Origin of the sequence: Pseudogulbenkiania ferrooxidans 2002 (assembly GCF_000174355.1) — a bacterium.
GTDB lineage: Bacteria > Pseudomonadota > Gammaproteobacteria > Burkholderiales > Chromobacteriaceae > Pseudogulbenkiania > Pseudogulbenkiania ferrooxidans.
Genome location: NZ_ACIS01000002.1, coordinates 113412 through 338375 on the forward strand (window position 1 = coordinate 113412; position 224964 = coordinate 338375).

214 protein-coding genes, 1 tRNA gene, 1 other RNA gene and 1 pseudogene (1 of these 217 cut by a window edge) are annotated in these 224964 nt (G+C 62.5%); 138 read left to right on the top strand and 79 right to left on the bottom strand.

Translation table 11 applies throughout. The annotated features are described in order from the left end of the window. Nucleotides 1–62 precede the first annotated feature (62 nt). The 6 genes from FURADRAFT_RS03265 (at nt 63) to FURADRAFT_RS03290 (ending at nt 4804) form a co-directional block, all read left to right on the top strand. Nucleotides 63–1058 carry a threonine ammonia-lyase gene (locus FURADRAFT_RS03265; RefSeq protein ID WP_040652323.1) on the top strand — a complete coding sequence of 332 codons (996 nt, stop codon included), beginning with the start codon at nt 63–65 and terminating at the stop codon, nt 1056–1058. A gap of 27 nt (nt 1059–1085) precedes the next feature. Then, nucleotides 1086–1544: a RidA family protein gene (locus tag FURADRAFT_RS03270; RefSeq protein WP_008952682.1), complete on the top strand. Its 459-nt coding sequence runs from the start codon at nt 1086–1088 to the stop codon at nt 1542–1544. Nucleotides 1545–1660: 116 nt separating this feature from the next. Further along, nucleotides 1661–2566 (top strand): glutamate/aspartate ABC transporter substrate-binding protein, encoded by a 906-nt coding sequence (locus tag FURADRAFT_RS03275; protein WP_008952683.1) that lies wholly within the window; start codon nt 1661–1663, stop codon nt 2564–2566. Nucleotides 2567–2664: 98 nt separating this feature from the next. Then, complete coding sequence (locus FURADRAFT_RS03280) at nt 2665–3405, top strand: amino acid ABC transporter permease (RefSeq protein ID WP_040652326.1); 741 nt, start codon at nt 2665–2667, stop codon at nt 3403–3405. Next, the gene (locus FURADRAFT_RS03285; protein WP_008952685.1) at nt 3405–4070 is read left to right on the top strand and encodes an amino acid ABC transporter permease; all 666 of its coding nucleotides are present in this window, start codon (nt 3405–3407) and stop codon (nt 4068–4070) included. The genes FURADRAFT_RS03280 and FURADRAFT_RS03285 overlap by 1 nt, the downstream gene beginning before the upstream one ends. A 5-nt stretch (nt 4071–4075) precedes the next feature. Next, nucleotides 4076–4804 (top strand): amino acid ABC transporter ATP-binding protein, encoded by a 729-nt coding sequence (locus FURADRAFT_RS03290; RefSeq protein WP_040652330.1) that lies wholly within the window; start codon nt 4076–4078, stop codon nt 4802–4804. A gap of 92 nt (nt 4805–4896) precedes the next feature. Here the strand turns inward: FURADRAFT_RS03290 and FURADRAFT_RS03295 are convergent, their stop codons facing one another. Then, nucleotides 4897–5817, bottom strand: coding sequence for a LysR family transcriptional regulator (locus tag FURADRAFT_RS03295; RefSeq protein WP_008952687.1), 921 nt, complete (start codon nt 5815–5817; stop codon nt 4897–4899). A gap of 154 nt (nt 5818–5971) precedes the next feature. Here FURADRAFT_RS03295 and FURADRAFT_RS03300 point away from each other — a divergent pair, with 154 nt between their 5' ends. After that, the gene (locus tag FURADRAFT_RS03300) at nt 5972–6586 is read left to right on the top strand and encodes a LysE family translocator (RefSeq protein WP_008952688.1); all 615 of its coding nucleotides are present in this window, start codon (nt 5972–5974) and stop codon (nt 6584–6586) included. A gap of 124 nt (nt 6587–6710) precedes the next feature. On the opposite strand, the gene FURADRAFT_RS03305 is transcribed toward FURADRAFT_RS03300, so the two are convergent. From FURADRAFT_RS03305 to FURADRAFT_RS03320, 4 genes are all read right to left on the bottom strand, one after another. Continuing rightward, nucleotides 6711–10148 (bottom strand): pyruvate carboxylase, encoded by a 3438-nt coding sequence (locus FURADRAFT_RS03305; RefSeq protein WP_008952689.1) that lies wholly within the window; start codon nt 10146–10148, stop codon nt 6711–6713. Nucleotides 10149–10630: 482 nt separating this feature from the next. Further along, the gene (locus tag FURADRAFT_RS03310) at nt 10631–11011 is read right to left on the bottom strand and encodes a cation:dicarboxylate symporter family transporter (RefSeq protein ID WP_268869726.1); all 381 of its coding nucleotides are present in this window, start codon (nt 11009–11011) and stop codon (nt 10631–10633) included. A 15-nt stretch (nt 11012–11026) separates the two neighbouring features. After that, on the bottom strand, nt 11027–11764 hold the full coding sequence (gene nfsA, locus FURADRAFT_RS03315) for an oxygen-insensitive NADPH nitroreductase (RefSeq protein ID WP_008952691.1): 738 nt from the start codon (nt 11762–11764) through the stop codon (nt 11027–11029). A 99-nt stretch (nt 11765–11863) separates the two neighbouring features. Then, nucleotides 11864–12775 (bottom strand): LysR family transcriptional regulator, encoded by a 912-nt coding sequence (locus FURADRAFT_RS03320; RefSeq protein WP_008952692.1) that lies wholly within the window; start codon nt 12773–12775, stop codon nt 11864–11866. Between the two features lie 229 nt (nt 12776–13004). On the opposite strand from FURADRAFT_RS03320, the gene FURADRAFT_RS03325 reads away from it, so the two are divergent. The 10 genes from FURADRAFT_RS03325 (at nt 13005) to FURADRAFT_RS20405 (ending at nt 22876) form a co-directional block, all read left to right on the top strand. Beyond that, nucleotides 13005–13859 (top strand): FAS1-like dehydratase domain-containing protein, encoded by an 855-nt coding sequence (locus FURADRAFT_RS03325; RefSeq protein WP_008952693.1) that lies wholly within the window; start codon nt 13005–13007, stop codon nt 13857–13859. Between the two features lie 59 nt (nt 13860–13918). After that, a complete protein-coding gene (locus FURADRAFT_RS03330; RefSeq protein WP_008952694.1) occupies nt 13919–15076 on the top strand; it encodes an acyl-CoA dehydrogenase family protein in 1158 nt (385 codons plus the stop codon). A gap of 10 nt (nt 15077–15086) precedes the next feature. Then, nucleotides 15087–16265 (top strand): CaiB/BaiF CoA transferase family protein, encoded by a 1179-nt coding sequence (locus FURADRAFT_RS03335; protein ID WP_008952695.1) that lies wholly within the window; start codon nt 15087–15089, stop codon nt 16263–16265. A 14-nt stretch (nt 16266–16279) separates the two neighbouring features. Next, nucleotides 16280–17113, top strand: coding sequence for an HpcH/HpaI aldolase/citrate lyase family protein (locus FURADRAFT_RS03340; RefSeq protein WP_008952696.1), 834 nt, complete (start codon nt 16280–16282; stop codon nt 17111–17113). Nucleotides 17114–17152: 39 nt separating this feature from the next. Next, complete coding sequence (locus tag FURADRAFT_RS03345) at nt 17153–18148, top strand: TRAP transporter substrate-binding protein (RefSeq protein ID WP_008952697.1); 996 nt, start codon at nt 17153–17155, stop codon at nt 18146–18148. Between the two features lie 159 nt (nt 18149–18307). After that, nucleotides 18308–19057, top strand: a complete 750-nt coding sequence (locus FURADRAFT_RS03350) for an electron transfer flavoprotein subunit beta/FixA family protein (RefSeq protein ID WP_008952698.1) — start codon at nt 18308–18310, stop codon at nt 19055–19057. Nucleotides 19058–19059: 2 nt separating this feature from the next. Next, nucleotides 19060–19998 carry an electron transfer flavoprotein subunit alpha/FixB family protein gene (locus tag FURADRAFT_RS03355; RefSeq protein WP_008952699.1) on the top strand — a complete coding sequence of 313 codons (939 nt, stop codon included), beginning with the start codon at nt 19060–19062 and terminating at the stop codon, nt 19996–19998. Between the two features lie 106 nt (nt 19999–20104). Beyond that, on the top strand, nt 20105–21742 hold the full coding sequence (locus FURADRAFT_RS03360) for an electron transfer flavoprotein-ubiquinone oxidoreductase (RefSeq protein ID WP_008952700.1): 1638 nt from the start codon (nt 20105–20107) through the stop codon (nt 21740–21742). A gap of 210 nt (nt 21743–21952) precedes the next feature. Continuing rightward, nucleotides 21953–22150, top strand: coding sequence for a hypothetical protein (locus FURADRAFT_RS20400; RefSeq protein WP_150104999.1), 198 nt, complete (start codon nt 21953–21955; stop codon nt 22148–22150). A gap of 291 nt (nt 22151–22441) precedes the next feature. Next, the gene (locus tag FURADRAFT_RS20405) at nt 22442–22876 is read left to right on the top strand and encodes a hypothetical protein (protein ID WP_150105000.1); all 435 of its coding nucleotides are present in this window, start codon (nt 22442–22444) and stop codon (nt 22874–22876) included. 340 nt (nt 22877–23216) lie between these two features. Here the strand turns inward: FURADRAFT_RS20405 and FURADRAFT_RS03370 are convergent, their stop codons facing one another. From FURADRAFT_RS03370 to FURADRAFT_RS03380, 3 genes are all read right to left on the bottom strand, one after another. Next, nucleotides 23217–24143 carry a pyridoxal-phosphate dependent enzyme gene (locus tag FURADRAFT_RS03370; protein WP_040652398.1) on the bottom strand — a complete coding sequence of 309 codons (927 nt, stop codon included), beginning with the start codon at nt 24141–24143 and terminating at the stop codon, nt 23217–23219. Nucleotides 24144–24215: 72 nt separating this feature from the next. Then, nucleotides 24216–24602 (bottom strand): RidA family protein, encoded by a 387-nt coding sequence (locus FURADRAFT_RS03375; protein WP_008952703.1) that lies wholly within the window; start codon nt 24600–24602, stop codon nt 24216–24218. Between the two features lie 18 nt (nt 24603–24620). Next, nucleotides 24621–25382 (bottom strand): helix-turn-helix transcriptional regulator, encoded by a 762-nt coding sequence (locus FURADRAFT_RS03380; protein WP_008952704.1) that lies wholly within the window; start codon nt 25380–25382, stop codon nt 24621–24623. Nucleotides 25383–25734: 352 nt separating this feature from the next. Between FURADRAFT_RS03380 and FURADRAFT_RS03385 the strand changes: the two genes are divergently transcribed. Next, nucleotides 25735–26349 carry a tyrosine-type recombinase/integrase gene (locus tag FURADRAFT_RS03385; RefSeq protein ID WP_008952705.1) on the top strand — a complete coding sequence of 205 codons (615 nt, stop codon included), beginning with the start codon at nt 25735–25737 and terminating at the stop codon, nt 26347–26349. A gap of 535 nt (nt 26350–26884) precedes the next feature. Here FURADRAFT_RS03385 and FURADRAFT_RS03390 read toward each other — a convergent pair. The 6 genes from FURADRAFT_RS03390 to FURADRAFT_RS03415 all read right to left on the bottom strand — a co-directional run bounded on the left by FURADRAFT_RS03390 (nt 26885) and on the right by FURADRAFT_RS03415 (nt 31600). Continuing rightward, the gene (locus FURADRAFT_RS03390) at nt 26885–27547 is read right to left on the bottom strand and encodes a dihydrofolate reductase family protein (RefSeq protein WP_008952706.1); all 663 of its coding nucleotides are present in this window, start codon (nt 27545–27547) and stop codon (nt 26885–26887) included. 414 nt (nt 27548–27961) lie between these two features. Continuing rightward, complete coding sequence (locus FURADRAFT_RS03395; protein WP_236261522.1) at nt 27962–28420, bottom strand: chromate resistance protein ChrB domain-containing protein; 459 nt, start codon at nt 28418–28420, stop codon at nt 27962–27964. Nucleotides 28421–28425: 5 nt separating this feature from the next. Next, on the bottom strand, nt 28426–28749 hold the full coding sequence (locus tag FURADRAFT_RS03400) for a hypothetical protein (protein WP_150105001.1): 324 nt from the start codon (nt 28747–28749) through the stop codon (nt 28426–28428). Between the two features lie 47 nt (nt 28750–28796). Further along, the gene (locus tag FURADRAFT_RS03405; protein ID WP_008952709.1) at nt 28797–29396 is read right to left on the bottom strand and encodes a superoxide dismutase; all 600 of its coding nucleotides are present in this window, start codon (nt 29394–29396) and stop codon (nt 28797–28799) included. Between the two features lie 23 nt (nt 29397–29419). After that, the gene (locus FURADRAFT_RS03410) at nt 29420–30610 is read right to left on the bottom strand and encodes a chromate transporter (RefSeq protein ID WP_008952710.1); all 1191 of its coding nucleotides are present in this window, start codon (nt 30608–30610) and stop codon (nt 29420–29422) included. A 36-nt stretch (nt 30611–30646) separates the two neighbouring features. Beyond that, a complete protein-coding gene (locus tag FURADRAFT_RS03415; RefSeq protein ID WP_008952711.1) occupies nt 30647–31600 on the bottom strand; it encodes a chromate resistance protein ChrB domain-containing protein in 954 nt (317 codons plus the stop codon). A gap of 194 nt (nt 31601–31794) precedes the next feature. Between FURADRAFT_RS03415 and FURADRAFT_RS03420 the strand changes: the two genes are divergently transcribed. From FURADRAFT_RS03420 to FURADRAFT_RS03430, 3 genes are all read left to right on the top strand, one after another. Next, nucleotides 31795–32064 (top strand): metal-sensing transcriptional repressor, encoded by a 270-nt coding sequence (locus FURADRAFT_RS03420; RefSeq protein WP_008952712.1) that lies wholly within the window; start codon nt 31795–31797, stop codon nt 32062–32064. Nucleotides 32065–32128: 64 nt separating this feature from the next. Beyond that, the gene (locus FURADRAFT_RS03425) at nt 32129–33178 is read left to right on the top strand and encodes a DMT family transporter (RefSeq protein WP_008952713.1); all 1050 of its coding nucleotides are present in this window, start codon (nt 32129–32131) and stop codon (nt 33176–33178) included. Between the two features lie 341 nt (nt 33179–33519). Continuing rightward, complete coding sequence (locus FURADRAFT_RS03430) at nt 33520–33870, top strand: hypothetical protein (protein ID WP_150105002.1); 351 nt, start codon at nt 33520–33522, stop codon at nt 33868–33870. A gap of 3 nt (nt 33871–33873) precedes the next feature. Here the strand turns inward: FURADRAFT_RS03430 and FURADRAFT_RS03435 are convergent. Both FURADRAFT_RS03435 and FURADRAFT_RS20410 read right to left on the bottom strand, forming a co-directional pair. Then, nucleotides 33874–33949, bottom strand: a tRNA-Thr gene (locus FURADRAFT_RS03435). A gap of 53 nt (nt 33950–34002) precedes the next feature. After that, entirely contained in the window at nt 34003–34527 is a 525-nt protein-coding gene (locus FURADRAFT_RS20410) for a hypothetical protein (RefSeq protein WP_150105003.1), read from the bottom strand. Nucleotides 34528–34661: 134 nt separating this feature from the next. Between FURADRAFT_RS20410 and FURADRAFT_RS03440 the strand changes: the two genes are divergently transcribed. The 13 genes from FURADRAFT_RS03440 (at nt 34662) to FURADRAFT_RS03500 (ending at nt 47070) form a co-directional block, all read left to right on the top strand. Then, entirely contained in the window at nt 34662–35480 is an 819-nt protein-coding gene (locus FURADRAFT_RS03440; RefSeq protein WP_008952715.1) for a basic amino acid ABC transporter substrate-binding protein, read from the top strand. A 61-nt stretch (nt 35481–35541) separates the two neighbouring features. Further along, complete coding sequence (locus FURADRAFT_RS03445) at nt 35542–36285, top strand: amino acid ABC transporter permease (RefSeq protein ID WP_008952716.1); 744 nt, start codon at nt 35542–35544, stop codon at nt 36283–36285. Between the two features lie 140 nt (nt 36286–36425). Further along, the gene (gene gyrA, locus FURADRAFT_RS03450; protein ID WP_008952717.1) at nt 36426–39011 is read left to right on the top strand and encodes a DNA gyrase subunit A; all 2586 of its coding nucleotides are present in this window, start codon (nt 36426–36428) and stop codon (nt 39009–39011) included. Next, nucleotides 39008–39475: a PaaI family thioesterase gene (locus FURADRAFT_RS03455; protein ID WP_008952718.1), complete on the top strand. Its 468-nt coding sequence runs from the start codon at nt 39008–39010 to the stop codon at nt 39473–39475. The genes gyrA and FURADRAFT_RS03455 overlap by 4 nt, the downstream gene beginning before the upstream one ends. After that, nucleotides 39472–39918: a PaaI family thioesterase gene (locus tag FURADRAFT_RS03460; protein ID WP_008952719.1), complete on the top strand. Its 447-nt coding sequence runs from the start codon at nt 39472–39474 to the stop codon at nt 39916–39918. Before FURADRAFT_RS03455 ends, FURADRAFT_RS03460 begins: the two co-directional genes overlap by 4 nt. A 23-nt stretch (nt 39919–39941) precedes the next feature. Continuing rightward, a complete protein-coding gene (serC, locus tag FURADRAFT_RS03465; protein ID WP_008952720.1) occupies nt 39942–41030 on the top strand; it encodes a 3-phosphoserine/phosphohydroxythreonine transaminase in 1089 nt (362 codons plus the stop codon). A gap of 112 nt (nt 41031–41142) precedes the next feature. Continuing rightward, entirely contained in the window at nt 41143–42351 is a 1209-nt protein-coding gene (locus tag FURADRAFT_RS03470; RefSeq protein ID WP_008952721.1) for an MFS transporter, read from the top strand. Between the two features lie 128 nt (nt 42352–42479). Beyond that, nucleotides 42480–43070, top strand: coding sequence for an O-methyltransferase (locus tag FURADRAFT_RS03475; RefSeq protein WP_008952723.1), 591 nt, complete (start codon nt 42480–42482; stop codon nt 43068–43070). A gap of 2 nt (nt 43071–43072) precedes the next feature. Beyond that, a complete protein-coding gene (pheA, locus tag FURADRAFT_RS03480; RefSeq protein WP_008952724.1) occupies nt 43073–44146 on the top strand; it encodes a prephenate dehydratase in 1074 nt (357 codons plus the stop codon). A 43-nt stretch (nt 44147–44189) separates the two neighbouring features. Beyond that, the gene (locus FURADRAFT_RS03485; RefSeq protein WP_008952725.1) at nt 44190–44777 is read left to right on the top strand and encodes an LOG family protein; all 588 of its coding nucleotides are present in this window, start codon (nt 44190–44192) and stop codon (nt 44775–44777) included. A gap of 88 nt (nt 44778–44865) precedes the next feature. Continuing rightward, the gene (elbB, locus tag FURADRAFT_RS03490; RefSeq protein WP_008952726.1) at nt 44866–45546 is read left to right on the top strand and encodes an isoprenoid biosynthesis glyoxalase ElbB; all 681 of its coding nucleotides are present in this window, start codon (nt 44866–44868) and stop codon (nt 45544–45546) included. 38 nt (nt 45547–45584) lie between these two features. Further along, entirely contained in the window at nt 45585–46601 is a 1017-nt protein-coding gene (gene aroF, locus FURADRAFT_RS03495; RefSeq protein WP_008952727.1) for a 3-deoxy-7-phosphoheptulonate synthase, read from the top strand. A 22-nt stretch (nt 46602–46623) separates the two neighbouring features. Continuing rightward, nucleotides 46624–47070, top strand: coding sequence for an OsmC family protein (locus FURADRAFT_RS03500; RefSeq protein WP_008952728.1), 447 nt, complete (start codon nt 46624–46626; stop codon nt 47068–47070). A gap of 52 nt (nt 47071–47122) precedes the next feature. Here the strand turns inward: FURADRAFT_RS03500 and FURADRAFT_RS03505 are convergent, their stop codons facing one another. The 3 genes from FURADRAFT_RS03505 to dapF are packed head-to-tail and all read right to left on the bottom strand — an operon-like array spanning nt 47123 to nt 49199. Then, nucleotides 47123–47695, bottom strand: a complete 573-nt coding sequence (locus FURADRAFT_RS03505; protein ID WP_008952729.1) for a hypothetical protein — start codon at nt 47693–47695, stop codon at nt 47123–47125. After that, nucleotides 47692–48336 carry a DUF484 family protein gene (locus FURADRAFT_RS03510; protein ID WP_008952730.1) on the bottom strand — a complete coding sequence of 215 codons (645 nt, stop codon included), beginning with the start codon at nt 48334–48336 and terminating at the stop codon, nt 47692–47694. The genes FURADRAFT_RS03505 and FURADRAFT_RS03510 overlap by 4 nt, the downstream gene beginning before the upstream one ends. 32 nt (nt 48337–48368) lie before the next feature. Continuing rightward, nucleotides 48369–49199, bottom strand: coding sequence for a diaminopimelate epimerase (gene dapF, locus FURADRAFT_RS03515; protein WP_008952731.1), 831 nt, complete (start codon nt 49197–49199; stop codon nt 48369–48371). Between the two features lie 114 nt (nt 49200–49313). Here dapF and FURADRAFT_RS03520 point away from each other — a divergent pair, with 114 nt between their 5' ends. The 3 genes from FURADRAFT_RS03520 to FURADRAFT_RS03530 are packed head-to-tail and all read left to right on the top strand — an operon-like array spanning nt 49314 to nt 51253. Further along, on the top strand, nt 49314–49898 hold the full coding sequence (locus FURADRAFT_RS03520; RefSeq protein ID WP_008952732.1) for a TetR/AcrR family transcriptional regulator: 585 nt from the start codon (nt 49314–49316) through the stop codon (nt 49896–49898). A gap of 33 nt (nt 49899–49931) precedes the next feature. Next, nucleotides 49932–50429, top strand: coding sequence for a DUF4442 domain-containing protein (locus tag FURADRAFT_RS03525; protein ID WP_008952733.1), 498 nt, complete (start codon nt 49932–49934; stop codon nt 50427–50429). 11 nt (nt 50430–50440) lie between these two features. Further along, nucleotides 50441–51253, top strand: a complete 813-nt coding sequence (locus FURADRAFT_RS03530) for a crotonase/enoyl-CoA hydratase family protein (protein WP_008952734.1) — start codon at nt 50441–50443, stop codon at nt 51251–51253. A 72-nt stretch (nt 51254–51325) separates the two neighbouring features. On the opposite strand, the gene FURADRAFT_RS03535 is transcribed toward FURADRAFT_RS03530, so the two are convergent. The 5 genes and pseudogenes from FURADRAFT_RS03535 to FURADRAFT_RS03555 all read right to left on the bottom strand — a co-directional run bounded on the left by FURADRAFT_RS03535 (nt 51326) and on the right by FURADRAFT_RS03555 (nt 58896). Beyond that, nucleotides 51326–52558: a branched-chain amino acid ABC transporter substrate-binding protein gene (locus FURADRAFT_RS03535; RefSeq protein WP_008952735.1), complete on the bottom strand. Its 1233-nt coding sequence runs from the start codon at nt 52556–52558 to the stop codon at nt 51326–51328. A gap of 169 nt (nt 52559–52727) precedes the next feature. Beyond that, nucleotides 52728–53816, bottom strand: a complete 1089-nt coding sequence (gene hemH, locus FURADRAFT_RS03540) for a ferrochelatase (RefSeq protein WP_008952736.1) — start codon at nt 53814–53816, stop codon at nt 52728–52730. A 90-nt stretch (nt 53817–53906) separates the two neighbouring features. Beyond that, a pseudogene (locus FURADRAFT_RS03545) lies at nt 53907–56208 on the bottom strand (DNA translocase FtsK). Nucleotides 56209–56461: 253 nt separating this feature from the next. Beyond that, a complete protein-coding gene (locus FURADRAFT_RS03550) occupies nt 56462–57559 on the bottom strand; it encodes an anhydro-N-acetylmuramic acid kinase (RefSeq protein ID WP_008952739.1) in 1098 nt (365 codons plus the stop codon). Further along, nucleotides 57559–58896 carry a M23 family metallopeptidase gene (locus FURADRAFT_RS03555; protein WP_008952740.1) on the bottom strand — a complete coding sequence of 446 codons (1338 nt, stop codon included), beginning with the start codon at nt 58894–58896 and terminating at the stop codon, nt 57559–57561. Before FURADRAFT_RS03555 ends, FURADRAFT_RS03550 begins: the two co-directional genes overlap by 1 nt. A gap of 243 nt (nt 58897–59139) precedes the next feature. Here FURADRAFT_RS03555 and tyrS point away from each other — a divergent pair, with 243 nt between their 5' ends. From tyrS to rmuC, 6 genes are all read left to right on the top strand, one after another. After that, nucleotides 59140–60360, top strand: coding sequence for a tyrosine--tRNA ligase (gene tyrS, locus FURADRAFT_RS03560; protein WP_008952741.1), 1221 nt, complete (start codon nt 59140–59142; stop codon nt 60358–60360). Nucleotides 60361–60606: 246 nt separating this feature from the next. Next, nucleotides 60607–61629: a hypothetical protein gene (locus tag FURADRAFT_RS03565; protein WP_008952742.1), complete on the top strand. Its 1023-nt coding sequence runs from the start codon at nt 60607–60609 to the stop codon at nt 61627–61629. After that, the gene (gene recJ, locus FURADRAFT_RS03570; protein ID WP_008952743.1) at nt 61626–63341 is read left to right on the top strand and encodes a single-stranded-DNA-specific exonuclease RecJ; all 1716 of its coding nucleotides are present in this window, start codon (nt 61626–61628) and stop codon (nt 63339–63341) included. The genes FURADRAFT_RS03565 and recJ overlap by 4 nt, the downstream gene beginning before the upstream one ends. A 185-nt stretch (nt 63342–63526) precedes the next feature. Further along, on the top strand, nt 63527–63673 hold the full coding sequence (locus tag FURADRAFT_RS20680; RefSeq protein ID WP_160165305.1) for a hypothetical protein: 147 nt from the start codon (nt 63527–63529) through the stop codon (nt 63671–63673). Nucleotides 63674–63870: 197 nt separating this feature from the next. Next, complete coding sequence (locus tag FURADRAFT_RS20415) at nt 63871–64020, top strand: hypothetical protein (protein ID WP_008952744.1); 150 nt, start codon at nt 63871–63873, stop codon at nt 64018–64020. Between the two features lie 290 nt (nt 64021–64310). After that, entirely contained in the window at nt 64311–65906 is a 1596-nt protein-coding gene (gene rmuC / locus FURADRAFT_RS03575) for a DNA recombination protein RmuC (protein WP_008952745.1), read from the top strand. Nucleotides 65907–65913: 7 nt separating this feature from the next. Here rmuC and FURADRAFT_RS03580 read toward each other — a convergent pair whose 3' ends face one another. Then, complete coding sequence (locus FURADRAFT_RS03580) at nt 65914–66522, bottom strand: EAL domain-containing protein (RefSeq protein ID WP_201441926.1); 609 nt, start codon at nt 66520–66522, stop codon at nt 65914–65916. A 376-nt stretch (nt 66523–66898) separates the two neighbouring features. Between FURADRAFT_RS03580 and FURADRAFT_RS03585 the strand changes: the two genes are divergently transcribed. The 9 genes from FURADRAFT_RS03585 to FURADRAFT_RS03625 are packed head-to-tail and all read left to right on the top strand — an operon-like array spanning nt 66899 to nt 77557. After that, nucleotides 66899–68278 carry an NfeD family protein gene (locus FURADRAFT_RS03585; protein WP_008952747.1) on the top strand — a complete coding sequence of 460 codons (1380 nt, stop codon included), beginning with the start codon at nt 66899–66901 and terminating at the stop codon, nt 68276–68278. Nucleotides 68279–68280: 2 nt separating this feature from the next. Further along, nucleotides 68281–69054, top strand: coding sequence for a slipin family protein (locus tag FURADRAFT_RS03590; protein WP_008952748.1), 774 nt, complete (start codon nt 68281–68283; stop codon nt 69052–69054). A gap of 12 nt (nt 69055–69066) precedes the next feature. After that, nucleotides 69067–70845 (top strand): acetate--CoA ligase, encoded by a 1779-nt coding sequence (gene acsA / locus FURADRAFT_RS03595; protein WP_008952749.1) that lies wholly within the window; start codon nt 69067–69069, stop codon nt 70843–70845. After that, a complete protein-coding gene (gene pdhA / locus FURADRAFT_RS03600) occupies nt 70842–71888 on the top strand; it encodes a pyruvate dehydrogenase (acetyl-transferring) E1 component subunit alpha (protein ID WP_008952750.1) in 1047 nt (348 codons plus the stop codon). Before acsA ends, pdhA begins: the two co-directional genes overlap by 4 nt. After that, nucleotides 71885–72859 carry an alpha-ketoacid dehydrogenase subunit beta gene (locus tag FURADRAFT_RS03605; protein ID WP_008952751.1) on the top strand — a complete coding sequence of 325 codons (975 nt, stop codon included), beginning with the start codon at nt 71885–71887 and terminating at the stop codon, nt 72857–72859. The genes pdhA and FURADRAFT_RS03605 overlap by 4 nt, the downstream gene beginning before the upstream one ends. Before the next feature lie 13 nt (nt 72860–72872). Beyond that, nucleotides 72873–73325 carry a pyridoxamine 5'-phosphate oxidase family protein gene (locus FURADRAFT_RS03610; RefSeq protein ID WP_008952752.1) on the top strand — a complete coding sequence of 151 codons (453 nt, stop codon included), beginning with the start codon at nt 72873–72875 and terminating at the stop codon, nt 73323–73325. Nucleotides 73326–73365: 40 nt separating this feature from the next. After that, on the top strand, nt 73366–74457 hold the full coding sequence (locus tag FURADRAFT_RS03615) for a dihydrolipoamide acetyltransferase family protein (protein WP_008952753.1): 1092 nt from the start codon (nt 73366–73368) through the stop codon (nt 74455–74457). A gap of 54 nt (nt 74458–74511) precedes the next feature. After that, the gene (locus FURADRAFT_RS03620) at nt 74512–74769 is read left to right on the top strand and encodes an acyl carrier protein (RefSeq protein ID WP_236261523.1); all 258 of its coding nucleotides are present in this window, start codon (nt 74512–74514) and stop codon (nt 74767–74769) included. A 49-nt stretch (nt 74770–74818) separates the two neighbouring features. After that, entirely contained in the window at nt 74819–77557 is a 2739-nt protein-coding gene (locus FURADRAFT_RS03625) for an AMP-binding protein (RefSeq protein ID WP_236261542.1), read from the top strand. Nucleotides 77558–77601: 44 nt separating this feature from the next. Here the strand turns inward: FURADRAFT_RS03625 and FURADRAFT_RS03630 are convergent, their stop codons facing one another. Then, complete coding sequence (locus FURADRAFT_RS03630; protein ID WP_008952756.1) at nt 77602–78465, bottom strand: LysR family transcriptional regulator; 864 nt, start codon at nt 78463–78465, stop codon at nt 77602–77604. 146 nt (nt 78466–78611) lie between these two features. Here FURADRAFT_RS03630 and FURADRAFT_RS03635 point away from each other — a divergent pair, with 146 nt between their 5' ends. From FURADRAFT_RS03635 to FURADRAFT_RS03645, 3 genes are all read left to right on the top strand, one after another. Beyond that, nucleotides 78612–79826, top strand: a complete 1215-nt coding sequence (locus tag FURADRAFT_RS03635) for a cyanate transporter (RefSeq protein WP_008952757.1) — start codon at nt 78612–78614, stop codon at nt 79824–79826. Nucleotides 79827–79954: 128 nt separating this feature from the next. After that, a complete protein-coding gene (locus tag FURADRAFT_RS03640; RefSeq protein ID WP_008952758.1) occupies nt 79955–80722 on the top strand; it encodes an ABC transporter substrate-binding protein in 768 nt (255 codons plus the stop codon). Between the two features lie 108 nt (nt 80723–80830). Then, nucleotides 80831–82030 carry an amidohydrolase family protein gene (locus FURADRAFT_RS03645; RefSeq protein WP_008952759.1) on the top strand — a complete coding sequence of 400 codons (1200 nt, stop codon included), beginning with the start codon at nt 80831–80833 and terminating at the stop codon, nt 82028–82030. Nucleotides 82031–82055: 25 nt separating this feature from the next. Here FURADRAFT_RS03645 and FURADRAFT_RS03650 read toward each other — a convergent pair whose 3' ends face one another. After that, the gene (locus FURADRAFT_RS03650) at nt 82056–82391 is read right to left on the bottom strand and encodes a c-type cytochrome (RefSeq protein WP_040652348.1); all 336 of its coding nucleotides are present in this window, start codon (nt 82389–82391) and stop codon (nt 82056–82058) included. A gap of 377 nt (nt 82392–82768) precedes the next feature. Next, complete coding sequence (locus tag FURADRAFT_RS03655) at nt 82769–83335, bottom strand: hypothetical protein (protein ID WP_008952761.1); 567 nt, start codon at nt 83333–83335, stop codon at nt 82769–82771. 145 nt (nt 83336–83480) lie between these two features. Here FURADRAFT_RS03655 and FURADRAFT_RS03660 point away from each other — a divergent pair, with 145 nt between their 5' ends. After that, nucleotides 83481–83942, top strand: a complete 462-nt coding sequence (locus FURADRAFT_RS03660) for a translation initiation factor Sui1 (RefSeq protein WP_236261524.1) — start codon at nt 83481–83483, stop codon at nt 83940–83942. An 80-nt stretch (nt 83943–84022) separates the two neighbouring features. Here FURADRAFT_RS03660 and typA read toward each other — a convergent pair whose 3' ends face one another. Next, nucleotides 84023–85831, bottom strand: coding sequence for a translational GTPase TypA (gene typA / locus FURADRAFT_RS03665; protein WP_008952763.1), 1809 nt, complete (start codon nt 85829–85831; stop codon nt 84023–84025). A 127-nt stretch (nt 85832–85958) separates the two neighbouring features. On the opposite strand from typA, the gene FURADRAFT_RS03670 reads away from it, so the two are divergent. Then, complete coding sequence (locus tag FURADRAFT_RS03670; protein WP_008952764.1) at nt 85959–86843, top strand: hypothetical protein; 885 nt, start codon at nt 85959–85961, stop codon at nt 86841–86843. A gap of 97 nt (nt 86844–86940) precedes the next feature. Here the strand turns inward: FURADRAFT_RS03670 and FURADRAFT_RS03675 are convergent, their stop codons facing one another. Next, the gene (locus FURADRAFT_RS03675; RefSeq protein ID WP_008952765.1) at nt 86941–87936 is read right to left on the bottom strand and encodes an NAD(P)H-quinone oxidoreductase; all 996 of its coding nucleotides are present in this window, start codon (nt 87934–87936) and stop codon (nt 86941–86943) included. 70 nt (nt 87937–88006) lie between these two features. On the opposite strand from FURADRAFT_RS03675, the gene FURADRAFT_RS03680 reads away from it, so the two are divergent. The 4 genes from FURADRAFT_RS03680 (at nt 88007) to FURADRAFT_RS03695 (ending at nt 94982) form a co-directional block, all read left to right on the top strand. Then, nucleotides 88007–90505 carry a heavy metal translocating P-type ATPase gene (locus FURADRAFT_RS03680; RefSeq protein WP_008952766.1) on the top strand — a complete coding sequence of 833 codons (2499 nt, stop codon included), beginning with the start codon at nt 88007–88009 and terminating at the stop codon, nt 90503–90505. 27 nt (nt 90506–90532) lie between these two features. Then, on the top strand, nt 90533–90724 hold the full coding sequence (ccoS, locus tag FURADRAFT_RS03685; protein ID WP_008952767.1) for a cbb3-type cytochrome oxidase assembly protein CcoS: 192 nt from the start codon (nt 90533–90535) through the stop codon (nt 90722–90724). A gap of 212 nt (nt 90725–90936) precedes the next feature. Beyond that, the gene (locus FURADRAFT_RS03690) at nt 90937–93642 is read left to right on the top strand and encodes a cation-translocating P-type ATPase (protein ID WP_008952768.1); all 2706 of its coding nucleotides are present in this window, start codon (nt 90937–90939) and stop codon (nt 93640–93642) included. 32 nt (nt 93643–93674) lie between these two features. After that, on the top strand, nt 93675–94982 hold the full coding sequence (locus FURADRAFT_RS03695) for an MFS transporter (protein WP_008952769.1): 1308 nt from the start codon (nt 93675–93677) through the stop codon (nt 94980–94982). A gap of 27 nt (nt 94983–95009) precedes the next feature. Here FURADRAFT_RS03695 and FURADRAFT_RS03700 read toward each other — a convergent pair whose 3' ends face one another. Beyond that, complete coding sequence (locus FURADRAFT_RS03700) at nt 95010–96734, bottom strand: putative bifunctional diguanylate cyclase/phosphodiesterase (RefSeq protein WP_008952770.1); 1725 nt, start codon at nt 96732–96734, stop codon at nt 95010–95012. Between the two features lie 2 nt (nt 96735–96736). Next, a complete protein-coding gene (locus FURADRAFT_RS03705; protein WP_008952771.1) occupies nt 96737–97771 on the bottom strand; it encodes an extracellular solute-binding protein in 1035 nt (344 codons plus the stop codon). A gap of 513 nt (nt 97772–98284) precedes the next feature. Here FURADRAFT_RS03705 and FURADRAFT_RS03710 point away from each other — a divergent pair. Further along, nucleotides 98285–99871, top strand: a complete 1587-nt coding sequence (locus FURADRAFT_RS03710; RefSeq protein WP_008952772.1) for a sensor domain-containing diguanylate cyclase — start codon at nt 98285–98287, stop codon at nt 99869–99871. A 65-nt stretch (nt 99872–99936) separates the two neighbouring features. On the opposite strand, the gene FURADRAFT_RS03715 is transcribed toward FURADRAFT_RS03710, so the two are convergent. After that, complete coding sequence (locus FURADRAFT_RS03715) at nt 99937–101328, bottom strand: dihydrolipoyl dehydrogenase (RefSeq protein WP_008952773.1); 1392 nt, start codon at nt 101326–101328, stop codon at nt 99937–99939. A gap of 179 nt (nt 101329–101507) precedes the next feature. Further along, the gene (locus FURADRAFT_RS03720; RefSeq protein ID WP_008952774.1) at nt 101508–102239 is read right to left on the bottom strand and encodes a glutathione peroxidase; all 732 of its coding nucleotides are present in this window, start codon (nt 102237–102239) and stop codon (nt 101508–101510) included. Between the two features lie 241 nt (nt 102240–102480). On the opposite strand from FURADRAFT_RS03720, the gene gloA2 reads away from it, so the two are divergent. The 5 genes from gloA2 to FURADRAFT_RS03745 all read left to right on the top strand — a co-directional run bounded on the left by gloA2 (nt 102481) and on the right by FURADRAFT_RS03745 (nt 108241). Beyond that, nucleotides 102481–102873, top strand: a complete 393-nt coding sequence (gene gloA2, locus FURADRAFT_RS03725) for an SMU1112c/YaeR family gloxylase I-like metalloprotein (protein ID WP_008952775.1) — start codon at nt 102481–102483, stop codon at nt 102871–102873. 160 nt (nt 102874–103033) lie between these two features. Next, nucleotides 103034–104911, top strand: coding sequence for a lytic transglycosylase domain-containing protein (locus tag FURADRAFT_RS03730; RefSeq protein ID WP_008952776.1), 1878 nt, complete (start codon nt 103034–103036; stop codon nt 104909–104911). 42 nt (nt 104912–104953) lie between these two features. Then, nucleotides 104954–105901 (top strand): complex I NDUFA9 subunit family protein, encoded by a 948-nt coding sequence (locus FURADRAFT_RS03735; protein WP_008952777.1) that lies wholly within the window; start codon nt 104954–104956, stop codon nt 105899–105901. Between the two features lies 1 nt (nt 105902). Then, nucleotides 105903–107129, top strand: coding sequence for a multifunctional CCA addition/repair protein (locus tag FURADRAFT_RS03740; protein WP_008952778.1), 1227 nt, complete (start codon nt 105903–105905; stop codon nt 107127–107129). Further along, complete coding sequence (locus FURADRAFT_RS03745) at nt 107126–108241, top strand: 2-methylaconitate cis-trans isomerase PrpF family protein (RefSeq protein WP_008952779.1); 1116 nt, start codon at nt 107126–107128, stop codon at nt 108239–108241. The genes FURADRAFT_RS03740 and FURADRAFT_RS03745 overlap by 4 nt, the downstream gene beginning before the upstream one ends. Nucleotides 108242–108309: 68 nt before the next feature. Here the strand turns inward: FURADRAFT_RS03745 and FURADRAFT_RS03750 are convergent, their stop codons facing one another. Then, complete coding sequence (locus FURADRAFT_RS03750; protein ID WP_008952780.1) at nt 108310–109536, bottom strand: SGNH/GDSL hydrolase family protein; 1227 nt, start codon at nt 109534–109536, stop codon at nt 108310–108312. Nucleotides 109537–109680: 144 nt separating this feature from the next. On the opposite strand from FURADRAFT_RS03750, the gene ftsH reads away from it, so the two are divergent. Beyond that, nucleotides 109681–111597 carry an ATP-dependent zinc metalloprotease FtsH gene (ftsH, locus tag FURADRAFT_RS03755; protein ID WP_040652349.1) on the top strand — a complete coding sequence of 639 codons (1917 nt, stop codon included), beginning with the start codon at nt 109681–109683 and terminating at the stop codon, nt 111595–111597. A gap of 45 nt (nt 111598–111642) precedes the next feature. On the opposite strand, the gene FURADRAFT_RS03760 is transcribed toward ftsH, so the two are convergent. The 5 genes from FURADRAFT_RS03760 to motA are packed head-to-tail and all read right to left on the bottom strand — an operon-like array spanning nt 111643 to nt 116306. Continuing rightward, on the bottom strand, nt 111643–112437 hold the full coding sequence (locus FURADRAFT_RS03760; RefSeq protein ID WP_008952782.1) for a TrmH family RNA methyltransferase: 795 nt from the start codon (nt 112435–112437) through the stop codon (nt 111643–111645). A gap of 9 nt (nt 112438–112446) precedes the next feature. Then, nucleotides 112447–113775, bottom strand: a complete 1329-nt coding sequence (locus FURADRAFT_RS03765; RefSeq protein ID WP_008952783.1) for an HDOD domain-containing protein — start codon at nt 113773–113775, stop codon at nt 112447–112449. Beyond that, nucleotides 113762–114520: a methyltransferase domain-containing protein gene (locus FURADRAFT_RS03770; protein ID WP_008952784.1), complete on the bottom strand. Its 759-nt coding sequence runs from the start codon at nt 114518–114520 to the stop codon at nt 113762–113764. Before FURADRAFT_RS03770 ends, FURADRAFT_RS03765 begins: the two co-directional genes overlap by 14 nt. Beyond that, nucleotides 114517–115425, bottom strand: coding sequence for a flagellar motor protein MotB (gene motB, locus FURADRAFT_RS03775; protein WP_008952785.1), 909 nt, complete (start codon nt 115423–115425; stop codon nt 114517–114519). The genes FURADRAFT_RS03770 and motB overlap by 4 nt, the downstream gene beginning before the upstream one ends. 20 nt (nt 115426–115445) lie before the next feature. Further along, a complete protein-coding gene (gene motA, locus FURADRAFT_RS03780; protein WP_008952786.1) occupies nt 115446–116306 on the bottom strand; it encodes a flagellar motor stator protein MotA in 861 nt (286 codons plus the stop codon). A 538-nt stretch (nt 116307–116844) separates the two neighbouring features. Here motA and FURADRAFT_RS03785 point away from each other — a divergent pair. Next, nucleotides 116845–118266, top strand: coding sequence for an EAL and HDOD domain-containing protein (locus FURADRAFT_RS03785; protein WP_008952787.1), 1422 nt, complete (start codon nt 116845–116847; stop codon nt 118264–118266). A 173-nt stretch (nt 118267–118439) separates the two neighbouring features. Here FURADRAFT_RS03785 and FURADRAFT_RS03790 read toward each other — a convergent pair whose 3' ends face one another. From FURADRAFT_RS03790 to ald, 4 genes are all read right to left on the bottom strand, one after another. After that, entirely contained in the window at nt 118440–119819 is a 1380-nt protein-coding gene (locus FURADRAFT_RS03790) for an aspartate aminotransferase family protein (protein ID WP_008952788.1), read from the bottom strand. An 81-nt stretch (nt 119820–119900) separates the two neighbouring features. Further along, complete coding sequence (locus FURADRAFT_RS03795) at nt 119901–121235, bottom strand: glutamine synthetase family protein (RefSeq protein WP_008952789.1); 1335 nt, start codon at nt 121233–121235, stop codon at nt 119901–119903. Between the two features lie 69 nt (nt 121236–121304). Beyond that, nucleotides 121305–122063 (bottom strand): gamma-glutamyl-gamma-aminobutyrate hydrolase family protein, encoded by a 759-nt coding sequence (locus FURADRAFT_RS03800; protein WP_008952790.1) that lies wholly within the window; start codon nt 122061–122063, stop codon nt 121305–121307. 15 nt (nt 122064–122078) lie between these two features. After that, entirely contained in the window at nt 122079–123203 is a 1125-nt protein-coding gene (gene ald, locus FURADRAFT_RS03805; RefSeq protein WP_008952791.1) for an alanine dehydrogenase, read from the bottom strand. 217 nt (nt 123204–123420) lie between these two features. On the opposite strand from ald, the gene FURADRAFT_RS03810 reads away from it, so the two are divergent. Both FURADRAFT_RS03810 and FURADRAFT_RS03815 read left to right on the top strand, forming a co-directional pair. Next, nucleotides 123421–123963: a cupin domain-containing protein gene (locus FURADRAFT_RS03810; protein WP_008952792.1), complete on the top strand. Its 543-nt coding sequence runs from the start codon at nt 123421–123423 to the stop codon at nt 123961–123963. Nucleotides 123964–124018: 55 nt separating this feature from the next. After that, entirely contained in the window at nt 124019–125509 is a 1491-nt protein-coding gene (locus FURADRAFT_RS03815) for an aldehyde dehydrogenase (protein ID WP_008952793.1), read from the top strand. Nucleotides 125510–125572: 63 nt separating this feature from the next. On the opposite strand, the gene FURADRAFT_RS03820 is transcribed toward FURADRAFT_RS03815, so the two are convergent. The 3 genes from FURADRAFT_RS03820 to FURADRAFT_RS21345 form a co-directional block, all read right to left on the bottom strand. Continuing rightward, the gene (locus FURADRAFT_RS03820) at nt 125573–126058 is read right to left on the bottom strand and encodes a YajQ family cyclic di-GMP-binding protein (protein WP_008952794.1); all 486 of its coding nucleotides are present in this window, start codon (nt 126056–126058) and stop codon (nt 125573–125575) included. Nucleotides 126059–126345: 287 nt separating this feature from the next. Next, complete coding sequence (locus FURADRAFT_RS20030) at nt 126346–126513, bottom strand: DUF520 family protein (RefSeq protein ID WP_081455933.1); 168 nt, start codon at nt 126511–126513, stop codon at nt 126346–126348. Beyond that, the gene (locus tag FURADRAFT_RS21345) at nt 126506–126781 is read right to left on the bottom strand and encodes a DUF520 family protein (RefSeq protein ID WP_408003235.1); all 276 of its coding nucleotides are present in this window, start codon (nt 126779–126781) and stop codon (nt 126506–126508) included. Before FURADRAFT_RS21345 ends, FURADRAFT_RS20030 begins: the two co-directional genes overlap by 8 nt. Before the next feature lie 131 nt (nt 126782–126912). Here FURADRAFT_RS21345 and FURADRAFT_RS03830 point away from each other — a divergent pair, with 131 nt between their 5' ends. From FURADRAFT_RS03830 to FURADRAFT_RS03860, 7 genes are all read left to right on the top strand, one after another. Then, nucleotides 126913–127554: a LysE family translocator gene (locus FURADRAFT_RS03830; RefSeq protein WP_008952796.1), complete on the top strand. Its 642-nt coding sequence runs from the start codon at nt 126913–126915 to the stop codon at nt 127552–127554. A 93-nt stretch (nt 127555–127647) separates the two neighbouring features. Further along, on the top strand, nt 127648–127875 hold the full coding sequence (locus FURADRAFT_RS03835) for a hypothetical protein (RefSeq protein ID WP_008952797.1): 228 nt from the start codon (nt 127648–127650) through the stop codon (nt 127873–127875). 205 nt (nt 127876–128080) lie between these two features. Further along, nucleotides 128081–132631, top strand: a complete 4551-nt coding sequence (locus FURADRAFT_RS03840; RefSeq protein WP_008952798.1) for an AAA domain-containing protein — start codon at nt 128081–128083, stop codon at nt 132629–132631. Between the two features lie 179 nt (nt 132632–132810). Beyond that, a complete protein-coding gene (locus FURADRAFT_RS03845) occupies nt 132811–133419 on the top strand; it encodes an HD domain-containing protein (RefSeq protein ID WP_008952799.1) in 609 nt (202 codons plus the stop codon). 99 nt (nt 133420–133518) lie between these two features. Then, a complete protein-coding gene (locus tag FURADRAFT_RS03850) occupies nt 133519–133833 on the top strand; it encodes a metal-sulfur cluster assembly factor (RefSeq protein WP_008952800.1) in 315 nt (104 codons plus the stop codon). 2 nt (nt 133834–133835) lie between these two features. Further along, nucleotides 133836–134921, top strand: coding sequence for a hypothetical protein (locus tag FURADRAFT_RS03855; RefSeq protein WP_040652352.1), 1086 nt, complete (start codon nt 133836–133838; stop codon nt 134919–134921). After that, a complete protein-coding gene (locus FURADRAFT_RS03860) occupies nt 134918–135313 on the top strand; it encodes a hemerythrin domain-containing protein (protein ID WP_008952802.1) in 396 nt (131 codons plus the stop codon). Before FURADRAFT_RS03855 ends, FURADRAFT_RS03860 begins: the two co-directional genes overlap by 4 nt. On the opposite strand, the gene bamE is transcribed toward FURADRAFT_RS03860, so the two are convergent. Beyond that, on the bottom strand, nt 135310–135597 hold the full coding sequence (gene bamE / locus FURADRAFT_RS03865; protein WP_008952803.1) for an outer membrane protein assembly factor BamE domain-containing protein: 288 nt from the start codon (nt 135595–135597) through the stop codon (nt 135310–135312). The two genes, FURADRAFT_RS03860 and bamE, sit on opposite strands and share 4 nt — an antisense overlap. Nucleotides 135598–135883: 286 nt before the next feature. Here bamE and FURADRAFT_RS03870 point away from each other — a divergent pair, with 286 nt between their 5' ends. From FURADRAFT_RS03870 to FURADRAFT_RS03880, 3 genes are all read left to right on the top strand, one after another. After that, nucleotides 135884–136087, top strand: a complete 204-nt coding sequence (locus FURADRAFT_RS03870) for a cold-shock protein (RefSeq protein ID WP_008952804.1) — start codon at nt 135884–135886, stop codon at nt 136085–136087. A 109-nt stretch (nt 136088–136196) separates the two neighbouring features. Further along, a complete protein-coding gene (locus FURADRAFT_RS03875; RefSeq protein WP_008952805.1) occupies nt 136197–136763 on the top strand; it encodes a DUF1415 domain-containing protein in 567 nt (188 codons plus the stop codon). 95 nt (nt 136764–136858) lie between these two features. Next, a complete protein-coding gene (locus FURADRAFT_RS03880; RefSeq protein WP_008952806.1) occupies nt 136859–137623 on the top strand; it encodes a hypothetical protein in 765 nt (254 codons plus the stop codon). Nucleotides 137624–137699: 76 nt separating this feature from the next. Here FURADRAFT_RS03880 and FURADRAFT_RS03885 read toward each other — a convergent pair whose 3' ends face one another. Then, entirely contained in the window at nt 137700–137969 is a 270-nt protein-coding gene (locus FURADRAFT_RS03885; RefSeq protein ID WP_008952807.1) for a hypothetical protein, read from the bottom strand. Between the two features lie 268 nt (nt 137970–138237). On the opposite strand from FURADRAFT_RS03885, the gene FURADRAFT_RS03890 reads away from it, so the two are divergent. The 3 genes from FURADRAFT_RS03890 to FURADRAFT_RS03895 all read left to right on the top strand — a co-directional run bounded on the left by FURADRAFT_RS03890 (nt 138238) and on the right by FURADRAFT_RS03895 (nt 139821). Then, nucleotides 138238–139047 (top strand): dienelactone hydrolase family protein, encoded by an 810-nt coding sequence (locus FURADRAFT_RS03890; protein WP_236261525.1) that lies wholly within the window; start codon nt 138238–138240, stop codon nt 139045–139047. Between the two features lie 101 nt (nt 139048–139148). After that, nucleotides 139149–139247, top strand: an RNA gene (gene ffs, locus FURADRAFT_RS20035) — signal recognition particle sRNA small type. A gap of 244 nt (nt 139248–139491) precedes the next feature. After that, entirely contained in the window at nt 139492–139821 is a 330-nt protein-coding gene (locus FURADRAFT_RS03895; protein WP_008952809.1) for a helix-turn-helix domain-containing protein, read from the top strand. Between the two features lie 84 nt (nt 139822–139905). Here FURADRAFT_RS03895 and FURADRAFT_RS03900 read toward each other — a convergent pair whose 3' ends face one another. Next, nucleotides 139906–140355: a universal stress protein gene (locus FURADRAFT_RS03900; RefSeq protein ID WP_008952810.1), complete on the bottom strand. Its 450-nt coding sequence runs from the start codon at nt 140353–140355 to the stop codon at nt 139906–139908. A gap of 118 nt (nt 140356–140473) precedes the next feature. Here FURADRAFT_RS03900 and FURADRAFT_RS03905 point away from each other — a divergent pair, with 118 nt between their 5' ends. The 3 genes from FURADRAFT_RS03905 to xerC all read left to right on the top strand — a co-directional run bounded on the left by FURADRAFT_RS03905 (nt 140474) and on the right by xerC (nt 142395). Next, nucleotides 140474–140920: a thioesterase family protein gene (locus tag FURADRAFT_RS03905; protein WP_008952811.1), complete on the top strand. Its 447-nt coding sequence runs from the start codon at nt 140474–140476 to the stop codon at nt 140918–140920. Further along, nucleotides 140917–141339, top strand: a complete 423-nt coding sequence (locus tag FURADRAFT_RS03910; protein ID WP_008952812.1) for a tellurite resistance TerB family protein — start codon at nt 140917–140919, stop codon at nt 141337–141339. Before FURADRAFT_RS03905 ends, FURADRAFT_RS03910 begins: the two co-directional genes overlap by 4 nt. An 84-nt stretch (nt 141340–141423) precedes the next feature. Beyond that, nucleotides 141424–142395: a tyrosine recombinase XerC gene (gene xerC / locus FURADRAFT_RS03915; protein ID WP_008952813.1), complete on the top strand. Its 972-nt coding sequence runs from the start codon at nt 141424–141426 to the stop codon at nt 142393–142395. 43 nt (nt 142396–142438) lie between these two features. Here the strand turns inward: xerC and FURADRAFT_RS03920 are convergent, their stop codons facing one another. Genes FURADRAFT_RS03920 through orn form a run of 3 tightly spaced genes read right to left on the bottom strand, consistent with a single transcriptional unit; the run spans nt 142439 to nt 145184 of the window. Beyond that, nucleotides 142439–142927: a CinA family protein gene (locus FURADRAFT_RS03920; protein ID WP_150105012.1), complete on the bottom strand. Its 489-nt coding sequence runs from the start codon at nt 142925–142927 to the stop codon at nt 142439–142441. A 1-nt stretch (nt 142928) separates the two neighbouring features. Further along, nucleotides 142929–144578, bottom strand: a complete 1650-nt coding sequence (gene pgi, locus FURADRAFT_RS03925) for a glucose-6-phosphate isomerase (RefSeq protein ID WP_008952815.1) — start codon at nt 144576–144578, stop codon at nt 142929–142931. A gap of 60 nt (nt 144579–144638) precedes the next feature. Next, the gene (gene orn, locus FURADRAFT_RS03930; RefSeq protein WP_008952816.1) at nt 144639–145184 is read right to left on the bottom strand and encodes an oligoribonuclease; all 546 of its coding nucleotides are present in this window, start codon (nt 145182–145184) and stop codon (nt 144639–144641) included. 74 nt (nt 145185–145258) lie between these two features. On the opposite strand from orn, the gene FURADRAFT_RS03935 reads away from it, so the two are divergent. The 5 genes from FURADRAFT_RS03935 (at nt 145259) to FURADRAFT_RS03955 (ending at nt 149188) form a co-directional block, all read left to right on the top strand. Then, nucleotides 145259–146506 (top strand): M48 family metallopeptidase, encoded by a 1248-nt coding sequence (locus FURADRAFT_RS03935; protein ID WP_008952817.1) that lies wholly within the window; start codon nt 145259–145261, stop codon nt 146504–146506. Next, entirely contained in the window at nt 146503–146832 is a 330-nt protein-coding gene (locus tag FURADRAFT_RS03940) for a 4a-hydroxytetrahydrobiopterin dehydratase (protein WP_008952818.1), read from the top strand. Before FURADRAFT_RS03935 ends, FURADRAFT_RS03940 begins: the two co-directional genes overlap by 4 nt. After that, the gene (gene rsgA / locus FURADRAFT_RS03945) at nt 146829–147701 is read left to right on the top strand and encodes a ribosome small subunit-dependent GTPase A (RefSeq protein ID WP_008952819.1); all 873 of its coding nucleotides are present in this window, start codon (nt 146829–146831) and stop codon (nt 147699–147701) included. Before FURADRAFT_RS03940 ends, rsgA begins: the two co-directional genes overlap by 4 nt. Nucleotides 147702–147813: 112 nt before the next feature. After that, entirely contained in the window at nt 147814–148551 is a 738-nt protein-coding gene (gene phbB / locus FURADRAFT_RS03950; protein ID WP_008952820.1) for a beta-ketoacyl-ACP reductase, read from the top strand. 127 nt (nt 148552–148678) lie between these two features. Beyond that, the gene (locus FURADRAFT_RS03955) at nt 148679–149188 is read left to right on the top strand and encodes a GAF domain-containing protein (protein ID WP_008952821.1); all 510 of its coding nucleotides are present in this window, start codon (nt 148679–148681) and stop codon (nt 149186–149188) included. Here the strand turns inward: FURADRAFT_RS03955 and FURADRAFT_RS03960 are convergent. The 5 genes from FURADRAFT_RS03960 to FURADRAFT_RS03980 form a co-directional block, all read right to left on the bottom strand. Beyond that, entirely contained in the window at nt 149172–150227 is a 1056-nt protein-coding gene (locus FURADRAFT_RS03960; protein WP_008952822.1) for a DNA-binding protein, read from the bottom strand. The two genes, FURADRAFT_RS03955 and FURADRAFT_RS03960, sit on opposite strands and share 17 nt — an antisense overlap. A 96-nt stretch (nt 150228–150323) precedes the next feature. Next, complete coding sequence (locus FURADRAFT_RS03965) at nt 150324–151505, bottom strand: tyrosine-type recombinase/integrase (RefSeq protein WP_008952823.1); 1182 nt, start codon at nt 151503–151505, stop codon at nt 150324–150326. 445 nt (nt 151506–151950) lie between these two features. Then, nucleotides 151951–153420, bottom strand: a complete 1470-nt coding sequence (locus tag FURADRAFT_RS03970; RefSeq protein WP_328269337.1) for a DHA2 family efflux MFS transporter permease subunit — start codon at nt 153418–153420, stop codon at nt 151951–151953. An 81-nt stretch (nt 153421–153501) separates the two neighbouring features. Then, nucleotides 153502–154641: an HlyD family secretion protein gene (locus FURADRAFT_RS03975; RefSeq protein ID WP_008952825.1), complete on the bottom strand. Its 1140-nt coding sequence runs from the start codon at nt 154639–154641 to the stop codon at nt 153502–153504. Nucleotides 154642–154677: 36 nt separating this feature from the next. Next, on the bottom strand, nt 154678–156159 hold the full coding sequence (locus tag FURADRAFT_RS03980; RefSeq protein WP_236261526.1) for an efflux transporter outer membrane subunit: 1482 nt from the start codon (nt 156157–156159) through the stop codon (nt 154678–154680). Nucleotides 156160–156206: 47 nt separating this feature from the next. Between FURADRAFT_RS03980 and FURADRAFT_RS03985 the strand changes: the two genes are divergently transcribed. Then, nucleotides 156207–156818, top strand: coding sequence for a TetR/AcrR family transcriptional regulator (locus tag FURADRAFT_RS03985; protein WP_236261527.1), 612 nt, complete (start codon nt 156207–156209; stop codon nt 156816–156818). 46 nt (nt 156819–156864) lie between these two features. Here the strand turns inward: FURADRAFT_RS03985 and FURADRAFT_RS03990 are convergent, their stop codons facing one another. Then, complete coding sequence (locus tag FURADRAFT_RS03990) at nt 156865–157503, bottom strand: TetR family transcriptional regulator (RefSeq protein WP_008952828.1); 639 nt, start codon at nt 157501–157503, stop codon at nt 156865–156867. A gap of 373 nt (nt 157504–157876) precedes the next feature. Between FURADRAFT_RS03990 and FURADRAFT_RS03995 the strand changes: the two genes are divergently transcribed. Genes FURADRAFT_RS03995 through adeC form a run of 3 tightly spaced genes read left to right on the top strand, consistent with a single transcriptional unit; the run spans nt 157877 to nt 163745 of the window. Beyond that, nucleotides 157877–159061 carry an efflux RND transporter periplasmic adaptor subunit gene (locus FURADRAFT_RS03995; RefSeq protein ID WP_008952829.1) on the top strand — a complete coding sequence of 395 codons (1185 nt, stop codon included), beginning with the start codon at nt 157877–157879 and terminating at the stop codon, nt 159059–159061. 15 nt (nt 159062–159076) lie between these two features. Beyond that, a complete protein-coding gene (locus tag FURADRAFT_RS04000) occupies nt 159077–162286 on the top strand; it encodes an efflux RND transporter permease subunit (protein WP_008952830.1) in 3210 nt (1069 codons plus the stop codon). Beyond that, nucleotides 162279–163745: an AdeC/AdeK/OprM family multidrug efflux complex outer membrane factor gene (gene adeC, locus FURADRAFT_RS04005; RefSeq protein WP_008952831.1), complete on the top strand. Its 1467-nt coding sequence runs from the start codon at nt 162279–162281 to the stop codon at nt 163743–163745. Before FURADRAFT_RS04000 ends, adeC begins: the two co-directional genes overlap by 8 nt. 121 nt (nt 163746–163866) lie before the next feature. Here adeC and FURADRAFT_RS04010 read toward each other — a convergent pair whose 3' ends face one another. From FURADRAFT_RS04010 to FURADRAFT_RS04035, 6 genes are all read right to left on the bottom strand, one after another. Then, nucleotides 163867–164487, bottom strand: a complete 621-nt coding sequence (locus FURADRAFT_RS04010) for a methyltransferase family protein (RefSeq protein ID WP_008952832.1) — start codon at nt 164485–164487, stop codon at nt 163867–163869. A 114-nt stretch (nt 164488–164601) separates the two neighbouring features. Further along, nucleotides 164602–166476 carry an asparagine synthase (glutamine-hydrolyzing) gene (gene asnB, locus FURADRAFT_RS04015; RefSeq protein WP_008952833.1) on the bottom strand — a complete coding sequence of 625 codons (1875 nt, stop codon included), beginning with the start codon at nt 166474–166476 and terminating at the stop codon, nt 164602–164604. A gap of 4 nt (nt 166477–166480) precedes the next feature. Then, a complete protein-coding gene (locus tag FURADRAFT_RS04020; RefSeq protein WP_008952834.1) occupies nt 166481–167440 on the bottom strand; it encodes a glycosyltransferase family 2 protein in 960 nt (319 codons plus the stop codon). Between the two features lie 50 nt (nt 167441–167490). Continuing rightward, on the bottom strand, nt 167491–167829 hold the full coding sequence (locus FURADRAFT_RS04025; protein ID WP_008952835.1) for an EamA family transporter: 339 nt from the start codon (nt 167827–167829) through the stop codon (nt 167491–167493). Continuing rightward, nucleotides 167826–168770: a class I SAM-dependent methyltransferase gene (locus FURADRAFT_RS04030; protein ID WP_008952836.1), complete on the bottom strand. Its 945-nt coding sequence runs from the start codon at nt 168768–168770 to the stop codon at nt 167826–167828. The genes FURADRAFT_RS04025 and FURADRAFT_RS04030 overlap by 4 nt, the downstream gene beginning before the upstream one ends. A 45-nt stretch (nt 168771–168815) precedes the next feature. Further along, nucleotides 168816–170399, bottom strand: a complete 1584-nt coding sequence (locus FURADRAFT_RS04035; protein WP_008952837.1) for a hypothetical protein — start codon at nt 170397–170399, stop codon at nt 168816–168818. Between the two features lie 262 nt (nt 170400–170661). Between FURADRAFT_RS04035 and FURADRAFT_RS04040 the strand changes: the two genes are divergently transcribed. From FURADRAFT_RS04040 to FURADRAFT_RS04100, 16 genes are all read left to right on the top strand, one after another. Beyond that, nucleotides 170662–170856, top strand: a complete 195-nt coding sequence (locus FURADRAFT_RS04040) for a Flp family type IVb pilin (RefSeq protein ID WP_008952838.1) — start codon at nt 170662–170664, stop codon at nt 170854–170856. Nucleotides 170857–171355: 499 nt separating this feature from the next. After that, nucleotides 171356–171538, top strand: a complete 183-nt coding sequence (locus tag FURADRAFT_RS04045) for a Flp family type IVb pilin (protein ID WP_040652413.1) — start codon at nt 171356–171358, stop codon at nt 171536–171538. Between the two features lie 50 nt (nt 171539–171588). Then, on the top strand, nt 171589–172140 hold the full coding sequence (locus FURADRAFT_RS04050) for an A24 family peptidase (protein ID WP_008952840.1): 552 nt from the start codon (nt 171589–171591) through the stop codon (nt 172138–172140). 203 nt (nt 172141–172343) lie between these two features. Next, the gene (locus FURADRAFT_RS04055) at nt 172344–173654 is read left to right on the top strand and encodes an ATP-binding protein (RefSeq protein WP_008952841.1); all 1311 of its coding nucleotides are present in this window, start codon (nt 172344–172346) and stop codon (nt 173652–173654) included. 76 nt (nt 173655–173730) lie between these two features. Further along, a complete protein-coding gene (gene cpaB / locus FURADRAFT_RS04060) occupies nt 173731–174579 on the top strand; it encodes a Flp pilus assembly protein CpaB (protein ID WP_008952842.1) in 849 nt (282 codons plus the stop codon). Between the two features lie 43 nt (nt 174580–174622). Beyond that, on the top strand, nt 174623–176185 hold the full coding sequence (locus tag FURADRAFT_RS04065; RefSeq protein WP_008952843.1) for a type II and III secretion system protein family protein: 1563 nt from the start codon (nt 174623–174625) through the stop codon (nt 176183–176185). Nucleotides 176186–176197: 12 nt separating this feature from the next. Then, nucleotides 176198–176494, top strand: coding sequence for a hypothetical protein (locus FURADRAFT_RS04070; RefSeq protein ID WP_008952844.1), 297 nt, complete (start codon nt 176198–176200; stop codon nt 176492–176494). Between the two features lie 42 nt (nt 176495–176536). Continuing rightward, nucleotides 176537–177802: a TadE/TadG family type IV pilus assembly protein gene (locus FURADRAFT_RS20040; protein WP_008952845.1), complete on the top strand. Its 1266-nt coding sequence runs from the start codon at nt 176537–176539 to the stop codon at nt 177800–177802. A gap of 9 nt (nt 177803–177811) precedes the next feature. Continuing rightward, on the top strand, nt 177812–178282 hold the full coding sequence (locus FURADRAFT_RS20045; RefSeq protein WP_008952846.1) for a TadE/TadG family type IV pilus assembly protein: 471 nt from the start codon (nt 177812–177814) through the stop codon (nt 178280–178282). After that, the gene (locus FURADRAFT_RS20050; RefSeq protein ID WP_081455934.1) at nt 178279–178752 is read left to right on the top strand and encodes a TadE/TadG family type IV pilus assembly protein; all 474 of its coding nucleotides are present in this window, start codon (nt 178279–178281) and stop codon (nt 178750–178752) included. The genes FURADRAFT_RS20045 and FURADRAFT_RS20050 overlap by 4 nt, the downstream gene beginning before the upstream one ends. A 47-nt stretch (nt 178753–178799) precedes the next feature. Continuing rightward, nucleotides 178800–180035 (top strand): AAA family ATPase, encoded by a 1236-nt coding sequence (locus FURADRAFT_RS04075; RefSeq protein WP_236261528.1) that lies wholly within the window; start codon nt 178800–178802, stop codon nt 180033–180035. Between the two features lie 122 nt (nt 180036–180157). After that, nucleotides 180158–181516: a CpaF family protein gene (locus tag FURADRAFT_RS04080; RefSeq protein WP_008952848.1), complete on the top strand. Its 1359-nt coding sequence runs from the start codon at nt 180158–180160 to the stop codon at nt 181514–181516. An 8-nt stretch (nt 181517–181524) separates the two neighbouring features. Then, on the top strand, nt 181525–182499 hold the full coding sequence (locus FURADRAFT_RS04085) for a type II secretion system F family protein (RefSeq protein WP_008952849.1): 975 nt from the start codon (nt 181525–181527) through the stop codon (nt 182497–182499). A gap of 40 nt (nt 182500–182539) precedes the next feature. Beyond that, a complete protein-coding gene (locus FURADRAFT_RS04090; protein ID WP_008952850.1) occupies nt 182540–183484 on the top strand; it encodes a type II secretion system F family protein in 945 nt (314 codons plus the stop codon). Nucleotides 183485–183530: 46 nt separating this feature from the next. Next, nucleotides 183531–184667: a LytR C-terminal domain-containing protein gene (locus FURADRAFT_RS04095; RefSeq protein ID WP_008952851.1), complete on the top strand. Its 1137-nt coding sequence runs from the start codon at nt 183531–183533 to the stop codon at nt 184665–184667. A 300-nt stretch (nt 184668–184967) separates the two neighbouring features. Beyond that, nucleotides 184968–186044 carry a calcium:proton antiporter gene (locus FURADRAFT_RS04100; protein ID WP_008952852.1) on the top strand — a complete coding sequence of 359 codons (1077 nt, stop codon included), beginning with the start codon at nt 184968–184970 and terminating at the stop codon, nt 186042–186044. A gap of 206 nt (nt 186045–186250) precedes the next feature. Here FURADRAFT_RS04100 and FURADRAFT_RS04105 read toward each other — a convergent pair whose 3' ends face one another. The 7 genes from FURADRAFT_RS04105 to FURADRAFT_RS04135 form a co-directional block, all read right to left on the bottom strand. Further along, nucleotides 186251–186604, bottom strand: coding sequence for a hypothetical protein (locus FURADRAFT_RS04105; protein ID WP_008952853.1), 354 nt, complete (start codon nt 186602–186604; stop codon nt 186251–186253). A 115-nt stretch (nt 186605–186719) separates the two neighbouring features. Further along, nucleotides 186720–187217 carry a phosphatidylglycerophosphatase A family protein gene (locus FURADRAFT_RS04110; RefSeq protein ID WP_008952854.1) on the bottom strand — a complete coding sequence of 166 codons (498 nt, stop codon included), beginning with the start codon at nt 187215–187217 and terminating at the stop codon, nt 186720–186722. Continuing rightward, complete coding sequence (gene thiL, locus FURADRAFT_RS04115) at nt 187201–188151, bottom strand: thiamine-phosphate kinase (protein ID WP_008952855.1); 951 nt, start codon at nt 188149–188151, stop codon at nt 187201–187203. Before thiL ends, FURADRAFT_RS04110 begins: the two co-directional genes overlap by 17 nt. 60 nt (nt 188152–188211) lie before the next feature. Then, a complete protein-coding gene (nusB, locus tag FURADRAFT_RS04120) occupies nt 188212–188658 on the bottom strand; it encodes a transcription antitermination factor NusB (protein ID WP_008952856.1) in 447 nt (148 codons plus the stop codon). 65 nt (nt 188659–188723) lie between these two features. Continuing rightward, a complete protein-coding gene (gene ribH / locus FURADRAFT_RS04125) occupies nt 188724–189191 on the bottom strand; it encodes a 6,7-dimethyl-8-ribityllumazine synthase (RefSeq protein WP_008952857.1) in 468 nt (155 codons plus the stop codon). 41 nt (nt 189192–189232) lie between these two features. Further along, the gene (ribBA, locus tag FURADRAFT_RS04130) at nt 189233–190339 is read right to left on the bottom strand and encodes a bifunctional 3,4-dihydroxy-2-butanone-4-phosphate synthase/GTP cyclohydrolase II (protein ID WP_008952858.1); all 1107 of its coding nucleotides are present in this window, start codon (nt 190337–190339) and stop codon (nt 189233–189235) included. A gap of 99 nt (nt 190340–190438) precedes the next feature. After that, nucleotides 190439–191050, bottom strand: coding sequence for a riboflavin synthase (locus tag FURADRAFT_RS04135; RefSeq protein WP_008952859.1), 612 nt, complete (start codon nt 191048–191050; stop codon nt 190439–190441). A gap of 170 nt (nt 191051–191220) precedes the next feature. Here FURADRAFT_RS04135 and FURADRAFT_RS04140 point away from each other — a divergent pair, with 170 nt between their 5' ends. From FURADRAFT_RS04140 to FURADRAFT_RS04165, 6 genes are all read left to right on the top strand, one after another. After that, nucleotides 191221–192831, top strand: a complete 1611-nt coding sequence (locus FURADRAFT_RS04140) for a peptide chain release factor 3 (protein WP_008952860.1) — start codon at nt 191221–191223, stop codon at nt 192829–192831. 6 nt (nt 192832–192837) lie between these two features. After that, the gene (locus FURADRAFT_RS04145) at nt 192838–193689 is read left to right on the top strand and encodes a mechanosensitive ion channel domain-containing protein (protein ID WP_008952861.1); all 852 of its coding nucleotides are present in this window, start codon (nt 192838–192840) and stop codon (nt 193687–193689) included. Nucleotides 193690–193738: 49 nt separating this feature from the next. Beyond that, on the top strand, nt 193739–194383 hold the full coding sequence (locus FURADRAFT_RS04150) for a TetR/AcrR family transcriptional regulator (RefSeq protein WP_008952862.1): 645 nt from the start codon (nt 193739–193741) through the stop codon (nt 194381–194383). Between the two features lie 129 nt (nt 194384–194512). Further along, nucleotides 194513–195784: a paraquat-inducible protein A gene (locus tag FURADRAFT_RS04155; protein ID WP_008952863.1), complete on the top strand. Its 1272-nt coding sequence runs from the start codon at nt 194513–194515 to the stop codon at nt 195782–195784. 4 nt (nt 195785–195788) lie between these two features. After that, nucleotides 195789–197438 (top strand): intermembrane transport protein PqiB, encoded by a 1650-nt coding sequence (pqiB, locus tag FURADRAFT_RS04160; protein WP_150105004.1) that lies wholly within the window; start codon nt 195789–195791, stop codon nt 197436–197438. Continuing rightward, nucleotides 197435–198013 carry a PqiC family protein gene (locus FURADRAFT_RS04165; RefSeq protein WP_008952865.1) on the top strand — a complete coding sequence of 193 codons (579 nt, stop codon included), beginning with the start codon at nt 197435–197437 and terminating at the stop codon, nt 198011–198013. The genes pqiB and FURADRAFT_RS04165 overlap by 4 nt, the downstream gene beginning before the upstream one ends. A 26-nt stretch (nt 198014–198039) precedes the next feature. Here FURADRAFT_RS04165 and FURADRAFT_RS04170 read toward each other — a convergent pair whose 3' ends face one another. The 4 genes from FURADRAFT_RS04170 to FURADRAFT_RS04185 form a co-directional block, all read right to left on the bottom strand. After that, nucleotides 198040–199473: a coniferyl aldehyde dehydrogenase gene (locus FURADRAFT_RS04170; RefSeq protein ID WP_008952866.1), complete on the bottom strand. Its 1434-nt coding sequence runs from the start codon at nt 199471–199473 to the stop codon at nt 198040–198042. Between the two features lie 162 nt (nt 199474–199635). Further along, nucleotides 199636–199968, bottom strand: coding sequence for a tetratricopeptide repeat protein (locus FURADRAFT_RS04175; RefSeq protein ID WP_008952867.1), 333 nt, complete (start codon nt 199966–199968; stop codon nt 199636–199638). Nucleotides 199969–200168: 200 nt separating this feature from the next. After that, on the bottom strand, nt 200169–203141 hold the full coding sequence (locus tag FURADRAFT_RS04180; RefSeq protein WP_008952868.1) for a DNA translocase FtsK: 2973 nt from the start codon (nt 203139–203141) through the stop codon (nt 200169–200171). Between the two features lie 376 nt (nt 203142–203517). Beyond that, nucleotides 203518–204411 (bottom strand): LysR family transcriptional regulator, encoded by an 894-nt coding sequence (locus FURADRAFT_RS04185; protein WP_008952869.1) that lies wholly within the window; start codon nt 204409–204411, stop codon nt 203518–203520. A 508-nt stretch (nt 204412–204919) separates the two neighbouring features. Here FURADRAFT_RS04185 and FURADRAFT_RS04190 point away from each other — a divergent pair. Further along, nucleotides 204920–205912, top strand: a complete 993-nt coding sequence (locus tag FURADRAFT_RS04190; protein ID WP_008952870.1) for a TRAP transporter substrate-binding protein — start codon at nt 204920–204922, stop codon at nt 205910–205912. A gap of 188 nt (nt 205913–206100) precedes the next feature. On the opposite strand, the gene FURADRAFT_RS04195 is transcribed toward FURADRAFT_RS04190, so the two are convergent. Continuing rightward, nucleotides 206101–207036 (bottom strand): LysR family transcriptional regulator, encoded by a 936-nt coding sequence (locus tag FURADRAFT_RS04195; RefSeq protein WP_008952871.1) that lies wholly within the window; start codon nt 207034–207036, stop codon nt 206101–206103. Between the two features lie 225 nt (nt 207037–207261). Between FURADRAFT_RS04195 and FURADRAFT_RS04200 the strand changes: the two genes are divergently transcribed. The 6 genes from FURADRAFT_RS04200 (at nt 207262) to FURADRAFT_RS04225 (ending at nt 211349) form a co-directional block, all read left to right on the top strand. Continuing rightward, nucleotides 207262–207915 carry a hydrolase gene (locus FURADRAFT_RS04200; protein WP_008952872.1) on the top strand — a complete coding sequence of 218 codons (654 nt, stop codon included), beginning with the start codon at nt 207262–207264 and terminating at the stop codon, nt 207913–207915. Nucleotides 207916–207977: 62 nt separating this feature from the next. After that, on the top strand, nt 207978–209828 hold the full coding sequence (locus tag FURADRAFT_RS04205; protein ID WP_008952873.1) for an amidohydrolase: 1851 nt from the start codon (nt 207978–207980) through the stop codon (nt 209826–209828). 19 nt (nt 209829–209847) lie between these two features. Further along, nucleotides 209848–210075, top strand: a complete 228-nt coding sequence (locus tag FURADRAFT_RS04210; protein WP_008952874.1) for a XapX domain-containing protein — start codon at nt 209848–209850, stop codon at nt 210073–210075. After that, nucleotides 210072–210227 (top strand): XapX domain-containing protein, encoded by a 156-nt coding sequence (locus FURADRAFT_RS04215; protein WP_008952875.1) that lies wholly within the window; start codon nt 210072–210074, stop codon nt 210225–210227. The genes FURADRAFT_RS04210 and FURADRAFT_RS04215 overlap by 4 nt, the downstream gene beginning before the upstream one ends. Next, entirely contained in the window at nt 210224–210664 is a 441-nt protein-coding gene (locus FURADRAFT_RS04220; RefSeq protein WP_008952876.1) for a DoxX family protein, read from the top strand. The genes FURADRAFT_RS04215 and FURADRAFT_RS04220 overlap by 4 nt, the downstream gene beginning before the upstream one ends. After that, nucleotides 210645–211349 (top strand): YoaK family protein, encoded by a 705-nt coding sequence (locus tag FURADRAFT_RS04225; RefSeq protein ID WP_008952877.1) that lies wholly within the window; start codon nt 210645–210647, stop codon nt 211347–211349. The genes FURADRAFT_RS04220 and FURADRAFT_RS04225 overlap by 20 nt, the downstream gene beginning before the upstream one ends. Nucleotides 211350–211404: 55 nt before the next feature. On the opposite strand, the gene FURADRAFT_RS04230 is transcribed toward FURADRAFT_RS04225, so the two are convergent. Then, on the bottom strand, nt 211405–212295 hold the full coding sequence (locus FURADRAFT_RS04230; RefSeq protein ID WP_008952878.1) for a LysR family transcriptional regulator: 891 nt from the start codon (nt 212293–212295) through the stop codon (nt 211405–211407). A 96-nt stretch (nt 212296–212391) separates the two neighbouring features. Between FURADRAFT_RS04230 and FURADRAFT_RS04235 the strand changes: the two genes are divergently transcribed. The 4 genes from FURADRAFT_RS04235 to FURADRAFT_RS04250 all read left to right on the top strand — a co-directional run bounded on the left by FURADRAFT_RS04235 (nt 212392) and on the right by FURADRAFT_RS04250 (nt 218126). Continuing rightward, nucleotides 212392–213858 (top strand): NADH-quinone oxidoreductase subunit L, encoded by a 1467-nt coding sequence (locus FURADRAFT_RS04235; protein ID WP_008952879.1) that lies wholly within the window; start codon nt 212392–212394, stop codon nt 213856–213858. Further along, nucleotides 213855–216230: a YbcC family protein gene (locus FURADRAFT_RS04240; protein WP_008952880.1), complete on the top strand. Its 2376-nt coding sequence runs from the start codon at nt 213855–213857 to the stop codon at nt 216228–216230. The genes FURADRAFT_RS04235 and FURADRAFT_RS04240 overlap by 4 nt, the downstream gene beginning before the upstream one ends. A 45-nt stretch (nt 216231–216275) precedes the next feature. Then, a complete protein-coding gene (locus FURADRAFT_RS04245) occupies nt 216276–217238 on the top strand; it encodes an L-threonylcarbamoyladenylate synthase (protein WP_008952881.1) in 963 nt (320 codons plus the stop codon). Nucleotides 217239–217334: 96 nt separating this feature from the next. Next, entirely contained in the window at nt 217335–218126 is a 792-nt protein-coding gene (locus FURADRAFT_RS04250; protein ID WP_008952882.1) for an EAL domain-containing protein, read from the top strand. Nucleotides 218127–218183: 57 nt separating this feature from the next. Here the strand turns inward: FURADRAFT_RS04250 and FURADRAFT_RS04255 are convergent, their stop codons facing one another. Next, the gene (locus tag FURADRAFT_RS04255; RefSeq protein ID WP_008952883.1) at nt 218184–218795 is read right to left on the bottom strand and encodes a TetR/AcrR family transcriptional regulator; all 612 of its coding nucleotides are present in this window, start codon (nt 218793–218795) and stop codon (nt 218184–218186) included. Nucleotides 218796–218916: 121 nt separating this feature from the next. On the opposite strand from FURADRAFT_RS04255, the gene FURADRAFT_RS04260 reads away from it, so the two are divergent. The 9 genes from FURADRAFT_RS04260 to FURADRAFT_RS04295 form a co-directional block, all read left to right on the top strand. Continuing rightward, nucleotides 218917–220209 (top strand): NAD(P)/FAD-dependent oxidoreductase, encoded by a 1293-nt coding sequence (locus FURADRAFT_RS04260; protein ID WP_008952884.1) that lies wholly within the window; start codon nt 218917–218919, stop codon nt 220207–220209. Continuing rightward, nucleotides 220206–220982 carry a DUF1365 domain-containing protein gene (locus FURADRAFT_RS04265; protein WP_008952885.1) on the top strand — a complete coding sequence of 259 codons (777 nt, stop codon included), beginning with the start codon at nt 220206–220208 and terminating at the stop codon, nt 220980–220982. The genes FURADRAFT_RS04260 and FURADRAFT_RS04265 overlap by 4 nt, the downstream gene beginning before the upstream one ends. Beyond that, nucleotides 220979–222187: an SAM-dependent methyltransferase gene (locus FURADRAFT_RS04270; protein WP_008952886.1), complete on the top strand. Its 1209-nt coding sequence runs from the start codon at nt 220979–220981 to the stop codon at nt 222185–222187. Before FURADRAFT_RS04265 ends, FURADRAFT_RS04270 begins: the two co-directional genes overlap by 4 nt. After that, nucleotides 222184–222714, top strand: a complete 531-nt coding sequence (locus FURADRAFT_RS04275) for a DUF3833 domain-containing protein (protein WP_008952887.1) — start codon at nt 222184–222186, stop codon at nt 222712–222714. The genes FURADRAFT_RS04270 and FURADRAFT_RS04275 overlap by 4 nt, the downstream gene beginning before the upstream one ends. A 3-nt stretch (nt 222715–222717) precedes the next feature. After that, nucleotides 222718–223500, top strand: coding sequence for an SDR family NAD(P)-dependent oxidoreductase (locus tag FURADRAFT_RS04280; protein ID WP_008952888.1), 783 nt, complete (start codon nt 222718–222720; stop codon nt 223498–223500). 115 nt (nt 223501–223615) lie between these two features. Continuing rightward, nucleotides 223616–223936 carry a nuclear transport factor 2 family protein gene (locus FURADRAFT_RS20950; protein ID WP_236261529.1) on the top strand — a complete coding sequence of 107 codons (321 nt, stop codon included), beginning with the start codon at nt 223616–223618 and terminating at the stop codon, nt 223934–223936. Next, a complete protein-coding gene (locus tag FURADRAFT_RS21225) occupies nt 223933–224112 on the top strand; it encodes a DUF2256 domain-containing protein (RefSeq protein ID WP_081455935.1) in 180 nt (59 codons plus the stop codon). Before FURADRAFT_RS20950 ends, FURADRAFT_RS21225 begins: the two co-directional genes overlap by 4 nt. Nucleotides 224113–224266: 154 nt before the next feature. After that, nucleotides 224267–224809 (top strand): lipocalin family protein, encoded by a 543-nt coding sequence (locus FURADRAFT_RS04290; protein WP_008952890.1) that lies wholly within the window; start codon nt 224267–224269, stop codon nt 224807–224809. 8 nt (nt 224810–224817) lie between these two features. Further along, on the top strand, nt 224818–224964 hold the 5' portion of the coding sequence (locus tag FURADRAFT_RS04295) for a TIGR02450 family Trp-rich protein (protein WP_008952891.1). It continues 78 nt past the right edge of the window; the window shows 147 of its 225 coding nt (coding positions 1–147); its start codon is at nt 224818–224820; its stop codon lies off the right edge, out of view.

Here is a 224964-nt window from a genome sequence, read left to right on the forward strand (position 1 = left end):
TTGGTGGTTCTATCTGGCACTCACTCTCCAGTTTCAAACTCACAAAAGGGAATACTGGACAAATGAATAGCGAAACACCGGACCCGTTTGATATTCGCGTGATAAGGCAAGCGGCCGAGCGACTTTCTGGGCAAGTTGTTCGTACCCCTGTATTGAATTCCCCAATGCTGGATGGCTTGAATGACTGCCGTATATTCGTCAAGGCTGAGTCACTGCAACTGACTGGCTCGTTCAAGATCCGTGGAGCATTGAATAAGATCCTTTCTATGGACCCCAAAGATCTTCATGGGGGGGTCCTTACGTACTCTGCTGGAAATCATGGGCAAGCCGTTGCCGCTGGGGCAAAGCTTGTTGGTTGCCCAGTAGTGGTTGTTTTGCCAAATACCGCACCTGCCATTAAGGTTGAAAACTGCCGCTGGTGGGGGGCGGAAATCGTTCTTTACGATCCTGTCACGCAAATGCGTGAAGAAGTGATGGATGAAATTGCACGGCAGCGTGGAATGACCTTTATTTCGCCTTTCGATGATTTTGATGTCATGGCAGGGCAGGGCACGGTGGGGCTGGAACTGTGCGAGCAGATGAAAGAATTAGGTGAGGAGCCTGATGCGGTAGTGATCAACTGCAGTGGAGGTGGGTTGGCCTCGGGAGTGGTTACGGCTGTCAGTGCTTATTATCCAAAGGCCGAGTTTTATATCGTCGAAATTAATGGCGCTGAAAAGATGGCAAATTCAATCATGACAGGGGCGCCACAAAGAGTCACGCCACCACTCACCGTGATGGATGGGATAGCCGGGCCGGTTGCCGGTAACCGTACTCTTTCCGTTCTAATGCAGCACAAGGTGAAGTGCCTGAGCACCAATGACGAGGAAGCACTAGGAGCGGTCTCTGCGGCGTTCCGTATGCTGAAACTGGTGGTCGAGCCAGGCGGGGCTGCAAGCTTGGCTGCCGTCTTAAGCAAAAAGTCCCATTGGACTGGGAAAAATATTGCAGTCATCTGTTCTGGCGGCAATGCCGATCCTGACATCTTCTCCCGTGCGATCACGTCTACCGTGCGCTAGCTTTTCACTCTTTTCCGGAGATATATCATGACACCTGAAGAAAAACTCGCTGAGCTGGGGTTCCAGCTTCCCCCCGTTTTGCCTCCCAACGGCAACTATATCCCGTACCGCCTGGTCGGCAACATGCTTTACCTGTCGGGTCATGGACCGAGACTTCCTGACAATACCTACCGCTTGGGAAGAATCGAATCGTCTGCACAAGTCCACGCAGGATACTTGGATGCGCAATTGGTCGCATTAAACATGCTTGCCACCATCAAATTGGCTCTCGGGGATCTGAGCCGGGTGGAAGCGGTAGTAAAGCTTTTCGGTATGGTGAACTCTGGCCCGGACTTTAAGCAGCATCCCAAGGTTATTGATGGGTGCTCTGATGTTTTTGTTAATGTGTTCGGAGAGAAAGGCAGGCATCCCCGAGCAGCAGTCGGCATGAGTTCTCTGCCTCATGGGATGTCCGTGGAAATTGAGGCTATTCTGCTGGTAAATTGACCAGGTGGCCAATGGTTAAATGGCTCTTCATATGGAGGGCCTCTTCATCCTTGTTTATTTTATAAAAAAAATCACATTTTCTGTGAGCATTACAGACAAACTAAAGGAGAAATAGTATGAGTAAATCATTCAAGCTTCTGCCTGCAGCAGTTCTTGCCTTCTCCATGATTTCTGTCAGCTCTGCTGCTGAGTTGACCGGCACACTGAAGAAGATCAAGGAAACCGGCGCCATCGTACTCGCCCACCGCGATGCGGCCATCCCCTTCTCCTATCTCGACAACGACCAGAAGCCGATCGGCTATTCCTGGGAGATCGCCAATGCCGTCGCCGAGCGGGTTAGTAAAGAGCTGAACATGCCGTCTCTTGTAGTTCGCACGAATCTGGTGACTGCTCAAACTCGTATTCCTCTCATTCAGAATGGGACCGTTGACCTTGAGTGCGGTTCGACCACCAACAACGTTGAGCGTCAGAGGCAGGTAGACTTCTCCGTCGGCATCTTCGTCACGGGAACTCGTCTGCTGACCAAGAAGACCTCGGGCGTCAAGGACTTTGCTGATCTCAAGAGCAAGAACGTGGTGACTACCGCAGGCACCACCGCCGAGCGGCTGCTCAAAGCCATGAACGCCGACAAACAGATGGACATGAACATTATCTCGGCCAAAGACCATGGCGAATCGTTCCAGATGCTGCAGTCAGGCCGTGCCAGCGCATTTATTGTGGATGACGTCATTGAAGCAGGCTTGATGACCATATCCAAAAACCCTTCCGAGTGGGCGATTACCGGCAAGCCCCAGTCAGTAGAGAATTATGGCTGCATGCTGCGCAAGGATGACCCGGCCTTCAAGAAGGTGGTCGACGACGCCATCAAGGACCTGTACAAATCCGGCGCGATCAACAAGCTGTACGCCAAGTGGTTCCTGCACCCGATTCCGCCCAAGGGCCTGAACATGAACTTCCCGATGTCGAAGGAACTGAAGGCCTTGATCGCCAAGCCGACCGACAAGCCGGCTGAGTCGTTGTAAGTCGCGTCCTGCCATAAGCAAAGTGTGTAACGAGGCCGCCGGGGATGCCTGGCGGCCGCTTGGAGTGCGGGCATGCCCGCGCTTATTTGGAGGACTCGATGAATTACCACTGGAACTGGAATGTCTTCTTCCAGCCCACCGGCATAGGCAAGGAAATCTACCTGGACTGGTTCGTCACTGGCTTCGGTTGGACCGTGGCAGTGGCGCTAGTGGCTTGGGTAATTGCCCTGGCCATCGGCTCGGTGCTCGGCGTGATGCGCACCCTGCCTGATAGCAAGGCCACCAGCTTCGCCTCTGCCTATGTGGCGCTGTTCCGCAATGTACCGCTGCTGGTGCAGCTGTTTGTCTGGTACTTCCTGGTGCCGGATTGGCTGCCGGAATCGGCACAGACCTGGTTCAAGCAGGATTTGTCGCCGACCACGTCGGCCTATATCTCCGTTGTGGTGTGCCTAGCGTTGTTCACCGCCGCGCGGGTCTGCGAGCAGGTACGCACCGGCATCCAGGCGCTGCCCAAGGGGCAGAGCCATGCCGCGCTGGCGATGGGGTTCAGCCGCGTGCAGATCTACCGCCATGTGCTGCTGCCGCAAGCGTTTCGCATCATCATTCCGCCGTTGACGACCGAGTTTCTGGCCATCTTCAAGAACTCGTCGGTGGCCTCGCTGATTGGCCTGATGGAGTTGCTGGCGCAGACCAAGCAGACCGCCGAATTCACGGCCAACATCTTCGAAGCCTTCACGCTGGCGACGGTGATCTACTTCGTGCTCAACATGAGCCTGATGAAGCTGATGGGTCGGGTCGAGGACAGACTGCGCGTTCCCGGCCTGATGGGAGGTAAATAATGGATTTTTCCCAAATCCTCCCTGCGCTGCCCGGGCTGTGGCAGGGCATGGCGCTGACACTGCAGCTGCTGATCCTGGCGGTGCTGGGCGGCGTTGCCCTCGGTACGCTGATCGCGCTGGGGCGCTTGTCGCACCACCGGCTCCTGGCCAGCGCCGCCAAACTCTACGTCAACTACTTCCGCTCGATCCCGCTCTTGCTGGTGATCTCGTGGTTCTACCTGGTGGTACCGCTGGTGCTGCAGTGGCTCACCGGCAACCCTTCGCCGGTCGGGCCGTTCACCTCGTGTCTGGTGGCGTTCGTGATGTTCGAGGCGGCCTACTTCGCCGAGATCGTCCGTGCCGGCATCCAGTCGATTCCGAAAGGGCAGGCCGGCGCCGCCTATGCTATCGGCATGAGCTACGGCCAGGTGATGCGGCTGGTGATCCTGCCGCAGGCCTTCCGCAAGATGACGCCACTGCTGTTGCAGCAGAGCATCATCCTGTTTCAGGACACCTCGTTGGTGTACGCGGTCGGCTTGATGGATTTTCTCAATACGGCCCGTTCCAAGGGGGACATCATCGGCCAGCCGGACCAGTTCCTGCTGTTGGCCGGTGCGGTTTACTTCGTGAGTAGCTTCGCGGCCTCGGCTTTGGTGAAGCGGCTGCAGCAAAGGTTGGCAATATGAGCGCGATGATTCGGATCAACAACGTCAGCAAGTGGTACGGCGAGTTTCAGGTACTGACCGAGTGCACCACTCAGGTCGCCAAGGGTGAAGTGGTGGTGGTATGCGGGCCGTCCGGCTCCGGCAAGTCGACGCTGATCAAGTGTGTCAATGCGCTGGAAGCGTTTCAGAAGGGCGAGATCATCGTCGACGGCACCTCGGTGGGCGATGCGAAGACCGATCTCCCCAAGCTGCGCAGCCGTGTGGGCATGGTGTTCCAGCATTTCGAGCTGTTTCCGCATCTGTCGATCACCGACAACCTCGCCATCGCGCAGGTCAAGGTGCTGGGGCGCAGCCAGGACGAGGCGACCGAGAAGGGGCTGAAACTGCTCAACCGCGTCGGCCTCAAGGCCCACGCGCACAAGTATCCCGGCCAGCTGTCCGGTGGCCAGCAGCAGCGCGTGGCGATTGCCCGCGCCCTGTCGATGGACCCGATCGCGATGCTGTTCGACGAGCCGACCTCGGCGCTCGACCCGGAGATGATCAACGAGGTGCTGGACGTGATGACGGAACTGGCCCAGGAAGGGATGACCATGATGTGCGTGACACACGAGATGGGCTTTGCCCGCCGGGTGGCCAACCGGGTGATCTTCATGGACCGAGGTCAGATCATCGAGGACTGTGGCAAGGAGGAGTTCTTCGGCAGTCCGCGCTCCGAGCGCGCAGTGCAGTTCCTCTCGAAGATTCTGCAGCACTGATCGTCTGATCGATCAATAACATTGCCAGAGTTGTTCCCTGAGCCGCCTTTGCCCCTGTGCGAAGGCGGCTTTACTGCTAGCACACTTCCTTATTAATAATCGAAGGAGATGACCCCAGCCTTGAATGGCCTGGTCTTGCGAATGAGTTGTTTGTCCCGGATAAACCGGAGGACGGTCTCGATGGTTTTATCACGTCTACAGTCGGCAGACAGGATGAATGCCAAGTTCCGCTGGCAAGTCATCGGCAGACTGCAGACATTCACCTCCGGCGGCTCGGGAAAAATGGATAGGCGGGGCAGAATCGAAAAGCCGAGACCTTCAGCGACCAGCCCCACGATTCCGCTTTCATTCGCTTGCTTGCGCACCGGAACATTGGTGAAGCCGTTGGCCCGACATTGTTCGATGACCCACTGCATCCCCTGAGCCGAGAGTTGGATAAAGGGGAGGTGAGCCAGTTGGTTCCAGTCCAGTGGATGGGTAATCATCACGGATGAGGGCAAGACCAGGACGTAGTCGTCATGTACGAAGGGAAGGCTGATCAGGCCTTTGTCCGCCGTCATCCTGATGACACCGATATCAGCCAGCCCTTGCTTCACATGGGTCGCGATTTCCAGGTAGTCGGGAAAGCCATCATCCACCTCAACGTGGATCTGCGGGTATTCCCGAGACAGAGACTCCAGCGCTGGCGGGATCAAGTAGGTGCCAGCACTGCGAAAGCAGGCTATGCGAACCTTGCCGGCCAATGACCCGAGATGCTGGGCCGAATCCATCATGCTTTGCCCGATGTGAAGCATTTGTCTGGCCTTGGCCACGACCGGATGCCCGGCTTCCGTCAGTGTGCACCCCGCTCTAGAACGATGCAAAAGTCTGGTTCCCAAACTGGTCTCCAGCTCGGAAATGGCATGGCTGATCCGGGACTGGGTACAGTCCAATTCTGTAGCTGCCGCACTGAATCCGCCAAAATCGACAACCGCGACTAACATCTCCAACTGGCTGAGTTTAATTTTCAGCATGCGCACCTTACGCCTGACTCTGGCTGTTTATCTTCCATCGAAATTTATCATACATAAAAATGAGCTATCGCTATTTTCGGTATCGTCCCTATGCCTGAGTCTGGAAGATGGAGGCTGACTTGATGATCATTGGCACAGGATAAAGGACGATAATATGGACGCACTGACAACACTTGCTGCCGTTCTGGGCATCTACATCCCTGTCATCGTCACTCCGGGGCCCAATTTCCTGGTGGTAACACAGACGGCGATTTCCTCATCACGCGAGCAGAGCATCCATACCGCGCTGGGGGTTGCCCTGGGCAGTACCATCATGGCCTGCTTAGCGGTTAGCGGTATGAACCTCCTCTTGCAGAGTTTTCCGCAGATACAGTTCGTCATCCATGTAATGGGTGGTAGCTATCTCCTGTATCTGGCCTGCAAAGTATGGCGTGAAGGCGGCAAGCCCGCTGTGGAGCAACACAGCGTGATATCCCAGAACAGCGGGCAGTCATTCCGTCGCGGCCTGATAACCAACCTGACCAATCCCAAGGCATTGGCTTTTTTTTCAACCATCTTTGCCACGGTACTGACCCCGACCTCTCCCACCTGGGTGAAGGTCGTATGCGTGATGGCAATTGGCCTTATTTCGACTTTCTGGCATCTGTTCCTCGCCACTCTCTTTGCCACGAAACGCATTCAAATGAAGTACAACAACTTCCGGGGGATGATCCATTTGATCGCCGCTACTGTATTAGCCCTGTTCGGAGCTGGGCTGCTTATCCTCTGAAGGTACAGGTGGTGATCATGGTCTGGTTCGAGAGAGTGGTCGCGGCATTTGGCGAAAGAACAAAAAAATCCCCGTTCCTCTTGCGAGAAACGGGGCAAGACACACCTCCTGGTAGTGGTACTCCTTAAGCAAATACAGCCAGCAAATCCTTGTTGTTGATCCGGTCCCCCGAACGTACCCGTACCTCCCGGATTACTCCGTCGCGCTCGGCCTTCACCGCCACTTCCATCTTCATCGCCTCGAGGGTCAGTAGCGTGTCGCCCGCGCTCACCGTCTGACCGGGCTGGACGGCGACGGTGCTGACCATGCCCGGCATCGGCGCGCCGACGTGGTGCGGGTTGTCCGGGTCGGCCTGCGGGTGCTGGGATACAGCCTGCACGCCGTCCTTGGCTACCTTGACCAGGCGCGGCTGGCCGTTGAGCTCGAAGAACAGTTTGACGTGGCCGTCATCGGTATCGGCCCGGCCCAAGAGCTGCACCACCAGCGTCTTGCCGCGCTCCAGTTCGACGGTGATTTCCTCGCCCTCTTTGAGACCATAGAAGAACGCCGTGGTGGGGACGGTGGAGACGTCGCCGTAGCGCGCCTGGTGTTCGGCGAAGTCCTTGAACACCTTGGGGTACATCAGCGACGAGGCCAGTTCCTGCTCGCTGACGTCGCGGCCCCAGGCTTGCGTGAGTTTGGCCTTCTTGCTTTCCAGATCGACCGGTGGCATCACGGCGCCCGGTCGTCCGGTCAGCGCTGCCTCGCCCTTGAGCACCTTGAGCTGCAGCTCGGCCGGGAAGCCGTGGGCTGGGGTGCCGAGTTCGCCCTTGAACAGCGACACCACCGATTCGGGAAAGTCGATCGGCCGGGACGGGTCGAGCACGTCTTCAGGCGTCAGGCCGTTCGACACCATGAACAGCGCCATGTCGCCCACCACCTTAGAGGTCGGGGTCACCTTGACGATGTCGCCGAACAGCAGATTGACCTGGGCATACGCCTCGGCCACCTCCGGCCAGCGCGCTTCGATACCGAGCGAGCGCGCCTGCTCGCGCAGGTTGGTGACCTGGCCACCCGGCATCTCGTGCCGATAGACGTCGGCGGTACCGGCACGCATGTCTGCCTCGAACGGGGCGTAGCATTGGCGCACGCCTTCCCAGTAGGTGGAGAGCTGTTGCAGGTTCTTCCGGTCCAGCCCTGGGTCGCGTTCGCTGCCCGCCAGCGCCGCGACGATCGACCCCAGATTCGGCTGCGAGGTGAGCCCGCTCATTGCGTCCAGCGCCGCATCGACCGCGTCGACCCCGGCCTCGACGGCCGCCAGCACACTCGCCGCCGCAATGCCGGAGGTGTCGTGGGTGTGGAAGTGGATCGGCAGACCGACCTCGTTCTTCAGTGCCTTGACCAGCGCGGTGATCGCGCGCGGATGCGCGATGCCGGCCATGTCCTTGATCGCCAGGATGTGGGCGCCGGCCAGCTCCAGCTGCTTGGCCATGTCGACGTAGTACTTGAGGTCGTAGCGCCGACTGGAATCGAACAGATCCCCCGTGTAGCAGATCGCTGCCTCGCACAGCTTGCCGGTGTCGCGCACCGCGTCTATTGCCACGCGCATGTTGTCGACGGCGTTGAGTGAGTCGAACACGCGGAACAGGTCGATACCGCCCTCGGCTGCCTGGCGGATGAAGTGGCGCACCACGTTGTCGGGATAGTTGGTGTAGCCGACCGCGTTCGAGGCCCTCAGCAGCATCTGGAACAGGGTGTTCGGGATGGCGGTCCGTAGTTCGTCCAAGCGTTGCCACGGGTCTTCCTTGAGGAAGCGCATGGCGACGTCGAAGGTCGCACCGCCCCAGCACTCCAGCGAGAACAGCTGCGGCGCGAGCCGCGCGTAGTGCGGTGCCACCGCCAGCATGTCGACGGTGCGCATGCGCGTGGCAAACAGCGACTGGTGGGCGTCGCGCATTGTGGTGTCGGTGATCAAGACTTGCTTCTGCTCGCGCATCCACTGGGCGAAGCCTTCGGCACCGAGCTCCTGGAGGCGGTCACGTGTGCCGGCTGGCGGTTGCGTACCGAGATGACAGTCCGGCAGCCGGGCCGGGCCGGGCATCGGGCTGGGAGCGGCTCGTCCCTTCATCTCCGGATTGCCGTTGACGGTGACGTCGCCGAGGAACTCCAGCAGTTTGGTGGCGCGGTCTCGCCGTGGCGTGAAGTGGAACAGCTCCGGGGTCTGGTCGATGAAGCGCGTGGTGCACTGGCCCGAGGTGAACAGCGGGTGGGTGATCACGTTCTCCAGGAACGCCAGATTGCTCGAGACCCCTCTAATTCTGAACTCGCGTAAGGCACGGTGCATGCGTGCGGTGGCTTCGGCCGCACTGTGGCCCCAGGCGGTGACCTTGACCAGCAGGGAATCGTAATACGGCGTGATCACCGCGCCAGTGTAGGCGGTGCCGCTATCGAGCCGGACGCCGAAGCCGGCCGCGCTGCGAAAGGCGGTGAGGCGGCCGTAGTCGGGGGTGAAGGCGTTCTCCGGGTCCTCGGTGGTGACGCGGCACTGCAGGGCGTGGCCGAGCAGGCGGATGTCCCCCTGTGCCGGCACGAAGCTGTCCTCGTCGCCGATCTTCGCACCCTCAGTGATGCGAATCTGGGCCTTGACGATATCCACCCCCGACACCTCCTCGGTGACGGTGTGCTCGACCTGGATGCGCGGGTTGACCTCGATGAAGTAGAACGCCCCCGTGTCGGCGTCCATCAGGAACTCGACGGTGCCGGCGTGGGTGTAATCAACGGCATCGGCCAGCTTCAGCGCGGCCGCGCACAGCTCGGCGCGCTGCTGCTCGCTGAGATACGGTGCTGGCGCCCGCTCCACCACTTTCTGGTTACGGCGCTGCACTGAGCAGTCGCGCTCGAACAGGTGCACCCGGTTGCCGTGGCTGTCGCCGAGGATCTGCACCTCAACGTGGCGGGCGCGCCGCACCAGCTTCTCGAGGTAGACCTCGTCGTTGCCGAAGGCCGCCTTGGCCTCGCGTCGTGCCACCTCCATCGCGTCGGCCAGTTCGCCCTCGTGCTCGACCACGCGCATGCCGCGTCCACCGCCGCCCCAGCTGGCCTTGAGCATCAGCGGGTAGCCGACTTCGGCCGCCATCCGTTGCGCGTCAGCCAGGTCGTACGGCAACGCGCCGGTCGCCGGCACCACCGGCACGCCGGCGGCCTGCGCCAGTTCGCGAGCGGACACCTTGTTGCCGAGCTGGCGCATCACCTCGGGCCGGGGACCGATGAAGGCGATTCCCGCCGTGGCGCAGGCCTCGGCGAACTCGGGGTTCTCGGACAGGAAGCCGTAGCCGGGGTGGATGGCATCGACGTTGGCCTCGCGCGCGATGCGGATGATGTCGTCGATGTCGAGGTAGGCGGCGATGGGCTTCTGGCCGGCGCCGACGCGGTATGCCTCGTCGGCCTTGAAGCGGTGCAGCGCGAGCTTGTCTTCCTCGGCGTAGATGGCGACGGTGCGGATGTTCATCTCGCTGGCAGCGCGCATCACGCGGATGGCGATCTCACTGCGGTTGGCGATCAGGATGGACTGGATGGGCTTCATGAGTGCTTGAGTCTTTATCAAGAGATGGTCGGTCTCTGCTGAAACGAAATCAAAACGGCGTGGTTCGCTACGGAGCCTGAATCGATCTCGCTATCTCGCTTCCGATACGTTCTACCGTGAGCCATTTCCTCAATGTACTGTACAAGGTGCTGAGTAGCCTTTAAACGACAGCGCGGCTTTAAGAGCGTGTGGAGAGGACCGGCTCATCGAGTCTCCGTGACGATGGCGGCAACATCGGTACTTTCAGTTGCTGAGCTCGATACGTAAATTCCGAATAAAAGAATACTGTGATATGTCTGGGCTATCGATTTATCCAAGACCGGACGCCAGCGGTACTCCATATCCGCTATTGCTGTGCTCATGGCGGAGATCAGAGTGTGTATCCACCTGGCCGGGGTGTGAGGTGCCGTGATGCCAGGGCCTGGCGGGGGATCCGCCAGGCCCTGGGCAAGAAAGGCACGCTAATCGCGTGTTCCGGCTTGTTATGCGGCTCTCTCCGGGATGTACTCAGTGTGGGTTGTTTGACCCGGCTGGAACTGCTTCTCCCACTTGGCGATCACCAACGGCGCCAACGCGTTGCCCAGCACATTGAGGGCGGTATTGGGCATATCCATCAGGCGATAAATGCCGGCAATGAACGCAATGCCTTCCAGCGGCAGGCCGGCGCTGGTCAGGGTTGCCGTGAGAATGACGAACATGAAGCCCGGAACGCCGGCAGCGCCCTTCGACGTCAGCACCATGGTGACTACCAGCATGGCTTGATCCGCGATGCTCAGATGAATGTTGTAGAGCTGGGCGATGAACAGCGTGCCGATCCCCAGAAACAACGATGCGCCGTCTAGGTTGAACGAGTACCCGTCTATCCCATCCGGAGACGGTCACTTCATCGAAAAGCCTCGCCGGGACAGGAAGTCGCGCATGTGCGGGCGAGACTCCTTGCCCACCAGTCCCTTCATTTCCACACTCCAGCAACTGTCCTTGGTGCCTCCTGTCCGGCTCCGATAATAGGTACGCAGCTGCTCATCGTAAGCCTTGATGCCTTCGAGATCGTTCTGGTTCTGGTAGCACTCTTCCTTCAGCACCACCGACAACGGCAGTCGCGGTTTGATCTCGGGATCTTGGGCCGGGTAACCAAGGCATAAGCCAAAGATCGGGTACACGTGGTCTGGCAAGCCAAGCAGCTCGGCGATTTCTTGCGGGTGATTGCGGATGCCACCGATATAGCAGATTCCCAGCCCCAAAGACTCGGCGGCGGTCACGCTGTTTTGTGCGGCCAACGCGGCATCCACCGTGGCGATGATGAAGTGTTCCGTCATGCCGGCGCTGAACTGTCCACCCTGCATTTCGCACGCTAATTGCGGGCGGTGCAAATCCGCGCAATACACCAGAAAAGCTCCCGCGCTGGCCACATAGGCCTGCCCGCCGGAGAGAGCGGCGATTTTTTCGCGTTTCTCGACGTTGCGCACTCGGATCACGGTGGTGGCCTGAATATTGCTGGAGGTCGCTGCAGCCTGACCGCAGGCGACAATCTCGTTGATCAATTCATCGCTGACCGGCTGGTTGGTGAACTTGCGGATGGAACGATGGGATTTGAGAAGCTGAATAACCGGGTTCATGTTGGCTGTCTGTGTCGAGTTAGGAAAAAATACACGCGCGGCAAGACGTGCCTTGAGCGTCTTCCGCGAGAGGGTCGATGAGTTGTCATGCGCTGCAATTCAGGCCGCGGGATCGCTCCCCCCCGAACCGGATGCCATGAGCTCGGCGACCAATGCCCTGGCGCAGCCTGGCAGTGCTTCCATATCCCGCACCAGAACGCTCCGCTCACGAAGCGCCCACTCTTCATCAATTTTGATCACGGCAAGTTTCATAGTTTTTTCATGCCGTAAGGCGGCTGACTCGGGCAGGATGCCGATGCCGACCCCGGCTTCGATCATCCGGCACATGGCTTCGAAACTCCGCATCTGGATGCGCAAGGTGAGGGCGTGGCCATGCTGGGCACTGAGATCCAGCAGGAAGGCATGCAACGTGCTGCCTTCATGCATGCTGATGTGCTGATAGTCGAGCACGTCGGTGAAAACAACCTTTTGGCGCTGACTGAGCGGGTGTCCTTGTGGGGTGACCAGGACCAGGCGGTCGGTGCTGAAATGCAAAGCCTGCAAGCTTTGCTCCGGCACCGGTCCCGACACGATGCCCAGATCGGTCGATCCATCCACCACGCTGCGCACGATGTCCCGGGTCAACCGCTCCTGTAGATCGACAGTGACCCCGGGGCGTTCTGCGAGAAAGCGGCCCAATACTTCAGGCATGAATTCGGTCACCGCCGTGGTGTTCGCATAGATGCGGATATGGCCGGCGGTGTCGGCGCCGTTGGCGGAGAATTCACTTTTCACATACTCCACCTGACGCAGGATCAGCCGGGCATGGCGCAGCAGGGTCTCTCCGGCCTGGGTGAGGTCGACGCCACGGCTGTCGCGGTAAAACAGCCGGCTGCCGAGTTGATGTTCCAGCGTCTTGAGCCGCGTACTGGCGGCGGCGGGGGAGAGGCAGGCCTTGTGCGCGCCCTTGGTCAGGTTCTGCATCTCGGCAATGTGGACAAACAGGCGTAAATCGGTGAGATCAAAATGCATACGCGAACCCTCTCATCACAAAAATCCGGCCTACCTCAGCGTTAATCCTAGACTAACAGTAACAGAAAATATTTGCCCTCGCCGAATACTGTGACAGCCAAGGTCTAGCTTATTGTTGCGTCAAGAGCATTTATTAAAACCAAACGCCCCATTAAGAAATTGCAGATTCATGGAACGCCAAGCCCTTGCTAGATTGTTTGTAATAAAGAACCAAAGTGAGGAGAGAACCATGAGCCTGGATATCGATTACCTGCGGCAATGGATCGGGAAGTCCGAGGGCCGCGACGACCACATCACCCTGACGCCCATCGCCGCGCTGTCCGCCACGCTCGATCGCGACGATCCCGCGCCGCACGTAGGGAGCATGCTGCCGCCGCTGTGGCACTGGCTGTACTTTCTGCCCTTGTACCGCCATTCCGAGATCGGTCCTGACGGCCACGCCAAACGCGGCGGCTTTCTGCCGCCCGTGCCGCTGCCACGGCGCATGTGGGCTGGCGGTCGGCTTCAGTTCCTGAGGCCGCTGCGTGCCGGCTCGGCGATCAACCGGATTTCCCACATCGACAACCTCTCGGTCAAGGAAGGCCGGACCGGGCCACTGGTTTTCGTCCAAGTGCGGCATGTGATCGCGGATGGCGAGGGTGTGGCCATCATCGAAGAGCACGACATTGTCTATCGTGACCTGGCCAAGCCAGGTGACCCGGTGCCGCAGCCACAGGCCGCTCCCGCCGATCATGACTGGCTGCGCGAGATCCATCCGGACGATGTGCTGCTATTCCGCTATTCCGCGCTGACCTTCAACGGCCACCGTATTCACTACGACCGCCGCTACGTGACTGAGGTGGAGGGCTACCCGGGCCTGATCGTGCATGGTCCGCTGATCGCCACGCTGCTGGTCGATCTGCTGCGGCGGAATCTGCCGGGAGCGACGCTCTCGAACTTTTCCTTCCGGGCCGTCAAACCCGTGTTCGACATCGCGCCATTCTCGGTGTGCGGCCGACTAGACCCGGACGGCAAGATCGTCAAGCTGTGGGCCAAGGATGCCGAGGGCTGGCTGACGATGGAGGCGACCGCCACCCTGGCGTGATCCCCGCCTGATTACCTGTAGTGCCTTATCACCTCAGAACTTAAAGAGGAGGAGACCTTATGTCTTTCGATACCCAACATCAAGACGTGCGCGACGCCGTACGCCAGCTTTGCAGCCAGTTTCCCGACGAATATTTCCGCCAGATCGACGAGAAGAAGGCCTATCCCGAAGCGTTCGTGAATGAATTGATGGGCGCGGGCTGGCTGGCCGCCATGATTCCCGAGGAGTACGGCGGATCCGGCCTGGGGCTGACCGTGGCCAGCATCATCATGGAAGAGATCAACCGTTCCGGCGGCAACTCCGGCGCTGTGCACGGCCAGATGTACAACATGGGCACGCTGCTACGCCACGGCAGCAAGGAGCAGAAGGACAAGTACCTGCCCCAGATCGCCGCCGGTGAGCTGCGCATCCAGTCGATGGCCGTCACCGAACCGACCACCGGCACCGATACCACCAAAATCAAGACCACCGCGGTGAAGAAGGATGGCCGCTGGGTGGTCAACGGCCAGAAGGTGTGGATCTCGCGCGTGCAGCACTCGGACCTGATGATCTTGCTGGCGCGCACCACGCCGCTGGCCGAGGTCCAGAAGAAGTCCGAAGGAATGTCGATCTTCATCGTCAACCTGCAGCAAGCGATCGGCAACGGCCTGACCGTGCGGCCGATCCCGAATCTGGTCAACCACGAAACCAACGAGCTGTTCTTCGACAACCTGGAGATTCCGGAAGAGAACCTGATCGGGGAAGAAGGGAAAGGGTTCAAGTACATCCTCGACGGGCTCAATGCCGAGCGCACACTGATTGCCGCCGAATGTATCGGCGACGGTTACTGGTTCATCGATCGCGCCACCAAGTACGCTAACGAGCGCGTGGTTTTCGACCGACCAATCGGTAAGAACCAAGGCGTGCAGTTCCCGATCGCCGAAGCGTTCATCGAGATCGAAGCGGCCAACCTGATGCGCTTCAAGGCCTGTGAGCTATTCGATGCCAAGCAGCCGTGCGGGGCGCAGGCCAACATGGCCAAGTACCTCGCCGCCAAGGCGTCGTGGGAAGCGGCCAATGTCTGCATGCAGACCCATGGCGGTTTCGGTTTCGCCAACGAGTACGACATCGAACGCAAGTTCCGCGAGACGCGCCTGTACCAGGTGGCACCGATCTCGACCAACCTGATCTTCTCCTACGTAGCCGAGCATCTGCTCGGACTGCCGCGGTCGTTCTGAGGAGCCAGCCATGCGTCCCCTGGAGGGTATTACCGTCGTCACGCTGGAGCATGCGATCGCCGCGCCGTTCTGCACACGGCAGTTGGCCGACCTAGGCGCCCGCGTGATCAAGATCGAGCGCCCGCGTGTCGGCGACTTCGCCCGTGCCTACGACGAACGGGTGCGCGGCCTAGCCTCGCACTTCGTCTGGAGCAACCGCTCGAAGGAGAGCCTGACGCTTGACGTCAAGCACCCCGAGGCGCAGAAGCTGCTGGGCAAGCTGCTCGAGCAGGCCGACGTGCTGGTGCAGAACCTGGCGCCCGGCGCGGCCGCCCGCCTTGGACTGTCGTACGAGGCCCTGTGTGACAAGCACCCCGGACTCATCGTCTGTGACATCTCCGGCTACGGTGCTGACGGTCCGTATCGCGACAAGAAGGCCTATGACCTGCTGATACAGAGCGAGTCGGGCTTCCTGTCGATTACCGGCTCGCCCGACGAGCCGGCCAAGGCCGGCTGCTCGATCGCCGACATCTCCGCGGGCATGTACGCCTACACCAACATCCTAGCCGCCTTGCTGCAGCGCGCCCGCACCCAGAAAGGCTGCCAGATCGACGTGTCGATGTTGGAGAGCATGGTGGAGTGGATGAGCTACCCGCTCTACTACGCCTTCGACGGCGCCACGCCACCGCCGCGCGCCGGCGCCGCACACGCGACGATCTATCCCTACGGCCCGTTCCAGGCCGGCGACGGCAAGACGGTCATGCTCGGGCTACAGAACGAGCGCGAGTGGGGAACCTTCTGCGACAAGGTATTGGACAAGCCGGAGCTGGCGCACGATCCGCGCTTCTCCTCGAACTCCAAGCGCGTGGCGGCGCGCAACGAACTGCGTGCGCTGATCATCGACGTGTTCTCCGGCCTGACCGCCGACCAGGTGATCGCCAAACTGGACAACGCACAGATCGCCAATGCCCACATGAACGACATGCACGACGTGTGGCAGCACCCGCAGCTCAAGGCGCGCCAGCGCTGGACCGAGGTGAACACGCCGGCTGGCCCGATACCCGCCTTGCTCCCGCCAGGCAAAACCGATGCTTTTGAGCCGCGTATGGACCCGGTACCCGCGCTCGGTGAACACACCGAGATTATCTTGCAAGAACTCGGTTGCAGCGCGGATGACATCTCGCGTCTGCATGAAGCCGGCGTGATCTGAGAAAGGAATAACCCGTGAACGCTTCTAGTGTGGTCTCGAAAACCATCCGTACCTCCTTGTTCGTCCCCGGCGACCGTGGGGAGCGCATCCCCAAGGCGCTGGCCAGCGGGGCCGATGGAATCATCGTCGACCTGGAAGACGCCGTGGCGGCAGAAGCCAAAGCCCAGGCCCGGCAAATCATCCGCGAGTTTCTCGACGCGAACCCGGCGGCCCGCGTTCTGGTGCGTATCAACGCGGCGGATACCCGCGAACATGCCGAAGACCTGGCCCTGGCAAGCCACCCGGGCGTGGCTGCAGTGCTGTTGCCCAAGGCCGAAACGGCCGAGCAAGTGCGGCACGTCAATGCAACCTGTGGCAAGCCGGTCTGGCCGATTGTCGAAACCGCCCTTGGCGTCTTAGCCGTGCCCGAGCTGGTTCGTGCACAGGGTGTCGAGCGCCTTGCCTTGGGTACGCTCGATCTTGGGCTCGATCTTGATCTGAAACCAGGCTCCGTAGGCGGTGAAACGATGCTCGATCAGGCCCGCTTTACCCTAATGCTTCATTCTCGTGCCGCCCACCTGCCGCCGCCGATCGATGGCGTGTACCCCGCGCTAGCCGACAAAACCGGCCTGGCTGAAGCGGCCGCACGCTCCAGGGCGGCCGGCATGGGCGGGATGCTGTGCATTCATCCTTCCCAGGTCGAGATCATCAATGCCGCCTTCAGTCCGGGCCAGGGCGAATTGGATTGGGCCCGCCGGGTGGTGGAAACCGCGAAGCAAAGCAATGGCGCCTTTTCTCTGGATGGGCAGATGGTCGATGCGCCGGTCATCGAGCAGGCGGCGCGTATTTTGCAACGAGCCGGTTCTTAGCGTTTTTTGTCGTCGATAAAACCATAGAGGAGAGACACGATGTTCAACAAAACCATGGTATCTGCTGTACTCGGGCTGGCGTTTTTCTCGCACAATGCCCAGGCTGCCGAACCGATCATCATCAAGTTCAGTCATGTCGTGGCACCGAATACCCCGAAGGGTCAGGCAGCAGAACGATTCAAACAGCTTGCTGAAAAGATGACGGCCGGCAGGGTCAAGGTCCAGGTCTACCCCAATAGCCAGCTGTACAAGGATAAAGAGGAACTGGAGGCACTCCAGCTGGGTGCTGTGCAGATGCTGGCACCGTCGCTGGCCAAGTTCGGTCCGGTCGGCGTGAAGGAATTCGAGATATTCGATATGCCCTATCTGTTCCAGGACAAAGTGGCATTACGCAAAGTGACCGATGGACCGATTGGCCAGAAGCTTCTTGCCAAGCTAGATAAGACGGGCATCAAGGGGCTGGCGTATTGGGATAACGGCTTCAAGATCATGACGGCAAACAAGCCGATTATTCAGCCTGATGATATGAGGGGTCTGAAGTTGCGCATTCAGTCTTCAAAAGTGCTGGAGGCACAGATGAGGGCATTCAACGCGCTGCCTCAGAACATGGCGTTCTCCGAGGTATACCAGGCACTACAGACGGGCGTGGTTGATGGCACCGAAAACACGCCGTCTAATATTTACACCCAGAAAGTCCATGAAGTTCAGACCAACATGACCCTATCCAATCACGGATACGTCGGTTATGCGGTCGTGGTGAACAAGAAATTCTGGGATGGCTTGCCTGCCGATATCCGAGCCTCGCTCGAGCGGGCGTTGAAGGAGACTACGGTCTACAACAATACCATCGCCCAGAAAGACAACGACGATGCCATTGCTGCGATGAAGGCCACCGGCAAAGTCGCTTTCCACACCCCGACACCGCAAGAGCGGCAAGCCTGGATGGCCAAGCTCAAACCCGTTGAGAAGGACATGGCCTCCCGCGTCGGGGCAGGGTTGATCCAGGAAATCAATCAGGCGACGAGGCGGAAATAATCCATCGTTCCATGGTGGTAGCACGCCTCGGCTAGCCATCCATCAGAATGTCCGCCTGGGGAGGGCTCAAGCATCATCATGCCTGGGCCCTCCCGATGAAGGGGCGTGAAAGAAGGATGGTTTTGCATGCCTGATGATGTGGGAGTTTCAGGAGAATTCATGAAAGTACTGGTGGCAGTCAAAAGAGTGGTCGATTACAACGTCAAAGTCCGGGTCAAGGCCGATGGCACTGGCGTGGATATCGCCAACGTCAAGATGTCGATGAACCCGTTCGACGAAATCGCCGTGGAAGAGGCGGTGCGCCTCAAGGAAGCCGGCAAGGTCAGTGAGGTGGTGGCGGTATCGCTGGGCGTCAAGCAGTGCGAAGAAACCTTGCGCACCGCACTGGCGATGGGGGCCGACCGCGCCATCCACGTCGAGACCGACGCCGAGCTGCAGCCCTTGGCCGTGGCCAAGCTGCTCAAGGCCGTGGCCGAGAAGGAACAGCCGCAGCTGATGATCCTCGGCAAGCAGGCGATCGACGACGACGCCAACCAGACCGGCCAGATGGTCGCCGCGCTGCTGGGTTGGGGTCAAGGTACCTTCGCCTCCAAGGTCGACCTGGCGGCGGAAACCGTCGACGTCACCCGCGAGGTGGACGGCGGCCTGGAAACCGTCAAGCTGCGCCTGCCGGCGGTGGTGACCACCGACCTGCGCCTGAACGAGCCGCGCTACGTCAAGCTGCCGAACATCATGGCCGCCAAGAAGAAGCCGCTCGACAAGTTGACGGTGGAGGCACTGGGCGTCGACGTGACCCCGCGTCTGAAAACCCTCAAGGTGGCCGAGCCGGCCAAGCGTTCCGCCGGCATCAAGGTGGCCAACGCCGCCGAACTGGTCGCCAAACTCAAGAATGAAGCAAAGGTGCTGTGATCATGGCCATTCTCGTTATCGCTGAACACGACAACCAGAGCCTGAAGGCAGGCACCCTCAATACCGTTACCGCCGCCGGCAAGGTCGGCGGCGAGGTGCACCTGCTGGTGGCCGGCCACAACTGCGGCGCGGTCGCCGACGCGGCCAAGGCCGTGGCCGGTGTGGCCAAGGTGCTGGTGGCCGACTCTGCCCAATACGCCCACGGCCTGGCCGAGAACCTGGCCGCGCTGGTGGTCGATCTGGCCAAGAACTACAGCCACGTGCTGTCGCCGGCGGGCACCTCGGGCAAGAACTTCCTGCCGCGCGTCGCCGCGCTGCTCGACGTGGCGCAGATTTCCGACATCGTCGCCGTCGAGTCGGCCGACACCTTCGTGCGTCCGGTCTACGCCGGCAACGTGCTGGCTACGGTGCAGTCCGTCGATTCCATCAAGGTCATCACCGTGCGCACCACCGCCTTCGAGGCGGCGGCACTGGGCGGTTCGGCCAACGTGGACAGCATCGGCGCGGCGGCCGAGGCCCAGCTGTCGAGCTTCATCAGCCAGGAGCTGACCAAGTCGGACCGTCCGGAACTGGGCGCCGCCAAGGTGATCGTTTCCGGCGGCCGTGCGCTGGGTTCGGAAGAACAGTTCAAGGCCATCATCGAGCCGCTGGCCGACAAGCTGGGTGCCGCCGTTGGCGCCTCGCGTGCCGCCGTGGACGCCGGCTACGCGCCGAACGACTACCAGGTCGGTCAGACCGGCAAGGTGGTGGCGCCGCAGCTGTACGTCGCCGTCGGCATTTCCGGCGCGATCCAGCACCTGGCCGGCATGAAGGACTCCAAGGTCATCGTCGCCATCAACAAGGACGAAGAAGCACCGATCTTCCAAGTGGCCGACTACGGCATCGTCGGTGACTTGTTCACCGTCGTGCCCGAACTGATCCAGGCGTTGGGAAACAACTGATGACACGCCCTTGTATGGATCAGATCGTCTTACCGACGGATGTCCTGGCCACTTCCTCATGGGTTCTTCAACTTGCTTGCGGAGTGGCAATCAGGGAGGAGAGTGTATGAGCGTGCGCGAAAGCATGAAATACGACGTGGTGATCGTCGGCGGCGGCCCTTCCGGCCTGACCGCGGCGATCCGCCTCAAGCAGCTGGCGGCCGACAAGGGCCAGGAGATCAGCGTCTGCCTGCTGGAGAAGGGCTCCGAAATCGGCGCCCACATCCTCTCCGGCGCGGTGCTCGAACCGCGCACGCTGAACGAACTGATCCCCGACTGGAAAGACAAGGGCGCGCCGCTCAACACTCCGGCGCAGAAAGACCAGTTCCTGCTGCTGACCGAGACCGAGTCGATCCCGCTGCCCACCCCGCCGCAGATGCACAACGAGGGCAACTACATCATCAGCCTCGGCAACTTCTGCCGCTGGCTCGGCCAGCAGGCCGAAGAGCTGGGAGTGGAAATCTACCCCGGCTTCGCCGCCGCCGAAGTGCTCTACCACCCGGACGGCTCGGTCAAGGGCGTGGCTACCGGCAACGTCGGCACCGGCAAAAACGGCGACCAGGACGGCGAGCCCGGCATCGAGCTGTGGGCCCGGCAGACCGTGTTCGCCGAAGGCTGTCGCGGCTCGCTCACCAAGACCCTGTTCGAGCGCTTCAAGTTGCGTAACGGCGCCGACCCGCAAACCTACGGCATCGGCATCAAGGAACTGTGGGAGGTGAAACCCGAGCTGCACCAGCCGGGCAAGATCACCCACACTGCCGGCTGGCCGATGGACACCGCTACCTACGGCGGCTCCTTCCTCTACCACCTGGAAAACAATCAGGTGGTGGTCGGCTTCGTGGTCGGGCTGGACTACCAGAACCCCTACCTGTCGCCGTACGAGGAATTCCAGCGCTTCAAGACCCACCCGGCGATCCGTGGGGTGTTCGAAGGCGGGCGGCGCCTGTCCTACGGCGCGCGCGCCATCTCCGAAGGCGGGCTGCAGAGCATTCCCAAGCTCACTTTCCCGGGCGGGGTGCTGATCGGCGACACCGCCGGCTTCCTAAACGTGCCCAAGATCAAGGGCACCCACACCGCGATGAAGTCCGCCATGCTCGCGGCCGAGGCGATCGTCGAGGCGCTGGCCACGGCCCAGGAAGGCCAAGCGGTCGAGGCCAGCGCGTACACCGCCAGGTTCAAGCAGAGCTGGCTCTACGACGAACTCTACCGCGTGCGCAACATCCGCCCGGCGTTCCGCTGGGGGCTGTGGCCGGCGATGCTCTACTCGGCGCTGGACACCTACCTGTTCCGCGGCAAGGCACCGTGGACGCTGCACCACAAGCACGCCGACCACGAGTGCCTCAAGCCCAAGGACGAGTGCACGCCGATCGCCTACCCGAAACCGGACGGGGTGCTGACCTTCGACCGCCTGTCGTCGGTGTTCATCTCCAACACCAACCACAGCGAAGACCAGCCGGCACACCTCAAGCTGAAGGACCCGAGCGTCCCGATCAAGATCAATCTGGCCCAGTACGACGCGCCCGAGCAGCGCTACTGCCCGGCCGGGGTGTACGAGATCGTCGGCCGCGAGGAGGGGGCGCCGCGTCTGCAGATCAACGCGCAGAACTGCGTGCACTGCAAGACCTGCGACATCAAGGACCCGACCCAGAACATCAACTGGGTGACGCCGGAAGGCGGCGGCGGGCCCAACTACCCCAATATGTGATTTAGATAGCCTGCAGCAAATCTCCGAGTAAATGCTGGCATGCTACTTTCTTGACTGTGCGGGCGTTGATTCACTCAGCACGATCAGGAAAAGCTGGCACCTCATCTAATATTGGTATTGTCTAGTGGTCCCAATAGATGAGGTGTATTTGTTACGACGAAATGAGAGCTGGGGGCGATTCCTCCCTTTCAGTTTTTTCGAGAGAAAACCATGAAAGTTAAGCTGATCAAGTGGCTTCTTCTATACGTGATAGAGCGTAGTGTTACGTCTCCCTCTGATGCTGAAAATGCCACTCATACTTCCGTCAGTCAGAAAATTCAGGTTTTAGAGTCTTGGATTGTGAGAAATCTGGCTGTCCGCAGTATTAACTCGGTCAGCCAAGTTTTTGCAGGCATGCTGTTCTATTGACCCCAGGCATCAGGGCGGTTGTCGCTATGATTTGATGTACCAAATCGGGGCCGGATAAAGATGAATCGGGGGAGGGACGCGAAATAGAGAGAATATATGGATACGATATGCACGACCTGTATATATCCCCACAGCATTGCTCCCCGAGCACGGTCACCCGCCCCCCTGTTTGGCCTCTGCATCTCATGCGCAGAGCTGACTGCTCTGATCTATCTCCACCCGGATATACAGTCAGTTGCGGGCATACGTAGTTTGTACGGTGCTTATTGCAAAAGCGGGACCATGCCACGTGTGCGATTCAACTACCCCAGTGAAAACGACCCTCTTGCCGTTTCATTACCCACCTTCCTGGCCTATTGTGCGGAGCATGCGCTCGCGTTGGAGGCGGCGTTGCACACCGCCATCTGGCAGTATTTTGAGGGGCTGCGTGACGACAACGGAAAACTGTATCCGATCGCGGACAACCGTCTCCGCCGCGCAGACATGCCGCGAGGGCACAAAGCTCTGAGGGCGCTGAGTGCCACCTATGGCCTCGAGATACAGACATATCCACCCATCCCCCGTCAGGACAGTATCGAGCTGGAATTCCCGGCACAACCCGAAGAGGGGCGGGTCACCCTGAGCGCCTTTCTCCGGCGCTGTCGCTTTCTTGCCGAAACCCCTGAAGAGCTGATTCAACATGCGGTCTGGCAACTGGTTACTCGGTCATCTGAAACGTCAGAGTAAGGTTACACGGTCCGCCTCCAGTGATCTCCAGGGAGGAGAAAACAGCCGTTCTCCTCTTCATGCCATCGATTTTGGATAACACGCTATCCTCGGCAACTGTCCGACGTCAGTTGCATCCAACGTCTACTTCCCGAGGCAGAACAGTCATAGCCATCGGGATGCCGACCGACAAGAGTTCGGCCTGAGCGGTCATCCCGCCCTAGAAACGAAAACGGCTGCTTCCTAATGAGAAAACAGCCGTTCAATTGTCGAGAAAAGCCGAGGGAGATTCACTTTCAAGAACAGCAGAGGTAGGGCAAAAGAGGTTACATAGTAATCCCCATGTTGCGCAGCTTAAGCATTACGATTTATCCAATTGGCCTGCCCAAGTGCGAATTTGATCGATAGTCGCCGTAGCGCCCCCGCATACGATGACCAAAACCTTGGAGTAACTGGCCAACACCGGTGCCTGGTCGTAGACTACGGAAAGGGCCGCGCCGCAAGCTGGTTCAACCAGGATGCGATGGTCCGCCAGAAAACGCTCGCAGGCGGCAAGGGAGCTGTGGTCCGACACGACGAGGCTCTGGATGGGGTGTTCATGTGCACAACGCAATGCCTGTTCGCACACCCGCTTGGCGCCTAGCGAAGTGGCGACGCTGCTGATGCGCTCCAGCTCCACCGTATATCCGGCTTGGACGGCTGCATGGAACGAGGCTGCGCCTTCGGTTTCCACCGCCAACACCGGCACATCATGCCACTGATTGCGCTGGAGGCCCTCCACCACGCCGGAAAGTAGACCGCCCCCACCGACGGACAGCACCACGGCATCTGGCTTGAGGTTCGCTTGGGCAACCTCATCGATCATCGTGGCATGTCCATGCCACAGCAGCGGGTCATCGAAAGGATGCAGAAAAGCATCCGTCGGCCCAAGTAAAGTTTGCGCGAACTGATTGGCCTCTTGCCAGGAACTGCCGTGCACCACAACCTCTGCCCCTTCCAAACGGAGCAGCTCCTTGGCCCGCTCCGTGGTCGTTTCCGGCACCACCACCGTTACAGGAACACCCAGACGACGCCCCGCATAGGCCACAGCAAGCCCTGCATTGCCGCCAGAGGATGAGACGAAACGCTGCGCGCCTTGGCTCTGGTAGACGGCACAAGCGTGGCCGATGCCCCGGATCTTAAAAGATCCAGGCAATTGCAAAGCATCGAGCTTGAGCCATATGGATCGGCCTGCAAGAACGCTCAAGGGACGCGACTCCATCAAAGGAGTTTCAAAGTGCAGATTCATGGCGATGTCTTTACTAGGCTGTGGCATGAAAGTGGGAAAGGCCTTCAGGAAAGGCAACGGAATGCTCTTGTTTCATGGGGCGGCTTTGTTTGGGGCAAGCGCCTGCACTTCAATCTCGACATCCAGATCGAACGCCAGTTTGCAGCTAACCACCGAGCGCACCGGGAAGCCCTCTGGGAAATAGACGGCATAGGCCTGGTTGAACTCGGCAAAGTGTTTCATATCGGATAGCCACACGGTGACTTTGACCACTGCGCTCAAATCCGAACCGCAGGAAAGCAAGGTGCGTTCGATGCCTGCCATGATGTTGTGGGTCTGGGTCTGAACATCACCTCGAATGGGCTCCCCCGTCTCCGACATCGAGACCTGTCCGGATAGAAACAGGAATCCGCCCGCCTCGACCGCTCGGGAGAAAGGGAAAGGCAACTCGCTGGCAAAGCGAGTAATGGCATAGGGCATAGCGTTAGCTCCTAATCTTCAGCGGGAGGATCCTGCGGTTGAGGGCTCATTGACAGAGTGCTGCCGGATTTCATCCAGATAGTTGTAAATGGTGTAACGCGTCACGCCGAGGGCGGCGGCGGCTTTTTCGATGCCACCCTTGACGATGAAAATGCCTCTTTCCTGCATCTGGCGGACGGCTTCGAGTTTTGCCTTCTTGTTCTGCGCGCGGTTAGGCGAATTCATCCTGGCCAGCGAGTTCTGGATGATCTCCGCCATCAGTAATTCCATGTCGGCCGGTTCCGATACTTTTTCAGCCGTAGATGGCGGCGCAGCCAGCAATTGTTCTAAGCAGGCTTGGGCTGTCAGCAGACCACTGATATCGGTATTGATGCACAGGCTTGCAAACGGTTGACCGGTCTTGTCCCGGAACACGGCAGTGGCACTGCGCAAGGTTCGACCGTCAGCTGCGGTGGTCGGGTAGTTTGGAATGACCACCGGCTCGCAATCGACATCCGTCTCGGCGGTGCGCATTACGGCAGCAAAGCCCTTGTCTTGCTGCGGCCCGCCCAGCACGGGGCTCCCCACCGAACGGCCTGATACATGGCCGTTCACAATATCGATCACCGACCTTTCGGGCTGCGTCAGGTCGTGAAGGATTATCTCGGTATTGCGGCCGACGACACTGCCCATGGCTGCCAGTGCGGCTTTCAGCGTGGTCAGGACCAGTTGTCTTTCTTCGGTCGTGTCGGTATCAGACCTGGCGTCATTCATTGGCACATCCATGTTGGTATAGGGCATGCAGGAGCAAGTGAGATAAAGGTTGCAACTCCTTGGGTGGTAGCAGAATATCAACACTGTGTTTTAATTTCAACAAATTGTTGAATTTTATTGTAAATGCCACGCCGTTGGGCACTAAGAGGCATGTCCGAAAAGCCGTTGCCTATCAATCTGTGGAAAGGCCGCTTAGGCCGAGTTGTTCACGTAGGCCAAACGGCAGCTTACAGAGTCAAGCAGCCAATCCAATGGCACGCATCCAGATTTGCCAACCGGCAGATTGTGGCCGGGAGCGCGTATTCTCCAGTAAGCCCGAAACCTGCCGCTCAAGGTTTGGCAGAACAATAAGACTCCCTTCAACAACAAGGAGTCTGTCATGGAATCCACTCGCTTTCGGGAACCTTGGAACAAGGGCAAACTGGTCGGCCAGAAGCCACCGCTGAAGCCGAAGGACATATGGGCCATCCGGATCCACCTGCAGAATGCCCATCAGGTGCGAGACCTGGCCATGTTCAATCTGGCCATCGACAGCAAGTTGCGGGACTGCGACCTCGTGAATCTGCGGGTCCGGGACGTCACCCACGGCAATCAGATCCTGCCCCGGTCCATGGTCATGCAGCGGAAGACCCAGCGTCCTGTTCAATTTGAGCTAACCGAACCGACCCGGACTGCGGTGGCGGCGTGGATTGCCAAGGCGAATCTCAAGTCAGAGCAGTATCTGTTTCCCAGCCGGGTCACCAGGTCGCCTCATGTTTCGACACGGCAGTATGCCCGGATCGTCCATCAGTGGATCGCCGCGGCTGGACTCGACACCTCCGCCTACGGCACCCACACCATGCGCCGGACCAAGGCGACACTGATTTACAAACGGACGAAAAACCTGAGGGCCGTTCAGTTGCTCCTGGGCCATGCCAAGCTGGAGAGCACAGTTCGATACTTGGGTATTGAAGTCGATGATGCCCTGGAAATCTCAGAGCAGACCGAGATATAGCCAAGTCCTGAGATGCCCCCATTCGTACCGAGCCGACGCGGCTGGGGCATAATGAACAGACCACGGGCGCCTGCATCGCAGGTGTGAAGGTACGCATCACTCGCCAGCGTATGGTCGGAAGAATCGCCCGACACAGTGGTGCAGACATAGCAGCCGGAGTAACGACCGACCGCCCGTGGCTATCTGTCCCAATGGGCGGCAGCTTTCGGGCGTCTCCTGGATACGTGCTTCCGGCCAACAGTTGCCGGTCATGATCCCCATGGATCAGGCATTCGCGAGTCCGCTTCGATCGTTTACCTGCCGGAGAGCCTACGCGTACAAATCGGCCTTTGCTGTCGCCCGGAGGTGCCCCGCGTTACGTCAGTAATCGGGCGGGTAGCTGTCGTTGCCTGTAGGTTCGATCTGAATAGCCCCTTTTCTCTGTCACCCGGACAGCTCCCGACCCAATGTGGACGGTCGGCGATTGGAAAAGCGGACACTCAACGTGCGAGCTAAGGCCGCGGCCCCTTCAGGGACGTCGGCCTTCAGCGAGTGGTTAGGTGTCCGTGCGCCCTTGGCGCCGCAGGACGACATGCGTGGCTTTCTCCGACGCTACGAATTCAACGCATTCGTATCCCAGAGCCCGCAAGTCAACCCCTTCGAACAGTGATTCTCCCCGCCCGAGCAGGACCGGAGCGATAGCAATGTGCAGTTCATCAATGAGGCCCTCACGAAGATACTGCTTGACGGTGTCCGGCCCACCGCCGATACGCACGTCCATTCCGGCAGCGGCCTCGCGTGCACGGTCGAGCGCCTCGTGAATGCCCCCGGTGATGAAGTGGAACGTCGTGTCGCCTTCCATCTCGATGGGGGGACGAGCATGATGGGTCAAAATGAAGACTGGAACGTGATACGGTGGATTATCTCCCCACCAGCCTTTCCAGTTTGTGTCCGGCCAGTCCCCACGAATGGGGCCGAACATGTTCCTCCCAAGAATCCAGGCCCCGACATTTTGAAAGCCACGGGCGGCAAAATCATCGTCAACCCCGGTCGTACCGCCGTCCTTGACGAACAAGGCCCGCTGGAACGTGCGTGTTGGAACTAGCCACTGGTGCAGTTCCGTCCCGCCAACGCCGAGCGGATTGTTGATGTCTTGATTCAGTCCTGCTCCGTATCCGTCGATCGAAATGGTGAAGCCCTCAACGCGAACTCGTGTCATCGTTTGCCTCCGTTTAGACGCCTAACAGGTAATCAACGGACGCCTGCGTCCGGACATGCTTATTTTAGTGGGACAGATTTTGTCGCGCGTAAGCTATTGTTTTCACTGCGAGTCCCTTCCGAGCTGTCTCGACATTACGGTTAATGCATCGAACACCAATGAAGGCAGTAAATCCGCATCAATGCCCGGTTTGGAGAAAGGCCAGAAACAACGCTCAACGACCGCGACTGGCAGGGCGCAGCCGTAGCGAACATCATCCAGAAAGCAGCCCTTGCGTTTTCATCTGTCGGCTATCGGGATCCGACATGGAAATCCCACTCTCGGCCATGACCGTATGTACGGGGAAGCGCTCCAAAGCGGCCAATCAATAATGATGTCAACGGTGAAATCGGCTACTCAGGTAGAGTCGCTTTGTCACATTTTTGGCGGCCAATTATGCGTCTCCGCCTGGCAGTCCTTGCACCAAGTGTACAGTGCCTCATACATCACCAGCCCGTGCTGCAGCATCTCGTGATCGTCGGCATAGACCTGGGACAGCCCGAGAGAGAGGGCGTATAGCCCTGCGGATTGCGGGGTCAGATCGAGCCGCGAGGTGTCGGCTCCGCGCACGATGACGGCAAGCTGCTGCAGCGCCGGATCGTCGGTAAGTCCATACTGTTTCAGGAAGGCATCGAAGCTGCACAGTTCGCCCTCATGCGAAAGCTCGACACCAGGAATGTCGTACGGGATCGCTCCCGTCTCTGCCGCCACCTTCAGCACATCGGCCGGCGGTACGAACAGAAACTCGGGTGACTTGTCGATAAAGCGTGTAATGAGCCAAGGGCAGGCTATGCGGTCGATCTTCGGCCGCTCGCGAGTGATCCACTTCATCATGCCTCCTATTGCAGCTGCTGCCTGGAACGGTACGGCTCCACCTGCACATCGGTGATGTCCATGCCGTTATCCCGAAAAATCAGCCCCTTGCCTTCCCGCACGATTGCTACGCACTGCTCAGGCGCACCCAGTGGCACGCTCAGACATAGCCGGTTGTCGTGAATCGACCAGCGCCCCTTGCGGGGTCGCCCCATTTCGACGCCATCGATGCTCCCGTCAGGCTTCAGGTGATAGGTCCAGTGATGGCCATCCGTGGCTACCTTGCCAACGAAGGTCTTGTTAATTTCTGCGCCTGACAAGGTATGCCGACTCAGTGGTTGCGCAGCCATGGCGACACTTGAGGCCATGGCGAAGCCGGCCGCTACCATCCAAACCCTTACGCATTGCCGGCCACGGCACTGAACCGCTGCTGCACGGCCGGCCAGTTGATGTTCTGCATGAAGGCATCGACGTAAGCACCTGCCTTTGCGCCGTAGTCCATGTGGTAGGCGTGCTCGTACATATCCAGCGCCAGGATCGGCGTGGCACCGGCCAAGGTATGGGCATGGTCGGATGCCCATTGGTTGATCAGTTTGCGGTCGCGTGGTGACCAGGTCAGCAATACCCAGCCCGAACCGCCGCCCAGTGCCTTGCCCATGGCGCTGAATTCGGCGGCCCAGCGTTCAACGCTGCCGAAGTCGCGAGCCAGGGCATCGGCGAGGTGGCTGAGTGGTGCACTGCCAGCTCCGCCCAGGCTGTCGAAATACAGCTCGTGCAGGATCATCGAATTGGCGGCGATCAATTCTTCGCGCTTCAGACCATTGAGTTCGAACACGGCAGCGCTGGTGAAGTCCAGGCCCTGCAAGCGTGTGCTGATGGCGTTCAGGCGTTTCACCGCGCCGCTGTAGTTGTTCTCGTGGTGGCTGCGGATCAGCTGTTCGGATAGCCCGTTGAGGCTGGCGGGGTCGCAGGCCAAGGGCTGGATCTGGTAAGTCATGGACACTCTCCTCTCGGTTGATGTCAGTGGTGCAACAGCGGATACAGCAGCAGGCCGATCGCAGCAGCGCCAACGACGATCACCGGTTCTTGCAGCTTTTTGAAGCGCCACAGCAACAGGATGGTGACGATCGCCAGCAATACGGTTGGTACATCGACCAGCGAGCGTTTTGCGATCACGATGACCGAGCCGGTGATCGCGCCCACGGCCGCCGCAGTGATGCCGTTCACGAACGCCACCACCCCCGGCAACTTGCCGTACTTCTTGAAATACGGTGCGGGCAGCACGGTGAACAGGTAGCACGGCAGGAAGGTGCCCAGCGCCGCCACGCACGCACCGGGAAAACCCGCGACCAGATAGCCGATGAAGCCCACCGTGATGACCACCGGCCCCGGCGTAATCATCGCCACGGCCACGGCATCGACGAATTGCTTGTCGTTGAGCCAGTGGTGCTCGGTCACGACGCCTCCGTAGAGGAATGGGACGATCGCCAGCCCTGAGCCGAAGACAAATGCGCCGGCCTTGGTGAAGAAGAGGCCGATCTGGCTCAGCAGCGACAGATCCAAGCCAGCCAGCAGGTTGCTGGCAGCTGGCACCTGGGCGGTAGCGACCGCATTTAGACTGCCTTTGCCCAGCCATTTGGGCGGCGCGCGCCAGAACCAGCCCAGCACCCCGGCCGCCACAAACAGCCAGGCGATTTCCGACTCGGTGATGACCGTCACGGCTAGGAGGGTCAGGTACATGGCCCACAACAGTTTGTCCTTGCCGACGCTCTTGGTGGTGAGCTTGTGGGCGCTGATCGCAATGATGCCGATCACGGCGGCGCCGACCCCGTAGAACACGGCTTGCATCCATTGCAGCCCGCCAAACTGATGGTAGGCCCAGCCCAGTGCCACTACCATCAGAAACGAGGGTATCACGAAAGCCAGCCCGACCAGCGTGGCGCCCAGAGTGCGGTAATGCACATAGCCGAGATAAATGGCGGTTTGCGCGGCCAGCGGCCCGGGGGCGAGCTGGGCCAGCGCTAACCCCTCCTTATAGTCGGCCTCCGTAATCCAGCCATGGCGCTCAACCAGGTCGCGGTGCATGTAGCCGACCAGAGCCACCGGGCCACCGAAGCCGAAGGTGCCAAGGCGCAGGAAGTACAGCACCAGCTGCCACAAGGTGTAGGCTGGATGCGTACTGATGGGGATGGTATTGCTGGTATTGCTCAAGGTGATCTCCTGCTACAGAAGTGTTGCAAGGGGGCCTTACGGTCTGGCCGCGCCCTGGAAGTGGGTATAGAGCGAGTCCAGGACGTTGCTGATGTCGGCCAGCAGCAGGTCATCGTCTGCGATCCGGCTGCGTGCGCCACCCAGTACAGCCTCGAAGCCGACACCCTCGGGCACCACGCTGCCGCCGACATCGAGTGCGTGCACCAGCTCGCCGAGTCGGGCCAAGGCCGGGTCGTGCTCGAAGCCGAAACTCGCCAGTAGCACCTCGAACGTCACCCGCTCTCCGATATGGGAAAACGTCGCCCCGTCGAAATCGAAACCCAGCGCCTCCACCGGGCAAGCGTAAACGTCGGTCAGCCAAATGAAACGTGCAGCGGGGTCAATGAAGCGACGGATCAGCCAGGCCGAGGCGACACGATCGACCCACGGGCGGGCTCGCGTAGCCCATAGCCGCTTTTGGTAGCCGGCCGGGTTGAGACGGGGGATGTCTCCGCCAACCGCCAATGGCTCATCTGGCGAGTAGTGGCGGGTCAGTTGCCTTTCCGCGTCGTTGCATTGCCGACGAGCTGACTCCAGCGACTCACCGGCAAAAAAGTCGATGGTGGCGATCGTTTCCAGCTCCTTGCGCAGCTGGCGCAGACTGCGCCGGGCTTCGCTCTCCGACTCCGGTAGCTGTGCCAGCAGCGCCGCCAGCTCCTCGCTCCATTGCTGGTAGGCCTCGCTCCGGTCGAACAGCGCCTGCCATTCCGCCTGGGTTGCGGGGGAGTCTTCCACCACCTGCAGTACGTGGGCCATGCCATCTGCGGCCAACAGCTCATCGCGCAAGTTCGCCAGCGCCTGGCGCAGTTCAGGCCGGGCCGGCAACAGGTAGACGCCATCGCGTAGCGCGGCAGCACCGATCGCTTTCATTTGCCGCCATAGCCGCACACGCAGGGTGCCGTTTTGTCCGCTCACGCTGGTGACCAAAGCGAGCCAGTTGATCTGATTCATTTCGCCTCCTTTGAAATGAAGATTACACTATTTGTAATGCATGTAATATTACGTTTAGTGCAAAGCTCATTACATTTGCCCGTGGCCGGGCTGGGAGCCGACACAAGCCTGGACATCCCAAGCTTCAGGAAAGCCTAGTGGTCAGCCCTCGGCTTTCTTGTCTTTTCCTATCCTCCTGGATAGGATATGAAGCCATGAGTACACACACCTCCCACCCCGACATCATCAAGCGGCTCAAGCGAGCCGATGGCCACCTCAAGAGCATCATTGCCATGCTCGAAGAGGGACGCAGCTGCCTGGACATTGCCCAGCAGCTTCAGGCCGTCGAAAGCGCCGTCACCAACGCCAAGAAAATTCTGGTGCATGACCATATCGAGCACTGCCTGGAACATGCGGTGCGCGAGGGCCAGCAAAGCGCGGACGATACCCTGCGCGAGTTCAAAGAGATCACCAAATACTTGTAGCGGGCATATGTCCGGCGGGGCTACCACCACAACAGGGCAACGACCTGGCAAGTGAGAGATCGCCATGAATTGGAAAGAAGGACTACGCCAGACTGGCGTGCCGGCGGCGCTGGGCGCCGCGCTGTTGTTTGGCGCAGGAACGCCGTTTGCCAAACTGCTGCTGCACAACGTCAACCCATGGCTGCTGGCCGGGCTGCTCTACCTGGGCTCTGGCGTTGGCCTGACACTGTACCGTCGTCTGACGCGGGCACCTGCCGTCCGCTTGCCGCGTCATGAAGCCCCATGGTTTATAGGGGCCATCGTGTCGGGCGGTATTGTCGGGCCGGTGTTACTGATGCTGGGCCTGACTGGGATGCCGGCCTCCGGGGCGTCGCTGCTGCTCAATGCCGAGGGTGTGTTCACGGCGCTGCTGGCCTGGTTCGCCTTCAAGGAAAACTTCGACCACCGAATTGCATTGGGGATGGCGGCCATTGTTGCAGGGGCACTGATCCTGAGCTGGCCGGGAGAGGCGCGCTTCGCTGGCATGTGGCCGGCACTGGCGGTCGTTGGCGCTTGCTTCGCCTGGGGTATCGACAACAACCTGACGCGCAAAGTCTCCCTGACGGATGCAACCTGGATCGCCTCGGTCAAAGGATTGGCGGCCGGCTCGGTCAACCTGGCCCTGGCTTTAATGTTGGGGGCTTCTCTGCCGCCGCTGCCCAACCTCGGCGGGGCCATGATCGTTGGCTTCCTTGCCTATGGTGTGAGCCTGGCGCTGTTCGTGGTAGCGCTGCGCCACCTCGGCACTGCCCGCACCGGTGCCTACTTCTCTGTCGCACCGTTCTTCGGTGCACTGCAGGCATTGACTATGGGGGAGCCGATCACGCTACCGTTGTTGCTTGCCGGTGGATTGATGGCCATCGGCATCTGGCTGCACCTCACCGAACGCCACGAGCACGTGCACACGCACGAAGCGTTGGAACATGAGCACGAGCATGTGCATGATGAGCATCACCAGCACGACCATGACTATCCGGTCGTACCAGGCACCAAGCACCGTCATCAGCATCGGCACGACGTGCTGACGCATACCCACCCGCATTTCCCTGACTCACACCACAGGCACAAGCACTGAAACGATACAGGATGGGCGCTTTTACAGGCCCAGAAACAGCTTTGTATTTTCGACACCCTTGCTCCGAGTGATCACCCTGATCGTTCAGTGATGCTCGTGAACGTCTGCTTGCCAAAGCGAGATCGACAGCAATGGGTCGGAAGTTCGCGTTCGCTAGATTGAGAGCTGTCGTTCAGCACGACTCGGCCTTGAATGGCAGGTAACCGGTCCATTGCAGACCAATCAGGTCGGCAAGCCGAACGGCGGGAATGGCCGAGTTGTATGCGTAGGCTGTTCGGCGGGTCTCCGAGTGGAGCAGCCATTTTGAATGGCTGCTCCACCTCTCTCTGAAAGGACAGCAGTTGGCCGAGGCCTTCCTCTCCGTCAGCGGTTCTGAAGGATTGTCTCAATATGGCCAGCTGAGTAGACTCCGCGCGATGCGCTACTTCTTCCTACTGCTTTCACTGCTGCTGGTCGGCTGCGACGCCAGCCAAGTCAACTCGATGGCCCACTCTCCGGAGGCCAAACAACTGGCCCAGTTGGGTCAGGCCCTGCTCGGTCCTTCAGGGCCGGCGCGTTCCTCCGTCGAGCAGGCACCCGCCGGTGTCGTCACCCACCTGGTCAACGGCAAGTCGGCGGTGGGGCACCGCAATTTCAATGATCGCGGCAATCCTAATAAAAACAGCCCCTTGCATTGCTACAAGGGGCTGTGAAATTGGTGCCGGAGAGAGGAGTCGAACCCCCGACCTTCTGATTACAAGTCAGCTGCTCTACCAACTGAGCTACACCGGCGAGCTGTGGATTTTGATGAAAATCGTCACTTTTGGCAAGCCCACCCCAACGTTTTATTTTCTACGTTTATGGATAAGCGGCTTTTTCTTTACTGTTTTCAACGGCTTCTTGTGAATTGCCCGGGCTTTACTGTTTGACTTTGCCTTGCCATGCAAAGTGGCAGGGGCCTTCTTTACATGCATCGTGCGCAAAGGCTTACGCGCAACCAGACGCGCCTTCTTGCCTTTCTTTACATGGTGCTTTCCGGCCTGGCGGTAAGTCGTCGTATGGTGCTTGAGCACGTCCGTCTTATGCTGCCTCTTGAGTGAGGCTCTTGGCTTGTGCAACGGCTTACGATGGCGAGTGGCCTGTTTTTTGCTCGGAACCTCTGCGTGCGCTACAGCCGGCGCGGCACTGCTACGAGGCTTCTCCTGGTGTGACTGTGGTGCAACCGGGGCCGGCGCCCTCGATTGTTTGGCAGGCTGGGCTGGTTGGAAATCCCCCGGCAACGGGGCATCCTCTAGCTCAGCCTGTGCGGGCAGGGAGGCCAGCAAAAAACTGCTTGCCAAAAACAGCAAAGCAAGATGTTTATATTTCATGCGCTCATTACTTTTATGCTGTATGCAAGTCCGCCACGCACCCACCGCGCGGATTGTGCAGTAAATAATAAATTTTTATATTACCATGCGGCTGCTTGTACAACGAGTGGCTTACACAAAAGGGAGCTATATCAATGAAACAAACCAGAAGAACCTTGCTGGCCGGCCTGCTTTTGTCGGCTTTTGCCCTGACCGCTTGTGGCAAGAAAGCCGAAGCCCCTGCTGAGCAAGCCGCCAGCAGTGCGCCGGCGCAAGCCACTGCGGCAGCAAAAGAGTACCTTGTCGGTAGCGATGCCAGCTACGCCCCGTTCGAATTCCTGAATGACAAGAAAGAAGTCCAAGGCTTCGACGTCGAGGTTCTGACCGCGGCGGCAGAGAAGGGCGGCTTTAAGGTCAAGTTCGTCAACACCCCGTGGGAAGGGATGTTCGCCACCCTCGATCAGGGTGATCGCGACCTGCTGGCTTCGGCCATCACCATCACCGACGAACGCAAGAAGAACATGGACTTCTCCGATCCGTACTTCGAAGCGCGTCAGCTGATTGCCGTCGGCAAGAATGTCACCGACGTCAAAACCTTCCAGGATCTGAAGAACAAGAAGGTGGCGGTGCAGACAGGCACCACCGGCGACGAAGTCGTGCAAAAACTGCTGGGCAAGACCAATCCCAACATCAAGCGCTTCGAGAGCATGCCGCTTGCCCTGAAAGAGCTGGAAAATGGTGGCGTGGACGCTGCCGTGGGCGATAACGGCGTAGTCAGCAACTACGTGATCAACAACCCGCAAAACGGTCTCGCCACCGTCGAAGACACCAAGAGCTTTGCTCCGGAGTACTACGGCTTCGCCGCCAAGAAAGGCAATGCCGAGGTACTGGCCAAGGTTAACGCCGGCCTGAAAGCCATCAAGGCCGACGGCACCTACGATGCGATCTACAAAAAATATTTCGCCAAGAAATAACTAAGTTGGTGCAGCAATCCTGGCCGGCATCGCCGGCCAGGCGTTTTATAGGGGCATAAATATGAATTTCCGCTGGGAAATGATCACCGAATATCTTCCGCTGTTTATCGACGGCGCGAAGATGACCTTGCTGATCACGATCGTGGCCGTGATTTTCGGCACGTTGATTGGCTTGTTCATGGGCGTGGCCCGCCTGGCTGAAGGCAAGCACGGCATCAGCAAGATTGTCTTGCGTTACCTGGTCCGCCTACCGGCGACCGCCTATGTGACATTCTTCCGTGGTACACCGCTGTTCGTACAGATTCTGCTGGTGCACTTTGCCCTGATGCCGATGCTGATCCATCCGGTGGACGGCATCATCCTGAGCGGTGATATCGCGCGCGAAATTCGTCAGAACTATGGCGCCTTCATTTCCGGCCTGCTGGCCCTCACCCTGAACGCCGGCGCTTATATCACCGAAATTTTCCGTGCGGGCATCCAGTCCATCGACAAAGGGCAGATGGAAGCCGCACGCTCGCTGGGTCTCAGTTATGGGCAGGCGATGAAAGCCGTCATTGTGCCGCAGGCCTTCCGCCGCATGCTCCCTCCGCTGGGCAACGAGGCCATCATGCTGCTCAAGGACAGCTCGCTGGTTTCGGCCATCGGCCTGGCCGAGCTGGCGTTTGCCGCCCGCACGGTGGCTGGCGTCTACTCCCGCTACTGGGAGCCTTACCTGACCATCTCCTTCCTCTACCTTGCACTGACCATGCTGATGGCCTGGGGTATCGGCCGGTTGGAAAAACGCTTCCAGATCGCCAGCCGTTGAGGCGCAAGATACAGACGAGCAATGGCCGGAATTTCCGGCCATTTTTGCATCTAGCGGCCTGCTCTCGGCGCCATGCGCCGAAGCCGCCCTCGTGGTAGAATCTGGAGCATTTGCCATCAGAAGAAGATAAGCATTTACCCATGACAGATCAGTTTTTCGCCAAGGAAACGATTCCGATCAGCCTTGAAGAGGAGATGCGCCGTTCCTATCTCGATTACGCGATGAGCGTCATCGTGGGACGGGCCCTTCCTGATGTGCGTGATGGTCTGAAGCCAGTACACCGCCGCGTGCTGTTCGCCATGCACGAGCTATCCAACGACTGGAACCGGGCCTACAAGAAATCGGCCCGTATCGTCGGCGACGTCATCGGTAAGTATCACCCCCACGGCGACTCGGCCGTGTACGACACCATCGTTCGCATGGCGCAGGATTTCAGCCTGCGCTACCCCCTGATCGACGGCCAGGGCAACTTCGGTTCGGTGGACGGCGACAACGCCGCTGCCATGCGATACACGGAAATTCGCATGGCGCGCATCGCGCACGAACTGCTGGCCGACATCGAGAAGGAAACCGTTGACTTTGGGCCGAACTACGACGGCTCCGAGCAAGAACCGCTGATCCTGCCGGCCAAGATCCCCAACCTGCTGATCAACGGCAGTTCGGGCATTGCCGTGGGCATGGCCACCAACATCCCGCCGCACAACCTCAACGAGGTGATTGACGGCTGCCTCGCAGTACTGGCCAGCAGCGACATCACCATCGACGAACTGATCGATATCATTCCCGCGCCGGATTTCCCGACCGCCGGCATCATCTACGGCACCGCTGGGGTGAAGGAAGGCTATCGCACCGGCCGCGGCCGCGTGATCATGCGCGCGCGCACCCACTTCGAGGATATCGGCAAAGGCGACCGCCAGGCCATCATCGTCGACGAGCTGCCGTACCAGGTAAACAAGGCCCGCCTGCTGGAGCGCATCGGCGAACTGGTGCGCGACAAGCAGATCGAGGGCATTTCCGACCTGCGCGACGAGTCGGACAAGTCCGGCATGCGCGTGGTGATCGAGCTCAAGCGCGGCGAAATGCCAGAAGTGGTGCTCAACCACCTCTACAAGCTCACCCAGCTGCAGGACAGCTTCGGCATCAACATGGTGGCCCTGGTGGACGGCCAGCCACGCCTGTTGAACCTCAAGCAGATCCTCGAAGAATTCCTGCGCCACCGCCGCGAAGTGGTGACCCGCCGCACCATCTTCGAACTGCGCAAAGCGCGCGAGCGTGGCCACATCCTCGAAGGTCTGGCCGTCGCGCTGTCCAACGTCGACGAAATCATCGCGCTGATCAAGGCGTCGGAAACCCCGCCGGTCGCCAAAATCGCCCTGATGGAGCGCGAATGGCGCTCGCCGCTGGTCGAGGAGATGCTGGCGCGCGTCGACCAGGACAAGGCACGTCCGGATGGGCTGCTGCCGGAGTTCGGCCTGAAGGAGCAGGGCTACAAGCTGTCGGAAGTCCAGGCTCAGGCCATTCTGGAACTGCGCCTGCAGCGCCTGACCGGGCTGGAGCAGGACAAGATCGTCGGCGAGTACCGCGAGATCATGGAAGTCATCCTCGACCTGATCGACATCCTGGCTCGCCCGGAACGCATCAACCAGATCATTTCCGACGAACTGAACGCGATCAAGACCCAGTTCGGCGATGCTCGCCGTTCCGAGATCGAACCGTTCGGCGGCGACATCAACATCGAAGACCTGATCACGCCGCAGGACATGGTGGTCACTGTTTCGCACAGTGGCTACATCAAGACCCAGCCGGTCGACGACTACCGTTCACAGCGCCGTGGCGGGCGCGGCAAGCAGGCCGCCGCCACCAAGGACGACGATTTCATCGAAACACTGTTCGTCGCCAACACCCACGATTACGTGCTGTGCTTCTCGTCGTTTGGCCGCTGTTACTGGATCAAGGTCTACGACCTGCCGCAAGGCGGTCGCAACAGCCGTGGCAAGCCGATCGTCAACGTACTGCCGTTGGCCGAAGGCGAAAAAATCAACGCCATGCTGCCGGTGAAAGAGTTCCGCGACGACCAATTCGTCTTCATGTGCACCGCCAACGGCACAGTGAAGAAGACTCCGCTGGTCGACTTCTCCCGTCCGCGCACGGCCGGCATCATCGCCGTCAACCTGGACGAGGGCGACAACCTGATCGGCGTAGCGCTGACCCATGGGGACGACCAAGTGATGCTGTTCTCGGATGCCGGCAAGGCGGTGCGCTTCAGCGAGACCGACGTGCGCGCCATGGGTCGTAACGCCACTGGCGTGCGCGGCATGATGCTGGGCGAAGGGCAGCAGGTGATCTCACTGCTGGTGACCTGCTCCGAAGACCAGATGGTGCTGACCGCCAGCGATGGCGGCTACGGCAAGCGCACCCGCGCCGGCGAGTTCCGCCATACCAGCCGCGGCACCCAGGGCGTCATCGCCATGGACCTGACCGACAAGACCGGCCTCAAGCTGGTGGCGGCGAGCCTGGTGGAAGAAACCGACGACGTGATGCTGATCACCACCGGCGGTGTCCTGATCCGCACCAAGGTGTCCGAAGTGCGCGAAACCGGCCGCTCCGCCCAAGGGGTCCGCCTGATCAACCTGGACGAAGGCGAGAAGCTGATCAGCCTGGTCAAGGTCGCCGAAGGCGAGGACGACGAGGTGGAAGAAGCCGCAGAAGAGGGCGGCGAGGCATGATAGCGACCCCGGTCAATCCCAAGGTATTCGAACCGATGGGGCAGCTGTTCGTGTCGCTGCCGCATTGCGCGGCGCTCGGTTTCCAATACCTGGGAGCGGACGGGCGCAAGCCGGTGCTGAAGGTCGACTGGCGCGAAGAGCTGGTCGGCAACCCGGCCACCGGCGTGGTACATGGCGGGATCATCACCTCGCTGGTGGATACCACCAGCGCGGTGGCGGTCACCGCCCACCTGGAACGCGTGGAGACCATCGCCACGCTCGACCTGCGCATCGACTACCTGAAGGCCGCCACACCGGGCAAGGCCATCTACTGCCGCGCCGAATGCTACCGGCTCGCCAGTCAGGTCGCCTTCACCCGGGCGGTGTGCTATCACGACAATCCGGACGATCCGATCGCCCACGGGGTGGCTACCTTCATGCGCGAATCGAGCCCGTTGCCGATGCTGCAGGAGCCCCAGGCATGAGCGATTTCATGGAACAGTTCGCCACACTGCGTGACCAGAAGCGTTTTCAGGATGTCGTCAACGCCATCCCCTACGCCCGCCTGATGGGCGTGGAGCTGGGAGAGGACGAATCCGGCGATCTGTTGTTCAGCCTGCCGTTCCACGAGCGCAACGTCGGCAACACCGTGTTGCCAGCCCTGCACGGTGGACTGATCGGTGGCTTCCTCGAAAACGCCGCGATGATCCACCTGATCTGGAACCGCGAATCGCTGGACACCCCCAAAATCGTCGACTTTTCGCTCGACTACCTGCGAAGCGGTCGCCCCAAGACGCTGTATGCGCGCTGCGAGATCACCAAGCAGGGCAAACGCGTCGCGCATGTATTGATCGAAGCCTGGCAGGAAGACCGCAGCAAACCGGTTGCCGTCGCCCGGGCGCACTTCCTGCTGGCCACCACCAGCTGACTGAACCGATATCAAGGACAGACATGGCCAAGGTATACAACTTTTCCGCCGGACCCGCCGTTTTGCCTCACGCCGTATTGGCCGAAGCCCAGAGCGAGATGCTCGACTGGCACGGCTCCGGCATGTGCGTGATGGAAATGAGCCATCGTGGCAAGGAGTTCATGGAAATCATCCATGACGCCGAGCACGACCTGCGCGAACTGATGCAGATTCCGAAGAACTACAAGGTATTGTTCCTGCAGGGGGGGGCATCGCTGCAGTTCGCCATGCTGCCGCTCAACCTGTTGGGCGACAAGAAGTCGATCGACGTGGTCAACACCGGCCACTGGTCGAAGCTGGCCATCAAGGAAGCGAAGCGTTACGCCAACGTGAACGTCGTCGCCTCAAGCGAAGACCGCAACTTCACCTACGTGCCGGCGGAAGAAACCTGGCAGCGCGACCCGGATGCGGCTTATCTGCATTACACCTCGAACGAAACCATCGGCGGCTTGCAGTTCCCCTTCATCCCGTCTTCGGCCAACGGTGTGCCCCTGGTGTGCGACATGTCGTCCGACTTCCTCTCGCGCGAAGTGGACGTCAGCCAGTTCGGCCTGATCTATGCCGGCGCCCAGAAGAACATCGGCCCGTCCGGGCTGACCGTAGTCATCGTGCGCGAAGACCTGCTGGGCAAGGCCCTGCCCAGCACGCCGACGATGCTGAACTACCAGGTTCATGCCGATGCCGACTCGATGTACAACACCCCGGCCACCTATCCGGTCTACATCGCCGGCCTGGTATTCAAGTGGCTGAAGGAACTGGGCGGCATCAAGGGCATGGCCGCACGCAACGACGAGAAGGCCGGCCTGCTGTACCACGCCATCGAATCCAGCAATGGCTTTTACTACAGCACGGTGGACGCGCCGTTCCGCTCGAAGATGAACGTGGTATTCCGCCTCAAGGACGAGTCGCTGGAAGACACCTTCCTCAGCGAAGCCAAGAAGAACGGCCTGGTGCAGCTCAAGGGCCACCGCGCCGTCGGCGGCATGCGTGCGTCGATCTACAACGCCATGCCGATCGAGGGGGTCAAGGCGCTGGTCAGCTTCATGATGGACTTCGCCCGCCAGCACAGCTGATTGTTCTCCATTTCGTAACGATGAGTTCTGGACCCGCGCCGCTGGCGCGGGTTTTTTGTTGCCGGCCGGCGCTATATGATGGCAGGCCATCCACCTTGCACTGTGACCCGTCATGAACCCAGCCATTCGCCGACTCCTGATCGCAGGGGGCGTCATCGTTTCCCTCAGCATGGGCATACGCCACGGTTTCGGCTTCTTCATGCCGCCGATGACCACCGCCTTTGGCTGGACCCGTGAGGCCTTCGCCTTGGCGCTCGGCCTGCAGAACCTGGTCTGGGGCGCATCGCAGCCCTTTGCCGGTGCCCTGGCCGATCGTTACGGGCCGGGCCGGGTACTGTTCGGCGGCACCTTGCTCTATGTAGCCGGGTTGCTGCTGATGACCGTATCGTCCTCACCGGGGCTGTTCTCGCTGTCCGCCGGGGTTCTCATCGGGCTGGCCTTGTCCGGCACCACCTATAGCGTGATCTTCGGCGTGCTGGGGCGCTGTGTGCCGGCCCACCTGCGCTCGCGCGCGATGGCCATTGCCGCCGCCGCGGGGTCGTTCGGACAGTTCGCCATGGTGCCGATCGAACGTGGCCTGATCGATGGCCTGGGGTGGATCCCGGCCCTGCTGATCCTGTCCGTCTCGGCCTTGCTGATGCTGCCGGCCTCGCGCCTGCTGGTGCAGCACGATCAACATGCTTCCGGTACTGTTCGCCACGGCCTGCTGCTCAACATGTGGCGAACCTTCCGCGGCGCCTGGCAAGAGAGGGGGTTCCGGCTGCTCATGGCGGGGTATTTCGTATGCGGCTTCCAGGTTGTGTTCATCGGCGTGCATCTGCCGGCCTACCTGCGTGACCACGGGCTCGGGGGCGGGGTCGCCAGCATGGCACTGGCGCTGATCGGCCTGTTCAACATCTTCGGCACCATGCTGTCGGGCGAGCTGGGCTCACGTTGGCCGAAACCCTATCTGCTGGCCGGCATCTATCTGTCACGCAGCGTGATCATCGCCTTGTTCCTGTGGGCGCCACTCAGCCCCGTGTCAGTCGGCGTGTTCGCCGCCGCGATCGGCTTCCTGTGGCTGTCGACGGTCCCCCTGACCAACGGCATCATCGCCAGCCAGTTCGGCGTGGCGCATCTGGGCATGCTGTCGGGCGCTGTATTCTTCTCGCACCAGGTGGGCAGCTTTGCCGGGGTGTGGCTGGGTGGAGCCATCTACGACGCCACCGGCAATTACAACCTGGTGTGGGCGCTCGCCATCGCCCTCGGTATTGCAGCCACGCTGGTCAACCTGCCGATCCGCGAGACAGCCTCCAAGACGCTGGCATTGCAGGGGTCCTGACCATGTGGGCCTGGCTGTCCGGCATCGCGCTTGGCATCGCCTTGCTGCTGACCACGCTGGCTTACCTCGAGCCGGGCTTCATGCTAGGTTTGTCCAACTTGATTGTCATATGTTTTTAAGGGGACAATATGTTGGAGGCAGAAACCCTGCGCAAGCTCCAGGCACTGTGGGAAGAGGGCGAGCGCCACGATGCGCACTGCAACGAGCGCAACGAGAAATGCCTGAACATCACCATGGATACCGGCCGCTTCCTGTATCAGCTGGCCCGTTTTTCCGGCAGCCGCCACATCCTGGAGATCGGCACCTCTAACGGCTTCTCGACCATCTGGCTGGCGCTGGCGGCGAGGGCCAACGGGGGGCGGGTGATCAGTCTCGACGTACTCCCCGCCAAACAGCAGCGGGCACGTGAAAATCTCGCCGCCTTCGGCGAGGAATCCCGAGTGGAACTGGTGCTGGCCGACGCCGCAGACTGGCTGGCCGGGGCACCGCCATCCAGCATCGACCTGCTGTTTCTCGACGCCGAGCGCCGCCTTTACCCCGGCTACTGGCCGGATATCCAGCGCGTGCTGCGGCCCGGCGGCCTGGTGGTCATGGACAATGCACAGTCCCATCCGGACGAATGCCGCGATTTTGTCGGGCAAGTGCTTGCGACGGACGGCTATCTCGCGGAAACTTACACGATTGGAAAAGGCCAGTTTGTCATACTGAAAGACGGATAATCGTGTCTGAAGAACTTCTCAAGCAACATCGCGACGCCATCGACGCCATCGACGAAACCATTCTCAAACTGATCAACGAGCGCGCCAGCCATGCGCGCGAGATCGGAGAAATCAAAGGTGGCGGCGTGATCTACCGCCCCGAACGCGAAGCCCAGGTGCTGCGCCGCGTCAAAGACCACAACCCGGGCCCGCTGCCTGGGGAGTCGGTAGCACGTTTGTTCCGCGAAATCATGTCGGAATGCCTGGCGCTGGAAAAACCGCTGTCCGTCGCCTACCTCGGACCGGAGGGCACGTTCACCCAACTGGCCGCCATCAAGCACTTCGGACACGCTGCCCATACCGTGGCCTGCAGCTCCATCGACGAGGCCTTCCGTCTGGTCGAATCCCGCACCCTCGATTATGTCGTGGCACCGGTGGAAAACTCCACCGAAGGGGCCATCGGACGCACGCTCGACCTGATGATTTCGTCCCCACTGAAAATTTGCGGCGAAGTGGTCCTGCGTATCCATCACCACCTGCTGCGCGGTGCGGAAGGGACCGACGGCATCCGCCGCGTCTACGCCCACGCCCAAGCGCTGGCGCAATGCCACGAATGGCTCAACAAGAACCTGCCGGCCGATGTCGAGCGCATATCCGTCGCCAGCAACGCCGAAGCGGCGCGTCTGGCAAGCGAGGATGCCAGTGCGGCCGCCATCGCCGGCCAGGCCGCCGCCGAGCGCTACAGCCTGAACAAAATCGCCGAGAACATCGAGGACGAACCCAACAACACCACGCGCTTCCTGGTGCTGGGGCATCAGGACGTGACCCCGTCGGGCAAAGATAAGACCTCGATCATCGTCGCAGCACCCAACCGTCCGGGTGCCGTGCATTCGCTGCTGGCGCCGGTCGCCGACAATGGCGTGTCGATGACCAAGTTCGAGTCGCGCCCGTCGCGCGCAGGGTTGTGGGACTACGTGTTCTTCATCGACATGGAAGGACACCGCAGCGAGGAACACGTCGCCAAGGCCCTCGAAGGGTTGGCCGAACGCACCTCCTTCGTCAAGGTCCTCGGCTCCTACCCGGTTGCCGTCATCTGAACACGTTGGCCGAAGCGTCGGCCAACCTCCTGGCTATCCTGTCATGAAATTGGAATCACTTTGTCTGTTTTGCGGCTCGAACCGCGGCGGCCGGCCTGAATACGCCGATGCCGCGCGTCAGTTGGGCACCACCCTGGCCGAGCAGAGCCTGACCCTGGTCTACGGCGCCGGCAGGATCGGCCTGATGGGCGTCGCTGCGGATGCGGCCCTGGCCGCTGGCGGCCGCGTCGTCGGCTTCATCCCTGAGTTCCTCCAGGCCAAGGAAGTAGCGCATCTGGGGCTCGACGAGATCCACATCACCGAAACCATGCACCAGCGCAAGGCGCTGATGGCGGAGCGTGCCGATGGCTTCATCGCCCTGCCGGGCGGGCTCGGCACCTTCGACGAATTGTTCGAAATCCTGACCTGGGGCCAATTGTCGGTACACAGCAAACCGGTGGGACTGCTGAACGTGGCGGGCTTTTTCGACCCGCTGCTGGCCATGGTGCGCCACGCCGTACAGGAAGGCTTCATGCGCGAGGAAAACCTGTCGTTGTTCGTGGTGGCCGACAACATCGACGATCTGCTGGCCGGCATGCGCGCCTATCAGCCGCGCGAAGCGGACAAATGGCTGGAACTGTCTCGCACCTGAACGCTCCGCCTGGCCATCCCTGATCAGAGGGGGATGACGAAGAGTACATCGGGCTGGACGTACTCCGGCCCCGACCGAGGTAAATACCATGAATCAGACTGTTGCTATCGTATTGTCCGGCTGCGGCGTCTACGACGGGAGCGAAATCACCGAAGCCGTCGGCGTCGTGATTGCCCTGTCGCAAGCCGGCTTGCCCTATGCCTTTTACGCCCCGGATCGGGCTCAGATGCATGTCGTGGACCATGCCCGCGGCCAGGAGAGCGGCGAAGCCCGCAACATCCTCAGCGAAGCGGCGCGCATTGCCCGCGGCCAAATCCGGCCCTTGACCGAGCTCGATGCCGCCCAGCATAGCGCCATCGTATTCCCCGGCGGTTTCGGCGCCGCCAAGAATCTGACGACCTTCATCAAGGACGGCCGTGACGCCGTGCTCTACGATGATGTCGCTGCAGCGGTGCGGCCATTCGTGCAGCAACACAAGCCGGTTGTCGCGCTGTGCGCAGCTCCGCTGGTACAGGGGCTGATCGCCCGTGACGAGGGCCTGGCCGGAGTTAACATCACCTTCGGCAGCTACGCGGAAGGTCAGGCCATGGCCGACGCCTTGACGAGCTGGGGTCAAACCCACGTCGAGACGCCCGTCGACCAGGCCTGCGTCGACCTCGCGCACCGTTTCATTTCCGCGCCGGCCTACATGTACGGCGAGGCGACTCCCGCCGAGGTGTTCGCTTCGTGCCAAGCGGCGATCACCGCACTCAAATCGCTGCTGAGCTGATCATCGGCCGGCCATTTTCTAGATAAGCAGGAAGTTTCATGATCATCGTCATGGCCAGCAAGGCCTCGCCAGAACAGATCGCCGCCGTCACCGCCAAGATTCGCGCCGCAGGGTTGGCCGAACACGTCTCCTGCGGCACCGAACGAACCATCATCGGCGCCATCGGCGACGAGAGGGCTCTGACACCCGACATGTTCGAGCTGATGCCCGGGGTAGAACGGGCGATGCGGGTCATGAAGGAATACCGTATCGTCTCGCGCGAAGCCCAGCCAACCGATACCGTCGTCAGAGTGCGCGGGGTGCCGATTGGCGGCGAAACCGTGCAGATCATCGCTGGACCTTGCTCGGTGGAAACGCCGGAACAAATGGCACTGTCGGCGGCGGCCGTGGCCGATGCCGGCTGCCGGCTGATGCGAGGAGGCGCCTTCAAACCTCGCAGCAGCCCCTACAGCTTCCAGGGGCTCGGCGTGGAAGGGCTGGATTATCTGCAGCAGGCGGCACGCCAACACGGCCTGCCGGTGGTCACCGAACTGATGGACGTGCGCATGCTCGACACCTTTCTGGAGCATGACGTCGACGTCATCCAGATCGGCGCGCGCAACATGCAAAATTTCGACCTCCTCAAGGAAGTCGGTCGCATCAACAAGCCGGTCATCCTCAAGCGCGGGCTCGCCGCCACGATCAGCGAATGGCTGATGGCGGCCGAGTACATCGCCGCCGGAGGCAATCACAACATCATCTTCTGCGAACGCGGCGTACGCAGCTTTGAAACCGCCTACCGCAACATGCTGGATGTGACAGCGATTCCGGTTTTGAAAAAGGAAAGCCACCTTCCCGTCATCGTCGACCCCAGTCACGCCGGGGGCAAGGCCTGGCTGGTTCCGGCGCTGGCCAAGGCCGCCCTGGCGGCTGGCGCCGACGGCCTGATGGTGGAAATGCACCCCAACCCCTGCGAAGCCTGGTGCGATGCCGACCAGGCGCTGACCCCGGCAGAACTGAAGGCGTTGGTCGGCGAGCTGCGCCCCCTGGCGCAGGCCTTGGGACGAAATTTGTAACGCACTGAAAACGAGGTTCAGTATGAGCGGCGACGTCATTTCGATCAGTCTGGTACAGCAACAAGACTTCCAGTTCCGTAACGATTTCGGCGCCTCGGTGCCGCCGCTGGTGAGCGACGAGCCGGCACCTCTTGGCCAGGGCGAAGGTCCGGCGCCCCAGCAATTGCTGCTCGCGGCCGTGGCCAATTGTCTGAGCGCCAGCCTGCTGTTTGCCTTGCGTAAGTTCAAACAGCAGGGCGAGCCGCTGCAGACGACGGCGTCCTGCCTGATCGACCGCAACGAAACCGGGCGACTGCGGGTGATGTCGATCGACGTCACGTTGCGACTGGGGCAGTCCGCCAGCGGCATCGACCATCTCGACCGCATCCTGGGAGGATTTCAGGAGTACTGCACGGTGTCACAAAGCGTCGGCCGCGGCATCCCCATCCGGATGCAGGTACAGGATGCCGACGGTTCATTTCTGATGTGATCTCGCGCGCTTCCGCCCCCGAGGGGGAAGCGCACTACTGCGGGGAGCGGTTTCAGATCAGGGCCAGGAGCAGTGGAGTCCACCGTGCCGCAACCGCCAGAACCGCCAGGGGCACCAGCCAAGCCAGTATGGCGGCGCCTCGGCGCATGACATCATCCGCGCCCAGCTGCTGGGTGTCTCGCCACAGCCGCATCCGGTACCAGAAGTAGCCGATGCCGACCATCAGAGGCGGGAAGAACAGGTACAACCACCACGACTGCCAGGGCAACGCCACGGACAGCAGCGCGACAGCGAGGTTAAGCGCGAGCTGGGAGTAAAAATAGGCTGTCAGTTCGGATAGGTCTTCCACATGGGGTGCCGCCTCGGCACCCGGCGTCATGGTGCAGGCGAACCAGAGCAGCGCAGACACCGCCATCCAGGCATAGGGATACAGTAACGGCAGCCACAAGGCGACACCGGCCAGCGAGGGCAGGGCGGCCTTGCTCAACCATGCGGTGACTAGGTAACCAGCGACCAGCACGGCCCACGCGATACCGCTGCCACTGCGCATCACCCGCCACACGGCGTGCAGAATGTAACTCCCCAGCGCAAGCAGCAGGACATCCTGCAGCAGACCATCCGTCATGCCGCAGCCAGCAGGCGCTCGAGCGAGACGGTGATCAATTCGCCGATCTGGGACAGATAGTGTGTCTGCATATCGGCGGTAAAGCGCTGGGGGTCGTTGCTGGCCAGGACAACCAGCCCGAAAGCCTCGCCAGCCGTGTTTTTCAGCGGAATCATGGCGAAGGATTCGAGCGTCGGTTCGGGCGGAAACCAGCTCAGCACCTGGTCGTTGGCATACGGTCCACAGCTCGGGCCGGACAGATTCCCCGCCAACACCTTGATTGCCTGACGGCCGTTGTAGATGTGCGGCAGCGCCACGGCAGACGGGTGCCACAAGCGCAATGCGCAACGATCCAGCCCGAACTCCAGCTCGAAACATTGCAGCAGGGCGCCCACCAAGGTATCCAGATCGCGCGAGCGGGACAGCGCCAAGGCCAGCTGATGGGTACGATTGACGATCAGATCATTGCTTTCGGCGTTCTGTACCAACTGGCTAAGATGGCTTTCCATCTGGCGATTGCGCTCGCGCAGCTCAAGCACCTGGCGCTCGGCGAACGGCACTACGGTAGTCGTCTGGATGGGTTGCAGGCCGAAACGGCTGGCGTGTTGCAACAGGAAATCCGGGTTGTCATCGAGAAAGCTCAGCACCTGGTCCGTCAGCATCGATACATCCTTAACAAGGCGGGGGTCGGGAGTTACAGAGAAATCTCGCCGGTAAATACGGTGACCGCAGGGCCGGTCATCAGCACCGGCAGGCCCACTCCATCCCAGCGGATACTCAAATCGCCACCCCGGGTATGCACCTTGACGGTATGATCGAGCAGGCCACGGCGTATACCTGCCACCACGGCAGCGCACGCTCCGGTACCGCAGGCGAGGGTTTCCCCGGCGCCACGCTCGTACACCCGCAGACGAATCTCCTCGCGCGACACGATCTGCATGAACCCCGCATTGACCCGCTCCGGGAAGCGCGGGTGCAATTCGATCGCCGGGCCGAGCTCCGCCACCGGAAAGGTGTCGACATCGGCAACGACCTGAACGGCATGCGGGTTGCCCATCGAGACCACGGAAATATCGCATTGCCGGCCAGCCGCATCCAGCGGGTAGGTCAGCGCCTCCTCAGCGGCGACAAACGGTATCTCCACCGGCTTGAAGCGGGGCACCCCCATGTCGACCGTTACCGTCCCGTCGGCCAACAGCTGGGGGACGATCACCCCCTTGGCGGTCTCGACGCGAATGGCCACTTTGGCACTCAACCCTTGCTCGGCGACGAAGCGGGCGAAACAGCGCGCCCCGTTGCCACATTGTTCCACTTCACTGCCGTCACTATTGAAAATGCGGTAACGGAAATCGTTTTCGCTGGAACCCGACGGCTCCACCAGCAACAGTTGGTCGAAACCGATGCCGAACTGGCGATGCCCCAGTTCCTTGATCTTCTCCGGGGTGAGGTCGACGTGCTGTCGCACCCCATCGATCACCATGAAATCATTGCCCAAGCCATGCATCTTGCTGAATTTCAGTTTCATCGTTCCTGGTCCGGTGAGCCGGGTTTTGTACCAAATAAAAAGCATCATACCGTATCCCCGAGCATGTCGGCATGTCGCATTGACACCTTACTAACCAGTAAGTAAAGTGATTTCATGAAACCTGTATCCAATGCAACAAAAGACACCCAGAAACGCATTCTGGACATCGCCGAGCAGCTACTGCTGACGCGCGGATTCAACGCCTTCAGCTACCAGCACATCAGCAGCGCCCTGGGGGTGCGTAACGCCGCCGTCCATTATCACTTCCCGCGCAAGACCGACCTCGGTGTCGCGCTGGTCCAACGCTATCGGCGCCGCTTTGCCCGTTTCATAGAGGCCCACGCCAGCCTCGGCCCGCTACAACAGCTGGAAGGCTATTTCGAGCTCACCGACGCCTACTTCCATCAGGACGAGCAAATCTGCCCGAGCGGCATCCTTACCACCGAATATCACACCCTGCCGGAAGAGATTCAGCTTGAAGCCGGCGCCTTCATCACCGAGATGCGTGACTGGGCGAAAACCATCGCCCGGCGCGGCCGGGACGAGGGGGGCATGTCCTACCCCGGGTCTCCGGAGGCCATGGGCGAGGTGATGTTTGCCGCGCTGCAGGGCGGACTGCAACTGGCGCGGATCGATGCAGGCATCCTCGACACCATCAAACAACAAATTCGCGACCTGCTGAAGGTCGAGAAATCATAAAGGCCTATCATTGACGCCAACACGAGGAAGACGATGGAGTACAAGAAAAACAGCATGAGCCGGATCGCCGACAAGGCCGCCCGGCTACCCGAGGGGCTGCGCAGCTTCGTTTTGACCCGCCTGTTTGGCCGGCTGGTTCCGTTTCTGGGAACCGCCGGCCTGTGTTTCGTGGAGGTCGGGCACGATCGGCTGACCGTCTCGCTGCAAAACCGGCGCAAGGTGCAGAACCACATCAAGGGGGTACACGCCGCCGCCATGGCACTGTTGGCCGAAACCGCCAGCGGCTTCGTGGTCGGCATGAACGTACCGGACAGCAAACTGATGCTGCTCAAATCCATGCATGTGGATTACCTCAAACGCTCGCAGGGCAGCATGAAGGCAACAGCCGTCCTCACGCCCGAGCAGATTCGCCGCATGCACGAGGAAGAGAAAGGGGATGCCGCAGTTGAAGTCGTGGTAACCGACGAGTCCGGCGAGTCGCCGATCCGTTGTGAAATGATCTGGGCCTGGGTGCCCAAGAAACGGGCGTGAGGAGCATGAGCATGGATTTTGACACTCTGACCCTGAGCGTCGACGGCCATGTCGCGCAGGTCAGCTTCAACCGCCCCAACAAGGCCAACGCGCTGAACGAAACCATGTGGCAGGAACTCGGCGCCGCCATGACGTGGTGCGATACCGAGCCGGACGTTCGCGCCATCGTTCTTGCCGGTGAAGGGGCGCATTTCTGTTCGGGCATCGATCTGGCCATGTTGCTTGGCGTGCAGCAGACGATACAGGACCCTTGCGAAGGAAGAAAACGCGAGAAACTCCGCACCCTCATCCTGCGCCTGCAAGACGCGGTCACGAGTCTGGAACGCTGCCGCAAGCCGGTCATCGTCGCGATTCATGGAGCGTGCCTCGGCGGCGGCTTGGACATCGCACTGGCTGCCGATATTCGTCTGGCGGCCGCTGACGCCGTATTTGGCGTCAGGGAAGTCGATATCGGCATGGTGGCTGACGTCGGCACCTTGCAGCGACTGCCCGCCATCGTGGGTGAAGGTGTGGCACGGGAAATGGCCCTGACCGGTCGCGAGGTGAAGGCCGAAGAAGCCCAAGCCATTCGCCTGGTCAACCGGGTGCTGCCTGATCGGGCCAGCCTGCAAACCGAGGCACTCTCGATGGCACGGCTGATTGCGGCGAAGTCGCCGCTCAGTATTCGCGGCAGCAAGGAAGTCATGAACTACAGCCGCGACCATTCGGTAGCCGATGGCCTGAACTATGTTGCCACCTGGAATGCAGCCATGCTGCTATCCGACGACATTCAACGCGCAGCCATCGCTGCCATGCACGGCCAGCTAGCCGTGTTCGACAACTGAGTGCGGCTTCTTGATCGGGAAGGCACAAAAAAAAACGGCGCCGAAGGCGCCGTTTTAACTTGCGGGGATCGATTACTGGGCGGCGCTGGCAGCCGGAGCAGCGGCGGCGGCAACCGGTTCGCCACCCACGGTGGAGACCACTTCCCACTTGCCATTCTTGACCTGGTAAACAGTCACCGCGCCGTTCTTGATGTCGCCCTTATCGTCGAACGAAATCTTGCCGGTTACACCGGTGTAGCTGGTCTTGCCCACTTCAGGCAGGTATTTCTTCGGATCGGTCGAACCGGCACGCTTCATGGAGTCGACCAGAACGCGAACGGCATCGTACTCGTACGGAGCGTAGATCTGCACTTCGGTGTTGAACTTGGCCTTGAACTTCTTATCGAATTCGGCAAAGCCCGGCATCTTGTCACGCGGCACTCCGCAGCTGGAAGCCAGTTGGCCTTCAGAAGCATCGCCGGCCAGCTTGATGAATTCCGGAGTCTGCCAGCCATCGCCACCCATCAGTTTGGCCTTGATGCCCAAGCGCTTCATCTGCTTGGCCAACGGGCCAGCCTGGGCGTCCATGCCGCCGTAGAATACAACGTCAGGCTGGGTGGCCTTGATCGAGGTGAGGATGGCGTTGAAGTCGGTAGCGGTGTTGGTGGTGAATTCGCGCTTCACCACGTTGACACCCTTACCCTTGACGGCTTTCTCGAATTCGTCGGCCAGGCCCTGACCGTACGCGGTACGGTCATCGATGATGGCAACTTTCTTGGCTTTCAGACCATCGGCGGCAAACTGGCCGAGAGCGGTGCCTTGCTGCACATCGTTGGCGATAACGCGGAAGGTGGTCTTGAAGCCTTGCTTGGTGTAGTCCGGGTTGGTAGCGGACGGGGAAATCTGGGGGAGGCCGGCATCGGAGTAGATCTTGGAGGCCGGGATGGTGGTGCCGGAGTTCAGGTGACCAACAACGCCGACCACACCGGCGTCGACCAGGCGCTGAGCAACCTGGGTGCCGATTTTCGGATCGCCTTGGTCGTCTTCGGAAACCAGTTCGAACTTGACTTTCTTGCCGCCGATTTCGACGCCTTCGGCGTTCAGGTCTTCGATAGCCAGTTGTGCGCCGAATTCGTTGTCTTTGCCCAGATGGGAGATTGGGCCGGTCATCGGAGAAACTTGACCGATCTTGACAACGGCTTGACCGCTGGCTTCCGCTTGCGGGGCAGAAGCGCCGCCTTCAGCGGCTTTTTGTTCTTGCTTGCCGCAAGCAACCAGCGTGACGGCAGCAGCAGCGATGAGGCTCAGACGAGCGTATTTGTTCATGTTCGATTTCCCCTGATCTTATCTATGTAGATTTAGCGATCTATATGTTTACCGGCAGGTCTATTCTTTTGGAATAGCTTCCAGCTGCGAATGATTATGCGCAGGCACTTTCACCCTGTCAACGAACTGAATGACACAAATCCGACAAAAATAAACGGGCAGGACTCGGCTACTTGGTGGCACCAATACCCCTGGCGCGCAGCAGCCGTTGTTCGGCCGGCTCGGCAGTGCGTGGCTCCCACCCGGCAAGGTTCTTCTCGACCAGGCCCGCCAATGCCGCAATCCATTGCGGGCTGTCGTTAAGACAGGGGACATAGCGGTATTCGCCGCCCCCATGGGTCAGAAAGGTTTCCTTGCCTTCCATCGCCATTTCCTCGAGGGTTTCCAGGCAATCGGAGACGAACCCGGGGCAGATGACGTCGACCCGAGCAGTATGGTTTTTTCCCAACTGGGCCAGCACTTCCGAGGTGTAGGGCTTCAGCCATTCAGCCCGGCCGAAACGGCTCTGGAAACAGACAACGTACTGATCCTTGCCCAGCCCCAGCGCCTCCGCCAGCAAACGCCCGGTCTTTTGACACTCGCAGTGATAGGGATCGCCCTTGTCCAGGGTAAAGCGCGGCACACCATGAAAACTCATGACCAGCTTGTCGGCACGACCATGCCGCTGCCAGTGCGCCCGAACCTGCTCCGCCAGGGCGCGGATATAGCCGGGATCATCATGAAAATGTCGCACCGTGCGCAACTCAGGCATGTTGCGCAACTTCATCAAGGTGCGGAACACGTCATCGAGCGCGGTGGCACTGGAAGAGGCGGCGTACTGGGGGTAGAGCGGCACAACCAGGAGACGCTCCACCCCTTGGCCGCGCATGCCGGAGATGACCTGTTCCACGGAAGGGGAGCCGTAGCGCATGGCGAAGTCGACCACCAGGTTGCGATAGCCGTGCTCACCCAAATAGCCGCGCAACAACTTGGTTTGGCGCTGCGTGTGGGTGAGCAGGGGAGAGCCGTCCTTGCCCCATATCGCCGCGTATTTTTCAGCCGACTTGCGCGGGCGGGTGTTGAGGATGATGCCGTTGAGAATCAGCCACCACAGGGCACGGGGAAGTTCGACCACTCGCGGATCGGACAGGAACTGCTTGAGATAGGGACGCAAGGCCTTGCCAGTGGGCGCGTCCGGCGTACCCAGGTTGAGCAGCAGCACACCGGTCTTGGGGGTGTAGTCGTGCTGAAAGGCGGGTTCTTTGTTGTAGCGGGACATGGCGTGTCCTTAAGGGGTAACAGTAGGCGCAAAAGGCAGTGGACAGAAAAACGGCAGCCGGGTAAAGCGGCTGCCGTCAGGCCGGGGGCATCAGTCGTCCCGCGCGGGGACCAGCACGGAGCGGTTGCCGTTGGTTTCCATCGGCGAGACCAGGCCGGCGCTTTCCATCTGTTCGATCAGGCGGGCAGCGCGGTTGTAACCGATACGCAGGTGACGCTGCACCGAGGAAATCGACGCCTTGCGGGTTTTCAGCACGATAGCCACGGCCTCGTCGTAGAGGGCATCGGCTTCGCCCCCTTCGCCGCCGCCAGCGGCATCGAAGCCACTGCCGTCGTCGCTTTCGGCCTGGCCGGAGAGGATGCCTTCGACGTAATCGGGCTCGCCGGTGGTCTTGAGATACTCCACTACCTGATGCACTTCGTCATCGGCAACGAAGGCGCCGTGTACCCGCAGGGGGTAACCGGTGCCCGGCGGCAGATAGAGCATGTCACCCTGACCCAGTAGCGCTTCGGCGCCCATCTGGTCGAGGATGGTGCGCGAGTCGATCTTGCTCGAGACCTGGAACGCGATGCGGGTCGGGATATTGGCCTTGATCAGGCCGGTGATCACGTCCACCGACGGCCGCTGGGTGGCCAGGATGAGGTGAATGCCGGCGGCGCGCGCCTTCTGCGCCAGGCGGGCGATCAGCTCTTCGATCTTCTTGCCGGCGACCATCATCAGGTCTGCCAGTTCGTCGATGACCACGACGATGAGCGGCAGCGTCTCCAGTGGCTCGGGCGTTTCGGGCGTCAGCGAGAACGGGTTCGGGATCTTCTGTCCGGCCTTGTCGGCGTCCTTGATCTTCTGGTTGTAGCCGGCGAGGTTGCGCACGCCGAGCTTGGACATCAGCTTGTAGCGCTTTTCCATCTCGGCCACGCACCAGTTGAGCGCGTTGGCGGCCTGCTTCATGTCGGTGACCACGGGCGCCAGCAGATGAGGAATGCCTTCGTAGATGGACAGTTCGAGCATTTTCGGATCGACCATGATCAGGCGCACTTCACGCGGGGTCGCCTTGTACAGCAGCGACAGGATCATGGGCGTTGATGGCGACCGATTTACCCGACCCCGTGGTGCCCGCCACCAGCACGTGCGGCATCTTGGCCAGATCTGCCGAGATCGGCTGGCCGGCGATGTCCTTGCCCAGCGCCATGGTCAGGCGCGAGGTGAGGTTCTGGTAGGTTTCCGACCCGATGATCTCCGACAGGCGCACGATCTGACGTTTCGGATTAGGCAATTCCAGACCCATGTAGGTCTTGCCGGGGATGGTTTCCACCACGCGGATGGAGACCAGCGACAGGGCGCGCGCCAGGTCCTTCATCAGGTTGACGATCTGGGCCCCCTTGACGCCCACAGCCGGTTCGATTTCGTAGCGCGTGATCACCGGCCCGGGGTAGGCGGCGATGACCTTTACTTCGACGCCGAAGTCGGCCAGCTTGCGTTCGATCAGGCGCGAGGTGTACTCGACCGTTTCCTGCGATACCGGTTCGGCCTGTTCTTTGGGCGGCTCCAGCAACGCCAGTCCCGGCAGTTCGCCATCACCCGGCGCAGAGAACAACGATTGTTGCACCGGTTTTTGCACCTTGGGGGAGACGGGGATATCAAGCACCGGCGGCTCGATGCGCACCGGCGGTTTTTCTTCAGCTTTTTTCTTTTCGGTGGTGACCTTGTTTTCGCGTTGTTGCGCCACTTCGCGTCCGATTTCGCGGTCCTTACGTGCCTGCCAGGCGTACCACGCCTTGAGGGCGTTCTCTTCGATGGCGGTACCGATCCGCTCCATCAGGTCGAGCCAGGACAGGCCGGTAAACAGGGACAAGCCGATGGCTCCTGACACCGATAGCAGCAACGTGGCGCCTGGGAGGCCAAAGGCGCGTGAAGCCGCATTGCCGAGGAAGTGTCCCAGCATGCCGCCGGCAGCAAGCGGCAGCCGGAGTGCCTTGCCGGCCAGGAACAGGCCTTCCAGCCCGGCGCTGGCCAAAAGCAGCATGAAGAAGCCGGCGATGGCGGCGACGGTCATCGGATTGAGGCGCAGCCCTAGCGTTTCTATTCGCTTGTAGCCCCAACTGATGGCCACCAGACAGAACACCACCACCCACCAGGCGGACAGCCCAAACAGATAGAGCATCAGGTCCGAGACCCAGGCGCCGAAGGCGCCGCCGTAGTTGCGTACCGAAGGATCGGGAGAGCTATGTGACCAGGATGGGTCGTGCGGCGAGTAGCTGGCAAGGATGAGGACGAGGTATACCGCGGCCACCGCCATCAACAGCCACCAGGCCTCGCGCAACAGGCTGACGAGACGGGGAGGGAGCGGGGTCGAATTATTCTTGACGACGGCCTTTCGCTTGAAAAGTCGCATTTTTTCTCTGGGAAGGCGATAACAGTGGGAGATTATAGCCCGAGCCGGCGTGGATTCGTATTGCGGCGTTGAGCCTGCGGCGAGCAGGTCAATGCCTCCGAGCCCAAGCAGCACGGACAGTCATGACATTTGAAACGACGCAGCGGGCACATTGAAGCATGATGCCCGGGCCACCGCCACCCCATTGTTAGACGGAGGAGCGGCGGCGTTCAGACTGCCTATCTATAGACGTGACAGAAAGCAGGGTTCGACACTAGCGCGGATAGATCGCACCTAGCACGCGCGGACCGCGCGCGCCCGTTACGGCTGCCAGATTGCCCGGTTCGCGATGGATCAGCTGGCGCGCCAGCCAGGCGAAGGCAGCGGCCTCGACCTGGTGCACCGGCAAGCCTAGCACGGCAGTGGTGGAGAGTTGGCGTCCCGGCAAGGCTTCGGCCAACCTTGCCATCAGGCGATCGTTCATGGCGCCGCCGCCGCAGACATAGACAGAGGAAGCGGTAGGCGCCCAGCGCTCGACGGCGTCGGCAATACTGACCGCGGTCAGTTCCAGCAGGGTAGCCTGGATGTCGGCCGGAGCCAATTCGGACCCTGCGAGATGGGCATCCAGCCAGGTCAGATCGAACAGGTCCCGGCCGGTGCTCTTGGGCGGTTCCGCGGCGAAAAACGGTTCGGCCAGCAGGCTTTCCAACAGCGTGGCGTCGACCTGGCCGGACGCCGCCCAGCCGCCGCTCTGGTCGAAACGGGCGCCGGTATGGCGATGACACCAGGCGTCCATCAGGATATTGCCTGGACCGCAGTCGAAGCCGATGACCGGCTGCTCGGGGTCGAGCCGGGTGAGGTTGCTGATGCCGCCGATGTTGACGATAGCGTGGGCCTGCTCCGGATGCGCAAACAGCGCCTCGTGGAAGGCAGGCACCAGCGGTGCGCCGTGTCCGCCCGCAGCGATGTCGCGGCTGCGGAAATCGCCACAGACGTCGATGCCGGTGGCTTCGGCCAGACCGGCGAGGTTGCCGATCTGCAGCGTGTAACCGGCGTGTGGGGCATGGCGGATGGTCTGGCCATGACAACCGATGGCGGTGATGTCGGCGGCACTCAGCCCACCCGTATCCAGCACGCCTCGCACGGCTTCGGCGTACAAGCCGGCCAGGGTGTTACCCAGGCGCGCCGCCCGGTCCAGCTCGTTGCCGTCGGCCGGTTGCAAGGCCAGCACGGCGTCGCGCACCAGCGCAGGGTAGGGCACGAAGAAATCGACAGTCACGTTGCAGTTGCCGTCGTCGTCGAAGGTGGCCAGCACCGCGTCGACACCGTCGAGGCTGGTGCCCGACATCAGTCCGATATAGCGTTCAGTCATCAGTCCAGTTGGGCTACCGTTACCGGCAGCTCTCGCAGTAGCTTGAGGTTGGCAGAAAGCTTAACGCTGCTTTGGCGGAAGGCCAAGCGTTGCTGGGCGGACAGGCCCGGTGTCGGCAGCGCGGCGGTGGACGGGTCGACCGCCTCGTTGTTGATGCGCACCTCGAAATGCAGGTGCGGACCGGTGGAGCGGCCGGTGGAGCCGACGTAACCGATCAGATCGCCCGCCTTGACGCTTTTGCCGGCATGCATGCCCGGCGCAAAGCGGCTCATGTGGCCGTATAGCGTCGACATTTTGGCACTGTGGCGGATGACGACGACGTTGCCGTAGCCGTTTTCGGTCTCGGCGGTGGCGACGATGCCGTCGGCCGGGGCGACGATCGGCGTACCGGTGACGGCGGCGTAGTCCACCCCCTTGTGCATGCGCAGCGAGTGCAACACCGGGTGGTAGCGCATGCCGTAACCGGAACTGATGCGCGCACCGCGCACCGGCTGTTCGTTGAAGCCTTTCTTGATCGGATTGCCGTTTTCGTCGTAGTAGGCGCCGGATTCGCTGTCGTGAGCGAAGTAGTAGGCACGGTAACTCTGCCCGCCATGCTCGACCTCGGCTGCCAGCAGGTTGCCGTTGGCGATCGGCGAGCCGTTGAACAGCAGGCTTTCGAATACCAGGTTGATGCGGTCACCCTGTTTCAGACTGGCGAGTTCGAAGCGGTCGGTAAAGATTTCGTTGAGCTGGGCGCGAATCTCTGGCGGCACCCCGGCACGCGACAGGGCCGCACCGACGCCTCCGGACTCGATGTCGATCGAGCGCATCGACTGGATGGTCTGGGTTTCCAGCGGATCGGCACTGGCGCGCCATTGACCATTGGCCTTTTCAATGGCGACCATGACTTGCTCGCCGTTTTCATCGTCGTTCAGGAAACGCAGGCCAAACAGTTCGCCGGCGTCGTTGGTCTGCACCGAGAGTGTCTGACCGTCCTTGAGCTTGAGCAGGTTCTTCGACAGCGGACTGGAATTGAGGAAGCGCTGGGCTTCGCCGTCGCCGACACCGAGGCGGTTGAGCAGCCGCCCGAGGGTGTCGCCGCGCTGGACCTGTTCGTCACGCCAGTAGGGCGTGGTGCTGACACTGGAGGTGTAGACGGGCAAGGCCAGGCGCTGGGTGACGGTTTCAACATCGATGTGCGGCGGTTCGGGCTGATCACCGTTGCCGGCCACGGCAAACGCCGTCACCACGCCGAACAGGGGCAGGGAAGCGGCCAGGCCGAGCCAGCTCAGGCGGTGATTCATCAGGCGATGCACACAACTTTGCGGTAACTTGAGCAGTTTGCGATAATCCATTGTTCTCTAGAGTCTGGGCAGGGAGCGTTTCCTGCCTTGCGTAAATTCAGTATGCCAACGAGAAGGGCCGTTCCAGCCAACCTCGCCTTGGTCCCCCTGCGAACGCGATGAGTTCCGGGGCAAAGCGCGCATACTAACAGATGCCCCCCGCCGGGTGAACCCTAATCTCCAGATAAAACAGGGACATATCGCAACTTCCTGGTGGAGAAACCGGCGGAAATTACAGGTAACAAGGATCACTGAATGACCACCGTTGCACGTCCGGACATTTCCATCGACGACGCTCTCGCCGTCATCAAGCGTGGCGCCGAAGAGGTGCTGATCGAAGCGGAACTGATCGCAAAACTGAAGGAAAACCGCCCGCTGCGCGTCAAGGCCGGCTTCGACCCGACCGCTCCCGACCTGCACCTGGGCCACACCGTGGTGCTGACCAAGATGCGTCAGCTGCAGGACCTGGGTCACCGGATCATGTTCCTGATCGGCGATTTCACCGGCATGATCGGCGACCCATCCGGCAAGAACACCACCCGTCCGCCGCTGACGCCGGAACAGATCCAGATCAACGCCAAGACCTACGCCGAGCAGGTCTACAAGATTCTCGACCCGGCCAAGACCGAGATCTGCTTCAACTCCAAGTGGCTGGGCGAGCTGGGCGCCGCCGGCATGCTGCGCTTGGCGGCCGGTTCGACCGTGGCCCGCATGTTGGAACGCGACGACTTCCACAAGCGCTTCCACGGCAACCAGCCGATCGCCATCCACGAATTCATGTACCCGCTGATGCAGGGTTACGATTCGGTGGCGATGCAGGCCGACATCGAACTGGGCGGCACCGACCAGAAATTCAACCTGCTGATGGGCCGCACCCTGCAGCAGCAGCACGGGCAGAAGCCGCAGTGCGTGATCATGATGCCGCTCTTGGAAGGCCTGGACGGCGTCAACAAAATGTCCAAGTCGCTCGGCAACTACATCGGCATCGCCGAGCCGGCCAGCGAGATTTTCGGCAAGGTGATGTCGATCTCCGACACGCTGATGTGGCGCTACTACGAGCTGGTCTCGTTCCGCCCGCTGAACGAGATCGCCCAGTTCAAGCAGGAAGTGGCCGAGGGTCGCAACCCGCGCGACATCAAGGTGCTGCTGGCGCAGGAACTGGTGGCGCGCTTCCACAGCGAGCAGGCGGCAATCGATGCGCTGGCCGACTTCGAGGCGCGCTTCCAGAAGAACGCCATCCCCGACGACCTACCGGAAGTGACCGTGACCCTCGACGGCGCGGCGATGGCGATCGGCAACGTGCTGAAAGAGGCGCAACTGGTGGCGTCGACCTCGGAAGCGCTGCGCATGATCCAGCAGGGCGGCGTCAAGGTCGACGGCGAGAAGGTGGAAGACAAGGGCCTGCAACTGGACCGCGGGGTGACCGTGGTGCTGCAGGTGGGGAAGAGGAAGTTTGCCCGCGTGACGCTGGCCTGAGAACACGTGAATAAATCTGCTGCGCGTCCCTGATCAGGGCTCATGCGCTGCTCTGAGCGTGCGAATCTCTGGAAGGGATTCGCTCAGCCATGATCCTCATGGACAATGTGACCATTCCGGTTCCTGTGCTGCTCTTCACCCCGCTGAGGGTCGCTCACGACGATTTCTTTCACGCGTTCCGAACCTTCTCATCTTGCGACGCCGCGCCCCTGCGCGGCGTCGTCATTCCCACCTGGATTCCGCTCAATGAAACTGACCCTGATCGTCCCTGGCTTGAGCTGGCTCGACGCCCACGACGGCGCCGAGGTGCTCAAGGGACTGGCGCTGCCGGCGCTGGCGACCTTGCTCGGCCGCGCCCGGATCGACGCCGCGCCAGGCCCCCTGTCGGCACTGACCGCCCAGAGCTTCGGCCTCTCGCATCTCGCCCCGGCACGCCAAGACGCCCTCGCTGCCGGTCTGGATGCCGCCACCGGCCACTGGCTGATCGCCGATCCGGTGCACGTGCGCATCGACCGCGACCGCGCGCTGCTGGCCGACGTCGGGGTGATGAACCTGGCGCAGCACGAGGCCGACGCCCTGGTCGGGAGCCTGAACCGGCACTTCGCCGAGGACGGCATGACCTTCTACGCGCCGCAACCCGGGCGCTGGTACGTTCGGCTGGCCGCTGCCAGCGGCGCCCGCTTCACCCCGCTGATGGATGCGGTGGGGGAGAACATCAACGAGCACCTGCCGGGCGGCAGCAATGGGCTGACGTGGAGCCGCTGGCTCAACGAGATGCAGATGCTGCTCTACACTCACCCCACCAACGATCAGCGCGAGGCGCAGGGCGAGGTGAGCGTCAACAGCGTCTGGCTGTGGGGCGAGGACGAAGCGGGGACCCAGCCGATGACACCGGAGGCACGGCTATTCAGCGACGACCCCACCTGGCAGGGGTTGGCGCGACAGGCCGGGCAGCGCGCCGACAGCGTTCCGTTTGCCTTTGACGCGCTGGCCGAGACCCTGCATGGCGAAGCCTCCGCGCTGGTGCATCTCGACCGCCTGCTCGCACCGGCGCAGTACCGCGACGCCTGGGGCTGGCGTGACACGCTGATGCAGCTGGAGACTGACTGGTTCGCGCCGCTGTTGCCCGCTCTCAAGTCCGGCCGAATCGGCCAGCTCACCCTGACGACGCACGGCCCGGCCGGTTTTTCGGCCAACGTGACCCGTTCCGACCTGTGGAAATTCTGGCGCCGCGCGCGTCCGCTCACTTCGTTCTATCCCGCCGAATGACTCGCATCCAGACCCGCTCCGTCCCGCCCGATCACCACGCCGCGCTGCAGGCACAAGGCATCAGCCCGCTGATGTCGCGCCTGTTCGCCGCGCGCGGCATCACCAGCCATGCCGAACTCGACTGCAGCCTGAAGGCGCTGCTGCCGTTCCAGCAGCTCAAGAACATCGATGCCATGGCGCGCCGACTGGCCGACGCCATCGCCCGACGCGAGCGCCTGCTGGTCGTGGCCGATTACGATGCCGATGGCGCCACTGCCTGCAGCGTGGCGATGAAGGGATTGGCGGCGCACGGCGCCATCGTCGACTTCATCGTGCCCAATCGCTTCGAGTACGGCTACGGCCTGACGCCGGAGATCGTCGAACTGGCGGCGCAGCACCGGCCCGACATCATCGTCACCGTCGACAACGGCATCGCCAGCGTCGCCGGGGTAGAGGCCGCCAAGGCGCGCGGCATCGAGGTACTGGTCACCGACCACCACCTGCCGGGCGACACGCTGCCGGACGCACTGATCGTCAACCCCAACCAGCCGGGCTGCCCGTTTCCGTCGAAGAACCTGGCCGGCGTCGGCGTGATGTTCTACGTGCTGATGGCGTTGCGCGCCGAGATGCGCGCGCGCGGAGCGTTCGGTGACAAGCCGGAGCCCAACCTGGGCGAACTGCTCGACTACGTCGCGCTCGGCACCGTGGCCGACGTGGTGCGGCTCGACCAGAACAACCGCATCCTGGTCGAGAACGGCCTGCGCCGCATGCGCGCCGGGCGCATGACGCCGGGCATCGCCGCGCTGTTCCGCGTCGCCGGGCGCATGGTGCACAAGGCCAACACCTTCGATCTCGGCTTCACGCTCGGTCCGCGCCTGAACGCCGCTGGCCGGCTCGACGACATGAGCCTCGGCATCGCCTGCCTGCTGGCGGCCACCGAAAGCCAGGCCATGAAGCTGGCGCAGGAACTGGACGCGCTGAACCGTGAGCGGCGCCAGATCGAGCACGGCATGCAGGACGAGGCGCTGGCGGTGCTCGCCAGCATCGATCCGGCCGAACGCTACACGCTGGCCCTATACCGCGACGACTGGCACCAGGGCGTGGTCGGCATCGTCGCCTCGCGCCTAAAGGAACGTTTCCACCGGCCGTCCATCGTATTCGCGCCGGGTGACGAGGGCGAAATCAAGGGCTCCGGACGCTCGATTCCCGGCTTCCACCTGCGTGACGCGCTCGACCTGGTGTCCAAGCGCCATCCTGGGCTGCTGCGCAAGTTCGGCGGCCACGCCATGGCCGCCGGCCTGACCATCGCCGAAGTCGATTTCCCCGCCTTCTGTCAGGCTTTCGAAACCGTGGCGCGCGAATGGATGAGCGAGCAGCAGCTGACGCGCACGCTGGAGACCGATGGCAGCCTCGGGCCGCGCGAACTGCACCTGGGTTTTGCCGAGGAACTGGCGGCGCAGGTATGGGGGCAGGGTTTCCCGCCGCCGACCTTCTGCGACCGCTTCCACGTGATGCAGCAGCGCATCGTCGGCGACAAGCACCTCAAGCTGCGGCTGCTCAAGGATGGCCAGGAATTTGACGCCATGCGATTCAACCAGGTGGACTGGCTGCCCGACGAGATCGAGGCGGTGTACCAGGTGGTAGCCAACGAATGGCAGAGCCGCAAGGAGCTGCAGATTTACCTCGACCACTGGCAGCTGCCGGCCGGGCAGGGCGACCGACAGTCAGCCTGAAGAAAACCATGCAAGCCAATGAAACACCACAACAATAACTAGACTCGATCTGACGCGTTCAAGCTCGAATCGGATCGAATATTCCGTCGCAAGGCTTTGCTGTTAAAGAAGAATCTCGGATCGATTGACGTGATGGATTGCCCGGCGTTGGAGGAGTGTTCGATCCATCCTCATAATCTAGCTTGATGAATCAACCCAAGCCACTGATTCAATATCGTTTTTCATCGACCATGGCCGCCGGCCTGACCATCGCCGAAGTCGATTTTCCCCCCTTTCTGTCAGGCTTTCGAAACATTGGTTGGGGCGTGTTTTATGAAAGAATCAGCAGTTGAATCTCGATCCGGAGAAAGAGGAGAGCCCTCGGAGCGCGTCTTCGGCACCCGGGTTGTGTTGTTTGAGGGGAGAAATCAGGTATTGTCGCAGGGATGCATCTCGACGAACTAGACACCGACTCGCGGACGGACCTTCTCTTTCTTCGAGACAAGCGAACAACCTGCGTCTGCTCAAGGATGGCCAGGAATGAGACTCTATGCGATTCAGCCAGGTGGACTGGCTGCCCCACGAGATCGAGGCGGTGTACCAGGTGGTAGCCAACGAATGGCAGAGCCGCAAGGAGCTGCAGATTTACCTCGACCACTTGCAGCTGCCGGCCGGGCAGGGCGACCGACAGTCATCCTGAAGAAAAACATGCAAGCCAATGAAACACCACAACAATAACTAGACTCGATCTGACGCGTTCAAGCTCGAATCGGATCGAATATTCCGTCGCAAGGCTTGCTGTTAAAGAAGAATCTCGGATCGATTGACGTGATGGATTGCCCGGCGTTGGAGGAGTGTTCGATCCATCCTCATAATCTAGCTTGATGAATCAACCCAAGCCACTGATTCAATATCGTTTTTCATCGAATAAGCGCCGTCTCACAAGCCCCGAATCTATCTGAACTCATTTCGACAAGGCACGGATAAACAATGGAAATTATCATCGGACTGCTGGTTGGCCTGATCGTGGGCGGCGCCGCATTGTGGTCGGTACAAAAATCGCGCGCCCAGGCCGAGTACCAACGCGGCCGCGGCGAAGCTTTGTCCGACAATGCGGCACTCGCCGCGCAGCTGAAGGCCTGCCAGATGCAGGTCGACGAACTGAAAGGGCGCGAGCGTGACCTGGCCGCCAAGTTGGCCGAAGCCCGCCAGCAGCTGAGTGATAGCCAGCAGCGCATCGCCAGCTATGCCACCCGTGCCCAGCGCGTGCCGGAGCTGGAACAGGTGCTGGGCGAGCGCGAGCGCGCCATCGAGCAGCTGACGCGCGAACTGCGCGACACCGCGAGCCAGCTGGCGGCGCGCGCCGAGCAGGGGCGTCAGCTGGAAGCCTCGCAGCTTCAGGTGATCAAGGAACGCGAACTGGCCACGAGGTTGGCCGAAGACATCACTCGACTGACTGCACGCGAGCAAGAGCTGGTCACCACGCTCGACAAGGAGCGTCAGCAGACGCGCGAAAAACTGGTGCTGCTCGACGAGGCCAAGGAGGCGCTATCCAACCAGTTCAAGGCGCTGGCCAGCGAAATCCTCGAAGAAAAATCGCGCCGCTTCACCGAGCAGAACAAGGAGAACCTCGGTTCGCTGCTGACGCCCTTGCACGAGCGCATCCAGAACTTCGGCAAGCTGGTACAGGACACCTACGACAAGGATTCGAAGGAGCGCCTGACACTGGAGCAGGAACTGCGCCGGCTACAGGAACTCAACACTCGCCTCAATCACGACGCAGTGGCGCTGACCAACGCGCTCACCGGCGCCAACAGCAAAGCGCAGGGCACCTGGGGCGAAATGGTGCTGGAAAAGGTGCTGGAAACCTCCGGCCTGCACAAGGACCGCGAGTACCGCGTACAGGTGTCCGATACCGTGGAAACCGAGGACGGCAGCAGCCGCCGCTACCAACCGGACGTGGTGATCGACCTGCCGGAAGGCAAGCAGTTAGTGGTGGATTCGAAGGTTTCGCTGAACGCCTACGTACGCTACACGGCGGCGGGCGACGACGTGCTGCGCGAGGCGGAGCTGAAAGCGCACATCGCCGCCATCCGCGCCCACATCCGCACCCTGTCGGAAAAGCGTTACCAGGACCTGTACAAGCTCAACACGCTCGACTTCGTGTTCATGTTCGTGCCGGTGGAGCCGGCCTACCTGCTGGCGGTGCAGCACGACATGAGCCTGTTCAACGAGGCATTCGAGCGACGCATCATGATCGTCGGCCCGAGCACGCTCTTGGCCACGCTGCGTACCGTGGCCAGCATCTGGCGTTACGAGTACCAGAACCAGAACGCCCAGGAAATCGCCCGCCAGAGCGGGGCGATGTACGACAAGTTCGTCGGCTTCGTCGACAGCATGGAAAAGCTCGGCAAGCAGCTCGACACCACCCGCGACACCTTCGGCGACGCCATGAAGAAACTGCAGAGCGGACGCGGCAACCTCATCAGCAGCGCCGAAAAACTGCGCAAACTGGGCATCAAGTCCAACAAGCAACTGGCCTCGCACCTGGCGCTGGAGTCCAGCGACGAAGCCGACGAGGAGTAAGCCGGCGTCAGGCCCGCACCAGCCGGAACCGCTCCCGGAATAGAAACCCCTGCACCAGATCGACCTCGAGCTCGCGCGCCAGCTCGAGGTCCTGCTCCGTCTCCACCCCCTCCAGCACGCACTGCTTGCCCAGCTCGCGCGCGTAGCCCAAGAGCGCCTTGAGCAGTCGCATCCCGGCCGGGTCGCCGCGCCGCGCCAGCCAGGAACGGTCGAATTTGAAATAGTCGACCCCGCCCAACAGCGTCAGCGACAGCATCGACTCCGGGCTGCCGATATCGTCCAGCGCCAGACGCACGCCGTGCGCCTTCAGGATCTCGGCCAAGCGCTGGCTCAGATGCGCCTCTTGCACGCTGGAATTCTCGATGATTTCCACCACCAGCCGTTGCGGCGACTCGAACAGCGCCAGCATCGGATGGCGGCGCTCGTCGCTGACCGGCTGCATGAAGGCATCCGGATCGACGTTCAGAAACAGCAGCCCCTCCAGCGGCGCAGCGGCAATCTGGAAGCGCTTGGCCAACAGCTCGACCTGGAACAAGGTGAAAGGAGAGTGGTGCAGGGCGTCGAACACCAGCTGTGGAGGCAGGGCCGTCCCGTCGCGTCGGTAGAAACGGGCCAGCGCTTAGTGACCCACCGTTGCCAGCGAAACCGTATCGACCAGAACCTGATATTCGGTACCGATGCGCTGGTGCTCTATCGTGTCCAGCAGGACGTCGACGGAGAGATCGGCAGGATGAGAAAGTAGCAAAGTCATAGTGAGAATAATTATTGGTTTTATTTATCGAGATTCTATCCCGTTTCATGATAAAAAGCTCAACAATCCTTGCCGCCAACCGGCCATGGCGAGGGGCTTCCCGCTTCAGCGCAGCGTGTTGACGACCCCGGCGATGCGCCCTGCCAGAACGGCGGCGGCGCAGGCTGAGCGGCAATTCGCCGTGCCCACCGGATTCATGGTCTAGATTTAGACTGTCGCGTGATCGATTGGACCGCCTGCGATGATGAAGCTGTGGCACATCATCATGATCTGGCTCGGACTGTTACTGGGTGGGGCGACTGCGGCCACACCACAACCACCCGTCATGCTAATACCGCTCACCGGCGCCATCGGCCCGGTCGGCGCCGATCACGTCACGCGCAGCCTGGCCCGCGCCGAAAAAGAAGGGGCGCAACTGGTGGTGCTGCAGATGGACACTCCGGGCGGGCTCGACACCTCGATGCGGCAGATCATCAAGGCCATCCTCGCGTCACCGGTGCCGGTGGCGAGTTTCGTCGCCCCCAGCGGTGCGCGCGCCGCCAGCGCCGGCACCTACATCCTGTACGCCAGCCACATCGCCGCCATGGCCCCCGGCACCAACGTGGGTGCCGCCACACCGATCCAGATCGGCATCACCGGCGCGCAGCCGGAACAGCCATCCGCCAGGGGCGGCAAATCCGGCAGCAGCGACGCGGCTCTGGAGCAGGGCGGCAGCACCCAGGACACGCTGACCCACAAGCAGATCAACGATGCCGCGGCCTACATCCGCGGCCTGGCGCAGCTGCGCGGCCGCGACGTCGCCTGGGGCGAACAGGCGGTGCGCGAGGCGGTCAGCCTGTCGGCCGACGAGGCGCTGGCCCGGAACGTGATCGACCTGACGGCGCGCGATGTCCCGGACCTGCTGGTCAAGCTGCAAGGCCGCAAGGTCAGGATCGGACCGGACGAGCGGGTGCTGCACACCGCCGGTGCCGCCGTGATCACGCTACAACCCGACTGGCGCAGCCGTTTTCTCGGCGTCATCGCCGACCCCAGCGTCGCCATGATCCTGATGGTGATCGGCATCTACGGCCTGCTGTTCGAGTTCTCCAACCCCGGTTTCGTCGTGCCCGGCCTGGTCGGCGCCACCTGCCTGTTGCTGGGGCTGTACGCCTTGCAGATGCTGCCGGTGAACTACGCCGGACTGGCGCTGATGCTGCTCGGTCTGGGGTGCATGGTGGCAGAGGCCTTTCTGCCCAGCTTCGGCGCGCTGGGCATCGGCGGCATCGTCATGTTCGTCATCGGCGGGGTGATGCTGATCGATACCGATCTGCCCGGTTTCGGCGTGCCGATCGGCCTGATCGTGGCACTCGCGGCGGGCTCCGGCCTGTTCATCTTCTTCATCTCGGGCATGGCGCTGAAGGCGCGCCGGCGCCCGGTGGTGAGCGGAGAGGTGCGGCTGATCGGGAGTACCGGCGAAATCATCGACGACCTGCAAAGCGAGGGCTGGGCCACCATCAAGGGCGAGCAATGGCGGGTCGAGAGCGCGGTGCCGCTGCGTCGCGGCCAGCGGGTGCGGGTGACCGGCCGCCACGGCCTGATCATGAGCGTGGAGCCTTACGGCGAAACCACGAAAGGAGCGTAGTCATGGCATTCGGACTGGGCAGCGGCGGTGTCATACTGCTGATCGTGTTGCTGATCGCGTCGTCGTTCCGCATCCTGCGCGAATACGAACGCGGCGTGGTGTTCACGCTGGGCCGCTTCTGGAAGGTCAAGGGCCCCGGCCTGATCCTGATCATCCCGGGCGTGCAGCAGATGGTGCGGGTGGATCTGCGCACCGTGGTGATGGACGTGCCGCCGCAGGACGTCATCACCCACGACAATGTGTCGGTGAAGGTGAACGCGGTCGTTTATTTCCGGGTCGTCGATCCGGAGCGGGCGATCATTCAGGTCGTCAATTTTCACGAAGCCACCAGCCAGCTGGCACAGACCACGCTGCGTGCCGTACTGGGCAAGCACGAACTGGACGAGCTGCTGTCCGAGCGCGAACGGCTCAACCTGGACATCCAAAAGGTGCTCGATGCCCAGACCGACAGCTGGGGCATCAAGGTCTCCAACGTCGAGATCAAACACGTCGACCTGAACGAAACCATGGTCCGGGCGATTGCGCGGCAAGCCGAAGCCGAGCGTGAGCGGCGCGCCAAGGTCATCCACGCCGAAGGCGAGCTGCAGGCCTCGGTCAAGCTATTGGAAGCAGCGCAGATGCTGGCGCGCCAACCGCAGGCGATGCAGTTGCGCTACATGCAAACGCTCACGCAAATTGCCGGCGACAAGAGCTCGACCATCGTGTTCCCCATGCCGATCGACCTGCTGTCCAGCCTCGGGATCACGCTTCCCAAGCAGGGCGACGGGCAGCACTGACGAGGAGCCGCCGTGCGACCGACTCTGATAGACAAGAACGTCGCTGCACTACCGGTGTTACCCAACCTGGGCGATCGCGGCGCGGTATGCCGCACGTTTTCCTGGGACGACGAGCGGCGCGAGCTGGCAGGGCTTCCCGGAGGCGGGCTCAACATCGCGTTCGAAGCGGTGGACCGCCACGCCTTGAGCGAGCGGGCCGGGCACACCGCGCTGCGCCTGCTGTCGGCCGACGGCCGCCGCCGCGACATCCATTACGACGAGCTGCGCCGCCTCAGCAACCGCTTCGCCAACGTCCTGACCTGTCTCGGCATCGGCCGCGGCGACCGGGTGTTCGTGCTGTGCGGACGACGCCTGGAGCTGTATCTCGCGGTATTGGGTAGCTTCAAGGCCGGCGCGGTGGTGTCGCCGCTGTTCTCCGCCTTCGGCCCGGAGCCGATCGCCACCCGGGTGCAACTCGGGCAGGGGGCGCTGCTGGTGACCACCACGTCGCTCTATCGCCGCAAGGTGGCCGCGATGCGGGCGCAGATGCCGTCGCTACGCCAAGTGCTGCTGGTCGACGACGAGGGGGCTTCGGCCAACCCTTCCACGCCCGATGAGCCCGGTACGCTCGATCTCGGCCGGCTGATGGCGGAGGCCGCCGACGAGTTCGCCATCGTTCCCACCCGGCCCGACGACCCGGCGCTGCTGCACTTCACCAGCGGGACCACCGGCACCCCCAAGGGGGCGCTGCACGTGCACGGCGCGGCGCTCACCCATTACGTCACCGGTAAGTACGCGCTCGACCTGCATCCGCAGGACATCTACTGGTGCACCGCCGACCCCGGCTGGGTCACCGGCACCTCCTACGGCATCATCGCCCCGCTGCTGCACGGCGTGACCAGCATCATCGACGAGTCCGAGTTCGACGCCGAACACTGGTACCGCGTCCTGCAGGAGGAGCGGGTGAGCGTGTGGTACACCGCGCCCACCGCGATCCGCATGCTGATGAAGGCCGGGCCGGAGCTGGCGCACCAGTTCAGCTTTCCCGCGCTGCGCTTCATCGCCAGCGTCGGCGAACCGCTCAACCCGGAAGCGGTGTGGTGGGGCGCGGACGAGCTGGGCCTGCCGATCCACGACAACTGGTGGCAGACCGAAACCGGTGGAATCATGATCGCCAACACCGTGGCGATGCCGATCAAGCCGGGCTCGATGGGCAAGCCGCTGCCCGGTATCGAGGCCTGCATCGTGCGGCACCAGCCGGACCGGCCCATCGAGGTGCTGAACGACGTGGATGCCGTCGGCGAGCTCGCGCTCAAGGCCGGCTGGCCGTCGATGTTCCGTGGCTACCTGGGGCAGGACGAGCGCTACCGCAAGTGTTTTTCCGGCGAGCTTTACCTCACCGGCGACCTGGCGCGGCGCGATGCCGACGGCTATTACTGGTTCGTCGGCCGTGCTGACGACGTGATCAAGTCATCCGGCCACCTGATCGGGCCATTCGAGGTGGAAAGCGCGCTGATGGAGCACCCGGCGGTGGCCGAAGCCGCGGTGATCGGCAAGCCCGACGAGATGGTGGGCGAGGTGGTGAAGGCCTTCGTCTCGCTCAAGCGTGGCGTCGAGGCCAGCGAGTCACTGCGCGCCGAGCTGCTCGGCCATGCCCGCAAGCGCCTGGGGGCGGCAGTGGCGCCGAAGGAGATCGCCTTCCTGCCGACGCTGCCACGCACCCGCAGCGGCAAGATCATGCGCCGCCTGCTCAAGGCGCGCGAGTTGGGGCTGCCGGAAGGCGATCTGTCGACACTGGAGGAGGGCGCATGAGCCAGCCGAACCCAGCAGGCGCCGAGCTGATGCTGCCGCCGGGCCCGGTCCCCACCGCCCCCGTACCGTTCGCGCCGGAGCTGGCGCTGGGCCTGTTGCGCGACATGCTGCGCATCCGGCGGCTGGAGGAAAAAGCGGCCGAGCTGTACGGCGCCGGCCAGATCCGCGGCTTTCTGCACCTCTACATCGGCGAGGAAGCGGTGGCGGCGGGCGCGATGCGCGCGCTGGCGCCGGAGGACACCGTGGTCGCCACCTACCGCGAGCATGGCCAGGCGCTGCTACGCGGGGTGTCGATGCGCGCCATCATGGCCGAGATGTTCGGCAAGCAGGAAGGCTGTTCGCGCGGGCGCGGCGGCTCGATGCACCTGTTCGATGCCAAGGCACGCTTCTTCGGTGGCAACGCCATCGTCGCCGGCGGCCTGCCGCTGGCGGTCGGCCTGGCGCTGGCCGACCGGATGCAGGGCATCCGCCGCGTCACCGCCTGCTTCTTCGGCGACGGCGCCGTCGCCGAGGGCGCCTTCCACGAGTCGATGAACCTGGCCGCGCTGTGGCAGTTGCCGGTGCTGTTCTGCTGCGAGAACAACCTCTACGCCATGGGCACCGCGCTGCCGCGCGCCCAGGCGCAGACCGACCTGTGCCGCAAGGCCGCCAGCTATGGCATCGCGGCCCGCGCCGTCGACGGCATGGACGTGGTGGCGACCTACCCGGCCGCGCTCGAGGCCGCCGACACGGTGCGCGCCGCGCAGCAGCCGTTTTTCCTCGAGTTCCAGACCTACCGCTTCCGCGCGCACTCGATGTTCGACCCCGACCTGTATCGTGACAAGGCGGAAATCGAGCACTGGAAGGAGCACGGACCGATCCACACCTACACCGCGCGCCTGAAAACCCAGGGCAGGTTGGCCGAAGAGCAGTTCCTGGCGCTCGACGCCGAGGTCGGGCGCGAGGTGGACGACGCCGTGGCGTTTGCCGACGCCGGCCACTGGGAGCCGGTCGCCGACCTGCTGCGCGACGTCCAGACTCCGAGTGCCGGGAGCGCGCCATGAGCCACACCAGCTACCGCGAAGCCTTGCGCGAGGCGATGCGTGACGCACTGCTGCGCGACCCGCGCGTGTTCCTGATGGGCGAGGACGTCGGCCGCTACGGCGGCACGTATGCCGTGTCCAAGGGCTTGCTGGCGGAGTTCGGCCCCGAGCGCATCCGCGACACGCCGCTCTCCGAGCTCGCCTTCGTCGGCGCCGGCATCGGCGCGGCGCTGGGCGGGCTGCGCCCGATCGTCGAGGTGATGACGGTCAACTTCAGCCTGCTGGCACTGGACCAGATCGTGAACACCGCCGCCACCTTGCGCCACATGTCGGGCGGGCAATGCTCGGTGCCACTGGTGATCCGCATGACCACCGGCGCCGGACGCCAGCTCGCCGCGCAGCACTCGCACAGCCTGGAAGGCTGGTACGCCCACATTCCCGGCATCCGCGTGCTGGCGCCGGCCACGCTGGAAGACGCGCGCGGCATGCTGTGGCCGGCGCTGCAGGACCCCGACCCGGTGATCCTGTTCGAGCACGGCCAGCTCTACAACGTGGAAGGCGAGTTGGCCGAAGACGTCGAAGTCGATATCCATTCCGCCCGGGTGCGGCGCAGTGGGCACGACGTCACCCTGATCGCCTACGGCGGGCTGCTCGGCAAGGCGCTGGACGCGGCGGAGCAACTGGCGCAAGAGGGCATCGAGGCGGAGGTGATCGACCTGCGCGTGCTGCGTCCGCTCGACGACGCCACGTTGCTGGCATCGCTGCAAAAGACGCACCGCGTGGTCGTCGTCGACGAGGGCTGGAAAAGCGGCAGCCTCGCCGCCGAGGTGGTGGCCCGCCTTACCGAGCAGGCGTTCTACGAGTTCGACGCCCCGCCCGTGCGGGTGTGCAGCGCCGAAGTCCCCATTCCCTACGCCCGCCACCTGGAAGAGGCCGCGCTACCCCAGGTGGCCACCATCGCCGCGGCGGTACGCACCGTCTGCGGAACCTAACCGGAGAGTCGCCATGGATGACGTCGCACGCCAGCGGGTGCTGGAAGTGATGAATACCCACAACATCTGCACCATCGCCACCGTCCGCGAGGACGGCTACCCCCAGGCAACCACCGTCGCCTACGTCAACGACGGCCTGACGATTTACCTGTGCTGTGACGTGCACGCCCAAAAGCTGCGCAACATTCGGCTCAACAACAAGGTCTCGCTCGCCATCGACCATGACTACACCGACTGGCACGAGATCCGGGGGTTGTCGCTGGGCGGCACTGCCGAAGAAGTGCAAGACCCGGACGAGATCGAGCAGGCCCTCGACCTGATGCAGACCAAGTTCCCGCAAATCACCGACATGGGCCCGGTGGAAAGCATGGCCAGCGAGCTGGCGGTGATCAAGGTCACTCCGCAGGTCATCTCGCTGCTCGATTACCGCCAGGGCTTCGGCTACACCGAGTACCTGGAAGTGTGATGCCACTCAAACCCACCCGGCACTAATGGAAAGGCCGTCCATGATCGAATTCAAACTGCCCTCGCTCGGCGCCGACATGGACGAAGGCAAGCTGCTGGAGTGGAAGATTCACCCCGGCGACACGGTCAAGCGGGGCGATATCGTCGCCATCGTCGATACCGCCAAGGCCGCCGTCGACGTGGAAAGCTGGGTCGACGGCACCGTGCGGCAACTGCTGATCGACATCGGCGACAAGGTGCCCGTCGGCACCCCAATCGCGCTGCTGCTGGCCCCGGGCGAAACGGCAGAGAACGCCGTCCTGCCCGCCAGGGGCGCCGAGCGCCGCCGCATCTCGCCGGCCGCGCGCAAGCGTGCCGGCGAGCTTGGCGTCGACCTCGCCAGCCTCAGCGGCTCGGGAGCGGAGGGCGCGATCACCCTGCAGGATGTCGAGGCCAAGGCGGTGGCAACCGCCACCCCGGCGCCCGATCGCGGTGCCGAGATGCGCCGCGCCATCGCGGCGGCGATGAGCCGCTCCAAGCGCGAGATTCCGCACTACTACCTGGCCGACACCATCCCGCTGCGGCCGGCCCTCGCCTGGCTGGAGCGGCGCAACGCCGAACTGCCCGTCACCGAGCGCCTGCTACCCGCCGTGCTGCTGCTCAAGGCGGTGGCGCTCGCCACGCGCCGCTACCCCGAGATGAACGGCCACTGGATCGACGGCGCCTTCCACGCGGCCCCTGCCGCCCACCTCGGCGTGGCGATCTCGCTGCGCCAGGGCGGCCTGATCGCCCCGGCCCTGCACGACGTCGCCGCCAAACCGCTCGAGGTCCTGATGCACGAACTCACCGACCTGGTGCAGCGGGCCCGCGCCGGATCGCTGCGCAGCTCCGAGATGGCCGACCCGACCCTGACTGTGACCAATCTGGGTGAGCAGGGCAGTGAGTCGGTGTTCGGCGTGATCTATCCGCCGCAAGTCGCCCTGGTCGGCTTCGGCAAGGTGATGGAACGGCCATGGGTGGAGCAGGGCCAATGCGTGGCCATGCCGAGCGTCATCGCCAGCCTGTCCGGCGACCACCGTGCCAGCGACGGCCATCGCGGCGCGCTGTTCCTGGCCGAAATCCGCCAGCTGCTGCAACAGCCGGACGCCCTCTAACCGCTGCAACGCCGACTGGAGCCCGCCATGGACCGCGCCCACCTTCGCACCCTCGTGATCGACTCGTTACGCAAGATTGCCCCGGAAGTGGAAGAGAGCGCGCTGCGCGACGACCGCCCCTTGCGCGACGAGGTCGACCTCGACTCGATGGATTGGCTCAACTTCATCATCGGCCTGCACGAGCGCCTTCAGGTCGACATCCCCGAGGCCGACTATCGCCAGCTGGTCTCGCTCGACGCCGTGCTCGACTACCTCGCGACCCGGTTGCGTGATGCCCCGACCGCCTCACCGCCCCGTGACAGCGAGCCCTGATCCCGGCCCCGACGCTACGCCAGCGCAACACACCGAGCGCCTGTTGCAAGTGATCCGGGCACTGGAGCGGGAGGTGCATCCGGCCCACCCAGCGGGCGTGACGCTGGACAGCACCCTGGAAGGCGAGCTGGGCTTCGACAGCCTCACGCGGGTCGAACTGGTGCAACGGCTGAACCAGGCGTTCGCGGTTCAACTGCCGGACGAAGCGCTGTCGCATACGGAAACCGTGCGCGACCTGCTGCCGTACCTGGCACAGCCGGGCAGGGCCGAGGCGCCGCCCGCTCTCATGCCGCTGCGGCAGGGCTCCGCCATCGAGCCGCCACGGCACGCAGATACCCTCGCCGAAGCCTTGCTCTGGCACGTCGAGCGCCAGCCGGAACGCGTCCACGTCCTGTTATACGGCGAGCAGCAAACGCTCCATCCCATCCGTTACCGCGAGCTGTTCGAGGCGGGCAGGGCGATTGCCGGCGGACTGGCGGCACGGGGGGTAACGCCAGGCGAAACCATTGCACTGATGCTGCCGACCGGCCTTGGCTATCTGGCGAGCTTCATCGGCGTCATGCTGGCAGGCGGTATCCCGGTGCCTATTTACCCACCCACCCGCCTGAGCCAGCTCGATGAGCATCTGCGTCGCCACGCCCGCATTCTCAACAACGCCGCCGTCGTGCTGATGATTACCACACAGCAGGCAAAGCCCGTCGCCACGCTGCTGCGCGCCAACGTCGCCAGCCTCGCCGGAGCCGTCACCACGGAAGAACTGGCCGGAGAGACCGATCGCCGGCCGTTCCAGGGCACATCCTCGGAGCTGGCCTTCCTGCAATACACCTCGGGCAGCACCGGCGATCCAAAGGGGGTCATGCTCAGCCACGCCAACCTGCTCGCCAATATCCGCGCCATGGGGCAGGTCATCGGCATCACCGCGGAAGATGTCGGCGTCTCCTGGCTGCCGCTCTACCATGACATGGGTCTGATCGGGGCCTGGCTGGGCTCGCTCTACCACGGCTGCCCTCTGGTGCTGCTGCCCACACTGAGCTTCCTGGCCCAACCGGCACGCTGGCTGCAGGCCGTGTCCCGGCACCACGCGACCCTGTCGGGCGCCCCCAACTTCGCGTACGAACTGTGCGCGCGCAAGACCGCCGACAGCGAACTGCAAGGCCTCGACCTATCCCACTGGCGCTTTGCCTTCAACGGTGCCGAACCGGTGAGCCCCGCCACGCTGGAACGCTTCGCCGCCCGCTTTGCCCCCTGTGGCTTCCAGCGCACCGCCTTGACGCCGGTATACGGGTTGGCCGAATCCACCGTGGCCCTGGCGTTTCCACCGCTCGGCCGCGGCCCGCTCATCGACCTGATCGCAGCGGAACCGTTCGCCACCTCGGGGCAAGCCCTTCCGGCCCAGGACGACCACGCGGCCCTGCGCATTCCATCCTGCGGCCGCCCCTTGCCCAACCATGAAATCCGCATCGTGGGCGAGGACGGATCGGAACTGCCGGAGCGCCAGGTGGGGCGGCTCGAATTTCGCGGTCCTTCCGCGACGCGGGGTTACTACCACAACCCCACGGCGAGCACGGCGTTGTTCCACGACGGCTGGCTCGATTCCGGCGACAACGCCTACATGGCCGAGGGAGAGGTCTACCTGACGGGCCGGGTCAAGGACCTGATCATCCGTGCTGGCCGCAATTTCTACCCCTACGACCTGGAAGAAGCCATCGGCAACCTGCCGGGCATCCGCAAAGGCTGCGTCGCGGTGTTCGCCAGTGCCGACCCGCACCAGGGCTCGGAACGCCTGGTGGTGTTGGCCGAAACCCGGGAGCAGGGCAGCGCCGCCCGGGAGCAACTGCACCAACTCATCCGCCAGACCGCCGCCGACGTGGTCGGGGTGCCGCTCGACGAGATCGTGCTGGCGCCCCCCCACACGGTCCTGAAAACGTCCAGCGGCAAGATTCGCCGTCAGGCCTGCCGTGCGGCGTACGAGCAAGGCATGGTCGATCACCCGTCCGCCGACTCGCCCTGGCGGCAGTCGCTGCGGCTGTGGCGTGAGAGCGGGCTCGCCCGGGGCGTCATCGCGTTGCGGCAGCTCGCCGCCTGGTGCTATGGCGTTTATGCCTGGGCGGTGCTCCTCGCCCTGGCGCTGCCGGCAGGAGGACTGACCATCCTGCTGCAAAGGCAGGCCCTGGGCCGGCGCCTTGTCCGTGCCGCCGCCAGACTCGGCCTGATACTGAGTCGATTGCCGGTGAGGGTGCAGGGACTGGAACGCCTGCCGAGCCAGCCCCACGTACTGCTGCTCAACCACGCCAGCTATCTGGATGTGCTGTTGCTCACGGCCTTGCTGCCGGCGGTGCCGGGTTACACCTACACCGCCAAACGCGAACTCAGCGCCAACCCGCTGCTCAGAGCCCTCTTGAGCGGATTGGGAACATGTTTCATCGAGCGCACCGATATCCGGCAGAGCCAGCACGATCTCGACGCCATGGTCGGCGCGCTGCAGGCGGGCCAAAACCTGCTGATTTTCCCGGAAGGCACCTTTACCCGCGCCGCCGGGCTGCGGCCATTCCATCTGGGCGGTTTCCTCGCCGCCGGCCAGGCCCATGTGCCGGTGGTGCTGGCCGGGCTGCGCGGCACCCGCATCGCGCTGCGGGACGGCACATGGCTGCCGCGCCGGGCGCCGATCGAATTCGAGGTCGGCCCCAGCAAACTGCCGAGCGGCCCCGACTGGGCGGCCGCGGCCGCACTGAGCCGGAGCGTGCGGCCGGTCCTGGCGGCTCTGAGCGGCGAACACGATGCCGCGTAACGCGAGTCGGCGCCGGGCCGGCCGGCAGCACCAAGGGTGGTCGCTTACCCCATCACCTCGTCGCATGCGGCTTGCAGGCGCTCGGCCAGGTCCAGCACCCGCTGCGGCACGTCGGGGCGGCGGTGCAACACCAGTTCCAGGGGCGGCAGCGGCGGAAAACCCTCCAGCTCGCCCAGGCGACGGTGACCCGACAACGCCAGCCGGGCAGGGAGGAGGCTGACCCCCAGCCCGCTCGCCACTGCCGAGCGGATGCTGGCGAGGCTGGCGCTGCAATAGCTGATTCGCCAGCGCCGCCCGCCGCTCTCCAGGGCATGGATCATCTCGTCGCGGTACAAACCACCCACCGGGAACACCACCAGCGGCAGCGGATCGCGCTGCCAGCTGGGCGTATCGAGGCTGTCGAACCAGGCCAGCGGCTCCGGCCACGCAGCCGTGCCGACGGTATGCCCATGCCTTTGCTTGACCAGCACCAGATCGTAGCTGCCGGCGCAGAACTGTTGCCACAGGGTATTGCTCAAGCCGCTGGTCACCTCCAGCCGGATCGCCGGATACTCGCGGGCAAAGGCCCCCAGCAGCGGCGCCAGCAGGTCGGCGGCAAAGTCTTCCGGCACGCCGATGTGGATCTCGCCCTGCACCTGCCCCTCGCGTAGTTCTTCCACCGCATCCTCCATCAGGGCCAGCAGGCGGCGGGCGTAGCCCAGCAAGCGGGCGCCGCTTTCGGTGGTCACCACGTAGCGGCCGCTACGGTCCAGCAGCTCACTGCCCAGTTGTTCTTCCAGCCGCCGCAAATGCTGGCTGACGGTGGACTGGCTGAGGTGCACCCGCTCACCAGCACGGGTAAAGCTGCCGCTTTCCACCACCGCCACGAAGCTCTTCAACAGCACCGGGTCCAGCATCGGATTTGTCATTACGATTCCCACTGACATTTAGTTGAACATTTAATTTCTCAATTCTATCGCCGCTTCTTAGACTGCTCCACAACCCCCTCACGGAGCAGTTCGATGACGCTACAGCGCTTTCTTCTTGTAACCGCCTGCCGGCTGAGTAGCTGACCATGACCGATACCCACGCCGCTACCGTGGCGTCACGCCACCGGGAACTACCGCTGGCCGCCTTGCTGTTGCTCGCCGCCATCGCACTCAACCTGCGCCCCTTCCTTACCTCGGTCGGGCCGGTGCTGGACCTGCTGCGTGCAGACACGCGGCTGAGCTTACGCGCCGCAGCGGCCATGACCGCATTGCCGTTCGTCCTGATGGGGCTGCTGGCGTTTGGCGGCGCGGCGCTGGCACGACAGATCGGGGAGCGGTGCACGGTGGCGCTGGCCTTGCTGCTGCTGGCGAGCGGTTGCGCCACCCGGGCTTGGGCCAGTGGCAGCGCCGGGCTGATCGCCAGTGCCGCCATTGCCGGCGCCGGCGTGGCTACCATCCAGGCAGTGATGCCCGGCGTAGCCAAGCGGCTGTTCCCGCAGCGCATCGGGCTGGCGATGGGAGTCTATTCCGCGGCGCTGGTCGGCGGCGGCGCCCTAGGAGCGATAGCCAGCCCCTGGCTGGCGCAGCACGGCGGCTGGCGCCTGGGCTTGGCGGCGTGGAGCGTGCCGGCACTAATCGGGATGGTGCTCTGGCTGCAACAGACCGCCGCCACCGGACCCGCCACGACACACGGCGCCGGCGAGGCATCGCTGCGCCGCTTTGCCACGCAGCGCCGTGCCTGGCTGCTGGTGCTGTATTTCGGCCTCACCAACAGCGGCTATTCCACCCTGGTCGCCTGGTTGCCGTCGTTCTACCGCGAGCAAGGCATGGCGGCGCAGCCGGCAGCCAACATGCTGGCGTGGATGGCCGTGCTGCAGGCCACCTCCGCCTTGCTGCTGCCACTACTCTCACGCCAGCACGGCGATCGCCGCCCGACGCTATGGCTGGCGCAGGCGTGTCAGGCCACTGGCTTTGCCGGCCTGGCATGGCAGCCGCAGCTGGCGCCGTGGTGCTGGGCGGGCTTGGCCGGTGTCGGGCTGGGCGGGTTTTTCTCGCTGAGCCTGATCGTGGTGCTGGAACATCTCGCCGATGCGCGCCAGGCAGGCTCGCTGGCCGCTTTCGTGCAGGGCGGGGGGTTCTTGCTGGCGGCCGCCGGGCCGTGGCTGATGGGCTGGCTCCGTGAAGACGGGGGTAGCTTCGCCACCGGCTGGTGCTGGCACCTCGGAATCGTGCTGGCGATGGCCCTGCTGACCGGACGGCTGTCGCCCGCCGGCTATCAGCGCAGCATGCGCCGCCCGTGATCCGCGTTTTCCCGGCGCAGGGCCACGATCACGTGGCTGCCCGCCGGTTCATGGCCAGTCAATACAACAGTGATAGCAGGCTGGCCGCTTGGTGCTGTACCCGTTGCGACAACAGGAGATAGAGAGACATGAGAAAACTTGCACTGGCCATCATGCTGGCCTGCGCCGCCAGCGGTGCGATGGCGAAGGACTGGAAAGTCATCCGCTTTGGTGTCAACCCCAGCTATGCCCCGTTCGAATCCAAGGCAACCGACGGCAAGTTGGTCGGTTTCGACATCGATCTGGGCAACGCCATCTGCGACAAGCTGAAGGCCCGGTGTGTCTGGGTGGAAAACGCCTGGGACGGCATCATCCCGGCGCTCAAGGCCAAGAAGTTCGACGCCATCTTGTCGTCGATGGCGGTGACCGAAAAGCGTCTGGAGCAGGTCGCGTTCACCGACAAGATCTACAACGTCCCGCCGCGTCTGGTCGCGCGCAAGGATGCCGGCTTCCAACCGACCGCCGAGGCGTTGAAAGGCAAGCGCATCGGCGTGGAGCAGGGCTCCACCGCAGAAACCTACGCCAAGACGTACTGGGAGCCCAAGGGAGTCGCGGTGATGTCCTACCAGAATCAGGACCTGGTGTACCAGGATCTGACGGCCGGCCGTCTCGACGCCGCGTTCCAGTCGTCCGTGCAGGCCGAACTCGGTTTTCTCAAGAGTAGTGCAGGGCACGGCTTCGCCTTTGCCGGCGCCGGGGTGACAGATTCCAAAACACTGGGCGTCGGGGCCGCCATCGGCCTACGCAAGGAAGATACCGATCTGGCCAAGCTGATCAACACGGCACTGGCCGACATGCACAAGGATGGCACCTACCAGCGCCTCGCCAAGAAGTACTTCTCCTTCGACATCTATTGATCGCGCGAAACAGGGCAGGGCCGGTGCCGGGGAGGCAGAACCCACCCGGCCCGGCGCCTGTCCGGCAGCCTCAGCCTGCACCAACCTGTCGATATTAAAGAGGAATCCATGAACAAGACATTCTGGCTACGCAACGTCCGCCCCTACGGCGCGGCGGCGGAAGACATCGAGATCGTCCACGGCCGTATCCGCCAGCACCGGCCGGCACAGCCCGGACCCGTGGCGGAACCGGACATCGACGGCGAAGGCCAACTACTGACCCTGCCACTGGTGGAAAGCCACATCCACCTCGACAAGACGCTGTGGGGCCTGCCGTGGCGGCCGCACAGTGCCGGCCCCAACCTGAAGGCACGCATCGACAACGAGCGCCAGGTACTGCGGGAACTGACAGTGCCGATCGCCGCGCGAGCCGGTGCGCTCCTCGAACGGTGCATCGCCCAAGGCACGCTGCTGATGCGTTGCCATGTCGATGCCGACCCGGAACTGGGATTGCGCCATATCGAGGACATGCTGACCTTGCGCCAGCGCTACGCGGATCTGATCGACCTGGAGTTTGTCACCTTCCCGCAAGCAGGGCTGCTGACCCGCCCCGGTGCCGCCGCACTGATGCGCGAAGCCCTGGCCATGGGCGTCGAAGTCGTGGGCGGGCTCGATCCCTGCGGCATCGACCACGACCCGATTGCCCACCTGACACAGGTATTCGAGCTGGCCGCCGAGTTCGACCGCGGCGTCGATATCCACCTGCACGACGGCGGCGAGTTGGGCCTGTGGCAGATCGAACGCATCATCGATTTCACCCAACGTTATCAACGTGAGGGCAGGGTGATGATCAGCCATGCCTTCTGTCTGGGCATGACAAGTTGGCCGAAGGCGCAGCCCATCGCCGAACAGCTGGCGGCCAACGGCATATCCTTGCTAACCACGGCACCCGCCGACATCGAAGTCCCGCCGTTTGCCGCACTGCACGCCGCTGGCGTCAACGTCTGTCTCGGCTCGGACGGCATCCGCGACGCCTGGTCGCCGATGGGCAACGGCGACATGCTGGAAAGGGTGATGCTGCAGGCGTTCCGATTCGGGGTGCGCGCCGACGCAGACCTGCATGCTGCGTTCGAAGCAGGCACCATCCATGGGGCCCGGGCGCTCGGGCGCTCCGACTACGGTCTAGCTACCGGCATGGCGGCCAACTTCCTGCTGTTGCCCAGCGCCACGCTGGGCGAAGCCATCGTGATGCGCCCGCCGCGGCGCGTCGTGATCCGCCAGGGCCAGGTGATCGCCCGCGATGGCGCCTTGCTCAGGAGCAGGCTGTAGAAATGCCTCTCGGACGGCAAGCCAGCTATTTGATCTGCTTGAGGTAGCGCTGGATGGCTTTGATCTCAACTTGGGTAGGGGCTGCGCCATGGTCGGATTTCAGGCTGGCATTTTGCCAATGCGGCATGGCGGCCTTTAAAGGCCTGCCATGATCATCGATGCCGGAGAGGACGGCACGCTGGAACAAGCGAGCCGGCCACTGACTGGCATCGCCAACCAGCCGAGGGCCATTTCCACCTTGGCCTTTGGCGCCATGGCAACTGGCACAATTGTCCTGATACAGCGCCTTGCCACCCGGAGCCGCAGCGAAAGCAAATGTACACGAAAGCAGGAGCGAGGCTGAAACGATCACAGTCTTCATAGCAACTCCAAAGTAAAAATCGAAATGATGCGACTAGGCAGTCGTGCGTACAGACACAAGTTTCAGCATAGTGTCTGTACGGTTGTTTTGTAGCGATTGAGCCGCCAAAGCCGGCAAGTCCACGCGAGAAGTAGATTTGTAGACCACAGAGGGGTGCCGAGCCGGATAAAAGGGGTATATTTCACGGACACAGATGTTCGCATAATCTATATTATGTCAAATACGATGTCGGATTTTATTTAAACGCCTATGTTTCAGCCCCCTTTCCAGCAGATTTACTGTGCCGCCGAGCGGCTCTATTGAAACACTCCACGCGAGCCCGCACAGAGTCTTTCCGAGTTAGCCGGCCCACTGCACGTGACGGGATTGCGTGGCATTCAGTCTCCAAATGCCCGGCATCCCTCTCTTGCGATCGCATCCTGGGCATCCCTCAGCCGCTGCAAATCGTCCTGGTACGCTTTGTTGTTGTTCAACCGCGCCTGCACCTTGTCGCGCTGCTGGCGTAGCGTGTGACAGTCGGCAATGGCTTGCTTAATCAGTTTCCGCCGAACGGGAGGCGTGACGGCTTTTCGTGGGTGTGGCTCTTCTGCGGTCGCGTGCCAGGTCGCGGCAAACTGCTCGCGTGCCTCCTCGATCGTGGCGTTGGTGAACGTTGCAACCCCGCTCGAACCAAAAGGACAGCCGCCATCCACAACATAGCGGAAGCTGTCAAAGCGGGAGTCCATGCGACAGACCGTGACCACGCCACGCTCGCTGCCGTTTCCGTTACCGACAAAGCCACCCTGCTCCGGACGTTTCACTGCCAAGGTTCCGGCGGGACAGGCGCCGCTGGTATAAGAGACGGCCTTGGTTCTCTCGTGCTCACAGCGCTGGATGCCCGGCACTTCCGTGGCGGCCGTCGATTCAACAATCAAGCACAAAGTAGCGAGCAGAATGGCTCTCATGGTTATCCTCCGGGTTCGATACGTCATCACTATATTTCTTTGTCATAATTAAGTCGAACCATCGCATCCTGCCCCATGTCTTGCCCCTGCCCGACCTCTGCCTGGATCGGGCCTGGCGCAAAGAGCCCGGAAACGTAATGATCGAATGACGTCGATCCTGGGGATGAGCGCCCTCTTCAGCCCGACTATAATGTCGCCTGATCGCGCCACCCTGCTCCCTGCAAACCCACGCTTCGATGAGAACCCTATGAAAAACAAAGGCACTGGCGGCCTGGTCTATTCGACCGAACACGGGCGGATGTGCCCTGTCTGCCGACAACCCGTGGACCGCTGCACATGTAGTTCTGCCGAAACGGCGCCACCTTCCGATGGCGTGGTGCGTATCCGGCGTGAAACAAAGGGGCGCAACGGCAAGGGGGTGACGGTGGTGACCGGCGTGCCGCTGGAGCCGGCGGCATTGGCCAGCTTTGCCAAGCAGTTGAGGCAAGCGTGCAGCTCGGGAGGCACGTTGAAGGATGGCGTGATCGAGATACAAGGCGATCACGTCGAACTGGTGAGCAAAGCCCTCGAGGCACGAGGCTGGCGGGTCAAACGCAGCGGAGGCTGAGCCGTCTCTCCCCTCCCCGCCAGCAAGCAAGCAACAAAAAAGCACCCCGTGGGGTGCTTTTTGATGCGGGCGTGAAGCGCTTACGCCTTGGACATGCGACGGCGCTCGTGCTCTTGCAGGTAGCGCTTGCGCAGGCGGATGGTCTGCGGGGTGATTTCGACGATTTCGTCGTCGTCGATGAATTCCACGGCAGATTCCAGCGTCAGCTTGATCGGGGTGGTCAGGCGGACCGCTTCGTCGGTGCCGGAGGCGCGCACGTTGGTCAGTTTCTTGCCCTTAAGCGGGTTCACCACCAGGTCGTTGTCGCGGCTATGGATACCGATGATCATGCCTTCGTACAGCTTGTCACCCGGGCTGACGAACATGCGGCCGCGATCTTCCAGGTTCCACAGCGCGTAGGCCACGGCTTCGCCGTTGTCCTGCGAGATCAGCACGCCGTTGTGACGGCCCGGCATGTCCGGCTTGACCGGAGCGTAGTCGTCGAACACGTGCGACATCAGGCCGGTACCGCGGGTCATGGTCAGGAAGTCGCCCTGGAAGCCGATCAGGCCACGCGCCGGAATATGGTATTCCAGACGGGTGCGGCCTTGGCCATCCGATTCCATATTGGTCAGTTCGCCACGACGGCGGCCCAGTTCTTCCATCACGGCGCCCTGGTGGCCATCTTCCAAGTCGATGGTCAGGTTCTCGTACGGCTCGCACTTCTCGCCGTTGATTTCCTTGAATACCACACGCGGCTTGCCGACGGCCATTTCGAAGCCCTCGCGGCGCATGTTTTCGAGCAGGATGGTCAGGTGCAGTTCACCACGACCGGAGACGCGGAAGATGTCGGCGTCTTCGGTGTCTTCCACGCGCAGCGCGACGTTGGTCAGCAGCTCTTTGGTCAGACGATCGCGGATCTGGCGCGAAGTCACGAACTTGCCCTCGGTGCCGGCCAGCGGCGAGGTGTTGACCATGAAGTCCATGGTCAGGGTCGGTTCGTCCACACCCAGGACCGGCAGGCCAACCGGGGCGTCGCGATCGCAAATGGTCACGCCGATACCGATGTCTTCCAGACCGGAAATGATGACGATGTCGCCAGCTTCGGCTTCCGGCACTTCGACACGTTCCAGACCCTTGAAGCCCAGCACCTGGTTGATGCGACCTTGAGCGGTCTGCTCTTCGTGGTTCATCACCACGACCACCTGACCCGGCTTGATGCGGCCGTTCAGCACGCGCCCCAGGCCGAGGCGACCGGTGTAGGTCGAGTAATCCAGCGCCGAGATCTGCAGTTGCAGCGGAGCATCCGGATCGCCGGCGGGGACCGGCACGTGCTTCAGTACGGTCTCGAACAGCGGGCGCATGTTGTCGGACTCTTCTTCCAGCTCGTACTTGGCAAAGCCGGACAGGCCCGAGGCGTAGATGATCGGGAAGTCGAGCTGCTCATCCGTTGCGCCCAGCTTGTCGAACAGGTCGAACGTCTGATCGACCACCCAATCCGGACGCGCGCCCGGACGGTCGATTTTGTTGATCACCACGATCGGACGCAGACCCAGAGCCAGGGCCTTCTTGGTCACGAAGCGGGTTTGCGGCATCGGGCCTTCGACGGCGTCAACCAACAGTACTACACCGTCCACCATGCCCAGTACGCGTTCGACTTCACCGCCGAAATCGGCGTGTCCCGGGGTGTCGACGATGTTGATGTGGACGCCTTCGTAGTTGATCGCGGTGTTCTTGGCCAGAATGGTGATGCCGCGTTCTTTTTCGAGGTCGTTGCTATCCATCACGCGCTCGACCACCTGCTGGTTTTCGCGGAAGGTACCGGCTTGACGCAGGAGTTGGTCGACCAGCGTGGTTTTGCCGTGGTCAACGTGAGCAATAATGGCGATGTTGCGAATCTGTCGGGTCATGTCTTTGGACGGGAACGGAAAAATCACAAGATTCTAGCACGATATCGACCTGTTCTCACAGGGCCAGGCACGACTTTCGGCATGGTTTTGGCTACACTCCAGAGCAAAATGAACAAGGAGCAGGAAAATGTACGACTGGGATGCTTTGTGGCACGAGCATGCGGGCTATCGCACCGGCTATACCGGGGACAAGAATGACCTCAACGAGTTGGCCGAAGAGCTGTCTGGCACGCTGGTGCACCCGGCCAAGGACGACGCCGGCGTGGCCGTTTACGACAGCGGCGACAGTTTCGTGCTGGTTGGCCGCGGCAACGGCATGCAGATTCTGGATGTCCCGAAGCACGCCCTGTTCGACATCACCCTGCGTTTCGTGACGGAAGACGAAGGCGTGGACACGCCCCTTCCCTACGTGGAAATCCTGGTCGACAACCTGGCCACGGGCGACGAGGCGGCGTGGCGCGGCGAGGTTACGCAAGGCGATGACGGCGCTCCACTGGTGGCCGGCTGCCCACTGCGCAGCACCACGCCGCCGGACATGCCGTTCGCCGAGTTGTCGTTCAGCCGCGGAGAGCGTTTCCGCGCGGCACTGCAGCAGCTGTGGCAGGAGGACATTCCACAGCTCAAGCCGCTGATGGATGCCCGGTTCAAAGGCGAGAAAGCAGTGGTGATGGATGCCGACAGCCAGCAGCTGCCGGACGACGCCCGCACCCGGGAGATGCTGGAGCGCTACGCCGAGATCATCCACCGTGAACAGGCGGTGCTGTCGCGAAAGTTTTCCGACAACGAGTTGCACCTGATTGCCGAAGTGCTGCGCGACATCCACTTCGAATCTGCCGCCTCGTGCCGCGGCGTGTGGCTGGCCGTGGAGGCGCGCCTGGTTCATGACGAACTCGACCGCAAGCTGGAGGTCGATGCGCAATCGTTGCTGGAACGCATGAAAGCCCTCAGCTTTGCCCAGGAAGTCGCCTTGATCGAGGCCCTGTCGCCACTGCGCGAAACGCAAGAGGGATAAAAAAAGGGCGGCTCAGCAGCCGCCCGCAATCCCAATCCGTACGAAAGAAGTGCTCGTGGCTTGCATGGCCCGACGCGAGATGCAGTCTACAAGACGATTATGACGCGGCAGTGACAGGGAACAGCGTCAGCACGATCTTGCCGAGGTTGCGGTTGCCTTCCATCGCCTCGTGCGCCTCGGCCACGGCGGCGAGCGGATAGGTGGAATCCAGCGTCAGCCGTACCATGCCCTGGCGCAGCGCGGGCAGGATTTCGGTTTCCAGCGCCCGCGCCAGCCGCGCCTTGACCGCCTTGGGCTGGCTGCGCAGGGTCGAGCCGATCAGGGACTGGCGCTTGACCAACAGCCGCCCCAGGTTGATCTCCGAGCGCCCGCCCCCCATGACCCCGATCAGCACCAGCCGTCCGTCCAGGTTGAGGCAGCTCAGATTCTGCTCCAGGTAGGCGCCGCCAACCGGATCGAGGATCACATCCGCCCCGCCCCAGGCCTTGACCTTGCCGCCGAAGTCGGCCTCCTGGCGGGCATTGAAGGCTTCGTCGGCACCGAGGTTATAGCAATACTCCAGCTTCTCCTCGCTCCCTGCCGTCGCCCACACCCGGGCTCCCAGCAGCCGCGCGAGCTGGATCGCCGCCGCGCCCACACCACTCGCCCCGGCGTGCACCAGCAACGCCTGGCCTTCGGCCAACCTGCCGACCTCGACCAGGTTGAGCCAGGCAGTCATCCAGGCCTCCGGCAGGCTGGCTGCCTCCACCCACGACATGCTGTCCGGTTTGGGAATGGCCAATTCGCTGTCCAGCACCGCGTATTCGGCATAGCCGCCCCCCTCCACCAGCCCGAATACCGCGTCTCCCGGCTGGAAACGGGAAGGCCCGCGCACGGACTCCACCACCCCGGCCACTTCCAGCCCGAGGATGGCGGATGCCCCCGGCGGCGGCGGATACTGCCCCTCGCGCTGTACCACGTCGGCCCGGTTTACCCCGGCCGCCATCACCCTGACCAGGAGCTGTCCGTCGCCAAGCACTGGCTTCTCGACGATTCCCAGCTCCAGAGTTTCCCGGCCACCTGGCCGGCTTTGCATCACTGCTTGCATAGACATGATCGTTTACCTCGTCGGACTTTGCGCTCGCTCAAGCGCGGCAATCCTCATTTGATTACAATAGCACGCCATGAGTGACGACTGTTTCCACTGCGGCCTTCCGGTTCCGGAAGGCGCTTCCTTTCCGGTGCGCTATCGGGAACGAACCGAATCCACCTGCTGCGCAGGCTGCCAGGCCGTGGCGCAGACCATCATTGATTCCGGTCTCGACGGCTATTACACCCACCGCACCCAGGGTGCGGGGCAGGCCGAGGCGCTGCCGCTGGAACTGCTCGAGCGCATACGCCTGTACGATTCCGACGAACTGCAGCAGAGCTTCGTCCACATCGAGGCGGGCAATGTGCGCGAAGCCGCGCTGATCCTGGAAGGCATCACCTGCGCCGCCTGCGTCTGGCTCAATGAGCAGCACCTGATGCGCCTGCCCGGCGTGATCTCGGTCGACATCAACTACAGCAGCCACCGCGCCCGGGTACGCTGGGACAATACCCGCCTGAAACTGTCGCAAATTCTCGAGGCCATCGCCGCCATCGGCTACCGGGCCCACCCCTACGATGCCGCGCGCCAGGAGGCGCTGCATCAAAAAGAACGCAAGCAGGCGTTGACCCGGCTGTGGGTGGCAGGCCTGTCGATGATGCAGGTGATGATGTACGCGGTGCCGGTCTACCTGGCGCCGCACGGCGAGATCGATCCCGACTTCCTGTGGATGCTGCACTGGGCCAACCTGCTACTGACGCTGCCGGTGATCGTCTATTCGGCGCTGCCGTTCTACCGCGCCACCTGGCGCGACATCACCACGCGCCGCGTCGGCATGGACACGCCGGTCACCATCGGCATCCTGACCGCCTTCGGCGCCAGCACCTGGGCGCTCATCAACAAGGTGGAACACGGTATTTACTTCGACTCGGTATCGATGTTCGTGTTCCTGCTGCTGGGCGGACGCTATCTCGAAGGACTGGCGCGGCGCAAGGCCGGGGAAGCGGCGGAAAGCCTGGTGAAACTGGTCCCGGCCTTTGCCCACCGCCTCGCCGGCTGGCCGGGCGAAACGGTGGCACACGAGGTGCCGGTGAGTCAGCTGGTTGCCGGCGACGTGCTGCTGGTCAAGCCGGGCGAGACCATCCCCGCCGATGGCGTGGTGCTGGCCGGCCGCAGCGCGACCAATGAATCGCTGCTCACCGGCGAGAGCCGGCCCGTCGGCAAAACGGTGGATTCGACCGTGATCGCCGGCAGCGTCAACCTGGAGAGCCCGTTGACCGTGCGCATCAGCCAGGCCGGGCAAGGCACCCGGCTGGCCGGTATCGTGCGCCTGCTGGATCAGGCGCTGGCGGAAAAGCCGCGGCTGGCACAACTGGCCGACCGTTTCGCCAGCGGCTTCGTCGCCGCGCTGCTGCTGGCGGCACTGGCCACCTACCTTGGCTGGCACTTTATCGACCCGGAACGGGCGCTGTGGATTACCGTGGCGGTGCTGGTGATTTCCTGCCCCTGCGCCCTGTCGCTGGCCACCCCGGCGGCGCTCACCGCCGCCAGCGGCCACCTGGCCGGACTAGGGGTGCTGACCACGCGCGGCCATGCGCTGGAAACGCTGGCCAAGGTCAGCGACGTGGTGTTCGACAAGACCGGCACGCTGACCCACGGCGACATGCGCCTGGTGGAAACCCATCGTTGGGGCGAGCGCGAGGATGTGCTCGCCCTGGCCGCGGCACTCGAAGCGGGTTCGGAGCACCCGATCGCCCGCGCCCTGCTGGCGGCGGCGCCCGCCGCGCACCCCACCGCCCAAGAGGTACACAACATCCCCGGCAGCGGCATTGAAGGCATGATCGGCGGTGAGACCTGGCGCCTGGGGCGCAGCGACTTCGTTGCCGAACTCGCCGGGCCGCTGCCGTCCGGCCTCGCCGACTGGCAGCGCGGTCACACCCGGATTGCGCTGGGGTCGCGCCAGGGCTGGGCGGCCCTGTTCGCCATCGGCGACACCCGGCGCGACGACAGCGCCGCCGCCGTCGCGGCGCTGTCCCGACAGGGGCTCACCGTCCACCTCTTGAGCGGCGACGAGTACGAGGCGGTGCAAAGGTTGGCCGAAGACGCCGGCATCAGCCAGTTCCGTGCCCGTGCCACCCCGGAAGACAAGCTGGCCTACGTCAGCGCACTGCAGCAGCGCGGCGCCCGGGTATTGATGGTCGGCGACGGCATCAACGACGCCCCGGTGCTGGCGCGCGCCGACGTGTCGATGGCCATGGGTAGCGGCACCGACGTCGCCCGCGCCAGCGGTGACATGGTGCTGATCAACGACAGCCTGGCGCTGGTCCCCGCGGCCGTCACGCTCTCCAGGAAAACCCTCGCCATCATCCGGCAGAACCTGGTCTGGGCGGTGTTGTACAATATCGTCGCGCTGCCGCTAGCCATGGCCGGCCACGTCACGCCATGGCTGGCCAGCCTCGGCATGGCCAGCAGCTCGCTGCTGGTCGTGGGCAACGCGCTGCGCCTGGTCGGCATGAGACGCACCACTGCGGCGACGGCAGAAGCACGCCCGGCCGGAATTTCCCGCCCCGGCTCCACTCAAGTGCAGCAGCCATGATGGCCGACGATTGAAACGGACGAATTGATGGAAAGTCTCTATCTACTGATCCCGCTGAGCCTGGTACTGGCCTTCGTGATCGGCTTCATTTTCTGGATGGCTACCCGCACCGGACAGTTCGACGACCTGGAAGGCCCAGGGCACCGCATCCTGATGGATGACGATCGCCCCACCCCCAGCGACAAGGACGATCTCAACGCGGACCCGCCCCCGCGCTGACCGGGCCGCCACGCCCTCCTCCGGCCTTGGTGAGGACATCCCCCGCCCGCCTCGCCGACATGGCCCGCCTTTGACGGCCGACATTCCACGCCCCACGGCCAATCCGCTATAAACACACCATGACGCGCAGACGCTGACGGCGCGCGCCGATCCGGCTGCCGCCAGCCACCTGCCGCGCCCCAACCCCTTCTTTCGAGCCGACCAGGAGTACCATGCCCGGTAGCCATCGCTCGCCCGCCGCCCATCGCGCCCATCTCGATGCCCTCAACATCAGCCGCCTGACACCGGAGCAGGCGCTGGGCAGCCTGCACACCGGGCCGGGCGGCCTGGCCGAAGCGGAAGCGGCGCGGCGTCTCACCGAATACGGCAGCAACACCGTCGAGGAGATGGCCGGCAAGCCCGGCTGGCAACGGCTGCTGGAACAGTTCGGGCATTTCTTCGCCATCATCCTGTGGATTGCCGCCGGACTCGCCCTGCTGGCCTACGTCCTGCAAGGCGACCCGGCGATGGCGACGCTGGGCTGGGCCATCATCGGCGTCATCGTCATCAACGGGGTGTTCTCGTTCTGGCAGGAGTACAAGGCGGAGCAGGCGCTGGCCGCCCTGCGCCAGCTGCTGCCGCTGGAGGTCAAGGTCCGCCGGGGCGGCGTGGTCTATCCCCTGCCGGCCAGCCAACTGGTGCCGGGCGACATCGTCTACCTCGAAGGCGGGGATGCGGTACCCGCCGACTGCCGCGTGCTCTCGGCGTTCGGCCTGCGCGTCAACAACGCGATCCTGACCGGGGAGTCGGCCCCCCAGTCGCGTCACGCCGAGGCCAGCCACAACGCCGATCCGGTACTCGGCGGCAACTGCCTGTTTGCCGGCACCTCGGTGGTCGCCGGCTCGGCCGAGGTGGTCGTCTACGCCACCGGGATGCGCACGCGCTTCGGGCACGTCGCCCATCTGACGCAGAGCACGGCGGACACCGTCTCGCCGCTCACGCGCGAACTGGCGCGGCTATCGCGCTGGGTGGCGCTCTTCGCCACGGCACTGGGGCTGGTCTTCCTGTCCATCGGCCACGCCATCGGCCTGCCCTGGAGCGACAACCTGCTGTTTGCCATCGGCATCATCGTCGCCAACGTGCCGGAGGGGCTGCTGCCGACCGTCACCCTGTCGCTCGCCCTGGCCACCCAGCGCATGGCCAAACGCCGGGCGCTGGTGCGCCACCTGCCGGCGGTGGAAACCCTGAGCGCGGCCACGGTGATCGTCTCGGACAAGACCGGCACACTGACCGAAAACCGCATGCGCGTGCTGGACGTGTACACGCTGGGGCGCGCCCACCCCGCCGACACCCCGGGACTGCCGGCGGTGCTGAAGCAGATCGCCGGCCAGTGCCACAACCTGCTGGCCAGCGGCAACGGCTGGATCGGCGACCCGATGGAGCAGGCCCTGGCGGAGTTTGCCGGGGCGTTGCCGCAGCCGCCGTCATTGCGTCGCGGCGAATTGCCGTTCGACAGCGAACGCAAGCGTATGGCAGTGCTGCAACAGCAGCCGGACGGCCTGCACCTGTACGTCAAGGGGGCCGCCGAATGCGTGCTGCCGCTGTGCGGCATGCTGCTGATGCCGGACGGCGAACAGCCGCTCGATGCGGCCGGACGCGACCGCCTGCTGGCCGAGGTGGACCGTTTCGCCGAGCGAGGCCTGCGCGTACTGGCACTGGCCTACCGCCAGCCGGCCGCATTGCCGCTGGACGAATCCAACCTGGTGTTCGCCGGCCTCGCCGGCATCGAGGATCCCCCGCGCCCCGAGGTCGCCGGCGCCATCGCCACCTGCCGCCAGGCCGGCATCCGGGTGGTGCTGTGCACCGGCGACCACGCCGTTACCGCGAGCGCCATCGCGCGGCAGATCGGCCTCCTGCAAGGGGACGGGAAGGTCGTGACGGGCGACGAACTGGAGCGTCTCTCCGACACCCAGCTGCAACTGCGGCTGGACCAGCCCGACCTGCTGTTTGCCCGCGTCACGCCGGAACAAAAGCAGCGCATCGTCACGGTGTTGCAGCAAAAGGGCGAGGTCGTCGCCGTCACCGGGGACGGCGTCAACGACGCCCCGGCGCTGAAAAGCGCCGACATCGGCATCGCCATGGGACAGCGCGGCTCGGACGTCGCCAAGGCCGCCGCCGACATCGTGCTTCTGGACGACAACTTCGCCACCATCGTCGACGCCATCGAGGAAGGCCGGGCGGTCTACGCCAATATCCGCAAATTCCTGACCTATATCCTGACTTCCAACATTCCGGAACTGGTACCCTACCTGGCCTTCGTGCTGCTGCGCGTTCCGCTGCCGCTCACCATCATCCAGATTTTGGCGGTCGACCTCGGCACCGACATGCTGCCGGCACTGGCGCTGGGCGCCGAGCCGCCTGCCCCGGCGGTGATGAACACCCCACCCCGGTCGCGCCAGGAGCGCCTGCTGACGCCGGGCTTGCTGCTGCGCGCCTACGGTTTTCTCGGGCTTTTCGAAGCGGCCGCCGCGTTGTTCGCCTTTTTCACCGTGATGTACGCCGCCGGCTGGCACTACGGCGGCACAGTACCGGCCAGCACCCCCTTCTACCTGGCGGCCACCACGGCCTGCCTCGTTGCCATCGTGCTGGGGCAGATCGTCAACCTGTTCCTGTGCCGCGACAGCACGGTATCCGCCTTCCGCCTGCCGCTGCGCAACCGCTGGCTACTGGGTGGGCTCGCCTTCGAAGCGGCCCTCATCCTGTCGATCGTCTACACCTCTTTCGGCCAACGTGTGTTCGGCACTGCGCCGCTGGCGGCGGCCGACTGGCTGATCGCCTTGCCGGTGCTGCTGGCGATGCTGCTGGCGGACGAGCTGCGCAAGGCCTGGCAGCGGCACCGTCCCGGCGCGGCTGCTGACACCCGCCGGGGAATGGGCTAGCATGCGCTACCCATCTTTCCCGTACCGCCATCGTGATCGCCAGCTTCCCCTTCATTACCAGCCGCCGCTTCCTGCCGCTGTTCGGCACCCAATTTCTCGGTGCCTTCAACGACAACCTGCTGAAAACCGCCATCGTGGTGCTGATCAGCTACCACGGCCTGAGTATCGGCGGCATGTCGCCGGCGATGCTGGTCAACCTGGCGGCGGGGCTGTTCATCCTGCCGTTCTTCCTGTTCTCCGCCACCGCCGGCAAGCTGTCGGAGAAGCTCGACAAGGCGCGCATCGCACGAACGGTGAAGCTGGTGGAAATCGCCATCATGCTGTTGGCCGGGGTCGGCTTCTTCGCCCACGCTGCCGGGCTGCTGCTGGCGGCGCTGTTCCTGATGGGGGTGCACTCCGCCTTTTTCGGCCCGCTGAAGTACTCGATCCTGCCGCAGTACCTGCACGAGCGCGAGCTGGTGGGGGGCAACGGGCTGATCGAGATGGGCACCTTCCTCGCCATCCTGATCGGCCAGATCGGCGGCAGCCTGATGACGCAAGGAGGGCCATGGCTGATCGTAACGATGATCTGCGCCACCGCGCTGGCCGGTTACGCCTGCAGCCGGCAAATGCCGCCGGCGCCTCCTTCCTCGCCGGAACTGGCCCTTTCGGCCAACGTGCTGAAGGATTCGGTCGAGCTGGTCGGCAAGGCCTGGCGCATCGCCGACGTGAAGAGCGCCATCCTCGGCATTTCCTGGTTCTGGCTGATGGGGGCGATCTACACCACCCAGCTGCCGACCTTCACCAAGCAGCACCTGGGCGGCGACGCCAACGTCTACACGCTGATGCTGGCGTTGTTCTCGATCGGTATCGGCGCGGGCTCGGTGGTTTGCGCCAAGCTGTCGCAGGGGCGGCTGCAGCTGGGACTGGTACTGGTCGGCAGCGCCGGTATGACGCTGTTCGGCGGCGACGTGGCACTGTCTTCGCTGGCCTTGCACCAGGGCGAACTGGTCGGCCTCGGCGCCTACCTCGTCACCCCCGCCAACTGGCGCCATATCGCCGACATCGCCCTGCTAGGGTTCTTCGGTGGCTTCTTCACCGTGCCGCTCTATACCTGGCTGCAGATCGCCAGCCCGGCCGCCTTCCGCTCACAGGCCATCGCGGCCAACAACATCACCAACGGCTTCTACATGGTGTTCTCGGCCATCGCCAGCGCCGTGGTCCTGAAGCTGTTCGACAGCGTCGCGGTGCTGCTCCTGGTCACCGCTTCGGCCAACGTGCTGGCCACCTGGCACCTGGTACGGCGCGCTCCGAGCATCTGGCATAGCCGCTTCAGCTGGCTCAGACCGGTCAAATCCTGAGCCCCCCGCCATAAGGGGGCGGCGCGCTTATTCCGCCGCCTGATAGCGGGCGAAGGTATAGCGCCCGCTGACTTTGGCCTTGTACATGGCGCTGTCCGCACGCAGCACCAACTCCTCCGCCGTCACGCCATCATCCGGGAACAGGCTGATGCCGATGCTGGCGCACACCTGCAGACGATGGCCATGGGTCATGATGTCTTCATTGAGTGTGCTCAAGATCTTCGCGGCGATGGCGGGCACTTCCGCGGCAATAGCGGGCCCCTTGATCAGCACGATGAACTCGTCGCCACCGAGCCGTGCCACCACATCCTCGCCACGCAAGGCGCTGCGCAGGCGTTGCGCCACGACAATCAGCACCTGGTCGCCAACCGCGTGGCCCATCTGATCATTGATCTGCTTGAAGTGATCGAGATCGATGAACAGGACGGCCAACTGCTGGCCACTCTCCGCCACCGCGTCAATGGCGCACTCTATCTGGTGGAAGAACTGCATCCTGTTCGGCAGCCCGGTCAGAGAATCGTGATGGGCCAGATGCCTCAGCTCTTGCTGATTCTGGCTCATCTTTTCCATGTGCGACTTCAACTCCTTGCGCATCTGGTCGAAGCAGCGCGCCAGCACGCCGATTTCATCGGTGCGCGTCACCGGCAGCGCTTCGAGCGCATGCCGGGTTTGAAAGCTCGTCGCGGCATGGGTGAGCATCTGCAAGGGGCGGGTCAATGCCCGTGAAAACACCACCGCCAGCACGATGGACAGCACACTGAATGCCAGCACCATCTGAATGGTGCTTTCCCCAAGCGACTTCCCGCCCCGCAGCACATCCTCCAAGGGGCGGGCCAGGCCAAGCACGACAAATTGATGGTTTTCCGGCAGGCCGAACGGTTTGCGCACAAAAGCCAGAATCTGCCCCTTTGCCCGCTGTGGATTGTCCAGCCCGTTCACCAGCACACTGGTTTGAGTCTTGTCGAACAACGGCCGGGTCTGCTCATAACTGTCTTGAACCAGCAGGCGCCGACCTTTATCGAAACCAAAAGTCATCGCGGGATTGGGGTGCGCCAGAAAATCGCCCCACTCGTTGGTCAGGTACAGCTGGTGCCCGGCCGGCAAGTCCGACTGGACGGAATCGAGCAAGCTTTTCAACCACACATTGATGACGACTACGCCGACGACGGCTCCGGTCGACGTCACAACCGGCGTGGCCAGGCGGAGCGTCGGGGCGCCTTCCGCCGAATGAGCACCCTGTTCATGATTGACCGTGATCGGCGAAACATAGACGCGCCCTGGTGCGAGCGCCAGGGTTTCGAAAACATACGGGAAATGCCCTTTCTCTTGCAGCAGAGACCCGGTCACCCTCACCAGGCGGTCGCCATCCCGATCGAAGCGGATCAGTTCGAGTCCAAACTGCTGACGGGAGATCAAGCGCACCTGGGCGTATTGAGGATGCAGGCGCATGATGGTGCCGAACACCTGCGCCAAGCGTTCCTTGGCCACGTCATCCCCGGCAACGTCTTCGAAGCCAGCGACTTTTGCCGATGAGGGCATGTTGGCCAGCGTCAGGGCATCCGCCGCAATATCGTTCAGGACGGCCGATAAGCGCTGACTCAGCAATTCGGTCGAGGTGAGCAGATTTCGCTCGGCCTCTTTCACCAACAGGCTTTGATTGGTGGAATAGGCATAGTAGCCCGTCACACCAGAGGCCAGAATGCCAATGCAGGCGAGCAGTATCGAGAGTTTGACGGTCAGACCCGGACGCATGGCTAAAGCCTCTCCGGCAGATTGCCGGATACAATCTTGCCCCACAGCGCTTCGCGCTGCCCCACATCCTCCACCGGCTGGAGCCAGATGATGCGCGATTTATCGCTCACTTCCGGTGGCGAGGTCAGGGTATTTGCCAGCCCCTGGCGCTCGGGCAGCAACCGGCTGACGGCCGGCTCGAGCATATAGTCGATCCACGCCAGGGCCAACGAACGGTCACGCACCGCCCGCGTCATCGCCCAGCAATCCAGCCACGCCAGCGCCCCCTCTTCCGGAATGACATAGCCCACGTCCGCCCCGGCCTTACGGAGCTGCGTCAGCTGCTGCGTGCCATAGTTGGCAAAAAGCAGGGCCGATTTATGTTGAATAAATAATCTGGTCGCTTCTTCGGGAAGACTGTAATAACTCAGCAAATTACGCCGCAACGCAACCAATTGCTTCGCGACGCGCCGCATCTGATTCACATCGAGCTGAAAAGGGTTGTCCACCCCCAAAGCCAGCGCCGTAAAGGAAAAATTATGCTGTGCACTATTGAAGGCCAGCACCTTTCCGCGATAGCGCGGATTCCACAATTCGGACATCGACCGTGGGGGAACGGACACCTGCTTGCGGTCATAAATCAAGCCCATGGCGGAATAGGTAAAGGGAATGGCATAAACCTTGCCTCCCTGGGTCAGACCGCCGATGGACGAGAGCGCGCGAAAGCGCGGGAGTTGGAACCGGGTATTGGGCAGACGTGCCAGGTCGAGCGGTTGCAGCAGCCCTTCACGGGTATAGCGGTGAATTTCAACAGTATTGGCGGCCACCACATCGAACGTGTTGTCATGACCGGCATGCATTTTGTCCCACAACGACTCATCGGAGTCGACAAACGTCACTTCCACCTTGCTGTGAAAACGGGCCTCGAACGCCTTCACCACGTCGGGATCGGCATATCCAGGCCAGGCCAAGACGCGTAATGTCTTGTCGGCGGCGAAGACAGGCGGCGCCAACGCAAGTAAAATAGTCAAAATGGTTATTTGAAAATATTTTTGCATTTATTTGTCATTTTATTTTGATCGACGGCCACTCCTTCCCCATTCGTCAACTAATCGCGCCAATACAGCTCCACAAAAAACAGCTTGATCAATTTCCGAATGTTTACCAAAGTGGCATTAATAAAATAATGTACATAAATTCCGTAACAGTTCAATCTACTTCTTGAAAAATAGTTTGTTTAAATTAACACTTGACCAACCAAACGTCATTTCCGCACCCAGATTGAAGAGCGCCGGCTAAGCAGCCCTTCACTCGCCGCCCCCTGTTTCCTGCCTCCGGCGCGGCAGGAGCAGCGGGCGCAGGCGATGCAGCCGCACGTGTCGCCCCGGTCTGTCGCGATAACGACGAGATGAACGGCCACCAGCCTGCGGTGAGACCCGCACCGCGCCGCTCAGGGCATTGGCGGGGAAATGTGATGGTAAACGGACAACGGCGCCATTCCACCGGGAGTGGCGCTTCTGGAGACGGGACGGCCTCCTGCCCATGATGGAGGCACGCTCTGACGAGACCACATGGAAAACACCCAATCGCCAGACACCTTCACCATGAAGCGTGGCGACACCAGGCAACCCACCCGCGACAGCGTAACCGCAGACCTGCCGGCGGAGGCTTCGTCACGCCCCCGCGCCCACTACCGCACCCTTTCCGCTCAGCAGCTCTGGCACCACGGCTCCCGTTCTGAACAAGTGCTGATCCTGGGCGGCTGGCTGCTGTCTATTGTGGCCTGTATGGCCAGCGGCATCGCCGCCGTCGCCAACAGCTGGTCCGGCCTGTCACTGACATTCGCCGGGGTGGAAGTCTATGTGTCGATCTACCCGCCGCTCATGATCTGCCTATGGTGGACTCTGTTCTTCGGTTGGGCTTGGGGGGCGATTCCGGCCTATCTGGCCACCTTCTCTCTGGCGCTGTATGCCCATATGCCGCTGCCTTGGGCGCTGCTGTTCGCTTGCGCCAACCCCCTGGGCTTTGCCGTGCTGGTGCTGGGCTACCGCACCATCGCCATGCCGCTGCACCTGCGCTCGGCCAACGCCGTGCTCTACTACACGCTGATGTCGTTTGTCGCCAGCGTCTTCAGCTCGGCCGGGGCGCTGATCTGGTGTTACACCAATCTGGTCGACCCGACCGGCCTGCTGCCAATCTGGCAAGGCTGGTGGTTGGGCGGCTTCCTGCAATGCCTGCTGCTGGGAGCTCCATTGCTGCTCGTCAGTCAGCCGGCCTTGCAACGCTGGCGCGACCGGCACACACGGCTGTGGCGCACCGCGGCAGCGGAATCGCGCCGTCTCAGCCTGCAGCTGGTGATCGCCATCGTCGCCGGCGTACTGATTTACGGCTGGCTGACACTGTGGCTCGGCAGCAATACGGTGCGCCACGCCCTGCGCGCCAGCGAACTGGCAATCTTGCCCGGCGCCGTCACCACGATGCTGGCGACCACCTGGACCTTCTATTGGGTATTCGCCCTGATTGCCGCCTTCGTCGGCTTCTTTGGCTACCGCATGTTCACCTACTGGCTGGATTCGTCCACCCGGCTGGTGAACGAACTGGCCGAGGCTAATAGCAAGCTCGCCCATCTGGCGCGCACCGACACGCTGACCGGCCTGCCCAACCGGCGCGCACTGGAAGAAGCTCTCGAGCAACAGCTGCAGCGCTCCCGGCGCAACGGCGAGCAGGCCAGCCTGGTCCTTCTCGATATCGATCATTTCAAGGTGGTCAACGACCGCTACGGTCACGATGCCGGCGACGCCGTGATCCGCGCCCTGGGCAAGGCCATGAGCGAGACCATCCGCAACGTGGATGTGGCCGGACGCTGGGGCGGGGAGGAATTCCTGGTGGTACTGGCCAACGTTGACGAGGAAGGCGCGGCCGCCTTCGCCGAGCGCTTGCGCACGCGGGTCGAATCGTCCACGGTCGCGCACGGCGAGTTGCACGTGCGTTACACCATCAGCCTCGGCGTCGCCCCGCTCTCCACACCGCATCGCGAGGCCTGGCTGAAGCGGGCCGATGAAGCGCTGTATCGCGCCAAACTGGACGGCCGCAACCGCACCGCCATTGCGCAGGCACGCGGCGAGGCCGAGGGCGTGTCGCTGCACAGTCCTTGCTGAGCACGCCTGCTACAAAAAATAACGCCACCCCTGATGGGGTGGCGTCTTGGTGAGGTAGCGCCGGCTCAGCCGGCCAGCTTGGCCGCCGCGTCACGCAAGGCGGTGCGCAGACCCTCCTCCACCACAGGGTGGTAGAACGGCATGTCGAGCATCTGCGCCACGGTCAGGCCTTGTTGCACACTCCACGCTAGCAGGTGGGCGATGTGCTCGGCACGCGGGCCGATCATCTCGGCACCGAGGAAGCGGCCGCTCTCCTTGTCGGCGTAGACATGCAGCAGACCCTTGTTCTTCAGCATCACGCGACTGCGGCCCTGGTCCTCGAAACTGACCTCGCCGGTGACGAAGCCGCCTTCGGCCAACGTGGCGAAGCTGGCGCCGACCATCATCATCTGCGGGTCGCTGAACACCACGCCGATCGGCGCACGGCGCAGGCCGGGACGCACATCGGGATAGCGCGCAGCGTTCTCGCCGGCGGTCTTGCCCTCGTCGGCCGCCTCGTGCAGCAGCGTCAGCGTATTGTTGGCGTCGCCGGCGAGGAAGATCGGGGCGTTGCCGCACTGCAGCGTTTCCGGGTCGAACAGCGGCACACCGCGGCCATCGCGCTGCAACGAGGTGTTCTCCAAACCCAGCCGCTGCACGTTGGGCGTACGGCCGGTGGACACCAGCACATGGTCGAAACGCTCTTCCCGCTCACCGCCGTCGAGATGCACGTAGCGGATCACCGCCTCGTCGCCGTCACGGCGCATCTCCACCACCTTGGCCTTCGGATCGAGGTAGAACTCCTCTCCCAATGCACGGCGGGCGTAGTCACGTATCACCGGGTCGGTGAGCGGACCCAGCGAGCCGCTGGCGCCGAATATCCTCACCTCGACGCCGAGGCGCGACAAGGCCTGGCCCAGTTCCACCCCGATCACGCCAGGGCCGAAGACGGCGACGCGGCGCGGCAGCGTGTCCCAGTCGAACACATCATCGTTCACCACCAGCAGGTCGCCGAACACCTGGAACGGTGCCGGAATCGCCGGTGACGAACCGGTGGCGATCACGACACGGCCGGCCTTGAGCTGGGTGTGCTCGTCGACCTGCAACAAGGTGTTGTCGATGAAACGGGCGTAGCCCTGCAGGCGGTCTTGTTCCGGAATACCTTCGACGCTGTTGACGACGAAGCCGACGAAACGGTCGCGCTCGCGCTTGACGCGTGCCATCACCTCACGCCCATCGATGCGGATCACGCCATCGACGTGCACCCCGAACGGCGCGGTGTGACGTGCTTCGTGTGCGGCTTCGGCGGCGGCAATCAGCAGCTTGGACGGCATGCAGCCGACGCGGGCGCAGGTGGTACCGTAGGGGCCGCCCTCGATCAGGACGGCGGTCTTGCCGTTGGCCTTGGCGGCGCGGTAGGCGGCGAGGCCGGCAGTGCCGGCGCCGATGATGGCTACGTCGACGGAGAGGTTCTGCATAATCGTTATCCTTATGGGTGATCAGATGCGCCGGGATACGTCACGCCACTGCGCTGGCGTCACGTATCCGGGCGGAAAAATGGGCCGGGCCAAACTGCCTTGGGCCGGCCCGAAAGCTCCCACCGGTGTCAGGGCATGAAACCGGCGGAAACAACAGTCGCTCAAAAACGGCCTGGTGCTCAGCGGGCGAAGCGCGTTTCCAGGTCGTCGGCCGAACCGATCAGTTCACCATTGATGAACACCTGCGGCGCAGTCATCTTGCCCGACACGGCACCCAGCACCTTGCCGCGGATCGTGTTATCGAGCGGGACCTCGACGAAGTTGTAGCCACGGTCGGTGAGCAAGGCCTTGGCCCGGGCGCAGTGCGGGCAGCCGACCTTGGTGAACACCACCACCTGATCCGGCTTCTTGGCCTTCGGGTTGAGGTAGTCGAGCATGGTGTCGGCGTCGGAAACCTTGAACGGATCGCCCGGCTCCTGCGGTTCGACGAACACCTTCTCGACCACGCCGTCGCGCACCAGCATCGAGTAGCGCCAGCTGCGCTTGCCGAAGCCCAGCTCGCTCTTGTCCACCAGCATGTTCATCCCGGCGGTGAATTCACCGTTGCCATCGGGTACCATCACGATGTTCTGGGCCTCCTGATCCTGCGCCCATTCGTTCATGACGAAGGTATCGTTGACCGACACGCACAGGATGGCGTCGATGCCGTTCTCGAAGAACGCCGGCGCCAGCTCGTTGTAGCGCGGCAGATGGGTGGACGAGCAGGTCGGGGTAAAAGCGCCCGGCAGCGAGAACACCACCACGTTCTTGCCCTGGAACAGTTGCTCGGTGGTCACGTCCTTCCACTCGTTGTTTTCGCGGATGTGGAAAGTAACGTTCGGAACGCGTTGGCCTTCGTGATTGCTCAGCATGGTGAATCTCCTGGTTTGAGAGTGGCGTCATTTATCTATCGATGACTGCATTCTGATAGCCAACAACAAATTCGTCTAATTGATTGTTAAAAGCATATTGATATTGAAAATCTATGAGCAGTAATCGCCTCCGGCTTTGCCACATCGCCATCCCGCCGGCCTCCCATGCTGCACGCCAGCCGGCACAGCGACCGACGACACCCCGACCCGTGCCACACCAGCCCGTCCCCCAAGTGCGCTGATGCAACTCGTCGGACTTCACCACATAGCCATCATCGGCTCGGACTACGCCCGCTCGCGGGACTTCTATCACCGCATCCTTGGCCTGCCGATCGTCAGCGAGAGCTGGCGCGAAGAGCGCCAGTCGTGGAAGCTCAACCTGGCCCTGCCCGACGGCAGCCAGATCGAACTGTTCAGCTTCCCCGCCACGCCGCCCCGGCCCAGCCGGCCGGAAGCCTGCGGCCTGCGTCACCTTGCACTCGCGGTCGGCAACCTGGAGCACGCGCGCGCAACCTTGTCGGCCAAAGGAATCGAGCTGGAAGCCATCCGCCTCGACGACATCACCGGCCAGCGCTTCTGCTTCTTTGCCGACCCCGACGGGCTTCCCATCGAACTGTACGAATGCAGGCGCTGAACCGTATCGGTACCGGCGCCGCCACACCGCTCCCTTACTGCCAAAAAGCAGGGGCGCAACGCGAACCAAGCAAGCCCGGCGGCTTTCAAAGCAGGAAACGACCGCCCGGGCGCATGACGAGATAGCCGGCGTGACGCCGAAAATAATGGATAATTGACTGATGAAACGTTTGAACACTGTCCTGAGCGTGCTGGCCCTGAGCACGGCTCTGCCCGCCCTCGCCGCGGTCGAAAACGACCTGATCGCCGCCCGCGAAGCCTACCGCAGCAACAACGTGGCCGAACTGGCGCGCTACGCCAGTATCACCTCGAGCCACCCGCTGGCGAACTACCCGGCCTACTGGCTAGCCTGGAAAGCCCTGGAAAAGGACGACGACGCCCAAGTCATCACCTTTCTCAACAGCGTCAAGGAAGGCGTGATGCCGGAACGCATCCGCAACGAATGGCTGAAACACCTGGGCAAGCGCGAAGAATGGGCACGCTTTGCCCAGGAATGGCAGAACCTGCCGCCGGAAGGCAGCGATGAAGAAACACGCTGCTATGCCAACTTGCTGAGACTGCGCCAAGGCAGCCGTGACATCGACTTTGCGGGCTTCCTGCAAGGGCGCGACACCCCTTTGGGCTGCGAAACCCTGATCGAGACCGCCGCCGCCAAGGGCCTGCTCGGGCCCGACTGGGTAGGGCGCCGCATCCGGCTGCAGCTTGCCGGCAACTACCTCTCCTCCGCCCGCAAGCTGGCCGCCGCCACCGGGCTGACACTGGATGCCAGCACGCTGGCCCGGCCGGCCAGCGCCGACGCCTCGACCCCGGGCGGGCAGGAAATTCTGGTCTACGACATCGTGCGCAACAAGGGCCGCGCCAATCTGGACGCCGCCGCCGACGCCCTGCGCGCCCTCGAACCGTCGCTGAGCCGGGAACGCGCCGGTTTCGCCTGGGGTCAGCTGGCGCTGCTGTCCGCCAAGCGCCAGCAGATGGCCCAGGCCCTGTCGTGGTTCGCCCAGGCCGATGCCTCCCAGCTCACCGACGAGCAATGGGAATGGTGGGCCCGCTCCACGCTGCGTATCGCGCAATGGGGCGTGCTGGAGCAGGTCACCCGCTCCATGCCGGCCAATCTGGCAGCCAAACCGGTGTGGCAGTACTGGCGCGCCCGGGCGCTGCAGGCCCTGGGCCGCGGCAGCGAGGCCACGTCACTGCTGGTGCAAGCCAGCGATGGCCACCAATACTACGCCACGCTGGCGCGCGAAGAACTCGGCACCTCGCTGAGTGCCTCTCCCTCGGCCAAACCGCCGAGCGAGGAGGATATCGGCGCCCTCAACGCCCAGCCTGCGGTGCGCCGCGCCCTGGCGCTATTCCATCTGGCAGAAGACTACCGCAAGCCGGAATTCCGCAACGACGCCCGAAACGAGTGGCGCTGGAGCATGCGCAACCTCCCCGACAGCCAGCTCCTGGCGGCGGCCGAGCTGGCGCGTCGCCACAGCTTCTACGACATGGCGATCTACAGCGCCGAACGCACCCGCACCGAACACGACTTCTCGCTGCGCTACCTGACGCCGTATCGTGACATCACCCGCCGCTACGCCAAGCAGCTGGACATCGACGAGGCCTGGGTATACGGGCTGATCCGCCAGGAAAGCCGTTTCGTCACCGTGGCCCGCTCCGGCGTCGGGGCCTCCGGCCTGATGCAGCTGATGCCGGCCACCGCCAAGTGGGTCGCGGGGAAAATGGGGCTCAACGGCTTTGCCGTGGACGACATCGACACCAATATCCAGCTCGGCACCTGGTACCTGCGCTACGTGCTCAATTCGCTGTCCAACAACGCCGTGATGGCCACCGCAGCCTATAATGCGGGCCCGGGCCGCGCGCGCAGCTGGCAGGACAGCAAGCCGCTGGAAGGCGCCATTTACGCCGAAACCATTCCCTTCGACGAAACCCGCGACTATGTTCAGAAGGTCATGGGCAACGCCGCGTATTATGCGAGTGGCTTCGAGCACACACCGCTCTCGCTGAAGAGCCGCCTGGGCACCATTCCGGCCCGCTGATCGGCCGGTCGTCGAACACGTCTTGCGGAGAGTAATCGAAGAATGAAATACCAACGGATCTGCGTTATCGGCGGCAGTGGCTTCATCGGTGGCTACCTGGGCGAAAGGTTGGCCGAAGCCGGGGTCGAGATCACCTTTGCCACCCGGAACTACGAACAGCACAAGGAAAAGCTGATCGTGCTGCCGAAAACCGAGCTGGTCGAAGTCGACGTACACGACCAGGCCAGTCTCAACGCCCTGCTGCACAGCCACGACGCCGTCGTCAGCATGGTCGGCATCCTGCACGGCAGCCGCCAGGCGTTCGAACGCGCGCACGTTGCGCTCCCGGAGAAGATCATCCAGGCCTGCCGCTATAACGGTATCCGCCGCCTGATCCATATCAGCGCGCTCGGCGCCGACCCCAACGGCCCCAGCCACTACCAGCAGACCAAGGGCATTGCCGAACAACGCATCGAGGCCAGCGGGCTCGACTGGACCATCCTGCGCCCGTCGGTGGTGTTTGGCCGCGGCGACAGTTTCCTGACCTTGTTCGCCCACCTCGCCCGCACCCTGCCGGTGCTGCCGCTGGCCGGTGCCGACACCCGCTTCCAGCCGGTGTGGGCCGACGACGTGGCGCGCGCCATGGTAGCGTGCCTGGCCAACGACGCCACCGTCCATCACAAAATCGAACTCGCCGGCACCAAGGTCTACGCCCTGCGCGAACTGGTGCGCTACGTCGCCGGTCTGAGCGGCCAACAGCCGCTCATCATCGGGCTACCGGCGGGGCTGGCCATGCTGCAGGCCGGACTGATGGAATTGCTGCCGGGACAACCGCTGATGAGCCGCGACAACGTACGCTCGCTCTCGGTCGACAACGTCGGCACCGGCCCCTTCCCGCGCGAGTTGCTCGGTTTCACGCCCACGGCGCTGGAAGCCATCGCGCCGCTCTACCTGGGCAAGGCCGAGCCGAACGAAGTGCGCTCGCACTTCCGCGCCGAGGCTGGACGTTGACATGAAGATTTACCAAGTTGGCGGAGCTGTGCGTGATCGCCTGCTGGGACTGCCAGTGACCGACCACGACTGGGTCGTGGTCGGCGCCACGCCGCAAGACATGACCGCCCGCGGCTTCCGCCCGGTCGGCAAGGACTTCCCGGTGTTCCTGCACCCGGAAACGCACGAGGAATACGCCCTGGCGCGCACCGAGCGCAAGGTCGGCCGCGGCTACCACGGCTTCACCTTCCACGCCGATCGCGACGTCACCCTGGAAGAAGACCTGGCCAGGCGCGATCTCACCATCAACGCCATGGCCAGCGACGAAACCGGGCAGATCATCGACCCCTACCACGGTCAGGACGACCTGAAAAACCGCATCTTGCGCCACGTCAGCCCGGCCTTCGCCGAAGACCCGGTGCGGGTACTGCGCCTGGCCCGCTTCGCCGCCCGCTTCGGCTTCTCCATCGCGCCGGAAACACTGCAATTGATGCGCACCATGGTCGCCAACGGCGAGGTCGACGCCCTGGTCGCCGAGCGCGTCTGGCAGGAAACGGCGCGCGGGCTGATGGAAAACCAGCCTTCGCGCTTTTTTCTGGTCCTGCGCGAGTGCGGCGCACTGGCGCGCATCCTGCCCGAGGTGGACGCCCTGTTCGGCGTTCCACAGCGCGCCGACTACCACCCGGAAATCGACACCGGCGACCACGTGATGCGCGTCATCGACTACGCCGCAGTCCAGCAGCTGCCGCTGCCGGTGCGCTTTGCAGCGCTCACCCACGACCTGGGCAAGGCCCTTACCCCGGCCGAGCTGCTGCCGCGCCACCTGGGCCACGAGGCGCGCGGCGAAAAGCCGCTGCTGGCACTGAGCGAACGCCTGCGCGTGCCGGCCGACTGCCGCGACCTGGCCCGCATCACCTGCCTGCATCACACCAAGGTGCACGTGGCCGGCGACATGCGCCCGGACACCGTGCTGAAGATGTTCCGCGAAACCGATGCCCTGCGTCGGCCTGAACGTTTCCGCCTCATGCTCGATGCCTGCCTCGCCGATGCCCGTGGCCGCCTCGGTTTCGAACAGTGCGACTACCCGCAAGTCGACTGGCTGGCACGCATGCTGGACGCCGCACTGACGGTGGATGCCGGCGCCATCGCCCAGGGTTGCTCAGACAAACAACAGATTCCGCAAGCGGTCGATGCGGCTCGCCGCGCCGCCATCGCCGCCTGCAAACTGACCCTGGAACCCGCCGCATGACCACCCTGCATTCCCTCAAGGCCACCCTGATGCGCGGCGGCACCAGCAAGGGCCTGTTTTTTCGCGCCGACAGCCTGCCCGCCGACACAGAAACGCGCGACCGGCTGTTGCTGCGCGCCCTCGGCAGCCCCGACCCGCACGGCCTGCAAATCGACGGCCTGGGTACCGGGATTTCCAGCACCAGCAAGATCGTCATTCTCTCCCCGTCGCAACGGCCCGACTGCGATGTCGATTACCTGTTCGGTCACGTGGCGATCGGCGAACCGCTGATCGACTGGTCCGGCAACTGCGGCAACCTGACGGCCGCGGTGCCGCTGTTTGCCGTGGCCTCCGGGCTGGTGGCCCCCGACAAGGACGGCCCCTTCACCGTGCATATCTGGCAGGCCAACATCGGGAAACGCATCCACGCCGAGATCAACATCGAGCGCGGTCAAGCGGTCTGGCATGGCGACTACCGCATCGACGGCGTCGCCTTTCCTGGCGCGCCGATCCGCCTGCATTTTCTCGACCCGGCGGGCGGCGGCGCGGGAGCCCTGTTCCCCACGGGAAACCCCTGCGACACCCTTCTTCTTCCCGACGGCACAACGCTTGCTGCCACACTGATCGATGCCGGCAACCCGACGGTTTTCGTACGTGCCGCCGATCTCGGCCTCTCGGGTTATGAGAGCGCCGCCCATCTCGATGCCAAACTGCACCAGACCCTCGAATGGGCCCGTGCCGCCGGCGCGGTGGCGATGGGCTTGGCGCCGGACATCACCAGCGCCAGCCGCGAGCGCCCGGCCACCCCCAAAATCAGCTTTCTCAGTTCGGCACGCGCCACCGGCTACGATCTGAACGGCCGCATCCTGTCGATGGGGCGGCTGCATCACGCCTTCACCGGCACCGGCGCCATCGCCCTTGCCGCCGCCAGTGCCATCGACGGCACGTTGGCAAGCGAAATGGCCGGCGGCGTGATACGCGGGCGGGAACTGAACTTCTCCCACGCCAGCGGAGGACAGGCACTGGAAGCCAGGGTCAGCAGGAACGGCGATGCCTGGCAGGTCGACGAAGTCGTGATGACACGCACCGCGCGCCCGCTGATGAGCGGCGAGGTGTGGGTGCCGCTGGACTGACTCCAACCCGGCAACCCACCGTCCGCGCCGTGGCTCCGTGCCGGACGATGGGGGTGCTCACCGCGCCGTCATTCGGATAGCGCCTGGGCGGCTTTTTGCGAAAAGATGGCGTGGACCGTCCTGGTGGGATGAATGCCGTCCCAGAACAGGTAGTCCCCCGGATTGCGGCAGGTAAACGGTGCCACATTGGGCGTGACACACGGCGTCGAAACGTCCCGCAGGCCAAACGTCGACGGGCTTTGCGTCATGTCATTCACCGTCTGGAACACGTTCAAGAGGACAAACTGGCTATCCGGATAGGCCGCCCGCAACCCGGTCAGCAGGTCGGCAAGCCCGATGTTGAAGTTGAGCGACAGCGAGCTGAGGGCCAGCTTGGCACCCGGAGACGCCTGGTCCAGACGTTGCACCGCGGGTGTCAGGCCGAGATCCGGCACATTGGCGACCAGATACTTCCGGGCGCCTTTGGCATGCAGCAGCGCGATAGTGTCCTGAATCGCCGTCAATGCGGCGGAAATCACGCCGCCGCCATCGCCCCCCATGGCCAGCGCGACAAAGGCATCGCGCACGTCGTTGGAGCCCGCCTCCACAACATACAGCCCACCCGCTGGTGCGGCACCGCCGAAATCCGTCAGAAAACGGCTGACCTGCGCGGACAGGCTCAGCTCCCCGGCGTTGCGAGCCCGTGCGCCGCCGACCGCGTAGTTGCTCGCATGGTCGTTCGAGGCCCGAAAGGCAGGACGGGTGTTGGCGGCAAGCGCGTGAGACTCGGCGAACTGTTCTATCCAGGTCGCGCCGTCGCTAAAGTGGTGTCCCCCTCGGGCGTAGGGTGCCGAGGGAATGAGAAAAGGGTCCGAGGGATCCAGCTTGTTATACGGCGGGGTGTTTTCCTGACCCGTCAGGGCGAACACATTGCCCGGGTCCGACAGGCTAGTGCCGAATACCACGATCCGATCGAACGTCACCTGCGCTGCCACCCATCCCGGCGCCAGCAGAAGCAACACCAGCCACCCGACAACCCGCCATTTCCCTGCGAATTCCTTCTTCATTATCTTCGCTCCCGATGCGATACGTCGAAACAGGCACCCCCATCTCCTCCGCTGGCCCCATCCTGTGGTGGGGTTGATCACGGAAAACAGGGTGGCACCCTGGCCCACCTCATCATTATTGGCACAGCACCCGAAGCTCACCACCCGGAAGATGCGCGCCACCCTGCCAAAGGCAGGCACTTCCTGCACCACGCGCTCACCCCACGGGCATTCGCGCAAGGTGTCGACCGGGCCGGGCACGCATTGCATTCGGCCTCCATCTCCGGCGGCGTCTGGAGCGGTACTGGTCGGTTCAAGAAATGACGGGCCTGCACCAATTTTCCAGGATGAAGGCCTCGCCGATGAGCCAGAATGAGAATGAACAGGGACGTGCCCAAGGTTCAAGGTGAAGGCATGGAGCAGAAACAGCAATTTTCCGTCTGGTATTTCATCATCGCATTTTGGGTGCTGCTGCTGGTCCAGAACTTCTTTCTCCAGGAGCGCGTAACCACCCTGTCCTATAGCGAATTCAAGACGCTGCTGACGGCAGGCAAGGTGAAAGACCTCACCGTCAACGAGCAAGCCATCTCAGGCACCTTGGCCAGCAACGGCCTGGAAGGGCTGGTCGCCAAAGAAACCGTCGACAAGATCAAGCAACTCGGCACCGGCGACCAGCCCTTTACCACTTTGCGCGTGAGTGACCCGACGCTGGTGCAAGAGCTCGAGAAAGCCAAAGTCCGCTTCACCGGACAGGCCGACAACAAGTGGCTCGCGTCCATCCTGTCCTGGGTATTGCCCGCGCTGATCTTTGTGTCGATCTGGCTATTTGCCATGAAGCGCATGGGTGGTACCGGCGGCCTCATGGCGGTTGGCAAAAGCAAGGCCAAGGTTTACATGGCAAGGGAAACCGGCGTCACCTTCGACGATGTGGCAGGCATCGACGAGGCGAAGGACGAACTCATGCAGGTGGTGGAATTCCTGAAGGCACCAGAGCGCTATCGCCGCCTGGGCGGAAAGATACCCAAAGGGGTATTGATCGTCGGGGCGCCGGGCACGGGCAAAACGCTGCTGGCCAAAGCGGTGGCGGGGGAAGCCGGCGTTCCGTTCTTTTCCATCAGCGGATCCGAGTTCGTGGAGATGTTCGTCGGCGTCGGCGCCGCCAGAGTGCGCGACCTATTCGAGCAAGCCGAGGAAAAGGCACCCTGCATCATTTTTATCGACGAGCTCGACGCGCTAGGCAAAGCCCGGGGGATCAGCGGCATCAGCGGCAACGACGAGCGGGAGCAGACGCTCAATCAGCTGTTGGTGCAAATGGACGGCTTCGATACCAACAAGGGCGTCATCATCCTGGCGGCCACCAACCGGCCGGAAATTCTCGATCCGGCGCTGCTGCGCCCCGGGCGCTTCGACCGCCACGTGGCGATCGACCGTCCCGACTTGACGGGCCGCGAGAAAATCCTCCAGGTCCATTGCAAAGAAGTCAGGCTTGCCCCGGACGTCGAACTCGCCACCATCGCCGCCCGCACCCCCGGCTTCGCCGGCGCCGACCTGGCGAACCTGGTGAATGAAGCGGCATTGCACGCGGCCCGCGAGGAAAAAGACGCCGTCGACATGGCCGACTTCGACAAGGCGATCGACCGGATAGTGGGAGGACTGGAGAAGAAGAACCGGATCATGAACCCCAAGGAGAAAGAGACCGTCGCCTACCACGAAGCCGGGCATGCGCTGGTGGCGGAAATGCGACCGAATGCCGACAGAGTCGGCAAAATTTCCATCATTCCCCGCGGCATCGCCGCCTTGGGCTACACCCAGCAGATTCCAACGGAAGACCGGTATCTGCTCAAAAAGAGCGAACTGCTGGATCGCATCGACGTGCTGCTGGGAGGGCGAGTGGCGGAGGAGCTCATCTTCGGTGACGTCTCCACCGGAGCACAGAATGACTTGCAGCGCGCGACCGACATGGCCCGGCACATGATCACGCAGTACGGCATGAGCGAGTCGCTCGGGCTTGCCACCTTCGATGAATCCCACCCCGGAGCCTATCTCGACCTACCTACGTCACAGCCTCATCTACCCTATAGCGAACGTACCGCCCAGGCGATCGACGACGAAATGAGAAAGCTGCTGGCAGAGGCCCATGCGCGTGTCGAGCGCACGCTACACACCAACCGCGCCAGCCTGGAAGCCTTGGCAACGCTGCTGTTGGAAAAGGAAGTGGTGGACCGTGCCACCCTGAGCGACCTGCTGTCGTCCCAAGGTGTGCCGAGCAAGAACGGAAGCGCAGAAGCCAATCCCCCAGAGGAAGGGCAAGGCCAAAAAGATTTGGAATAACAGGTCGAGGCGCCCTTTCGGTCGCCGACGAACCACCCCGGCCGCTCAGGCAGCGCTGGCGTCGAGTTGTCGCACCCGTTCGAACAGGCAGATGGTGGCCGCCATCGCCACATTCAGTGACTCGGCATGGCCCGGCATCGGAATCCGTACGCGACAGTCTGCCAGTTGCAGCAGCCCCGCAGAAACACCCGCGCCCTCGTTGCCGAACACGAACGCCACGTCGCCGCGCAGATCCTGTGCATACAACGACTGGCTGCCTTCCAGGTGAGTGACCAGCTTGCGCCCGGCAAACCCGCCCAGCACCTCCGCCAGGTCCGCCGCCTCGTGCAGGTTGAGCACGAAATGCGCCCCCATGCCGGCGCGCAGCACCTTGGGAGAAAACACGTCGGCACAGCCTTTGGAGAGGAACACCTCCATAACCCCGGAGGCCGCCGCCGAACGCAGAATCGTCCCCATATTGCCCGGGTCCTGAATGTCTTCCAGCAACAGGCAGCTGCCGCTACGGCGTGGCGGGTGCGGCCGCGGGCAGACGGCGATCAGCTCGGGAGCACTCGACAGCGAGGTCAGTTTGCCCAGCAAGGCCTCCGGCACCACCAGCGGCGACAGCGTCTGCGGCAGGCGGGCGAGCAGCACCGAGACCTCGGCACGCCCCAGCGCGGCCTCGTTGATGAAGCACTGTGCCGGGACAATGCCCTGCTCCAGCGCCGCCTCGAGCAGATGGATGCCCTCGAGCACGATCACGTCGTCCTTGCGCCGGTCGCGGGCAAACTGGACCAGCCGTGCCAGGTGTTTGAGGGTGTCGTTATGAGGCGAGGTAAGGGAACGGTATGGGTGCGGCATGGAGAATGGTCAGAGGTGACGCGTGAAACGGGTCACGAGATCCTTGAAACGAAGGTAAGTATCAGGGTCGATGGCTCGCCCACTGTTGCCGTTGTCGACGTAAAACACGCCGCTCAGGGTGTGGCCGGCATAGAGCGTCATCACGGCAAATTCGCCGTCGCCGATATGCTCGAAGAACGGGTCCTGATATTTCGCCCCTAACTGGGCGCTCACGTGCGCCGGCGCATGAAAGCTTTGCGGCTTGCTGGTGAGCAAGGCGAAAAAGGAGCCCGGCTCCAGGCCCACCGCCAGTTGCCGCAGCGGTGACGTCTCTGCCAGTCCCACCTGGTAGCGTAGCCGCAGAGCATGCTCGGACGGCTCGTAGCGCAGGAACAGGATGCGTGCGAAGCGCAGGTCGTTGGCCAGATGGCGGATCGATTCGCGCATCAGTTGCTCGAGCTGCGCGGCATCGCTCAACACGGCAGTGGCGGTCAGATGCGCCCGTGGCGGGTAGTCACCCGGCAGCATCAGCAGCTCGCGTATCGGGTAGGTATAGGCCGGTGCCCGCGGCTTTCTTGCCACATTCTCGGCGGCGCTGAGCACGCAGCGATAGGCATCGTCATAGCTGACCCGCATCTGTCGTGCCGCCACTTCGATCCCGGTCGTCCACGGCGAGCGCCACCAGCCCGATTCGATCGCGTTGGCGGTCGCCACGGCCAGTTTCAGCAGTTGTTTGCGCGACGAGGGCGCACTGCCGCTGCCCAACAGCGCCACCAGTCCCGGCGGCAGGCCGGTAGCCTCGACGAAACGTTCCAGCAACTTGGGGTAGTCCACCCCGAAGTACCCCGACACCGCCTGCAACAGCGGCTGGTCAGGGAGCTGATTGCGATAGAGCAGAAAGAAACAGGCCGGCAGGTTGTACAGCAAGGCGGCGACAAAGCAATCCTCGACCTTGTGCTCCCCGCTCAGCGACAACCAGTCCTTGATCAGGTAGGCCGCCACCCGGCTGCGCCCCAGCCAGTCGGCCACGACCTCGATCACCTCGTCGTCGAGCTTGCCTTCCTGCGCTCGCAGCGCCGTCGCCTGGGACAAGCGTCGCGTTACACGCTCCAGCCCCATCAGCATCATCGCCTGCTCCACGGTCGGCGCGGCTTCGTTTTCACGTAGTACCGAAGAGGACCCGACCGCCCGCAGCACGTCGAACAACAGCAAGGGGTCGGAGAGGCAAATATTGGACAGGTCTGAAAGATTGATCAGCTCGGCGTGGCGGGCGCAGGCGAGCTGCACCTCATCCAGCGTACCGGGCAGGATGGGCCAGCGCCGGTCGGCGATAGACTGTAGCCAGTTAGCGAGTTCCATGTGGGTGGCGCCAGATCAAGAGTTGTTTTTGCAGCGGGCCGCCCAGGGCGAGGGAGCGTTCTGGCTCCACGCCGGGCACGGTAAAGGTATTGCTCAGCAGCAGAGAACCCGGCTGTCCTTCCGTCACGAATTTACGCCACAGCCTGGGCATCGGTTGCGGCGAGAGAAAGGCATAGACGGCATCGTATTCGGACAGGGGCTCGAGCCAGAGGCTGCGACAGGCAATACGCACATTAGCAGGACGCCCCGCCAGACACCAGCGCAGCCACGCCAGTGCCCAGGCCGCCCAGGCGGTTTCCAGCGCCGCGATCTGTAGATCGGGACGGCGCTCCGCCAGTTGCAAGGCCAGCTTGGCATCGCCGCAGCCGGCTTCGAGCAAACGGGCCTGCTCCGGCAAGGCTTCGGCCAACCGCTCCACCACCCGCGGCGAGGAGCGGTAGAACGGCACACGCTCCAGCCAGGCATTTCGCCCGATGGCGAAGGTCAACAGCAAGGCCAGCAGATAGGCCCACGCCGGCAGTGCCAGCTGGTAACAGTACACGACGGCGGGGGCAAACAGGCCATGTGCCAGCCAACTGCCACGACGCAAGCGCAGCAAGGCCGCCAGTGCCGCCGCCAGGAGCCCTTGCAACACCGACCAGGCCAGCGGCTGCAGTGCCGGAGCGATCAGGAACCAGGCGCCGAGCGCGGCGGCCAGTTGCAACAAGCCATGCCGCAACAAAGCGACGAATACGGCTCGACTCAATGGCCTGCCCCAGCCGCGGCGGGCAGTGCGGGCAGTGCGGGCGGAGCCGCGGGTGCCGGAGCCGCTTCGGCGTCCGGCTTCAAGCCGTTGCCAAGGATCGAGGCTTCCGCCTCCTTGTTGAGCACCACGATGGCGATGCGGCGGTTCTCAGGGCTGAACACGTTGCTGCGGATGAGCGGGTTGGCCGCGGCAAGGCCAACCACGCGCAGGATTTTGTCGTGCATCAGGCCGCCAGCCAGCAGTTCGCGGCGCGCGGCATTGGCGCGGTCGGCCGACAGCTCCCAGTTGCTGTAACCGTGCTGGGCACCGCCAAACGGTTTGGCGTCGGTATGCCCGGAGATGCTGAGCCGGTTGGCGACGCCGTTGAGCTCCTTGCCCAGTTCCTGCAGGATGGTTCGGGTATGCGGCAGCAGGTTGGCGCTGCCGGAGTCGAACATCGGACGGTTCTGCTCGTCGACGATTTGGATGCGCAGCCCTTCCGGGGTCATTTCCAGTTGCAGCTGATTCTTGTAGGCCTTGAGCACCGCGCTCTGCTCGATGTTGCTCTCGATCTTCTTCTGCAGTTTCGCCAGCCGGGTCTTTTCCTGCTGGATTTCTTCCTCTCTCGCCCGCTTGACCTGTCCGGCCTGGCGCGTGAGATCGGTACCCCCGCCCTTGATCATCGAGGTAGCGTCGCCTGAGCCCTGCCCTCCTGCCAGCGCCACCTTGAGCGGGGTGCGGAAGTATTCGGCGATGCCCTGCAGCGTGCCCTGCGACACCGAGCCCAACAGCCACATCAACAGGAAGAACGCCATCATGGCGGTCACGAAGTCGGCATAGGCGATCTTCCATGCCCCCCCGTGGTGGCCATGGCCACCCTTCTTGATGCGTTTGACGATGATGGGGCGTTGCGATTCGTCAGCCATGCGTGGTCACTCCGGGTGGCTTACTTGTTCTTGGCTTGCTTGACGTGGTCTTCGAGTTCCTTGAACGACGGACGGTCGTGCGAGGCCAGGACCTTGCGGCCGAATTCCACCGACACCTGCGGCGCGTAGCCGTTGAGGCTGGCGAGCAGGGTCACCTTGATGGTCTGGAAGACGCGGGTGCCGTCGGCCAGCTTGTGCTCCAGGATGGTGGCCAGCGGGCCGACGAAGCCATAGGCCAGCAGGATACCGAGGAAGGTACCGACCAGAGCGTGGGCGATCAGCATGCCCAGCTCGGAGGGCGGGATGCCGACCGATTCCATGGTGTGCACCACCCCCATCACCGCGGCCACGATACCGAATGCCGGCATGCCGTCGGCCAGACCTTTCATGGCATTGACCGGAACCTCCCCCTCGTGGTGGTGGGTTTCGATTTCTACGTCCATCAGGTTTTCGATCTCGAAGGCGTTGAGGTTGCCGCCCACCATCAATCGCAGGTAATCGCAGATGAATTCGACCACGTGGTGATCGTGCAGAACAGCCGGGTACTTGGAAAACACCGGGCTGGATTCCGGATTGTCGACATCGGCTTCGACCGACATCAGCCCTTCCTTGCGCACCTTGGCGAGGATTTCAAAGAGCAGCGCGAACAGCTCCATGTAGAAGGCCTTGGTGTAAGACGAGCCCTTGAACAGGGTCGGCAAGGCAGCCAGCGTAGCCTTGAGTGGGGTGCCGCCGTTGGCCACCACGAAGGCGCCGATGGCCGCGCCACCAATCATCAGGACTTCCAGCGGCTGCAGCAAGGCGGCCAGATGCCCCCCGGCCATGACAAAGCCCCCGAGCACCGAGAGAAGGATTACGACATACCCGATTCCGACAAACATGCGTCACGTCCTGTGATGATGAAGATGAAACCCGGCTTTCTTGGGCACGGCTTTGCTTCATTGTTTACGTCTGGCGGGTGTCGTATCAGCACCCATGATAAGAAACTGGACACCCTTCCGGTCGGCAATTATCCGGGCATTGGACTCGCCGAGGCAAGACAAAGGCGTGAAGAAATTCGGGCAGATATCGCCAACGGGAATGCTGCGCAGCGCGCACCCCGGCGCCGCGACGCACGACCTTACCTGGCGGTCGCCCCGCGGTGGCGTGCCAGATCGCGCACCGGGGTCGCGCCGTCCGCACGGGGCAGACATCACACCAACAGGAGTGTCATTCCCCGACCTCGTTGATGCAAAGGCGACGAGGCGGGGCCCGCATTCAACACGGCCACCACCACCCGAAACGGGTTCGTCAGCCCCACCCGCCTAAGGCCCCGATCAGACAGGTTGACGATTGCTTTGTATTTTCAACCGAAATACTTGATACAGCGATGACATTATTGTAAAAGTCGGTAATAAATGACGCATTGGAGAATGCCAAATGCTGAAGCAACTGTTTGGCGGCCTGCTTGGCAAGGATAAGCAATCAGCCCCTGGCATCGAACCAGGGCCGGCAAGCACATCACCCACTGCGCCTCCCGCCCGTATTCTGGATGGGGCCCACGCCCCGGCCCCGCTCCATCACGTGCAAACGCTGGGTTTCGTCTCGCACCATCCGGTGCAGGACAAGGACCAGCGCGTTGTCGCCTATGAATTCATCGTCAAGGGCAGCCAGGACAGCACCAAAACCGCAGCTCACAAGCGCGCCTTCGACCGGCTGCTGCTCACCACCCTCCGCAACATGAACGTGTTCCGGCTGCTGGCCTACCGGCGCGCGTTCATTCATTTGTCGCTGGCCTCGCTGGACGACCTGCCGTCACCGGACCTGCCCGCAGACAGCTGCATTTTCATTCTGGGCATGCGGCAAGGCGATGCCTTGGACGAGGCGCTGATGTCCAGACTGGACGCCCTGCGCCAGGCTGGCCTGCGTTTTGCCGTGGAACCGGCCGGTGTCGGCAGCCAGCCCGCGGCCTTGGCCCTTTACCAGCGCATGGACTACCTGGTGCTGGACTTTGCCGCGCCCAACGCGCGCATGCTTTTCCCCCTGCTGGAAAAGTTGCCGCAGCGGTTTCCTCACGTTCGATGGCTGGGGCGCAACATCAACTCTGCCGAAGAGCTGGACCTTTGCCTCCATTCTCCCGGCAGCCAGCACTTCGTGCTTTTCCATGGTTCCTACTTGAACGTGGCCCAGCCCAGAAACACCAGCAAAAACGAAGGTGCCAACCAAGGGCGCGTGCTGGAAGTCATGCGTTTGCTGCGCGCCAACGCGCCGATCGAGGAGATCGAAGCACAGTTCAAGCTGGATTCGTTGTTGCTGTTCAAATTGATGCGCTACATCAATTCCCCGGTAAACGGCCTGAACCGCAAGGTGCAGACCATCGAGGAAGGCATCATGCTGCTGGGCCGGGGCAACTTGTTCAAGTGGCTGTCACTGATGCTGTTCACGGCGGAAAGCGACAGCGGCGCGGCACTGACGCTGATGGAAAAGTCGCTGATCCGCGCCCGCTTCATGGAAGAGCTGGGGTTGGCACACGGCAACAAGCTGGAGGCCGAGCACTTGTTCCTGACGGGCATGTTCTCGCTGCTCGGCACCTTGTTGAACACCACGCTGGCCGAGGCGCTGGCGCCGCTCGATCTGCCGATGATGATTGCGGATGCCCTGCTGAGAGGGAAAGGCCTGTTTGCCGAACCCTTGCAGCTGGTGCTGGCCTGCGAACAGGATGACAACGAGGCCATCGCCCGCCTCGGCGAATCGCAGCGCGTCAGCCTGGAGCAAGTCACCGGCATCTACCTGGATGCCGTGGTCTGGGCGCAGGAGGTGCTCAAGGAAAGCGACGCACAGAACAACGTGGAGGGGGTTTAGCCGCGACATCGGAGGTGCCTCCGATGTGTCAGTCAAAAAAAGGGAAAGCACCCGATGTGCTTTCCCTTTTTTCGTAGCCGCCTAACCTTCCCTGCCGGTGACGTTAAGCTCGCCACCCCTTCACGTGCAACAACATCCCGTGGCGGCACGCCTTCCTCATCCCAACACCTTGGTCAGACCAGTCCGCGCTGGTGCAGCACCGCCTCGCACTCGGTGACACACTGCACCGCCGTGTCGATCAGCTGATCGATCTCGGCCTTGCTGATCACCAGCGGCGGCGCCGCCACCATGTGGTCGCCGCAGGCGCGCATGATCAGGTTGTGGCGGAAGAAGATGTCGCGGCAGATCGTGCCCACCTCGCCCCAGTTGGGAAACAGCTCGTGGGTGGCCTTGTCCTTCACCAGCGTGAAGGCCTGGATCAGGCCGACGCCACGCACGTCGTCGACGTGGGCGAAGCCGCCGAACGCCTCGCGCCAGCGCTGCTGCATATAGGGACCGGTGTCGTGTTTGACGCGGTCGATGATGCCCTCGTCGCGCAACGCCTTGACGTTGGCGTGCGCCACAGCCGCCGCGACCGGATGACCCGAATAGGTGAAACCATGGTTGAAATCGCCGCCTTCGGCCAACCCTTGCGCCACCTTGTCGCCGACGAATACCGCGCCGATCGGCAGGTAGCCGGACGACAAGCCCTTGGCGGCGGTAAACAGGTCCGGGTGAAAGCCAAACAACTGGTGGCCGAACCATTCGCCGGTGCGGCCGAAACCGCAGATCACCTCGTCGGCCACCAGCAGCACGTCGTACCGGCGGCAAATGCGCTCGACTTCCGGCCAATAGGTCGACGGCGGAATGATCACCCCGCCGGCGCCCTGGATCGGCTCGCCGACGAAGGCCGCCACCTTGTCCGGGCCCACTTCCAGAATTTTCTCTTCCACCCAGCGCGCCGCCACCACACCGAATTCCTCCGGCGACATGCCCTGGCCGTACCGGTACCACCACGGCTGCTCCACATGCACGATGCCTGGGATCGGCAGATCGCCCTGCTCGTGCATATAGCTCATGCCGCCCAAGCTGGCTCCGCCGATAGTCGAGCCGTGGTAGCCGTTCCAGCGCCCGATCAGGGTCTTCTTCCCGGGCTTGCCCTTGACGTCCCAGTAACGGCGCACCATGCGGATCATGGTGTCGACCGACTCGGAGCCGGAGTTGGTGTAGAAGATGTGGCTGAATCCTTCAGGCGCAACCTGTGACAGCAAGTGCGACAGCTCCACCACGGCCGGGTGAGTGGTCTTAAAAAAGGTGTTGTAGTAGGCCAGCTCGTCCATCTGGCGCCTGGCCACCTCGGACAAATCCTTGCGCCCATAGCCGATGTTGACGCACCACAGGCCGGCCATGCCGTCGAGGATCTTGTTGCCGTCCGAATCCCACAGAAACACGCCGTCGGCTTTGGTGATCACGCGGGCGCCCTGCTGGTTCAGCGACTCGGTGTCGGTGAACGGGTGCAGGTGATGCGCTGCGTCCAGCGCGCGCCATTGCTCGGTGGTACGTTCGCTCTGCATAGGATTCCTCCCAATGCGGTGGCGCCGGCCGTTCACGCCGGCCCAACGTTGGCCGAAGACTTGGCCAACTCGTTGTGCTCGCTACACGTGCAGCAGTAGGAACTTGCGCTCCCACGGGCTGATCACGCGGAAGTACTCGGCATATTCCTTTTCCTTCATCGCCAGGTACATCTTGACGAAGCGATGGCCCAGCACCTCAGCGATTTCGTGACAGTTGCGCAACGCCACCAGCGACTCCTCCGAAGAATGCGGGAACTGGTACGGCAGCTCGTAAGCGTCGGTCTGGCGCGGCTCCATTGGCTGGATCTTGTTGACAATGCCGAGGTAGCCGCAGGCCAATGTGGCCGCCATGGCGATGTAGGGGTTGGCATCGACGCCGGGCACGCGGTTTTCCACGCGGCGCGCCTTGGGCGAGGAATGCGGTACGCGCAGGCCAACGGTACGGTTGTCGTAGCCCCACTCGACGTTGGTCGGTGCCGCGGTGTAGCGCGACAGACGGCGGAACGAATTCACGTAGGGCGCGAACAGCGGCATCACCTGTGGCACGTACTTCTGCAGCCCGCCGATAAAGTGGAAAAATAGCTCCGACGGCGTACCGTCCTCGTTAGAAAACACGTTCTGGCCGGTCTTTTTATCCTTCAGGCTCTGATGGATGTGCATGGCGCTGCCCGGTTCGTTCTCCATCGGCTTGGCCATGAAAGTGGCGTACATATTGTGACGGAACGCCGCCTCGCGCACGGTGCGCTTGAACAGGAACACCTGATCGGCCAGCTCCAGCGGGTTGCCATGCAGGAAGTTGATTTCCATCTGCGCCGTGCCAACCTCGTGGATCAGCGTGTCCACCTCGAGTTCCTGCGCATGACAGTAGTCGTAGATATCCTCGAACAGCGGATCGAACTCGTTGACCGCGTCGATGGCGTAGGAGCGGCGGCCGAACTCAGCACGGCCGGTGCGACCGATGGGCGGAGCCAGCGGGATGTCCGGGTCAGGGTTGGGCGACAGCAGGTAGAACTCCATCTCCGGCGCCACCACCGGCTCCAGCCCCAGCTCGTCGAACAGATCGAGTACGTGCTTCAGGACGTTGCGCGGCGCCACGTCCACCGGCGTGCCGTCGGAACGGTAGGCGTCGTAGATCAGCTGCGCGGTCGGATCGACCGCCCACGGCACGTGGCGCAGGGTATTCTCATCGGGCCTCAGCACCATGTCCGGGTCGGTCAGGTCCATCATGCTGTCGTCCGGGTAATCACCGGTGACGGTCTGGATCAGCACCGCCTCCGGCAGACGCATTTCCGGCTCCACGGCGAACTTGTCTTTCGGCACGATCTTGCCGCGTGCGACCCCGGTAAAGTCGGGGACAATGCATTCCATCTCGGTGATGCGATGCTCGCGCAACCACTCAAAAATCTGGTTTTCCATTTTACTACCCCTACCTCTATAGATCCTTGGCCATCGATGGCTCTGTCTCACAACGGGTCCGAAGCCCGCTCACGCCTTGGCGCGTGCAGCTACCCGCTCCCGGCAAGCGGCACCGAAAGCGTTGAAAATCGCGACCGAGATCGCATTGTCATGATATTTCCATTCGGGGTGCCATTGCACGGCGTAAGAGAAAGTGCGCGCGTCACGCACGCGGTAGGCCTCGATCAGACCGTCGTCGGCCACAGCCTCGGCCTCGAGCCGCTGGGCCAAACGCTTGATGCCCTGCTGGTGCAGCGAGTTCACCTCAATAGAATCGCAACCCAGCCACTGCCGCAATAGGCTGCCTTCGGTGAAGTGCACGGCATGGGCTGATCCGTACATCTCGTCCAGATCGTCGGTCTCGGGCTCACGATGATCGGCGAAGCCCGGCTCCTCCTGCAGGTGCTGGAACAGTTCGCCGCCCAAAGCCACGTTGATTTCCTGGAAGCCGCGGCAGATGCCCAGGAGTGGAATACCCTCCTGTAGCAGTAAGTCGATCAGCGGCAGCGTGGTGGCATCGCGCTGCGGATCGTGCGGTGACCCAGGCCGGCTCGGCTCCCCTCCATAATGATGGGGCTCGATATTGGACAGCGAGCCCGTCAGCAGAATGCCATCGAACGTGTCCAGGATTTCTCGAACGTGGCTGCGGCTACCCAGCGCCGGAATCAGCAGCGGCACGCCGCCGACGCCACCCGATACTGCCTCGGCATACTTCTCAGCCACTGCATGGAACGGTAACAAGCCGATCCGTTTGACATCGCAAGGGATGCCGATGATCGGTCGCCGCATGACTCACCTCATCTTTCAGGACGCCGCCTTGATCGCCTCGAACGGGTCCACGTATTCATACCCCAGCCCGGCTGCCACGGCGCGGTGCGTCACCTTGCCGCGGCACACGTTGAGGCCGTTGCGCAGATGCGGATTGTCCAGCAGCGCCTGCACCCAGCCCTTGTTGGCCAGCTCCAGCATGAACGGCAGCGTGGCATTGGTCAGCGCCTGGGTGGACGTCCGCGCCACCCCGCCCGGCATGTTCGCCACGCAGTAATGCACGATGCCGTCCACTTCGTAAGTCGGGCTCTGATGCGTGGTGGGGCGGCTGGTTTCGAAACAGCCACCTTGGTCGATGGCCACATCCACCAGCACCGCCCCCGCCTTCATGATCTTCAACATGCGCCGCGTCACCAACTTCGGCGCCGCGGCGCCCGGAACCAACACCGCCCCCACCACCAGATCGGCCTCCTTGATCATCTCTTCGATGGTGGCGGTATCGGACATCAAGGTCTTGATCTTGCCACCAAACACCATGTCGATCTCTTTCAGGCGGTTGAGCGACTTGTCGAGCAGCGTGACATCGGCCCCCAGCCCCATCGCCATGCGGGCAGCGTTGAGCCCCACCACCCCGCCCCCCAGCACCACCACCTTGGCCGGCGCCACCCCAGGCACGCCACCCAGCAACATGCCACGCCCGCCCTGCGCCTTCTCCAGCGCGTGGGCTCCAGCCTGGATCGCCATGCGGCCGGCCACTTCCGACATCGGCGCCAGCAGAGGCAGCCCTCCGCGCTCGTCGGTGACCGTCTCGTAGGCGATGGCCACCACGTCCGACTCCAGCAGCAGCTTGGTCTGTTCCGGGTCCGGCGCCAGGTGCAGATAGGTGAACAGTACCTGGCCGGAGCGCAGCAGCCGGCATTCGACCGGTTGCGGTTCCTTGACCTTGACGATCATGTCGGCGGTTTCGAACACGCCCTCGGCGTTCGACGCGATCGAGGCGCCGGATTGGATGTACTGCTCATCGGTGTAGCCCACCCCCAGACCGGCACGGGACTGCACCAGCACCTTGTGCCCGTGCGCCACCAGCTCGCGCACCCCGGAGGGTGTCAGACCAACACGGTACTCATGATTTTTGATCTCTTTCGGAACGCCGATTAACATATCAACCTCCATAGTGTTCGGGTGTGGCTTTCAGGCGTCAAAAGCGTTTAAGAAAATCCACATTCGACTTGCTATATATATTTGATTCTGACTATAAACTCTCATTCCCGCAAAGAAAACCGGTTTTGCGGCGCAGCAGGCGCCGTGTGTGCGGTCAAAATTCTTATCACGAATCGTCTAAAATTATTAACGTATTTATTGGGATGCGACAGGAACGATGGACATAGGCGCCCGCCTGAGAATGGTACGAGCCCGCTTCGGGCTCTCACAACGTGAGCTGGCCAAGCGCGCCGGCGTGACCAACGGAACGATTTCCCTCATCGAACAGAACCGTGTCAGCCCTTCCGTCAGCTCGCTGAAAAAGGTACTGGAAGGTTTGCCGATGACATTGTCGGACTTCTTCACCTTCGACGCCGAGCCCGAACACAAGGTGTTCTACAACGCCGACGAATTGCCCAACCTCGGCAACGAAAAGGTGCAGCTGTTTCTGGTCGGTGCGTCGCACGAGCGCCGCGACCTGCAAATTCTGCGCGAATTCTACGAGCCGGGCGCCGATACCGGCCCGGACATGCTGATCCACGAAGGCCAGGAAGGCGGCGTCATCATCAGCGGCTCGATCGAATTGACGGTGAACGGCGTCAGCCGCATCCTCAACCCCGGCGACGCCTATTACTTCGATAGCCAACAACCCCACCGATTCCGCAATGTCGCCGCCGAGCCGTGCGAGATCGTCAGCGCAAGTTCGCCGTCCACCTTCTGAGCGCGCGGCCCGCCCGAGGGCGACGGCGACGCCATCCCTCACCCCGGAGAAGTCCATGTCTCGCACCCACGCCGAATGGCAGCAGCTGGCCGCGACGCTCACCATCGAAGGCCGGCTCTTCATCGATGGCGAGTATGCCAACGCCCACGACAGCCGCACCTTTGATTGCATCAACCCGGCCACCGGCGACAAGCTCGCCGAGGTGGCGTGGTCTGCCGCCGCCGATGTCGACACCGCCGTCGCGGCGGCCCGCCGAGCCTTCGAATCCGGTGTCTGGTCCGGGTTGCCGCCGCTGAAGCGCGGCAAGATACTCAAACGTTTCGCTGCGTTGATCCGCCAGCACCGCGACGAACTGGCGCTGCTGGAAACCCTCGACATGGGCAAGCCGATCGGCGACTCCATCACGGTGGACGTGCCGGGGGCTGCGTATTGCGTGGAGTGGTTCGCCGAGGCCATCGACAAGGTGGGCGGCGAAGTGGCGCCGATCGACCCCAAGCTGGTCGGCCTGGTCACGCGCGAACCGGTCGGCGTGGTGGCCGCGGTGGTGCCGTGGAATTTTCCGATCCTGATGGCGAGCTGGAAGTTCGCCCCGGCACTGGCCGCCGGCAATGCAGTGATCGTCAAACCGTCCGAGAAATCACCATTGACGGCCATCCGGCTGGCCGGGCTGGCCAAACAGGCGGGCATTCCCGACGGCATCTTCCAGGTCCTGCCCGGCGCCGGCGACGTGGGCAAGCTGTTGGCGCTGCACATGGGGGTGGACTGCATCGCCTTCACCGGCTCGACCGCCGTCGGCAAGCTGATCGCCGGCTACGCCGCGCAGTCCAACCTCAAGCGCGTCTGGCTGGAGCTGGGCGGCAAGTCGCCCAACATCATCCTGGAAGACTGCCCCGACCTCGCCCGCGCCGCGCGCACCGCCGCCGGCGCCATCTACTACAACATGGGCGAGATGTGCACCGCCGGCTCGCGCGTGCTGGTCCAGCGCAGCATCAAGGAGCGCTTTCTGGAAGCGTTCAGGAAGGCGGCCCAGGGCTACTATCCGACAGACCCGCTCGATCCGGCCGCCGGCATGGGGGCGATCGTCGACCGGACCCAGTTCGACAAGGTGCTGTCCTACATCGATCAGGGTCAGGGCGAAGGCGCCACCCTGATCTGCGGCGGCCAGGCGACACAGGTAGCCGGCAAGGGCTATTTCATCGAGCCGACCGCGTTCGATTGTCCGCACCCTGACCTGACCATCTGCCGCGAAGAAATCTTCGGGCCGGTACTGTCGGTGATCACCTTCGATTCGATCGACGAGGCGGTGCGCATCGCCAACGATACCGAATACGGTCTGGCGGCCGCGGTATGGACCGCCAACGTCAGCACGGCGCACCAGGTGTCGCGCTCGCTGCGTGCCGGCACGGTCTGGGTCAACTGCTACGACGAGGGCGGCGACATGAACCTGCCGTTTGGCGGCTTCAAACAGTCCGGCAACGGTCGCGACAAGAGCCTGCACGCACTGGAGAAGTACACCGAGCTGAAGAGCACGCTGATCAAGCTGTAAAGGTTGGCCGAAGACGCAAAAAAGGCACCTCGCGGTGCCTTTTCCGTTGCAGCTCGTCCCGGCTCAGTCGCGGAAGTTGTTGAACTGCAGCGGGAAGTCGGTGACTTCCTTGCGCATCAGCGCGATCACTTCCTGCAGGATATCGCGCTTGGCGCCGCTGACGCGCACCGCGTCGCCCTGGATGCTGGCCTGCACCTTGAGCTTGGAGTCCTTGATCAGCCTGACGATCTTCTTCGCCAAGTCACCCTCGATACCTTCCTTGACGGTGATCGCCTGCTTGATCTTGTTGCCGCTGACCTTCTCGATCTTGCCGTGATCGAGACAGCGCACATCCACCCCGCGCTTGGCCAGCTTGCCCAGCAGGATGTCCTTGACCTGATCCAGCTGGAATTCGGCGTCGGCGAACAGGGTCAGCACCTTGTCGGCGGATTCGATGCGGGCGTCGCTGCCCTTGAAGTCGTAACGGGTGGAGACCTCCTTGTTGGACTGATCCACGGCGTTGCGCACTTCCACCACATTCACTTCGGAGACGATATCAAAAGACGGCATAGACGGTTTTACCTCGTACATTCGAGGCCAAAATTCTAGTGCCTGCGCCACGAAAAGTCACCCTTGTGACCGGGCGGTCGCCTCCGCTTGCCAGCTTCCGGCTGGCAACCGATGATGGTAACGGTTCATCGCCCCGATCAAAGGACTCCGACATGCTGCTCACGCCCGAACAACTGGCCGGCTTCACCATGGCCGCGATTCTCATCACGCTTTCCCCCGGCCCGGATAATTTGATGGTGCTGAGCCTCGGCATTGCACGTGGCAAGAAACAGGGCATTGCCTTCGGCCTACAGGGTCAGCACCTTGTCGGCGGATTCAATGCGGGCGTCGCTGCCATTGAACTCGTAACCGGCGGAGACCTCCTTGTTGGACTGATCCAGTGCAATTGGCACGTCCACCACGTTCACTTCGGACACGATATCTGAAGATGGCATAGACGGTTGTACCTCAAACATTCCAAGCCCAAATTCTAGTGCCTGCCCAACTCAAAATGGCACTTGTGACTGGGCGGTCGCCTCCGCTTGCAGCCTTCCGGCTGGCAACCGATGATGGTAACGGTTCATCAGGGTCAGCACCTTGTCGGCGATTCGATGCGGGCGTCGCTGCCCTTGAAGTCGTACGGGTGGAGACTCTTGTGGACTGATCCACGGCGTTGCGCACTTCCACCACATTCACTTCGGAGACGATATCAAAAGACGGCATAGACGGTTTTACCTCGTACATTCGAGGCCAAAATTCTAGTGCCTGCGCCACGAAAAGTCACCCTTGTGACCGGGCGGTCGCCTCCGCTTGCCAGCTTCCGGCTGGCAACCGATGATGGTAACGGTTCATCGCCCCGATCAAAGGACTCCGACATGCTGCTCACGCCCGAACAACTGGCCGGCTTCACCATGGCCGCGATTCTCATCACGCTTTCCCCCGGCCCGGATAATTTGATGGTGCTGAGCCTCGGCATTGCACGTGGCAAGAAACAGGGCATTGCCTTCGGCCTGGGCTGCGCGCTGGGCTGCATCAGCCACACCCTGCTCGCCGCCGTGGGTATCAGTGCGCTGATCGCCGCCTCGCCGCTCGCCTTCACCGCCCTCAAGGTCGGCGGCGGAGCGTATCTGGTCTACCTCGGCGTGCAGGCACTGCGCAGCCCCGGCGCCAGTTTCCGGCCCGGTACGTCCGGCCAGGGTTCGGCCAACCCGGCGCGCACGATGTTTGCCAAGGGACTGCTGGCCAACGCCATCAACCCCAAGGTGGTGCTGTTCTTCCTCGCCTTCCTGCCTCAGTTCGTCGATACCGGCCGCGGCATGGCGGGTTGGCAGACGCTGGTGCTGGGGCTGATCTTCACGCTGCAGGCGGCGGTCTTGTTCGGGCTGCTGGGTTATTTTTCCGGCCACGTCGGCCAGTGGCTGCAGCGCAAGCCCAGCATGAGCAAGTGGCTCGACCGGCTGGCCGGCAGCATCTTCGTCGCCCTCGGCCTGCGCCTGATCCTGGCGCGCAGCCACTGAGTCGCACCCGCCGGGGAGGCTCTGGCCGACCCAGTCCTCCCCGACCGCCCTCTTTTATCGACTACCATTCAGACTGTAAAGGAGGGCGCGATCATGAAATGCTGGACCTTCGACACCCAATACGGCCCCTTCGACATCGTTCCACTCGACGGGCGCTACCACATCATGCACGACGGCGAGGCGCTCGGCGCCTACCCCACGCCGGAAGACGCCGCGCGAGCACTGGCCGAGGGCAGTTCGTCCTGGCCGCCGTTCGGCGATCCGCGCGACCTGGGCATCCCGGCCGACCTGGCCCAGTGGCGCAGCCGGCCGCTGACCTGACATTTCCCGCCAAACCGACCATACAACGGATTTTTTCCACCCCGCCGCTGTCACTGCCTGTGGCCGCGCGCCTGCCCTGAAGCCATTGCCTGCCAGGGACCGATTACCTGCGTATAAAAGGTCGGGGGCTTCGCGCTACAATGCGGCATAGATTGTTTTTATACCAATAACCAAACCCATTGCATAAATACGCCACACCCACCCTATGACCGTCCTGCAACGCCTTGCCGCCCTGATCCAGTTTGTCCAGCACACCGCCCGCCTGCACGCAGCTCCAGTCACCGATCTTGCCAAACACGGCGACTTTCTCGCCCTGGAAGCCGAACTGCACCAACTGCCGGGCATCTCGCTGAACCGCGAGGACGACGAGGGCGAGGAAGTCTGGCTTGCCGTCGAACGCCTGCAGCCGCTGCCCATGCCCCAGCCGGAAGCCCCCTTGCTGCAATGCTGGCTGGAGCCGTCGGCCACACCCCACAAGGGAGCGATCAAGCCACCGGCCCTGGCCCCGGCGATCCCCTTCGCGGCGCTGGAAGCATTGGGCTACGTCCGCGGCGAACTGGCCGAGCCGGCACGCGACGTGGCGCTGTCCGACTTCTCCGACCGCGCACGCGTCGAAGCCTTGTTCGAGGCCTACCGCAGCGGCCCGTGGCAGACCTGGGCCGACGCAGAACAGCGCCGCCAGAAAACCATGGCGCTCTATAACCAGCTGTTCCGCCTGAAACAGACGCTGGACGGCATGATCGCCGACAACCAGCTGGAGATCGTCTGGGGCAGCGGCGTCGCCGTCTGGCTGAAGGACGGGGTGCGCTTGTGCTACCCGCTGTTGACCCGGCCGGTCGAACTGGCGCTGAACTCCGGCACCATGGCGCTGGAACTGCGCCCGCGCGACCTGCCCGCAGCCCTCGAAGCGGACGCGCTGAACGCGCTCGACGTGGCCGGCCTGGCCGATTTCGAACGCCAGGCGCGCCTGTGGCTGGAAAACGCCACGCACGAGTATTCGCCGTTCGACAGCGCCAGCTACCAGCCCCTGCTACAAGCCGCCGCCGCCCACCTCGACCCCGACGCCCGCCTGCTGCCGCGCATCCCGGACACCGCTCCCGCCCCCCTCCCCAGCCCGGACGGCCAACTGCAGCTGGTCGACAGCTGGGCCGTGTTCGCCAGGCCGCGCACCGCCAACCTGCTGGTGCAGGACCTGCAACGCTTCAGCGACACGCTGCCGCCAACGCCCGAGCCCCTTCCCCCCGCGCTGGCCCAACTTCTGAGCGAGCCCTCGAACCAGCACCTCGATCGCCCGCTGCCGGCCTTCCGCGGGCTGTCCGCGGTGAGCGGCAGCAACGGCAATGGCACAGCACGCGACCTGTTCTTCCCCAAGCCGTTCAACGACGAGCAGGTGCGCATCGTGCAGATGCTGGAACTACACGATGGCGTGGTGGTGCAAGGCCCGCCGGGCACCGGCAAGACCCACACCATCGCCAACATCATCTGTCACTACCTGGCCCAGGGCCAACGCGTGCTGGTGACCTCGATGAAGGAGCCGGCGCTCAAGGTGCTGGAGGAGAAGCTGCCCGACGCCATCCGCCCGCTGGCGATCAGCCTGCTGGCGGGCGAGCGCGACGAAGCCAAGCGCTTCGAGTATTCGGTCAACAAGATCGCCAGCGAAATCCAGTCGCTCGACCGCACCGCGCTGGCGCGCTCGATTGCCGCCCTGGAAGACACCGTCGACCGCCTGCACGGCAACCTGCAGCGCGTCGACCGCGAGATCGACCAGTGCGCCGCGCGCAACCTGCAGCCGCTGACGCTGGACGACGAGCAGATCGATCCGCTGCGCGCCGCCGAGCAAATCGGCGCCCTGTCCGAGCGGCTAGCGACGCTGCCGGACGAACTCACCGCCGAGGAACGCCACCGCCCGCAGTTCGACGACGACGCCATCATCCGGCTGCGCGCGGCACGCCGCGAGCTTGGCGCGGCACTCGCCTACCTGCCGCACGCCCTGCCCGACCCGGCCGAACTCCCCACCATGGAAACGCTGCACAAGGCGCATCAGGACTTGCTGCAGGCGGTGCGCTTGCGGCAGGCGATCGCCAGCGGCGACGTGCCGACGCTGGCCAACGGCGCACTACACCAAGCCGCAGGGTTGGCCGAAGCCCTGCGCGACTTGTCCGCCCGGCAGGTCGAAATCGCCAGCGCCGCGGCGCCGTGGGCGCGCTCCTGTCTCGACCTGCTGCGCCTGCCGGCCTGCGCGGCGATGTTGCGTCTGCTGGAGGAGTGGGACAGCGCCGCCGAGGCGGAACTGGCGCGCCGCCCACAGTTGCTGCAGCGCCCGGTGATGCTGCCGGACGGGCTGGAGCAGGACGCCGAGCTGGTCGAGGCCATCGGCCAGCTCGCCGCCGGCCGCAGCGCCTTCGGCCTGGCCGGCTGGTTCGGCAAGGGGGAAGCCAAGAAGAGGCTGGCGCAGGTCGAAGTGTTGGGCCAGCCGGCGCAGACGAGCGCCGACTGGGGCCAGGTCGCGGCCCACCTGCAGCATCGCCAGGCGCTGCGCCGCCTGCTGCTGCGCTGGAACGCCATCGCGGCCGAGTTCGGCGCCGAAACCCTGGCCAGCACCGACCCGCTGCTGGTGGAGCGGGCCCGCGAGCGCTGCCGGCTGATCCGGCGCATGGCCGAAGCGGTGCAACTGGAAACCGAGGTGCTGCCGCGCCTGCGCCACAGCCTGCCCGACGCGGCCTGGCCGGAGACCCTGCTGGAGCAGCCGGCACGCCTGCTCGAGGCCCAGCGCATCCTGCTGCACCACCTCAGCTGCCAGCGCCTCGAAGGCGCCGCCACGCTGCGCGAACAGTTACTGGCGCTGAGCCGCCACAGCGGCGGGCCGTGGGCGGAGCAACTGGCCGCCCTGGCCGATCAGCTCGGCACGCCGGAATTCGACGCCGGCACGCTGTCTGAAACATGGCAAGACCTCTGCCGGCAACTGGCCGCGCTGCACACCCTACGCCCCGCGCTCGACACCGTCCGCACCGAGGTGCCGCGCATCGCCCAGTCCGGCGCTCCACTCTGGGCGCGCCAGCTCTGCCAGCAGCCCGCCGGCGCCGAGTCCGACCCGTTGCTGCCACAGGACTGGGCGGCGCTGTGGCAGGCCAAGCGCCTGCGCCACGCGCTGCAGCAACTGGACACCCGCGCCCGCCTCAAGACGTTGGCCGAAGAACGCCGCCAGCTGGAAAAACAGCTGGCGCACAGCTACCAGGAGTTGGTCGCCCAGCGCACCTGGCTCAAACTCGCCGACAACGCCACACCCGAGGTGCGCAGCGCGCTGGGCCTCTATTCCGCCGCCATCCGGCTGATCGGCAAGGGCACCGGCAAGCGCGCCGTACGCTACCGCCGCGACGCCCGCGCCGCCGCGGCCAAGGCCACCCCGGCAATTCCGTGCTGGATCATGCCGCACTACCGCATCGCCGAATCGCTGCCGGCCGAGCTGGGCTGCTTCGACCTGGTGATCATCGACGAGGCCTCGCAATCCGACCTCAGCGCCCTGCCCGCGCTGTTGCGCGCCAGGAAAGTGCTGGTGGTGGGCGACGACAAGCAGGTCTCGCCAGAGGGCGTCGGACTGGAAGAAGACAAGGTGTTGACGCTGATGCAGCGCTTCCTCGGCGATCAAGTCGCGCTGTACCGCCCGCTGATGACGCCGGAGCGTTCGATCTACGACCTGTTCAAGGTCGCCTTCGCCGCCAGCGCGGTGATGCTGAAGGAGCACTTCCGCTCGGTCGGCCCGATCATCGAGTACGCCAAGCGCGAGTTCTACCACCACGAGCTCAAGCCGCTGCGCCTGCCCACCGCGAGCGAGCGGCTCGACCCGCCGCTGATCGACGTGCTGGTGGAAGACGGCCACTGCGGCAACGACAACAGCAACCGCGCCGAAGCCGCCTTCATCGTCGAGGAAATCCGCCGCCTCGCCGCCGACCCGGCCACCGCCGGGCGCTCCATCGGCGTGGTGTCGCTGCTGGGCGACAAGCAGGCGATCAAGGTATGGGAGCTGATCCGCGAGGAGCTGGGCGAGGCGCTGATGGCGCGCCACGACATCGCCTGCGGCGACGCACGCACCTTCCAGGGCAAGGAGCGCGACATCATGTTCCTCAGCATGGTGGTGTCCGGCAAGCCGCACGCGGTAACGCGCGACAGCTTCGCGCAGCGCTTCAACGTCGCCGCCTCGCGCGCCCGCGACCGCATGTACCTGGTGCGCAGCGTCGAAATCAGCCAGCTGAGCCCGGCCGACGAGTTGCGCCGCAAGCTGATCGAGCACTTCCACACCCCCTATCTGCTCGACCAGCAACAGGTAACCGACCTGCGGACGCTGTGCGAATCGCCATTCGAAACCGAGGTCTACGACGAACTGACCGGGCGCGGCTACAAGGTCACGCCGCAGGTCAAGGTCGGCGGATTCCGCCTCGACTTGGTGGTGGAAGGCGACAACGACACCCGCCTCGCCATCGAGTGCGACGGCGACCGCTACCACGGCGCCGCGCAATGGCCCGACGACATGCGCCGCCAGCGCATCCTGGAGCGCGCCGGCTGGCAGTTCTGGCGCTGCTTCGCCTCCACCTTCGTGCTGAACCGCGAGGCGGTGCTGCAAGACCTGCTCGCCACGTTGGCCGCGCGCGGCATCGCCCCGCTGACCCAGGCGCGACGGGTGGCCAGCCCGCACGTCGAGCGGCGCACCTTCCGCGCCAGCCCCAGGCCCAGCCAAGCGGAAGACGCCGTCCCCGCCTGACGACAAGGTTGGCCGAAGCCCGACAGACGGGGCTTCGGCCGCTGCCGCCAAAGCATGTCGCCGCATTGAAATCGGCCACCCTGTTCATGGCCAGGGATAACACCCCAGCAAGGCAACGGTTCAGCCCGCTCCGGAAGCCCTGTATCATTACTCCATCCTGACACACCCAAGTACCCGCCATGACCCCGGACTACACCCAGCTGGAACGCCAGATCGCCTTCATCCTGGAAATCGACAAGCTCAAGGGCGTGCTGCGCAAGAACAAGCCGATCACCCTGGAGCGCCACGAAAACTCCGCCGAACACAGCTGGCAGGTCGCGCTCTTGGCCATGGCGCTGCAGCCGCACGCCGATGAGCCGCTCGACATCGACAAGGTTATCCGGCTCTTGCTGGTGCACGACATCGGCGAAGTCGACACCGGCGACACCATCGTCTACGCCGAAGGCGGCGAGGCCGAGCGCAAGGCCGCCGAACTGATCGCCGCGAAGCGCATCTTCGGCCTGCTGCCGCCGGACCAGGCCCTCGAGATGCTGGCGCTGTGGCAGGAATTCGAAGCCAACCAGACCGCCGAAGCGCGTTTCGCCAATGCCATGGACCGGCTGATGCCGATGCTGCTCAACCTCAACCGCGAAGGGCAAAGCTGGCGCGAAAACGGCATCCGCAAGGAGCAGGTCATGGCCAAGGCCGTCAGCAAGGTGCAGGCCGGTTGCCGGCTGGCCGGCGACTGGGTGGCGGCTCAGGTCGATGCCGCCGCCGAGAAAGGCTACTTCGGCGCGACACAGGACTGACCCATCCCGACAGGACGGAAAAACTTGAGCGCGCTCATGGAAGACTCGCGGCACCAGGGACTACGCTCCATAGCATGAACCACCCCACTGGAGAGCATCATGTCCCTGCCTGACGACACCGCCGTGCTGAACGCGCTGAGCGAGGTGATCGACCCCGAGATGGGGGTCAACATCGTCGACCTCGGGCTGATCTACGGCATCGAACGCACCGAGCGCGGCCTGACGGTGCGCATGACCATGACCTCGCCGGCCTGCCCGATGGGCGCCATCATCGAAGAAGACGTCCTGGCCGAACTGCACCACCTCGTACCGGGCGCCGAGCTTGCCGTGGAACTCGTGTGGGAACCCGCCTGGACGCCAGAGCGGATGAGTGACAAGGCGCGCTACATCCTCGGCTGGGAGGGCACCGCGTGAGCATGGCAGCCAGTCCGCGCCCGGTCTGGCTATTGTTGCTGGTACCGGTACTGCTGGCCGCGGCCCTGCTGGGAGGGCTGGCGCGCGTTGGCATGATGCTGCCCGCCCTGCCGGCGGAAGCCCCCCTGTTTCACGGCCCCCTGATGGTCTCCGGGGTATTCGGCGCCCTGATTTCACTGGAACGAGCGGTCGCCCTGCGCCGACGCTGGGCTCTGCTCGCCCCGCTCTGCGCCTTCTGCTCCGGCGGCCTCTTGCTGCTGGGTGGGCCGTGGTGGCTTGCCGCGGCCGGCTTTGCACTCGCCAGCGCCGGGCTGCTGGCGGCCTCGTTTGTCATCTGGCGCATCCAGCCGGCCGACTTCACCCGTCTCCTGGCCGTCGCCGCCCTGCTCTGGCTGGTGGGCAACCTGGCCTGGCTGGCCGGGTGGCCGGTGTGGGACGTCGTCGGCTGGTGGCAGGGCTTCCTGCTGCTGACCATCGTCGCCGAACGGCTGGAACTGTCGCGCCTGCTGCGCCGCCCGCCCCACGCCGCCCCGTTGCTGAACGGACTGCTGATCCTGTGGCTACTGGGCATGCTGGCCAACACGCTGACGCCACGCCTTCCCGGCTTGCCGCTGGTCGGGCTGAGCCTGGTCGGCATGGCCGCCTGGCTGGCCCGTTACGACTTGGCGCGGCGCACCGTGCGCCAGCAGGGCCTGCCGCGCTACATCGCCGCCAGCCTGCTGGCGGGCTACGTCTGGCTTGCCGTCAGCGGGCTGCTCCTGCTGGGCGGCCAGGTGCTGCAACCCGGCCCCGGCTACGACGCCGTGCTTCACACCCTGTTCGTCGGTTTCGTGTTCTCGATGGTGTTCGGCCATGCCCCGGTCATCCTGCCGGCGCTGACCGGCTGGCGTGTGCCCTACCGCCCCCTACTGTACCTGCCGTTGGCACTGCTGCACGGCTCGCTGCTGCTGCGCCTTGCCGGCGACCTGCTGGGCCGCTTCGAGTGGCGCCAGGCAGGCAGCCTGCTCAACGGCATCACCCTGCTGCTATTCCTTGCCCTGATGATCGGACTGGTCCGTCTCGGCAAAACCGCAAAGAGGCCTGCATGAAACGCCACCCCGCGCTGGTTCCGCTCTCGCACGAGCATCACCACAACCTGTCCTTTGCCCAGCGCCTGCGCCGGGCCTGTTCCGACGCCGATGCAGCCGGATGCGAGGCGCTGATAGAGAACTTCCGCCAGCATTACGCCGCACCGCTGGAACAGCATTTCCAGCTCGAAGAAACCTGGCTGCGACCCCACCTGGACGAAGCAACGAGCGCGCGCCTGCTGGCCGAGCACCAGGAGTTGCGCGCGCTGGCCGCGGAGCCTGCGACCAACCCTGCCAGTCTGGCCGAAGCACTGATCTCACACGTGCGCTTCGAAGAACGCGAACTGTTTCCATGGTTGGAACAGCACCTGCCTCCCGAACTGCTGGCCGAGCTGCAAGAGAAACTGGGCTAGTACGCCGACGTCGTGGCCGCCGTATCGATTTGTTTGCTGACAACCTTGTCGTTGACGAAGCGCACCGTAATCACGGTCTTGCCGTGACGCCAGGTCGCCGTCCCGCCCGAGAACCCCAACAGGCTGGCACTGCTGACGTCGGCAGGCTCTCCCAGTAGCTCGACCACCTGCTGCCGGGTCATATCCTCCTGAATTTTCTCGAAATTGGCCGGCGTTACCTTGCTGCAGGCAACCAGGAACAAAGCAAGAAGCGTTACAGCAAACAGCTTCCACAGGGCTTTCATAAATCATCCTCAAGGGCTGGACGGAAGGGCCACAGCATAACAAAAGGCAGCCGCGCCGCCAGCCCAGTGCGGGCGCAGCCGGATGGCCGTGTACAGCAACTATTTTCCGATAGCACACAGAAATCGCTTGCCTTGCGCGACAACTCGGTGCACTATCCTCCACGCAAGATTTTCAAGTCGTAGATGTGTAGTTGTCGTCGTGGCCTAAGTCCGTACCTCAGTTCGCCATTTCCCTTGATTTTCATGCACTTAGTTCACATTGTTATTTTTATAGATGGGAAATACCATGGCAACTGGTACCGTTAAGTGGTTCAATGACTCCAAAGGCTTCGGCTTCATCACCCCGGACGAAGGCGGCGACGATATCTTCGCTCACTTCTCCCAGATCAAAGCCAATGGCTTCAAGACCCTGGCCGAAAACCAGCGTGTAAGCTTCGACGTGACCATGGGTCCGAAGGGCAAGCAAGCCTCGAACATTCAGCCGCTGTAATTCTTACTGCGACTAAGCGTTCCAGAAAAAACCCGGACTGGTTCCGGGTTTTTTCATGCCCGTCTACAATGAAATCCCACCAACGACACCACCCTCACCGGACCGCGACATGACTACTCCCAGCGACAACGACATCATCACCGCCACCCGTCAATGGGTGGAAAAAGCCGTCATCGACCTCAACCTGTGTCCGTTTGCCAAGTCCGTATACGTCAAGAATCAGGTACGCTTCGTGGTGAGCCATGCCCCCCACATCGACGCCCTGCTGGAAGAACTCGAGCGTGAACTGCAACTACTGGACGAGACCTCCCCGGAAGAGATCGACACCACCCTGCTGATCCACCCCGACACGCTCACCGACTTCCTGGATTACAACGACTTTCTCGATCTCGCCGACAACGTCGTCGAAGAACTGGGCTACGCCGGCACCCTGCAGGTGGCCAGCTTCCACCCGGACTACCAGTTCGAAGGCACCGACAAGGACGACATCGAGAACTTCACCAACCGCTCCCCCTACCCCACGCTGCACCTGCTGCGCGAGAGCAGCATCGATCGTGCCGTCGAGGCGTTCCCCGAGGCCGACGCCATCTACGAAAAAAACATCGCGACGATGAAGGAACTCGGGCACGAAGGCTGGGCCGCCCTGGGTCTCCACCCCCGCGCCAAACAACACTAAACCTCGGGACAGGGAAATGACGCCGCCGCGCTCGCTTGCCGCGGCTCGCGGCGGCATGCTACATACGGCAACACCGTTACAGCCGCAGATTCCCCATGCCCCATCTCCCGCAGCCCCTCTCCCGCCTGCTCCCGCTGTGCCTCTGCAGCCTGCTGCTGGCCTGCTCCTCGCCGCCCGGAAAGAAGCCGGTTGGCAGCGATGGCTTCAGCGTGGAGCAACTCGGGCAAAGCGATGGTAACCGCGTCGCCAACCTCACCATGCGTGACAACCTCGACAGCCTGAGTCTGCTGCTCGACAAACTATACAAGCGCAATCCATCCAGTTGGCGCGCTGGCGGCGCGGGCAGTCGCGACGAAGCTCATCGGCAAATCATGGAAGCCATTCGCCGCAACCAGCCCCTCCCAGCTCTGGGCAAGGTGCGCTCGGTGTCCGCCCTCACCACGGCATTCGATCCACACTTCAAGGGCGACCGCGCCGGCACTCTGATCTACGGACTGGGAAGCATGCTGCTCGACTGTTACGACGGCAAGACCGAGCACTACCTGCTGGACGGTCTCGACGCCGGCAAGCTCGCCAATGCCTCCTACAATGTCGAAGTAGCGGCCTGGCTGTTATCCAACCGCAAAGGTGACGACGGCAAAGCCATGCTGCGAGCCAACGAACTCAGCGATAGCGAGCAGAACCTCAGCTTCGAACGTGAATTCGGCAAGATCGTCGGCCGGCTGGACCTGCTGGCCGCCTTCTCCGACGAAAAGTATCGCCGCGCCGCCATCAACTACAGCCAGGCCTTGCTCGGCGCCCCCTTGCTACAGTTCCTGCCACTCGATGCAGCCGCCGCCACGGCGGCCACACGCCCCTGACTGCCATTGCCACGGCCACACCAAAAGCAAAACGGCACATAATTGTGCCGTTTTGCTTGCCATCGTCCGCTCTAATTCAGGCGGACAAGCCCTTCTTCAACAGTTCTACGGCCAGATCGCTCATGGCAAGCTGGCGCTCTTGAGCCAACGCCTGCAACTCCTTGACCAGATCTCCCGGCAGCTTCACCGCGAAAGGCACCAGGCCCTGAGCCTGATCGAGCTTGCGACGTTCCTTCTTATCCAGCACTTCGCCCGCCTGCTGGCTGTAGCGGGCAGGCACGCCGGCCTGAGCCATCTTGCCGTTGATCTTCAGCCCCTTGTTCTTTTCCAGATCCGTTCTTTTCATGTGCACTCTGCCTTGTCATCATCTTTCAGTAATGCGTGCCATTCTACACCCCGCCCCGACACTCGGCCCCACCTTTGTCAGCCGCCAGCGCATGACACCACACCCCACAGGATAGCCCTCGGCAGGCCCCGGGATAGCAAAACCAAGGCCGACCGTCTGCACTGGTTCACACGACAGGATTGATCTAGCATGGATTACCCCTTGGAGAGTTACCATGCCCACACCGTCAGACCTCCCGCCCCACCCCGATGACGAGCGCCGACACTTCTTGCAACTGGCCCTGGGCACCGGTTTCGCACTAGCAGTCAGCCCAGCCTCGGCCACCGTCATCACTACCGACAGCCAGAACCTGAGCACAGGCCCGGTCGGCGTGCCGGTCAACGGTGAAATCCTCCCCGCCTACATGGCCCGCCCTGCCAACGCAAAAGGAACGCTGCCCGTCGTCCTGGTGGTACAGGAGATTTTCGGCGTTCACGAACACATTCAAGACCTCTGCCGGCGACTGGCCAAAGCCGGTTACCTCGCTATCGCCCCTGAACTCTATTTCCGCCAGGGTAATCCTCGGGAATACCCCTCGACCGAAGAACTCCTGGCCAAACTGGTCGGCAAGGTCTCCGACCAGCAGGTGCTGCAGGATCTGGATGCCACGCTCGCCTGGACGCACAGCCATGGAGGGGATAGCGAGCGCACAGCCATCACCGGCTTCTGCTGGGGCGGCCGTATCGTCTGGTTGTACGCCGCCCATACCGACGCCATCAAGGCTGCAGCGGCCTGGTACGGAAAACTGACTGCCAGCAGCAGCGCCATGACCCCCAGGCACCCACTGGACCTGGCGGATCAATTGAAGGCGCCTGTTCTGGGGCTCTATGGCGGACTCGACAGCGGCATCTCCCTCGACACCGTCAAGGCAATGCAGGACAAGCTGGCCAAAGCAGGCAGCCCCTCCCGCCTGATCGTCTACCCGGACGCCGGCCACGGCTTCAATGCCGATTACCGACCAAGCTACAATGCAGCCGCCGCACACGACGGCTGGGCCAAAATGCTGGCCTGGTTTGCCGACCACGGCGTCAAACCATGAGACCCGCCGTACAATTTGATGGGAAAGTAAAAATACCCTGAAAGCCCGCAATAATTGCTTGGCAAACCCATGTTAAAGGGATATAATTTTCAACTCTCAATGGCGGGCCTCCCCGCATTGCACAATAGCGAACCTGGTCAGGTCCGGAAGGAAGCAGCCACAGTTATTCAGTGCAAGTGCCGGGGGTCGGGCTCGCCACCCCTCCCTTTTTTTGTTGTGCACAGCCCAGCCCGTCAGCGCCGGACGATTCCCTGCACCCGTCGATCCAGCAACCTGTCCTGCGGCTTAAAACATAAGAAATATGGAATATTCCATGAGCGATGACGGGAACTATTTTTTTTTGTACGCTCTAATATTCCTAATGGATTTTTTCTGCTATTTTTTATATAGCAGTACCCAATAAAAACACTTATCAAGACCGGTTACCAATTTACGAGGCTTACCATGAAACTGTTTGAGAAGATCACCAACCCCCGCGAGATCCGGCGAAAGCTCGGCCTGAACCAGCAGGAATTCTGGAGCCGTATCGGCGTCACCCAATCCGGCGGCTCCCGCTATGAAAGCGGCCGCAACATGCCCAAACCGGTGCGCGAACTGCTTCGTCTGGTTCATGTTGAGCAGGTCGATCTGGCCCGGGTACGCCGTGAGGATTTCGAGATCGTCGAATACCTCAAAGAGACCCACCCGGACCTCTACAAGAGCCTGCGCAAAGCCGTGCGTGCCAAACTGGACGCCACGGAAGGCTCCTCGTCGTCGGAATCGGTTGCTAGCTGATCATCGTCAGCACCATCCCATGACATCTCCCCGGTGAACCCCACCGGGGAGATGGTGATGCGCATCACCGACCTCAGCCCTGGGTCAGTCGCCGACGTTACGCACCAGCAAGACCGGGACTTCGACCTGCTTTAGCACGCCCTCTGCCACACTCCCCATCAGCAGATGCATCAGGCCGCTCCAGCCGTGCGTCCCCATGACCACCAAGTCCGCCTGCCAGTTCTGCAAGTCTTCAATCAATACCGACGCAATCTTGTCGCCCCAGCTCTCGAGAATCTTGCCCTCGACCTGAACACCCATGGCCTGCGCCTTGGCTTCAGCCTGAGACAGCACCTTCTCGCCGGCCTGCTTGATCGAAGCCTGTAGTTCGGAAGCATCGAGAAACTCCGTCCCCCCCCATCCAAACTGCGCCAGGTCGACAACATGCGCGAGGCACACCTTGGCACCGACTTCTTTTGCGAGCTTGCAAGCCTCAGCCAAGGCCAGGTTGGAAGTTTCGCTATCATCCACCGGTACGTAAATTCGCTGATACATGACATGCTCCTTATCTAATAACCCCTGACTACCACACCGTACCAAATCCGCCACGTTTCATTGTTGATGCAGGTTAAGGACGTGAGTAGACTCTGCCGTATTTGAAGCAGAATCGATCATGGCCCGTATCCAGATTCCCCTGCCGGAGACATTCGTCTTCGAAACAGCCCTCGATATCAGGATAGGTGATATCAACTACGGGGGACATCTCGCCAACGACGCCATACTGCGGCTGGCCCACGAAGCGCGGCTGCGGTTTTTCAAGGCCTACGGTTATACCGAGCTCGATGTAGAGGGGCATGGCATCATCATGACGGATGCCGCTATCGTCTACAAGGCAGAGGTCTTTCATGGCGAAAACCTGATCTTTCGTCTGGGACTGACCGACCCCAACAAATACGGTTTCGATCTGGTTTATCAGGCAAGCCATGACAAGACCGGGCAAGAAGTGGCAAGATTGAAGACCGGAATCGTCTTCTTCGATTACGGCAAGCGGAAAATCGCGCCCATGCCCGACATGTTTATGACGCGCTTTCCGCGAGAACAACAAGGAGGAATGGCATGATGAGACCCTACCCCCCCAACAGTGCCGAAGCCATTGCCCGCTTGCTGGCCATGTTCCTAGTCACCGACGGCGAGATGGATCACCACGAAATCGAAGCACTGGAGGAGTTGAACGCCTACGAGGTGCTAGGCCTCGGCCGCAAGCAATTCATGGACGTGCTGATCAGCTACTGCGACGACATCTCGGACGAAGCCGATGAGCAGGATGGCACGATCCATCTCATCGACAAGCAGCGCATCGACAATCTGCTGACCGATGTCACCGACCGCAGCCGGCGCATTCTCGCCTGCGCCCTGGCCATCGACGTCACCAAGTCCGACGGACAGATCAGCGATCCGGAGATGGCCCTGCTGCGCTACATGATGGACTCATGGGAAATCACGCTCGAGGATATCGAGAACGAATTCGTCAGGCAGTAAGGTTCGCCGAGCCCCACCCCAGAGCCGCCCCTTATCTCGTCGGGCGGCTTTTTACTTTGTCCTGACTTCAGAGAACGTTGCATCATGAGCACAAGCCCGCAGGACGTGCCCGACCCAAGCCCCGAGCAGAGCGTTCCCTCGTCCACGAGCTGGGAGCAGCGGATCGCCGGCTACGACCAGTCGCTGCAGCTTGCCGGCAAGAGCCCGCACACGCGCAGCGCCTACCGCCGCGACCTGCAGGCGCTGGCCGCACTGCAAGGGGCGCAGGATCCTGCCACCCTCACCGCACAACAGATCCGCCTCGCCGTGGCACGGCTCCACGCCAAGGGGCACATTGGCCGCAGCCTAGCGCGCATGCTGTCCGCCTGGCGCGGATTCTTCGACTGGCTGATCGAACAGGAAAAACTCCCAGCCAACCCCTGCCACGGAATCCGGCCACCCAAAAGCCCGAAGACGCTTCCCAAGGCCCTGCCCGTCGACGCCACCAGCGCCCTGCTCGACGCCCCGATCGATCCCGAAGATGACCTAGCCCTCCGCGACCAGGCCATGTTCGAGCTGCTCTACTCGTGCGGCTTGCGCCTGTCGGAGCTGACCGGGCTCGACCTTGCTGATCTCGATCTGGGCGAGGGCCTGCTCACCGCCCACGGCAAGGGCAACAAGACACGCATCCTGCCGATCGGCCGCCAAGCCCGGCAGGCGCTGGAACGATGGCTGGCAATCCGCCCCTCCCAGCCGGGCGAAGGTGCGGTATTCACCGGCAAGAGCGGGCGGCGGCTGTCCGGACGACAGGTGGAGAAACGGCTGGAGCAGTGGGCGCAGCGCCACGGCAGCGACCGCCATGTCCATCCCCACATGCTGCGCCATTCTTTTGCCAGCCATCTACTGCAGTCTTCAGGCGATCTGCGCGCGGTCCAGGAGCTGCTGGGCCACGCCAACCTGTCCACCACGCAGATTTACACCAGCCTCGATTTCCAGCACCTGGCCAAGGTCTACGATGCCACCCACCCACGCGCCAAGCTGGACGAGAGCCCCCCTCACACCGACGACAAGGCATAAAAAACGCCGGACGAACCGGCGTTGTGATCTCTTGAAGCGATCGTCAGGCGGACAGCGGCTGACGGCCGATCAGCTGTATCAGGCGGGACAGCGCCGTTTCCACCGCCTGCCGACGAACCTCGAGACGATCGCCGGAAAAATGGCAGACGAAGGCCTCGGCCGCACCCTGAGAGCCAGCCAGGGCGAACCATACCGTCCCCACCGGCTTCGCCACCGAGCCGCCTGCCGGACCGGCGATACCCGACACGGCCACCGCCCAGTCGGCCCCGGAGCACTGCAGCGCCCCGGCCGCCATTTCCCGCACGGTCCGCTCACTGACCGCGCCGTCTTCGGCCAACGTTTCGGCGCGCACGCCGAGCATCTGCTGTTTGGCCTCGTTGCTATAGGTGACAAAGCCATAACCGAACCAGGCCGAGCTGCCTGCGATATCGGTCACGGCCCCGGCAATCCGGCCGGCCGTGCAAGACTCAGCCAGAGTCAGGCACTCCCCTCGATCAAACAGTAGTTCGCCCAGTTGGCGAGCCAATTCCATCTCAGCGCTCATGACGACTCCGGAAATGGGCGATCAGCCCGTTGGTGGAACTGTCGTGCGCCAGCGCGCCTTCGGACGAGAGCTCCGGCAGGATGCGCTGCGCCAGTTGCTTGCCGTACTCGACACCCCATTGGTCGAAGGAATTGATTCCCCAGATCACACCCTGTACGAACACCTTGTGCTCGTACAAGGCCATCAGCATGCCGAGCGCGTGCGGCGTCAGCTTATCAAGAGCGAGCGTGTTGGAGGGCTGATTGCCAGGAAACAGTTTCTGCGGCAGCAGCATGTCGAGCCGATCACCCGGCAGATCGGACAGCTCCGCCATCACTTCGGCCTCGCCCTTGCCGCGCATCAGCGCCTCGGTCTGCGCTAGGCAGTTGGCCACCAGCACGGCATGCTGGTGGTCGACCCGGTAGTGGCTGTTCATTGGAATGATGAAATCGCAAGGCACCAGGCGAGTGCCCTGATGCAGCAACTGGAAGAAGGCATGCTGGCTGTTCACGCCCTCCTCACCCCAGATCACCGGCCCGGTCTTGAAGTCTAGCCGCTCGCCATAGCGCCCGACGCGCTTGCCATTGGACTCCATGTCCAGCTGCTGGATATGGGCAGGAAGGCGGCGCAGGCCATGGTCATACGGCATGATGGCGTGGGTATGGGCACCGTAGAAGGTGTTGTACCAGACGCCAATCAGCGCCAGGATCACCGGCATGTTGCGCTCGAACGGAGCGCTGAAGAAATGCCGGTCCATGGCATGACCGCCAGCCAAAAACTCACTGAAGCACTCGAATCCGACCGCCAGCATCACCGGCAGGCCGATGGCGGACCACACCGAATAGCGTCCGCCGACCCAATCCCAAAAGCCGAACATGTTCTCCGGGTCGATGCCGAACGCCTTGACGGCACCGGCGTTGGTCGACACCGCGACGAAATGGCGTGCTATATCCGCTTCTGTCGCCATCTGCAGGAACCACTGCCGCGCCGCCTGGGCGTTGAGCAAGGTTTCCGGGGTGGTGAACGACTTGGACGCCACGATGAACAGGGTGGTACGCGGGTCGAGCTTCTCCAGGGTGCGGGCGATATGCTGACCGTCCACGTTGGAGACGAAATGCACCGTTAGCCCCGGATGCGCGTACGAACCCAGCGCTTCGGCCACCACCAGCGGCCCGAGATCGGAACCGCCAATACCCAGATTGACCACGTCTGTCACCGGCAAGCCGGTATAGCCGCGCCATTCGCCGGCGCGCACCCGCTCGCTGAAACGGCGCAGGCGCTGCAGCACCCCGTGCACCTGCGGCACCAAGTCAATGCCGTCCACCTCCAATACCGCTTCGACTGGAAGGCGCAAAGCAGTATGCAGTACTGCGCGGTCCTCGCTTACGTTGATGCGCTCGCCACCGCGCATCGACCCCATCCAGCCTCGCAGGTTTACCGTTTCGGCCAACTCGAACAGCAGTTCGAAGGTACGCTCGGTCATGCGGTTCTTGGAGTAATCCAGCAACAGCCCGTCGACTTCCAGTGAAAAGCGGCCGAATCGCTGCGGGTCCAGTTGAAAGAGTTCGCGCATGTGCATGTGGCGCGTGGCGCGCTGGTGCTGATGCAGCTTGGCCCAGACCGGTGAACCGTTGATGTCGTGACGACGGAAATCCAGCATCGAAAATCCAGTGTGATGGCGACAGGAAGACGGCCCGCCGGGAACCGCGGGCCGCAAAACTCAGAGCTTGATGAAATGCTCGCGGTAGTACTTCAATTCCTCGATCGATTCGAGGATGTCAGCCAGGGCCTGATGACGGCCTTTCTTCACCACACCACGCGCCACCTCGGGCTTCCAGCGCTTGCACAGCTCCTTCAGCGTCGACACGTCGAGATTACGGTAATGGAAGAAGGCTTCGAGCCGCGGCATGCCGCGCGCCATGAAACGGCGGTCCTGGCAAATCGAGTTGCCGCACATCGGCGAGGTCTTGGCCGGCACGTACTCCTGCAGGAACGCCAGCATCTGCTCCTCGGCATCGGTTTCGCTCAGGGTCGAGGCCTTGACCCGTTCGATCAGCCCCGAGCGGGCGTGGGTGGACTTGTTCCACTCGTCCATGCCATCCAGCACGCTGTCGGGCTGGTGAATCGCCAGCACCGGCGACTCGGCCAGCACGTTGAGCTGGCCATCGGTCACCACCACGGCAATTTCGATGATGCGGTCGCTATCCGGATTCAGGCCCGTCATTTCCATGTCGAGCCAGATGAGGTTGTTTTGATCTTGTGCCATACTGATCCATCTTTCTAAACGGTCGTATTTTCCGCCATTGCCGCACATCCGGCAAACGTCGCGCATTCTTTCCCATGACAAACGCCTTTACCTACGCCTTCCTGCTCGCCTTGGGGGGCTCCTTGCTGCTCCGGCTGTGGCTGGCCCGTCGCCACACCCGCCACATCCTGCGCCACCGCCAGCAGTTGCCGGCGGGCTTTGCCGACAGCATTCCACTGGAAGCCCACCAGCGCGCCGCCGATTACACCGTCGCCAAGACCCGGCTCGGCATGCTCAATGCCGCTGCCGATACCCTGCTGATCCTGGCTCTGACGCTGGGAGGCGGCCTGCAGGGGCTGTGGCAGCTTTCGGCCAACCTTGCCGGATCGGACCTGCTGCGCGGACTGATCCTGATTGGCGCGGTCAGTCTGGTTTCCGGCGCGGTCTCCTTGCCCTTCAGCCTGGCCCGCACCTTCGGCGTCGAGGCCCGCTTCGGCTTCAACTCTACAACGCCCAAACTGTTCTTCCTCGACCTGATCAAGAGCACCACACTGGGCATAATGATCGGCGCGCCATTACTGCTACTGGTCTTGTGGCTGATGTCGATCATGGGCAGCCTGTGGTGGCTGTGGGTGTGGCTGCTATGGAGCGTCTTCAGCGTACTCTTGGTTGCGGTCTACCCGACCCTGATCGCCCCGCTGTTCAACAAATTCCAACCGCTGCAGGATGCCACGCTGAGCCAGCGGATCGACGCCCTGCTCCAGCGTTGCGGCTTCAAGAGCCAAGGCATCTTCGTCATGGACGGTTCCACCCGCTCCAGCCATGGCAACGCCTACTTCACCGGCTTTGGTGCGAGCAAGCGCATCGTGTTCTTCGACACCCTGCTCAAACGCCTCGAACACGACGAGATCGAAGCGGTGCTGGCCCACGAACTGGGGCACTTCCACAAGCGCCACGTCATCAAGCGCATCGGGCTCACCTTCGCGCTCTCCCTGGGCTTCCTGTTCATCCTGGGTCGGCTGATCGATGCATCCTGGTTCTACCAGGGACTGGGACTGACCAGCCAAAGCAACGCCTTGGCGCTGGTGCTGTTCTTCATGGTGATCCCTGCCTTCACCTTCCCGCTGACACCGCTCTCCAGCCTGCTGTCACGCCGCCACGAATATGAAGCCGACGATTTTGCCGCCGCGCAGGTTTCCGCCGAGGCGCTGGCGTCGGCCTTGGTCAAGCTGTATCGGGACAATGCCTCGACGCTCACCCCCGACCCGCTGCATTCGGCCTTTTACGACTCCCACCCGCCGGCGACACTGCGCATCGCCCATCTGAAAGGAGAGCACGCATGAACCTCACGGCAATGCATTGCCAGGCCCAGCATGGCAAGAGCCCGCTGGACGCCACCCGCCAGCAGCAACATCTCTCCGCCCTGCCCGGCTGGGAAATCCAAGGCATCGAGCTGGTCAAGACCTTCCGCTTCGGCAATTACTACGAAACCATGGCGTTCGTGAACGCCCTGGCCTGGATTGCCCACCAGGAAGACCATCACCCAGACCTGTCGGTTCACTACAACCGCGCCGTGGTGCACTTCAGCACCCACGACGCCAACGGCCTCACCCTCAACGACTTCATCTGCGCGGCAAAAACGGAAGCCCTGCTGAATAGGCCTGCATGAAACAAACCGGACAGATCATCCGCAGCTACGGCCGCCGCTTCATCGTCGAAACCGACGGCCGCTCCTACGATTGCACCACTCGCGGCAAACGCGTCAACTACGCCTGCGGTGACTTCGTCGACATCCTGATCCAGAACGACGAGCAAGCCGTCATCGAAAACGCCCACGAAAGGCGCAGCCTGCTCTACCGCCAGGACGACTGGAAAACCAAGATGATTGCGGCCAACGTCACCCGCATTCTGTTCGTGACTGCCGCCGTTCCCACCCCAAGCGAAGAGTTCCTCAACCGGGGCCTGATCGCCGCCGAGGCCGCCGATATCGAGCCCATCATCCTGGTCAACAAGTCGGACCTGCCGGAAACCGCCGCCTGGCTGAAAAAACTGGAGCTGTATCAGGCGCTGGGCTATCACGTCCTCAGTCTATCGGCCAAACAGAGCGTGGAAGAACTTCGCCCCCTGCTGGCCGGCCACACTTCGGTTTTTGTTGGACAGTCGGGCATGGGCAAGTCCACCCTGACCAACGCCTTGCTGCCGGACGCCTGTGCACGAATCGGTGATATTTCCACTGCTCTCGACTCCGGCCGGCACACCACGACGCATGCCGCGCTCTATCATCTCGACTCGAACAGCCACTTGATCGACTCACCGGGATTGCAGGAATTCGGCCTGAAACACCTTCAAGCCACTGATCTCGTACATTATTTTCCCGAGATGCGCCCCCTCATCGGGCAGTGCCGCTTCCATAATTGTGCCCACCTGGCCGAACCGGACTGCGCCATCAAGGAAGCCGCCAAGAGCGGGAAAATAAGCCAGTATCGCATGGAATTGTTACAAAGACTGACAAGCGAACTGAACAAGATAACAGCATAAGTTATGCAATTCCGCTGATGATTTACAAAGCCAGACAATGCCCCTATTCTGTCATGCAAAGAACCTCAAAACAGCGCACTTACAGCGCTTCTCACAGACAGGAGACGAGATAATGGCAAAGAGAATCGCTTTGGTTTCGGGCGGCATGGGCGGTATCGGGACCTCGATTTGCAAGGCTCTCGCCGCTGCCGGCCACACCGTGGTCACCACCTACAGCAAACCGGGCAAGGAACAAGCCTGGCTGGCTGACATGAAAGAAGCCGGCTACCAGGCCTACGCCTATCAGTGCGACGTCACCGACACCGCCGCTTGCCAGGCCATGGTCGAGAAGATCACTCAGGACATCGGCCCGGTCGACATCCTGGTCAACAACGCCGGCATCACCCGCGATGCGACCTTCAAGCGCCTGACCAAGGACGACTGGAGCGCGGTCATCAGCACCAACCTGGATTCGGTGTTCAACATGACCAAACCAGTGATTGACGGCATGGTCGACCGTGGCTGGGGCCGCGTCGTCAACATCTCGTCGATCAACGGCCAGAAGGGCCAGTTCGGCCAGACCAACTACTCCGCAGCCAAGGCCGGCATGCATGGCTTCACCATGGCCCTGGCCCAGGAAGTGGCCAAGAAGGGCGTGACCGTCAACACCATCTCCCCGGGCTACATCGCCACCGAAATGGTGATGGCCGTGCCGGAAGACGTGCGCAACAAAATCATCGCCCAGATCCCGGTTGGCCGCCTTGGCAAGCCGGAAGAAATCGCCGGCCTGGTCAACTACCTGGCCTCCGACGTATCCGGCTTCATGACCGGCGCCAACCTGGCGATCAACGGCGGCCAGCACACCATGTAACCATCACCACCATGGCGATGACGCCCGACCCGACCGCTTGTCACCCTTACGAGACAGGCAGCCCGGTCGGGCTTTTTCATGGCACTATATCTGCCCGCAATGGCACCACCCGAAACGAAGATTCCAGATGGCCGAACAACTGATTATCGAAGGCGGCAGCAAAGCCGAGAAATACCAGACGCTGCTACCGCAAACCCGTGCCCTGCTTGACCACGAAACCGACCAGGTCGCGGCCCTGGCGAACCTGTGCGCCGCGCTCAAGATGACTTTCGACTGGCTGTGGGTCGGCTTCTACGTTGTCAAGAATAATGAACTGGTCCTGGCACCGTTCCAGGGGCCGATCGCCTGTACACGCATCCCGCACGGCAAGGGCGTCTGCGGTGCGGCATGGAAGGAAAACCGCACGCTGGTTGTACCCGACGTCGACGCCTTCCCGGGTCACATCGCCTGCTCTTCCAGTTCCCGCTCCGAGATCGTCGTCCCGGTACGCCTGCCGGACGGGCAGGTCGCCGCCGTGCTGGACGTCGATTCGGAACAGCTCAACCAGTTTGACGATGTCGACGCCCACTTCCTCGAGAGTATCGTCGCCCCGCTTGGCCGGCTCTTTACCGCCGCGCCGGCTAACGCGGCACCCTGATTTCGAGCCACTGCCGCAAGGCTACAGCATCCATGTGCACGATCTCGGCCGACGCCGCGCCGAGGTCCTGCACCAACTGCTCCAGATACCCCTGCACCATCGATCGACGTTCGGCATCGGCACGCGTCACCACCGCTGACATTTCCAGCAACTGTTCATTGAGCCGGTTGCGGCTTTGCGATTCGCTGTCGAGCATGCGCTGGAGCTGCTCGCGCTGCTCCTCGAGCGTCTCGAGCTTAGCCGACAAGCGTCCGCATTCTCGTTCTCGCTCGGCCAGTCGCTCCTGCCACAGCGTCGTGGACCGGCCAAGCTCCTTGCGCATAGCGAGCAACTCGCCCTCCAGGCGCTCCTCCGTCGCTTTCATCTGCTGGCGCTCTTCTTCGATCTGCTCGTAGAGCCGCACGCGCAAGCCTTCCAAGCGCTCATACGCCAAGGCCTCGCGCCGGGCGCTTTCTTCCTTCTCCTGTTGCACCTGGCGCTCGGCCCTCTCCCGGAACTCGGAGAATCGTCCCTCGCTCTCTTGCTGAATTTTCTCTACCTGAACCAGCGCCTTTTCCAACGCCTGGCCACGCTCTTGCAAGGCCCGCTCGAGCGACTCGCAGCGCGCTTGCTCCGACTTCAGCTGCCCCGCCAGCGCGGCCAGCTTGGCCGACTCCATGTCAAGCTCATGCCGGGCCGCCACCAACGCCAGCTCCGCACTCTCCAGCGCCTGGCGCAACTCGCCGCCGGCCTCTTTTTCGGCCACCAGCTCCGCCTGCCACTCCTGGCGCACCGACTCCAGCCGACTGTCCGACTCGTCACAAGCGCGTTGCCAGATTTGTTCGAAGGCTTCGGCCAACCCTGCCGGCCAGTCTGGCCGGCGCGCGGATACGGCCACGCGCGACAGGAATTCCTGGCGCCATTCCTTCAGCGTATTGTTGATCGTGGTGTTTGAGCCGGTGCCCAGGCGCGCCCGAACCTCAATCACCGTGGGCCAGACCCCCTCGCCGACCAACTCAAACGCCACCTGGCGAATGCGGGAATAAATATCCGCCCCCATCTAAACCCTCTCTTCTTATCGTACCGGCCAGCATCACTGCGCCGCCGAACATCAACACATGATTATAAGATCAATTCATTTTCATCCTGCGCTACGTCAATCATCCCCATCGCGTCGCAGCAAATCGCGATCGAACGCCTCGACCTGCTCTTTCAAGCTGGAATGAATGTAGTAACGCTGGGTCGTGGCATGCGACTTGTGCCGCAAACGCTCCGCCGTCAAGTGGATCGGCACGCCGGCCCGTGCCGCATGCGACGCCAGCGAATGACGAATCCAGTGCGTCGAAGCTGCCTTCAGGGCTTCGCCCCATTGAACATCGAGCGAGCGCGCCGCAGGCTCGGCCATTCGAAAGAACCACTTCAAGGCGCTATAGATCTGCAGTCCCTGGATCGCCCCGACGCCGTCCAATGCGGACACCAGCGGCACGCCTCCCTCTCCCCGCTGCGGGTAATCAGGTAAGCCGCGGAACCGCCGATACCGCACCAGAGCGTCGATCGCCTGGCGGTCCAGCGGCACATCGACTACCCGCCCCCCTTTACCCATCACCCGCCACAGCCATAGCCCCTGCGTTCGATGGATATGTCCCATGCGCGCGCCGGCCAGCTCGCTCCGTCGTGCCGCAGTCCGGTACAGCCACTCCAAAAGGAAGCGCAAGCGTTCAACCCGAGCCCGGCGGGTCGCCGTCGATACCGGCAAGGCATCGAGAAAATCAACCAGCCACCCCCACAAACCCGGCTCGATCCAGCGATTGATCGCAACCTGCCCCTCTTCGTCGAAACCTGCCGGCGCCACGGTCTCGCGGCCGCGCTGGTTTTTGCCGAGCAAGCGGAAAGGGTTGGCCGCCAGATAGGAAGCGTTGACCAGATAGTCGAATAACGCCTGCAGAATGATTTTGGCTTGCCGCCGGCTCGATTCCTTCAGCGGACCATTGATCAAGCGCCAATGCGCCGGCCATTCCGGATGGCGCTCCGGCCCGGCCAGCCAATCGAAGTAACGATGCAAGTCTTCCACCCGCAAACCTGAAACCGGTTTTTGCTGAAAACTGATCGACCACAAGGCCAGCCGATACGCCTCTTTCCTGTAGGCACGATGCGTATTGGGGTTATCTATTGTCGCAAGCCAGCATTCAATCGCCTCGAGGTCATTGGCCGCGTTGATCTGGCATGCCGGATCAAGTTGCAGCGAACGACTCCCCAACACGAAAGAAAGCCCCTCCTGCTGGAGTAGCGCCGCCACCTCACATGAGGTCGGCAGCCCCTTCAATTCCCGCCCGCTCATCCCGCCCCCCGGTTTTGTTACCCCAGCATTATATAGCAACGATTATGTAAATAATCATTGCATATTTTTATATTGTAGTATTTATTACATGTTATACGTAATGTACATTAAATTTCAAGGTAACCATGCCAAACAGCCCAGTGCACCGGTGCAAGCAGGTAAATCAATGCAGGAATTTGTCGTGCTAAGGATGAGAACAGCCAGGTCGAATGGCCGAGCCAAAATGACGCACAGGCCACTGTCGAGCACGCAATCGGAAGAGGAAATAGTGAGAAGCGATGGCGCAGGACACACCAGAAACGGCAGGGCTTGTACGGCAGGACGGGCGTCCCACCAGCGTCGTTTAGAATCTATCAATGCGAGAGCAAGAAAGGTCTTTTGCCTTGGACACGCTCAAGACCTTTCTTGAACACGGACGGCCTCTGCCACCCAACAGACAACGTTACTAATGAACGTTGCTGGTATCCGCCACCTTGGTCGGGCGCGGTGCCAGCCAGATCGCACACGCCGCAATCACGAACGACAGCCCGCTCAGCCAGAAAATCTGGTTGGTCGAGAGCATGATGCTTTGCGACTGCACCAGCTGATCGATCATGCCCCTGGCGGTTTCGGCGCTCATGCCACTCTGGGTCAGCCCCTGCAGCACCTGACCGGTCGAATCGACGAAGCCGGACAACTCGGCTCGATTGTAGGAGGCCTTGTCCTCCCAGGAGGTCGTCACCAACGACGTCGCAAAAGCGCCGGATAACGTCCGCAAGAAACTCATCAGACCGGCGGCGGAAGCCATCTCCTCGGTTTCCACACTCGCCATGGCCAGGCCTGTGAGCGGAACGAAGAAGAAAGGCATGCCGACTCCCTGGAACAGCAAGGGCAAGGCCACCTGCCAGAAACCCATATCGGAGGTGCCGAAGCTACGGAACAGCGTCACACCGCCAAGCCACATCACGCCGAAGAACACCAGCGGCCGCGGGTCCATCTTGGTCGACATTTGTGCCGCGATCGGCGCGGCGATCACCGCCAGGATGCCGCTCATAGCGGTAGCGTAACCGGCCTGGGTGGCGGTGTAGCCCATATAGCTCTGCAGCCATTGCGGCGTCAGGACCGTCGCACCAAAGAACGAGCCGAAGGCAAGCGAAATGGTCAGCACGCTGGCCCAGTAACCACGATGGCGGAACACGCGCAGATTGACGATAGGGTTGCTGGCCGTCATTTCCCAGATCATGAAGGCAGCAAAGCCGATGACAGCGATGATCGCCAGGATCACGATCTCTGGAGACGAAAACCAGTCCAGATTTTTCCCTTCGTCCAGCATCAACTGCAAGGCCGCCACCCAGGCAATGAGCAGAGCCAACCCGACCGCGTCTACGGGCAGCTTGATCAGCTTGCCCTCAAAGCGCTTGAGCATCTGCCAGCCAAAGTAACTGCATGTAATCGCGAGCGGCGCATTGATGAAGAAGATCCACGACCACCCCACCTGGTCACAGAGATAGCCTCCCAGAATCGGCCCCATGATGGGTGCCACCAGCGTGGTCATACTCCACAGACCAATGGCGGCACCGGCTTTCTCTTTCGGGAAAATCTGCTGCAGCAAGGTCTGGGACATCGGCATCAACGGACCACCGGCCAAACCCTGCAATACGCGGAACAACACCAGCAGCTCGATCGAGTTGGCAAAGCCGCACAGCACCGAAAACAGCCCGAACAGCAGCATCGAGACGACGAACAGGCGCACCGTGCCGAAGCGGGCGGCCAGCCAGCCCGTCAAAGGAACGATGATGGCCTCCGCCACGGCGTACGAGGTGATGACATAGGTACCCTGGCTGGCTGACACGGCCAATCCGCCAGCAATATTGGGCACCGACACATTGGCGATAGTAGTGTCGAGCACCACCAGGAAATTGGCGGCTGCCAGCATCAATGCAGCCAGCCACAGCGCCCCGCCTTCGAGCGGCTTGGTCTGTGCAGCAACGACGTGAGCACTCATGACAAGACCCCTTTAGAGATTGCTGGCCGTATCGACGGTGGCAGTCATGGACAGACCGACCTGCAACGGATGAACCTTCAGCTCGGCCGGATCGAGCTCGATGCGCAGCGGCAGGCGCTGCACCACCTTGATCCAGTTGCCGGTGGCGTTCTGGGCCGGAATCAGCGAGAACGCCGAGCCCGAACCGCCGGAGAAACCCACCACCTTACCGTGGTACACCACGTCGGAGCCGTAGATGTCCGAATGCAACGTGACCGGTTGGCCGACCCGTACCTTCTCCAACTGCACCTCTTTGAAGTTGGCATCCACGTGCACCTGCTGCAGCGGAACCACCGACATCAACTGCGCACCGGACTGGATGCGCTGTCCCACCTGCACCTGACGCTTGGCTACCACGCCGTCAATCGGGGCACGAATGACGGTGCGCTCCAGATCCACGCGTGCCTGATTACGCTTGGCGCGGGCCAGGGCGACTTCGGGATTGGTATCGACGGTGGTGTTCGCGGTCAACGTCTGATTGGCCTTGAGCGAGCCCTGGGCCGCCAGCTTGTTGGCCCCCGCCTGAGCCAGCGCGGCCTTGGCTGCCTCCAGGGCAGATTTGGCGGTGTCGTAAGCCGTCTTGGCATGCGTCAGCTCTTCACCCGATACCGAGCCGGATTTCGCCAGTGCCTGACGACGCTCCAGGTCGATCTTGGCCCGCTCCAGATCACTTTGCGCGGAGCTCAACTGCGCCTTGGCGCGCAGCAGCTCGGCATCGCGGGCACTGACCTGGGCCTGCAGGCCGTCGTCGCTGGCCAGATAGCCTTTGACCTTACGCTCGGCCCGCGCCAGTTCGGCCTCGGCCTGCTCCAGGGCCAGTCGAGCATCGGTGTCGTCCAGCTCGACCAGGACATCGCCCCGTTTTACCGCCTGGGTGTCCACCACCTTGACGGCGCGGACGTTGGCGCTGATGGACGGCGTCACCTGGGCGATTTCGGCGGCGACATAGGCATTGTCGGTTGTGACGTGATGCGAGGCGACCAGCGTCCAGTAGGCACCATAGGCCGCAGCGGACAGCGCTACCGCACCGCCCAGGGCGAGGAACAGTTTCTTGCGCTTGGCCGCATTGTCGATTTGAGGAAGCGGCGCGGTGGCAGTCAACGTTTCAGACATGATGAATTCCTTGGCTTATTGAATTGGTGTCGGTTGTCATGCCGCGCGATAACCGCCACCAAGGGCGCGGATCAGAGCGACATCGAGACTCAGACGGCGGGTCTGCAGATCACTCAGCGAGCGGCGGCTGGCAACCACGCTGTCTTCGGCAGTCAATACGTCCAGATAGGTAGCCAGACCACCCTGATAGCGGTTACGAGCGATGCGCAAGGCATCCTCGGCCGCCGCCAGCGACTCCTGCTGTGCCGACAACCGGCCATCGAGTGCCGCCTGGCTGCTCAAGGCATCGGCGACATCCTGCAATGCTCGATTGAGGGTCTGGTCGTAATTGGCGACGGCTTCGTCATACTGGGCACGGGTGACGCGGTACTGGCCTTGCAGCTGGCCACCCCGGAAGATGGGCAAGCTGATGGCCGGACCGAAACCGGCAATGCCGGAGCCGGCCTTGGTGAACAAGCCCAGCCCCAAGGATTGCGCCCCGACGTAAGCCGACAGGTTGAGATTCGGGTAGAACTCGGCCCGCGATTGATCGATCCGTTTGGCCGCCGCCTCGGCACGCAGCCGCGCGGCGGTGAGGTCCGGGCGGCGCCCGAGCAGATCGGCGTGAAGTTGCGCGGGAATAGTGATGTTCTGTGCCAGGTTGATTGCCGGCCTCTGGATGCGATCACCCCGCTCCGGCTCGGCCCCCATCAGGGCGGCCAGTTGATGGCCTTGCAAGGCGATGGATTCTTCGATTGCCAGCAGCTCGGCCTTGGCCGACGCCGAACGGGAATCCGCCTGACGCACCGTCCCCAGCGTTTCCAGCCCTTGCTGTTGCCGCTCCTTGATCAGCTGCGCGCTTTGGGTGCGAATCTCGAGGGCCTGCTGTGCCGCATCCCGTTGGGCGTACAAGTGCGCCAGTTCGGCATAGGCCGCGGCAATGGCGGTCGACAAGGTCAAGCGCGCCTGGGCTGCATCGGCTTCGGCCGCCGCCTGCTCATTGGTAGCCGCGGCAAGCGCCGAGCGGTTTTTGCCCCAGAAATCGATTTCGTAGCTCAGGTCCAGCGTGGCCCGGACAGAGTTATTGAGCCCCTGTGGCACGAACGCGGCCGGAACACCGTTGTTGTAACTCTGCTTCATCCGACTCAACGAAGCATTCACCCCCACCGAAGGCAGCGTGGCGGCACCAGCCTGCTGCGCCGCGCCGATGGCCTTGCGCACCCGCGCATCGGCTGCAGCCAGATCGGGGGCATTGCGAAGCGCCTCGTCGATCAGCTGATTCAACTGGGCATCACCGTAGTGCTGCCACCAGCTGGCGTCGAGTTGGACCTGCCCCGCATTTGGGCTGACACCCAGGGATTTGGGTTGTGGCAACGGGCCAAGATCCGGCACGCTGGCGCAGGCGGCCAAGGCGAGCACGATGGCCAGGGGCATGGCACGTCGCAGCAAAGCCGTAGGTGATGAAGCGCTCATGTCGGTGATTTCCTTGTAAACTGTACTGTACGGTTCAGTTATAACTTGACAGATTTCTGCCGTCAAGCAAAACTGAACTAGTTGGTTCAATTTTGAGGCACCATGTTGTGAGAGTGAAAAGCGAGACAAAGCGGCAAGGCATCATCGATGCGGCCGCCGAGATATTCATGGAGCAGGGCTTCTCCGCCACCTCCATGTCGGAAATCGCCAATCGGGCGGGCGGCTCCAAGGCCACCCTGTATAGCTACTTTCCGTCCAAGGAAGAGCTGTTTTGCGAGGTCATGCGGGACTTGTGTACCGCGCGGGTACAGCCGGTCTTTACCGTGCTGGAGACAGGGGAACAGTTGGCCGAGACGCTGGAGACGTTCGCGATCGGCTTTCTGCGGGAAATTCTTAGCCCCGACCTGCTGGCGATTCGCCGCATGATGCTGACAGAGGCCGGACGATCCAATATCGGGCAACTGTTTTACAACGAGGGGCCCAAGGTTGGCCGAACCAGAATCGCCCATTACCTGGAGCAACAGATGCAATTGGGGCTCCTGAAGCAGGCCGACCCATGGCGTGCCGCCCTGCATTTGCTGGCTCTGCTGACATCCGAGCTGGCCGATGAGTGCTTGTGGGGCGTCAGGCAAAAACCGACCGATCAGGAAATCGCCGAGCATGTGCGCTCGGCACTGACGGTATTTTTTGCCGCTTACGGCACTCAACCCATCTCTCGGGAGTGACGTCACCAGAGGTTGATGCCAGGTTCAGGCGCGCCGGGTCGTTACTTCAGGGACGGCGCATCGCAGGACAGGATTTGAGCATTTCACAGTAGCCATCCAGCAGGTTTGCGGCCTCGCCTTCCAGGTCGAAGCTCTCGGGGCTGAACAGCCAGTTGCCCATCAAACCGCTGACCAAGGCATGCAGCATGATGTCGGCACGAGCGATGTTGAGCCCGGCCGGCAACTGGCCCAGCTCAACCGCCCGCTGCAGGATACGGCGGATACGGTCGGTACAATCTACGAGGCACTCTTGTTGGCGCTGCAGCACCGGCCCCATGTCGTTGGTGAGTTCGCACTTGTGATAGAGCACATCGAACACGCGCCGGCGCTGTTCGTTGCGCACCAGGCTTTGCAGAATACTCAGGCAAGCAGCATGCAATTCACCAAGGGGATCAGGATGTTGCGGATTGTCCACCACGTCAGCGAACAGGGTTTCGATCGGCAGGCTCACCCGGTCGACCATCGCAGTGAACACGTCCACCTTGTTTTTGAAGTGCCAATAGATCGCACCGCGTGTCAGCCCGGCGGCGGTGGCGATATCTGCCAGAGAGGTACATGCCACCCCCTGCTCGGCGAAAACCCTCTCGGCCGTGTCGAGAATCAGACTGCGTGTTTCCAGCGACTCTTCTTTAGTTTTGCGGGCCATCAAGCCTCTCCCGAACTGGCAAGGCGTTCATAGCGCCCCACACGTCATAGACATACATTCATGAATGTATATATACTATCAGCCAGCCTGGTAATTTCCCAGCACCCCGTGTAATCCATTTTATTAGTGTGGTTTTGATAGCCTGGTGATGTGTTTTATGGCTGCGGCCATCGCCCCATGACAGAGCGGCCTCCCCGCCACTGCACTCGCATGGTTGATGCGCCGTCCAGATGTAAGGATCACCAGAAAATCGCATAATTAGGATATTTGCATTTCCAGACGAGAAGCAGGCTGGCTGTCTCCCATAGGCCGTCTCTCTCGGGTCTTCGACTTAGCCATACCCAATCACCCACTTGAGTATCGGGAGCGTTCCATGCGCATCAATAAAAACTCCTCATTGCGTCTGGTCACAGTCGCAACCCTTGCGGCGGTAGCCGTCCTGACCGGCTGCGGCGAGAAGCAGCAGACGCCGCCCCCCGGCGCGGGTCAACCACAGGAAGTCGGCGTCATCACCGTCAAGCAGGAAAGCCTGGCTCTGTCGACCGAGCTTCCGGGCCGACTGAATCCTTATCGAGTATCCGAAGTCCGCGCACGTGCAGCCGGCATTGTGCTGAAACAGGTTTTCCACGAAGGCAGCGACGTCAAGCAGGGTGAATTGCTGTTCCGTATCGACCCGGCCCCCCTCCAGGCAAGCCTGCTGAGCGCCGAAGCGTCGCTGGCCAAGTCGGAAGCGACGCTGGCCCAGGCCAAATTGCAAGAGGGCCGCTACAAGGAGCTGGTTGCGGTCAATGCAGTCAGCAAGCAGGATTACGACAACGCGGTCGCGGCCGTGAAACAGGGGCTGGCCGACGTGGCCGCCGGCAAGGCGGCGGTGCAGACCGCCAAGCTCAATCTGGGCTATACCTCGGTGACATCCCCGATCCCCGGCCGCATCGGCAAGGCCCAGGTAACGGAAGGCGCGCTGGTAGGCCAGAACGAGCCCACCCTACTCGCCACCGTGCAGCAACTCGATCCGATCTACCTCGACTTCACCCAGTCGAGTTCCGACATGTTGCGCCTGCGCCGCGCTTTCGACAGCGGCAAGCTGGAGAGCGTGGCACCGGGCCAGGCCAAAGTCCGCCTGGTCCTGGAAGACGGTACGGAGTACCCCCTGACCGGCAAGTTGCTGTTCTCGGATGTGACGGTGGATCAGAGTACCGGCATGGTCACGCTGCGCGCCGAGTTCCCGAACCCGAAGCATGAGCTGTTGCCCGGCATGTACGCCCGCGCGCGCCTGGCACAGGCGGTCGACAAGGCGGCGTTGACCATTCCGCAACAAGCGCTGCAGCGCGGCCAGGGCGGCAGCGCCTCGGTAATGCTGGTCGGCGCCGACAACAAGGTGGTGGCGCAACCCGTGAAGGCCGAAACGGCGGTCGGCGACAAGTGGGTGGTCACCGAAGGCCTGAAGGCCGGTGACAAGGTCATCGTGCAGGGCCTGCAGAAAATCCGTCCCGGCGCGCCGGTGAAACCGGTTGCGGCGACCTCTTCCGCCCCTGCCTCGGCCGTTCAAGGTCAATAACGGAGACCGCTCAACATGCCTAAGTTCTTTATCGATCGCCCGGTCTTCGCCTGGGTGATCGCCCTGTTGATCCTGCTGATCGGGGGGCTGTCGGTGGTCAAGCTGCCGGTGGCACAGTACCCCAGCATCGCGCCGCCATCGGTATCGGTGAGTGCCACCTACGCCGGCGCCTCGGCGGAAACGCTGCAAAACTCCGTCACGACGGTGATTGAGCAGCAGATGAACGGCATCGACGGCCTGCTGTACATGTCGTCCAACAGCCAGTCGTCCGGCCAGGCCACCATCACGCTTTACTTCCAGCCCGGCACCAATCCGGACATCGCCCAGGTCCAGGTGCAGAACAAGCTGCAACTGGCCATGCCGCGCCTGCCGACCGAGGTGCAACAGCAGGGGGTGAAGGTTGCCAAGGCGACCCGCAATTACCTGATGTTCGTCACGCTGTCGTCGACGGATGGCAGCGTGGATGCGGTAGGGCTCGGCAACTACATCTCGTCCAGCCTGCTCGACCAGCTGAGCCGGGTGACCGGCGTAGGCGAGGCCAATCTGTTCGGCTCGGAGTACGCGATGCGCGTATGGGTGAGCCCGGACAAGCTTAACAGCTTCAAGATGACCACCTCCGACATCATCGCCGCCATCAAGGCACAGAACGTGCAGGTGTCGGCCGGTGAGCTGGGCGGTCTGCCTGCCATCAAGGGCCAGCAGCTGAACGCCACGATTCGGGCGCAAAGCCGTTTGTCTACCCCCGAGCAGTTCGGCAACATCCTGCTGCGCGTCAACAAGGATGGCTCGCGTGTGCTGCTGCGCGATGTGGCTCGCATCGAGCTCGGAGCGCAGACCTTCACCACCAAGGCCTACGTCGACGGCAAGCCGGCGGCGGCAGTCGGCATCAAGTTGGCGCCTTCGGCCAACGCCCTGGCCACGGCACAAGCAGTACGTGACAAGGTCAAGGCATTGTCCCCGTACTTCCCTGCGGGGGTGAAGGCCGACGTGCCGTACGACACCTCGAAATTCGTCAAGATTTCGATCGAAGAGGTGGTGAAGACGCTGATCGAAGCCGTGGCGCTGGTCTTCCTGGTGATGTACCTGTTCCTGCAGAACTTCCGTGCCACGCTGATTCCGACCATTGTGGTGCCGGTCGCACTGGCCGGTACGCTCGGTGCGATGGCGGCGTTCGGCTTCTCGATCAACGTGCTGACCATGTTCGGCATGGTGCTGGCGATCGGCATGCTGGTGGATGACGCCATCGTTGTGGTGGAAAACGTCGAGCGCATCATGAGCGAGGAAGGCCTGCCGCCGCGCAAGGCGACGCGCAAGGCGATGGAGCAGATCACTAACGCGCTGATCGGCATCTCGCTGGTACTGACCGCGGTATTCATCCCGATGGCGTTCTTCGGCGGTTCGGTGGGGGCCATTTATCGGCAGTTCTCGCTGTCGCTGGTGGCGTCGATGGTGTTCTCGGTACTGTTGGCACTGACCCTGACCCCGGCCCTGTGCGCGACCCTGCTGAAACCGGTCGACGCCGGCCATCACCACGCCAAGAGCGGCTTCTTCGGCTGGTTCAACCGCAGCTTTGCGGCCAGCACCAACAAGTACCAGGGGGCGGTCGCCAAGATCATCCACAAGACTGGCCGCTACATGCTGCTCTACTTCGTCATCATCGGCGTGGTGGCACTGCTGTTCGCGCGTCTGCCGTCGTCGTTCCTGCCGGAAGAAGACCAGGGCTACTCGATCACCATGGTTCAGTTGCCGACCGGAGCTACCGCGGAGAACACCCGCGGCATCCTGGAGAAGGTGGAGCAGTATTACCTGAAGCAACCGGAAACCGCGCACTCCATCGCTGTGGCCGGCTTCGGCTTCAACGGCAATGGCCAGAACCTGGGTTTGGTGTTTACGCCGCTCAAGGACTGGGACGAGCGTAAGGCCAGCGAGCACCACGTGCAGGGCGTGATCGGACGGGCCTTCGGCTTCTTCTCGCAGATCAAGGACTCGATCATCTACCCGCTCAACCCGCCGCCGATTCCGGAACTGGGCAACGCCACCGGTTTCGACTTCATGCTGCAGGACCGTAGCGGCCAGGGCCACGACAAGCTGATGGAAGCGCGCAACATGGTGCTCGGCATGGCGGCCAAGGATCCGCGCCTGACGGGCGTACGCCCGCAGGGCATGGAAGATGCACCGCAGTTCCAGGTCACCATCGATCAGGAAAAGGCCAGCTCGCTGGGCCTGTCGCTGGCAGACATCAACAGTACGCTGAGCACCAACTTCGGTTCGTCCTACGTCAACGACTTCACCAACGGCACCCGTGTGCAGCAGGTGATCGTGCAGGCCGATGCACCGTACCGGATGCAGCCGCAGGACATCGAGAAGCTGTTCGTGCGTAACGCTTCCGGGACCATGGTGCCGTTCTCGGCCTTCGCCAGCGCCAAGTGGAGCTACGGCTCGCCGCGCCTGGAGCGCTACAACGGCGTGCCCTCGATGGAAATCGTCGGCACCGCGGCGCCGGGCAAGAGCTCCGGCGAGGCGATGCAGGCGATCGAGGAAATCGTCGCCAAGCTGCCCGCCGGCTTCGGCATCGAATGGACCGGCCAGTCTTATGAAGAGCGCCTGTCCGGTTCGCAAGCGCCGGCCCTGTTCGCCATCTCGCTGGTGGTGGTGTTCTTGTGCCTTGCCGCGCTGTACGAAAGCTGGTCGATCCCGTTCTCGGTCATGCTGGTGGTACCGCTTGGTGTGTTTGGCGCGCTGCTGGCAGCGCACCTGCGCGGCCTGCCCAACGACGTCTTCTTCAAGGTAGGCTTGCTGACCACGATCGGCCTGTCGACCAAGAACGCGATTCTGATCATCGAATTCGCCAAGGACCTGCAGGCACAGGGCAAGAGCGTGATCGAAGCGACGCTGGAAGCGGTTCATCTGCGGCTGCGCCCGATCCTGATGACCTCGATGGCCTTCGTGCTGGGCGTGCTGCCGCTGGCGATCAGCAATGGCGCGGGCTCGGCGAGCCAGCACGCCATCGGTACCGGCGTGATCGGCGGCATGCTGTCGGCCACGTTCCTCGCCATCTTCTTCGTGCCGGTGTTCTTCGTGGTCGTGCGCAGCCGCTTCAAGGGCAGCGAGCGTCAGCGCAAGTTCTACACGCACCATATGGAAGACGAGGACGCGGCGGTTGCGACGGTGCCGGTGACGGTTGAAACGCGTAACGCGGACCAGGAAGGAAAACACCATGACTAAATACACCTTGCCCGCCCTGCTCGCCGCCACGCTGCTCGCTGGCTGCTCTTTGGCCCCGACCTACCAGCGCCCGGCGGCGCCGGTGGCCGGGCAATGGCCGAGCGGACCGGCCTACGGCGGCGATACCGCCACCCAGGCGACCAAAGGCAATGCCGCGGACATCGGCTGGCGCGAGTTCTTCGCCGATGCACGGCTGCAAAAGTTGATCGAGCTGGCCCTCGCCAACAACCGCGACCTGCGGGTGGCGATGCTGAATGTCGAAAAGACGCGCGCGCAGTACCAGATTCAACGCGCCGACCTGTTCCCGGCGATCGACGCCACCGGCAGCGGCACGCGCCAGCGTCTGCCGGCCGACCTGTCGAGCAGCGGACGCGCCGGCGTGAGCGGCAAGTACAGCGCCTCCGTCGGCTTCACCGCGTACGAACTCGATCTGTTCGGGCGCGTGCAGAGCCTAAAGAACGAGGCGCTGGAGCAGTACTTCGCCAGCGGCGAGGCGCAGAAATCGGCGCAAATCTCGCTGGTATCGGAAGTGGCGAGCCAGTACCTGACGCTGCGTGCGCTGGACGAGCAGCAGAAGGTGGTCACCGACACGCTTACCGCCCAGCAGAGCTCGTATGACCTGACCAAGAAGCGCTTCGACGTCGGCACCGTCACCGCCCTCGACCTGAGCACCGCCGACAGCCAGGTGCAAACCGCCAAGAGCAATCTGGCGAGCCTGATGCAGCAACGCGCCCAGGCCGAGAATGCCCTGGTGCTGCTGGTGGGCCAGCCGCTGCCGGCCGACCTGCCGCAAGGCAATGCGTTCGATGCCCAGGGCCTGCTGGCGGATCTGCCGGCCGGCCTGCCGTCCGACTTGCTGGAACGGCGCCCGGACATCGCCCAGGCCGAGCACCAGCTGAAGGCGGCGAATGCCGATATCGGCGCGGCGCGCGCGGCATTCTTCCCGAGCATCTCGCTCACCGGCAGCTACGGCACCGCGAGCAGCGAGCTCAGCAATCTGTTCAAGGGGGGGCAGCTCGCCTGGAGCTTCATTCCGCAGATCAACCTGCCCATCTTCGACTGGGGGAAGAACGCGGCCGGGCTGGACGTCTCCACCACCGGCAAGAAGATCGCGGTGGCGCAGTACGAAAAGTCGGTGCAATCGGCGTTCCGCGAAGTGTCCGACGCGCTGACCGCGCGGGCCATGCTGGAGCAGCAGATCGCGGCGCAAGAGGCGCTGGTAAAGTCCGAAACCCAACGTTACCAGCTGGCCGAGCTGCGCTACCGCAATGGTGTGGACAGCGCGCTGACGCTGCTCGATGCCCAGCGCTCGCTCTACAGCGCACAGCAAGGTCTGATCCAGGCCCGGCTCGCGCGGCTGACCAACCAGGTGACCCTGTACAAGGCGCTGGGCGGTGGCTGGCTCGAACACTCGGCCGCCACGGGAGAGGCACTGCCCAAGGCGGATGCCGCTTCCTAGTGAGGTGTATCCCGCCCGCCGACAGGCGATTCAAGCAAAACGCCATGAGCCTCTCTCATGGCGTTTTTTTGTCGGCTCGCACCCGATCGCAGAACGTACAACGTTGGCCGAAGCCTATCTTCTAATACACGAAGGGGATCAGGCGGTAGCGTACCGTCTGCATATAGACCCGATACGCCGGATCGAGCGCCAGATGGCGCTCCTCACGGACGATGCGGGTAAACAGCAACACCAGCAACAGGGCATAGATCAGCACATTGGTCAGGGACGTGTTTTGCAGCACATAGCCGGCAAAAACCAGAAAGTAGCTGGCATAGATCGGGTGACGCACGATTCGGTACATCCAGGCTGTCTTGAGCTCCCGCTTTGCCGCCACGATGGCAAAGCTACGGTTCAACGACAGCAAGCCGACGATCTGCAATACCGTCCCGGCCAACACCAGCACGCTCGCCGCTGGCATGACACCCCACGGCGCGGGCCGAAACAGCATCGGCAGAAAACTGCCGGCCACACCGATCAGCCAGTCAGCCGGGGCGAGGGAGATGGTCTTGGGGCTGCTGCGCACGAAAAAAAGAACCGCCGTCAGCGTTTCTGACAAGACCACCACCATCAGAGCAACGTCATGGGTCTGCTGAAACCGGGTCAGATGGGCGTAGGAAAACAACCACCAGACCAGGGAAAAAGCCGCCCCGACATACAGATTGAAGCGCTTTGAATACAGCAGGCCCGTCAACGTGTCCATGACCAACCCCTTCCGTTCGTCAAACAAGCTCTGGCGGGAGAACCGTATCGATCCCCCGGCCGCCCCTCTTCGGGGCGTGACTCGCCACGCCAGAGAGATTCATGCACATCCGCACTACATCAACGCCCCGTCGGCACGCGGCGGCACCACCATGCCCAACACCCACTGGCTCCAAAGAAAGGAATGATGGTTTTTTCGATGGCACGCGTGATCGGCAAAGGCCGCATCGATAAAGTCGTTGTTCAGGCAGGACAGGCCGGACTTTTCGGAGAACAGGCTGCTGCCCCTCAGCCACTGGGCGACCGGTGCCGCGAAGCCCTGTTTCGGCCGACGCAGGGTGTCCCTCGGCAAGAAAGGCTCCATCGCTTTCTTCAGGATGTACTTGGTTTCGCCGTGCCGGATCTTGTACTCGGACGGAATGGTCCGTGCCAGATTGACGACATCGATATCCAGAAACGGCGAGCGCAGCTCCAGCGAGTTCATCATGCTGGCGCGATCGGTTTTCGCCAGGATGTCGTCCTGCAGATAGATATCGGTGAAAAACTGCAGGGTCCGATCGACCGGATCGGGTTGCGAGCAGCGCTCCCAGGCATCGATCGCCTCGGAGAACACCTCGTCGAGGTCGACCGGCTGCTGGAACAGCTCGGTGAACTCCTGCTCGTCGAGCGGGCACATCCATACCGGATTCCACAGCCGGGAGGGATAGCCGACCCCACGGATGGCCCGTTTCAGCTTGAAGTCGAGGCTCATGTAGCCATCCAGCACCGGCAGGTGGCTTGTCAGTAATTGGATCACCTGGTGCACCGGCTTCGGCACGGCCTTCTGGTAGTAGCCCGCCCACTTCAGGGCCCGAAACGGCGCGTAGCCCCCGAACAACTCATCGGCACCATCCCCGCCCAACGCCACCGTCACGCGCTCGCGGGCAAAGCGGCACAATAAATAAGTCGGCAGCAGCGAGCTGTCGCCCGTCGGCTCATCCAGCCGCCTCACCACCTCGGGCAGCAACGCCCTGGCGGCCTCGCACCGCAAGATCTGCTCATGGTGCTGCGCCTCGATATGTTCTGCCATCCGGCGCGCATAGCCCGATTCGTCAAAACCTTTCTCGTCGAACCCGATACTGAACGTCTGCAACTGGCCCGGCTCGAGACGGCGGGCCGCCAGCGCGGCCACCGCCGACGAGTCGACCCCGCCGCTGAGAAACACGCCCACCGGCACATCGGCCATCAGACGCCGGGCAACGGCCTGGTCCAGCAACGCGGTCAGCTCTTCTTGGCACTGGCGTTCAAATCCGGCAGGGCGCGTTTCGGTAGGCTCAAGAACGAAGGACCAGTAGCGCTCCACCTCGACCACCCGCTCCTGCAGCGCAAAGGAGAGCGAGCACCCCGCCGGCAGCTTGAAAATGCCTTCGTAGGGTGTGTGCGGAGCCGGAATGTAGCCATAGCCGATGTATTTCTGGATGGCCCGGGTCGACACCGTGGCGGTGACATGCGGATGCGTCAGCAGGGCGGTCAGTTCGGACGCAAAGATCAGGGTGTCCTGCTGAAACGTATAGTAGAACGGCTTCTTGCCGAAACGGTCACGGCTGCAAAACAGCCGCTGCCGGGCCTGATCGTAAAGCGCAAACACCCACATGCCGTTGAGCTTGTGCGTCAGCGCCTCTCCCCACTCGCGGTAGCCGTGCAGCAGCACCTCGGTATCGGAATGGCCGGTGGTGAAGACATGCCCTGCCCGCTCCAGTTCGGCACGCAATGCCTGATGGTTGTAGATTTCCCCGTTGAACACCACCCCCAGGCGGCCGTCCTCGGTCCACATCGGTTGATGGCCATCGGCGAGGTCGACAATGGCAAGCCGCGTATGCCCGAGATACACCCCTCGGTCCCGGTCACACCACGCCCCTGCCCCATCCGGCCCGCGATGGCTCAGCAGTCGGAGCATCCGCGACAGATCCTCGGATGCGCCCTTTCCCACGAACCCGGCGATGCCACACATCGGCTTACCCCTGAAGACCGTGCGGCTTGATATTGCAGGTCTTGCCAATCAGATACACGGTCTTGCCCTGCGCCTCGTAATAAGTACGGATCAGCACTTCGGCCAACAGCCCCATCAGAATGCACATGAAGCCCGAGATACCTGCCATCACACCCAGCAGTGGAAGGGGCGTCGAAATCAGGGAGACGCCTTCGACAAACTTAAGGTACAACGCCCAGGTCACCACCAGCAGGCTCACGGCGAGAATCACGACGCCGACCGAACCGAACAAATACATGGGTTTGCCGGAATACTTGGCCAAAAACTTCACCACCAGCAGGTCGAGCAGGACCTTCACCACCCGGCTGATGCCATACTTGGACACCCCGTTCTGACGGGGATGGTGCTGGACCGGAATCTCCGCGATCCTCGCCCCGAGGCAGCTCGCATAGATCGGGATGAAACGGTGCATTTCGCCGTACAGGCGGATGCCTTTGATGATGTCCTTCCGGTACGCCTTCAGCGAGCAACCGTAGTCATGCAGGTGCACCCCGGATACGTACGAAATGATCCCGTTGGCGACCCGGCTCGGAAGCGTACGGTTGAAGGGGTTGTCTTTTCTATCCTGGCGCCACCCGGAAACAACATCGAAGCCTTGTTCCAGTTTCTCCAAGAGGCGCGGGATGTCCTGCGGATCGTTCTGCAGGTCGCCGTCCATGGGAATGATGACGTGGCCTTCGGCATAATCGACCCCCGCCATCATCGCCGCGGTCTGGCCGAAATTGCGGCAGAACTTGATCACCTTGACCGACGCATTTCGTGCCGCCAGCTCTTCGAGCTTGTCTTGGCTGCCATCGGTGCTGCCATCGTTGATGAAGATCAGCTCCCAAGGCTGCCCCAATCTCTCGAGCACTGAAACCGCCTGCTCGTATAGCGCGGTGAGATTGTCCGCCTCGTTATATACAGGCACGATAACCGAGATCATAAGCACCTCTCGCTCAAGGTAAGCACGGCGCAACGTTGATGACGTCAAACTCAGGTGATGGTCCGCCCGACCAGCACGATTCCGGAAAAGATCAACCCGATCCCCAGCAGCCTGGTAGCACCAATCGGCTCACCCAGTACCAGATGCGCGGCAATAATCACCGCGACGAACTGCATTGCCGCCAGCGATTGCGCCACGTTCAGCGGCAGCACCCGCAACACGACGATGTACAACAGCGCCGCCAGCCCGAAACATACAAAGCCCAGGACGATCTTGATGTTGAGTAGGCCCAGCAGCCCGCCCTCCGCACGCATCGCCCCGGATTTAAAGAAAAGGTTGGCCGAAACCGTGAGCAAGACCATCGCCAGATAACAGGCAAGAATCTTCATGACTGTGCCCTCTTCGGCTTTTCCGCCATGCCGATCACGATGAGCCCGGCATGCCGGAGCCCGGGAATCCTGACCGTCCAACCATCCAGTTTCGCCATCAGTCGCGTCAGCACTCGAATGCCGGGCAGGAAGCGGAATAGGCGATTGAAGACCAGCACGTCACTGTTCATCAGCAGGCAATAACCCAAGAACCCATGGGTTTCCCAGTGCTTCAGCTCCAGACCCGCACGAGCCAGCACCGGAACCGTTTCCTCATAAAGCAGAGGTCGTTCGGTCTTTTCATCGAGTGCGGGTGACAGCCAATAGATCAGCGCGCGCAGCCAGCGCCACAGGAAGAAGTCGCTCACCGGCTCGCGCCAGTAGAAGCGCCCGCCCGGTTTCAACACCCTGTAAATCTCACTGAACAGACGCTCCCGGTCGTTGACGTGGTGAATACCGCCGATGATGAATACGCTATCGAAGGTGGCGTCGTTCAACGGCAGGTTGGTGGCGTCGCCCTGGATGAAGCAGTAGCGCTCGTCGTCCAGATACCGTCGCGCCACCGCCAGCATCGAGGCGGAGATATCGACGCCGACCCCGCTGCCGACCCGCCGACCCAAGAGGCGAAACGCCTCGCCACTGCCGCAACAGATTTCTGCCGTCACCGCCAGTTCGGCATCCGAGACCACCCGATGAAAGGCATCGTCCAGATGGGCCATATACTCCTGTGTATGGGGATAGCCGAGATTTTCGAGATACTGCGCATGAACCTTCTCGAAATGCGCCTGCTGCCGCTTGGCATCCTCGGTGCACAGGGTTTCGGCAAACAGGGGAATTCCGGAGGCATTGACCCGGTAGCAATTGGCGCCATCACAACTCGACAGGCCCTGCCCGTCGAATACCAGCGCACTCCCGGAACTGGGGCAGCGCATCATCCGGACAAACTGCGAGTTGAGATTCATCGCTCCCTCCCCCAAACCTGACTGGACCCTTTTGCAGCACCCGCCTCAGCCCCGACCACTGTTTTGGCCATATCGGGCAATGAGCGTCTGGTACTTGCTAACGTTTCTGAGCAAGACGGAATGCTTGCCATCATCAAAAACGGACTTGAAGCTTCCGTCCGCCAGAATGAGCTGCCGGATCGGCGCCGAGCTGTCGCACACGACATAATCGATGCCGTAGCTGGCAAAGTGCTTTTTCCAATCCTTGTCACCCCGATAGGTTGCCAGGTAGCGATCCACGAAGCCCTTGGGATAGATGTCTGTTCTGCCGTAGATAAACACACGCTGCTGCGGGTACAACCGGTAAATCAGGTAGCCGCCGTAGTGGTAGGTATTGAACATGCGCCCTTCGATGTGGTTGGCCAGGATGAAATCCACGGCTTTCACCGGCATCAGCTCAGTCAGAGATTCTTCCGCAAGGTTTTTCCGCGAGGGGTAGATCAGGGCAATCGCCAGCAGGGCAAATATCAGGAGCAACAGGTTCATCACTCCTTCCGCCCCGCCAACCTGCCTGTTTCCCGCAGCCCAGGCCTTTCCAGCCCTAGCGGCCAAGGGATGTGGAGCAGTGCTTGCTCGTTGGATCGGGAATCGAAGTTTGTGCAAGCTCTCTGACACCGGTAGATCCCGGTAGAACAGCGCAAAATGGGGGGCCATGGCGATTGCGGCCAAAGGCAAGTTCCTCACCGAAATGAACGCGCCCGCGATGTAAATCAACGACACACCGGCTTCAGTCAGGTCGGGCTTCCTGCGCGAATAGACCATGGTCAGGAAGAAAATGAACACCATGGCCAAAAAGTACTGGAACAGCCATTGGTGAAAGCTGGGCGACTGCCATTCGGTAATGAATTGCATATCGCCCGAGGCCACGATGGCATTGTAAGGATAAAGCCAGTAGCTGAACCCTTGCGGGTTGATTGCCGTCGCAAGCAGACCCAGCAGCACAACCAGGGAGAGTCGAGTCAGCCGTGAAACGGCAATACAGCCTGCCGCATCGCGCCAGCAATATTTGGCCCATTCCGCCGCGGTGAACGCTGCCATCAACACCAGACCGAGGAAGAAGCCGCCGTGCAGGTTGGCCCACAGCAGCATGATGAGGGGTATCCACCCCAGCCCCCGGTCAGAGGCGCAATATTTGAAGCGGAACAGCACCCTGAGCAACAGGGCGAACAATAAAAAAGTAAAGATATGTGGCCGCGGGGCCAGCAATCCCATGAACACACAGAACAGCAGAATCGCCAGGGCCGCCTTGCCCTCATCCTTCAGGACGTCAAGACAGGTCTTGTAGCTGACGACCCAGCACGACACGTAAACGGAAGTGGTAAACAACCACACCGCTTTCAAGCCGCCCAGCCGGAACAACTGGTACAACAGCCATTGAGACAACCACTCGGAATTGACCCAAGAATGCCCTGAATTGGTATAAGTGAACACATCATGCCAAGGCAATTGCGAAGAGCTAGCAATAAGCTCACCCGTTTTGAGATGCCAGTAAAAATCGGGGTCCTCAAATCTGGGGAAAAACCCGATCACCATAAACATGACGATGAAAATAACGATCGGCAGCGTCAAAAACCCTTTCAAGTAAGCCATCTCTTTAAATCCCCCAGTTATTTTTATAATTGATTTGTCAATTGCACCCGTTTCACCCTTGAGATGCACTATAGTGCATGACAAAACATTATCAAGAGCTTGACACCCATTTCAGAACAGCCTAAACCATAGTGCATGTCATACCCGAATGCATGACCACACAACATTCGAGCAACTCACCAATAATTCAATAAGCATTATTAATAAACGTCATTTATACCAAAACAATAAACAGGCACTTTCAACAATGAGACAAGCCACCATGTCAAAACTAAAAAGCATTCTGACGTCACTCTTCAATGATGATGAGGGTGTCACCAGCATCGAATATGCATTACTGGGATCCTTGATCGCCGTTGTGATCCTCTCGTCTGTTCTGGGACTTGGAACCAACCTGACAGCATTGTTTGCGAATGTGGCGACACAGATTGCGGATGCCATCGGCGGCGCCCTATAGCCAGACCGCCTCCAGGCCAAAGCTTAATTCATAAAGGCACCGGACAACCTATCAAATCGTGATAGATGAGACCGGGTTTTTGTGGCAAGTCAAAAGAAATGCAAATGGAAAATAAAAATTTGCGATTCATCTTGCATCGCAAACAAGTTGTACTAAATTGGGTTTAACGGAGGGTTCTTTTACGCAATTAGCAAGCCAAGCAGTGCCGCCAAAAAGCAGCTTATGCAAACAGACTAATCTTAACGGCGAAAATAATACCATCCGGGTTGAGTAGCGGCTATAAAACACGGTTTTTTTATGCCCTCATTTAAAACAAAGGCAACGAAGTATGCTCAGCAAAAACTTCACAATGCCAACTACCGGAAGGCGGACCAAGGGAAACCTGGCAATCCAATGCTTCAGCCTGGAGAGCCATGACGCAAGGCGCCATGACGTTATGGCGCAATGACAATGGCAGCACCTTGCTGCTTTGGGATCACTCATGATGGAGAGTATGGCCATGAAAAAGCTGACGTTTGCATTGAAACAATTCACCCAAGACGAAGAAGGGGTAACCGCTATCGAATATGGTTTGATTGCCGCACTCATTGCGGTAGTGATCATTACCTCTGTCCAAGCAGTAGGCAACCAACTGAGCCTTGTGTTTAACAACATTGCAACGGCACTAAACACTGCACTTTAATATCAAATAAGTTAAAAAATGCATGCCACAGTAACAACACGCGGCTCATCATGCCATCAACCATAACGATAAGCATCTTGCTTGGGGCGAGGCTGGGCCTGCTTGCAGGCTTCCTCCTCGCCGCCGTTATCACCGATACGGCCGCCAGGAAGATTCCCAACAAACTGGTGCTAGGGGGATTGGCAGTAGCATTTCTCTGCCAAGGGTTGTTTTTCGGTGGCAGCGGTTTGCTGGACGGGGCAAAAGGGATGGGGCTGGGGTTCGTGCTGTTTCTGCCCCTCTACCTTTTACGCGCCATGGGGGCGGGCGACGTGAAATTGATGGCCATGGTGGGTGCGTTTACCGGCATGCAGGATATCGTCGGCATCGTCTTATTCACGTTTGTGGCTGGCGGGGTACTGTCACTGGCATTTGCCTTGAAGCTGAAATCGCTTCACCGGCTGATCAACAACATGAAATACCTGACCTTGGCTGGAATGAGCAAAGTTGCCGCAGGAAAAATGCCGGTCAATGATTTTCCTGTCAATTCGATAGGAACACTGCCCTACGCTTGGGCTATAACGCTAGGGACAGCCGGTTATTTTGTTTGGCGCTCACTGTAAAATCCAGCGCAGAATTAAAATCGAATAACAATAAAACAATAACTCATCCGGCTGACCAAGGGGCTTGCGGCGCAAAGCGGCTTTTTTTGGGCCAAGCCACATGCATTTTGGATTATCTATGAAGTTGATGTTTTGATTTGGCAAGATCCACGTTCTCAACATGAGGTTATGGATGGTGCCAAATAATCGGGGAAGGAACGACGATGTTCAATCCGGATGGTCTGGAGTCGCACAATAGCGGCTCATCCCAAGAGTTATTGCCCAAAGCGCCGCAATACGTCAAAGAAACCGAACTGGATTTTCTCTTCCTGGTGGAGTTGCTCTGCAAGACACTGTTCTTCCACGGGCAGATGCGACTGGTCGAACTGGTTAACCACACCAAGCTGTCCATTTCCGTGCTCGAACCGCTGCTTGCCTTCATGCGCACCGAGCAGCTTTGCGAAGTGTCCGGGCGCAGCGACACCGAAGCCACCATCGCCTTCAACCTGACCGACGTTGGCCGAAGCCGGGCGCAAACCTTCCTCCAGAAAAGCCATTACGCCGGCCCGGCCCCGGTGAGCCTGGTTTCGTACATTGACATGGTGCACAAGCAGTCTATCGGCGGCATGAAGATCACCAAGGAGTTGGTCGCCGAGGGCTTCGAAGGATTCGTACTGAGGCAGAGCACGCTGGACCAGTTCGGCGCCGCCATGAATTCCGGCCGGGCCATCTTCGTCTACGGCCCGGCCGGCAGCGGTAAAACCTACGTCTCCGAGCACCTTGCCACACTGCTTACCGGCTACACGGCTATTCCGCATGCAGTAGAGATCAACGGAGAGGTCGTCCAGATTTTCGACCCGCTGGTGCACAAGCCGGTGAGTAATACTGGCGCCGTGGGCTCGCTCGACCGGGGCGTGCGGCACGACCCGCGCTGGGTGCTCTGCCAGCGACCGGTGGTGATTACCGGCGGCGAGCTGACCCTGTCGATGCTGGATCTGGAATTCGACCAGAACACGCGCTTCTATCAGGCACCACCCCAGGTCAAGGCCAACAATGGTCTGCTTATCATCGATGACCTGGGACGCCAGTTGGTCTCGCCTCAAACCCTGATGAACCGCTGGATTGTCCCGCTGGACCGCAAGGTCGACTACCTCGCGCTGCATACCGGCACCAAGTTCATGGTGCCGTTCGACGTCATCGTGATCTTCTCCAGCAACATCCCACCCAGCCAGTTGGCCGACGAAGCCTTCCTGCGGCGCCTCGGCTACAAGATTTATATCGGGGAGCTCCATGAAAACGAATATCGAACCATCTTCGAGCAAAACTGCAACCGGATGAATATTCCGTTCAGCGAAGCGGGGCTGCGCTTCGTCATCGATCAATTGCATACCAAGCACGACAAACCCCTCCTCGCCTGCATCCCGCGCGACTTGCTCGAGCAGGTGCGCGACTTTGCCTTCTATCAGGGCGTGGAACCGGAGCTGTCGGAAAAGATGTTGTCATGGGCATGGGAAAACTACTACACCCGAGGCTAGGTTGGTTGACTGACCCGGATTCGAGCCTCACATCACGCACGGGGAGATGCCAGTGAAAAACCCAAGAGCAATCGGAATGATCGTGGTGTCCGTCATCATCGGCCTGGTGGCCGTGGTGATGGCATCCCAGTGGATCAACAAGCAGACCAACGTGGCGGCGCAAAAAGTTGTTGTCGCCTCGATGGACATCGACCTCGGCTCCAAACTGTCGCCCGAGATGCTGCGCTCCGTCGACTGGCCAAGCGGCAGCATTCCGGAAGGGGCGATTCTCGACCCGAAGGCGCTGGATGGCCGGGTGTTGAAAACCAGCGTGAATCGTGGCGAGGCCATCCTCGAATCGAAGCTGGCTCCGGTCGGCACCAAGGGCGGGCTTTCCGCCGTCGTCATGGAAGGCAAGCGCGCCATGACTGTCAGGGTCAACGACGTTGTCGGCGTCGCCGGCTTCGCCCTGCCCGGCAACTACGTCGACATCCTGGTCAACACCACCGATGACGCCAAAAAAGGCCAGAACAACGATGCCAGTATCTCCAAGATCGTGCTGGAGCACATCCTCGTTCTCGCCGTGGCCCAGGAAGCGAGCCGGGACGACACCAAGCCCAAAGTGGTCAATGCCGTAACCCTCGAGGTAACGCCAGAGCAAGCCGAAAAGCTCGACCTGGCCCGCAGTGTGGGCACCCTCTCACTGGTACTACGCAATCAGGTCGACCCTAAGCCGGTACAGACAGCGGGCATCACCAAGCAGGTCTTGCTGCGCGGCCATGACGAACCGCTACCGCCCAAGGCCGCCGAAGCCAAGCCCGTCAAGAAGCACGTCAAAGTAGCCAAGAAAGCGACCAAGCCAGCCCACACGGCCCCCACCGTGGCAGCGGCCCAGACCTGTGTGGAAATTGTACGTGGCACATCACGCCACCGTGAGTGTTTCTAGCCTGATTGCCAGATAAAACCGCTCATTACGTGAGGGAACCATAATGAACAAGAATCCTGTTGGTGCGCTGCCTGGACTCAATGCCTGTGCTTACGCCCTCGCCACCTGCGGCATGCTTCTTCTGGCTTCCTACAGCCAGGCCGCAACAACCACGCCCAAACGGCTGGCGGCCACGCCTTCTACCGTGGCGCCTTGCAATGCGATCGAATCGGCGCCGCTGGTCAATGTCACCGTGGGCAAATCGTTCAGGCTGAAAACCCCGGTGCCCATCAGTCGCATCCTGCTGGGGAACCCGGAAGGGTCACAAGCGGCTCAGCCCAAGGAAAGCACCGACGCCAACGCAGACAAAGGAAAACCCTCGGCAGGAGGGAGTACCAAATCCGGCGTGGCCGATGTGGATGTGATTCTGCTAAGCCCCAGCGAAATCTACCTCTTGGGCAAGAGCGTCGGTTCCACCAACATCATCCTACTCGGGCGTAACGGTCAATGCACCCTGGTCGACGTTGCCGTCGGCGCAGACACCGCTTCATTGCAAGCGTCGCTCAACCAATTGCTCTCCCCCGGTGCCAACAACGTCAAGGTCAGCGCCGCATCTGATTCGCTGGTGCTGACGGGCACGGTGGCCGATTCCGCCAAACTCGACAGAGCCATGACGTTGGCCGAAGCCTACGCCGGCAAATCCAAAGTCATCAACATGATGTCAGTCGATGCCCCGCAGCAAGTGCTGCTGGAAGTCAAAATTGCTGAGATTTCCAAGAAATTGCTCGACAAACTTGGCGTCAACATCGCGGGCATCCTGAACCATGGGGGCTGGACCTACTCCTGGAACAGCCTTTTTGCGAATGACCCACTGGGCAAAGCCTTGCTAAGCGGCATCAATGATAGTGCGACACGCGCATTTCAAATCGATGCCCAACATGATGACGGCCTGCTCAAGGTTCTGGCAGAACCTAACCTCATGGCGATCAGCGGCCAGGAGGGAAGCTTCCTCGCCGGTGGCAAGATCTTCATACCGGTGGCACAGAACAACACAAATAATGGCGGGTCGACCATTACTCTGGAAGAAAAGGAATTTGGGGTCGCCCTACGTTTTACTCCGACCGTACTCGACGGTGGCCGCATCAATCTCAAAGTCGCTCCTGAAGTATCGGAGCTGAACCCGGAGGGCGTCGGTATCTCCGCCATCGGTGTAGCAGGAAAATCTATCCTGCCATCCTTCACTACTCGGCGCGCCGCCACCACCGTACAACTGCATGATGGCCAGAGTTTTGCCATCGGCGGCCTGCTCAAAAACAATGTCACCACCAACATCAGTGCCTTCCCGTTCCTGGGCGAAATTCCGATTCTGGGCGCACTGTTCCGCAGCACCAGCTTCCAGACCGACAAGTCGGAACTGGTTTTTGTTGTCACCCCGCGGCTGGTGAAACCGTTGCCGCCTGATTACAAGCTGCCAACAGATAACTATATCCCGCCGAACCGGGCAGAACTTTTCCTGGGTGGCCGCATGGAAGGCAGACAACCCGAACCCTCTGCAAGCAAGGCCAGCGAGGCCTCGCCCCAGCCCGAAGCATCGACACAAGCCCCCAGCGGCTTCGAAGTGAAATAAGGAGGCCACGCCATGCAAGCTTACAAACTAATGATCACCATGAGTGGGACTGTCTTGGCTGTGCTGCTGACCGGTTGTTCCTCCACCCCGTATCTGGATAGTCATTTCGGCGAGTCGGTGGACATGATCAAGGCCCAACAGACCATCAATCCTCAGGCATCGCAAAACATGGATCCGGTAGCCGGAATTGACGGTAAAGCGGGGCAAGAGGCTATGGGGCGCTATTACGACTCGTTCAAGACCCCTCCATCTACCAAGGACATCCTCACTATTGATGTTCTGGGTGGAGGAAGTGGGAGCAGTAAATAGCACGCCATTCATTGAGATCGACAAAACGCGCGAGGTGGTTTCATGAAGCGCTTTGCCCAGCTGCCAACCAGACGACATCAAAAGGGTGTTGCCGCCATCATCGTCGGGTTGTGCATTGTTGTGCTGATTGGTTTTCTGGGCCTGGTGGCTGATCTTGGCCGGTTATTCATCACCAAGACCGAACTCAGCGACGCCTCCGATGCCTGTTCCCTCGCGGCGGCGGCTGAACTCAAAGGGGATGCTGAGTCTCTGAGCAGGGCGGAGAGTGCGGGCATAACCGTAGGCCAACGCAACAAGGTCGATTTTCAAGCCAATAACGTCACGATAGTGCCAAATCAGGACGTCACGTTCAGCGACCACTTGAATGGCACCTACTACACCAAGAACGCAGTAGCACCGGCCAACATTGCCAACATGAAGTACGCCAAGTGTACCCTACCGCGCACTGGCATCATGCCCTGGTTTATGCAAGTGATGGGGGCAGGGGCACAAAGTGTGACCTCCCAGGCAGTAGCGTCCCTCTCCCCCTCTCAGACCAACTGTGCCATCCCTGTCGGTTTGTGTAGCCAGACTCCTCCAGCCAGTTGCCCAGACGGAAGCGCACCGGACAGTTATGGTTTCTGCGTTGGTAAATGGTATGGAAGTCGCTTTACTGCTGGAGGTGGTTTTACCGGTAGCTTCAACCTCATTGACTACTCCCCTCCCTCAGGCGGGGCCAGCGAACTGTCAGGCCAGCTAACAGGCGCTGGCCAGTGCAACCTGAATGTTACAAATCCTGTTGGGCAGACCGGGATGCAGCAATCCATTGCCAATGCATGGAATACCCGCTTTGGGCTGTATCAGGGGAGTTACAACGTAAGCAATGCGCCACCCGACTTCACTGGCTATGCCTACACAGCCATTTCTTGGCCAAGTCAATACAACGCTTATGACGGTACAGATGGTACTCGTCCAAATTTTCAAGCCTCTCGCACAGCCCATACCGTTTATCAAGGCGATGCTGCCGCCGGTCTGAGTCTGACTGGCAGTGGAAGCAGTGCCACATCAACCCAGTTGAGGGATAACGGGGCAGACCGGCGTATGGTCCTGATGCCTATCGTCGATTGTGGAGGGTGGACGGGCTCCCAGACAGTTCCCATCCAGAAATTCGCCTGTGCGCTGTTGCTGCAACCGATGCAAGCTCCTGGGTCGGATACCTATATCGAATACCGCGGCCAAGCCGACTTGCCCGGAAATCCGTGCGCAACATTGGGCTTACCAGGTGCAGGGGGCGGCATCGGCCCTAAAGTACCTGCGCTCGTACGGTAGGAGGTGGAGATGCGACGCTACTCCAGACAAGCAGGTGTTGCCGCAGTGGAAATGGCGTTTTTGTTGATGCCATTGATCTTCATCGTATTCGGCATCACGGAATTCGGGCGGGCTTTCTACCAATACAACACCGTCGTCAAGGCGACACGGGATGCGGCCCGCTACCTATCCGCGCAGCAACCGGGGACAAAGGACGCCGAGGCTACATGTCTCGTCAAGTACGGTAATTACAGTGCCTGCCTTGCCGATCCTAGCTATACCGGCCCACTTTTGGCTCCCGGCTTGGCAACAGCAACCATCACGATCTGCGACTGGCCACGGTGTGCCAACCATAATGCACAAGGAAGCGATCCAGTCGTGAATCTGGTTTCAGTCACGGTAAGCAACTATCAATTTACTTCCTTGGTACCTTTTGTCACATCGGGTTTATCGACCATCACCTTTGGTGACATTCATACCACGATGAAGGCAAACCTATGAAAACGACCAAAGTGCGGTTGTTTGCATCAACCAAAAAGCATCAAAGCGGAGTTGCAGCGGTGGAGCTTGCATTGATCGCCATGATTCTTTTCGCCCTGCTATTGGGAATCATGGAATTTGGCCGCCTATTGTTCACTTGGAATTCCGCGGCAGAGGCCACCCGCAGAGGAGCGCGCCTGGCAGTTGTGTGCGACATGAATGCCACAGGAGTCAAAAATGCCATGCGGAAAATTCTTCCCATCGTCGCGACAGGGGATATCAGTGTCAGCTATTCACCCAGCACCTGCACAGGATCGGCAGACTGTCAAAGCGTGACGGTTTCCATCTCTCCCAACGCACCGGCCTTTCATTACAACTTCCTTTATATCGGTACTTCTTGGCGGATTCCGGCATTCAGCACCACTCTGACAAGGGAAAGCCTGAGCAACGGTTCTGGAAGCGATCAAAATCCCGATTGCTCGATTACATAGCGCAACAAATCGGACGTCACGATAGCAATAACTACATGGGGGTTGCCATGAAAATATCGATTGTCTCCCTGAATACCAAGCATCTCGATGAAATGCGCCGTTTTACCGAGGTAGACATCAACCGTGACGTCAAGGTATTTCCTGGTGGAATGGAAATGCTGGCGCCGGTTGCCGATCAGTTCCACCCCGACATTTTGATCTTCGAATGCGATGAGCAAGATTTGACGGATTTTTCGGCCTTGTCACGCTTGAACCTGCGCCACCCCGACATTACCGTCATTCTGCTATCCAACATCCAGGCATCCGAAACCCTGCTGAGTGCGATGCGGGCTGGCGTTCGGGAAGTACTCCCCTCTCCGGCAAACCGTGAAGCCTTGAACCTCGCCATCTCACGTGTCGAGGAAAAACGCATGCTGCAAAACTCGGCACGCCCCAAAGGCAAGGTATTCGCCTTCATCCCGTGCAAAGGCGGCAGTGGTTCCACGTTTCTTTCAACCAATCTGGCTTATAACCTGGCCACCCAAGAAGACAAGAATGTCATCCTGATCGATCTCAACCTGCAGTTTGGCGATGCCGCGCTTTTCGTCACCGACCACAAGCCTTCCGTAAACTTGGCCGAAGTGGCTCGTCAAATACACCGCATGGATGCCTCATTTTTGGCATCGAGCCTGATAACGGTGTTGCCCAATCTGGGTATTCTGGCCGCACCTGACGACCCGGTTCAGGCCATGGAAGTGACTCCGGCCCATATCGACACCTTGGTCAACCTGGCGCGAAACCATTACGACGTGATCATTCTCGATATCGGTCGAGCTTTGGACCCGGTCAGTATCAAGGCACTGGATCACGCCGACATCGTTTTCCCCGTCCTGCAAATCACCCTGCCCTTCGTGCGCGATGCGCGTCGCCTGCTCGACGTACTGCGCTCTCTGGGGTACTCGCGCGACAAGATCAAGTTACTGGTCAACCGCTACGAAAAAGGGGGGGAGATCAATCTCGAGGATGTTGAAAAAACGCTGGGCCTGCCCGTATTCAAAACCATACCCAATAGTTTTCGGGCAGTTGCCGCCTCGGTTAACCAGGGCATTCCCATCGCCAAACTATCTCCGAATAATCCGGTAACACGAACCATTCAGGAGCTCAGCAAATCGCTGGTCTCCGAAGCAAGCTCCGGAGAATCGTGGTGGGGCAATTTATTGAATCACTTCAAGGGAGGCGAAACCTCAAAAAAGGTAATAGCCGACCCTAGTATGACCAGGCCCATTTCTTCCACTCGGGAATGATAGGCCCGGCACGGGCCGAGATCTGCTAACGAGCATGGCATTTTCACTGTAACCACCGCATCAGCTGACTGGATTCTTGTTTTGCTCCCTGTCGCCTGATCACATGTAGAGGGGTAATCATCATGTCCTTGCGAGACCGGCTCGAATCGCTGCACACCCCACCCGAAGCGCTGCAACACATCGTTAAATCGGCGTCAGGCCTGGGTTTCGAGACTTACCATGACCTGAAGGCGCGCATCCACCAAAAGCTGCTGGACCGGGTGGACCTGACCGTCATGGAAAGCCTGACCCCAGACCGTTTGAAGGATGAGCTAAAAATCCTGGTAGAGCGTTTGTTGAGTGAAGAAAACACCGCACTCAACGAGACGGAGCGGCGCAATCTGGTCCGCGACATCCAGCATGAAATGCTGGGCCTGGGCCCCCTGGAACCCTTGCTCGCCGACCCTACCATTTCCGATATCCTGGTCAACACCTACCAGCAAATCTATATCGAACGGCGCGGCAAGCTGGAGCTGACCGACATCCGCTTCAATGACGACGCCCACCTCATGAAGATCATCGACAAGATCGTGTCGCGCGTCGGCCGACGTGTCGACGAATCCAGCCCGATGGTCGACGCCCGCCTTCCGGATGGCTCGCGGGTCAACGCCATCATCCCGCCTCTGGCCATCGATGGCCCGATCATGTCGATCCGCCGCTTTGCCGCCGTACCCCTTCGCATGGACGACATCATTGAATACAAAAGTTTGACCCCGGACATGGCCACGGTGCTGAAGGGGTTAGCCAAGGCCAAGATGAACATGCTGATATCGGGCGGAACGGGCAGCGGCAAGACCACCATGCTCAACATTCTTTCCGGCTTCATTCCAGAAGTTGAGCGCATCATCACGATTGAAGACGCCGCCGAACTACAACTGCAGCAGCCGCACATAATCCGGCTGGAAACACGCCCACCCAATATCGAAGGGCGAGGCGAAGTACCCCAGCGTGCCCTGGTACGCAACAGCCTGCGCATGCGGCCGGACCGCATCATCCTTGGCGAGGTACGCGGGGCGGAAGCACTGGACATGCTCCAGGCCATGAATACCGGGCACGAAGGCTCCATGGCGACCATTCACGCCAACACGCCTCGCGATGCCATTACCCGCCTGGAGAATATGGTCGGCATGGCCGGCATGAATCTGCCGCCCAAGGTCATCCGCCAACAGATCAGCTCCGCCATCAGCGTCATCATCCAGATCGCCCGCCTGACGGACGGTAAACGCAAAGTGGTCAGCATTCAGGAAATCACCGGCACCGAGGGCGACGTCATCACCATGCAGGAACTGTTCCATTATGTTCAGACCGGCATCGGCATGGATGGCGCAGTGCAAGGGTACTTCTGCGCCACAGGCGTTCGACCCAAATTCATCGACCGCCTCAAAACGCACGGTGTAGACATCTCCGACACGCTGTTCGACCCCAATAAACGCTTCGAATAGGTGCAGACATGGACACCACCTTCGCGATACTCATCGTCCTGATTTTCATCGCCGTGGTCTTCCTGCTGGAAGGCGCTTATCTCACCTGGAATACCTACAAAGGACCGGAGGCGACACGCATCGAGCGACGCCTGCAGGCCATGTCCGCTGGAGCTCACCACAGCGAGTCGATGAACCTGATGAAGGAGCGGCTGCTCAGCGACACCAAGGTCGTTCAGCGGTTTCTGCTGGGCATCCCGCGCGCGCACCAACTGGATCGGATACTTTTGCAGTCTGGCCTCAAGCTGAAGGTGGGGAGTTTCCTTGGGCTGACACTGGCATGTGGCCTGGCTACCTTTTTCCTGTTACAGCTCTTGCCACTTCCCCTTCTCGTTCCGGTTCTCGTCGGTTTGGCTGGTGCCACCATACCCTGGATGGTGGTAATGCGTTTCCGCCATAAGCGCCTGGCAAAGTTCGAAGAGCAGTTACCCGATGCCATCGACCTGATGTGCCGCGCCCTGCGTGCCGGTCATGCCCTTCCGCAATCGCTGAAAATGATAGGCGACGAAATGTCCGACCCGATCTCCGGCGAGTTTCGCACCACGTTCGATGAAGTGAATTATGGTTTCTCACTACAAGAGGCCATGATGAACCTGGCTACCCGCATCCCGAGTACAGATCTTCGCTACATGGTGATCGCCGTGCTGATTCAGCGCGAAACAGGCGGCAACTTGGCTGAACTGCTTGGCAATATCAGTGCGCTGATTCGTGCACGGCTCAAGCTCTACGGCACGATCAGGGTCCTCGCTGCCGAAGGCAAGCTTTCGGCCTGGATTCTGACCATCCTGCCCTTTGCCGTTGCTCTCGTCATCCATTTGCTTAACCCAGGGTTCATGAAGGTACTCTGGGAAGATCAAACCGGGTTAATGATGGTCAGTATCATTGGCCTCATGATGCTGGCGGGTATCTTTTGGATGCGCCAGATCATCAAAATCCAGGTCTGATCGGCGGCCACACTACTCTATTGAGGGGGAGGGCAACACCATGAACACCTCGCAGTGGATTTATCTGGGCATCATTTTTGTGGCGGTCTTTGGCGTTGCCTTGACCATATCAATGCAAATTGCTCCCAACCGGGTCAAAGCACGCCTGGACAAGATTTCCGAAACGGAAACCCCCATTGATTCGGACAGCGCATCAGCTTGGGTAGCCAAGGCCGTCAAGATCGCGACCCCACTCGCCAAGCTCTCGGTTCCTGCAGAAGGCTGGGAAACCTCTCCCATTCGTATTCGCTTCATGAACGCAGGTTACCGCGGCCAGTCCGCTGTACCACTGTTCTTCGGCGCCAAAACCTTTCTGGCGCTGCTGTTTCCCACCATTCTATTTCTCTACCTGGGGCTAACCGGTGGGCATAAGGACGGCACCAATTTTCTGCTGTTCATGCTCCTTGCCGCGGGGATCGGCTACTACCTGCCCAATATCCTTCTCTCCCGTCGTGTCGAAAACCGTCAGCGCGAGATTTTCAACAACTTCCCGGATGCCATCGATCTTCTGCTGGTCTGTGTCGAGGCGGGCCTGGGACTCGATGCCGCTTTACTCAAGGTTGGGGAAGAAATGCGCATCAAGAGCCCTATTCTTGCTGACGAGCTTCACTTGGTGAACCTCGAATTGCGCGCCGGCAGCACCAAGGAAAGAGCCCTGCGCAATCTGGCCATCCGTACCGGGGTACAGGAAGTGGACACTCTGGTTGCCATGCTGATTCAATCAGACCGCTTTGGTACCAGCATCGGCGAATCGCTGCGCGTGCATGCCGACGACCTTCGTACCAAGCGCCGCCTACGCGCCGAAGAAGCCGCGGCAAAGATTCCACTGAAACTGCTTTTCCCTCTGATTTTCTGCATCTTCCCGGCCCTGCTGCTGGTCTTGCTTGGACCGGCATTCATCCAAATCTACCGGGTACTGCTGCCAACCTTGGGTGGCGGTCATTAAACCATACAACATGAATTGAGAGTCAGTCGTTACGGAAGGCATGATCATGAAAACCAAGCATCTGACTTTGCCGTTGTTATGTCTTGTGCCGCTTCTGCAAAGTTGCGAATCCACTCCGCCAAAACAAGCATGGGAAATGCAACCGTTGATGCGGGTAAGCAACTCGAATGATAGTCCGGCTGCGTACTACCAACTCGGCCGCTACTACCAGGGACAGAATCGAGCTGACAAGGCTATCCCAGCCTTTCAGAAAGCTCTCGCTCTGGATAGCCAGTATGCCGAGGCCCACAATGCACTGGGGGCGTTATATGCGGCACAAGGCCGTTACGACATGGCCATTGCCGAATTTCAAAAAGCACTGACCACGTCCCCAGGCAGCCCTCATTTCCTCAACAATCTTGGCTACACCCTCTATCTGCAAGGCCACTATGCCGAAGCCGCCGCCATCTACGAGAAAGCGGTGGCACTAAGCCCCTCCGACCTCAAAATCGTCAATAACCGCAACCTCACCTTGGGCAAGCTGGGAGGACGAGAGCAAGCTAAACCGGCGCCGCTGCTGGCCGGCATGCCACAAGCCACTCCCTCCCCCACCACCCTGGCCTCGGCTAGCGATCCCACGAAGACAGCAGTCGATCAGAGACGGCAGGACACCATAGTCGCAGTGGCAACACCTCTGGCAAGCGCTCCTCCGCTGACATCATCGCCCGTACCTTACACTGCGGAGGAAGGGCATCCCGTGCAAAAAACTGCCATTGAACCTCCGAGCACTGACCGCCATGAGCCGCAACAGGAAAAGAATGCTCCAGCAGCCATGTTGACCTGGAAAGAAACAACGAAGGCCGCAATGACTCACCCCGTTCCGCGTGTTGAGGTGTCGAATGGAAATGGTGTCACTGGAATGGCGAAGCGGGTCGGCTATGCGCTTGCCAATCAAGGCTTCGCAAAAGCTCGTCTCACCAATCAGAAACCTTTCCAGCAATCGGTAACGCTGGTGGAATACCGACAAGGCTTTGCTCCCGAAGCGGAAAGACTCAGTGCCAGCCTGCCGGTCAAGCCAATGATCAAGGAAAAGAACGATCTGAGAACCAGCACAGACATACGCTTAGTGCTAGGGAAGGACGTGAAGCGCAACATTGCTCTTGTAACGCCGAAACAGCAACCCATCCGCTTCGCGCTCAAATGACAAGCTGGATGCACGGGAACTACAGCAGCAATACCAAACCATCCAGCCACTTGAATTCCGCACTGTCTCTCTGTTTTACCTGAGACCGGTCGGGCTTCGTTCTCGGAGAAAATGCCCACGACCTCAAGCAACGACCACTTCTCTGACAAAGGGAGACCCAGTTCCATCCTACGGCCCCTTTGTCATCAGGAACTTGGTGTTCCCGATCGAGGGCCAAAACAGTTGCTGGTTTAGCGCCGCGTCACACGTCAGCTCAGTGTTTGTTATGATATTCCGGATCAATACAACTGCGGATTTTTGATGAAGGCCATACTCTCCGAAAAAACCCTTTTGATCGCCACTTTTGTGGCGATTGTTCTTTTTGCCCTTGAGCACAGCCTGCTCCAGATGAGCAAACCGGTGGTTTTTGTTGTCATCGCCATTCTGCTCGCCACCATCATGGGCGCCGCCCTGCGCGTGGCTCACCATGCCGAGATGCTGGCGGTGAAGCTGGGCGAGCCCTACGGGACGATGATCCTGACGCTATCGGCGGTATTGGTGGAGGTGGTGATTCTGGCGATCATGATGCTTTCAGGCGGAGGCCCCACCCTGGCGCGCGACACGGTTTATTCGGCGCTGATGCTGGACATCAACGGCATACTCGGCTTTGCCGCCATCATCGGCGGACTGAAGCACGGGGAGCAGCCGTATAACCTCGATTCGGGCAACAGCTACGTATCGATGATCCTAGTGGCGGTAGGCGTGTCCATGTTCGTACCCGAATTTGTGCCACAAGAAAAGTGGCAGGCCTACTCGGCTTTTACCATCGTGGCGATGGTACTGCTTTATGGCCTGTTCTTGCGCCTGCAGACCGGCAAGCACAGCTATTTCTTCGATTACGCCTACGAGCACCAGGAAGAGCACGAACACGGAGCCGAGAGCATTTCGACCGGAAAGCACGCTGGTCTGCTGGTGCTGAGCATCGGGTTGATCGGGGTGTTGTCGGAACTGATGGCGGCTTTCCTGCACGCAGGGCTGGAGGGCAGCGGGCTGCCCGCGATCGTTCCGGCCATCCTGGTGGCCTTGATTTCGGCGAGCCCGGAAATTCTGACCGCGATGCGGGCCGCCGTTGCCAATCGCATGCAATCGGTGCTGAACATTGCGCTGGGAGCATCGCTGGCAACCGTGGTTCTGACCATCCCAGTGATAGAGGGGATTGCCTTGTTTTCCGGCCAACCAATCCAGATGGCGATGACTCCCGCGCAGACCGCCATGGTGCTGCTGACCCTGCTGGTGGCGACCATCAACTTGCACGATGGGGAGACCAACGCCATCGAGGGCTACACGCATGTGGCACTGTTTGCCACGTTCCTGTTTTTGGCCGGGATCGGGCTGTAGAGGCTTGGCGGGAACCTCAAAGAGGGGCAGATGGCCCGTCCTGCGCGGGATGGGTGAGACGTTGAGGAACCCATCTGCACCTCCTGCGCGTTGCTGATGGGTTGCGACGCCAGCGCCTTCACCCATCCTACCTACGGAAAGACGCGTGGCAGGGGTAGAAGTCGTCATTTCCGGCGGGTATAGACTTAATGGACGCCCAGCCCGGCTTACTTGCGACGCTTCGGCTTTTGCCCGCTATCAGGCTGTAAAAACAGCGGGTCGGCATCGAACAGCATGCCGGTACGGCCAGTCTGGGACTGACAGGCGATCAGCAACGCCCGGTTGATCGCCTCTTTTTTGCTGACCCCCCACCATTCGATCATCTTGTCGAGCGACTTCTGCGCCTCGCGATTGAGTTCCACGGTGATCGACAACTCCTGCAGGCGGTTGCGGCGCAGTTCGCGGCTGCGCCGCTTGCGCTCGGCCACGCTCATGGCGCGCTCACCCAACGGCTTGCGGCCGGGCTTTTTGCGCACCCCGCCAATCAGGTCGAGGGTGTAGTGATCACAGGGGTCTATCATGCAATGGTGACGGGTCACGTTGGAGGGGCGCAAGAATACCACGAAGCGGCTTGCAGCGGGAGACCCTCGCTGTCTCTAGGGCCGATTCAGACCGGTTTCCCGACCCCGATCGACCTCATACCAGACCAGCCCCGCTGGCCAGCCATAGCACGGCCATGGCAAACAACGCGGCGATCAGATCGTCCAGCATCACCCCGAAACCACCGTAGACGTGGAGGTCGAACCAGCGGATTGGCCACGGCTTGACGATGTCGAACAGACGGAACAACCCGAATGCCAACGCCCAGCCGGTCACGGTGAACGGTGTTATCGACAGCACCAGCAGCATGGCGACGATCTCGTCCCAGACGATGCCACCGTAGTCGTGCACTCCCAGCGCATCCCCGGCAACCTGGCACACCCATACACCAAAGACAAACAGGGGCAGGCACAGCGCGGCCAGCAACGCTCCGTCGACCCCGACCCGATGCAGCAGCCAGGCCAGCGGCAAGGCGGCCAGCGTGCCCCAGGTGCCCGGTGCATGCGCCGCCAGGCCGGAGCCAAAACCGAACGCCAGGAAGTGGGCCGGACGGCGCAGGACGAAGGCCCAGTCAGGTTTACGCAAAGTGGTCAAACCCGCCCCTTTGCAAAGTCACCGGCTGCCCGGCGGCATCCAGCAGGCGGCTTCCCTGCCCCGCCACGATACGGCCGATACGCGTCAGCGTGCAGTCCAATTCTTCGGCCAACCCTTGCAACTCGGCACGGGCCGAGGACGGGGCGGTGAAGCACAACTCGTAATCATCGCCCCCGGCCGCGATGGAGTCGGCCAGCCGGCCGCGGTTTTCCGCCATCCAGGGCAAGGTCGGCAAGGATTCCAGCCACACCTCGGCAGCGACGCCAGAGCGCTCCAGGATGTGACCGAGATCGGCCATCAGGCCGTCGGACACGTCGATCGCGGCGTGCGCCACGTCCAGCAAGCGCTGGCCGAGCGCGACGCGCGGCGTGGGGTAGTCGAGCTTGCGGCGACAGACGGCGAGCACCTCCGGTGGAAGCGCGGCATCGCCACGCAGCCGCTGGCGCACCGCCAACGCGGCCAGCCCCAGCTCACCGCTGACCCAGACGTCGTCCCCCACTTGGGCGGCGTCGCGCCGCAACGCCTGGCCGGCAGGGGCTTCGCCAAAGATGGTGACGGAAAGCGTGAGCGGGCCACGCGTGGTGTCGCCGCCGATCACGCTCACGCCATGAGCTTCGGCCAGACCGAAGAAACCGGCAGCGAACTCGCTGGCCCAGTGCTCGTCGACTTGGGGCAAGGCCAGCGACAGCACGGCCCAGCGCGGCGTGGCTCCCATCGCAGCGATGTCGGAGAGGTTTACCGCCAGCGTCTTGTGACCCAGCGCCCTCGGTTCGACATCGGCAAAGAAGTGCCTTCCCTCCACCAGCATGTCGACCGAAACGTGCAGGTCGTGACCGGGAGTCGGCCTGACGATGGCCGCGTCATCCCCGACCCCGAGCACGGCGTTGGCCGCCGGCCGGGTGAAGTGGCGCTGGATCAGTTCAAATTCATTCATGGGCACACACGTAAAAACACCCGCCGGCAGCGGGTGTTGCTGTGAAAATAGGCGCTTTATTTAGTGAGCGCGACGGGAGCGCTGCGAGGCGACCTCGTCCGGGCGCACGTCGGCGGCCAGTTTGTCGAGCACACCGTTGACGAACTTGTGACCATCGGTGCCGCCGAAGGTTTTGGTGATCTCGATGGCTTCGTTGATGATCACCGGGTACGGTGTTTCCGGATGCTGGGTCAGCTCCAGGGCCGCCATCAGCAAGACCGCGCGCTCAACCGGGCTGACTTCGTCGGCCGGACGCTCGTAGTAACGGTCGATCTTGGGCGACAATTCAGCCGCATCTTTCAGTACGCCGAACAGCAGCGTACGGAACAGCGCTTCGTCGGCCTTGACGAAATAGTCGTTCTCGCGCAGGTGTTTCTCGATCAGCGAAGCCGGACGGTCCGGGTTCAGCTCCCACTCGTAGATGCCCTGTACGGCAAATTCGCGCGCGCGACGGCGAGACGTTTTCATGTAATGCGAATCCTTGTCTTTAAAGAACGATGGCGGCGCGACGCGGCGCCGGCAGAGGGAACGGCTTAGCCGCGCAACGCCTTGCGCAGGTTGACCATTTCGATCGCGACACGGGCAGCCTCGCGGCCCTTCTCGATCATGCGGGCCTCGGCCTGCTCGTCGGTTTCGGTGGTCAAGATGGCGTTGGCGACCGGGATGTCGAAATCGAGGCCGACACGGGTCACCCCGGCGCCGGATTCGTTCGACACCAGCTCGAAATGGTAGGTTTCGCCGCGAATCACCGCCCCCAGCGCCACCAGAGTATCGAAACGGCCGGACTTGGCCATGGTCTGCAACACCAGCGGCACTTCCAGCGCGCCCGGCACGGTGGCCAGGGTGATGTTGGCGGGGTCGACACCCAGTGCGCGCAGCTCGCCCAGGCAGGCATCGCGCAGACCGTGGCACACGTTCTCGTTGAAGCGGGCCATGACCACGCCCACCTTCAGGCCTTGGCCGTTGAAATCGGAATCGATGCGCTGGATAGCTTCAAGCATGGTGACCTCGCGGCAAATCGGTAACAAAACGGTGCATTCTACTAGATTTCGATGTGGACGTGTTCGGGCTGGCAGAATCCGGTGACCTCAAGCTCGAAGCCGGTCATCGACGGCAGGTTGAGCGGAGTCGACATCAGCTTCATCTTGCCTACCCCCAGCGATTTGAGCATTTGGGCGCCGATACCGAAGGTTTTGCCATCCCATTTTGCCTTGGGCGCTTCTTGCTGCGGCAAGGCACGGGCCAGCAAATCCAGCCCGGTTTCGTTGCGATGCAGCAGAATCATCACGCCCTTGCCGGTTTCCTCGATGATTTCCAGGGCATTGGGCACGGTCCAGGAGTGCGGGCTGCCGAGCGGATCGATCAGGTCCATCACCGACAGCGGCTCGTGCACGCGCACCAGGGTTTCCTGATCGGCACGGATATCCCCCTTGGCCAGCGCCAGGTGGGTGGCCTGCGTCATGGTGTCGCGGAATACGTGCATATCGAACGAGCCGAACGGAGTGTCAATCGGGCGCTGGCCGACGTGCTCGACCAGGTTCTCGGTCTCGCTACGGTAGTTGATCAGGCTAGCGATGGTGCCGATCTTCAAGCCGTGGGCGGCAGCAAACTCCATCAGTTCGGGCAGGCGCGCCATGGTGCCGTCGTCGTTCATGATTTCGCAAATCACCGAGGCCGGCTCCAGCCCGGCCAGACGCGACAGGTCGCACCCTGCCTCGGTATGGCCGGCACGCACCAGCACGCCGCCCTTTTGCGCCTTCAGCGGGAAAACGTGACCCGGCTGCACGATATCGGTCGGCTTGGCCTCGCGCGCCACCGCCACCAGGGTGGTGTGGGCGCGGTCGGCGGCGGAGATGCCGGTGGTAACGCCCTCGGCGGCTTCGATCGACACCGTGAAATTGGTGCCGAAACTGGTGCCGTTGTTGGTCGCCATCATCGGCAGGTTCAGTTGCTTGCAGCGCTCTTCGGTCAACGTCAGGCAGATCAGGCCGCGGCCGTGCTTGGCCATGAAATTGATCGCTTCCGGCGTGACGTGCTCGGCTGCCATTACCAGATCGCCTTCGTTCTCGCGGTCCTCGGCGTCCACCAGCACCACCATCTTGCCGGCCTTGATGTCGGCGATGATGTCCTGAATCGGGGAGATGGTCATTGCGGTTTTCCTTGTGCTTTCATGCGGCCGTGCCGGTCGCGTGGGATGTTCGTGGCGGCGGTCATGGGACAGGCTCTTCGGCCAACCCTCTGCCGGATTTCAGTCCTTGCGCTTAGCCAGCACGCGTTCGACGGTGTCGACGATCGCCTGCGTCCGCGGATCGATCTCGATGTTGATGGCGTCGCCGGGCTGGCGGCTGCCGATGATGGTGCGCTCCAGCGTCTCGGGGATCAGGTGGACGCAGAAGCGGTTGCCGTCGACCGCGCCGATGGTGAGGCTGATGCCGTCAATACCGATATAGCCCTTGGTGAGGACATATTTGGCGTGCTCCGCCGGCAATTCGAACCAGATGGTGCGGTTGTTCGGGCTTTCGACCACCTCGACGACACGGGCGAGGCACAGGATATGGCCGGACATGGCGTGGCCGCCGATCTCGTCGCCAAAGCGCGCCGCGCGTTCGATGTTGACGCGATCACCTACCTTCAGCTCGCCGAGGTTGGTGATGCGTAGCGTTTCCTGCATCAGGTCGAAATAGACCAGATCGCCCTCGACACGGGTGACGGTCAGGCAGCAGCCGTTGTGCGCCACCGAGGCCCCCAGTTCGAGTCCCTGCAGCAGGTGGACGGGCAGGCGCACGACGTGAGTGCGGAAGCGTTCTTTTTCTTCGATGCGGACGACCTCGGCGGCCGCCTGGACTATGCCGGTAAACATGGTAAGGGTCTTTTCTGCCGGAGCACTGCGGCCGGTGAACGTGAAACGGCCATGATAACGAAATCCGCGCCCGGTGCCGACGCCCGCACCGGAAAAAGAATCCGGCGCGATGTGCCTGCGACGGGCGTTATCGGGTAAAATTTGGGGTTTTGAATCCAATCTCAAGCCCCATGTCCGCCGAATTGACCCGCATTGCCGAAGAAGTGGCGCGCCGCCGCACCTTCGCCATCATCTCCCACCCTGACGCCGGTAAGACCACGCTGACCGAGAAGCTGCTGTTGTTCTCGGGCGCAATCCAGATGGCCGGCACGGTCAAGGGCAAGAAAACCGGCAAGTTCGCCACTTCGGACTGGATGGAGATCGAGAAGCAGCGCGGCATCTCGGTCGCCTCCTCGGTGATGCAGTTCGACTACCGCGACCATACCGTCAACCTGCTCGACACCCCGGGCCACCAGGACTTCTCCGAAGACACCTACCGCGTACTGACGGCGGTGGACTCGGCGCTGATGGTGATCGACGCCGCCAAGGGCGTGGAAGAGCAGACCATCAAGCTACTGAACGTGTGCCGCCTTCGCTCGACGCCGATCGTCACCTTCATGAACAAATACGACCGTGAAGTGCGCGACTCGCTCGAACTGCTGGACGAGGTGGAAAGCGTGCTGAAGATTCGCTGCGCCCCGGTCACCTGGCCGATCGGCATGGGCAAGAACTTCCGTGGCGTGTACCACATGCTGCGCGACGAAGTGCTGTTGTTCGAGGCCGGCGCCGAAAAGATCACGCTCGATCTGGAAGTGATCCAGGGCATCGACAATCCGCGCCTGGACGAGCTGTTCCCGCTCGAGATGGAGCAGCTGCGCATGGAGATCGAACTGGTCAAGGGCGCGTCGAACGAATTCAATCTGGACGAATTCCTGGCCGGCGAACTGACCCCGGTGTTCTTCGGCTCGGCCATCAACAACTTCGGCGTGCGCGAAATCCTCAACGCGCTGATCGACTGGGCGCCGATGCCGGCCACCCGCGACGCCACGCTGCGCGAGGTAGCCCCGACCGAAGAGCCGTTCTCCGGCTTCGTGTTCAAAATTCAGGCCAACATGGACCCGAAACACCGCGACCGCATCGCTTTCCTGCGCGTGTGCTCGGGCAGATTCGAACGCGGCATGAAGATGAAGCATCTGCGCCTGAACCGTGACATTGCCGCCTCCAGCGTGGTGACCTTCATGTCGCACGACCGCGAGATCGTGGAAGAGGCCTTTGCCGGCGACATCATCGGCATCCCGAACCACGGCAACATCCAGATCGGCGACAGCTTCTCGGAAGGCGAACAACTGGCCTTCACCGGCATCCCGTTCTTTGCCCCGGAACTGTTCCGCTCGGTGCGCATCCGCAACCCACTGAAGATCAAGCAACTGCAGAAAGGTCTGCAGCAGCTGGGCGAAGAAGGCGCGGTGCAGGTGTTCAAGCCGCACAACGGCGGCGATTTGATCCTGGGTGCCGTCGGCGTGCTGCAGTTCGAAGTGGTGGCGTCGCGTCTGGCCGCCGAATACGGCGTGGACGCGGTGTTCGAATCGGCCAGCATCTGGTCGGCACGCTGGGTATCGTGCGAGGACCGCAAGAAGCTGGAGGAGTTCGAGAAGGGCAACCTGAACAACCTGTCCACCGACGCCGGCGGCAACCTGGCCTACCTGGCCCCCAACCGCGTCAACCTGCAACTGACGCAGGAACGCTGGCCCGCCATCACCTTCCACGAGACCCGTGAACACGCGGTCAAGCTGAACGACTAAGCCGGGATGGAGCGCCTGTTCGACTGGCTGGCCAGCCTCAGCCACCTCTATGTGATCGACATCATCCGCTCGGTGGCGCTGGTGCTGTTGCTGGTGGTGGTGCGCAGCACCGTGATGCGCGCCATTTCGGCCAACCCCAACGTGCCCCTGGAGGTTCGGCGGCGCTGGTCGATCAGCCTGCGCAACGGCCTGGTGATCCTGGGCTTGATCGGCATGGTGACCATCTGGGCCAAGCAGCTGGAGACCATCGCCTTGTCGATGGTCGCCTTCGCGGCGGCCCTGGTGGTGGCCACCAAGGAGCTCTTCATGTGCGTGGGCGGGTCGCTGATCCGCACCACCAGCAACAGCTTCGACCTGGGCGACCATATCGAAATCGCCAACCTGCGCGGACGGGTGGTGGACATCAACCTGTTTTCCACCACCATCATGGAGATAGGCCCGCGTCACGACGCCCACCAGCTCACCGGCCGCGCGGTGTCCTTCCCCAACAGCCTGCTTCTGAGCCACCCGGTGGTGCGCGAGAACTACATGGGCGACTACGTGGTTCACGTCACCACCGTGGCGGTGCCCTACAGCGTCCCGCCGGCCCAGGCCGAACGCCTGCTGAAAGCCGCCGCCGAGGAGGCGTGCGCTCCGCACGTGCAGGCTGCGCGCCAGCACATGGAACGCATCGCCGCCCGCCACCTGGTCGACACCCCGTCGGTAGAGCCGCGCATTGCCATCTTCCCGATCGACGACAAGCGCTACAACCTGATCCTGCGCATCTCCATCCCCGCCAAGGACAGGCATCGGGTCGAACAGGCGATTCTGCACCAGTTCATGTGCCGCTGTTTTCCGGAAAAGACCGTAGAGCAATAGCTCTAGCCATGGCATACTCACGGCCTTCACCCTGCTGCCACCCTGCCCCATGACCCGAAAACGCATCAAGACGTACGATCGTATCGTCGAGGAAAGCCTGACGCTGTTCAACGAACAGGGCGAACGCAGCATCAGCACCAACCACATCGCAGCCCACCTGGGGATCAGCCCGGGCAACCTGTACTACCACTTCCGCAACAAGGAAGAGATCGTCCTTCAGATCTTCCTGCAATACCGCCGCTTCATCACCGAGCGGCTTGCCGTTCCACCCGAACGCGAGCTGCAGGTGGAAGACCTGGTGAACTACCTCGACACCGCCTTCCTCGCGATGTGGCGCTTCCGCTTCATGTTCTACGACCTGCCCGGCCTGCTGGCGCGCAACCCGCAGCTGCAGAACGAGTACCACCAGTTCGTCAACAGCGAACTGAAAGACATTCTCGGCCATCACTTTCGCGCCTTCATCCAGCTCGGGCTGCTGGAAATGGACGACGACGATATCGAGTCGATCTCGGTCAATATCTGGCTGGTGGTGAAGTTCTGGTTCGCCTTCGAGCAAACCGCCCACCCCAAGGCCGTCATCACAGAAGCGTCGGGCCGGCGTGGCGTCAAGCAGGTGCTCACCCTGCTCAAGCCCTATGTGCAACCGCCCTTCCTGGCCGCCTTCACCGAACTGCGCCGCCGCTACGACAGCTAGACCCGGTCAAACGGCCCCGCCAACTGCCGACACCCCTCGGGCTCGGTGCCCCTCCCTGCCGGCCAATACCTCCCTCCGGCGCGGTTTCGACGTAGACTGTCGGTTATATCGCTATCGATCCAGCACAAGATGCCCTCCACCCTGGCCACCCCGTTCGCCCCGGCCGAGCCGATGACCCTGCCCGCGCACGTCATGGCCTGCCCGCAGTGCGGTCTGCACGTCACCCTGCCCGCTCTGCGGGTAGGCGAAGAGGCGTTTTGCCCGCGCTGTGACGAGCACCTGGTCAGCATCCCGCGCTCACCCGTCGACGCCCCCCTGGCCTTCGCCTGGACCTCGCTGATACTGCTCTTGCTGGCGTGCAGCTTTCCGCTGCTCGCCATCGACGTGCAAGGCAACCAGACCCAGATCTCGCTGCTGCAAAACGCCGAGGCAATCTACCGGCGCGACTTCGCCCTGCTGGCCAACGTGCTGTTGCTGTGCGTGCTGCTGCTGCCCGGGATGTTCCTGCTGACCGTGATCTACCTGTTTTCCGGGATAAAGACCGGGCGCCGGCTGCCCGGCCTGCGGCCGCTGGCCACACTGGTCGGGCGGATTCAACCATGGATGATGGTCGATGTGTTCCTGCTCGGCGCCATCGTCAGCATGATCAAGATGGCCTCCTTGGCCCAGGTGGGTTTCGGCTTGTCGTTCTGGGCGCTGCTGGGCTTCAGCCTGGCGCTGACGCGCACCGGCAGCCTGATCGAGCCGCATTGGCTGCATTACCGCATCAACCTGCTGCATGGCACCGACCCCACGCAGGACCAGGCCGAACCGAGCCATGGCTGCCATACCTGCGGCTTTCTGTCGCCGGCCAGCGAAGCGCGTTGCCGCTACTGCCACGCCACCCTGCATGCTCGTCATCCCCGCAGCCTGCAGAAGACCGCTGCACTGCTGCTGGCCGCGGTGGTGCTCTACGTCCCGGCCAACCTGTACCCGATCATGCTGACCGAGTCGCTCGGCCGCATCACCCCGTCGACCATCGTCCAGGGTATTTTCGTGATGTGGCAGAACCGCTCCTACCCGATTGCCTTGATCATCTTCGTCGCCAGCGTGTTCATTCCCATCGCCAAGATGATTGCGCTCGCCCTGCTCTGCCTAGCCGCCGCCATCCCGCACCAGGTCCACCCGCTGCACCTGACACGGTTGTACCGCGTCATCGATTTTATCGGCCGCTGGTCGATGGTCGACGTCTTCGTGGTCATCATCCTGGTCACGCTGGTGCACATGGGCTCGCTGATGTCGGTCCACCCCGGCGTCGCCGCACTCTCCTTTTGCGGCATGGTCCTGGCAACCATGCTGTCGGCCATGAGTTTTGACGTACGCTTGTTATGGGATGTAAAACAACCGGGTTCAACCGGATAAGAACATGACGAATTCCACTGACGAAAACCAACATCCGGCACGAACCCGGCCACAGCGGCGGCTCTCCATGGTCTGGATCGTACCGATCATCGCCATGCTGGCGGGCTTGTGGATGATCTACGACACCTGGAGCAAGCTGGGGCCGGAGATCACCCTGAACATGGCTAGTGCCGAGGGCATCACCCCGGAAAAAACCACCATCCGGGTGCTCGACGTCAATATCGGCAAAGTCACCGCCGTTCGGCTGAGCCCCGACAACAAGAGCGTGCGGGTCACGGCCCGGCTCGATGCCGACACCGACTCGCTGCTGAGCGTCGACAGCCGCTTCTGGGTGGTCAAGCCGCGCATCGACAAGACCGGGGTATCCGGGCTGGGCACGCTGCTCTCCGGCGCCTATATCCAACTGCAGCCAGGCAAGTCGCCGGAACGGAAGACGGAGTTCCAGGCCTTGGCGTCGGCACCGGTCACCGGCCCCGATGTCCCGGGGCTGCGGATTCGCCTCAACGGCCAGAATGTGAGGGTGCTGTCGGTGGCCGACCCGGTGCTGTACCAGGGGTTTCAGGTCGGACGTGTTGAAACGGCCCACTTCGACCCGGCCACCCGGCAAATGAACTACCAGCTGTTCATCGAACAACCCTACGACCGGCTGGTGACTGACACCTCCCGCTTCTGGGTCGCCAGCGGCCTGCAGATCAGCGCCACCGCCGAAGGGCTCAAGATACGCACCGGCTCGCTGGAAACCCTAGTCAGCGGGGGCGTCGCCTTCGACGTTCCGCGCGGCCGACCGTTAGGGGGGAGGGTTGCCAACATGACGCCGTTCAACCTCTACCCGGACCAGGACAGCATCAACGAGCAATACAGCGGGCGGCATATCGATTACCTGGCCTTCTTCGACGAATCGGTGCGTGGCCTGACGGTCGGCGCGCCGGTAGAGTACCGGGGCCTGCGCATCGGCACGGTGCAAGCGCTCCCCTACCCGCTGAAGAGCCAGAAGCGCTGGGTGCTCGGCGAGCGGCGCATTCCGGTGCTGCTGCGCATCGAACCCGACCGCATCGAATCCTTTACCCAATCCCGCCCGAACGACTGGCAGCAAGAAATCGAACGCGCCATTGGCGAAGGGCTCAACGCCCGCCTGAAAACCGGCAGCCTGCTGACCGGCGCCGTGTTCGTCGACCTCGATTTCGACGGCAAGCTGCGCGAGCGGCACACCGCCAGCGTCGACGGCCTGCCGGTGCTGCCGACCACCAGCGGTGGGCTGGCCCAGATCGAGACCAAGGTGATCGCCCTGCTCAACAAGCTCAACGGCCTGAAGCTCGACACGACGCTGAACACCGCCGACCAGACCTTGGCCGAAGGACAGCGCACCTTGAGCGAGGTACGCCGCCTGACCCAGCGCCTGGACAGATTGCTAGCCCAGCCGGATACGCAGCAGCTGCCGCAAGACTTGCGCGGCACCCTGCAGGAATTGCAGCAAACGCTAAATGGCGTCTCGCCGCAGTCCCCCGCTTACCAGCAGCTGCAACAATCGCTGTCGACGCTGAACCAGTTGCTGCGGGAGATGCGCCCGGTCGTCCGCACCCTGGACGAAACCCCCAACGCCCTGCTGTTCAACCGTTCCGCCCGCGACCCCGAGCCAAAAGGAGCCACACCATGATGCGCTGTTACGGGCTTGCACTACTGGCCGCGCTGGCCGGCTGCGCCAGCGCACCCGAGGTCCACTACTACCGGCTGTCGGACGAGACCATGGCGACGCCCCAGGCCGTCGCTGTCGAGGGCAACATTCAACTCAGCGTCCGGTTACCCGACTACCTGAACGACCGCAACATCGTCTACCAGAGCGACGACGTCACCATCGCCGCCGCCCGCCAAAACCTCTGGGCGGAACCGCCGGAGCAAGCCATCGGCCGCCGCTTGAGCGCCGAGCTGGGCCTGTTGCGACCGCACTACGGCTGGTCCACCCCGCTGAGCGGCGGCGGCCCGCGTGATCCGGTACTGGAAGTCGTGTTCGACCAGTTCAACGGCCGTTTCAATGGACGGGCGGTGCTGAGCGGGCACTGGCTGCTACGCGATGGACGGTCGGCGACGCCGAGCCGCCACTCCTTCCGCATCGAGGCCCGCCAGCAAGGGGACGGCTACCCGGCCCTGGTCAGGGCGCTCAACCAGGGGCTGGTCGAGCTGGCTGGGCAGATCGCCCGCCAGTTGCCGCCCCCAGCGTTCAAGCCGGCGTAAGCGCTGCCGGCGGATGACGCGGCCGCTCAACGCCGCAGCATCAGCTTCAGCAGCCAGCGTGCGCGGGTGCCGTAGGGCGGGCGCATCCAGGCGATGGCGTTCGGCCGCCCCTGCCGGAAGACAGGACGCAGCTTGGAGAACGCCTGAAAGCCCTCTCGGCCATGATAATGGCCCATGCCGGAGTGGCCGACACCACCGAAGGGCAGATCGCCCTGCGCCACGTGCAGCATGGTCTCGTTGACCGTCACCCCGCCCGAGCGGGTCTGGCGCAGCACTGAGCGAACCCGTTGGACATTGTCGTCGAACAGGTAGAGCGCGAGGGGGTGAGGCCGCTGGTTGACGTAGGCGATGGCGGCCTCGATGGAGTCGTATTCGATCAGCGGCAGGATGGGGCCGAAAATCTCCTGCTGCAGCAGCGCGGCCTCCTGAGGGCAGTTCCACACCAGCGTCAACGGGAAGGCGCGGCGAATGCGCCAGTCCTCAGACGGCGGATTCACTTGGTGTATCTGCGCCCCTTTTGCTTTGGCATCGTCGAGCAGCCCCTCCAGGCGCTGCAGTTGGTCCGGGTTGATGATGGTGGTGTAGTCGGGGTTGTCGACCCAGTGCGGGTAGCGCCGAACCGCCTCATTTTCGATGGCGTCGAGCAAGGCCTGACGCTCGCCGGCCGGAACCAGCACGTAATCCGGCGCCACACAGGTCTGGCCGGCGTTGAGCAGCTTGCCGGCCACGATGGCGGCCGCGGCACGCGCTGGCGAGAAACCTGGGGTGACGATGACCGGGGATTTACCGCCCAGCTCCAGCGTCACCGGCACCAAGTGGTCGGCGGCGCCCTTCATGACCTGCCGCCCCACCTCGGTGGAGCCGGTGAACAGCAGATGATCGAAGGGCAACGCACTGAAGGCCCGGGCCACATCGACACCGCCGTTGACCGTCTGCACCCATTCGGACCCCAGGTAGCGTTCCAGCAGGCCGGCCAACAGCTGGCCGGTGCGCGGGGTGAATTCGGACATCTTGATCATCACCCGGTTGCCGGCGGCCAACGCGCTCACCAGCGGGCCGAGCGCCAGGTACAGCGGGTAATTCCATGGCACCACGATGCCCACCACGCCAAGCGGCTGCGGTTCGACCCAGGCCTGCCCGGGCCAAAACCAGAATGCCACGCCGCGGCGCTGACGTTTCATCCAGCGCGGCAGGTGATGCCGGGCGTGGCGTATCGCCCCCAGCGTCGGGAACAGCTCCAACACTCGCGTCTCCACCTCGCTGCGGCGGCCAAAATCGGCCGATACCGCTTCCGCCAGCGCAGCCTGGTGATCGACCAGCAGATGCGCGAGGGACTGCAAGAGCTTGAGCCGCTGCGGCAGCGTCGAAACATCCCGCTCGCGGCATAGCTGGCGCAGTGCGGCGAGCCGCTCCGACAGGGTCAGAGCGTCGCCCGCCACATCACGGATATTGACGTCCATGCCTCGCCTCCGATCAACCAAACGATTGTTTGGTTTATTGGCACGCTGCGAGCATATCACCTCGAAGGGGCAGGGCGACATCCGACGCTGTGAAACAGCATCGGCATCATCCTAAGGCGGGGGCTTGCAGCAGCCCCCTTTCGGGGGCGGACCATGGCGCGATCAGCCGGTCTCGCCCAGGCTTTTCTGCAGGCGCCGGGCAAACACGGTCATTTCCTTGACCGCCTGGATGTCGCCCTTGGCCTGGGCCACGGCGATGCCTTCCTGATAGACGGCCAGCGCCTCTCGCTCCTGACCGGCCGAGGCCAGCACCTTGCCCAGAAGCTTCCAGGCCGCCGAGTAGTCGTGCTGCATCGTCAGCGCCGCCCTCAGGTGCTTTTCGGCTTCGGCCCAGTCTTGCGCATGCACGTACTCGTTGGCGATGCCGAAGCGCAACAGCGCTCCGTCGCGCGGGGTATCGAGCAGTTTCAGCAGGTTTTGCAGTATTGGTGACATGGCCATCCCTCCGCTAGTTGAATGCTTCCCATGATCTCATACCCGCCCTATCCCGGAGCTGGACGGCGAAAACCGGGAACCGCCGGTTCCTTCATCGCTTGCCTCCTGGCCATGCCGGCCCGGTCAGCATTTGCCACGTTGGACATGAAACGACAAAAGTGCCGCCGAAGCCGCGCTTTTGTCATGGGAAAAAGCCGGGGCTAGAAAGAGCGGTCGGGCACCAGCACGGTACGGTTGCCGTTGCTCTCCATCGCGCTGACGATGCCGGCTACTTCCATTTCTTCGATCAGGCGTGCGGCACGGTTGTAGCCGATGCGCAGGTGGCGCTGTACCGACGAGATCGACGGCTTGCGCGTGCGCAGCACGATCTCGACCGCCTCGTCGTAGAGCGGATCGGTTTCCGCCGTGGTCTTGCCACCGGTTTCGCTCGCGGCCGCCTCCTCCGCCTCCGTTTCGCCGGTGAGCAGCCCCTCCACGTAATCTGGCTCGCCGAATTGCTTGAGGTGTTCGACAACGGCGTGCACTTCCTCGTCGGTAACGAAGGCGCCGTGCACCCGCTGCGGGTAGCCGGTGCCCGGCGGCAGGAACAACATGTCGCCCTGCCCCAGCAGGCTTTCCGCCCCCATCTGGTCGAGAATGGTGCGGCTGTCGACCTTGCTCGACACCTGGAAGGCGATGCGGGTCGGGATGTTGGCCTTGATCAGGCCGGTGATGACGTCCACCGACGGACGTTGCGTGGCCAGAATCAGATGGATGCCGGCGGCACGCGCCTTCTGCGCCAGGCGGGCGATCAATTCCTCGATCTTCTTGCCGGCCACCATCATCAGGTCGGCGAATTCGTCCACCACCACCACGATGAACGGCAGCGGCGCCAGCGGTTCCGGGGTTTCCGGCGTCAGGCTGAACGGGTTGGTGAGCTTGTGGCCGGCCTCTTCGGCCTCGCGCACCTTCTGGTTGAAGCCGGCCAGGTTGCGCACGCCCAGCGCGCTCATCAGACGGTAGCGCTTCTCCATCTCGCCGACGCACCAGTTGAGCGCGTTGGCAGCGAGCTTCATGTCGGTCACGACCGGCGCCAGCAGGTGCGGGATGTCGTTGTACACCGACAGTTCGAGCATCTTGGGGTCGATCATGATGAAGCGCACTTCGTCCGGCGTGGCCTTGTACAGCATCGACAGGATCATGGCGTTGACCCCGACCGACTTGCCGGAGCCGGTGGTGCCGGCAACCAGCAGGTGCGGCGCCTTGGCCAGATCCATCACCACCGGCTGCCCGGTGATGTCCTTGCCCAGCGCCAGCGTCAGGCGTGAGCCGGAATGCTGGAACACGTCGGCCGAGAAGATTTCCGACAGGCGGATCATCTGCCGGCGCGGGTTGGGCAGCTCCAGTCCCATACAGGTCTTGCCGGGAATGGTCTCGACCACGCGGATCGACGCCAGGCCCAACGCGCGCGCCAGGTCCTTCACCAGGTTGACCACCTGGTTGCCGCGCACGCCCACCGCCGGCTCCACCTCGTAGCGGGTGATCACCGGGCCGGCGTAGGCATCGACCACGCTGACCTTGACCTTGAACTCGGCGCATTTTTCCTCGATGACGATACCGCGTTCGAGCAGCAGCTCCTCGTTCTGAGGCTCTTCGAAACCATCGGCCGGGTTGAGCAGCTCCAGCGGCGGCAGGCAGACCTCGCCGTAGATCACCGGCAAGGGGTGCTTGTGCAGTAGGGGTGCCGCTGGCGCGCGGGCTGCTTCCACGTCAGGCCAGATCGCATCCTCGGCCTCGATCTCGACCGGCTCGGACACGGGATAGAGTGGCGCGGCCGGGGCGTCGGCAACGGGCTCGGCTTTCGGCCAACCTGTTGCGGGTGCGGGACGCTCGCTGATCATCTCCCACACTAGGCCGGACGCCGGTCGCTGCGGCGTTTCGGGGGGCATGGTGGCAACAGGTTCCGGCTCGACCTCCTCAACCACGGCAGCCGCCGGCTTTGACACCGCGCTCCAGACTGGCGCAGCAACCGCCGCTTGCCTCGACGCAACGGGATCGGGCCGGGGGGCGGATATGTCGGAAACCGCCGTCATGATGGGCGCCGCGACGGCGACCGGCGCGGCGTCCACCGCTGGCACGGGAGCCGGCGCGGGCACACGAACAGCCGGTTCGCATTGAGGCGGAGGTTCCGTCACAACCGCTGTCGGCGGGGCCGGCGGCGGCGTTACGGCGACAAATTCGGGCACCTCCGGAGCGCTCGGCACGCGGGCCGGCGCAGAGGCATCGACCACGGGCCGAATCGCCGAAGGCGGCTCCATCGCGGCCGACGGCATGGTGGGGACGCGTGGCGCGGCAACCGGAGCCGGCCGCGCCAGGGGTGGCGTGGCGATCACCGGTTTTGGCGGCACCACGACGGGACGCGGGCGGGCTGGCGCCGGAACACCCTTGAGCGGTTTGGCCACCGGGGTGAAGTGCTGCAGCGGCTTGTCGCCATGAATCTGGCGCAATTGCGCCCTCACCTCGTCGGCACCGATCAGCGGCAACTCCGGGGCAGTGGACTCGAACCCGGCGCGGGAGCGCCCCGCCCCTTTCAGATCGTTCTCGCGCTGGCGCCGTCGCACGCCGGCGTGCAGGTTATGCTGCACGTCGGCCAGCCCGATCACCGGCAGCGCGGGGTTGGCCGGTTCAGGCTGGCGACGGCGGGCGGGCGTCTGGAAACGGGGCAGCTCGACATGGGGCAGGTTCTTGTCGGGTGCGGGTGCGACCGAGCCGCGGCGAGCCGTCGCCGCTGGCGCGGAACGAGATTCCGCGGCGGCGTCGGCCCCGGGCTGCCCCCGTAGAGGCTCGGCCGGACGGCGCTGGGGGGCCTGGAAGCGCGGCAGTTCGACTTGCGGCAGGCCGGGGTCCGGCATCGACGGAGTGCGCCGAGCCGGAGGCGCGGATGCGGGGCGGGACGCGGCATCATCCGGCGCCGACACCGGTCGAGCCTCTTCCATGGGCGACGAGGCGGGCTGATTCGGGCGCGGCACCGGCTCGAACAAGGTCGTGTCATCCCATTCCTCGGCACACCGGTCATCGCCAATGTCGAACAGACGATCAAACCAGTGCGTGAGCTTTTCCAGCGGCAACCTGCCACTACGCACCAGCCAGGCACCCGCCACCACCACACACAGCAACAATAGGACCCACACCATCAAATCCAGCTTTCCATCTTGTCTTGAAGCGTAAACGCAAATTGTACCCGCTTTTGTCACGACATCGTGCTCGCAAGGGCTGAGTTCCCCTTGCGGGCACGGGCTGCCGCATGCGCTCCCGGCCTTTCCTGCCCAGGCGGTGGAAATACAAAAGGGCCCCGGCAACGCTGGCGGGGCCCAAAGAGGAGAAATCTGATTTCAGCATAGCCCCTGGCGCGAGCTATGCCACCCTTCTAATTCGATTTTTGATCTACTCCGACTCAGGCAGGACTTCAGGCCGGCGACGATAGCCATGCCAGCGCTCATTTCGACCCGCGCCCCGCCCGGAAACCGGCATTGTCGCGGCCCCGGACCGCACCTGCCGTGGCGCAACCCTCTAACCACGCTCCGTGGATTCGCGCACCATCTGGTAGAGCGCGCCGGCGGCCGGCGAGAATTCGGCCGTTTTACGCGCGATCAGCACTAAGCCCCTGGCGATCACCGGATCGACCAGGGACAGCACGCGAATGCGCGGGTAGGCGTCGCTCTGCAAGGCCAGGCGCGGCAACACGGCGGCGCCGACCCCTTCCGCCACCAGCCCCAGCGCGGTGGAAACACGCTGCACCTCGTACACCGACTGCAGGGCCAGGTTCTGCCCCTCCAGGGCGCGGTCGAGCAAGGGCCGGTTGCCGCTGAACTGGCCGATCGAAATCAGCGAATAGGGCTCCAGTTCTTTCCAGGAGAGCTGCGTGCGCTCGCTCAACGGATGGTCGTCGCGACAGATCAGGACGAAGTCGTCCTCCAGCAGCGGGACGCTGCTCAGTTCGGCGTGGTGCGAGCCGGCGATGGTGATGCCGAACTCGGCCTCGCGCTGCAGCACGGCGCTGGACACCCCGGCGGAGGTGTGATCGAGGATCTTGATGCGGTTGTCAGGGTATTTGGCCGAATAGGCCTGGATGATCCGGGGCAGGAAGCGCACCCCCACCGTCGGCACGCAGGCGATGGTGACGCTGCCGCGCTTGAGCTTGCCGGTATCGCGGATTTCGCCCAGCGAGCTGGCAAGCTCCCCCAGCAAACGCTTCGCATGCGGTAGAAAATCCTCGCCGACGCGGGTCAGCGCCACCGAGCGCGTGGTGCGCTCGATCAGCTTGACACCCAGGTACTCCTCGAGATTCTGCAGCCGTCGGGTGATGCCGGCCTGGGACAGGAACAGGCTTTCGGCGGCGGTCTGGAAGCTGCCGCTCTCCGCAATGGCGATGAAAGCTTGCACGCCGATCGTGTCGATTTTCATGAGCAATACTCAACAATCACTTATATCAATTCATTTTACTCATACCCATCGGATGCGCACAATTCGGACATGGCCTCTGCCAGTACAGGCAGAGAAAACCCGATTCCGCCCGCACCGCGAGCCAGCACGATCGGTCCCGTTTCCACAGTGTGACTCCATTAAGCCGCCCCGCAATCAGGGCGGCTCTTTTTTTGGTCAAGGCGCCGGGAACGCGCCTCCGCAGCCATCTCGGGTTGGGCCGCGCCAGCCGCTGCCGGTACGTAATTTCCTCTGCTCGCCAAACACAGAAAAACTCATCAATGCAAAACAATAATGCATTTAACAAAAGAGAAGTCTCTGGCGACAATGCCCTCACCGAAGCGCGGAAGCGGAGCCTCCACCGAATCAAGGGTTGGCCGAACACCCGCCACCGCGCGCCGCCATGAAAAGAGCCTGAACGGCAGACACGATCACGATCGCTGTCGGCCCGACGGCCAGGAAGCCTACAACGTCAAGGAGAGACAGATTCATGAAGCGCCTGATCACCTCGCTGGCCATCGCCGCCGCCTTTAGCGCAACCGCCCCGGCCTTTGCCAGCGCCCCCATCGTCATCAAGTTCAGCCACGTCGTCGCACCCGACACGCCCAAAGGCCAGGCTGCCGAGTACTTCAAGAAGTTGGCCGAAGAACGCACCAAGGGCCGGGTCAAGGTCGTCATCTATCCAAACAGCCAGCTGTACAAGGACAAGGAAGAGCTGGAAGCGCTGCAACTGGGCGCGGTGCAGATGCTGGCGCCGACCACCAGCAAATTCGGTCCGATGGGACTGAAGGAATTCGAGGTCTTCGACCTGCCCTATCTCTTCATGAACGAAGACCAGGTGCACAAAGTGACGCGCGGCCCGGTAGGACAGGCCCTGCTGAAAAAACTCGAACCCCGCGGGCTCAAAGGGCTGGCGTTCTGGGACAACGGTTTTCGCGTGTTCAGCGCCAACAGGCCGGTACGCACACCGCAGGACATCAAGGGCCTGAAGATCCGCATCAACTCGTCCAAGGTGAACACCGCCATCGTGCAGTCGGTCGGCGCCCTGCCCCAGACCATGGCGTTGTCCGAGGTCTACCAGGCCTTGCAGACCGGCGTGGTGGACGGCGCCGACGGCAACATTTCCAATCTGTACACCCAGAAGCAGTTCGAGGTGCAGAAATACATGACCAATACCCGCCACTCCTATAGCGGCTACGCCGTGGTGGTGAACAAGAAGTTCTGGGACGGCCTGCCCGGGGACATTCGCACCACGCTGGAAGGGGCGATGAAGGACGCCTCCGAATACAACGACCAGATGGCCGAGAAAGACACCACCGCCGCCCTGAACGCCATCAAGGCTTCGGGCAAGACGCAAATCTACGAGCCCACCGCGGCCGAGAAAGCCGCCTGGGTGAAGGCGATGCAGCCGGTTCAGAACGAGATGGCCGCGCGCATCGGCACCGATACCGTCAAAGCCATCCACACCGCTCTTGCCAAGTAAACCGATACCACCGCGACGAACATCGGGCTCCCACCGACAAGGGGAGCCCGGTGTCTTCTCCCCCCGTTGGCCGAAGTGGCCTACCCCAGCAGCCATCTCCGAGTTCATCGCCATCTGTCAGCGCGATCACCATAGCCAACTGGTCGCGCACCGCCGTTGCAGCCAACCGGGCAGGAGCCGGCCTGCGCTTACAGGGACAAAGGCGTGGCCGCCAGCGTCTTGACGATCAGGGCATCGTTGATGAAGTCCCCCTGCGAGAGCTTCTCGATCCACCACTGCACGCCAAGCCCGGCATCGCCGGTATTCCAGGCAGCAAAGAACTGCTTGAGCGGGCGCGGCTCTTTCACTTCCTTGACCTTGAGCTTACCCAGATTGGCGCAGTGCTGAACCAGGCAGCCCGGTAAAAAGCCGCAGCCGAGCCCGGCCAGTACGGCTTCCAGCTTCGCCTCGAGATTGGGCACCAGCAGGAAATCCTGGCCGATTTGCAGATCGAGCGGGCGTAATAATCGTTGCCGCGACGTATCCTGGATTTCGACCAGGCGATACTGCCCGATCACCGAGCGGTCGAGCGGCTCCACGGCATCGGCGAGCGGATGCCCGGGGGCAACGGCAAAGGCGGACTGCACCTGGCCGATGGCACAGCTCGAGAAACCGGGCAGATTGGGCGCGTGATCCAGCGCACCGATGGCGAAATCCGCCCTGCCGTCCAGCAGTGCCTCCCAAGGCCCGCCCGACACCTCGTGGCTGAACAGCAGGCGGGTTTGTGAGTTTTCCCCGTAAAAGGTCGTGATATACGGCAGCAAGATGCGAAACGGCAGGATGACGTCCACGGCGATGCGCAGTTCGCTCTCCCAGCCGGCTTCGATTTTCTTGGCGCGCCTCTCCAGCGCGATCGCCCCGCGCAGCAGGCGCCGCCCGTCTTCCAGCACGGCCTGCCCGGTGGGCGTCAGTTTGGCCTTGAGGCCGGTACGGTCGAACAAGGTGACGCCCAGGTCTTCTTCCAGCTTGCCGATCATGTAGCTGATCGAGGACGGCACCTTGAACAAGGCTTCCCCCGCCGCGGCAAAGGAGCCGTGCCGGTCGATCGCATCCAGCACTTCCAGCGCTTCCAGACTCAGTTTCATCGCTCGTTTTTTCCCACAGGCCAGATGACAGCGTAGCGCGCCGCCGGTCGGCTTGCCATGGGGTTCGAAAAATGTGATCAGGCCGATCGGAAATCTTCGCTTGTGCCATTGGGGCGGCAAAACTACCTTTCCAACACAAGACGCCGCCGCCGGACCTGCCTCCGGCGCACCGGTCTTGCGCGACAGTCACCCACCCATCGAGAAGCCTCTATACAGGAGACGATCATGCCCATCGCCAAAGCCCAGCCTGGCCAGACCCTGCTTGACCCGAGCAACCACACCCTCATCATGATCGACCACCAATCGCAAATGGCCTTTGCGACCAAGTCGATCGACGCGGTCACCCTGCGCAACAACGCTGCCCTGGTGGCAAAGGCTGCCAAGGAATTCCGCGTGCCGACCATTCTGACCACCGTGGCGGAGAAGAGCTTCTCCGGCCCGCTGTTCGATGAAATCAAATCGGTATTTCCCGACGAGTCGGCGATCGACCGCACCACCATGAACACCTGGGAAGACGGCCGCATCGCCGAGCGGGTGAATGCGATTGGCAAGGACAAGATCGTGCTGGCCGGCCTGTGGACCTCGGTATGCATCGTCGGCCCGGCCTTGTCGGCGCTGGACCAGGGCTTCCAGGTCTACGTGATCGCCGATGCCTGTGGCGACGTCTCCGACGAGGCGCACGAGCGCGCGATGGAGCGCATGGTGCAACAAGGCGCCCGCCCGATGACCTCGTTGCAGTACCTGCTCGAACTGCAACGTGACTGGGCGCGCGGGGAAACCTACAACGAAACCGTCGCCACCTCGATTGCGCATGGCGGCGGCTACGGTCTGGGCCTGATCTACGCCAAGACCATGTTCGGCGGCGGCGAAGGCCACTGAGCGGCGGCAGGCAAGCCAACCTGGGCCGGCCCCGACGACCGGCCCCTTCAGGAGAAGCTCCCATGAGCGCAGATCTGATTCTGTTCAACGGCCGGATCCACACGGTGGATCGGGAACACCCCGAGGCCACGGCTGTGGCCATAAAAGGCGACACGTTCCTCGCAGTCGGCGAAGCCGACGAGGTGATGCGGCACCGTTCGGGCACCACCCGCATGGTGGACCTGGGTGGCCGGACGGTGATACCGGGCCTGAACGACTCCCACCTGCACCTGATCCGCGGTGGGCTCAACTACAACCTGGAGCTGCGCTGGGAGGGCGTACCGTCACTGGCCGACGCCTTGCGCATGCTGAAGGAACAGGCCGACCGCACCCCCAACCCGCAGTGGGTGCGCGTGGTAGGGGGCTGGACCGAATTCCAGTTCGCCGAACGGCGTATGCCCACGCTGGATGAGATCAACGCGGCGGCACCCGACACGCCGGTCTTCGTCCTGCACCTGTACGACCGCGCCCTGCTCAACCGCGCCGCCCTGCGCGCCGCGGGCTACACCAAGGACACCCCCAACCCGCCCGGTGGCGAGATCCAGCGCGACGCGGCCGGCAACCCCACCGGCATGCTGATCGCCCGTCCCAACGCGATGATCCTGTACGCCACGCTGGCCAAGGGGCCGAAGCTGCCGCTGGAATATCAGGTGAACTCGACACGCCAGTTCATGCGCGAGCTGAACCGCCTCGGGCTCACCAGCGCCATCGATGCCGGCGGCGGCTTCCAGAACTACCCGGAAGACTACGATGTCATCGCCGAGCTGGCGAAGAACAAGCAACTGACCCTCCGCATCGCCTACAACCTGTTTACCCAGCGCAAGGGGCAGGAACTGGAGGACTTCCAGCAATGGACCGCCATGGTCGGCCCCGGCCAGGGTGACGACTTCTTCCGCCACAACGGCGCCGGTGAGATGTTGGTGTTTTCCGCCGCCGATTTCGAGGACTTCCTCGAACCGCGCCCGGACCTCGCGCCGCAGATGGAAGACGAGCTGGAAAAGGTCGTGCGCCACCTGGTGGCCAAGCGCTGGCCGTTCCGCCTGCACGCCACCTACGACGAATCCATCGGACGCATGCTGGACGTGTTCGAGAAGGTGAATCACGATATCCCGTTTGACGGGCTGCACTGGCTGTTCGACCACGCCGAGACCATCTCGCCGCGCAATATCGAACGCGTGCGCGCCCTGGGCGGCGGCATCGCCATCCAGCACCGCATGGCGTTCCAGGGCGAATATTTCGTCGAGCGCTATGGCGCGGAGGCGGCCAGGCACACCCCGCCGGTTGCCCGCATGCTCGACATGGGCGTGCCGGTCGGCGCCGGTACCGATGCCACGCGCGTGGCCAGCTACAACCCGTGGACGGCGCTCTACTGGCTGGTTTCCGGCTGCACGGTGGGCGGGCTGCCGCTGTATGACGAGCAGAACCGGCTGTCGCGCGAAACCGCGCTCGAACTGTGGACGGCCGGCAGCGCCTGGTTCTCCAACGAGCAAGGCAAGAAAGGGCGGATCAAGGCCGGGCAGCTGGCCGACCTGGCCGTGCTGTCGGCCGATTACTTCAGGGTAACGCCGGAAGCCATCAAGGCGATCGAATCGGTCTTGACCATCGTGGGCGGCAACATCGTCTACGGCGCCGATGAATTCACCCCGCTGGCCCCGTCCGCGTTGCCGGTCCTGCCGGACTGGTCTCCGGTCAGGACCGTGCCGGGCCATTACCGTGCCGCGCCGAAACAGCAGCGCAATCCGCTACCGCACCAGTGCCACGGCGCTTGCGGCGTGCATGGCCACGCGCACGACAGGGCTCGCAAGTCAAACGTGCCGGTGTCCGACTTCGCCGGATTCTGGGGAGCGTTCGGTTGCAGTTGCTTTGCCTTCTGAGGCAGGAAGGAGCATCGCGATGAACTATTGGAAAATCCTGCTCGGCCTGGCGTTGTCGTTCCTGATCGGATTCGGCTGTCGGCTGACCGGCATCCCGGCGGCGTCGCCGCCGGTCCTGTCCGGTGCCCTGCTGGTTTTCATGATGAGCACCGGGTACTGGTTGGTCGACCGCTACCTTGCCTCACGCCCCGCGCAAGAAAAGAAACACTGCGGCGGGCATGACTTGGGTAAAAGGAACGAAGCATGACAGCGCTGTTGATCGGTTCCGTCCTCGGCATCGCGGTCGGCGGCCTGTGCCGCTGGCTGGATATTCCCTCCCCCGCGCCGCCTTCCCCCATCGGCGCCCTGCTGGTGGTCGCCATGACGGCTGGCTACGTGATAGCGGGAAGCTTCGCATGAACCGCCACCAGAACAGCGGCAGACACCATCCCGCCAAACCGGTTGACTTGACGCGCCTGCCGCGGCCAGACGCCGGCCTGCTGTTCCTGCGCCTGACGGGCAGCGGCTTGCTGCTCTACGTGCACGGCTTGCCCAAGCTGATCCACTTCAGTGCCGAACTGCAGCACATCGACGACCCCCTGCACCTGGGGCGCGGGGTGACGCTGGTGCTGGCACTGTTTGCCGAAATCGCGTGCCCGCTGCTGATCGCCGCCGGCTGGCTGACGCGTCTGGCCACCCTGCCCATCCTGTTCCTGCTGTTCGTTTCCATGGCCTTGGTGCATCCGGATTGGGATGTGGCCACCGGCCAGTTTGCCTGGCTGCTGGTCATCGTGTTCGGCACGATCGCGCTGGCCGGCCCGGGGGAGTATTCGATCGATGGCCATCAGCACCGCTAGCAACGGCGCCGCGCCGCGCATCTCGTGGACCAGCGTGGCGCTCGGCTTTACCGCCGGTTATGTGGACACGCTCGGCTTCGTGGCGCTGTTCGGTCTGTTCACCGCACACGTCACCGGCAACTTCGTACTGATTGGCAGCGAGCTGGCCAGGCCGAGCCATGGCGTGTTGATCAAGTTTCTCGCCTTCCCCGCCTTCGTGGCCGGGATCGCGTTGACGCGAGCGATCGTGCGCCAGCAAGAGCCACGGGGCACATCCCCGTTGCCGTGGCTCTATGGCATGCAGTTGATGCTGTTGGCCGGCTTCATGCTGGCAGGCCTCTACGCCTTGCCGCTTAGCGACAGCCGCTCCACGGCGGCGCTCGTCGCCGGCATGTTCGGTGCCGCCGGCATGGGGGTGCAAAATGCCGCCAGCCGGCTGGCGTTGAGCAAGCTCACCCCCACCACGGTGATGACCGGCAATGTCACCCAGCTGGTGATCGATCTGCTGGATCTGACCTGCCCCACTCCCGACCCGGCCGTCAGGGAACGCATCGTCAGGTTCCTGTGGCCCATTCTTGCCTTCGCCGTCGGCGCCATCGGCGGTGCCTTCGGCTACGTCAATCTGTCGTTTTGGGCTCTGCTGCTGCCCATCGGCATTCTTGCGGCATTGCTGCTCGACGCCAGGGGGAACGATCCCAAGGGGTGAAACATGACGGACAGCCTGCCGCCGCGGGAGGTGTCGACTCGGCCGCGTCCAGTATCTAGCCGGGCATCGAGAACTGCTGAAACAGGTCTTTCAAGTGCGGGGTTTCAAACCGACGCCTGACCGTGATGGCATAGAACGTTTCCTCCACGCCGTGCACTGAACCATATTTCTCCAGCAGGCCCTTGTTCAACTCGTCCTTGACCACGATGGCGGGAATCAGTGCCACCGCACCCGAGTCCCGCGCCAGCAAGCGCAAGGCAGCCATGTCATCGACTTCGGCGCGAATCCACGGCTCGATGCCCAATTGCTCGCACAGCAGGTCGAAGCGAACCCGGATTTCGCTTTTCGCGCTCGGCACGACCAATTGGTGGTGGGTCAGGACCTTGCCCAGGTCGAACCCTTCGCCGATGAGTCCCGGTGGCCCGATCAGGCAGACCTCCTGCCGCGCCAGGGTGCGGCAGCGCCAGGGGTGCTTGTCGTCGGCGATGACCGGACGGTTGCTCAGCACCACGTCCAGCTCGTAGGCGCTCAGCCGGTTGAGCAGCTCTTCCAGCCCGCCCGCCTCCAGGTTCAGCTTGACGGCCTGTTTGCTCAACACCGGGTTCAGAAAGTTTTCCAGGAAATTACGCGACAGGGTGGAAACGCTGCCGATGCGCAGCTGCCCACCCTGTCCCGCATCCTGGCTGGTCGTCGCGGACAGCAACTCGTTGCCCAGCGCAAAAATCGCTTCCGCGTAGCGCAACACGGAAGAACCCATTTCCGTCAGCAGCAGCTTCTTGCCTTCGCGCAAGAACAGCGGCGTGCCGAGCTGCTCTTCCAGCTGGCGTATTTGCGCCGACAGCGCGGACTGCGAGATATGCAGGCGTTCGGCTGTTCTGGTGAGGTGGCCCTCGGCCGCCACGCGCCAGAAGTAATAGAGGTGGTGATAGTTGAGTCGGCTTATCATTCTATAAAATAGATCGATTTGTACTTATTAATGTATTTTACCGAACATGATTTGCCGGGCATAGTGCCGCTGTCTCAATTTCGGCATGGTGTCCTTATGTTGTTGCTGTCCGAACATGCGCTGATTGCCCTGCTGTGGCTGCTGCCGGCCATCGGTACGCCAGCGCTGCCTCGTCATTGGTGGCTCGCCCAAGCCAGCGCGGCGGCCGGCGCCCTGGCCGCCACGCTGCTGATGGTGGCCAAGGGAGTCCAGCCCGCCTTGCTGTTCCAGCTTCTGATCCAGTTGCTGGCCTGGGTGATCCTGCGGTTCTCCGTCCGCTATCTGAGCGGCGAACAGGGCCAGGCCCGCTACCTGAAAGCGATAGGCTGGCTGCTTGTCGGTTCCACGCTGGTGGTGGCCAGCCGCGACTGGCCAACCCTGCTGGGCGGCTGGCTGCTGACCAGCCGGGCGCTGCACAGCCTGCTCACTTTCTATCCGTCCCGCCCCCAGGCCGGCATTGCCGCCCGGCGCGAGGCGGTGGCCAGCCGGCTGGCCGAACTGTGCTTGGTGCTGGGTGCGCTGTTGATCGCCGGGGCGGTCGGCTCGCTGCATTTCGCGGATGCGGCGCAGCCGCTGGCCGAGCCGCTACGACAAGCTGCACGAGCGCTGGGCGCCGTGCTGGTGGTGTGCTGCGTGTTGCTGAAAGCCGCTCAACTGCCTTTCCATGGCTGGCTGACCCAGGTCATGGAGGCCCCCACCCCGGTGTCGGCGCTGTTGCATGCCGGCGTAGTCAATCTGGGCGGCATGGTGCTGATCAAGCTGGCGCCGCTGTGGAGCGTGGCGCCCGCCACGGCCTGGCTACTGACGCTGTGGGGCGGGGTCACCGCCGGCCTGGCCTGCTGGGTTATGCAAACCCGCATCAGCATCAAACTGCGCCTGGCCTGGTCTACCTGCGCGCAGATGGGCTTCATGTTGATGGAATGCGGCCTCGGGCAGTATTCGCTGGCCCTGCTCCACCTGGTGGCGCACTCCATTTACAAGGCGCACGCCTTTCTCAGCTCCGGCAGCCAGGTGCGCACCACCATCCGTCAATCTGCCTCGGCGCAGGCCAACAGCGTATGGCGCCACCTTGCCAGCGGCATCGCCGGCATCGCGCTACTGGTAGCGAGTCTGCAAGCCTGGTCATATGCGCTTGCCCACCCCGTGCAACCGCCGCTGCTGCTGGTCGTGGTGATCGGCCTGGGGCTGGCCCCGCTGTGCCAGCGGCTGCGCGGCTACGTGCTGGCCTTGGCGCTGTGCCAGGCCTACCTGCTGCTGCACAGCCTGTTTGCCCGCCTGCAGACCGACCATGCCGGGGCGCCGCTGTCCTGCCAGCTACTGGTTGCGCTGTTCTTTGCCGCGCTCTACCTGCTGCAAGGCTGGCTGGTGCGTCATCCCGGCCACCGCCTCAGCCAACGGCTCTACGCGCTGGCATTCGGCGGTTTGTATCTGGACGAATGGTGGGTGCGCGCCACGGTGCGCTCCCGCCTGGCGATACCGGGCAATCCAGCCCTTTCCGGCGCTCAGGGAGGCCCCCGCTCATGACAAGACCCGACCTTGACTGGCAGACGGCGGCAATCGAAGCGGCCAATCGCATCGCGCCAAGCTGGCCGCTGGACAGCCTGCTGGCCAGCTCCCCCTACTGGGGCTTGCGTGACAAGCCGTTTGCCCAGGCGCACGACTATCTGCATCGGCTGGCGGGCAGCGGCCTGCATCTCGACGAGACGCATTACCGCCGGCAATACGACAGCGGCCTGATCAGCCCCCGCCACCTGGCCGCCGCCATGCGGGAGTACGGCGAAACCCTGTCGCCGGAACAGTGGCTGCTCGCCTCGGCAAACAAGCCGAGTCAGGGCAGTGCGGCGCTGCTGCTGAGCGACTTGCGGCCCGACCCGGCCGGCCACGCCGGGGTGCAGGCGTGGCGCCAGGTCGTCACGCAACAGATCAGCCAGTGTTGCGCGGCCTGGTTCGACCACGACCAGGCCGACTGGCAGCCAGACCGCCAGCGCAACCTGTACCAGTCGTGGCTGGAGGAAATGGCGATCCAGCCGGTCCCCACTCCCGACGCCAGGCTCAAGCAACGGCTGCAAGGGGCGATCGCAGGCTTGCCGGAGGACCATGACCGGCTCTTTCAACACGCGCTGGCACAGCTACAGCCCGCCAACCGTTGGCTCGACGACTGGTTTTATGCCCTGTTGCTGCGCAACAGCGGCTGGGCGGCATGGTGCCGCTACCAGCTGTGGCAGGCCGAACTGGCGGGCAAGCGCTGTTCGCTGCTGCAAGAGCTGCTGGCCATGCAATTGGCCTGGGAGTGCTTGCTCGATGACGGCCAGCGCGAGAGCGGCAGCCGCTGGCACCGCTGGCAAGCCGACTGGTCCGAGACAGCGCCGACAACGCCGGCCGGCAACCGCGAACTGATCTGGCAACGCGCCGCCGAGCTGGCCACTCATGCGCCACTGCTGGCCGCCCTGCCGCGTCAGGACGCTCAGCCTGTGCGCATCGGTCGCGAACTGCATGCGGTGTTCTGTATCGATGTGCGTTCCGAACCGATGCGCCGGGCGCTGGAACAGGTGATACCCGAGGCCAGCAGCGCCGGTTTCGCCGGCTTTTTCGGGCTGCCGCTGGCGATCCGCTTCGCCGGAGAAACCCGGACCCAGCCGCGCCTGCCCGGCCTGCTGGCGCCAAGCTGGGAAGCGCTGGCGCCGCCGGTGGAGAAGGGGCTCGAAGAGTGGAGCCATTTCCAGCGCGCCCCGCTGTCCTCCTTCACGCTGGTGGAAAGCGCCGGCCTGACCAAGGCCGGCAAGCTGCTGCGCAAGGCGTTTCCGCGCAAGACGCGCGCCACGTTGGCCGAAGTCGATCCCTGGCTGAACGGCGAGGACGAGGCCATGGTGTCGGCTGGCCGCCAGTTGGACACCGGGACCATCGTCTCGGTGCTGACCACGCTGCTGCCGGCCATGGGGCTCGGCGCGGACTTTCCCCGCACCGTGCTGTTGATCGGGCATGCCAGCCACAGCAGCAACAACCCGCAAGCCTCGGCGCTGCAGTGTGGCGCCTGCGGCGGACATGGCGGACACCTGCACGTGCTGTTGCTGAGCGACTGGCTGCAACGACCGGCGGTACGTGAGGGCCTCGCCGCCGCCGGGCTGGCGATTCCGTCCGACACCGTGTTCCTGCCGGTGCTGCACCTGACCCATAGCGATGAGCTGCACCTGCTGCCGGCCAGTTCGCCAGACCCGGCCTTGCGCCAGCGCGCCGAAGCGCTGCGGCCCGTGCTCGACCAAGTGGAACGCCGCGCCCGCGCCCGCCGGGCCGGCATCGATGGCGTGCCGGACCACCTCGACGACGCCGCGCTGCTGGCGCTGCTGCGGCAAAAGGGGCACCACTGGGCGGAAACCCGGCCCGAATGGGGCCTGACCAACAATGCGTTCTTTATCGCCGCCCCGCGCGCGCGCACCGCGCAACTGGACCTGGGCGGGCGCGCCTTCCTGCAGGAATACGACTGGCGGCAGGATGCGGACGCCAGCCGGCTCACCGGCATCCTGGCAGGGCCGCTGGTGGTGGCCCACTGGATCAACATGCAGTACTTCGCTTCCGTGGTCGATCCCACGCGCTTCGGCAGCGGCAACAAGCTGCTGCACAACGTGGTGGGCGGCCGTATCGGCGTGTTTGAAGGCAACAGCGGCGACTTGCGCATCGGCCTGTCCTGGCAGTCCGTGCACGACGGCAGCCGCTGGCGGCATGAGCCCTTGCGCCTGGCGGCCTGCATCGACGCGCCCGCCGATTTGATCGAACAGGCCCTGGCGCGCCAGCCGGACGTGGCAAGACTCGTCGCCAACCGCTGGTTGCACCTGTACCGCATCGCCGAAGACCAACTGGAACAATGGCGCGAGGGCGACTGGCATGCCGCCGAGCTGTGAAGCCGCCGGCCTGCTGCGCTGTCCGCAACCCTTGAGAACCCAAGCATGGACTACCTGAACACCCACCCCGAACATATCGACCGCGCCGCCCGCCTGCTCCGAGAGGGCGGCCTGGTCGCCCTGCCGACCGAGACCGTGTACGGTCTGGCCGCCTGCGCGGAAGACCCGCAGGCCATCGCCAAGGTCTTCAGCGCGAAAGGCCGGCCGGCCGATCATCCGCTCATCGTTCACCTGCCCGACCTCGCCCATCTGACGCGCTGGGCATGCCGGATACCGTCGGTCGCTTTCCGTCTGGCCGAAGCCTTCTGGCCCGGTCCGCTCACCCTGGTGCTGCCCGCGGCCCCAGCCGTCTCCCCGCTGATTACCGGCGGTCAGGACACTATCGCGGTGCGCTGGTCGGCGCACCCGCTGTTCCAGGCGGTGCTCGACCAGCTGGGGAGCGCGGTCGTCGCGCCTTCGGCCAACCCCTTCGGCCATATCAGCCCTACCAGCGCCGCGCATGTGCTCAAGCACATGGAGGGCCGTATCGACGCCGTGCTGGATGGCGGCGATTGCCGCGTCGGCGTGGAATCGACCATTCTGGACCTGTCCGGGCCGGAGGCGAAAATCCTGCGGCCCGGCTGTATCGGCGCCAGCCAACTGGCCGCCTACCTGCCGCTGGTGGAACGACCGGCTGCTCCGGCACCCAGAGTGCCGGGCGCGCTGGACTCCCACTACGCGCCGCGGCTGCCGTGCCACCGCTTCGAGCATGACGAGCGCGCCTATCTGTCGCAGGGCGTGCCGAGCGGAAAATGCGCCTTCATCGGGTTTCGCGAGTTGCCGATGAGCACGCACCGCAGCTATCTGCTGCCAGCCGATCCGGCCGCCTACGCCAGCCAGATCTACGCCGTGCTGCATCAGGCGGAATCGAGCGGCAGCGAGAGCATCCTGATCGAGATGCCCCCCGACACGCCGGAATGGCTGCATGTTCGTGATCGGCTGCTGCGCGCCAGTACCAGCCTGGGCTGAACAGTGCGACTCCCCTGCTTGCCCTGCTTCCGCCGCAACGTATGATGCAAGGGTAATGCGGACACACAAAACCATTTTCTCGGGGTGACATCACACATGAATCCGATCAGCAAGGGGCAACATGCACGGCATTTGAGTGATGCTCCCACATGTACCATCTGCCGCGATGGCGATGCGCTGGATTTTGATTTCAGCTTTGCCTTTCAGCCCATCATCGATATCCGCGCCCGAACGGTGTTCGCCCATGAAGCGCTGGTACGCGGCCCGCGCGGAGAGGGCGCCCAGTTTGTGCTGGATCAGGTCACGGCAGCCAACCGCTACCGGTTTGATCAGGCCTGCCGGGTAAAGGCAATCAAAACCGCAGCCCGGCTGGGCCTCGCCAGCAAGGTCTCGATCAACTTCCTTCCCAATGCCATTTACCGGCCGGAGGTATGTATCAGCACCACGCTGAAGGCGGCCCAAGAATATGGGTTTCCGGTCGACAGGATCGTGTTCGAAACGGTAGAAGGCGAGCAGATCGAAGATGGCAAGTGGTTGGCCGACGTGTTCAGGGAATACCAGCGTATCGGTTTCATGACTGCGATCGACGACTTCGGTGCCGGCTATGCGGGCCTCAACCTGCTGGCGGATTTCCAGCCGGATATCATCAAGCTGGACATGGCGTTGGTGCGGAATATCGCCTCCCGCAATGCCAGTCAGACCATCGTCCGCAGCGTCGCCGACATCTGCCGGCAACTTGGCATCCAGCTCATCGCCGAAGGCGTGGAAACCCTGGATGAGTACCTTTGTCTTCAGGACATCGGCGTAGAGCTGATGCAGGGCTATCTGTTGTGCAAGCCTCTGCTGGAGAACAGCCTGCACGACGCGGAGGCGGTTTTGCCGCGATGAGTCCGCGGCGCGGCCATCAGGCGGCCTCAAGGCCGCCCTTCCCCCGGCTTGCCAGTCCTAGTCTTTGGCAATCCCGGTAAAAATCATGGTACGCATGTGCGCCACGATGTCGTCGTCGCTGTAATGCCCGTAGTCTTTCATGTAGTCAACGGCGGGGTCGCAAGTGCGCGAGTAGTAGGCATAGAGGATGACGTCGGTCGGTAGATCGTCGCGGATCTCGCCCGCCGCCTTTGACTTGTCCACCATGCCCTGCAATTGCTTGTGCAATTGGTAGACGCGCGTTACGTAGCGGATGTTGCGGGTCAGCATCGCCCGCACCTGCGGGCTGCTGGACGGCAGAAACGGCAGCCCGCCTTGCAGCCTGACGCGTAGCGCCCACTCCAGCAGGCTGCCCAGCCTTTCCTTGCCGCTCATGCCGGCGTCCAGACCGTCCAGATACTCCAGCGCGCCATCGAGCAGGCGGATCATCACCTCGGTGGCGAGGTCTTCTTTCGATTTGAAATGCTTGTACAGGCTGGGCTTGGAGATGCCGGCCTCGCCAGCCACGTCGTCCATGGTCATCAGGTCGAAGCCCTTGCTGGCCAACAGCTTGGTGGTGGCGTCGAGCACGGCCTGTTCGCGCAGTTTGAACGCCTGATCCTTGAAGCTGAGCTTGCTTAAAATACTCATGAGTACTGCCTTTTACTAATTAGTAGCTTTTTTTCCAAAGCGGTTATATCCTGACTATAAGCACCACGCCACACCGTGCCAAGCAGTTTCCGCAGCAGACGAATCCACTACGGGAGTGAAGGTGAAAGCAGATCCTGTCGAACGTCAGCGCGTCGCCGTCATCGGCGCCGGCATTGCCGGCCTGGCCAGCGCCTGGCTGCTGGCGGCCAAGCATGATGTCACGCTGTTCGAGGCGGCGGACTACCCTGGCGGCCATACCAATACGGTCGACCTCAAGCTCGACGGGCATGAGGTCGCGGTGGATACCGGGTTTCTGGTCTTCAACGAGCGCACCTATCCCAATCTGATCGCCCTGTTCGCCGAGCTTGGCGTGCCCTCTTGCAGCACCGAGATGTCTTTCAGCGTCTCGCTGGACCAGGGCCGCGACGAATGGGCCGGCAGCAATCTGGATACGGTTTTCGCCCAGCGCGGCAAACTGCTGTCCCCGGCTTTTCATGGCATGTTGTACGACATCCTGCGGTTCAACGGCGCGGCCCCGCGCCTCTTGGAAACGGCCGAGCGTCAGCGGCTCACGCTGGGCGAATTGTTACGGCTGGAAGGCTTCGGCGCTCGCTTTCGCGACCACTACCTGGTGCCGATGGCCGCCGCTATCTGGTCCAGCCCCAGCAACGAGATACTTGATTTCCCCGCCGCTACCTTCCTGCGCTTCTGCATGAACCACGGCCTGCTGCAAATCCGCCAGCGCCCGCGCTGGTTCACCGTGCCCGGCGGCGCGCGCCAGTACGTGCACAAGCTGCTGGCTCGCATCACTGATCTGCGTCTGTGCACGCCTGTCGAGGCGGTGCGGCGAGACAACCACGGCGTCACCCTCAGCAGCCGTTTCGGCGATGAACGCTTCGACAGCGTGATTTTCTCCACCCACGCGCCACAGACGCTGGCGATGCTGGCGGACGCCAGCGCGGAGGAGCGCCGCGTGCTGGAGGCGGTCCGCTACCAGACCAATACCGCTGTCTTGCACGGCGATGCCGCCCTGCTGCCGAGACGGCGCAAGGTGTGGTCGGCCTGGAATTTTCTGGCGGACAGCGGGCAATCCGAGCAGCGCGCCGTCTGCGTCAGCTATCTGCTCAACACCTTGCAGCCCTTGCCGGTCGCATCGCCGGTCATCGTCACCCTTAACCCGGTACGCGACCCGGAACGCGCGCTGGAATACGCCCGCTTCATCTACGAACACCCCTTGTTCGACAAGGCCGCCGTCGAGGCGCAGGCCCGCCTCCCGGCGCTGCAGGGGAGCCGGCGCAGCTGGTTCGCCGGCGCCTGGACAGGCTACGGTTTCCACGAGGACGGCTTGAAATCGGCATTGCGCGTCGCGCGCGATTTCGTCGCGCTGCCGGCCTGGGCGAGGTTGGCCGAATGAGCGACGCCTACCTGATCAAGGGCGTGGTGATGCACCAGCGCTTGCGCCCCGCCCGCCATCGCTTCCTCTACCCGGTGTTCGCCGTGCGCCTGCGCCTGTCGGCTCTCGATCGTCTTGGCAACGCCTGGTTCGGGGTGGACCGGCGGCGGCCGATGTCGGTGCGCACCAAGGATTACGGCCCGCGCGACGGCTCGCCCCTTCTGCCCTGGATCCGCCAACAGTTGGCCGAAGCGGGCTTGCCGCACGACGGCGAGGTCTGGCTGCAGACCTTTCCCCGGCTGTTCGGCTACGCCTTCAACCCGGTGAGTTTCTGGTACTGCCACGATGCGGCCGGCCAGCTGGTGGCCGTGCTCGCAGACGTCAACAACACCTTCGGCGAGCATCACGCCTACCTGCTGGCCAACAAGGCGGGGGAGCCGATCACGGCGGGCACGAGGCTCACCTGCCGCAAGCAGCTGCATGTTTCACCCTTCTGCCAGGTGGAAGGCCACTACCGTTTCCGGCTTGCCGAGAAGGCCGACCGCATGCTGATGCGTATCGACTACCACGACACGCAAGGCCTTCTGCTGAACACCAGCATTTCCGGCCGCATGACGCCGCTGACGTCGACGACCGCCCTGGCCGCCCTGCTGCGGCAACCGCTGCTGACCTTCGCCATCATCAGCCGCATTCACTGGCAGGCATGGCGGCTGTGGCGGAAGAAAGTGCCTTTCTTCGGCAAACCCCGGCCCCCCGCCACCCGCCTGACTCACGGAGAGGAGTGTCAACCATGAGCCTATCCCGCACCCTTGGCGCCCCCTGTTCACCACTGCCCGTTATCGCCAGGATCTTTCTTTCCCGGTTGAAACGGCTGGAACACGGCTGCCTGCGCCTCATCACGCCGGACGGATCGGCGCTGTGGTTCGGCAACCCCGGCGAAATGCCGGAAGCGGAGCTGACCGTGCGGGATTGGTCGGCCTGCCGCACGCTGCTGCTGGCGGGCGACATCGGCTTTGCCGAAGCCTACCGCGACGGCCTGCTCGACTCGCCCAACCTCACCGCGCTGCTACGCCTCGCCGTGCGCAACGAGGCGGCGCTGGGGCCCGCCACGTCCGGCAGCCTGCCGGCGCGGGCCTGGTACTGGCTCAAGCACCGCCTGCGCCGCAACAGCCGCGCGGGCAGCCGGCGTAACGTCCACGCCCACTACGATCTGGGCAACCCTTTCTACCAGCTCTGGCTCGACCCGAGCTGGACCTACTCCAGCGCCTGGTTCGACGGCCACTACGAGCAGCCGCTCTCGCTGGCGCAGGCCGCCAAGTACCAGCGCATCTGCGACGTGCTGGGCCTGCGCCCCGGCATGCGGGTGCTGGAAATCGGCTGCGGCTGGGGCGGCTTCGCCGAACACGCCGCGCGCCAGGGCATCGCGGTACATGGCGTGACCATTTCCAACGCGCAGCTGGATTTCGCCCGACGGCGGCTGGCGGGCAATGCCTTGACCCACCTCGAGTGGCGCGACTATCGCGACCTGGACGGCCGCTACGACGCCATCGTATCGATCGAAATGTTCGAGGCGGTGGGCGAAGCCTACTGGCAGGACTACTTCCGCAAAGTGCGCAGCCTCCTGAAGCCCGGCGCCAAGGCCCTGATCCAGAGCATCACCATTGCCGAAAACCGTTTCCAGCGTTACCGCAGCGGCAGCGATTTCATCCAGGAATTCATCTTCCCCGGCGGCATGTTGCCCAGTTGCACCGTCTTTGAAGCACAGGCGCGCCAAGCGGGCCTGGCCACCCATGACCGGCTGGATTTCGGCCCCGACTACGCGGAAACCCTGCGCCGCTGGCGGCAAGCGTTCGAAGGCGCGCTGGAGCCGGTGCGCCGCTTGGGGTTCGATGAGGCCTTCATCCGGCTGTGGCGGCTCTACCTGTGCTACTGCGAAGCCGGCTTCGACGAAGGCCGCATCGGCGTCTCGCAGTTCGTGTTGAAGGAGGCCCAGCCATGAGCCATCGATTACCGCGTCTGATACTGGCGACGCTGGCCTTGCTGACCGGCTGCGGCACCCCCAGCGTGCAGGCGTACCGCGACAACACGCCGCGCCTCGACCTGTACCAGTTCTTTGGCGGCCACACCCGGGCCTGGGGCATGTTCCGCGACCGCAAGGGCCAGCTGATCAAGCGCTTCACGGTGGACATCGACGGCCGTCGCGAAGGCGACGTCCTGATCCTTGAAGAGCGTTTCCTGTACGCCGACGGCACAAGACAACAACGCAACTGGCGGCTGGAGCCGAAAGGCGACGGCAAATGGCGTGGCACCGCGGCGGATGTGGTCGGCGAGGCCGAGGGCGAAGTCGCCGGCAACGCCCTGCACTGGCGCTACAACTTGCGGCTGCCGGTGGATGGCCGCGAGTGGACCGTGCATTTCGACGACTGGATGTTCCTGCTGGACGATCACGCCATGCTCAACAGCGCCCGCATGAGCAAGTTCGGCTTCGGGCTTGGCGAGGTCAGCCTGTTCTTCCGCAAGGAGTGAGCCATGCCGCTCGCGCCCATCAATCCCCCGATCCGTGACTGGCGCCGTCAACGGGTGTGGATCGTCGGCGCCTCCAGCGGCATCGGCGCGGCGCTGTCCCGCCTGCTGCTGGACAAGGGCGCGGAAGTGGTCTTGTCCGCCCGCCGCCAGGCCCAGCTGATGCAGGTGGCCCATGCCCACCCGCGCGCCACCGTGCTGCCGCTGGATGTCACGGACCCGCAATCCTGGCGCGAGGGCTGGTCGCGATGGCAGGACCAGCAGCGCTTGCCGGACCTAGTGGTGTTCTGCGCCGCCGACTACCGGCCGGAGCGCTGCTGGGAGCTGCAGCACGAGCGCGTTCGGCAGACCCTCGACACCAACCTGGCGGGGGTGTACTTCGGGCTGGAAACCATCCTGCCCGCGCTGATGGCGCGCCAGTCCGGCGGCATCGCGCTGGTGGCCAGCGTGGCGGGCTATGTCGGTCTACCCGGCGCCAGCGTCTACGGCCCGAGCAAGGCCGCGCTGATCAACCTGGCCGAATTGCTGCACGCCGAACTGCGCTGCCACGGCATCCCTGTCTACCTCATCAACCCCGGCTTCGTGACCACCCGGCTCACCGCCATGAACGACTTCCCGATGCCCGCCATCATGAGTGCCGACGACGCCGCGCGGTGCATAGTGCGCGGACTGGAGCGCGGCCATTTCGAAATCCACTTTCCTCGCAGGTTTACGCTATGGATCAAGCTGATCGCCATGCTGCCCTATCGCCTGAGATTGCCGCTGCTGCGCCACCTGGCCCGAACCTGAGAGCGCGGCTGGCCGAATTGGCCGACTGGTATGCCCATCTGAGCCCGGTCACGCTGGATGAGGCATCGACCGTTTTTACGCCGCGTCGGCCTGCTTCAAGGACCCGTTCAACACGGTGCAGAGCCGCGACGGCATACACGATGTCTTCCGGCATATGTTCAACGTGCTGGAACAGCCGGTGTTCATCCTCCGCGAGCAATTGCTGGACGGCAGCCAGGCTTTCCTGACCTGGGACTTCCGCTTCCGCCGCCGCGGCAAGGCCTATCTCTTGCATGGCGGCAGCCATCTACGCTTCGACTCTCGCGGCAAAGTGGTAGCGCACCGGGACTACTGGGATTCCGCCGAAGAGTTGCTGCACAAGCTGCCGCTGATCGGCCCGCCCTTGCGCCTGTTGCGGCGCCTGCTGTCGGTGCATGACGAAGGCTGGCGCGCATGAAGCCATCCTTCAAGGGCAACAAGTCCGCCCTTCCCGCCAAGCCGTGCGCCGGCTGCGGCCACCCCATGAGCTGGCGGCGCAAATGGGCGCGTTGCTGGGATGAGGTGAAGTTTTGTTCCGAACGCTGCCGCCAGCGGCGCCAAGCCCATGACCGCCTTGATCTACCGCCGCCATGACGACACGCGCGCCGTCTTCGGCCAACCTTGCGCGATGCCTGCGCCAGCACATCCAGCGGCGGAGGGGGATCGGCAGCGCCTCGCTGCGGGCCGGCCTGTCGCCGCATACTGCAACGCATCGAAACCTTGTGAGTCATCAATAGAGGAAGACACCATGCGACGCTCCCGACTGCAACGCCTCATGCTCCTTGGCGGCAGCCTGCTGCTGGCGGCCTGCTCCACCTTGCCGCCGCCCGGCATCCAGCCGGTCAGCGGCTTCGAGCTGCAACGCTACAGCGGCAAGTGGTATGAAATCGCCCGGCTGGAGCACCGCTTCGAACGCGGGCTCAGCGACGTCAGCGCCAGCTACGCGCCGCAGGCGGACGGCAGCGTCAGCGTGATCAATCGCGGCTTCGATCCCGCCGCCGGGCGCTGGAAACAGGCGGAAGGCCGCGCGCTGTTCAACGGCGACCCGCACCGCGCCTCGCTGAAGGTGTCGTTCTTCGGCCCCTTCTACGGCGGCTATCACGTGGTGGTGCTGGACCCGGACTACCGCTGGGCCATGGTGGCCGGCAACGACCGCTCCTACTTGTGGATTCTGGCGCGCGACAAGCAACTGCCCGATGACGTCACCGCCCGCCTGCTTGAAAAGGCGCGGCAACTGGGTTTCGACACCGGCAAACTGATCCGGGTCGGCCAGACCCGCAGCGACGGCTGAGGCGCGCCATGACGATACGCCTCAACCCGCGCAAGCTGCTGCTGAGCAAGTGGACGGCCCTGGCGCCGCAGAACAAGGAAAAGCACTTCATCGTGGTGCGCGTGCTGGAGCCGGAACACCCCGACGCACCGATTACCGAAGTGGAACTGGAAGCG

What these genes read in the sequence shown, in the direction of transcription:
- FURADRAFT_RS04155 (WP_008952863.1), top strand. Translation starts at nt 194,513, where the DNA reads ATGCCCTCCACCCTGGCCACCCCGTTCGCCCCGGCCGAGCCGATGACC.
- FURADRAFT_RS04290 (WP_008952890.1), top strand. Translation starts at nt 224,267, where the DNA reads ATGCGACGCTCCCGACTGCAACGCCTCATGCTCCTTGGCGGCAGCCTG.
- FURADRAFT_RS04200 (WP_008952872.1), top strand. Translation starts at nt 207,262, where the DNA reads ATGCCCATCGCCAAAGCCCAGCCTGGCCAGACCCTGCTTGACCCGAGC.
- FURADRAFT_RS03345 (WP_008952697.1), top strand. Translation starts at nt 17,153, where the DNA reads ATGTTCAACAAAACCATGGTATCTGCTGTACTCGGGCTGGCGTTTTTC.
- FURADRAFT_RS03960 (WP_008952822.1), bottom strand. Translation starts at nt 150,227, where the DNA reads ATGGGGGCGGATATTTATTCCCGCATTCGCCAGGTGGCGTTTGAGTTG.
- FURADRAFT_RS03910 (WP_008952812.1), top strand. Translation starts at nt 140,917, where the DNA reads ATGATGAGACCCTACCCCCCCAACAGTGCCGAAGCCATTGCCCGCTTG.
- FURADRAFT_RS03815 (WP_008952793.1), top strand. Translation starts at nt 124,019, where the DNA reads ATGTCTCGCACCCACGCCGAATGGCAGCAGCTGGCCGCGACGCTCACC.
- asnB (WP_008952833.1), bottom strand. Translation starts at nt 166,476, where the DNA reads ATGTGTGGCATCGCCGGGTTCGTGGGAAAGGGCGCATCCGAGGATCTG.
- FURADRAFT_RS03485 (WP_008952725.1), top strand. Translation starts at nt 44,190, where the DNA reads ATGAAATTGGAATCACTTTGTCTGTTTTGCGGCTCGAACCGCGGCGGC.
- FURADRAFT_RS03395 (WP_236261522.1), bottom strand. Translation starts at nt 28,420, where the DNA reads ATGATGAAGTGGATCACTCGCGAGCGGCCGAAGATCGACCGCATAGCC.
- typA (WP_008952763.1), bottom strand. Translation starts at nt 85,831, where the DNA reads ATGACCCGACAGATTCGCAACATCGCCATTATTGCTCACGTTGACCAC.
- bamE (WP_008952803.1), bottom strand. Translation starts at nt 135,597, where the DNA reads ATGAAAGCCCTGTGGAAGCTGTTTGCTGTAACGCTTCTTGCTTTGTTC.
- FURADRAFT_RS20045 (WP_008952846.1), top strand. Translation starts at nt 177,812, where the DNA reads ATGCGACGCTACTCCAGACAAGCAGGTGTTGCCGCAGTGGAAATGGCG.
- FURADRAFT_RS04030 (WP_008952836.1), bottom strand. Translation starts at nt 168,770, where the DNA reads ATGAATCTCAACTCGCAGTTTGTCCGGATGATGCGCTGCCCCAGTTCC.
- FURADRAFT_RS04265 (WP_008952885.1), top strand. Translation starts at nt 220,206, where the DNA reads ATGAGCGACGCCTACCTGATCAAGGGCGTGGTGATGCACCAGCGCTTG.
- FURADRAFT_RS03295 (WP_008952687.1), bottom strand. Translation starts at nt 5,817, where the DNA reads ATGCTGAAAATTAAACTCAGCCAGTTGGAGATGTTAGTCGCGGTTGTC.
- FURADRAFT_RS03935 (WP_008952817.1), top strand. Translation starts at nt 145,259, where the DNA reads ATGACAAACGCCTTTACCTACGCCTTCCTGCTCGCCTTGGGGGGCTCC.
- gyrA (WP_008952717.1), top strand. Translation starts at nt 36,426, where the DNA reads ATGACAGATCAGTTTTTCGCCAAGGAAACGATTCCGATCAGCCTTGAA.
- FURADRAFT_RS04280 (WP_008952888.1), top strand. Translation starts at nt 222,718, where the DNA reads ATGCCGCTCGCGCCCATCAATCCCCCGATCCGTGACTGGCGCCGTCAA.
- FURADRAFT_RS03385 (WP_008952705.1), top strand. Translation starts at nt 25,735, where the DNA reads ATGGAATCCACTCGCTTTCGGGAACCTTGGAACAAGGGCAAACTGGTC.
- FURADRAFT_RS03275 (WP_008952683.1), top strand. Translation starts at nt 1,661, where the DNA reads ATGAGTAAATCATTCAAGCTTCTGCCTGCAGCAGTTCTTGCCTTCTCC.
- FURADRAFT_RS04040 (WP_008952838.1), top strand. Translation starts at nt 170,662, where the DNA reads ATGTCAAAACTAAAAAGCATTCTGACGTCACTCTTCAATGATGATGAG.
- FURADRAFT_RS04230 (WP_008952878.1), bottom strand. Translation starts at nt 212,295, where the DNA reads ATGATAAGCCGACTCAACTATCACCACCTCTATTACTTCTGGCGCGTG.
- FURADRAFT_RS03820 (WP_008952794.1), bottom strand. Translation starts at nt 126,058, where the DNA reads ATGCCGTCTTTTGATATCGTCTCCGAAGTGAATGTGGTGGAAGTGCGC.
- FURADRAFT_RS03790 (WP_008952788.1), bottom strand. Translation starts at nt 119,819, where the DNA reads ATGCAGAGCGAACGTACCACCGAGCAATGGCGCGCGCTGGACGCAGCG.
- FURADRAFT_RS03795 (WP_008952789.1), bottom strand. Translation starts at nt 121,235, where the DNA reads ATGGAAAACCAGATTTTTGAGTGGTTGCGCGAGCATCGCATCACCGAG.
- aroF (WP_008952727.1), top strand. Translation starts at nt 45,585, where the DNA reads ATGATCATCGTCATGGCCAGCAAGGCCTCGCCAGAACAGATCGCCGCC.
- FURADRAFT_RS04045 (WP_040652413.1), top strand. Translation starts at nt 171,356, where the DNA reads ATGAAAAAGCTGACGTTTGCATTGAAACAATTCACCCAAGACGAAGAA.
- dapF (WP_008952731.1), bottom strand. Translation starts at nt 49,199, where the DNA reads ATGAAACTGAAATTCAGCAAGATGCATGGCTTGGGCAATGATTTCATG.
- FURADRAFT_RS03680 (WP_008952766.1), top strand. Translation starts at nt 88,007, where the DNA reads ATGAGTGACGACTGTTTCCACTGCGGCCTTCCGGTTCCGGAAGGCGCT.
- FURADRAFT_RS03895 (WP_008952809.1), top strand. Translation starts at nt 139,492, where the DNA reads ATGAAACTGTTTGAGAAGATCACCAACCCCCGCGAGATCCGGCGAAAG.
- FURADRAFT_RS03370 (WP_040652398.1), bottom strand. Translation starts at nt 24,143, where the DNA reads ATGAATCTGCACTTTGAAACTCCTTTGATGGAGTCGCGTCCCTTGAGC.
- FURADRAFT_RS04225 (WP_008952877.1), top strand. Translation starts at nt 210,645, where the DNA reads ATGGCCATCAGCACCGCTAGCAACGGCGCCGCGCCGCGCATCTCGTGG.
- FURADRAFT_RS03280 (WP_040652326.1), top strand. Translation starts at nt 2,665, where the DNA reads ATGAATTACCACTGGAACTGGAATGTCTTCTTCCAGCCCACCGGCATA.
- FURADRAFT_RS03590 (WP_008952748.1), top strand. Translation starts at nt 68,281, where the DNA reads ATGGCATTCGGACTGGGCAGCGGCGGTGTCATACTGCTGATCGTGTTG.
- FURADRAFT_RS03470 (WP_008952721.1), top strand. Translation starts at nt 41,143, where the DNA reads ATGAACCCAGCCATTCGCCGACTCCTGATCGCAGGGGGCGTCATCGTT.
- FURADRAFT_RS03885 (WP_008952807.1), bottom strand. Translation starts at nt 137,969, where the DNA reads ATGAAAAGAACGGATCTGGAAAAGAACAAGGGGCTGAAGATCAACGGC.
- FURADRAFT_RS03635 (WP_008952757.1), top strand. Translation starts at nt 78,612, where the DNA reads ATGACCGATACCCACGCCGCTACCGTGGCGTCACGCCACCGGGAACTA.
- rsgA (WP_008952819.1), top strand. Translation starts at nt 146,829, where the DNA reads ATGAAACAAACCGGACAGATCATCCGCAGCTACGGCCGCCGCTTCATC.
- FURADRAFT_RS04180 (WP_008952868.1), bottom strand. Translation starts at nt 203,141, where the DNA reads ATGGTGTGGGTCCTATTGTTGCTGTGTGTGGTGGTGGCGGGTGCCTGG.
- FURADRAFT_RS20415 (WP_008952744.1), top strand. Translation starts at nt 63,871, where the DNA reads ATGCGATTCAGCCAGGTGGACTGGCTGCCCCACGAGATCGAGGCGGTG.
- FURADRAFT_RS04100 (WP_008952852.1), top strand. Translation starts at nt 184,968, where the DNA reads ATGAAGGCCATACTCTCCGAAAAAACCCTTTTGATCGCCACTTTTGTG.
- adeC (WP_008952831.1), top strand. Translation starts at nt 162,279, where the DNA reads ATGACTAAATACACCTTGCCCGCCCTGCTCGCCGCCACGCTGCTCGCT.
- FURADRAFT_RS03840 (WP_008952798.1), top strand. Translation starts at nt 128,081, where the DNA reads ATGACCGTCCTGCAACGCCTTGCCGCCCTGATCCAGTTTGTCCAGCAC.
- FURADRAFT_RS03730 (WP_008952776.1), top strand. Translation starts at nt 103,034, where the DNA reads ATGAAACGTTTGAACACTGTCCTGAGCGTGCTGGCCCTGAGCACGGCT.
- FURADRAFT_RS03785 (WP_008952787.1), top strand. Translation starts at nt 116,845, where the DNA reads ATGCTGAAGCAACTGTTTGGCGGCCTGCTTGGCAAGGATAAGCAATCA.
- FURADRAFT_RS03690 (WP_008952768.1), top strand. Translation starts at nt 90,937, where the DNA reads ATGCCCGGTAGCCATCGCTCGCCCGCCGCCCATCGCGCCCATCTCGAT.
- FURADRAFT_RS20050 (WP_081455934.1), top strand. Translation starts at nt 178,279, where the DNA reads ATGAAAACGACCAAAGTGCGGTTGTTTGCATCAACCAAAAAGCATCAA.
- FURADRAFT_RS03350 (WP_008952698.1), top strand. Translation starts at nt 18,308, where the DNA reads ATGAAAGTACTGGTGGCAGTCAAAAGAGTGGTCGATTACAACGTCAAA.
- FURADRAFT_RS03970 (WP_328269337.1), bottom strand. Translation starts at nt 153,420, where the DNA reads ATGCTGGCAGCCGCCAATTTCCTGGTGGTGCTCGACACTACTATCGCC.
- FURADRAFT_RS04275 (WP_008952887.1), top strand. Translation starts at nt 222,184, where the DNA reads ATGAGCCATCGATTACCGCGTCTGATACTGGCGACGCTGGCCTTGCTG.
- FURADRAFT_RS03325 (WP_008952693.1), top strand. Translation starts at nt 13,005, where the DNA reads ATGAGCCTGGATATCGATTACCTGCGGCAATGGATCGGGAAGTCCGAG.
- FURADRAFT_RS03605 (WP_008952751.1), top strand. Translation starts at nt 71,885, where the DNA reads ATGAGCCACACCAGCTACCGCGAAGCCTTGCGCGAGGCGATGCGTGAC.
- FURADRAFT_RS03535 (WP_008952735.1), bottom strand. Translation starts at nt 52,558, where the DNA reads ATGAACAAATACGCTCGTCTGAGCCTCATCGCTGCTGCTGCCGTCACG.
- FURADRAFT_RS04235 (WP_008952879.1), top strand. Translation starts at nt 212,392, where the DNA reads ATGTTGTTGCTGTCCGAACATGCGCTGATTGCCCTGCTGTGGCTGCTG.
- ftsH (WP_040652349.1), top strand. Translation starts at nt 109,681, where the DNA reads ATGGAGCAGAAACAGCAATTTTCCGTCTGGTATTTCATCATCGCATTT.
- FURADRAFT_RS04070 (WP_008952844.1), top strand. Translation starts at nt 176,198, where the DNA reads ATGCAAGCTTACAAACTAATGATCACCATGAGTGGGACTGTCTTGGCT.
- FURADRAFT_RS04170 (WP_008952866.1), bottom strand. Translation starts at nt 199,473, where the DNA reads ATGGACGTCAATATCCGTGATGTGGCGGGCGACGCTCTGACCCTGTCG.
- FURADRAFT_RS03425 (WP_008952713.1), top strand. Translation starts at nt 32,129, where the DNA reads ATGAATTGGAAAGAAGGACTACGCCAGACTGGCGTGCCGGCGGCGCTG.
- FURADRAFT_RS03830 (WP_008952796.1), top strand. Translation starts at nt 126,913, where the DNA reads ATGCTGCTCACGCCCGAACAACTGGCCGGCTTCACCATGGCCGCGATT.
- FURADRAFT_RS03750 (WP_008952780.1), bottom strand. Translation starts at nt 109,536, where the DNA reads ATGCAATGCGTGCCCGGCCCGGTCGACACCTTGCGCGAATGCCCGTGG.
- FURADRAFT_RS04135 (WP_008952859.1), bottom strand. Translation starts at nt 191,050, where the DNA reads ATGTTTACCGGCATAGTCCAGGCGGCCGCCGAGGTCGTCCGCATCGAA.
- FURADRAFT_RS03995 (WP_008952829.1), top strand. Translation starts at nt 157,877, where the DNA reads ATGCGCATCAATAAAAACTCCTCATTGCGTCTGGTCACAGTCGCAACC.
- FURADRAFT_RS03900 (WP_008952810.1), bottom strand. Translation starts at nt 140,355, where the DNA reads ATGTATCAGCGAATTTACGTACCGGTGGATGATAGCGAAACTTCCAAC.
- FURADRAFT_RS03710 (WP_008952772.1), top strand. Translation starts at nt 98,285, where the DNA reads ATGGAAAACACCCAATCGCCAGACACCTTCACCATGAAGCGTGGCGAC.
- FURADRAFT_RS03415 (WP_008952711.1), bottom strand. Translation starts at nt 31,600, where the DNA reads ATGAATCAGATCAACTGGCTCGCTTTGGTCACCAGCGTGAGCGGACAA.
- FURADRAFT_RS03650 (WP_040652348.1), bottom strand. Translation starts at nt 82,391, where the DNA reads ATGAAGACTGTGATCGTTTCAGCCTCGCTCCTGCTTTCGTGTACATTT.
- nusB (WP_008952856.1), bottom strand. Translation starts at nt 188,658, where the DNA reads ATGAAAACGTCTCGCCGTCGCGCGCGCGAATTTGCCGTACAGGGCATC.
- FURADRAFT_RS04250 (WP_008952882.1), top strand. Translation starts at nt 217,335, where the DNA reads ATGAATCCGATCAGCAAGGGGCAACATGCACGGCATTTGAGTGATGCT.
- ribBA (WP_008952858.1), bottom strand. Translation starts at nt 190,339, where the DNA reads ATGACCATCTCCCCGATTCAGGACATCATCGCCGACATCAAGGCCGGC.
- FURADRAFT_RS03525 (WP_008952733.1), top strand. Translation starts at nt 49,932, where the DNA reads ATGGAGTACAAGAAAAACAGCATGAGCCGGATCGCCGACAAGGCCGCC.
- FURADRAFT_RS03445 (WP_008952716.1), top strand. Translation starts at nt 35,542, where the DNA reads ATGAATTTCCGCTGGGAAATGATCACCGAATATCTTCCGCTGTTTATC.
- FURADRAFT_RS03990 (WP_008952828.1), bottom strand. Translation starts at nt 157,503, where the DNA reads ATGGCCCGCAAAACTAAAGAAGAGTCGCTGGAAACACGCAGTCTGATT.
- FURADRAFT_RS04025 (WP_008952835.1), bottom strand. Translation starts at nt 167,829, where the DNA reads ATGAAGATTCTTGCCTGTTATCTGGCGATGGTCTTGCTCACGGTTTCG.
- elbB (WP_008952726.1), top strand. Translation starts at nt 44,866, where the DNA reads ATGAATCAGACTGTTGCTATCGTATTGTCCGGCTGCGGCGTCTACGAC.
- gloA2 (WP_008952775.1), top strand. Translation starts at nt 102,481, where the DNA reads ATGCAACTCGTCGGACTTCACCACATAGCCATCATCGGCTCGGACTAC.
- FURADRAFT_RS03645 (WP_008952759.1), top strand. Translation starts at nt 80,831, where the DNA reads ATGAACAAGACATTCTGGCTACGCAACGTCCGCCCCTACGGCGCGGCG.
- FURADRAFT_RS03565 (WP_008952742.1), top strand. Translation starts at nt 60,607, where the DNA reads ATGAAACTGACCCTGATCGTCCCTGGCTTGAGCTGGCTCGACGCCCAC.
- ald (WP_008952791.1), bottom strand. Translation starts at nt 123,203, where the DNA reads ATGTTAATCGGCGTTCCGAAAGAGATCAAAAATCATGAGTACCGTGTT.
- phbB (WP_008952820.1), top strand. Translation starts at nt 147,814, where the DNA reads ATGGCAAAGAGAATCGCTTTGGTTTCGGGCGGCATGGGCGGTATCGGG.
- FURADRAFT_RS03510 (WP_008952730.1), bottom strand. Translation starts at nt 48,336, where the DNA reads ATGCTGACGGACCAGGTGCTGAGCTTTCTCGATGACAACCCGGATTTC.
- FURADRAFT_RS03735 (WP_008952777.1), top strand. Translation starts at nt 104,954, where the DNA reads ATGAAATACCAACGGATCTGCGTTATCGGCGGCAGTGGCTTCATCGGT.
- FURADRAFT_RS03285 (WP_008952685.1), top strand. Translation starts at nt 3,405, where the DNA reads ATGGATTTTTCCCAAATCCTCCCTGCGCTGCCCGGGCTGTGGCAGGGC.
- FURADRAFT_RS03375 (WP_008952703.1), bottom strand. Translation starts at nt 24,602, where the DNA reads ATGCCCTATGCCATTACTCGCTTTGCCAGCGAGTTGCCTTTCCCTTTC.
- pdhA (WP_008952750.1), top strand. Translation starts at nt 70,842, where the DNA reads ATGAGCCAGCCGAACCCAGCAGGCGCCGAGCTGATGCTGCCGCCGGGC.
- FURADRAFT_RS04245 (WP_008952881.1), top strand. Translation starts at nt 216,276, where the DNA reads ATGGACTACCTGAACACCCACCCCGAACATATCGACCGCGCCGCCCGC.
- FURADRAFT_RS04175 (WP_008952867.1), bottom strand. Translation starts at nt 199,968, where the DNA reads ATGTCACCAATACTGCAAAACCTGCTGAAACTGCTCGATACCCCGCGC.
- FURADRAFT_RS04205 (WP_008952873.1), top strand. Translation starts at nt 207,978, where the DNA reads ATGAGCGCAGATCTGATTCTGTTCAACGGCCGGATCCACACGGTGGAT.
- FURADRAFT_RS03270 (WP_008952682.1), top strand. Translation starts at nt 1,086, where the DNA reads ATGACACCTGAAGAAAAACTCGCTGAGCTGGGGTTCCAGCTTCCCCCC.
- motA (WP_008952786.1), bottom strand. Translation starts at nt 116,306, where the DNA reads ATGTTTGTCGGAATCGGGTATGTCGTAATCCTTCTCTCGGTGCTCGGG.
- FURADRAFT_RS03380 (WP_008952704.1), bottom strand. Translation starts at nt 25,382, where the DNA reads ATGCCCTATACCAACATGGATGTGCCAATGAATGACGCCAGGTCTGAT.
- FURADRAFT_RS04195 (WP_008952871.1), bottom strand. Translation starts at nt 207,036, where the DNA reads ATGAAACTGAGTCTGGAAGCGCTGGAAGTGCTGGATGCGATCGACCGG.
- FURADRAFT_RS03860 (WP_008952802.1), top strand. Translation starts at nt 134,918, where the DNA reads ATGAAACGCCACCCCGCGCTGGTTCCGCTCTCGCACGAGCATCACCAC.
- FURADRAFT_RS03760 (WP_008952782.1), bottom strand. Translation starts at nt 112,437, where the DNA reads ATGCCGCACCCATACCGTTCCCTTACCTCGCCTCATAACGACACCCTC.
- FURADRAFT_RS03905 (WP_008952811.1), top strand. Translation starts at nt 140,474, where the DNA reads ATGGCCCGTATCCAGATTCCCCTGCCGGAGACATTCGTCTTCGAAACA.
- pgi (WP_008952815.1), bottom strand. Translation starts at nt 144,578, where the DNA reads ATGCTGGATTTCCGTCGTCACGACATCAACGGTTCACCGGTCTGGGCC.
- FURADRAFT_RS04065 (WP_008952843.1), top strand. Translation starts at nt 174,623, where the DNA reads ATGAACAAGAATCCTGTTGGTGCGCTGCCTGGACTCAATGCCTGTGCT.
- FURADRAFT_RS03355 (WP_008952699.1), top strand. Translation starts at nt 19,060, where the DNA reads ATGGCCATTCTCGTTATCGCTGAACACGACAACCAGAGCCTGAAGGCA.
- FURADRAFT_RS03400 (WP_150105001.1), bottom strand. Translation starts at nt 28,749, where the DNA reads ATGGCTGCGCAACCACTGAGTCGGCATACCTTGTCAGGCGCAGAAATT.
- FURADRAFT_RS03440 (WP_008952715.1), top strand. Translation starts at nt 34,662, where the DNA reads ATGAAACAAACCAGAAGAACCTTGCTGGCCGGCCTGCTTTTGTCGGCT.
- FURADRAFT_RS03290 (WP_040652330.1), top strand. Translation starts at nt 4,076, where the DNA reads ATGATTCGGATCAACAACGTCAGCAAGTGGTACGGCGAGTTTCAGGTA.
- FURADRAFT_RS04010 (WP_008952832.1), bottom strand. Translation starts at nt 164,487, where the DNA reads ATGGACACGTTGACGGGCCTGCTGTATTCAAAGCGCTTCAATCTGTAT.
- FURADRAFT_RS03610 (WP_008952752.1), top strand. Translation starts at nt 72,873, where the DNA reads ATGGATGACGTCGCACGCCAGCGGGTGCTGGAAGTGATGAATACCCAC.
- FURADRAFT_RS03835 (WP_008952797.1), top strand. Translation starts at nt 127,648, where the DNA reads ATGAAATGCTGGACCTTCGACACCCAATACGGCCCCTTCGACATCGTT.
- FURADRAFT_RS04240 (WP_008952880.1), top strand. Translation starts at nt 213,855, where the DNA reads ATGACAAGACCCGACCTTGACTGGCAGACGGCGGCAATCGAAGCGGCC.
- FURADRAFT_RS03700 (WP_008952770.1), bottom strand. Translation starts at nt 96,734, where the DNA reads ATGCGTCCGGGTCTGACCGTCAAACTCTCGATACTGCTCGCCTGCATT.
- FURADRAFT_RS03940 (WP_008952818.1), top strand. Translation starts at nt 146,503, where the DNA reads ATGAACCTCACGGCAATGCATTGCCAGGCCCAGCATGGCAAGAGCCCG.
- FURADRAFT_RS03405 (WP_008952709.1), bottom strand. Translation starts at nt 29,396, where the DNA reads ATGACTTACCAGATCCAGCCCTTGGCCTGCGACCCCGCCAGCCTCAAC.
- pqiB (WP_150105004.1), top strand. Translation starts at nt 195,789, where the DNA reads ATGACGAATTCCACTGACGAAAACCAACATCCGGCACGAACCCGGCCA.
- FURADRAFT_RS03920 (WP_150105012.1), bottom strand. Translation starts at nt 142,927, where the DNA reads ATGGAATTGGCTCGCCAACTGGGCGAACTACTGTTTGATCGAGGGGAG.
- FURADRAFT_RS03975 (WP_008952825.1), bottom strand. Translation starts at nt 154,641, where the DNA reads ATGTCTGAAACGTTGACTGCCACCGCGCCGCTTCCTCAAATCGACAAT.
- xerC (WP_008952813.1), top strand. Translation starts at nt 141,424, where the DNA reads ATGAGCACAAGCCCGCAGGACGTGCCCGACCCAAGCCCCGAGCAGAGC.
- FURADRAFT_RS03810 (WP_008952792.1), top strand. Translation starts at nt 123,421, where the DNA reads ATGGACATAGGCGCCCGCCTGAGAATGGTACGAGCCCGCTTCGGGCTC.
- FURADRAFT_RS20400 (WP_150104999.1), top strand. Translation starts at nt 21,953, where the DNA reads ATGAAAGTTAAGCTGATCAAGTGGCTTCTTCTATACGTGATAGAGCGT.
- FURADRAFT_RS03875 (WP_008952805.1), top strand. Translation starts at nt 136,197, where the DNA reads ATGACTACTCCCAGCGACAACGACATCATCACCGCCACCCGTCAATGG.
- FURADRAFT_RS03765 (WP_008952783.1), bottom strand. Translation starts at nt 113,775, where the DNA reads ATGGAACTCGCTAACTGGCTACAGTCTATCGCCGACCGGCGCTGGCCC.
- FURADRAFT_RS04080 (WP_008952848.1), top strand. Translation starts at nt 180,158, where the DNA reads ATGTCCTTGCGAGACCGGCTCGAATCGCTGCACACCCCACCCGAAGCG.
- FURADRAFT_RS04140 (WP_008952860.1), top strand. Translation starts at nt 191,221, where the DNA reads ATGTCCGCCGAATTGACCCGCATTGCCGAAGAAGTGGCGCGCCGCCGC.
- FURADRAFT_RS03420 (WP_008952712.1), top strand. Translation starts at nt 31,795, where the DNA reads ATGAGTACACACACCTCCCACCCCGACATCATCAAGCGGCTCAAGCGA.
- recJ (WP_008952743.1), top strand. Translation starts at nt 61,626, where the DNA reads ATGACTCGCATCCAGACCCGCTCCGTCCCGCCCGATCACCACGCCGCG.
- ribH (WP_008952857.1), bottom strand. Translation starts at nt 189,191, where the DNA reads ATGCTTGAAGCTATCCAGCGCATCGATTCCGATTTCAACGGCCAAGGC.
- FURADRAFT_RS03720 (WP_008952774.1), bottom strand. Translation starts at nt 102,239, where the DNA reads ATGCTGAGCAATCACGAAGGCCAACGCGTTCCGAACGTTACTTTCCAC.
- FURADRAFT_RS04165 (WP_008952865.1), top strand. Translation starts at nt 197,435, where the DNA reads ATGATGCGCTGTTACGGGCTTGCACTACTGGCCGCGCTGGCCGGCTGC.
- FURADRAFT_RS04185 (WP_008952869.1), bottom strand. Translation starts at nt 204,411, where the DNA reads ATGAAAATCGACACGATCGGCGTGCAAGCTTTCATCGCCATTGCGGAG.
- FURADRAFT_RS03615 (WP_008952753.1), top strand. Translation starts at nt 73,366, where the DNA reads ATGATCGAATTCAAACTGCCCTCGCTCGGCGCCGACATGGACGAAGGC.
- FURADRAFT_RS03955 (WP_008952821.1), top strand. Translation starts at nt 148,679, where the DNA reads ATGGCCGAACAACTGATTATCGAAGGCGGCAGCAAAGCCGAGAAATAC.
- FURADRAFT_RS04150 (WP_008952862.1), top strand. Translation starts at nt 193,739, where the DNA reads ATGACCCGAAAACGCATCAAGACGTACGATCGTATCGTCGAGGAAAGC.
- FURADRAFT_RS03520 (WP_008952732.1), top strand. Translation starts at nt 49,314, where the DNA reads ATGAAACCTGTATCCAATGCAACAAAAGACACCCAGAAACGCATTCTG.
- FURADRAFT_RS04220 (WP_008952876.1), top strand. Translation starts at nt 210,224, where the DNA reads ATGAACCGCCACCAGAACAGCGGCAGACACCATCCCGCCAAACCGGTT.
- FURADRAFT_RS04085 (WP_008952849.1), top strand. Translation starts at nt 181,525, where the DNA reads ATGGACACCACCTTCGCGATACTCATCGTCCTGATTTTCATCGCCGTG.
- FURADRAFT_RS20680 (WP_160165305.1), top strand. Translation starts at nt 63,527, where the DNA reads ATGAATCAACCCAAGCCACTGATTCAATATCGTTTTTCATCGACCATG.
- FURADRAFT_RS04000 (WP_008952830.1), top strand. Translation starts at nt 159,077, where the DNA reads ATGCCTAAGTTCTTTATCGATCGCCCGGTCTTCGCCTGGGTGATCGCC.
- motB (WP_008952785.1), bottom strand. Translation starts at nt 115,425, where the DNA reads ATGGCTGACGAATCGCAACGCCCCATCATCGTCAAACGCATCAAGAAG.
- FURADRAFT_RS03855 (WP_040652352.1), top strand. Translation starts at nt 133,836, where the DNA reads ATGGCAGCCAGTCCGCGCCCGGTCTGGCTATTGTTGCTGGTACCGGTA.
- tyrS (WP_008952741.1), top strand. Translation starts at nt 59,140, where the DNA reads ATGACCACCGTTGCACGTCCGGACATTTCCATCGACGACGCTCTCGCC.
- FURADRAFT_RS04035 (WP_008952837.1), bottom strand. Translation starts at nt 170,399, where the DNA reads ATGGCTTACTTGAAAGGGTTTTTGACGCTGCCGATCGTTATTTTCATC.
- FURADRAFT_RS03630 (WP_008952756.1), bottom strand. Translation starts at nt 78,465, where the DNA reads ATGACAAATCCGATGCTGGACCCGGTGCTGTTGAAGAGCTTCGTGGCG.
- FURADRAFT_RS04255 (WP_008952883.1), bottom strand. Translation starts at nt 218,795, where the DNA reads ATGAGTATTTTAAGCAAGCTCAGCTTCAAGGATCAGGCGTTCAAACTG.
- FURADRAFT_RS03500 (WP_008952728.1), top strand. Translation starts at nt 46,624, where the DNA reads ATGAGCGGCGACGTCATTTCGATCAGTCTGGTACAGCAACAAGACTTC.
- FURADRAFT_RS20030 (WP_081455933.1), bottom strand. Translation starts at nt 126,513, where the DNA reads ATGTTTGAGGTACAACCGTCTATGCCATCTTCAGATATCGTGTCCGAA.
- FURADRAFT_RS03335 (WP_008952695.1), top strand. Translation starts at nt 15,087, where the DNA reads ATGCGTCCCCTGGAGGGTATTACCGTCGTCACGCTGGAGCATGCGATC.
- FURADRAFT_RS03555 (WP_008952740.1), bottom strand. Translation starts at nt 58,896, where the DNA reads ATGGATTATCGCAAACTGCTCAAGTTACCGCAAAGTTGTGTGCATCGC.
- FURADRAFT_RS03550 (WP_008952739.1), bottom strand. Translation starts at nt 57,559, where the DNA reads ATGACTGAACGCTATATCGGACTGATGTCGGGCACCAGCCTCGACGGT.
- FURADRAFT_RS03455 (WP_008952718.1), top strand. Translation starts at nt 39,008, where the DNA reads ATGATAGCGACCCCGGTCAATCCCAAGGTATTCGAACCGATGGGGCAG.
- orn (WP_008952816.1), bottom strand. Translation starts at nt 145,184, where the DNA reads ATGGCACAAGATCAAAACAACCTCATCTGGCTCGACATGGAAATGACG.
- FURADRAFT_RS20040 (WP_008952845.1), top strand. Translation starts at nt 176,537, where the DNA reads ATGAAGCGCTTTGCCCAGCTGCCAACCAGACGACATCAAAAGGGTGTT.
- FURADRAFT_RS03850 (WP_008952800.1), top strand. Translation starts at nt 133,519, where the DNA reads ATGTCCCTGCCTGACGACACCGCCGTGCTGAACGCGCTGAGCGAGGTG.
- FURADRAFT_RS03670 (WP_008952764.1), top strand. Translation starts at nt 85,959, where the DNA reads ATGTACGACTGGGATGCTTTGTGGCACGAGCATGCGGGCTATCGCACC.
- FURADRAFT_RS04055 (WP_008952841.1), top strand. Translation starts at nt 172,344, where the DNA reads ATGTTCAATCCGGATGGTCTGGAGTCGCACAATAGCGGCTCATCCCAA.
- FURADRAFT_RS03265 (WP_040652323.1), top strand. Translation starts at nt 63, where the DNA reads ATGAATAGCGAAACACCGGACCCGTTTGATATTCGCGTGATAAGGCAA.
- FURADRAFT_RS04105 (WP_008952853.1), bottom strand. Translation starts at nt 186,604, where the DNA reads ATGATAGACCCCTGTGATCACTACACCCTCGACCTGATTGGCGGGGTG.
- FURADRAFT_RS03675 (WP_008952765.1), bottom strand. Translation starts at nt 87,936, where the DNA reads ATGTCTATGCAAGCAGTGATGCAAAGCCGGCCAGGTGGCCGGGAAACT.
- ccoS (WP_008952767.1), top strand. Translation starts at nt 90,533, where the DNA reads ATGGAAAGTCTCTATCTACTGATCCCGCTGAGCCTGGTACTGGCCTTC.
- thiL (WP_008952855.1), bottom strand. Translation starts at nt 188,151, where the DNA reads ATGAATGAATTTGAACTGATCCAGCGCCACTTCACCCGGCCGGCGGCC.
- FURADRAFT_RS03390 (WP_008952706.1), bottom strand. Translation starts at nt 27,547, where the DNA reads ATGACACGAGTTCGCGTTGAGGGCTTCACCATTTCGATCGACGGATAC.
- FURADRAFT_RS20410 (WP_150105003.1), bottom strand. Translation starts at nt 34,527, where the DNA reads ATGAAATATAAACATCTTGCTTTGCTGTTTTTGGCAAGCAGTTTTTTG.
- FURADRAFT_RS03845 (WP_008952799.1), top strand. Translation starts at nt 132,811, where the DNA reads ATGACCCCGGACTACACCCAGCTGGAACGCCAGATCGCCTTCATCCTG.
- FURADRAFT_RS04050 (WP_008952840.1), top strand. Translation starts at nt 171,589, where the DNA reads ATGCCATCAACCATAACGATAAGCATCTTGCTTGGGGCGAGGCTGGGC.
- FURADRAFT_RS03740 (WP_008952778.1), top strand. Translation starts at nt 105,903, where the DNA reads ATGAAGATTTACCAAGTTGGCGGAGCTGTGCGTGATCGCCTGCTGGGA.
- FURADRAFT_RS03460 (WP_008952719.1), top strand. Translation starts at nt 39,472, where the DNA reads ATGAGCGATTTCATGGAACAGTTCGCCACACTGCGTGACCAGAAGCGT.
- FURADRAFT_RS03320 (WP_008952692.1), bottom strand. Translation starts at nt 12,775, where the DNA reads ATGCATTTTGATCTCACCGATTTACGCCTGTTTGTCCACATTGCCGAG.
- FURADRAFT_RS03530 (WP_008952734.1), top strand. Translation starts at nt 50,441, where the DNA reads ATGGATTTTGACACTCTGACCCTGAGCGTCGACGGCCATGTCGCGCAG.
- nfsA (WP_008952691.1), bottom strand. Translation starts at nt 11,764, where the DNA reads ATGAACCCGGTTATTCAGCTTCTCAAATCCCATCGTTCCATCCGCAAG.
- FURADRAFT_RS03330 (WP_008952694.1), top strand. Translation starts at nt 13,919, where the DNA reads ATGTCTTTCGATACCCAACATCAAGACGTGCGCGACGCCGTACGCCAG.
- serC (WP_008952720.1), top strand. Translation starts at nt 39,942, where the DNA reads ATGGCCAAGGTATACAACTTTTCCGCCGGACCCGCCGTTTTGCCTCAC.
- FURADRAFT_RS03360 (WP_008952700.1), top strand. Translation starts at nt 20,105, where the DNA reads ATGAGCGTGCGCGAAAGCATGAAATACGACGTGGTGATCGTCGGCGGC.
- FURADRAFT_RS04145 (WP_008952861.1), top strand. Translation starts at nt 192,838, where the DNA reads ATGGAGCGCCTGTTCGACTGGCTGGCCAGCCTCAGCCACCTCTATGTG.
- FURADRAFT_RS03715 (WP_008952773.1), bottom strand. Translation starts at nt 101,328, where the DNA reads ATGCAGAACCTCTCCGTCGACGTAGCCATCATCGGCGCCGGCACTGCC.
- FURADRAFT_RS03705 (WP_008952771.1), bottom strand. Translation starts at nt 97,771, where the DNA reads ATGCAAAAATATTTTCAAATAACCATTTTGACTATTTTACTTGCGTTG.
- hemH (WP_008952736.1), bottom strand. Translation starts at nt 53,816, where the DNA reads ATGTCCCGCTACAACAAAGAACCCGCCTTTCAGCACGACTACACCCCC.
- FURADRAFT_RS03475 (WP_008952723.1), top strand. Translation starts at nt 42,480, where the DNA reads ATGTTGGAGGCAGAAACCCTGCGCAAGCTCCAGGCACTGTGGGAAGAG.
- FURADRAFT_RS03300 (WP_008952688.1), top strand. Translation starts at nt 5,972, where the DNA reads ATGGACGCACTGACAACACTTGCTGCCGTTCTGGGCATCTACATCCCT.
- FURADRAFT_RS04270 (WP_008952886.1), top strand. Translation starts at nt 220,979, where the DNA reads ATGAGCCTATCCCGCACCCTTGGCGCCCCCTGTTCACCACTGCCCGTT.
- FURADRAFT_RS03585 (WP_008952747.1), top strand. Translation starts at nt 66,899, where the DNA reads ATGATGAAGCTGTGGCACATCATCATGATCTGGCTCGGACTGTTACTG.
- FURADRAFT_RS04075 (WP_236261528.1), top strand. Translation starts at nt 178,800, where the DNA reads ATGAAAATATCGATTGTCTCCCTGAATACCAAGCATCTCGATGAAATG.
- FURADRAFT_RS04210 (WP_008952874.1), top strand. Translation starts at nt 209,848, where the DNA reads ATGAACTATTGGAAAATCCTGCTCGGCCTGGCGTTGTCGTTCCTGATC.
- FURADRAFT_RS03505 (WP_008952729.1), bottom strand. Translation starts at nt 47,695, where the DNA reads ATGACGGATGGTCTGCTGCAGGATGTCCTGCTGCTTGCGCTGGGGAGT.
- FURADRAFT_RS03640 (WP_008952758.1), top strand. Translation starts at nt 79,955, where the DNA reads ATGAGAAAACTTGCACTGGCCATCATGCTGGCCTGCGCCGCCAGCGGT.
- FURADRAFT_RS03655 (WP_008952761.1), bottom strand. Translation starts at nt 83,335, where the DNA reads ATGAGAGCCATTCTGCTCGCTACTTTGTGCTTGATTGTTGAATCGACG.
- FURADRAFT_RS04020 (WP_008952834.1), bottom strand. Translation starts at nt 167,440, where the DNA reads ATGATCTCGGTTATCGTGCCTGTATATAACGAGGCGGACAATCTCACC.
- FURADRAFT_RS21345 (WP_408003235.1), bottom strand. Translation starts at nt 126,781, where the DNA reads ATGTACGAGGTAAAACCGTCTATGCCGTCTTTTGATATCGTCTCCGAA.
- FURADRAFT_RS21225 (WP_081455935.1), top strand. Translation starts at nt 223,933, where the DNA reads ATGAAGCCATCCTTCAAGGGCAACAAGTCCGCCCTTCCCGCCAAGCCG.
- FURADRAFT_RS03800 (WP_008952790.1), bottom strand. Translation starts at nt 122,063, where the DNA reads ATGCGGCGACCGATCATCGGCATCCCTTGCGATGTCAAACGGATCGGC.
- FURADRAFT_RS03745 (WP_008952779.1), top strand. Translation starts at nt 107,126, where the DNA reads ATGACCACCCTGCATTCCCTCAAGGCCACCCTGATGCGCGGCGGCACC.
- FURADRAFT_RS03305 (WP_008952689.1), bottom strand. Translation starts at nt 10,148, where the DNA reads ATGAAGCCCATCCAGTCCATCCTGATCGCCAACCGCAGTGAGATCGCC.
- FURADRAFT_RS04190 (WP_008952870.1), top strand. Translation starts at nt 204,920, where the DNA reads ATGAAGCGCCTGATCACCTCGCTGGCCATCGCCGCCGCCTTTAGCGCA.
- FURADRAFT_RS03880 (WP_008952806.1), top strand. Translation starts at nt 136,859, where the DNA reads ATGCCCCATCTCCCGCAGCCCCTCTCCCGCCTGCTCCCGCTGTGCCTC.
- FURADRAFT_RS03965 (WP_008952823.1), bottom strand. Translation starts at nt 151,505, where the DNA reads ATGAGCGGGCGGGAATTGAAGGGGCTGCCGACCTCATGTGAGGTGGCG.
- cpaB (WP_008952842.1), top strand. Translation starts at nt 173,731, where the DNA reads ATGATCGTGGTGTCCGTCATCATCGGCCTGGTGGCCGTGGTGATGGCA.
- FURADRAFT_RS03660 (WP_236261524.1), top strand. Translation starts at nt 83,481, where the DNA reads ATGACGTCGATCCTGGGGATGAGCGCCCTCTTCAGCCCGACTATAATG.
- FURADRAFT_RS04215 (WP_008952875.1), top strand. Translation starts at nt 210,072, where the DNA reads ATGACAGCGCTGTTGATCGGTTCCGTCCTCGGCATCGCGGTCGGCGGC.
- FURADRAFT_RS03870 (WP_008952804.1), top strand. Translation starts at nt 135,884, where the DNA reads ATGGCAACTGGTACCGTTAAGTGGTTCAATGACTCCAAAGGCTTCGGC.
- rmuC (WP_008952745.1), top strand. Translation starts at nt 64,311, where the DNA reads ATGGAAATTATCATCGGACTGCTGGTTGGCCTGATCGTGGGCGGCGCC.
- FURADRAFT_RS04095 (WP_008952851.1), top strand. Translation starts at nt 183,531, where the DNA reads ATGAAAACCAAGCATCTGACTTTGCCGTTGTTATGTCTTGTGCCGCTT.
- FURADRAFT_RS04090 (WP_008952850.1), top strand. Translation starts at nt 182,540, where the DNA reads ATGAACACCTCGCAGTGGATTTATCTGGGCATCATTTTTGTGGCGGTC.